Here is a 219,816-nt window from a genome sequence, read left to right on the forward strand (position 1 = left end):
CGCGCTCTGGCAGGACAAGGGCCGCGAGAGCGCCGACGTCAAGCGCCTGGCGCTGCAGCACGTCGCCGAGATCGAGAAGCGCATCCACGAACTGGAGGGGATGGCGCGGACGCTGCGCCATCTCGCCGGCCATTGCCATGGCGACGAGCGGCCGGATTGCCCCATTCTCGACGACCTCGCCACCCTTTCCGACGCGGAGACGGCGGCGCCGGCCCGCAAGCCGGCGCTGCGCGGCCGGCGATAGGCCGCGTCAGCGGCAGACGCCGAGCATCGCGTTCAACTGGCGAGCGACATGCTCGATCACACCCTCGGCGCCGAGTTCGACGCCATGCAGCAACGCCACCACGATCACCGGCGCGACCAGCAGCCAGACCCAGCGGAGCCGCACCGGACGCTGGAAGAGATCCTGCCGACTGGCAAGGAGAGCGGGCGCTAGCAGGCCGATCGCCCCGCCGAGCACCGTCTCCGACAGCGTATGGGCGCCCAGAACGATGCGCGTGACGGCGATCGCCAGCGAAAGCCCGAAACCGCAGAAGATCGCCAATCCGGCCAGCGCTTGGGTTCGCGCCAGCCGCGCCACCAGCACCGCCAGCCCGCCATAGACCGCGACCGACGCGCCGGCATGACCGCTGGGGCTGCGCAGATCGAGGCCCGGGAGATAGCCGCCGCAGGGGATGAAGGCGATCTTGGCGACCAGCACCAGCCCCAGCACCAGAACGACCGAGAACGCCCACCAGAACGCGGCGCGACGCTGGCCCGACGCCAGCAGGATCAGCGTCACCAGCAGCAGGATCGGCAGGATCACCGCCTGGCCGCCGAAACTGGTGATGAAGAGAGTGAGCGGGCGCAGCGACATCGGCGTTCCGGAAAGAGCAAGGAAAACGCGGCCCCTGCCGGCGCTGCGCCGCGCCAGGCGGGGCGATTCGTCCCGCTTCCCGCGCGTAAGCGCCACCATGGCGACCGCCAATCGCCCTGTCCATGCGGCGATGCGCCGAAGGCTTGCATCCCGGCGGCGATCCCGGCCAAGTGGGCGCCCCAATGCAATCGGACAGCCTGCTAGCCATGACCACCATCGAACGCTTCGCCATCGCGGGCCCCGCCCTCCTCCACCCCAAGGTGCATGGCGATGCACGCGGCCATTTCTTCGAGGCCTTCCGGCAGGACATGTTCCAGCGCCACGTCGATCCGGCCGTCGCCTTCGTCCAGGACAACCAGTCGCTCTCCCGCCCAGTGGGCACGGTGCGCGGCCTGCATTTTCAGCTTGAGCCGCGCGCACAGGCCAAGCTGGTGCGCGTGCTGCGCGGTTCGATCCTCGACGTCGCGGTCGATATCCGCCCGTCCTCGCCGACCTTCGGCCAGCATGTCGCGGTGACACTTTCCGCCGAGAACCGCGCACAGCTCTATGTTCCCGCCGGCTTCGCGCACGGCTTCTGCACGCTCGAACCCGATACCGAGGTTTTCTACAAGACGTCGGACTATTACAGCCCCGAGCATGATCGCGGCCTTGCCTGGAACGATCCCGCCCTTGGCATCGACTGGCCGGTCGCGGAAACGGCCGCGACCCTTTCGGATCGCGACCGCAAGCATCCGCGCCTGGCGGATCTGGCGCTCTAGCGTCGGGAGCCCTCCTGGGCGCTCTACCGCATGCGCGCCAGACGCGAGAGATCCGAACCCTCGAAATCGGTCGAGGCGCTGACCTCGGCCCATTCCCTGGCATCCGCCTGCCGGACCGCCTCGGCTTCGCCGTAGACGAACAGGGCGTCGCTGCCGAGCAGCAAGTGCGCAGGGACCTTGTCGCGCCCGGCGAGATCGATGACGACCTTGGCGACCTTGGCCGGATCTCCGACCTCGTGGCCGATATAACCCTTGAGCAGAGCCAGCATCGCTCCCACCCCCGCCTCGTAATCCGGCAGGAGCGGCGGCGTGTTGCCCCGCGCGACGAAGCCCCAATCGGTGCGCATGCCGCCCGGCTCGACCGCAACGACCTTCACGCCGAAGCCCGCGACCTCCTTCGCCAGCACCTCCGTGAAACCGCCCACGGCCCATTTGGCCGCCTGATAGGCGCTCATGCCGGACGCGCTGGTGCGGCCGCCGACCGAGGAGATGTTGATGATGTGGCCCGAGCGTTGCCGGCGCATGACGGGGAGCGCCGCGCGGCTGAGATGCACGACACCATAGAAATTGGTGTCGATTTGGGCCCGGAAATCATCCGGGTCCGTCTGCTCGAACGGCGAGAAATGCCCGAAGCCGGCATTGTTGACGAGCACGTCCAGCCGCCCGAAGGTCGCGACGGCGAAATCGACGGCGGCCTGCGCGGCCTTGGCGTCGGTCACGTCGAGCGCGAAGCTGCGCAGGCTTTCGCCATGCTTCTCAACCAGATCGTCAAGCCTTTCGGGACTGCGTGCCGTCGCGACGACGCGATCGCCCGCCGCCAGCGCGGCCTCGACGATCGAGCGACCCAGCCCGTGGGCGCTGCCGGTGATCAACCAGATCCTGGACATTGGATGTTCCTTTCGATGAGACAATTTTAATGAGTGAGTACATACTCATTAAAAAGACAAAAACCCTATCGGGCAATTCCTCGCCAGAAGGCGTCGAAGCCGGCGCGCTTGTAGTGTTCGCGCTTGTCCGGGTACCGCATGATGAATTCGAGCGTCGTCTCGGCCAACGTGTCGAGAATGGCGCTGACATAGGCCGCGTCATATTCCGTCGAGACGTGACTGGCGAGGTTGCCCTCCAGCCGCCCGACGATTTCCTCGAACAGCCCGCTGGCGCGACAACGGCTGGCCTCCGAAACGCGATCCGAAACCTTGAGCTGCCGGATCGTCTTCCGCTTGGCCGGGTTGGCCGCGCCCCAGTCGATCAGGCGGCTCCAGATATGCCGGGTCCGCTCATACGGGCTGCCATCCGTCGGGTAGTCATCCAGCAGCGCCGCCGCCAGTTCCGCCTCGATTTCAAGGAAGAGTTCGTTGAGGAGGTCGTCCTTGGTGGCAAAATAGGTGAAGAGCGTCCCCTCGGCGAAGCCGGCCTCCTTGGCGATCTTGGCCGTCGGCGCGCCGGTTCCCTGCGCCGCCACCAGATCGACGGCGGCGGTCAGGATCGCTTCGCGCTTTTCTTCACTGAGGGGGCGTGCCATTCGAATACCCTATGAGCGAGTGCTTGCTCATTATAATTGGGTCAAGGGTAGCGACGCTTCAAGGGGCTTTCTTCCAAAGGGACGTTTTTCCTCGCCGGGCAAGACAAGCCGGCGCTGATTCATGCAGGGTATCAGCGGCTTGGACCCTATGCGTTATTTCAAGGGCCGGCTGAGCCATGAACGCCGGTATTCCCGGCTCATCCCGGGAATGGCCAGCGATGGCAGCATGACACGCTGAAAATGTGTACGCCCTATCAGCGATCTGCGAGCACAGTGTTGAGCAGGTACTGGCCATAGCTGCTCCTGCCGAGCGCGATGCCGAGGTGTTCGAGCGCTGCCGCGTCGATGAAGCCCATGAGATAGGCGATTTCCTCGGGACAGCAGATCTTCAGGCCCTGCCGTTTCTCGAAGGTGCGCACGAATTCCGATGCCTCGATCAGGCTGTCCGGCGTGCCGGTATCGAGCCAGGCATAGCCACGCCCCATCTTCTCGACATGCAGCGCGCCACGTTCGAGATAGGCGCTGTTTACGTCGGTGATTTCCAGTTCGCCGCGCGCCGAGGGCTTCAGGTCGGCGGCGATGTCGACCACCGCCTCGTCATAGAAATAGAGCCCGGTCACCGCCCAGTTCGACTTCGGAGCCTTCGGCTTCTCCTCAATCGAGATGGCCTTCTGGTCGCGGTCGAAGGCCACCACGCCGTACCGCTCCGGATCCTGCACATGATAGGCGAACACGGTTGCCCCCCTCGTCCGCGCCCGGGCCTCCGCCAGCAGGTCCGTCAGGCCATGACCGAAGAAGATGTTGTCGCCGAGGATCAGCGCCGACCGCGAGCCGGCGACGAAATCCGCACCGATCCGATAGGCCTGCGCCAATCCCTCCGGCGCTGCCTGCTCGGCATAGGAAAGCGCGATACCCCATTGCGAACCGTCGCCGAGCAGCGCCTGGAACTTCGGCAGGTCCTGCGGCGTCGAGATGATCAGAATGTCGCGAATGCCGGCCAGCATCAGCGTCGACAGCGGATAATAGATCATCGGCTTGTCGTAGATCGGCAGCAACTGCTTGCTGGTGACAAGCGTCATCGGATGCAGCCGCGTGCCGGCGCCGCCGGCGAGAACGATACCCTTCATGCCGCATTCCGTTCGAGATCGAGGATGGCGTCGACGGCGACGCCGAGGCTGTCCGGCCAGCCGGGGAGCCGGACGCCGAAGCTCTGTTCCGTCCGCCCGCAATCGAGCCGGGAATCGCGCGGCCGCGCCGCCGGCGCGACATAGGCATCGCCCGAGATCCGGCCGAGCGTCGGCACCTTGCGCCCGGCTTCGGCAAGCCGCGCCATGACGCCTGAGGCAAGGTCGAACCAGCTCGCCTCGACGCTGCCGGCGAGATGAAAGATGCCGCCCGAGGCGACGCCCCTCGCCTGCCCGGCGATCGCCAGCAGGCCGTCGGCGAGATCGACGGCATGGGTCGGATTGCCGAAGCGGTCGGCAACGATGTCGAGATGCTCCCGCTCGCCGGCGAGGCGGACCATGGTGCGGACGAAATTGCCGCCATCCTGGCCATAGACCCAGCCGGTGCGGAAGATCAGCGCGTCGGGATACTCAGTCAGCACCCGCGCTTCGCCGGCGAGCTTGGTGCGCCCATAGACGCCGAGCGGATTCGTCGCGTCGGTTTCGACGTAGGGCTCGCCCTTCTCGCCGTCGAAGACATAGTCGGTCGAGACATGCAGGAACGGCAGGCCGAGTTTTCGCGCGCTGGCGGCGAGAGCCGCTGCACCGTCACGGTTGATCGCCATGGCGAGCGCTTCCTCGCTTTCGGCCCGGTCGACCGCCGTATAGGCGGCGGCGTTCAGGATCAGATCCGGCTCGAAGCTGGCGATCCGCTTCGCAGCACCATCGGGATCGGCAAGATCCAGCGCCGGCCGGCCGAAGGTCTCGACGACATGGCCATGCGCGGCCGCCCGCGCCGCGAGCGCGCGCGCCAACTGGCCGCTGGAGCCGGCAACGAAGATCCGCATCAGTCCGCGCCCTCCAGCAGGCCGAGGCGCTGGCCGCGATAGACGCCGCTGCGGATCGGCTCCCACCAGTCGCGCCGGTCGAGATACCAGGCGACGGTCTTCTCGATGCCGCTGTCAAAGTTTTCCGCCGCCCGCCAGCCGAGTTCCGTCTCCGCCTTGGTCGGGTCGATGGCGTAGCGCTGGTCGTGGCCGGGCCGGTCGGCGACGAACTCGATCAGTTCGGCATGCCGCCGGCCGCCGAGTCGGCGATCGAGAATGGCGCAGATGCCCTGCACCACGTCGAGATTGGTGCGCTCGTTGCGGCCGCCGATATTGTAGCTCGCGCCCGGCTTGCCCCGCGTCAACGCCAGGAACAGGGCGCGGGCGTGATCCTCGACATAGAGCCAGTCGCGCACATTGGAGCCGTCGCCATAGACGCGGATCGGCGCGCCGTCGAGCGCGTTCAGGATGACGAGCGGGATCAGCTTCTCCGGGAAGTGGTACGGCCCGTAATTGTTGGAGCAGTTGGAGATCAGCGCCGGCAGGCCATAGGTGCGCTGCCAGGCGCGGACCAGATGGTCCGACGCGGCCTTGCTGGCCGAATAGGGCGAGGAAGGGTCATAGGGCGTCGCCTCGTGGAACAGGCCGTCCTCCCCGAGCGAGCCGAACACCTCGTCGGTCGAGACATGCAGGAAGCGGAAGGCCGAGCGCTTCTCGGCGCCGAGCGTGTCGTGATAGGCGCGCGCCGCTTCCAGCAGCGTCGCCGTACCCATGATGTTGGTCTCGAGGAACACGCCGGGAGCACCGATCGATCGGTCGACATGGCTCTCGGCCGCGAGATGGATGACGCCGTCCGGCTCGTAGCGACGGAAGACGTCGGCAAGCGCGCCCGCATCGCCAATGTCGGCCTGCACGAAGGCATAGAGCGGATGATCGGCGATCGGCGCCAGCGAGGCGAGGTTCGCGGCATAGGTCAGCTTGTCGACATTGACGACGGCGACCCCGAGATCACCGACCAGATGCCGGCAAAGAGCCGAACCGATGAAGCCGGCGCCGCCGGTAACGAGAACACGCATACGAGACCGACCACCCTGTTGAGCGGTCAGCCTAACCCCCTCGCCATGTCATCGCAAAGGCGGCCTGTGGACGAAGGCTCAGGCGCTGCCGATGAAGATGCCGGCGGCCAGCACCAGCAGGCCGCCCAGCACGACCTGCCCCATGGCGGAATGGAACTTCGTGTCCATGTAGCGCCAGCGGATCCAGGCGATGGCGATGAGTTCGGCCAGCACCACGACACCGGCCACCACCGTCGCCGTCCAGAAATGCGGGATGAGGAAGGGCAGCGTGTGGCCGAGGCCACCGATCGCGGTCATCACGCCGCAGACGACGCCGCGCAGCCAGGGATGGCCGCGGCCGGTGATGACGCCGTCGTCCGACAGCGCTTCGGTGAGGCCCATTGAGATGCCGGCGCCGATCGAGGCGGCGAGACCGACCAGAAAGGCGCTGAACGAATTCTGCGTAGCGAAGGCGGCGGCGAAGATCGGCGCCAGCGTCGAGACGGAGCCGTCGATCAGGCCGGCAAGGCCGGGCTGGACCACCTGCATGACGAACATGCGCCGCCGCGTCGCGTCCTCCTCGCTCCGCACGCTCTCGCGCAGGTGCTCGGCCTCGAGTTCCTCGACCTTGCGCTCGTGCTGCGCCTCCATGGCGGCGAGGTCGCCGAGCAGCTTTCGCACATCCGGGTCGGTCGCCCGCTCGGCCGCCTTCAGATACAGGCGCTGCGCCTCGAGCTCCATCGTCGCGGCGTCGAGCCGGAAGCCGTCGACCGAGATGTTGCGCATCGACCAGACCGGCGCATGCCGGACGAAGCCGCGCACGTCGTCGCGCCGGACGAGTGGGATATGGTCACCGAACTTTTCCTTGAAGAGATCGATCAGCAGGCGCCGGTGCCCGTCCTCCTCGACCGCCATGGCGTCGAAGACCCTGGCCGAACCGGGAAAGTCGGGCGCAAGCCGCTCCGCCATGTCGCGATAGCGCCGGGCATCCTCTTCCTCGGCGCCGATCGCCAGCGCCATGACCTCGCGCACCGAGAGGTCCTTGAACGAGCGCTTGCCGAATGAAAACACGGGAGTAGTCCTTGCAGATTAGAATTTTTCTAATCTGGTATCAGCTGCGCCTTCCCTTCACAAGCGCGACACCTTGCCAAAGAGGTTGCCGGATGGGGATCGGCGAAGCGGCGCCAGCGGCACGGCACGGCGGCGCGAACCAAAGAAAATGGCCGGGATTCGGGTCCCGGCCATCGGATCGAAAGGTCCTGAGTGCGGTGGTCAGATCGAAACCGCGATCGCCCGCTTCTCCTTGACCGACTGCAGCGCGGCGTCGGCGAGCACCAGCGCCTTCCAGCCGTCCTCGCCGGAAGGTGTCGCCGGCCCACCCTTCTCGACGGCCTGAATGAAGGCGGCGATCTCGTTGCGATACGCCTCCGTGTAGCGGGTCATGAAGAAGTTCAGCAGCGGCTCGCGGCGATAGCCATCGCGATTGGCGATCTCGACATTGGTGGCGCGCAGATTGTCGGCGCTGACCAGCCCCTTCGAGCCATGCACCTCGATGCGCTGGTCATAGCCATAGCTGGCGCGGCGCGAATTCGAGATCTGAGCGATGCGGCCGGATTTCGTCGTCAGCACGACGGAGGCGCTGTCGAAATCGCCGAGCTTGCCGATCTCCGGATCGACCAGCACCGACGCCGAGGCGAAGACGCTGACCGGCTCCTCGCCGAGCAGGAAGCGCGCCATGTCGAAATCATGGATGGTCATGTCGCGGAACAGCCCGCCCGAACGGCGGATATAGTCGGCCGGCGGCGGGCCGGGATCGCGCGAGGTGATCGACACCATCTCGACCTTGCCGATGGCGCCGGCGTCGATCTGCCGCCGCACCTCGATGAAGTTCGGATCGAAGCGGCGATTGAAGCCGACCATCAGCAGCGCCTTCTCCGCCGCGACGACGGCGAGGCATTCCTTGACGCGGGCGACGTCGAGATCGACCGGCTTCTCGCAGAAGATCGCCTTTCCGGCGCGCGCCGCCTGCTCGATCATGCTGGCGTGCAGGTCGGTCGGCGTCGTGATCAGGACGGCGTCGATGTCGCCGGCGTTCATGATCGCGTCGGCCTCGCGCACTTCCGCGCCGGTCGCGGCGGCGAGCGCCTTGGCCGCCTCGGGGAAGGCGTCGGCAACGGCGACGAGCGTCGCGCCCGCATTCGCCGCGATCGCGCCGGCATGTACCTTGCCGATCCGGCCCGCTCCGAGAAGTCCCAGTCTCACGGTCATTCCAATTTCCTCAATCTGGTTCGGCGCCCGCAGGGCTCGCCGGTCTGGAGCTCAATCGATGTCGACCCAGCCGCGCGTCTCGTGCGAGCGGGCCATGGCATGGACGGTGCGTTCGATCCGCAATCCCGTTGCAAACTCGATCAGATGGGCCGGCTCGCCGGCGATCCGCCGCATCAGTTCGCGCGCCTCGATCACCTTCAGATCATTGAAGCCGAGGCCATGGCCCGGCGCCGGGATGAAGCGGTCATAGGGTGGATGCACCGTCCCGGTCAGGATGGTGCGGAAGCCCTGCTCGGCCGCCGGTCCGCGCGCCTGGAACAGCTGCAGCTCGTTCATCCGCTCCTGGTCGTAGAGCAGCGAGCCCTCGGAGCCGAAGATCTGGATGGCGATCCGGCCCTTGCGGCCCCAGGCCGAGCGATTGACCAGCAGGCTGCCAGACGCGCCGCTTTGAAGGCGGAACAGGATGTTGGCGATATCGTGCGTCTCGACCGCGCGGCTGCCGCCCGAGGCCAATGGCCGCTCGGCATAGGGCTTCGCCATGTCGACCACGACGCTCGCCAGCGGCCCGACCAGAACGGTGAGCAGCGACAGCGGATGCACGGCGAAATCGTCGAGCGCGCCATAGCCCGATGCCGCCTCGCTCTTCCAGCCGAACGGCGCCGCCGCGTCGGCCATGAAGTCCTCGTCCATCTCGACGCGGACATGGTTGACCGTGCCGATCGCGCCGTCCGCGATCAGCCGGCGCATGTGCCGCGTGGCGGGGTTCTGGATGTAGTTGTAGCCGAGCGCCGCCACCTTGCCGGATGCTTCGGCTGCCTCAAGCATCGCCGTCGCGTCGGCGAGCGACGTCGCCATCGGCTTCTCGCACCAGACATGCTTGCCGGCCGTGAGCGCGGCGATCGCCATCTCGGCGTGGAACTGGTTCGGCGTCGTGATCGAGACGAGGTCGACCTCGGGATCCTCGACCACCCTGCCCCAGTCGCCCGAGGCGCGGGCGAAGCCCAGTTCCGTCGCCTTGCTTCTGGCCAGCGCCTCGTTCGCCTCGCCAAGATGCACCAGCCTTGGCCGTGCCACGTCGCCGAAGGTCGGCGCGACGGCGTTCCAGGCGAGCGCATGGCACTTGCCCATGTATCCAGTACCGATCAGCCCGATGCCGAGAGATTTCATGCCCAATATTCCCGATTCTTCCTGCTCTCAGACCGTGCCGCCGAGTTCGGCGGAAAGGTCGGCGAGTTCCTTGCCGCCGGCCATGAGATTCTGCAGTTCGTCCGCCGTGATCTGGCCGCGCGCCGCCGTGCCCAATGTCCGCCCGCGGTTCAGCACGGTGAAGCGGTCGCCGACCGCGAGCGCATGGCGGACATTGTGGGTGATGAAGACGACGCCGAGCCCGCGCTTGCGCACCATGTCGATATATTTGAGCACCATCGACGTCTGCCGGACACCGAGCGCCGAGGTGGGCTCGTCGAGGATCAGTACCTTGGCGCCGAAATAGACGGCGCGCGAGATCGCCACGCATTGGCGCTCGCCGCCCGAAAGCGTGCCGACCGCCTGACCGGGATCGCGCACGTCGATGCCGATCCGCTGCATTTCCTCGCGCGTGACGCGGTCGCAGAAGCCCATGTCCATGAAGCGGAACGGCCAGATGCCCTTGACCGGCTCGCGACCCATGAAGAAGTTCCGCGTCACCGACATCAGCGGGATCATGGCGAGGTCCTGGTAGACCGTGGCGATGCCGGCATCGAGCGCCTGACGCGGGCTGGTGAAATGCACCGGCTGGCCGTTCAGGAGCATCTCGCCCCGGGTCAGCCTGTGCACGCCCGCCATCGTCTTGATGAAGGTGGACTTGCCAGCGCCATTGTCGCCGAGCAGACAATGCACCTCGCCGGCATGGATCGAGATCGACACGCCGGCGAGCGCCACCACGGAGCCGAAATGCTTCTCGATGTCGCGCATTTCCAGGATCGGCGTCGTCATCAGCGCTCTCCCGTCACGCGCTTGCGGATGATGTTGTTGAAGAACACGGCCATCAGCAGCATGCCGCCGAGGAAGACGAGGTACCAATCCTGGTCGATGGCGGTGTAGGTGAGGCCGATCAGCACCATGCCGAAGATGACGGCGCCGACCGCCGCGCCCACGACCGAGCCATAGCCGCCCGTCAGCAGGCAGCCGCCGATCACCGCGGCGATGATCGCCTCGAACTCCTTCTGGAAGCCACGCCGGGCATCCGTCGAGCCGGCATCGAGCACCGTCAGCACGGCCACCAGCGCCGCGCAGCAGGCCGTGAGGACGAAGAGGGACGTCTTCACCCGCCGGGTCGGGACGCCAGAATTGCGCGCGGCATTGGGATCGCCACCGGCGGCGAAGATCCAGTTGCCATAGCGCGTGCGGGCCAGGACGATGGCGCAGACGACGGCGAGCCCGACGAACCAGACGATCTCGACCGGGACGCCGGTCACCTTGGGCTGGCCGTTCGGGAACTTGGCGATCCAGTCATGCGCGGCGAGCCAGGCGAACAGGCCCTCGAACGCGTCGCCGGCGAAGAGCTTGTAGATGAAGGCGTCGAGCGAAGTCCGCGTCGCCGCCTCGCGCACGCCGCGCAATTGCGTCGCGCCGCCGGTCGCCCATTTGAGCCCGACCAGCGAAAGACCCCGGAGTACGAACAGGAAGGCGAGCGTGACGATGAAACTCGGCAGGCCGGTGTGGATGACGAGCTGGCCGTTGATGAAGCCGATCGCGGCGGCGCAGATAAAGGCGATCAGGATCGCCACCGGCAGCGGCAGGCCGAAGGTGACGAGGCAGGCGGCGAAGATCAGGCCGGCGAAGGCAACCATCGAACCGACTGAAAGGTCGAACTCGCCGCCAACCATCAGCAGCGAGGCACCGATCGCCAGGATGCCGAGCTGGGCCGCCGGCGCCATGAAGTTCATGATCCCGGACAGCTCGAACATCACCGGATTGGCGATCGCGATGAAGAAGCTCGTCACGATGACGAGGCCGAGTATGGCCCCGAGTTCGGGCCGGCGCAGCAGGCGCGTCAGCGCCGACGCATGCTTGAGCCGTTCATCGGCCGCCTTGGCGGCCAGCGCCGACGGGCTATTCGGCTCGGTCATGGCGGCGTCCTCCCTGCTTCGCCATCCTGTCCCGCCGGCTGCCAGCGCCGAAGAGACGAGCCGATGCATCCACGACGGCAGTACCTGGAAGCGGGCGCACCGCGAAGGTGCCGGGCGCCGTCATCGCGGCGGCGCTGACCTGATTGCTGCGCATTTCGTCTTTCCGACTTGGGTATTCGGCGGAGGCCGCGGATCTTTCGTGGGATCGACGCGCCTCGGCGGAGGAATCGGGAAAACGGGCGCGCGCGGGAGGGGGTGCGCGCGCCCGGGATGGCCTCAGCGAATGCCCTTGGCCGACAGTTCCACCACCTTGGCGGCCGAGTCCTTGGTCACGAGATTGGGACCCGACGGCACGTCGCCGCCCGGCATCAGGCCGTACTTGCTGTGCAGCGCCAGGAAGGCGACGGGCAGATAGCCCTGCAGGAACTGCTGCTGGTCGATGGCGAAGGCCGCCTTGCCGTCGGCGACGGCCTGCAGGAAGCCAGCCGAAAGATCGAAGGTGGCGACATTGACCTTGCCGTCCATGCCGGATTCCGAAACGGCGGCGACGGCCGGTTCGCCGGCGAGCGACGCATTCAGGGTCAGGATGGCGTCGATCGCCGGGTCCGAGGCAAGCGCCGCCTTGACCTTGGCCTTGACGTCGGCCGGATCGTTGGACGTCGGCAGCACGGTCACGGCGCCGAAGCCGTCGGTGAAGCCCTTGCAGCGCAGGTCGAGCGAGACGTTGCCCACTTCCTGGTTGACGCAGAGCCCCTTCTTGGCGCCCATCGTCTTCAGCTTCTCGCCGGCGGCCTTGCCGGCGTCATATTCGCTCTGGCCGACATGAAGCAGCGCGCCGAGCTTCTTCGAGACGTCGGAGCCGGAATTCATCGAGATGACGGGGATGCCGGCGGCGACCGCCTTCTGGATCGACGGCCCGAGCGCATCGGCATCCGGGATCGAGACGACGAGGCCTTCCGGCTTCTGGTTGACGGCGGCATCGATCAGTTGCGCCATCGCGACCATGTCGAAGGTCTCCGGCGCGCGGTAGTCGACCTTGACGCCCAGATCCTTGCCGGCCTCGGCGACGCCGTTCTTGACCACCGACCAGAACGGATCCGAGGCCTGGCCGTGGGTGACGACGATGATGTCGGCATGGGCGGCGAGCGTGGAGACGGCAAGCGCCGTCGCGGCGAGCATTGCCTTGAATTTCAGCTTCATGACATTCCTCCCGAGAATGAAAAAGGGCGGGAATCCGGCGTCTTTTTTTGGCTCTGATTTCCCTCGCATCGAGAATTTCGGAACAAAACAGCTCCGCATGTCGATGTCGGAACATTCATTCCATAGAGGTTGACACCCGTCAAGAGTTGATTTTCGGCGAGAAGTGGGAGCAAGCTGCGGAAAATGCGCTGGAAAGGCCCGCGATGACGACGCCCGACGACCCCGATGCCTTGCCGCCCCGCGACTTCTGGAACCTGCGCAACCTGATGGTGAGCCGCAAGGACACGCTGCCGAAGCGCCTCGCCCAGGTCGCGATCTATGCCGTCGCCAATCCCGACGACGTCGCCTTCGGCACGGCGGCCAGCATCGCCGAGAAGGCGGAAGTGCAGCCGTCGACGCTGGTGCGCTTCGCCCAGGCCTTCGGCTATCAAGGCTTTTCCGACCTGCAGGCGGTATTCCAGGACCGGCTGCGCGACCGCACGTCGAACTATTCCGAGCGACTTTCCTCGCTGCGCTCGCATGTCGCCGGCGACAGCAAATCGGCGACACTCTTCTCAGGCTTCTGCAAGGCAGCGGAACGCTCCGTCGGCTCGCTGCGCGAGCGCGTCCAGGTCGAACAGATCGACGAGGCGGCGGCGCTGCTCGCCAAGGCCGAGACGATCTACCTGATCGGCCAGCGCCGCTCCTTCCCGGTCACCTCCTATATGAGCTACGCCTTCGGCAAGCTCGGCGTGAAATCCGTGCTGGTCGGCTCGGCGCAGGGCAACGACCCGGAAACCCTCTCCTTTGCCACCCCGCGCGACGCGGCGATCGCCATCTCCTTCACCCCCTATGCCTCGGCGACGCTCGCCTATGCGCGCCAGATCAACGAGGCAGGCACGCCGCTCGTCGTCATCACCGACAGCCCGTTCAGCCCGCTGATTCCCAAGCTTGGCGTCTGGTTCGAAGTGGTCGAAGCCGACTTCGAGGGTTTCCGCTCGCTCTCCGCCTCGATGGCGCTCGCCATGACGCTGACCGTCGCCGTCGCAGAGGCGCGGCGCGGTGGATGATCCGCTTATTCCATATTGACGAAATCGCAGAATTTTTGTTTCACTCTCCGCGACAGTGAAGGGGGCGCCAGGCCGCCGTTCCGGTAACGGTACGGCAACCCCTCGTTAACCGAGACGGAGAATGCGATGACCGAGGCTCCCGGAGCCGGCAGGGCGGCCCGACCGCTCGATGTGATCACCATCGGGAGATCATCGGTCGATCTCTACGGCCAGCAGATCTTTTCCCGCCTCGAGGACATCACCTCCTTCGCCAAGTCGGTCGGCGGCTGCCCGTCCAATATCGCCATCGGCACGGCGCGGCTCGGCTTGAAGTCGGCCGTCATCACCCGCGTCGGCGACGAGCAGATGGGCCGCTTCATTCGCGAACAGATGGCGCGCGAGGGCGTCGCCACCGACGGCATCGCCACCGACCCCGACCGCCTGACGGCCCTGGTGCTGCTCGCCGTCGAGGACGAGGGCGTCTCGCCGATGATCTTCTACCGCACCGACTGCGCCGACATGGCGCTGTCGGAGGCGGATATCGACGAGGCCTTCATCGCCTCGGCCGAGGCGATCGTCGTCACCGGCACGCATTTCTCGCGGGAGAACAGCGACGCGGCGCAGCGCAAGGCGATCCGGATCGCCAAGGCGAATGGCGGCAAGGTCGTGTTCGACATCGACTACCGCCCCAATCTCTGGGGCCTCGCCGGCCATGGCGACGGCTTCGCCCGCTATGTGAAATCCGACCGCGTCTCCGAGCAGTTGAAGTCGATCCTGCCCGATTGCGACCTGATCGTCGGCACGGAAGAAGAAATCCGCATCGCGTCGGGCGCCGACGACGTGCTCGGCGCACTGAAGACGATCCGGGCGCTGTCGAAGGCGACCATCGTGCTGAAGCGCGGCGCCATGGGCTGCATCGTCTATGAAGGCGACATCCCCGACGACCTCGAGCAGGGCATCGTCGGCAGGGGTTTTCCCATCGAGGTCTACAACGTGCTCGGCGCCGGCGACGCCTTCATGTCCGGCTTCCTGCGCGGCTGGCTGAAGGGAGAGACACTGGAGACCGCCGCCACCTGGGCCAATGCCTGCGGCGCCTTCGCCGTGTCGCGGCTGCTCTGCTCGCCGGAATATCCGACCTGGACCGAGCTTTCGTATTTCCTCGCCCATGGCAGCCCGCACCGGGCGCTGCGCAAGGACACTGATATCAACCACCTGCACTGGGCGACCACCCGCCGCGATCAGCCGGATACGCTGATGGCGCTGGCGATCGACCATCGCTCGCAGCTCGAAGCCGTGGCCGACCGGCTCAAGGTGCCGCGTGAAAAGATCGAGGGCATCAAGGCGCTCGCGGTCGAGGCGGCGGCCCGCATCGCCAAGGGCCGGCCCGGCTTCGGCATGCTGCTCGATTCGACCTACGGCCAGAAGGCGTTTCCCCGCGCTTCCGAGCAGGGCTTCTGGATCGGCCGGCCGGTGGAGAAGCCTGGCTCCCGTCCGCTCGATTTCGATCACCTGCCCGATCTCGGCAGCCATCTCTCCGAATGGCCGATCGGCCATACGGTCAAGTGCCTCTGCTTCTATCATCCCGACGACAGCGCCGAGCTGAAGGCGCAGCAGGAGCGCGAACTTTTGCGCGTCGCCGACGCCGCGCGGACGGTCGGGCGCGAATTGCTGATCGAGATCATCGCCGGCAAGCACGGGCAGCTTACCGAGACGACGGTCTCGTCGATCCTCGCCCGGCTCTACGAACTCGGCATCAAGCCGGACTGGTGGAAGCTGGAGCCGCAGACGAGTCCGGCCGCCTGGCAAGCGATCGAGCAGGTCATCCTCACCAACGATCCGCTCTGCCGGGGCATCGTCCTGCTCGGGCTGGAGGCGCCGGAACACGAACTGGTCGCCGCCTTCCGCGCCGCCGCCGCCACGCCGCTGGTGAAGGGTTTCGCGGTGGGCAGGACGATTTTCGCCGAAGCGGCCGAGGGCTGGCTGTCGGGCCGGATCGACGACGAGGCGGCGATCGCCGACATGACCACCCGCTTCGGCAAGCTGGTCGCGGCCTGGGAAAGCGCAAGGCAGTCGGAAGTGGCGTGAGCGTTTCCGGCGTCATCCCCGCGAAGGCGGGGATCCATGCAGCCGCGCCACGGACGGTTCGAGTGGAACGAACCCGGCCTAGTGGATCCCCGCCTTCGCAGGGATGACGGCGGAAAGATGAAGGTCTCTCGCGGCGACAGCGGGGAAAGACTAGCTTGAAGAAAAAGGGAGACCGCCCCTGGCGACCGGGGCGGGGTGCTGCAAAAATGGCCGAGGAAACAGCCCGATGACCACCATCCGTCTCACCATGGCGCAGGCGCTGACGCGATATCTCGCCAGCCAGAAGACCGTCATCGACGGCAGGACCGTGCCGATCTTCGCCGGCGTCTGGGCGATCTTCGGCCATGGCAACGTCGCCGGCATCGGCGAGGCGCTCTATCAGCACCAGGACGACCTGCCGACCTTCCGCGCCCACAACGAGCAGGCGATGGGCCACGCCGCGATCGCCTTCACCAAGGCGAGCTTCCGACGCCGCATGATGGCGGTGACGAGTTCCATCGGGCCGGGCGCCACCAACATGGTGACGGCCTGCGCGCTGGCGCATGTGAACCGCCTGCCCGTCCTGTTTCTGCCCGGCGACGTCTTCGCCAACCGCCGGCCCGATCCTGTGCTGCAGCAGGTCGAGGACTTTGGCGACGGCACGGTCTCGGCCAATGACGTGTTCCGCCCGGTGTCGCGCTACTTCGACCGCATCACCCGTCCCGAGCAGATCCTCGCCGCCCTGCCCCGCGCCATGGCCGTGCTGACCGACCCGGCCGATTGCGGCCCGGTGACGCTGTCGCTCTGCCAGGACGTGCAGGCGGAGGCCTATAATTATCCGGAAGCCTTCTTCGACGAGAAGATCTGGACGCAGCGCCGGCCGCGCGCCTCCGACGACGAACTGGCCGCCGCGACCGCTGCGCTGCGCGCCGCGAAGAAGCCGCTGATCGTCGCCGGCGGCGGCGTGCTCTACTCCGGCGCGACGGCGACGCTTGCCGATTTCGCCGAAGCCCATGGCATCCCGGTCGCCGAGACGCAGGCCGGCAAGTCCTCGCTGCCGGCCGACCACCCGCTCAACATGGGCTCGATCGGCGTTACCGGCACCTCGGCCGCCAACGAACTGGCGGAAGAGGCGGATGTCATCCTCGCCGTCGGCACCCGGCTGCAGGATTTCACCACCGGCTCCTGGGCACTGTTCCAGAACGCGCGCAAGACCATTGTCGGCCTCAACACGCAGGTCTTCGACGCGACCAAGCACCGGGCCTTGCCGCTGGTCGCCGACGCCGACGCGGGCCTGCGCGAACTGGCGCTGCGGCTGGAAGCGCTGAAGGCGCCGGAAGACTGGACGAAGCGGGCGACAGAAGGCCGGACGCGCTGGTTCCTCGCCGCCGATGCCGCAACCGCGCCCACCAACGCCGCCCTGCCCTCGGACGGCCAGGTGATCGGCGCCGTGCAGCGGGCGATCGGGACGGGCGGAACGGTGGTCTGCGCCGCCGGCGGCCTCCCCGGCGAACTGCACAAGCTCTGGCAGGCCGGCGCGCCCGGTTCCTACCATCTCGAATATGGCTATTCGACCATGGGCTACGAGATCGCCGGCGGGCTCGGCGTCAAGATGGCGAAGCCCGACCAGGAAGTCGTCGTGATGGTCGGCGACGGCTCCTACCTGATGATGAACTCGGAGATCGCCACCTCGGTGATGCTGGGGCTGCGGCTCACCATCGTCGTGCTCGACAATGCCGGCTATGGCTGCATCAACCGCCTGCAGATGGCCACCGGCGGCGCTAACTTCAACAACCTGTTCCGCGACGTTCGGCACGAGGTGATGCCCTCGGTCGATTTCGCGGCGCATGCGGCGAGCCTCGGCGCGATCGCGACCAAGGTCGCCTCGATCGCCGAGCTGGAGGCCGGCATCGCGGCGGGATTGAAGAACGACCGCACGACGGTGCTGGTCATCGACACCGACCCGCTGATCACAACGGAGGAAGGCGGCCACTGGTGGGACGTCGCCGTGCCGGAAGTGAGCCCCCGCAGCCAGGTCAACGCCGCACGCAAGGAATACGAGAAGGCAATCCAGGCGCAGCGCGTGCTGGATTGAGGTCTTCCCTTCACCTCTTCCTGAGGGAGAGGTGCAGAAGAGAGTATCGCGGGATGAGAAGAGACGTTCCGGGATGACGGCGAGCGTTGGACCCATCCTCGGTCGTCATCCCTGCGGAAGCAGGGATCCATCCATCCGCTGGCAACACGCCGAGAGATGGATCCCGGGTCGCGCTTCGCTTGCCCGGGATGACGGCGGAGGAAACGTGAACGATCTGAAGGCTCTCCTCTTCTTCACCTCAAGAAACAGGCCCCCGCCTCGCTCGGCGGGACATTAGACAGACCGAACCGAACACAATGAGGAACACCCCATGATCCGCATCGGCGCCAATCCGATCTGCTGGTCCAACGACGACAAGCAGGACATCGGCGGCGACATCTCGCTCGAGCAATGCCTGTCGGAGGCGAAGGCCATCGGCATCGAAGGCATGGAACTCGGCCACAAGTTCCCGCGCGAAGCCGACGCCCTGCGGCCGATCCTCGCCGCGCACGGGCTCGACCTCGTCGGCGGCTGGTATTCGACCTTCCTGATCGAACGCGACGCCGAGGAGGAACTGAAGCAGGCCCGCGCCCATATCGACCTCTTGAAGGCGTTCGGCTGCAAGGTGTTCATCGCAGCGGAATGCACCCGCACCATCCACGGCACCCAGTCGGCGCCGCTTTCGACCCGACCAATCATGACCGAGGTCGAATGGGGCCGCTTCACCGCGCGGCTGACCGAATTCGCCGACTATCTCGCCCGCGAGGGACTGACGCTCGTCTATCACCACCACATGGGCACGGTGATCCAGACCGAGCTGGAGGTCGACCGGATGATGGAAGCGACGGGTCCGGCGGTGAAGCTGCTGCTCGACACCGGCCACATCACCTGGGCCGGCGGCGACCCGGCCCGGCTGGCGCGCAACTATCGCGGCCGCATCGCCCATGTCCACACCAAGGACGTCCGCCCCGACGTGGCGAAGCAGGCGGCGGCCGGCGACTGGTCGTTCCTCGATAGCGTGCTCGCCGGCGTCTACACGGTGCCGGGCGACGGCGCGATCGACTATCTCGCCGTGTTCAGGGAGATCCCGGATTATTCCGGCTGGATCGTCATCGAGGCCGAGCAGGATCCGGTCAAGGCGCCGCCCGCGCGCTATGTGAAGATGGGGTTCGACAACCTCAACCGCTTCATCGATGCTGCCGGATTGAAGCGGTAGACGCCCGATCTGAAAGGCTTCACCCTGCCTTCACCTCTCCCATGGGGAGAGGTCGGAGCGAAGCTCCGGGTGAGGGGTTGCGATCGATCGGGTGAGGCCTCAACCCCTCACCTGCCGACCTGCGGCCGTCGACCTCTCCCCGTGGGAGAGGTGAAGAACAGCACAGTCCATATGCTGAGCGCGGACATATCGGAGACCTTCATGGCAGATCTTCTCGTCAAGCCGGCCGGAACCAGGGGCCAGACCATCCATGTCACGCCGCAGTCGGCGGGCTGGTCGCATATCGGCTTCGATCTCTACCAGCTGGCGCCGGGCGAGATGGCGCAGGCCAATACCAACGACCGCGAAGTCTGCCTGGTGCTGGTTTCCGGCAAGGCGCGCATCATCGTCGAGGAGATCGACTTCAACATCCTGGGCGAACGCATGTCGCCCTTCGACGGCAAGCCGCACGCGGTCTATGTGCCGGCCGAGCACGACTGGACGGTGACGGCGACGACCGAGGTGACGCTCGCCGTCTGCTCGGCGCCCTCGACCGGCGGCAACCTGCCGCCGCGCCATATCCGACCGGAAAAGATGGAGCACGAGACGCGCGGGCGCGGCACCAATGTGCGCCATGTCACCAACATCCTGCCGGAGACGGCGAAGGCGGATTCGCTGCTCGTGGTCGAGGTGATCACGCCCGGCGGCCACACCTCGAGCTATCCGCCGCACAAGCACGACACCGACAATTTGCCGGCGGAATCGCTGCTGGAGGAGACCTACTACCATCGCCTCAACCCGCCGCAGGGCTTCGCTTTCCAGCGCGTCTATACCGACGACCGCTCGCTCGACGAGACGATGCTGATCGAGGATGGCGTGGTGACGCTGGTGCCGAGGGGATATCACCCCTGCGCCACCATCCACGGCTACGACCTCTATTATCTCAACGTCATGGCCGGGCCGACGCGGACGTGGAAGTTCCACAACGCGCCCGAGCATGAATGGCTGCTGAAAGACTAGCTAGCCCTCGGCGGCCGGCGGCTGCGTGCCTCGCCGCGCGTAGCGGTCCCAGGCCTCGACGCCGACCGCCGTCACCAGCGCCAGCAGGCCGCCGATCACCGTCGCGATGATGCGGTGCTTGACGACCTCGATCTCCGGCAGGCCGGCGAGCGACACCAGGAAGGCGACGCAGGCGGTGACGCTGGCGACGAAGGCAGCATAGCCGGAGCGCTGCATCGAATAGGCGAGCCCCGCGAGCCCGACCACCAGTACCGCCAGCAGGCTCTCGTCCGGCCGCAGCACGGCGGCGATGAGTGTGGCGATGCCGGCGCCGGCGACCGTGCCGCAGATGCGGAAGACGACGCGCTCGACCGTCTTGTCGGATTGCGGCTTCAGGATGATCAGCGCCGTGACCGGGATCCAGTAGCCGTTCGGGATATGCGCCGTCTTCGTCATCACCGTCGTCAGCACGGCGAGGATGGCGGTCGCGACGGCGATCCGCAGCGTGTCGGAATGGCCGGTGAGGCGGTGCCCCATCACGGCGAACAGGTCCTGCCAGCGCTCGGTGCCGTCATGCTCGCGGATGATGGCCGACTTGCCGACCAGCACCCAGGCGGTCGTCACCAGCACGATCTGCAGCACGCCGCCCGTGAAGACAAGGCCCGCGCGCCCGAGCGCGCCCCTCATGTCGGCGGGATAGGCGTCGGCGACGAAGAAGGCGATTGCCCATTGCAGCGTGATCCACCACGCGGCCGGGCCGGCCGCGTTGGCGCCGCCGCAGAGCGCTCCGGCGACGGCCGAGAACAGGATCATCAGCGGCAGGTAGTCGCCGGAGAAGGAACCGAGCCACGCCGCGAAGGTCATCCCGACCATGGCGAATATCATCGGCGCGGCGCGCACCGCCGTGAAGCGCTGGAAGGCGCCGAAACCGACCGAGAAGGCGCCGCTGGCCGCGACGAGGCCATAATCCGGCCGGCCGAGGAAGATGCCGGCGGCGAGGCAGATCGCCATCGCCGGCATGCAGGCGATGACCGTCTCCGGCCGGATGTCGCCGCGGCGGAAGGCGAACATTTCCTGGCTGTAGCGCCGCACCGGGATCCGGGCGCGCAGAAGGCGATGGACTGGCACGCGGGTCACCTGTTCCCGAAACGAACCGAAGCGACCTCCGATCACGGAGACCTTCGACCCTGGTGAGCCGATGCGGCTTTTCCGGGTCGCGACGCCGCGCCACTCTAGAGGCGCGGATCGCCGCCCGCCACCTCAGACATTCTCCGCCACATAGAGTTCGAAGGGCAGCAGGACACGGTTGTCGCCCTCCCCCGCCCGGCGCGTCGTCGCGCGGGTCAGGATCTCCACCGCCCGCTCGGCGAGCGCCCGGACCGGCGTCGCGATCACCGCGTCGAGAACGCCGTCGACCAGCGCCGCGCGCGTTTCCGGCACCAGTTCGTTGCAGACGGCGACGACGCGGCGCTCCGCGCCCGCCTCGCGCAGCGCCGTGACGAGACCGGCCATGCCGCCGCCGGCGACATAGACGCCGACGAGATCCGGATTGCGCTTCAGCAATTCGAGCGTGCCCTCATGCGCGAGATGCGGATCTTCCAGATTGGCGAGCGGCTCGAGCAGGCGGAACGCGGGCGCATGCTCACGAAAATAGGCGCGAAAACTGCTCTCGGCGAGCTCATGGCCGACAAAGCGATGGCTGCCGACGAAGCTGCCGACGCTGCCCGCCTGCCGCGCCAGCCGCGAGACGGCCCAGGCGGCGGTGCGCCCTGCCTTGCGGTGATCGATGCCGACATGGCCGATCCGCCCCGGCGCCGACAGTTCGGAGAGCAGCGTCATCACGCCGACGCCGCGAGCGGCGAGTCGCTCGACCGCTTCCGTCACTTTCGGATGGTCGGCGGCGACGACGGCGAGCGCATCGACGCGGGCGCCGAGCGCCAGCAGCTTTTCCGCCACCGTGCCGGCCGAGATGTCCTCGACGAACTCGACGACCGGCTTGCCGCGCACGCCCGGAGCGGCGCGGGTCGCGGCGGAAAGCGCCGCCGCCATCTCCTGGAAGAAGGCATCGGCGCGACGCTGCAGCAGGAAGCCGAAGCTGCGGTCCGGCGCGGTTTCCTCCAGCCGCCGCTTCAGCAGGCCGGTGCCGTGATAGCCGATCGCCTCGGCGGCGGCGAGCACGCGCTCGGCCGTCTCGCGCTTCACCGGCGCGCGCCGGTTCAGCACGCGATCGACGGTGGCGACGCCGACGCCGGCGGCTTCGGCGAGGTCGCGGATCGTCGGCCGGTTCACGCCGTCCATGCTCGTCCAATCCTGATAGTTTCTATCATGAAGCCTCGCTGCATCCTTGAGCTTTCGTGAGAGATTCTATCATCGCGCGATTGAGCTTGAAACAGGCGGGGTCTAGACTCGTTCCAGACATCAAAGGCGCGCCTCCGCACGCGGAACGGCTCAAAAGCGCGATGCGGCGGAGGAACGGAATGACCACCGAGACGGTTCGGCGCGACTATTCCCTGGTCGGACGCGACACGAAGCGGGCCGAGGAAAACGGCCTCGCGGCGGCCGAGTGGTATCAGTGCCCGATCACCCGCAAGGAACTGAAGGAGCTGATGAAACGCTCCGACGGCCCGGCGCTGCGCGACACGGCGATCTGGTTCGCGGCGCTCTTCCTTTCCGGCCTCGGCGGCTACCTGCTCTGGGGCTCGTGGTGGGCGGCGCCGTTCTTCCTCGTCTATGGCGTGCTCTACGGCTCGGCCTCGGATTCGCGCTGGCACGAATGCGGCCACGGCACCGCCTTCAAGACGCGCTGGATGAACGACGTCGTTTATCACATCGCCTGCTTCATGATCCTGCGTGAGCCGACCGTCTGGCGCTGGAGCCATACCCGCCACCACACCGATACGATCATTGTCGGCCGCGACCCCGAGATCGCCGTGCCGCGCCCGCCGGATATCCTCGGCCTGCTGCTCAATGTCTTCGCGCTGAAGAGCACCTATGCCGCTTTCAGGAAGCTGTTCCTGCACGCGGCGGGAAGGCTGACCGACGAGGAATTGACCTACATCCCCGAGATGGAGCGCTCGAAGGTCTACTGGGTGGCGCGGCTCTATCTGGCGATCTTCGCCGCCGTCGCGATCTGGTGCGTCGCGATCGGCTCGATCCTGCCGGCGATGTTCATCGGGTTGCCAACGCTCTATGGCGGCTTCTTCACCATCATCTTCGGCCTGACGCAGCATGCCGGCCTCGACGAAGACGTGCTCGACCACCGGCTCAACAGCCGCACGGTCTACATGAACCCGGTCTACCGCTTCCTCTATCTGAACATGAACTACCACGTCGAACACCACATGTTCCCGATGGTGCCCTATCACGCGCTGCCCCGGCTACACGCCGCCATCAAGGACGATTGCCCACGGCCCTATAACGGCCTGCGCGAGGCCTATGCCGAGATCATCCCGGCGCTGCTGCGCCAGGTCCGCGAACCCGGCTATTTCGTCCGTCGGCAACTGCCCAACCCGGACAAGGCCGTCCCGCACAATCACGGCACGCAGTTCGTCTCGGCCGTGCCGGCGGAGTAGGCAACGCCGTGCGTGCTTCGAGTCGGGCCTTCGGCCCTCCTCAGCATGTTGAGGGTGGAAGGCTTCTGAAGGAAGCAAGCCCCTCGCCCAACCCTCTCCCGCAAGCGGGCGAGGGCTTTTCCGCCGGCTCGCCGGCCCGACGATCGAGCAAGAACGGCAGCGGCCGAAAGCCCGGGCTGGATGCGCCCCCTCTCCCGCAAGCGGGAGAGGGCTGGGGTGAGGGTCTTTCGAAAACCCTGCGACCAGCCGAACGACAGAACAACCGAGGAGACCATCATGAACACCACCACGGCCGCCCGCTGGATCGAGGCCTGCGACGCCGGCGACATCGACGAGGAGGACGTCATCCGCTTCGACCATGACGGCCGCACCTATGCGATCTACCGCTCGCCCGACGACGAATATTTCGCCACGGACGGGCTCTGCACGCATGAGCAGATCCATCTCGCCGACGGCCTCGTCATGGACCACATCATCGAATGCCCGAAGCACAATGGCCGCTTCGACTACCGCACCGGCCAGGCCAAGGGCGCGCCGGTCTGCGTCAACCTGAAGACCTATCCCGTCAAGCTCGACGGCGGCAAAGTCTTCCTCGGCCTGGCCTGAAACGATGACGGGCGCGCCAGCGGAGACGATGGTCGTGATCGGTGCGGGCGAGGCCGGCGCGCGCGCCGCCATGGCGCTGCGCGAGAACGGCTTTGCGGGCAGAATAACGATCCTCGGCGATGAGCCGCACAGCCCCTATGAGCGCCCGCCGCTCTCCAAGGCGGCGCTGACCGACGCGGACGAGCCGCAAGCCGCCTACATCCTGACGCCCGAGCGGCTCGACGAGCACGGCATCGCCCATCTCGGCGGCCGGGCCGTCACGGCGATCGACCGCGCCGCCCACATGGTGGATCTCTCCGATGGCGAGCGGCTCCGCTATGACCGCCTGCTGATCGCCACCGGCGCCCGGGCGCGAAAGCTTGCCGTTGCCGGCGCGACGCCGGAGAGCATCCTCTACCTGCGCAGCTTCGACGAGGCCCGCGCGCTCCGTTCCCGCCTCGCGCCGGGCGCGCGGATCGTCATCATCGGCGGCGGCTTCATCGGCCTCGAACTCGCCGCTTCCGCCCGCGCTCGCGGCGCGGAGGTGACGCTGATCGAACTGGCGCCACGCCTGCTCGCCCGCGCGGTGCCGGCGGCGATCGCCAGCGTCATGGCGGCACGGCACGAGGCGGCCGGCGTGCGGCTGCTGACGGGCACCGGCATCGAGCGGATCGAGGTCGAGGAAGAGCGGCACGTCATCCAGCTTTCGACCGGCGAGCGGATCGTCTGCGACGGCATCGTCGCCGGTATCGGCGCGGTCGCCGAAACCGGCCTCGCCGAACGCGCCGGGCTCGCCATCGACAATGGCGTCGCGGTCGATGGGAGGCTCGCGACCCTGGACCCGGACATCTTCGCCGCCGGCGACTGCTGCTCGTTCCCGCATCCGCTCTATGACGGCCGGCGGCTGCGGCTCGAAGCCTGGCGCAACGCGCAGGACCAGGGCAATGCGGCGGCGCGGGCGATGCTCGGCGGCAGCGACGACTACGACGCCGTGCCGTGGTTCTGGTCGGATCAATACGAGCTGACACTGCAGATCGCCGGCCTCCCCGACGAGGGGGAGGAGACGATCTCACGCGATCTCGGCGACGGCGCCCGGCTCGATTTTCATCTCGCGGGCAAAGGCCGCCTGGTCGCGGCCAGCGCGATCGGCCCGAATGGCAAGATCGCCAGGGACGTCCGGCTGGCCGAGATGCTGATCGCAAGGCGCGCGCATCCCGACCGGGCCGCGCTGGCCGATCCAAACGTGAAGCTCAAGGCTTTGCTGGCCGGCTGAGACGCTCGACCCGGACGCCTTGCCAGATCGCGTTTCTTCACGCGAACCGGCATCCCCTTCGCCCGAAACCGCCCTACGCCGTCCAGACTCCCGCGAGCTGGAATGGCGTTGGCCCAAGAGCGGCAGCTTCGCGGTCGGTCGCATCGGGCGGGATAAAGCGCACGGGTCGGGCGTTGATCGCGACCGAGATGTCGCCGACCAGTCCGTTCGGCAGCGGCAGGTGGAAGGTCCGCGACACCTCCCTGCCCGCCCCGCGCCCGCCGGCGCGGCTGCGCAGCCGGGCGATGGCGACCCCGTTGCAGGTGATGTCGAAGAACAGCCGCCGAGACATTGCCGGCGCTTCGAGCGTCAGCTTCAGGATCAGGCTCCGGCGCGGCTGGCGCAATGTCAGCGTGTGCAGCAGCGAGCGGCCGTCCGGCAGGCCCTCGACGGGCTTGGCCAGGCCGAGCAGCCAGCGAAACGGGATACGCGGCCGCGTTACCGTGATGGCGCGCCGGTCCTTGACGATGAGCGAAAAGCCCTGATGGCGGAGCAGCCGGTCCGCGAGGCGGTTGCCGGCTTTCTCAAGGAGATTTCGATCGCTGCGGTCGCGCACGTTGGACCAGTATTTGAGCCGCTCGCCGAAGGCCGCCGGACGGGACGCCATTGCCGCCAGCGCCGCGTCGGGAACCGGCAGCGACAGTTCCTGCCGCGCATATCGCAGGCCCGCCAGGCAGGCCGGCACGAGGCCGCGCTGATGCGCCATCGACGCCAGCAGCCCCCAGTCGATCGCCTGCCGGTCGATTCGGGCCGCGAGGTCGATCGCCCAGTCGCCGCTCTCGCTCGTGGCGGAATGGGCAAGAAGCAGCAGCGTCGCGTCTGTCGGCGCTGGGACCAGGATCGGCCGCAGCGCCAGCTTCGCATTCTGCGCCGACCGCCACATCGCCTCGTCCAGGAGCGGCTGGATGCGGGCGAAATGGAAGGGCGAATTGTGCAGGTCGATCTCGCCGCGCTCGCCCTTCTTGAAATTGCCGCTCAAGCGGACATTGGCGAGTTCGCGCAGATATTCGAACGACTCGCCATTGGTCGCCGTCCAGCCATCCGCCGCCAGCGAATCGAGCGCGCGCACCGTATCTTCCGGCCGCACCAGGATATCGACGTCGCCCATGATCCGGCGCGTCGCCGCGGCGAGGCCTTCGGCATATTGCGCGCCGCCCTTGAAGACGAGGAAGGGAATGCGGTCGGCCGCGAGCCGGTCGAAGGCCGACGCCGTCTCGCGCAGGCTGAGCTGTGTCTTGGTCCAGAGCTGCTTGGTCAGACCGTCGATGCGCGGGCGCAGCGGCGTTTCGGGATCGAGTTGCGGCAGGCGGACCGAGAGCGACGCGAGCAGCCGCATCTCCGTCCAGACGATGTCGTCGAAGTTCCGCCGGGCCTGCCAGGCCTGCCAGGCCGCCTTCGCCTGCGCTTCCGGCGCCAGAACGGCCTGCAGCAGAAGATGGACATGGCCGTCGGGCCAGCTTCGTTCGCGTCTCCAGGCCATCAGTCGCCACCCCCGCCGCCGTCGAGCGCGGCGCGGCGGCGGGCCAGCGCGCGCTTGGCGATCTCCAGATAACCGATGTCCCGCCCGTCGCGGCCATAGCTCATGCTGCCGGGGATGACGCGCCGGAGCGCCACCACCTCCGGCGACATATGGAACCGCAGCCCCATCTCCCGCCCGCGCGCGATCCAGTCGACCATGTCGCCCCGACCGCCGCCCGGCGGATCGAAGATCGGCCCGACCGCCCGGGCGCTGGCCGTCCGGATCATCATCGTCGTCCGCCCCCAGCCCTCGTGCACCCGCCCATCCGGCGCTACCGGCTGGCCGTGGAAGAAGACGCGGAGATGGCCGAAGACACCATCGAGATCGGCCTGATCCTCGAGGTTCGCCAGCTGCGACGCCGCCTTTTCCGGCAGCCAGATGTCATCGGCATCGAGGTAGGCGACGACCGGCGTCTCGACCTGGACCAGCGCATGGTTGCAGGCGGCGCCGGGCCCCTGGTTCTCCTGGCGGATGACTTCGAGGCCGAGCTCGCGGGCGAGATCGCCGGTGCCGTCCGTCGAACCGTCATCGACCAGCAGCGCGCGCGCCGGCGGGGCGGTCTGGCTCCGCAGCGAAGCGACGGAATCGGCAAGGGTCCGGCTGGCGTTGAAGGCCGGGATGATCACCGTGTACTGGCTCGTCATGACCCGCTGTCCCGTCAGGAATTGAAAGTGGCTGCCACCGACGCCGGCGTCTCCTGGCAGCCGCCGAATTCGGTTTCACGATCGAACTGCCGGAAGAAGAAGACGTCGAGCCGGCGCGTGCGCCCGGTCGCGCGGCGGCGCAGCATCGAATTGTGATAGGCCTTCAGACAGGCCCTGTGCATCGCGTCGCGGTCGTTCGTCATGTTGCCGGCGTGGCGCCGGTAGTAGATCGCGGTGTCGATTTCGATGATGAAGCGGCTATCCGCTTCGAACAGGCGGAAATAGAAATCGATGTCCTCACCATAGGTGAGCGCCTCGTCGAAGCCGCCGAAACGCTCGAAGGTCGAGCGGCGGAAGACGGCGCTGGCGAGGCAGATGTCGAGCTTCCGCTCCCAGAGCGAGCCTTCCCTCGGCTGGAAGTCTGGGGTCATGTCGTTGAAATAGATGCGCTGCCCGACGACGGCGGCGATGTCGGGCCGTGCGGCGAGCTTGGTCACCTGGCGCAGGATCCGGCCAGGGGCGCTGACGTCGTCGGAATCGAGAAAGGTCAGGAATTCGCCCGTCGCGGCGGCGAGGCCGGCATTGCGCGCGGCCGAGACGCCGCGATGGTCCTGCCGGATCAGTCGGACGCGCGGATCGGCCGCCGCGATAGCGGCCACGACGGCATCGCAGCCATCGGTCGAGCCATCGTCGACGACGAGGATCTCGGCGTCGATTCCCGGCTCTGTCTGGAGCGAGCGGAGCGCCTCGGCGACATAGTCGGCCCTGTTGAAGGCCGGCATGACGACGCTGACGCGGGGCCGATCCATCGTCATCCTAGCCTCCGGGCCATTGCGCCCGCATCGCGTCGAGCAAGGGGTGACGCAGCGCCCCCGACTGGCCGCTCTGCCGCCGCCTCTGCACCGACCGCTGGAACACGTAGAGCAGTTCGCGGCTGAGCGCCGGCCGGTCGCCGCTGGCATTGCCGCCATGGCGCCGGTGCAGCAGCGCCACCTCGTCGTCGATCGTCACCGCGACGCCCGCCTCGATCATACGGAGATAGAAGTCGTAGTCGCTCCCCATCTCGAGATCGCTGGCGAAAGCGCCCAGCCGCGCGAACAGCGTGCGCCGGAACGTCCCGGCGCCGAGCAGCGTCGCCAGCATGCGCTGGTGACGTCCGCCGGTGACGTCGCCGCCCTCGCTGATCCGGTCGAACATGACGCTCTCGCCGACGACCGCCTGCGTGTCCGGATCGGCCTTCAGAAGGTCGACGTGCCGGATAAGCCCGCCGGCGGGCTTCAGGTCGTCCTGGTCGAGAAAGCTGACGAGGGGCGCCGTCGCGCGGTGGAGGCCGCGATTGCGCGCCGTCGCCACCCCGCCCCTCGCCCCGCGGACCAGCAGGATCCGGCGATCCCGTTGCGCGAGGCGGTCGACGCAGGCGGCGGTATCGTCCTCCGACCCATCGTCGACGACGATGATCTCGCTCCGCACCTCGCACTGATCGAGCACCGAAGCGATCGCCTGCTCGATGAAGGCCACGCCGTTAAACGCGGGCATGATCACCGAAAGCTGCGGAGACTCACTCATGAACTGACCTTCCCGTTCTGTGACGTGCAAGATCACATGGCATTTCTGGGAATATCCGGAAACAGCCGGGAACTGCCGAAAACACCAGCGTTCGTGCGGGTTTCATCGGGGATCGGCGAGCGGCGCAAGAATCAACCGCGCAAGATCAAATGGCAGCGAGGGCGGCTTCGCCAAAAATGCAGGCCTAGGGAAAGCGCCGCTTTTAAAGGGCCAACTGTGAACAAGAAGCAACTTCGTTCACAGTTGGCTGCGCGGTGTTGCAGGCTAGGATTTCTGCCACTTTCGGAGAAGGCGAAGCCTACGGAACTGTGAACAACCTGCAACTGAGATGAGCGGCTCAGCCGCGCGATTGCGAGGGCGCCAATAGGGCCGCGAACAAGAGATTGATAGGGAAGGCGAACGCCAGGACGCAGGCGAAAATGACGCCGTAGAACGACCATGCAGCTCCTGGCAGCGCATAGTAGCCGATGGCCGCAGTCAGAAGCCCCGCTTCAACGACTGACAGTATCGCCATTCTTTCAGCCCTGGACATCGTTCCCCCTTAGATCGCCCGCCCGAACCACCGAACCCGGCCCTCGATGATGAGGTCGGGAACATCGTGTGCCGGCACGACCTCGTCATCATATCGATCTCGATTGTCGCTCTTCAATACGACCGACCCATCCAGTCGGGTTTGAACCCGTTTCACGACTACCATTCCGCCGACCACAGCCACGTAGATTCCATTATCGACGACCCGATCGATCGACCGATCGATGAGTAGTAGGTCGCCGTCTCGAATTGTCGGCTCCATGGAATCGCCAACCGCCGTGAGCGCTTGGGCGAATTTCGGATTAAGCCCGATCCTGCGCATCCAATCCTCTCGAAAGGCGATGAACTCGCCGTCTTCCAGAAGATCAATCGTCGCAATGCGGCCTCTGCCTGCGCTGGCTCTGACCTGGAGGCGCGGCACAGCGACGAACCCTGCCGGAATGCCAGTTGTCGCACTGATCGACCGCGAATCGACAATGCCATTTGTCGCATCTGACTGCAGCCAATCGCCTGCCAAGAACTCAGAAATGCTGACGCCACAGCTGCGAAGCACCTTGGCGAGGGTCGACAGCTTGGGCTCCGTCTCACCCGAAAGATAGCCGTTCAAGGTGCGTAGAGGCACGCCAGAAAGCTCGGAAACCCGCTGATTTCCGCCAGATTGGCGAACGATCAATCGGAGGCGTTCGGCCACCTCGTTGAGGTCGATCGCGGCGGAAGGATCTGAAGTCGTGATCATGTGCGGCTTTTCGCATTCCTTCCTTGACGAATCATGCGACTAGTCGCACCTTTCATCCACTGATGAACAACACATCACAAAAAGCCGCCCGGACCAGGGGCGGCCGCTGAGGTGAGATGAATATCGTCCTATCACAAGCTGGTTGGCACCGCGCCGACATCATCGCCGCGATCCATAAGAAGGGTTCGAGCCTCACGAGGCTCGGTCTGGCAAATGGCTTTGCCGCGACCACGCTTCGATCGAGCCTGCATCGACGCCATCCCAAGGCGCACGCGATCATCGCTGCCTTCCTGGGTATCTCGCAGGCGGAACTCTGGCCCCACTGGTACGCTTCGCCGGACCGGTATTCTTCCACGCATTCCGAGCCTGCCAGAAGCGACGCAGCCCCGTCGAGTCAATTCCGGGGCGCGGCATAGACATGGCCCGCCGCTTTGCACCCGAGGTTGTGTCCAAGCCTTGCACCGACCTGGACAGCCGGAATACGGCGGTCGAAGGCGACCTGGCTCGCCGGCTCAGCGCCATCGGGCTTGCCATCTGCATTTCGGCCTTCGCCGCGCGCCCCGGCGTCGCCCTTGTCCATGCCTGGCTGCGGGGGGCGCTGTGATGCTGCGGCAGCTCGCAACCCAGCCTTTGATCGACGAGGCACGAGTGGTCGTCACGAACGACGGCCCAGTCGCCTTCAATCGCCTCGTCGCAGCGATGGTCGCGACGGCCCGAACTGCGGCCCGGCGCGGCGTCAGCGTCGTCGAGACATTGGCCGTGTCGGGCCAGTTTACCTCCGCCGAAATCATCGAATGCCTCGCCGATGTCGAGGCAACAATCGCAGCCGAGCGCTGCGAAGCAGCACCTGCGTATCAAGGATCTGAGTGATGTCCGCTCGCTTCGAAGAGGTTCTCGTCTCCGCCATCCGCGTCGGAAATCGCCTACGCGATGCCGATGGAGACCGGGTGGCCGTCCTCAAGGTCACTATCGGCGATCGCGGCCTGCAGCAGCCAATAGTCCTCGGGGAGAACGTACACGGTCTTCATCTCGGCGCGGGCCTGCACCGACTCACCGCTGTGATGCAGCTCGGATGGTTGCGGATCCCCGCCAGCATCAAGCCGATCTCGGATGATCCCTCCCGAGCTGCCGTCGAACTCCGCTACATCGAAGTCATAGAGAACCTCGACCGGAAGGAGTTGACCGCACTCGATCGCGCTCGACATCTGGCGGCGCTTCATGACGTCCAGCAGCAGCTGAACCCGACCAAGCGCAGGGGCGGCGATCGCCGCTCGGAGGATTTCAAACTGCAGTCTTTGCAGTTTGATCTGGCCGAGGATCTCGCTGAGCGCGTCGGGCTCTCCGCACGGTCTGTTGCCCTGGCCATTTCCATCTCGCGTGGGCTTTCGCCCAAGTCTATGTCGAAGCTGCAAGGCACCTGGCTGGCCGATCATCAGGCCCAGCTCAAGCTGCTATCAGAGCAGAAGCCCGCCGCGCAGGAGCAGATCCTCGGCGCGATCTTTGCCGACCCGCCGAATGCGGCCAGCGTCATGGACGCGCTCGCGCTGCTGGATGGCATTTCCAAAGAGCCATCGTCCGCGCCTTGGACCCGCCTTTCAGGAACCTTCGCCCGTCTTTCGAAGCGCGATCAATTCACCTTCTTCGACAGTCATGAGGATCTGGTCCGCGAGTGGCTTGCCGGGCGGGAGCGCGCGCAATGAGCCGGCGCCCACGAGATCCCCACACGCTCGATATCTTCCAAGACTACGCGCCGAAACCCGTGGTTGAGCGGTTCGATGAGGATGAGGTGCGAGCTGGTCGGCTCTCCGCGCGGATGTCGCGCGCGGTGAAGAAGACGCTCGACGATAGCGGCACGTCGCGCCCGGAACTCGCGAAGGCAATGAGCGAGTTCCTTGGCGAAGTCGTGCCGAAGTCGATGCTCGATGCCTATGCCAGCCAGGCGCATGAGGATCACAACATCTCTGCCGTGCGCCTGGTGGCTCTCGCAAGCGTCACCAGCGACGCGCGTCTGCTCAATGCCCTCCTGGAATGCATCGGACTGATTGCGGTGCCGGCTCGGTACGAGTCCCTGATCCGTCGCGAGATGGCCCGCGAAGCCGCCGAGCGCGCCGAGCGCGCCGCACAGGCCGCCGATGCGGAATGGAGGGCGCGGCGGTGAAAGAGTGGCTGAACGCTCAGGAAATCGCGGAACTCAGACTCGCTGGCATCCCCACGACCAAGAAGGGCGTCCTAAACCTCGCGAACCGGGGCCATTGGGAACAGGACGCAAAGCGGACCAGGCAACGCGAAGGGCGCGGTGGCGGGCTAGAGTTCCACTACGAACTGCTGCCGCTGCCTGCGCGGGTGGACTACTTCAAGCGACACCTCGCGATCGATCCGACGGACGAAGCGACACGACGCGAGGCTGCTGCCGAGCCGGGCGCTGCCCGGCTGACCGCGCCTGCGGCCGAGCAGAGGGATGCACGTCTCTCCATCCTAAAGAGCGCGGAAGAGTTTCATCGCCATTCCAAGCTGTCGCTTATCGCGTCCGACAAGGCATATGCCCGCCTCTACAACGCCGGCAGCATTGCTGCGCCCGGCTGGGTACGTGAGACCATTAGGCAGATCTCGGCACGCTCGATCGCGAGGTGGCGCGCACACCGCAAGGCCGGCGAGACGAAGCGTCTCGGCGTCGACCGCGCAGCTGCTCGCAAGGGCAAAGGCGCGCTCGACATCGCTGACGGCGGCGGTGTTCGGACTTACATTTTTGCGCTTCTGATCCAGCAACCCATGATCTCCGCCAAGAACGTTCGGCGGTTGGTCAGGGCGCGCTATGGCGATCTGCTGCCCGGTCATCTCGACGAGGCTCTGCCGCTGCCGCCGCTCCGGACGTTCCAGCACTTCCTCAAGAGCGTCCGCGACGAGCACAAGATCGACCTGGTCGCACTGACCAACCCGGACGCATTCCGCTCGCAATATCGGATCGCAGGACGCGGCTCGCTTCGCCATGTCACGCGCGCCGGCCAACTCTGGATGATCGACGCGTCGCCTGCCGACGCTCTCCTCGTCGATGGCCGCCACTCCGTCTACCTTTGCGTCGACATCGCGACCCGCCGTCTGAAGGTCTACGTCTCGAAGACCCCGCGCGCCAGCGCCGTCGGTCTCTTGATGCGTCGCGCCATTCTCGACTGGGGCGTCCCTGAAGCGGTGAAGACGGACAACGGCTCCGACTTCACCGCCAAAGCGACGGAGCGGCTCTTCGCAGATCTCGATATCGAGGCAATCACCTCGACGGCCTTCCAGCCTCAAGAAAAGGGCCATATCGAGCGCGCCATCGGGACGTTCCAGCGCGATCTGATGCAGCTTTGCCCCGGCTTCATCGGCCATTCCGTATCGGACCGAAAGGCGATCGAGTCCCGCAAGAGCTTTGCCGATCGCCTCGGTGAGCAGGATCGCGACACCTTCGCCGTCGAACTGACGTCCGATCGCTTCCAGACCTACTGCGACGAATGGGCTGACAACCTCTACGCCCATGAACCGCACGACGGCCTTCATGGCAGAACGCCATTCGACGTGGCATCGGAATCGCGCGAGGCGATCCGGACCGTCGAGCCGCGCGCGCTCGACATGCTGCTCGCGCCCATCGCCGGAAAGGATGGGTATCGCACCGCGACCAAGTCCGGCATTCGCATCGACGGGAACTATTATCTAGCCCCGGCCGTCCAGCCTGAAACCCGCGTGTTCGTGCGACGCGATCCGGCAGATCTCGGCAGGCTGTTCCTGTTCTCCGACGCTGGCGGCGACTACCTGGGCGAAGCCATTTGCCCGCGTCTTGCCGGCATCGATCCGGCAGAGGCTGTGAAGGCCGCTCGCGCCGAGCAGAGCCGCATTCTGGCCGAACGGACGCGCGAGGCGAAGGCCGAGGCCCGGCGGATGACGAAGGGGCCGCACCTGGTCGAACTAGTCCTTGGCCAAGCCCGCAAAGACCGCGCCGGCGTCGTCGCCTTCCCGAAACCCTCGGTCGCTCACTCCACGCCGCAGATCGACGCTGCGAAGCATGCCGCCAGCGCAGCGGAGCGACCGGTTGCGCCGACGCCGACTCATTCTCCCGAAGCGCTCGCCATGCATGCACGGCTGGCTTCCGAACCGGCGCTTCGGACGGTCCGCGCCGCGCCGCGCAAGACCGACATGGAACTGATGACCGAGCGCTGGGAGCGCGCATTGCGGATCGAAGCCGCCATCCATCGGGGCGAGACGATCCCGGAAACCGATCTTCGCTGGCACGCGGGCTACTCGGCAGGTCCCGAGTATCGCGGCCTCGACATGACGCATCGCGGCTCTTTGAGCCGGGAACGAAGCACGGCCTGAAAACCAAGCTCAACTGAAGTGGGGAATTGAATATGACACATACGGCAAGGCCCGTCCGAGGCCCGGTCAACCTGAAGATTGTCGGTGGCTTCATGGCCATGGCGATGAAGTTGATCAATCGTGACGCGCATCTGCCGGGCCTCGGCGTCTGCCATGGGCCGAGCGGCTACGGCAAGACGCAGGCCAGCATCTTCGCACGCAATATGACCGGCGCCATTGTCGTCGAGGTCGGCGACAGCTGGAACAAGAAGATCCTCCTGCAGCGGATCCTCTTCGAACTCGGCGAGCAGTCACCGAAGGGCCGGACGATCGGTGAGCTGTCTATGCAGGCGAGCGAGATCCTCGGCCGCGACCCGAACCGGCCGCTGATCGTCGATGAGGCGGATCGGCTCGTCGACAAGGGACTGGTCGAGATCATCCGCGAACTGCACGAGATGAGCCAGGCGCCAGTCATCCTAATCGGCGAGGAAGAGCTGCCGCGTAAGTTGTTGCGCATCGAGCGCGTCCACAATCGTGTCCTGGAGTGGTTTCCGGCAGAGCCTTGCGACGGTGCCGACGCCCGCCTGCTCGCGGATGCGCTTTGCCCTAACGTCGAGATTGCAGGCGACCTGGTCGAGTTGATCCGGCAGCAGGCCGATGGGCGTGCGCGGCGCATCGTCGTCAACCTGGCGCGGATCGCGGAGGCTGCTCGCAACGAGGATGTGACGCACTTCGATGTCGGCACTTGGGGCGATCGCGGCTTCTACACCGGCGAGCCGCCGGCGCCGCGCGCAACCTCGCTCTATCGGAGGGCTGCCTAATGGCGCGCCGTCCGCATCCGGAAGAGGTCGCGCTCAAGATCAAGGTGCCGCGCGGCATTGAAGGCTACTGGTCGATCATGCTCGATCTCGGCCGAGATGGCGGCACCTTCAGCGTGCCCGACATCGACGCCCGGTCCAATACCGACAAGGCGACGATCAGCGGCTATGTGAACCGGCTGGTGAAGGCTGGCTATCTGGTCCTCGACCATACTCTCCCCGTGCCCAAGGGCTCGCCGCAGCGGTTCTACCGCATCGCCAAGCGAAGCGCCGAAGCCCCGCGCGTCCGTCGCGACGGCTCCGAGGCCCCGCGTGACCAGCAATGGCGGCTTTGGGCGACCATCCGGCTCCTGAAGCGCGGCTTCACGACCGAGGAATTGGCGTTCAATGCCGGCCTGGACGAGGCCGTGCCAATCCGAACCGTTCGGAGCTACATCCAGCATCTGGAACGCGCCGGCTATCTCGGCCGTGTCGGCGTCGCCAAGGCGGGAAAGCCGATCACCTACCGGCTCCTGCGCGACACCGGCCCCAAGCCTCCGATGGTCCTCGCAACCCGCTCGGTATGGGACCAGAACCAGGCAGCCATCGTGGGCGACAGCGTGACGGAGGCGGCATCGTGAACCGTGGTCCCGTCGCCGGCCGCCAGTCCGGCACCGACTATGTCGCCAAGGTCCAGGATGCGTGGGGAATAATTCCCGACTTCGTCATGGAGTTGGCGCTTGAAGCCTCGCGCACCACGCAGAGTGCGGCGGCAAAGCGCATCGGCTACTCGGCCCCGGTCGTCTCCGAGGTGTTCGCCAACCGGTATCGCGGCGACATGGTCCGACTGGAACAGAAGGTCCGTGGCGTCCTGATGGGCGCGACTGTTGGCTGTCCGATCCTCGGCGAGATCGGCCGGGACCGCTGCCTCGATGAGCAGCGTGTGCCGTTCTCCGCGTCCTCTTCCATCCGTTCAAAGCTCTACCGCGCCTGCCGAAATGGCTGCCCGAACGCCCGTCTTCAAACACAGGAGTAGACCTCATGCTTTCCCGCAACCTGACCAAGCTCGCCTCCTCCTTCGAACGCCGAATGGTCACGGGGAACTTCGATCCCGAAAGCGCCATGGCCTTTCTGGCTTCTCTGCAGGTCGCCGCCAGGCAGGCCGAGCAGCTGGAGACGGTCGGAGCCGTCTCGGTTCCGCATCCGGCCGTCGTCATCGACAACGTCGTTCCCTTTCCGAGGCCGCAGTGATCCGGCCCGTTCACAGGGACATGGTCCTGCGCATGGCAAGCCGCGGACTTCCGCCCACGGCAATCCGGGACGCGATGGGCCGCTCCATCTCTCTCGATCTCATCCGCGAGATCGTGGCCGACGGCGGCGCATCCCAGCGTCTCCAGGCAACTGCTGTGCGGCTTGAACGCGTTCGAGCCCGTCAGGCCCGACACCAGGGAAGAGCGCCGGATGCCCGGCGCTCGCCCACCAAAGCCCCCCATACCCAAGCGAGGAAGTTCTGAATGTCTGAGGCGACCACCAACAACCCGGCTCCCACGATCGACGTCGGCGGCAAGCCGTTCATGTATGACGCGAAGGGCAATCTCGTGCCGCTCTCAGCGGTCAAGCCAATGGATCTTTTGCAGGACGAAATGGTTCGCAAGGTGATCGGCTATGCCCGCGAGCTTTCGGCCCAGATCGCTCGTTTCAAAGGCCATACTTTTGACGACGTCGGATCCCTCCAGGCGCTGATCGCTCAGGACTACGGGGCGACGCTCGGCGGCAAGAAGGGCAACGTCAGCCTCACGTCCTTTGACGGTACCCAGCGCGTGACAGTCCAGGTCGCGGACCTGCTGGAGTTCGGACCGGAACTGCAAGCGGCGAAGAGCCTGGTGGATGCTTGCCTCGCCGAGTGGTCGGAAGGCTCGCGCGACGAAATCCGCGCCATCGTCACTCGTGCCTTCAATGTCGACAAGGAGGGCCAGATCAACCGGGCAGAGCTGTTCATGCTGCTGCGGGTCTCGATCGAGGACGAGCGCTGGCAGAACGCCATGCAGGCGATCCGGGATTCGATCCGCATTATTGGCTCCAAGACCTACGTCCGGTTCCACGAGCGGGACAGCGCCGACGGCGCCTGGCGCGCCATCACGATCGACCTGGCTGCGGCGTGAGGGCATGGGGATGGCAACGTTCGACCGATCCACCGAACCGATGGCCGGCTCCACGCCGGCCAAGGTGACCGTCCAGCTGCAGCTGCTCGCTGACGGTCAGACCATCGTCCTCACGGCGGTGTGTTCCCTGCCGGCGATCGCCGAGGAACTCTTTGCCGGAATGGCGGAACAGCTGAAAGACTCGTCGCTGTTTCGCCTTGCGGATTTCAGCTTTCGGCAGCCGGTCGCCGGTGAGAGCAGCTGAGACCATGGCAGGCATTTACTGGACCGAAGGATGCGCTCGCGTCCGCAACTTCTCTGCCGCCGTGAGGTCGACGGGCAACTCCATTGTGAAGGTCGAGATCGAGGTTCTCGACGACTTCGAGCTTGGCCACCTCTTGGCTGAACTGAAGAAGCTCGCCCGCCCGGCCATCCGGAAGGGACGACGTTCCGCACCAAAGCTGCTGGAAGATCTCAGGGGGAAGGAATGAAGATCGAAGTCTCGTCGGAAGGAATGGCGCCCGAGATCCGAAATCTCCGGATCGTGGCATTGGCCCAGGCAGGCAAGGCTCCGTCAGCTATCGCCGAAATAATGAGCATTCCAGTCGGCACGGTCTACAACGCCATTCGGCAGGCGCGCATGGGCGGGATCGTCATTCCCGTTTTCAACCAGCGCACTGCGCCACCGCGCGGCAACCAGTCCCGTCGCGGGCCGGAGGATTACTCCCGACCGGCGGCAGCCCCGAAGCCGGAGGCGCCCCAGCGCCTGCGCAAATGGACCTTCGAGGACGACCAGAAGCTGACAGAGCTGATGGGGCGCAATGTGCGTCTGACCGGCATCGCTGCGATCATGCGTTATCCCTATGCCACCATCATCGCGGCTGCCGAGCGGCTGGGCCTGACGCGCGCAGGAGCTTCGTCATGAGCGCCCTGGCGAAGATCCATGTCGCCAAGAAGGCACTCGCGCTCGATGACGACACCTATCGCGATGTCCTCGGGCGGGTGACCGGCAAGCGCTCGGCGAAGGACCTGACAGTCATCGAATGCGGACGTGTCCTGGACGAGTTCAAGCGGCTCGGATTCAAGCCGGTGCCCGCCCGGCGGGCGTCTGGCGCCGTCGAAATGGAAGGACCCTACGGCGCCAAGCTGCAGGCCCTCTGGATCTCGGCCTGGAACCTCGGCGTGGTGCGGGACCGCAGTGATCGCGCGCTGGTGGCTTTCGTTGAGCGGCAGACAGGAATCGAACGCACGCGCTTTCTCCGTGATGCTCAGGATGGCGCCAAGGCGATCGAGGGCTTGAAAAAGTGGATCCGTCGCGAGGCCGGCGTGGTCTGGCCAGGACGGATGCCGCTGCCAAATGAAACGAAGTGTGCCGTCATCCTGGCTCAGCTCAAGATCCTCGACCGTGCCATCGACAATGCCGCCGCCGTCGATCCCGATTCTTATATGGCCGCCCTGGGCGTCGAGATCCGGAGGCGCCAAGCATGATCCCGTCTGGCGCCACTGCCGTCATGTCGGCTCGGAAATCGCCGAAGCGAAAGAAGGCCGGCCTGAAGTCCAAGCCGTTGCCGTGCCCGGTCGACAAGGATCCGCGAGAGGGACTGGAATTCTTCCCGACCCCGCCCTGGGCGACGCGAGCCCTGACGAGATACGTCCTGCCGCTGGTCAGCGCCGAGTTGGGCGAACAGAGCTATTGGGAGCCGTGCTGCGGCGAGGGCCATCAGGCAGAGGTTCTGAATGAGAGCTTTGGTCACGGCTACGCCTCGGACGTCTATCCCCACGGCTACGGCGCTGTCGGATCCTTCGTCGGCGCCGACGGATTCGATCTGGATATCGCTCGTTGCCCGTTCCGGCCGGATTGGGTCATCACCAACCCGCCGTTCGGACTGGCGGTCGAAGTCGTCGAGCGCGCGCTCGAGGAGGCCATCGAAGGCGTCGCCATTCTCGTGCGGACGCTGTGGATCGAAAGCGACGAGCGCTATCAGCTCTTCTCTCGCTACCAGCCAACCTTGCAGGCGACCTTCGCTGAGCGCGTCCCGATGGTTCAGTACCGCTGGGATCCCGTCGCGTCGACCGCGACCTCCTACAGCTGGATCATCTGGAGAAAGCCGTTCGTTGGCTGCGGCCACGGCGGTATGCCGAGCTGGCGAACGGTCATCATCCCTCCCGTCTGCCGTCAGGAGCTTTCGCGACCCGATGACGTCGCCCGGTTCACGGGCAGACAGAGCGTGCCGCTGTTGAGCTTTGCCGAGGTGGCGGCATGACGAAGCCCGCAATCTCGGTCACCGATCATGCGGTGCTTCGGTTCATGGAGCGCGTGCACGATCTCGACATCGCCTCGATCCGCCAAAGGATCGCGGAGCATGTGGAGAGGGCCGTCGAACTCGCGACCACCTTGGACGGCCAAGGTACGGTCACGGTGGTCAAAGACGGGTTCCGATATGTCGTGAAGGCGGGGACAGTTGTCACGATCACTAGGGAGCGTGGTCGATGACTGCATTCCTAGACTTGCTCCTTAGCCGCCCTCCGCTTCGTAAGAAGTTCGTAAAAGCAGCCACAGACTTGTTCTGTGCACTCTGCGATGGGCAGCGTGATTGGCTGGGAGTCGATGCTCTGCTCTCGCGCCTTAATCGCGGCACACGCGCGGTGTGGGAGATATTTCACTCTCGTGCCAGCCCAAAGCGAGCCGGACCGCGACCCGTCCAGCAAATGCTCTATGCTAATTTGCTCCGCTCTTCTCCGGCAGTTCGAAAGAGCCCGCTGGCACGTATCGTCGAAGCTGGCAATCGGGTCTTCGAGGCCCCGATCTGTCAGCGCGGAATGCCAGTCCTGGCTTGCCTCTCGAATGGCTCGGCCCAGCGTCCTGTTCTGCGCGCGACCGATTTCGGCTGTCAGCCAATCGATCGCTTCTGGCCGCACAAGCCGCAAAGCCTCAATGGCCTCCACCACGAATGGCCGAAGGTCCAGCGTCACACCGTTCTTGGTCACAGTCGTCATCTTGTCGCTCCCCCTAGGGCGCAGTCTATTCCGCCCGTTCGGACCCGCAATGCGGCAAGGCCATTCCAATGAACTATTCCTGGCTGCCGCCCCGTCTTGCAGAAATCGCGGAGATCGTCGGTCTCGACGCGGCTCTGCGCCTTGCTGAGATCCGGGGTGGCGCCAGGCTGATGTTTCCCCGCACGGCCAAGCCGGATCACTGGCTAGTCCAGGAGCTTGGCAGCGAGAAGGCCCAGGCATTGTGCGATCATTTCTCCTCGACGGGCGGCGTGCCTGTCGAGATCCCGCTGGGGCCGACCGGCTCGGCGGCGGGCATGAGGCAGGCGATCGATCGCCTTATCGCAGACGGCCTCTCGGCTGAGGAGATCGCCCGCCGGCTACGCGTCTCGGCGCGCAACGTGCGGCGCCGGCGCACCAACCTCGGCAACGCCGAACAGGATCCCGATCAAGGCCGCTTGTTCTAGAAGCGGTTTCGGGTAGTCTTCGAACATCCTTCGAAATGCGCCTGCGGACAGACGTCCGCATAGGCTCGGCCATGTGGTTGGCCCACCTTCCAGCTCGCTCAATTGCGATCTGGAGTCACCATGTCGTCATCCCGTTTTCTCGCTTGTCTTGCCGATACGCGTCGGCATGAAGGCGGCTATTCGACCAACCGCGCCGATCCCGGCAACTGGACCGGTGGCAAGGTCGGCAAGGGCGAGCTGAAGGGCACCAAGGCCGGCATCGCCGCGTCGTCGCACCCCAACCTCGACATCAAGAACCTGACCGACGCCCAGATCGCGCAGATCTACGAGGCCGAGTATTGGCGCGTGGTGCGCGGCGATGATCTGCCGGCTGGCGTCGATCTGACCACGTTCGACTACGGCGTGAACTCTGGCAACGCGCGGTCGATCAAGGCGCTGCAGAAGGCCTCGGGCACCGGCCAGGACGGCAAGGTCGGCCCCGCGACGCTTGCGGCTGTCCGCGCGAAGTCGCCGACCAAGCTCATCCAGACGATCAATGATGCCCGCCTCGGCTTCCTGCAGGGCCTGACCAACTGGACGACCTTCGGCAAGGGCTGGGGCGCGCGGGTCGGCGACATTCGCGCCCGTTCGCTGCTGATGGCGGGCGCGGCCATTGCCGATCTCCAGGCCATCGCCTCCAACGACAACAAGAAGGCCCAAGCCGACGAGAAGGGCGCCACGGCGGTCATCGCCGCCGGGACCGGCTCCGGGACGGGTGCGGTCACGGGCTCTGTCCCCTCTGACCAATTCGTCAATTTCAACTGGACCACGGTCGTCGGCTTGGCCGTCGCCGCCGGCGTCCTGGTCGTCTGCGGCGTGGTGTTAAAGCGCCGCGCACAGGCTCGTCGCGCGATGGCCGATGCCACGCTCGCTGTGATGGCGGAGGCTGCCTGACATGGACTGGAAATCGATCGCCGGGCCGTTGGCCCGGGCCGGCGCGACGACGCTCGGCACCATCATCGGCGGCCCACTCGGCAATGCAGTCGGAGGCGTGGTCGGCCGAGCGGCGGCCGAGGTTCTCGGAGTCGAGCCGACGCCGGAAGCCGTGGCCGACCAGATCGCGCGCGACCCCGACGATGCGGCGGCTCGCCTGAACGAGCTGGAAACAGCACGCGCCGATGAATGGGCGGCGCTGCAGGCCGAAGGTTTGAAACTGATGCAGCAGCTCGCGGCGCAGGAATCGTCGGAAGGTTGGCTCTCCTGGGGCTGGCGACCCGCACTCTCCTGGCTGATTGCGGCCATCATCCTGCAGACCTTCATCATCGCGCCGTGGATGCAGGCCCTGTTCACCGTCAACGTGGCGGTTCCCTATGACAACGTCATCGGGATTTCCGCCATCTGGCTAACGATCTACGGCGGCGGTCACACGGCGAAGGCGATCTTCGGCAAGGGGCTCGGCTCGTGAAGATCGCGCTCGAAGCCCTCCTGTCGCAGGCCGTGGCCGACTCGCCCGACGGCACCGCCGAATTCCAGGTGACCGCTCAGCGCCATCCGCGCACCCGCAATCTGGAGTTCTCCGCCGTGCAGCTCTACCGCGACACGCCGGTCGGCCAATACCTGCTGACCGGAACCGTGGTGACGCCGCTCGATCGGAAGGTGGGGACCGATGGATGACGCCGACCGGGCTGGCCGGCTCGTCCTGGCCGAGATCGAGGGAGCGCTGCGTCGCTCCCGAAGCCGCAATGAACTGCCCGCGAGCGATGTGTGTCTGGGCTGCGGCGAAGACATCGACGCGGAGCGCCGCGCCGCCGTTCCGCATGCCCGGCGCTGCTTCGATTGCCAGAGCGCCCTCGAAAGGAAGCGTCGATCGTGAACCCGTCCGATATTCAGCAGGCGCTCTCGATCGCCAGTCTTCTCGCCGCCCTGGGCGCCTCGATCTACACCTGGCTGACCACTCGATCCCGCGTGAACGAGACACAGATCGCCGCCCTGAGTGACAAGGCGGCCGAGCATGATCGCCGTCTCGACAAGGTCGAGAATGACCTTCGCCACCTGCCGGACAAGGACCTCACCCACCGCATGGAAATGACCCTCACAAAGATGCAGGGCGATATGGCGGTGCTGAATGAACGGCTGCAGCCGGTCTCGGCGATCGCCGAGCGGCTCCAGGAATTCCTGCTCGAACAGGCCAAGCGATGACCGATTTCTCCAAGCTCATCCGGGAAGAAGCCCGCCTCGTGATCCTGCGCGCGCTCGCGGACCAGGTCGACGAAACCCTGTCGTCCTCCATGCTGGAGACGACGCTGCGGACCTACGGCATCCGCAAGGAGCGCTCTTGGGTGCATGATGAACTGGCATGGCTGGCGGAGGCCGGCGCGGTCAGCATCACGCCGACTCCCGGCACAGTCCTGGTCGCGGTCCTGACCACCAAGGGACGGCGGCACATCGATCGCGAAATCGCCATCGAGGGCGTAAAGCGTCCCTCGCGCCCGGAGGTCTGACATGGCCCGGCGCGCGGGACGCGGCAGGCTGTCGAGCATCGATCTTCTCCCGGAGGCCGCCAGCCCCATCGTGGCGTGGGCGACGGGCGAACTACTGCGCGAGCGAGGGCGCACCCAGCTCGATATCCATGCCGAGTTCAACGACCGCCTGGCTGCCCTTGCCGCTGAGACCGGCGAGGCTATCCAGCCCATTTCCTTGTCCGCCTTCAATCGTCGCGCCGTGCGCCTGGCGTCGATCGCGCGGCGCCTCGAGGAGACGCGGACCATCGCCGCCGCCGTCACCGAGCGCCTCGGTCCCGACCAGACTGACGACCTCACCATCCTCGTCGCCGAGACGATCAAGATGCTGGTCTTCGAACTGCTGGAAGACCAGGACGACGACGGTAGGACAAAGGTCGACTCAAAAGGCGCCATGGAGTTGGCGCGAGCGCTGCAATCCGCGGTCTCGGCGCAGTCGGTGTCGGCCGACCGCCGTCGCAAGGTCGAGGCGGAGTTCGCCGCCAAGGCTTCTAAGGCGGTCGATGAGGTCGGTAAGGTCAAGGGCATGACCGCCGAGACAGTCGAGGCGATCAAATCGAAGATCCTCGGTGTCGGCAAATGAGCTACCTGCCGACCACCACCGAGGAATGGGCGAGGCATCGACGCCTTGCCATGCAGGAAATGCCGGCGATCTTCGCTGGCGCCAGTCTGCCGGACGTGCTGCTTGCCTACCAGGCCGAACTGCTCGCCTCGACGGCGAAGTATCAGCTCGTCGTCACGGACAAATCCCGCCGCATCGGTGCCACTTGGGGCGTGGCCGCCGACGCCGTGCTGACGTCCGGCGCGCAGAAGAGCGCGGGCGGCATGGACACGCTCTATCTCGGCTACAATCTCGACATGGCGCGCGAGTTCATCGACACCTGCGCCATGTGGGCGCGCGCCTTCGCGCCGGCCTGTTCCGAGGTCCAGGAGTTTCTCTTCACCGAGAAGGACGAGAAGGGGGCGGATCGGGCCATCCAGGCCTTCCGCATCAACTTCGCCTCCGGCTTCGAGATCGTGGCGCTGTCGTCGAAGCCGCGCTCGCTGCGCGGTCGGCAGGGCTATGTGATCCTCGACGAGTTCGCCTTCCACGACGATGCCGAGGAGTTGTTGAAGGCGGCCATGGCGCTGCTGATCTGGGGCGGCAAGGTCCTGGTCATCTCGACCCACAATGGCGAGGACAATCCGTTCAATCAGCTCATTCAGGAGATCCGCTCCGGCCGGCGTCCCGGCTACGTGATGCGCTGCACCTTCGACGACGCTCTGGAACAGGGGCTCTACCAGCGGATCTGTCTCGTCACCGGCAAGACCTGGTCACCCGAGGCAGAAGCAGAATGGCGAGCCAACATCCGGGCATCGTACGGCGACGCAGCGGGCGAGGAACTCGACTGCATTCCCTCGCAGGGGTCGGGCGTCTACCTAACGCGTGCCCTGATCGAGGCGTGCATGTCGCCGCAGGTTCCCGTCTTGCGCCTAAAGTGCCCTTCAGGCTTCGAACTGCGTTCCGACGCCGATCGACATGACTATGTCGCGGCCTGGCTGGAAGAGAATGTGAAGCCGCATCTGCGGCTGCTCGACAGGGGCCTGCAGCACTACTACGGCTTCGACTTCGGCCGCTCCGGCGACCTCTCGGTCCTCTGGCCCCTCGCCGAAGGGCGTGACCTGGTGTTCTGGACCCCCTTCGTGATCGAGCTGCGAAACGTCCCGTTCCGGCAGCAGGAGCAGATCCTCTTCTATGTCGCCGATCGGTTGCCGCGCTTCGGCGCTGGCAAGCACGATGCCCGAGGCAACGGCCAGTTCCTGGCCGAGTACGCCCAGCAACGATACGGCGCGAATCGGATCGAGGCGGTGATGCTGTCGCAGGCCTGGTATCTCGCGCACGTTCCGAAGGCGAAAGCGCGTCTCGAAGACCGCACCTGGCAATTGCCGCTCGACGCCGACGTCAGCGGTGACTTTCGCCAGATCAAGATGGTGCGCGGCATTCCTATGGTGCCGAGCGATGCGCATCGGCAGGGATCAGATGGTGGCCAGCGCCATGGTGATACCGCCGTCGCCGGCGTCCTCGCCGTGGCGGCCGCCGAGACCGACGTGGTCGAGTATGGCTACACGCCGGTCGGCGATTTGCGGAACGATTCCGAAACGAACTGGCAGGACCGACCGGCGAGCCGCGCGCGCGGCGTCGATGGCGGCCGCCGCGATGGTCTCTGGTGAGGTGAAGAATGGCGCTCTTGGATCAGTTCGGGCGACCGATGAAACTCGCCGTGTTGCGCGAGGAGATCTCCGGCCCGTCGCTGACCGGCATCCGCCGGCACTATGACGAAGTCGTCGCCTCGGGGCTGACGCCGGGCAAGCTCGCGAGCATCCTTCGGGAGGCGGTCGAAGGCGACGCCGACGCCTATCTGACGCTGGCCGAGGAGATGGAGGAGCGCGATCTCCACTATCGATCGCAGATTGCTCTTCGCAAAGGCGTGCTGCTCGGCCTGGAGCCGCAAGTCGAGGCGGCTACCGACGAAGCACGTGACCAGGAGATCGCAGAGGCTGTCCGTGATCTGATCGGCCGGCCGCAGTTCTCCGAGATGATCGAGGATCTCGTCGACGGGCTCGGCAAGGGCTACTCGGTCGCGGAGATGATCTGGGACACGACGTCCACGCCGTGGGAACCCGGCACCTACAAATGGCGGGACCCGCGCTGGTTCCTGTTCGACAAGGTCGATAGGACCACGCTGCGAATGAAGGAGGATGGCGCCTTTAACGGCGTCGACCTGCCGCCCGCGAAATTCATCGTCCATATCCCCAAGCTGAAGTCGGGCATCCCGATCCGAGGCGGCTTGGCGCGACTGGCCGCCTGGGCGTTCATGCTGAAGAGCTACACGCTGCGCGACTGGGCGGAATTCGCCGAGGTCTATGGCAAGCCTTACCGTGTGGGCAAATACGGACCGGGCGCATCCGAGGACGACAAGGCGGTTCTTCTCCGCGCGATCCGCGACATCGCCGCCGACGCCGGCGCCATGATCCCTGACTCGATGATGATCGAGTTCATCGAAGCGTCAAACCGTGGCGAGCCAGTTTTCGGGGCGCTCGCCGAGTATCTCGACAAGCAGGTCTCGAAGGGCGTTCTCGGTCAGACGATGTCGTCGGACGACGGCGCGAGCCGCGCCCAGGCCGAGGTGCACAATGGCGTGCGAATGGATATCGCCAAGATGGACGGGCGCCAGCTGGGGCGGACGATCTCTCGCCAGGTTGTGGTCCCCTTTGTGCTCGTGAACTACGGGCCGCAGAAGATCTATCCCGAGGTGACGTTCCCGGTACCGGAGCCGGAGGACTTGAAAGGGCTCACAGACAACCTGGAGAAGCTCGTTCCCATGGGTCTGCGCGTCGGGACCTCGGTAATCCGCGACAAGCTGCAGATCCCGGATCCGCAGCCGGGCGAGGAAATCCTCGTCGCGCCGGCTTCGCGACCGGCAGCGCCAACCCCAGCGGAAGCGCCCCGCCAGGCAGCCGTTGCCGCCCTCGGGCCAGTTTGCTCCGGTTGCGGACAGCGCCACGCCCTGGCCGCCTCCGCGCCGACAGATCCGCTCGACAGCTTGATCGGAGCCGCGCTCGAAGGATGGGAGCGTCCGCAGCGGCCCCTGTTCGCGAAGATCCGGTCGGAATGGATGGCAGCGACTTCTTATGACGATCTCAAGGTGCGGCTGGATGCGCTTGCCGGCAGCCTGCCGGTCGCGGAGCAAGCCCAGGTGCTTGCGGTCATGACCATGATCGCGCGCGGGCTCGGCGAGGCGGGGCCGGGCTGATGGCCGAGGTTCTCGGCCCTGATGGATTGTTCGCCGAAGCGCCTGAGCCCGTCCGGCGCTTCTTCCGCTCCAAGCGCTCGCTCCCTTCCTTCAGCTGGCAGGACGTCGCGCCGGCTGAGCACGCCACCATGTTCACGGTGGCGAAGACCGCTGGCTATGACGTGCTCGAAGATCTGCGCGCCGCCGTCGACGACGCGATCGTCAATCGAACGCCGTTTGAAACCTTTCAGAGCCAACTCGAGCCGATCCTCCGCGCCAAAGGCTGGTGGGGACGCTCCTTGGTCGAGGATCCGCTCACCGGGGAACTCGTCGATGCACAGCTCGGCAGCCCTCGTCGGCTTCGTACCATCCATTGGGCCAACGTCTATTCCGCGCACGCGGCCGGCGAATGGGAGCGGATTCAGAACACGAAGCGGGTGCTTCCGTTTCTTCGCTATGGGCTGACAGTCTCGAAGGAACCGCGCGAGGAACACGCAGCCTGGTTTGGCGTCATCCTGCCGGTGGACCATCCTTGGTGGGACACCCACTTTCCGCCAAATGGCTGGGGCTGCAAATGTCCCGTCGAGCAGCTCTCCCGCTTCCGGGCTCAGAAGCTTGGCTATGATCCGGCAAAGGAGCCACCGGACCTCGGAACCACGTCCTGGACCAACGGGCGAACGGGCGAGACGGTAGAGGTTCCGAACGGTATCGACCCCGGCTGGGAGGGTAATCCCGGCAAGACACGCTCCGACTCCATGAGCGCACTCGCAGCTGGTCGGATCGAGCGCATGCCGCCGGCGGCGCAGGATGCGGCGGTTGCTGATCTCACACGCTCGCCGGTTGGTCGGGCCGTGACGAACGGGAGCATTCCCTATCGACCCGGTGCCACGGACATGGCGAACAGGCAAAATGGGTCCATCAGCGTCCCTGTCGCGGTGCTACCGAAGTCGGTGTCGGAGGCATTCGAGGCGCAGTCGCCGGTCGTCCGCTTCTCGGTTGCGGATGGCTACAAGATGCGGGATCGGCACCCGGAGATCGATGTCGAGGACATTGCGCGGGTGCATCGCGCTCTGCGAGATCCGTCGACACGTCTAATCGTGGAAGCGAAGGAGCGGAACCTCCACCTGATTTTCGACGATTGGCATGCCGTGATACGGCGCACTGCCGATGGAGCCTGGACGTTCCTTAAGACGCTGCATCGGTGGGGAAATGATCCGGGTTACGGCGAACGGGTCGCCAAACGCGGCAAGTCGATCGAATGAGTTGGGGAATGCTCCCGAGGCGGTGGCCGCACCGCCTCCGGCCAGATGTCCGGGCAGGCAATTCCGGGAGCCCACTAAACTTATTGTCGAAAGACCTTCCAGGCAAGGCGTAGCTGCTGCGCCCATTCGGGTACCCCAGGCTGCTTCATCGTCATGCTCATGTACGGCTGAACGCTCCGGTTCAGCAGGGGGAGAAAGTCCTGAACAGCATCATAGTGCGCCTGACGCACATCGGAGTTCTCGTTGTCCAGGTTGGCGAGGTGGACGGCATGGCCATCCAGCAGACGAATTATCTCTTCCCCGAAGAGGAATTGTGCCCGGCGACGCACGTTCGTCAGCTTCGCTCTGTCGGACGGGTGCAGATAGAAATCCTTGAGCGAGTCGAGAGTGACCTCCGAAATCGCGAGATAGAGTTTGTACCGTTCCTCGAACAGGTCGCGCACCACAGCCTGATGGCTCGTGCGCCACTGGAAATAGGCGATTGACGCTGCAAGCGTCGCAACTGCAATAGCGAGATAGCTGTCCATCAGGCCCCCCAGAAACACTGTAGACCACTATGACATGGTCCATTCGGCGGAGAAGGCCGAGGAGACCAGCAGGGCGGATATTCGGTCCGGATGGCGGCGGAAATGGCAAACGCCCGTCCAACCCCCTTAGAAACCGCTTCGAACGCGCAAATTATCGGCTATGATCCCGGTGCTTCGACGCACCAGCGGATCGAGGCCTGCGGACATCGGTCCGCAATGCTCCTCTGAGCCGCGCCCGGCACATTCGCCGGCATGAAGCTCGCAACCGCATCCACCACGATCCTCTCGTCTCTCTGCGCCGACGGCAAGGCGCCCGAGTGGATCATGCTGTTTCCGGCTGGGCTGATCACTGCACAGGATGGGCGGCAATGGGTGAACGACGATCCCGCCCAGGTCGCTGACAAGTCGCTGCGCGGCGTCGACCTCCCGATCGACTGGGAACATGCCGCCGATCACAAGGCACCGAAGGGGGAGGAGGCGCCTGCCGCCGCCTGGATCGATCAGCTCGAAGTCCGCGACGGAGCGGTCTGGGCGCATGTGAGCTGGACCGATGCCGGTCGAGCCTCCGTCGAGTCGCGGTCCTACCGCTATGTCTCGCCCTCCTTCCTTCACGACGCCGGCGGTCATGTTCGCCGGTTGCTCGGCGCCGGGCTCGTGAACCGCCCGGCGATCACAACCCTGCCGGCTCTTGCTTCCGGCACAACCTCGGATCCCGACATGGAAAAAGCTCTCCTCGACGCGCTCGGCCTGGCCGCCGGCGCCACCGCCGCCGATGCCGTCATGGCGATCGGCAAGCTGCGCGGCGATCTGCAGGCTGCCACGGCCTCTGTCCAGCAGCCGGATCCGACCAAGTTCGTGCCGAAGGCGGATCTGGAGCTGGCACTGGCTCGCGCCTCGGCTGCGGAAACGAAGCTCGAAGATAACGCCAAGGCCGCCGCCGAAGCCAAAGCCACTGCCGCCGTCGATTCCGCGATCGCAGCAGGGAAGATCGCTCCGGTTTCCAAGGATCACTACCTCGCGCTGGCACGCGAACGCCCCACCGAGGTCGAAGCGCTGTTCGCGACACTTCCCCCGCTCGGCCTCGCCCAGGTCTCCGACAAGGGTGGTGCTCCGCCGGTGACAGTCGGCCAGCTCACGGCCGAACAGAAGGCACTCTGCGCGCAGACCGGCGTCTCCGAGGCTGACTTCCTCAAGGCGCTCGGCTGAGCCCCAACCAACAAGGACCGACCCTCATGGCCGCGTTGACTTCCCCCCGCAATACGCCCCGGCGTGACAATCCCGCGATCCGCGAGCCTGTGGCGGCGGCGCGGATCCTTCAGGGCGCGCTCGTCGTGCTCGAAGCCGGCGCCGCCAAGCCCGGCAAGACGGCGACCGGCCTGATCGCGCTCGGCGTCGCCGAGGAAACCGGGGAGATCGGCGATCGCGTTCGCACGCGCGCTGGCACTTTCCGCTTCGACAATTCGGCCGCGGCCGATGCCATCGCTGCCACCGAGATCGGCAAGACGGCCTACATCGTCGACGACCACACCGTCGCCAAGACCGACGGGACGGGCACCCGTTCCGCCGCCGGCACCGTCTTCGACGTCGATGCCCAGGGCGTCTGGGTCAAGGTCGGCTAACCCCACACCAGGAACGAGACACCATGCTGATCAATTCCACCAACCTTCGAAACCTCGGCGTCTCGTTTAAGGCGTCGTTCCAGGGCGGCCTCGGACAGGCAGCGCCGCTCTCTTTGCGCGTCGCGACCGAAGTGCCGTCGTCGACCAAGGCCAACGAATATGGCTGGCTCGGCAAGATCCCGAACGTCCGCGAGTGGATCGGCGAGCGCGTGATCCAGGGCGTCGAGGCGTCCGACTACACGATCAAGAATCGGTCGTTCGAGCTGACCATCGGTGTCGGCCGCGACGACATCGAGGACGACAACGTCGGCATCTACTCGCCGCTGTTCCAGGAAATGGGTTTGTCGACGGCCGCTCACCGCGAGCTGCTGATCTTCGGCCTGCTCAAGAACGGCTTCTCGACTGCCTGCTACGATGGCCAGTACTTCTTCGACACGGACCATCCGGTGCTCGACGAAGACGGCGACGAGGTCTCGGTGGCGAACACCGACGGCGGTTCGGGCGCGCCCTGGTTCCTGATCGATGACTCGCGCGCCCTGAAGCCGATCCTGTTCCAGAAGCGCAAGGACTGGAACTTCGTCGCCCGCGACAATCCCGATGATGAGAACGTCTTCTCGAAGAAGGAGTTCGTCTACGGCGTCGATGCCCGCCACAATGTCGGGTTCGGCTTCTGGCAGTTCGCCTGGGGCTCGAAGCAGACCCTCGACCCCGCCCACTATGCCACGGCCCGCGCCGCCCTCGGCAGCATGAAGGGCGATTACGGCCGGCCTCTCGGCATTACGCCCAAGCTTCTCGTCGTTCCGCCGCTGCTGGAGAGCGCCGCCCTCAAGATCGTCAACAACGACCTGGGCGCCAACGGCGAGACCAACGAGTGGAAGGGTACCGCCGAGGTGCTCGTCTGCCCCTGGCTGGCCTGATCGGCGCGGCTTTCTAGCGGCCCCGGTTCCACCGGGGCCGACGGTAAACCGCGCATTGGGGATCCATCATGACGACCAGACGCATCGCACAGACCAAGGCCGCAAAAACCGCGAAGCCGGATCAGGGCACTGACCAACCTTCGAAGGCCACAACGCCGACCGATGTGGGCTCGGCCGAAAGCGGCGTCGGCGATGGTGCTGCCATGCAGGACGCAGTCGACAGCGCAGTGACCGCTTCGACGGTCGCAGAGTCCGAGCCGGCGTCGGAGACTGCCGAAGGCACGGCGGATATTCGGTCGGCTGACGACGACCAGGCTGACCTGACTGTCAGCCATGACATCTCCGCACGCGGCGCGGCTGCAGGTGACATCGTCGATCTGATCGACGTCCTGGTCGTCACCGGCCCTGCCAAGGGTGCCCGTCGCGCCGGCCTGCGTTTCGGCCCCGAGCCGCAGGTGCTGCCGATCTCGATCCTCCGCCAGGAGGAGATCGACGCGATCGAAGGGGACCATCGTCTTTCGACCCAACGCGAACAGCGTCCGGCTTCGAACCCGTTCTGAATACTCGACCGTACGGCGGCTCGCTCTTGCGATCCGTGCGGCGAGACACTCCCGGCCGACCGCCCCACTGGTCGGCCGGGAGCCCCCTCTACCGACGAGGCAGTCATGACCACCGGCAACCCCTTCTCAAAAGAACTGCCAGCCGGGTTTCCTGGAGAACTGTCGGCTGCGCAGTGCGACCCGCTGCAGGTCATCACCTTCGCTGCCGAGGGGCTGTGGGACATTCTCGACGCCTTGCCAGACAAGGCAGCGGGGACGCTGGCCAAGCGTCGTCTGCAGGAGACCGTGTTCTGGGCTGGCCAAGCTGCCTCCACCGTCATGGTGTCGAAATGAGCTATTCGAGCCGTGCCGACATCGAGCAGCTCTATGGCCTGCCGTTCTTGACGACGATCCTGCCCGATCACGAAGACGATGCGACCGATCCGGATCAGGTCGCCAACGCCGCGATCGAGGCTGCAGCCAACCAGGCGGCTTCCCACATCGATTCCTATCTCGGCGTCCGCTATGCGCTGCCGCTCGGCGCGATCCCGGATTTTCTGGTGTCGGTTTCCGTCGACATCGTCGTCTACACGCTCTGCAACACGCACGATCGCCTGACTGACGAGATCACGAAACGCTACGAGCGCGCGATCGCCTGGCTGCGCGATGTCGCGGCGGGCAAGGCGGGCCTCGGCCAGACTCAACCGTCCAACGCCGAGAGCGGCGCCGGTGGCCCGACGGGCGCGGCTGTCTTCGGACGCCCCCGGAGGAACTACTGATGGCCGGCGCGGCAATTACAGTCGATATTGTCGGTCTTGCGACGGCGGCCGGGCCGATCGAGCATCTCGCGTCGCTGGAACGCTCGGAGCTGCTCGACGGCCTCGGCCGCCTGGTGCAGGAGCAAACCCGCCGGCGCATCCGTGAGACCAAGACCGGCCCAGACGGGCAGCCGTGGACGCCGAACCGCGCCGGCACCTCCATCCTCCTCAAGGAAGGTACGCTGGCCAACTCGATCGACTACGCGATCGAGGGGAACCAGGTCGCGGTCGGTAGCGGATTGGTCTATGCGCGCATTCACCAGCTCGGCGGCACGATCGTTCCGAAGAATGCCCAGGCTCTCCGCTTCGTGGTCGGCAGCCAACTCGTCTTCAGCAAGAAGGTGACTATTCCCGCGCGGCCCTACCTCGGCGTCTCCGGCGAGGACCAGGAGGAGATCGAGGCGACGGTTCTCGATTTCCTCGCCCTTGTCGCCGGCGAGGGAGCGACACCGTGAGCCGCGTCGTCACATTCGCCACTGCTGTGGCCGCCACGATCAAGACAGGCGTCCCGTCGGTCACCGAGGCAACGTGGCAGCTCGGCCGTTTCAACCTGGATGATCTCGCCCGTGTCACCGGTCGCGGCGCCTTCGTCGTCGTGGGCGTTCTCGGCGCCAACGTCGATCGCGGCTCCGACAGCGCGCCATCGGCGCTCGCCAGGGTTGCCGCCTTTGTGGTCACGAAGGGCAAGAAGGCCGAACGGGAACATCAAGCGTGGTCGATCGGTGAGGCCATCGCGGTCCTGGCGGATGGCAAGGCGCAATTTTGGGGCCTCCAGGGGCTGGGTGTGCCGATGAAGGTGCGCCTGGAACCGCTCACCTCGGCCCTATCGGACGACAAGGGTGTCGCTCTACTGGCGGTTCAGTGGGAACAGAAGCTGCATCGCATCGGCGAAGGCGTCTTCGACAATGATCCCGAGCCGCCGACCCAGCTGTTCATCTTCGGCGAAGAGCAGAACGGAGGTGACGATGCGCCTGGCCCGTGAACTGCGCTCCGTCCGCAAGGATCTCGAAGACCTGAGCCGGCGCTTCGCCACCAGCCAAATGACTGGCCGGGTCGCGGCCGTCGAAGGCAAGCGCGTTCGGATCGAGTTTGGTCAGAACGCGGAGGGGAAGAAGTTCCTGTCACCCTGGCTGCAGGTTCAGGAGGCGGCCGGTGCAAAGTTCGGCGGGATCTCTACCCATTTTCCGATCGGTATCGGCGAGCCCATGCGGGTGTTTTCGCCGACCGGCGAACTCGGATCTGCGTCAATCGCCGTCCGCGACTCCTACGCCGAAGACGCGCCTCGCCCGACCGACCAGGACAGCGCGGCAGTCATCACCAACGGCAAGTCGTCCGTCACGCTCGATGGCGACAACATCGTCCTGAAGGGCAAGCACATCCTCCTGCAGGGCGAGGAGATCGTCACCGATGGCAAGACGAAGCTGAACAACGGAACCCGCAAGGTCGTCTTCGAAGGCAGCAAGGACACCGATGGCGACACGAACAACGAAGGCGCCGACGGCGTCTTGGTCTGAAGGAGAAAGCTATGGAAAAGACCGACTACATCGTCACGGACAAGGCCGGCTCCCATGTCGCCGGCAAGCGCGTCACTGCCGGACAGCCCATCTCGCTGACGGAGGCCCAGGCGCGATACGAGCTGCTGCTCGAGTCGATCCGGCCGGCTGACGAAAAGGTGCCCGTCGAGCCGTCTTCGAAGCCCGCTCGAAGCGCTGGGAAGTAGGCGTTCGAAATGGCGCGAACCGGCATCAATCGAAACACGGGCAAGGTGATCGTCGGCTGGGCGCACTGTGTTCAGAGCATCGGTGTCATCATCTCGACCCGCTTGGAAAGCCGGTTGATGCGCCGCACCTTCGGCAGCCTTGTTCCCAAGCTTCAGGACGCGAATGCTTCCCGCCGTATCCTGCTTGAGCTCTACGTGGCCATTGCTGACGCTCTGGCGAAGTGGGAGCCCGGCTTCCGGCTGCAAACTATCAATCTCGAAACGGGCGGTCGGGACGGCGTCTTCAAGTTCGTCCTTTCTGGCGTGTTCTATCCGCGTGGGCATCTGAGCGACTACTCGCTTTCCGAGCCGCAGAGCACGCTTGTGACGGCAACCGCCAACGACAACGGCTTCGTCATTCTGAGCGAGGCTGCATGAGCCGCTTCGACACCATCGAGCTTTCCAGCCTCCCGGCACCGGCCGTCATCGAGACGCTGGATTTCGAGACACTGTTCGGAGCGTTTCGAAGCGCCTTCGAAGGGCTGATGCCCGACTACGACGTCGGCGCTCTCGAAACCGATCCGGCGATGATCGCCGGTCAGGCTTTCGGCTGGGAGCGCCTGAAGGATCGCGCCCGCGTCAACGACGCCGCGCGTTCCGTGATGCTGGCCTTCGCGCGAGGCAGCGACCTCGACCAGCTGGCCGCCCACTATGGCGTCGAGCGCGTCGTCCTGGTCCCCGCCACCAGCACGGCGCCCGCCGTTCTGGAAGATGACGCGCGCTTCCGCACTCGCGTCCAGCTCGCGCCGGAGGCCATGGCGACGACCGGCACGCGCGGCGCCTATATCTTCCATGCGCTGGCTGCGGATCCCGCCATCAGCGACATCGGGCTGATCGTGCCGCGTCCCGGTGAGGTCCACGTCATCATCATGGCCGGCGCGACCGGCGAGCCGACATCGACGACGGTCGACAGCGTCCGCGCCCGCCTCACGCGCGACGACATCAAGCCGCTTACCGATGCCGTGGTGGTTCGCGCGGTCGGCATGGTGCCCTATTCGGTCGCGGCGACGCTGGAGATCGCGCGCGGCCCGGATCCGGCGCTGATCCGCCAGCAGGCCGTTGCCTCGCTCCGGGCCTATGCGGCGTCCCGCCAGCGGGTCGGCGCTTTCGTCGCCGTCTCCGGCCTGCATGCTTCGCTTTCCGTCCCCGGCGTGCAGCGCGTCCGGCTGCTGCAGTGGTCGCAGGATCTGACCGTGGGGCTCGACCAGGCGCCCCGTCTCGATACGGTCGACGTGACGACGGAGCTGGTGGAATGACGGTAGCGCTCACCGCCGATCAGCTCGCGATGCTTGAAGCATCGGCTCGCGCCATGCTGCCGAACAATGCGACCCGCTACGAGCTGTCGCTGGTCGGCGGCATGCTGTCGTCGGCGCTGCAGGTGCCGATCGGCGATCTCTGGAATGCCGATCGCTGCCCCATCGCCTTGCTGCCGTTCCTTGCCTGGGCGTTCTCGGTCGACGTCTGGGACGAGGCGTGGCCGGAGGAGGTCAAGCGCTCCGTCGTTCGCAACGCGATCCCGCTGCACCGGATCAAAGGCACGCTCGAAGGCATCCGCCGCCACGTCCGGCTCGCCGGCGGTGAAGTCGTGCGGGCCGTGTTGCCGCCGGCGAAGCTCTTCCTCGGTCAGACGCTGACGCCGGCCGAGCGCCGCGCCTTCCTGGCGAACTTTCCTGAGATCCGGATCACGTCCGTGGTCCAGCGCGGCCATGCGGGACGCGCCTTTTTCCCCGGTCCGATCCAGCCGGGCCCGTATCGTCGCAATGCCTTCCTGGCCGACGCCGGCGGCGCGGTCAGCTTTCCGGCCGATCTGCAGGCGCGCGAGCGCTTCGGACGCCGTGGTCTCTATGTTGACGGCGGCGTGTCGATCCCGCTCGCCGTCGCCGAGATCCGCCAGGACGAGAATGGCGCACCGATCGACGCGTTCGAGCGCCTGGTCATCCCCGGCCGTGCCGCCGGCGGCTACTTCACCGACGCGCCGCGCTTCCAGCGCTGGCTCGGCCAGGCCGTGGCGGCCGAGCGCGTCGTCTCGCTCAGCATCGTGCCGGCGGAGACGCCCACGCCCGTCGCCGTGCGCGGCGGGCTGATGCCGATCTCGGTCGAGCCGGAGACCATCCGGGTTCCGGGAGAGAACCGGTGGGGCGCTTTCTGCGGCCGTTTCGCCGGCCGCTTCTTTGTCGAGACCCGCGCCGACGTCTCGATCTACCAGTCGATCCGCCTGCATGACACGACGCGGGCGATCGCCCGGCGCAAGGCCTTCACCTTCCTCAATGCCGATCGCTTCGGCATGGACGCTTTCACCGCCGAGCTGGACATCGCCATCCGTGGCCGGCGGCCGCGCATCATTCAGAACCAGTACATGACCGGCTTCCTCTACGCGGGCGACCGCGAGAAGGAGGCCAAGGTCTACCGCGCCATCGTGGCCTCCAAGGCCGCCCGCGACACCATCCTCGTCAACACCAAGATCAGCCGCCCGCCTACGCTCGGAAACGACCTCTTCGTCGGTCAGGTCCGGGTCGGCGAATTCGTAAGGGGTTAATTCCATGCGTCAGCAAGTCATCTTCCGGAACCGCCAGGAAACGCAGGCCGGCGATTTCAATAGCGTGCAGGACTATGTGAAGGGCACGTTCGACGATCTCGTCCGCGACGCGATCGTCTCCGGCCGCGCCTTCGCCGGCTTCACCGTCTCCGAAAAGTCGGCGACGGAGCTTTCCGTGGCGCCCGGCCGCCTGGTCTCGGACGGCGCGATTCATCTGCGCCAGGACGAGGTGACGCTCTCCGTCTTCGACTACCTGCCGGTGGCCGCGAAGCGCGTGGTGACGGTCATCGCCTGGGGCTCGACCAACGAGACTGATGTCCAGCCGCGCGACTTCCTGGTCAATATCGAGACCGGCGTCACCGAGCCCCAGGCCGTTGCCATGCAGCGCAGCCTCTATGCCAACATCAACCTGCTGCCAGGCATCGAGAGCGCCGATCCGCAGCCGGCGCCGATCGAGGCGAACTATCTCGCCATCGCCCATGTGCGCCTCGGCACCACCGGTATCGAAGAGATCACGATGGTCGAGGCCAACCGGCTGCCGCAGGTCGCGGCCGTCGCCAGCCGCGTCACCGGCCTGGAGAGTTGGCGCGGTCAGGTCGAGCCGCGCATCGCCACCATCGCCTCCGACATCTCGGCGCTGGCCTCGCAGATCCGGCTGGCCGCGCCTGGCAACATCCTGCTCGACATCGCCGGCGACGTCGCCCGTCTCAAGGAGGTGAACGGCCTCCCGGATGATTATGCGCAGTACGGCGCCGATCGCTTCCTCGACACGGACGAGACCGAAACCACCAATCCGGAATATCTCGCCAAGACCGAGGAAGGCATTCGCTTCGCCCCGGAGGCGATGGGTGACGCCCAGCTCACCGTCTTCAACCCGCTGGATCAGAAGTCCAAGGTCGACAATGGCGTGCTGCTGCCCGCCTTCGACCTGGTGCCGCGCCTGCAGGTGCTGGACTATGCCGGCGAGGTCTCGATCGCGCAGTACCAGTACCAGACCTTCGAGATGGTCGAGCGGACGATGTCGCGCCAGCGCATCCGCTATGGTGCGGAGTTCGTGGTCTGCACGAACGCCAACTGGTGGAAGTCCGGCCGTTACGACAGCGTGACCAACACCTTCAAGGTCGGGACCGAGGTGTTCACCGTCCTCAATCCGCAGGACACCGGCGGCAAGCACAACACCATCCGTCTGCAGCAGATCTTCGTCGACACCTATGACGAGCCCTATTGGGACGCCGTCACCATCGACCACACCGTCAACGGCTCGCAGTGCTGGCAGTCCTTCCTGAACAGCCAGGACGGCTGGTGCAAAGGCGTCGGCCTGTTCTTCCCGAAGCTCGCCGGCTCGGGCAACGTCCATGTTGCGCTCTGCGAGCTGACCGCGTCCGGCACGCCCGACCGCGAGAAGGTCATCGCCACCGTCACCATCGATCGCGGCAGCCTCAAGCTGTTCCCGGCCGAGACCTTCATCGAGATCTCCGCCACCTTCCTGCAGGCCGGCAAGCGCTATTCCTGGCTGATCACCACCGGCGGCAATCACTTCCTCGGCGTGGCCACCGGCGGTGCCTATGTCCAGGGCACGTTCGGCTATACGACGGACGGCGCCTACTACGACGGCGATCTGACGAAAGACCTCATGATGAAGGTCTATTTCGCGCAGTTCCGTCAGTCCCGTGTCGTGGTCGAGCTGAACCCGCTGTCGCTTTCCGGCGGCATCGCGGCGATCGACCTGATCGCCGGCATGGTGGCGCCGAAGTCGACGGCCGTCACCTTTGAGGTCCAGGTGGCCGGCGTCTGGCGTCCGCTGTCGGATGTCGACACCAAGGCGCTCGTCGGCCTGCCGCCGCTCTTGCCGTTCCGCGTGGCTTTCGTCGGCACGACCGACATCATGGCCGGCGTGAAGATCTCCGGATCTCGCGTCCGTGTCTCGCGGCCGCGCACGACCTTCAAGCACTTCTCGACGCTCCGGACGCTCGCGGCGCCGACGTCCGAGGTGCGGCTCGATCTGCTGCTGCAGGGCTGGGATCCGGCCAAGCACGCCATCACGCCGACCCTGAAGATCGGCTCGACGATCGAGACGCCCGACGTGACCGAGACGATCGCCGCCGATCCTGGCGACCCGAAGACGGTCATGAAGCGCTTCATCTTCAACCTGGCCGCGCCGACCAGCTCCTACGTGATCGTCATCGCCGGCACCACCACCACTGCGCTCGACGTCTATCTCGTCAACGAGCGCGTCGACATCGCCTTCTGATCGGAGCCCAACCAATGGCCAAGAAGCCCAGCAATGCCTTCGCCATCGATCCGGACAAGCGCTACCGCCTCACGGTCAACCGTGTGACGCCGCGCGGCCGGACGACCTTCCGGCCGGCCAACAGCTACGAGGTGAAGGGCGCCGTCGCCCTCGACCTCGGCGATGCCGTGGCCGAGATCGAACTGCTCGAGGAGTAGAAGCGTGGCGCGTCGGTTCGACAAATACCGGGTCCGGACGGGACAGCTCATCGACGAAGCGTTCCTGAACGACCGCTTTCAGGACATCGATGTGCGCGTTGCCGACGTCGAGGACACGGCCAAGGATTGGTCGACCGAGGCGGCCAAGCTTCGCGAGGCCGGCCTTGCCCGCGTCGCTGAGGCTCTCGATCCCGTGCTTGCGGCGATCGAGAGCCGCGCCAATCTCGGCGCGATCCTGACGGCCGAGAGCGACAGCGACATCGAGGCCTCGATCGGCACCAAGATCTTCGAGATCCGGGCGCAGGACCGGGCACAGTTTGCGCCGGCCGCGCACCTCTCGGTCTGGAAGACGTCCGACCCCTCGATCGCCATGCTCGGCCGGACGCAGGGCTACAATCCCGAGACCGGTGCCCTGACCTTCCTCGCGGAACAGGCGGAAGGCAGCGGCTTCCACACCGGTTGGACGATTTCCGTCGCCAACTCGGTCAGCACCTTGTCCGAGGCGCAGATCGCGACCGCCATGGCGCAGCAGGCGGCAGAGGCCGCCGGCGTGGCGGTGACCAACCGCGATGAATCCGTGACGGCGGCCGACGAATCCGTGCGGGCGAAGACGGATGCGCAGGAGGCTCAGGAGGCCGCCGCGCTCCATCTCGCCGCTGTCGAGCAGGCGCGCGACCAGGCCGAAGCCTTCATGAAGCGCTATCAGGGCGCGCACGCCACCAACCCGGCGACGCGCCTGGACGGCAGTGTGCTTGAGCTCGGCGACTGGTACCTGAATACGGCGTCCTTTGGGGGCGAGGGCGACTGGCGCTGGTGGACTGGGACGGCCTGGCGCTCGCGCCAGGTGCCGAGCGACGGCACCGTCGTCTCGTTCGAAGGCCGCGCTGGCGCCGTCACCGCGCAGGACGGTGACTACCACGCCGGTGAGATCGTCTTCACGCCGGCGGGCAACATTGGCGCCAACCGCGTGCAGGCTGCGCTCGTCGAACTCGACAACGAAAAGCAGGCGATTTCCGCGCTGCTCAGCTCCGTAGCGGCTTTGGCCGTCAATGGCATCCTTGCCAAGACGGGCACCGGCACGGCCGCCGCCCGCAGCCTTGCTGGCACCGCGAACGAAATCGCGGTGGCGAACGGCGACGGTGTTGCCGGCAACCCGACATTCAGCCTGGTCAAGCCGAGCCAGGCCGAAGCGGAGGCCGGCACCGACGCCAACAAGCCGATGAACGCGCTCCGCACCGCTCAGGCGATCGCGGCGCAGGTGCCGACGGCCACCGAGACGGTTCCCGGCCGCGTCCGGCTGGCGACGGAGGCGGAGGGCCTTGCCGGCATCGAGGTCGGCCGGGCGCCCAGCGTCTATGTCGTCAAGAAGATGCTCGACCAGCTGCGCAACCAGCTGACCGCCGGCGCCGGCGCCGCGCTCGATACCTTCGAGGAGCTGGCCGCCGCGCTTGGCAACGACCCGAACTTCGCGACCACGGTCACGGCCGCCATCGGCTCGAAGCTGCCGGCGTCGGCCGTGTCGCCCTTCATCATGACCTTGCTGGACGATGCCAACGCGGCGGCGGCGCGATCGACGCTCCAGCTCGGCGCTCTGGCGTTGCTCTCGACCATCGGGACCGGCGTCCTCGACGATGACGCCGCCACCAATGCCAAGCTCGCCAACATGGCGGCGAACACGCTGAAGGGCGCCATCGCCGCCGGCGATCCGCAGGATCTGACGCCGGCGCAGGTCCGCACCATGTTGTCGCTCGGATCGCTGGCGCTGAAGTCGGCGATCGCCACCGCCGACATCAGCGACGCCCAGGTGACGTTCGCGAAGATGGCGGCGGCCGCGCTGGCGACTGGCGCCGAGTATCAGGCTCTCACCAGCAACAAGCTGATCTCGACGGCCAGTCTTTCGGCGGCTCTGACGCCGGCGGCTCTTTCGATTTCGAGCGGCATCGTCGCCTGGAATCTCGAAGCCGGCATCAACTTCACGCTGCCCATGACAGCAGCGGCCGTGCTCCAGTTTCCAACCGGCACGGTCCCAGCCGGCAAGAGCGGGTGGATCGCATGCGTCCAGGACAACGTCGGGAGCAAGACCCTCGGCCTGGCCGCGAATATCATGACGCAGGGCGGCGCCGGTATTGAGCTGTCGACCGCTGCCAATGCGATCGACTTCCTGTTCTACACCTACGTCTCGTCCAGCCAGGTGCTGATCGGGCCGACGAAGGACTGGAAGTGATGCTTCCGGGCTTTTCGGGCAACATGCGAATGGGGGTCAGTGACAACGACCCCTTCTTCTCCAAGGTGGCCTATCTGGCCCACATGGAGGGCGCCAACAACTCGACCTCGATCGTCGACAGCAGCAAGACGGGTCTCTCGGTGCCCGTCTCAGGCGTGGCCAAGATCACCACTGCCAAGGCGAAGTTCGGCGCCGCCAGCCTCGACGTAACGGGCGCCGCCAACTGCTACGCGCAGTCGGCCGCCAACGCCGCCTTGGCGCTCCCCGCCGACTTCACCATGGAATGCTTCGTCAACATCCGGGGCACCGTGGGAACCGGCGACTGGTGCATCTTCGACCTGCGCAGCGCCTCCGCGACCACCGGGCCCTGCATCCTGCATACCGGCGGCTATGCGATCTGCGGTCAGGTCAACGGCTCGATCCGCTGGACCGACAGTGCGAACAGCCAGAACGCCTGGAAGCATGTCGCCATCGCCCGTGCCGGCAGTACGTGCCGCATGTTCGTCGACGGCGTCCAGATCGGCGCGAACTACAGCTTCGCGACGGCCATCGGCAACGGCCAGGTCACGCTCGGCAAGTTCTACAACGCCAACAATGGCGACGCGAAGCTGAAGCTGAACGGCAATATCGACGAAGTCCGCGTGACGGTCGGCCGGGCTCGATACACGTCGAATTTCGCTCCCCCCGCATTGCCCTTTCCGAACAGGTAGGAACCATGTCGCCGCTCTATTTCGCATCCCTCGTTCCCTGGCAGGGCGAACGCATCGACGGCGTCCTTTATCCGCCGACCATCGCCGACCTCTGGACGGGGGCGCAGCTCGCGGCAATCGGGCTCTATCGGCCGCTGCCGGCGGATCCGGTCCCCCAGGGAAAGCGCGTGCTCGGCACGGCGCCGCAGTGGGTCGATGGCGTCATGCGCTATGTCCACACGCTGGAAGACGTTCCCATCAGCCCGGAAGAGGTGGATGCCGAGCGCGATCGCCGGACCGAGTTCGACTTCACCTTCGCCGGCGTCGCCTACCAGGTCGACGACAAGAGCATCAGCCGGATCATTGCGATGGGCACCGATGCCCGCTTTGCCCAGCTCGGCGGCGCCATGCCCGGAAACCTGCGCTGGGCCGACGCCAACAACGACTTCGGATGGATCGCCACCGACAATTCGATCACCCCCATGGACGCCCAGACCATGGCGGCCTTCGCCGACGCGGCGAAGCTCTGGGTCAGCCAGCACATCTTCGCCGCCCGCGCCCTGAAGGATGCTGCGCCGATTCCGGCTGACTATGTTGAGGATGGTTACTGGCCGGGGTGACCTTGCGCTTTGCCACTTCGAATGTAGGCTAGCGTCATCGTCAAAAACGAGAAGTTCACCGCTGCGGACACCGGTCCGCAATGCTGCACCCAAGCGTGAAACTTAGCCTGACCTCCACTTCATCGGAGGTCAAGCCATGGCGACGGCGCCCTACAATCACGGTATCCGGATCTTCGACGCTGGCGAGACACCGCGCGGCGTCGACCTCGACAACAGCACCTCGATCGCGGCGATCTTCACCGCGCCGGCCGCCGACGACGATGTCTGGCCGCTCAACGAACCCGTCGATCTTTTCTCCAATGACTCGATCAAGCGGACCGCCCTCGGCGCCGGCGGCACCGGCGGCGACATCTTCGATGCGCTCGACGACCAAGGCATTGTTGCGCGGGTCTATGGCGTGCGGGTCGCCGAGGGCGTCTCCGAGACGCCGGCAACCAAGCTTGAACAGACCATTTCCAACTTCGTGGGCAGCGGCGCGAACTTCTCCGGCGTCCACGCCTTCAAGCTCTGCCGCCAGAGATTCGGTGAAGACCCCGGCCTCCTGATCGCGCCGGGCTATACGACCCAGCGGATTTCCAACGCCGCCAACCCGGTCGTATCGGAGTTCGAAGGTATCGCGAAGCGGCTTAAGTCCATCGTCGTCGCCGATGCCGGCGGGACGGACAAAGCTGGCGCCTTCGCCTGGGCGGAGGACTTCACAGATGGCCAGCGCATCTTCGCTACCTGGCCGCAGGTGAACGTCTGGGACACCGCCTCCAGCAGCGTCGTTGCCCGGCCGCTCGCCGCGCGCGCCGCCGGCCTCTTCGTGAAGCGCGACAAGGAGAAGGGCGGCCCCTACTGGTCGCCGTCCAACCAGGCCGTCGGTGGCATCGCGGGAACGGCCTTGCCGGTCTCCTACTATGACGGCGACTCCGACCATGACGCCAACTGGCTTAACGAGCGCAAGCTCGCCACCGTGATCGACAACCGGATCCTGTGGGGCAACGAGACGCTCTCGTCGGATCCGCTCTGGCGGTTCGTCAACGTGCGGCGTACCCGCGATGCGGCCGAGCGTAGCATCGTTCGCGCCTTCCGCTGGGCGATGGACCGCAATCTCGGCAAACACCTGCCCGTCGCGATCATCCAATCGCTCGACGAGTTCATCGACGGCCTGGTCGCCGTCGGCGCCGTGCTCGGCGGCCGGGCCTTTTGGCTGCGGGACATGAACAGCAACACGGATCTTCGCAACGGCATCCTCCGCATCGAGTTCGACATGGAGGAAGCGCCGCCGTTGCAGGATCTGCAGTTCGGCTCTCGCCGCAACGTCGCCTATTTCGACGTCCTCTCCGAGGACATCCTCAATGCCCTCCAGCAGCAGGTCGTGTGATGGCAGCCTTGGAAATGAATTCCATCCTGCACGGATGGAACCTGTTCGCGGATGGTGTGGCCCAGTCGCTCGTCGCCGAGACGGCCCAGCTTCCCAGTCTGGAAGAGAGCACGCGTGACTTCACGCCGGGCGGCGGCCACATGGGATTCGCCGTTCCTCTGTCGGCCATCAATGCCGTCGAGATTGGCTTCAACCTGGTCAACCGGTCGCCGCAGCTTCTGTCGCTCTTCGGGCTCAATGCGGGGCAGTACCGCACTTACACCCTGTATGAGAACCTGGTGGATGAGTTCACCGGCGACGTGACGCGCCGCGTCATCACGGCCATCGGACGGCTCAGCTCGGTCGAGAGTCAGGAGCACAAGAGCCCCGACCTCATCGGCTACCAGTACCGCGTCCGTTCGATCCACACCTATACCGACGTATTCGACGGTCGCGTGATCAACGGCTTCTATTTCCGCACCAACCGCCGGATCATCGACGGCGTCGATGTGACGGCGGCGCGCAACGGCAATCTGGGCATCTGATATGACCAAGCTCACGTCCGCCACCCACACGCTGCCGGCGCCGATCGAGGTCGGCGGAAAGTCCTATGTTGCGATCACACTCTATCGCCCCAGGACCGGCGAGATTCGAAAGCTCCACCGGTCCGGAGCCTTCGCCAAGCTCATTGCGCTCGGAGAGAAGGCCGAGAACGCGGAGAATGCGGAGAACGCCGAAGCGCAGGACGACGAGGCCGCGGCCTTCGACCATCTCTCGATCTATGACGATATCGTGCCAGTGTTGGCGGTTCTGGCTCGGGTCGACGAAGCGGTAATTGACGCCCTTGATCCTGCCGACACGAACAAGCTCATTGAGCTGCTCAACGAGGTCGATTTCCTCCCTTTGTGAGTAGCCGTGACCTCGATCTGATGGTCGAGGCCATGGCGCATTGCTGGCATTTCCAGCCGTCGGAGATCGACGCGCTCGACGTTGCCGATTTGAAGTGGTGGTCCGACCTGGTGGCGAAACGGAGATAGGACATGGCCGCATTCGACGTTCAGGTCATCCTCTCCCTCGTCGACAAGCTGACCAAACCCGCCAAAGACGCCGCCGACGCGCTCAAGGGCGTCGGCAAGGGCGTTGAAGGCGGCAAGCTCGGCGAGGGTTTGGAGAAGGCTGCTAAGGGCGCCAAGGATCTTACTGACAATCTGAAAGATGCGGCCAAAGCCGCAAAAGATGCCGGCCGCGCCGCCGGCGGGGGCATGGCCCGTGACATCCAGAAGGCGGCGCGCGGATCGCAGGATTTCGCTCGATCGCTTGTGAAAGTCGAACAGGCGGCCGGAAGGGTCGGCCGCGTCCTTCGTGGCCAGTACGACATCATGCTCGGTCTCGGACGCCTCTACGCACGCGCAGGCATGGGCGCTGTCCGGATTGGGCGGAAAGCGGCTGTGGGGGCAGGCCTTACCGGCGCTGCCACCCTCGGCGGTGCTGTGGCGATCGCTCGGAGCTACGCCAACGATATTGATGGCCAGCAGGAACGCGCTGCCGGCCTTAAGATGAAGCTGCAGACCTACCGTGAGCTTGGCTATGCCGCTCAGCTCGGCGGTGCTTCGCCCGATGCGATGGACGAGGCAACGAAGACGCTGCTGGAGAACTTGGGCAAGGCCAAGAGCCGCAAGCCCGGCGGACCTATCCAAAACTATCTCGGCAAGAACAATCCCAAGCTGCTGAAGACCTTGAAGAAGGTCGACCTTACCCAAGACGACGGCAGCGCCAAGGCTCTTGAAATGGTGCTCGCTGCGCTCGCGTCCGAGAAGAACATCGCCAAGCGCAAGGCGGCCGCAAAAGCCATGTTCGGCGGTCAGGCCGACGACATGCTCCTGATGGCGCAGGATGGTCCGGAAGCAACCAAGCAGCGTCGCGCCGAAGGGCGCGAACTGATGGGGAACGTGACCGACGAGGCCGCCCAGGCGGCGGCTGCCTTCAATGACGAGATCGACCGGATGAAAGCGGCCCTGGTCGGTGTTCGCGACGAGATCGGTCAGTCGGTCATCCCCTCGCTTACCGGGCTGATCGAGCATGTGCGCACCATCCTGGTGCAACGTCGGCCAGAGATCACGGCCGCTGTCACTTCCCTAGTCGACGGGATCATTGCAGCGATCAAGGCCGTTCCGTGGGAGGACGTCCGAGGATCCATTCAGGGCATCGCAGACGGCATCGTCTCTTTGAGGGATTGGGTCGGCGGCTGGAAAAATCTGGCGCTGTTGGTCGCCGGCATCGGACTAGCCCCTTGGCTCGTCACGGTCACGGCCGGAGTCGTCTCCCTTGTCGGAGCTTTGGCGGTGTTGGCCATGACGGTCAGAGGCGCTTATGCGGCGGCTACAGCTAGTTCCGTCATCGCAGGGGCCGGCGCGGCGGGCGGCGCAGGAGCGGCGGCCGGTGCCGCAGGCGCGGTAGGGGGCGCCGCTGGCGCAGCAACAGGGATTCGCGGACTTCTCGGGTTTCTTGCCAAGGCGGGCGGCGCTGCTCTTACCCAGTATGGTATCTACCAGGGCGGCAAAGCGGCGATGAACTGGGGCTTCGACCAGCTTCCCCATCCCGAATATCCGGCGGGGTACGATCCTCAGACGGAGCTGGATAAGAGTACCTGGCAGAGGATCACTGAGCTGGTTTCGCGCCTGTCCGGTTCGCCTGACGGTGCGCCGGCGCCGGGTATGGCGACTTCGGATCTCACTCCTGAAATGCTGGATCGCCGCCAGAACGCCCAGCGTGCCTGGGAACAGCAGCGCGCTGTCGGCGGCCTGACCATTCCGGGCCTTGATCTCAGTGGCGCGGTCGACGGTGCTGCAGCAGGGCCGGCCGGCGAAAAGCTCGCAAACGATCTGGCCGAGGGCATCGTCAAGGCCACGCCAGTCGCGGTCGCTGCCGCCCACAAGCTCGCCCAGCAGGTCCAAGCAGCATTGAGCATCGCGGCGCCCTTAATCCCTGCTCCGGTTGTCGGCGCAGCGCGCGCTACGGCGCGTGCCGTGGACCGGTCGCTGGATGGTGCTCTGCATGACGGAGTGACCCCATGAACGCCTTGATGGCCCTAGGTCCCCATGTCTTCGAGGTGCTGCCCCTCAACTATCAGGAGCTGGAGCGAACCACCGAAGCCATATGGGCGAGCGTCCCTAGGCTTGGCGCGCGGCCGGCACGCCAGTTCGTTGGATACGGGGACGACATTTTGAGGATCTCCGGTGTTCTGTTCCCGGAAGCGCTTGGCGGTCGGAGTGCCTTCGAAGCTATCCGCGCTACGCAGGCGGCGGCGGATCCGGTGGCCCTCGTAGGCTTCGGCACTGCCTCAGTTGGCCGCGTCTGGGGACGCGTGATCATCCTGTCGGTGCACGACCGCCAGGAATCGATCGGCGGCAATGGCGCAGGCGAGATCCTCAACTACGAAATCGACGTTGCGCCCTACGGAGATGGGCCCGGCGCCAGTCTGTTCGGTCTCTTCTGAGAGGAAATCATGCCGACCGTTGAAATCCGCAGCCAAGATATGACCGTGGATCTCGTCTGTCACCGCTTCTACGGGCGAACCCGTGGGACGACGGAACGGGTCTTGGACGAGAATCCAGGCCTGGCCGCCCAGGGGCCATTCATCCCGTTGGGAACCCGCATCCTTCTCCCCGAGATCACAAACTCGCCGACCAAGGCCACCCGAAATCTCTGGGACTGATCCGCCATGAAGCCGTACCTCGAAGTCCTAGCTGACGGCCGCCCGGTCAATGGGTTGTTCTATTCGGCGCTGAAGAGCGCGACCATTCGCGACGAGGCTGGACAGGAATCCGACAGCTTCGAGGTTGAGTTCGACGATACCGCCGCGACGATCGCTCTGCCTCGCGAGGGAACAATCCTGTCGCCGTCCGGCGGCTTTCGTGGCCGCGCGGTCACCCGCTTCGGCGACTTCAAGGTCGCTGGCTATGAGCGGGGTCGAACGGCCTCGGAGGGGCGCTACATTCGCATGACGGCTCGGCCGGCAGATTTGCGAGAGGACCTCAAGGAACCCGTTTCGGAACACTGGGACGACCAGACGCTGGGCGGCGTTCTGAGTGAGCTGGCGGAGCGCCATGGCCTCGTCTTGGCGATCGATCAGGAGCTGGGCTCGATCAAGATCCCGTATCTGGCCCGCGTAGAGCAGTCGGCAATCGACCTGGTCACCCGCTTGGCCGATCGATACGGAGCGACCGCAAAGCCTGCCGGTGGACGTCTGGTCTTCGTGAAGCGCGGAGGCACCACCGCCTCAGGCCAGAGACTGGCACCGATTGTCGTGCGGGAGACGGACTGCTCGGAATGGCGGATCGAAGCCAAACCGCGTCCGCAATTTGGCGGCGTTCGCGCTGGCTGGCTCGACCGCGAGAAGGGCCTCCGCATGGAGGAGCGCGCCGACAGCGGTGAAGGTCCGTTCAGCATGCTGCGCCCCCTGTTCGCGACCAAGGAGGAGGCCCAGGCTGCCGCTCAATCGAAGCTGACGGCTTTGACTCGCGCGACCGGCTCCGGGAGCCTCACCCTTTCCGTGGGCAGGCCTGCCGCTCGGGCTGAGGCCGACCTCAAGCTGATCGGTTTCGGCGACGGCGCCAGCGGGAAATGGCGCGCAACCTCGGTCAGCCATCTTTTCGGAGGAGACGGCTACCAGAACTCAATCGACTTTGAGGCGGCCGAGGAAGGCCGCCCGAAGCCGGGCGCCGGCGGCGGCTCGGACGACAATGGCGCCCAGGCGGGCGGCTCAGACGGCGGATTCGCCGACGGCTTCACAGGGGAAGAATACCTCTAGGAGCGGGCGGCCCGGAGCGCGCGAACGCTCCGAACTGCGGGACAGGCGCCAACCATGAACCCGCATGACGCCAATCAACTCAACGCCACGCCCGCCGCTGCTGTGCACAGCCAGGGCAACGTGGCCGATTCGAGTAAACGAAGATGGAAGATGGTTTCCGACTGGTGGACCCGGTCAAACCGGCTGCCGGCTATATCGGCGGCAAACGCAATCTCGCGGCACGCCTCATCACCCTGATCAATGGGGCACCGCATGTGACCTACGCCGAGCCGTTCGTGGGTATGGGCGGCGTCTTTCTTCGGCGCGGCCGGGCTCCGAAGGCCGAGGTCATCAACGATATCAGTGGCGATGTTGCCGGGTTCTTCCGCGTGCTGCAGCGCCACTACGTCGCGTTTCTGGATATGCTCCGCTACCAGATCACCAGCCGCAAGGAATTCGAGCGCCTGGCCAAGACTGACCCCACCACGCTGACCGACCTGGAACGCGCTGCCCGATTCCTCTTCCTGCAGCGGACAGCCTTTGGCGGGAAGGTGAATGGTCGAACGTTCGGCGTCGCCGTCGAGCAGCCGGCCCGGTTCGACGTCACGAAGCTCGTGCCGCTCCTGGAGGCAGTTCACGAACGGCTGGCCGGTGTAGTGATCGAATGTCTGCCCTACGCCGAGTTCATCCGGCGATATGATCGGCCGGGGACGCTGTTCTATCTGGACCCGCCCTATGCGGGCTCCGAGGATGACTACGGCAAGGGCGTGTTCGGCCCGGCCGACTTCGAGCGGCTGGCTGACCAGCTCCGCTCGATCGCCGGGCAGTTCATCCTGTCGATCAACGATACGCAGGCAGTTCGAAGGGCCTTCGAAGGCTTCTCGATCGAGGAGGTTCGGGTAGCATATTCTATTGCCGCCCGATCTTCGGTTCAGGCGGCGGAACTGATCATCAGGAAAGGGGGCAATGATGGATGACTACTATCGGGAGGTCGGCCGTGCGGTCTACCAGTTCGCTGGCTTGGAGCGCGCTGTAGCATGGCTGGGCGAGACCATTGAGCGTGGGTTCAACCAGAAGGTTCCGGACAACCACTGGAGCGCGAAAGCGATTGGCCTGGAGTTCCAGAAGTTAGTTGAGCAATTGCCCAGAGACGACCTCGATCGGGCCGACATGCTCAAACTAGCCAGCGAATATCGTCTTCTGGTGAGTGAAAGGGACATGCTAGTCCACGGCAATCCGCACACCGCCGAAGATGGGACTCAGCGTCTTGGGTACAACGCACATCACGGCAGCCGCGACTGGACAATCGGGGCTGTGCGCGAGATCGGCAACAAGTTCGAGAGCCTTTCGGCGATGGCTGGAACGATCCTTCATCGAGGCCGCTATCAACGATGGGAGGCCGAGAGCTGAAGTGGTGCCATCTGTTCTTGCGCGGAATGCCAAGTGATTTTGCGCGCTACACGTTCGCTCGCCCGCCCGGGACGCCGCGGCCGACATCGGCGGGCGACATGGCCAGCTGGTCGAACGGCGTCTGGAGCGGAAACTCCGTCGCCGGCTGCCGATAGCCGTTCGCGCGGCGCCGCGCCATGGAACGCTGCAGCGCCTGCAGGATGAAGCGGCGGTTTTCCCCGGCATCGTTGGTCATGTTCGCCTCGTGCCGGCGATGGAACAGGGCCACCTCGCTCTCGACCCCGATACGCAGGCCCCCCTCATGGAGGCGGAGCAGGAAATCCAGGTCCTCCGAAAAGCGCATCGCCTCGTCGAACAGACCGATCGCGCCGAAGACCGAAGCGCGCATCGTCGTGGCGCCGAGATTGACGCTGCGAAGGCGGACATGCGCCGATCCGGCCACAGGCTCGAACATCTCGCCGATCGCCTCGAAGACGAGCACCTCGCCGGCGACCACGTCGGTCGACGGATCCCGCGCCAGCCACGCGACGTGCCGCGCCAGGCGGTCAGGTCGCCACAGATCGTCGGCGTCGAGGAACGAGACGAACGCGCCCCTCGCCGCGCGAACGCCGTGATTGCGCGCGGCGGCGACGCCCGCATGCGCGATCGGCAGCAGGCGGATCCGCCCGTCCCGCGCCGCGGCATCGGCGACGATCCGCGCCGTATCGTCCCGAGAACCGTCGTCGACGACGACGACCTCGAAATCGGCAAAGGTCTGGGCGGAGAGGCTGTCGAGTGCCGGGCGGATGAAGCGCGCCGCATCGCGGGCCGGCATGACGACGCTGGCCGACGTCATCGCGCGTGCTCCGCGATCACCGACCGCACGGTCGCCGCGATCTCGATGGGGTCTTCGGAAAGCCGGAGCCGGTAGACCGGCAGCCGCATCGAGAGACCGGTCAGGAACAGAAGATCCTCGGCCGAACGGGACTGGAACTCCCCGAACAGGGCATCGGTCAGATAGCGGATGGCATCGGCCCGCGGCACCGCCTCGATCGTCGAGCGCTCCTGCCGCGCCACGACCGGCAGGAGAATGGCGCCGATCCGCAGCCGATCCGCCATGCATCCCGGAAAGGCCCGCTCGGGATCGAACTCGAACTTGCCCTGCCAGTTGGGCGACAGCGCGCCGAGGCGGTCCGCGAGACCGGGAATGCGCGCGATTCCGGCCGCGTCCTGCTTCAGCAGGCGATAGAGCGGCAGGACCGTCGGAGGCCCGTCCTGATCGAGCAGGATGTAGTCGTCGCCGACCGTCTGCAGCCCGCCCGCGAGGCCGGCGAGCGTGGTGCCGGACTTTCCCGCTCCGCCCGGCCCGGCGACCAGAACCCCCTGGCCGTCGACGCCGAGGCTGCCGGCATGGATCATCCGACGCCTCGCCTGCCGCAACGCCCAGTTCAGGGGAACGCGGACGGGGGCGCCGCTGTCCCATGGCAGCAGATCATCCATATGGTCGAGGAAATAGGCGGCATTGCCGGACCGACGCTGCCGCACGATCCATTGCCGGTCGAAATAGGGATAGGTCGCGACGTAGCCGCCGACATCGGCAGCCTCGTCGAAATGATGCATCTGCCAGTCGGGTTCCGCCCAGAGGCCCGCGCGCCAGCCCATCTCGGACGCGGCAACGATGTCGATCCGCCGCGCTTCCCCGATGGGCTCGCCACGCGTCACCAAACGGTCGCGATAGCGGTCGAGCACGACGCGATTGCTGCTGCGGAGCTTGAACCCGACGCCGCCGAGCGTCACCTCGGCCACATGCAGCCGGTCATCCGGCGTCGCGTCGAGCCGCTCAAAGAGCGTATCGAAGAACGCGGCCAGGCTCTTGTTGTCGACAACCGCAGGGTCGCACGCCCCTCCAGGGCCGCCCCGCATCGGTCAGGCGTCCTCGCGCCGTACCGGCCAGCCAACTTCCTCGACGACCTCGTGGATCGGATCCGTCATGACCAGGTCGCGGAGGTCGTCATAGGAATCGATGGCGAGCGAGGTCGTCCCGCTCGCGACGAACGCCATGACGCTCGGCTCGCCCTGCGGAGCCACGGCCGCATCGGCAAGCTGCATCAATCCCTCGGACTGGATCCGATCGATCAGGCGGGTCGCGTCGTCCACGAGGGGGTCATGCCCCCCGAGCGCGCCGAGAACGGTTTCGACCGCATGGCCGGCGGCCAGGTCCCGCCAGATCGCCGAGGCCAGGTCGCGCAGGCTGAAATAGAAGCCGGTATCAAGGTTGAGGGCCACGATCTCGCCGCCGAAGTCATCCGCGACGCAGTTGGGGACCGCAACACTCAGAAAGGTAGTCCCTGTCAACACGCACCTCGTCGTCGTTCGCAAATACTTACTTTGCGTTATGTTATCGGATAGCGATAACAAACGATCCGGGAAATGTGCAACAGATGGATCGTTAGGCTTGACGACCACAGATGGTTTTCAACAAAAATGTGGGAAAAATCCCACAACAATCACGGCGCGAGAGATATATCTTGGAAATTGACCTGAATACTGATCACATCAAGGAGTTTATCCGATCTGAACGAAAGTCTAACCCTGTACTCGACCGCTTCCTATCCATGATGGAGGATGGTTTCGTTGCAGACGAGAATGGCCATCGCGAGCCGCTGACACATATTGGAATCGATATAGACTCGGTCGGCGTGGTCTATTTTCTGACGCGTACTTTGAAAGCCGCCTACACGGTCGAAACAGGCTTTGGCATGGGCACCTCCGCCATGTCGATGCTGGCCGCAAAATACGATATGCCCGACCATCGGCACATCTCCATCGACCCGTTCGGGTTGTCGGACGGGGCCGGGCTGGTGCTGCTCCGCCACCTCGAAAGCCGGCATGGCGATCACTTCGAACGGGTCTGGGAGGCGTCGGAACTGGCGCTGCCGGCGATGGTGAAGCGCGGCGAGGACAGGCCGCTCATGCTCGCCATGATCGACGGCGACCATCGCTTCGACGGCGCCCTTGTCGACTTCTTCTACATGGACAGGCTGCTTGCGGTCGATGGGCGGATCCTTATCGACGACATCGCCTATCCCGCCGTTGAAACCCTGCTGAACTTCATCACCACCAACAAGCCGAACTACCTCATCGAAGAGATCGGCCGCTTCGCCGTGCTGCGGAAGCGCGAGGCCGACGACCAGCGGCAGTGGGACCATTTCCGCGCCTTCGCCGTCCCGAAGCGGCAGGACTGGACGCCGCGCGAGCTGGAGCCCGTCGAGCCGAAGCGGCGATCACGGCTGGCGCGGCTGCTGCGCGGCCGGTAAAGCGGGACCATCGGACAGTTCGCGCTTCGCCTCATCCGCAACCGGCGCTAAAACCTCTCTCAGCCGAATCTGGCCCTGGAGCCCGCCATGCAACGCCTGCTCGTGTTCGAATCGCTCTGGGGCATGCAGCGCCTGAAGGGGCGCGACGCCGACCTGCCGCTGGCCGACATGGTGGCGGAAGCCGCCGCCGCCGGCTTCGACGGCGTCACCAATCTGTTCTTCACCAAGGAACTGGCGGCGCCGCTGGCGCAGGCGGCGAGCGACAACGGCATCCAGGTCGAGGGCCAGTGCTTCCCGACCTCGATCGAAGAACTCAAGCCGGCGCTCGAACTCGCCAACCACTACGGCATCCATCACCTGACCATCCAGCCCGACATCCGCCCGCGCGCGCTCGCCGAAAGCCTGCGCATCCTCGAGGGCTGGAACCGGATGGCCGAGGATTCCGACGTGCCGGTCTATGTCGAGACGCATCGCGGCCGCATCACCAACGACCTGCTGGTGACGCTCGACATCCTCGACGCCATGCCGGAATTGCGGCTGCTCGCCGACCTCTCGCATTTCATGGTCGGGCGCGAATTCCCCGAGGCGCCGGTGCCAAAGGAGATGGACGAGCAGATCCGGCAGGTGCTCGACCATTCCTGGGCAGCGCACGGCCGCGTCGCCTCTCCCGAGCAGGTGCAGGTCGAGATCTCGTTTGCGCACAACAAGCCCTATCTCGACCAGTTCCTCGCCTGGTGGGGCTATCTGTTCGAGAGCTGGAGCCGCCGCGCCGGGCCGAACGACACGATCTCGTTCACCTGCGAGCTCGGGCCGAAGCCCTATGCGATCAGCGGCCCCGACGGCTTCGACCAGTCGGACCGCTGGGCCGAGGCGCTGCTGCTGAAGGATCTCGTGCGGGGACTTTGGGAGCAGAACGCGGCCAGGCGCTGAGGACCCGCCGGCCCCTCCATTTCGCCGCTTCGGGAAAGCCGCGAAATGATCTAGTTTCGTTTTTCGACTGAATCGAAACATTCGAAAGCCGAACGCATGCTGCCGTCGCGCCAGACCGCCATCCTCGAAATCGCCAAGCAGCGCGGCCGCGTTCTCGTCGACGAACTGGCCGCGCAGTTCGCGGTGACGCCGCAGACGATCCGCAAGGACCTGAACGACCTCTGCGACAGGAAGCTGATGGCGCGCACCCATGGCGGCGCCATCCTCGCCTCGGGCATCGAGAATGTCGGCTACGAGGCCCGCTCGCAGATCGCAGCCCGCGAGAAGACTGCGATCGCAGAGGCCGTCGCGGCGCGCATCCCGGACAATGCCTCGCTGTTCATCAACATCGGCACCACCACCGAAGCCGTGGCGCAGGCGCTTCTGCAGCACCAGGGACTGATGGTGATCACCAACAACATCAACGTCGCCCACATCATGCGGCCCTACCCGCAGATCGAGGTAGTGATCGTCGGTGGCGTCGTGCGCAGCGCCGATGGCGGCATCGTCGGCGAGGCGGCGATCGACTTCATCCGCCAGTTCAAGGTCGACTACGCCATCATCGGCACCTCGGCGATCGACGAGGACGGCTCGCTGCTCGACTTCGATTTCCGCGAGGTGAAGGTGGCGCAAGCGATCATCGCCAACACCCGCCACGTCATCCTGGCGTCGGATTCGACCAAGTTCGCCCGTACCGCGCCAGTCCGGATCGGCAGCCTGAAGCAGATCCACACCTTCATCACCGATTTCTGCCCGAGCGAGACAGTGCGCGTCTTCTGCGCCGAGAACGACGTCGAGCTGATCGAGGCGCTGCCGGAAGCTGCCGGGGCGCAAGGCTGAGGCTCGGCCCGCCCGCGACCCATTCGATTTTCGCATCGCGCCCATGCGCCGCACGATGCCAGCACCGGACGAAACTGGCGCTGAAACGAATTCCCTATTTTTGCCAGCTACTTGAAGCCGAATACCCGAGATCGACTGCCGAATTCTCGCTTTCGGTTATAGGCGCGAAATCTTCGAATTTAGTTGCGTTTTTGTTTCACCCGGCGCATACGACCTGCATTGCACAGGGAGGCGTTGCGTCTTGGCCATGCTCGACATCTTCATCATCGGCGGCGGCATCAACGGTTGCGGCATCGCCCGCGACGCGGTCGGCCGCGGCTTTTCGGTCGGCCTCGCCGAGATGGACGATCTCGCGAGCGGCACCTCGTCGCGCTCGACCAAGCTCGTGCATGGCGGCCTGCGCTATCTCGAGCACTACGAGTTCCGCCTGGTGCGGGAATCGCTGATGGAGCGCGAGGTGCTCTGGGCGAGCGCACCGCACATCATCCATCCGCTCCGCTTCGTGCTGCCGCATCACAAGGGCCTGCGCCCGGCGTGGCTGCTGCGGCTCGGCCTCTTCCTCTATGACCATCTCGGCGGCCGCAAGCTGCTGCCCAAGACGAAGACGCTCGACCTGACCCGCGATCCCGCCGGCAGGCCGCTCAAGGGCGACTATCGCCGCGGCTTCGAATATTCCGATTGCTGGGTCGATGACGCCCGCCTGGTGACGCTGGTCGCCCGCGATGCCGCCGATCGCGGCGTTGACGTCTCCACCCGCACCCGCGTGACGCGCGCCGAACGCGTCGGCGACCACTGGCGGATCACGCTGCACGACCGGCTGAGCGACGAAACGCGGCAGGTCGAAGCCCGCCTGCTGATCAACGCCGCCGGCCCCTGGGTCGACCGCGTGCTGCGCGAACTGCCGGACGGCGATGCCGGCCACCATGTCCGCCACAATGTGCGCCTTGTGCAGGGGAGCCACATCGTCGTGCCGAAGATGTTCGACCACGACCGCTGCTACATCTTCCAGAACGCCGATGGCCGCATCATCTTCGCCATCCCCTATGAGGGCGATTTCACGCTGATCGGCACCACCGACCGCGACTACAAGGGCGACCTGCAGGCGATCGCGATCTCGGACGAGGAGACCGATTACCTCTGCGCCGCGGCGAGCGAATATTTCAAGCAGCCGGTGAAGCGCGAGGCGATCGTCTGGTCCTATGCCGGCGTGCGGCCGCTTTATGACGACGGCGCCTCGAGCGCCCAGGAAGCGACGCGCGAATATGTGCTGAAGGTCGATGGCGCGGCCGAGGCGCCCAAGATCATCAACGTCTTCGGCGGCAAGATCACCACCTATCGCAGGCTCGCCGAACACGTGCTTCAGCATGTCGAGGCGGTTCTCGGCAGACGCGGACCGGCCTGGACGGCGAAGGCCACGCTCCCCGGCGGCGATTTCCCGGTCGATGGCGTCGAGGCGACCCTTGCCGCGCTCGCCGCGCGCTATCCGGCGATCGACCGTTCCCTGATCGAGCGGCTCGTCCGCCACTATGGCACGCGGACCCGCGACATCCTGGGCGCGGCCCGCAACGAGGCGGAACTCGGCCGCGCCTTCGGCGCCGGACTGACCCAGGCCGAAGTGCACTACCTGATCGAGCAGGAATGGGCGCGCAGCGCCGCCGACATCGTCTGGCGGCGCAGCAAGCTCGGCCTGCGCATGACGGCGGCCGAGATCGCCGCGCTCGACGCCTATGTGCAGGCGGCGCTGGCGGAGCGGATTTCGGCCGCGGCGCAGTAGGCACGCACTCCGACCGTCCGATCGGGGCAGGAACGACGACGCGGCCGGGCGCGAATACCACTGGACCGCGAGGCGATCGGCTGGCACACTTGCCGGATATGATATGGGGGAACTGCCATGAAGAAGACTTACACCAAGCCGACGCTTGTTCCGTCCGCCATGCTGCAGGAAATCGCCGCCGTCTTCATCAGCGGCGCCGTCTAGCCCGCAACCGGTCCGGCAGCATCGTCAAGCAACGCCCGGCGCCTCGCGGGGCGTTGATTTGTGCTGCGCGGCCTGAACTTCCAGCGACCGCCGCCGTTGACCGGCGGAGCCCAGGAGACCCGAGATGAGCGGCCCGAAAGACTTCAGCGAGATCAACGGACGCATCGCGGTCGTCCGCGAGGAGATCCGCATCGTCACCGAGCAGGCGGCGGCCGAAACCGGCGGCGCGGTCGAGGAGCGCCTGAGCGAGCGCATCGCCGAACTCGAGGCGGAACTCGCCGAGCTCCTGAAGCAGCGCGACGACAAGGCCTGAGGCCGGCTGCAGGCCCGCAATTCGAAAGCGCGCCGTCCGGGCCCTGGCCCCGACGGCGTTTTGTTCCGGACGACGGCAAACCGCGCGAGACGGTCCCGCCAAAGGCGTCAGGAGGCGTTCTCCGCCTGCCAGGCCTTGTCCTGCAGCGCGGCGTCCACCATCGCGGAGAGGATGCGCGCCGGCTTCCTGCCGTCCCAGGGAGCGTCCTTGACCAGCCCACCCCGAAAGATCATCTCCTCGGTCGGCTCGCGCATTGCCTCGATCGCCGCGCGCGCCTGCCTCTCGAACCGCTTCCAGTCAAGCGCCGGGTCGGCGCCGGTACTTCCGGCACTGGCTTCGGAGATCGCCATGGCGACGCGTCTCACCATCTCATTGGTCATGATGATGGCCTCCTTTCTCCTTCAGAAGACATGGCGCTGCGATCCCCCCGCCGCAATGCTCCCGGACGCGGCGAAATGGCGGCGCGCGGCGATTGTCCGGTCAGCAACGGGTCGGGAGCGTGCCTTCCGCGGCACATCGGCCCCTCGGGCCGGCAAGGCGCTCGCACGGAGGGGACATGGTGGGCCCACCAGGACTCGAACCTGGAACCAGACCGTTATGAGCGGTCGGCTCTAACCATTGAGCTATAGGCCCCCGTGGCCTTCCGTATCGCCTTTGAAGGGGCTTGTCGACCCGGATGACGCGCGAAGCCGAAGGGGTTGTGCGAGACGACCAAGCTCGCGGAAAAAGCGTCCGCTCCGGCCGGGAACCTTGCTGTGCATCCGCGTGAACGCCCTCCCTCCAGGCCCCATCGGATCCGGGGCTTCACAGCGAGGCGGCGGATAGTGGCAAGAAACCGTCGTCAGCGCCCCACCGCCTCAGGCGATCCCCATAGGCAGGAGCATTTTCCGTCCGCGGCGCATTCTTTAGTCTATCAAGTCTGTAGAGATAGTCGTCTATCTCTATTCTCTCCGCAATGAAGCTCCCCTCCCCCGGGGCCGCGCCGATTTCGCCGGAGACATCAAAATGAAAAAGGTCCTGTTTGTCACGCCCGCAGGCGCGCGCTACGGCGTGGCGCTGGCGGCCCTGCTGGCTTTCCCGCCCCTGGCATCGGCTGCCGGCCAGGAACAGCGCGTGCTTACCATCGGCCTGGCCGAGCAGTCGCAGTGCATCGATCCGCAGCAGGACAACTACGGCTACGCCGCGATCGAAGGCCGAGGCCTTGTCGATTCCCTGACGGACCAGAGCTACGAAGACCCGTCGAGGATCGTGCCCTGGCTGGCCCAGTCCTGGGACATCAGCGATGACGCGACGAGCTACACGTTCCATCTGCGCCAGGATGTGACCTTCAGCGACGGCAGCAAGCTCGACGCGAATGTGGTGAAGGCGAATTTCGATACGGTCTCGAAGATCCCCGGCGCGGCCGGCGCCTCGTATTTCAAGGGAGCGAAGGCGATCAACGTCGTCGACGACCACACGATCCGGATCGATTTCGACCAGCCGAACGTGCCCTTTCTCGCCGCCACCTCGACGGGCGAACTCGGCATCGTCTCGCCCGCGACGCTGGCCAAGACGCCCGAGCAGCGGTGCCATGAAGGCGTCGTCGGCTCCGGCCCGTTCGTGCTCGACGACGTCAAGCTGAACGAGAAGACCGAACTCGTGAAGCGCGCCGGCTACAACTGGCCGTCGGCGCTGCGCAAGCATGGCGGCGAGGCGCATCTCGACCGCATCGTCTATCGCATCATCCCGGAAGCGACGGTCCGCACCGGCGCGCTCCGCAGTGGCCAGGTCGATATCATCCAGGCCACCGGCTATGACGATGCGGCGACGCTCGAGCAGGAAGGTCTCCCGCTCAGCAAGATCGAGTCGCTCGGCACGGCCGTCAACCTGCTCATCAATACGTCGCGCGGCATCCTCGCCGACCAGCCGGTGCGGCTCGCCTTCAGCAAGGCCATCAATCGCCAGGAGGTCGTCGACCTCGCCTTCTCCGGCTACAAGATCCCCGCTTCGGGTGTCCTGACCCGCAAGACCCCAGGCTATCTCGACCAGAGCGAACTCCTCGCCTTTGACCTCGACGGCGCGAAGAAGCTGCTCGACGAAGCCGGATGGGTCCCGGGCGGCGACGGCATCCGCGTCAAGGACGGCAAGCCGCTCAGCATCACGATCTCGTTCTATGCCGCGCCGATCAATCAGGCCTTCCTCGAGGTGGTGCAGCAGCAGGTCCGCGACGCGGGCTTCGAACTCAAGCTGCGTCCGCTGACCGGCGGCGCCTATGACGAAGCGCTGCTGGCCGGCGACTACGACCTGCATCGCTGGGAATGGTCACTGGGCGACCCGGACGTGCTGCGCCAGCTCTATTCGACCAAGGCCTTGAACCGCTTCCGCCTGCCGGCCGAGAACGCGATCGACGCGCCGCTCGAGGCACAGCGCGCGACCAAGGATCAGTCCGAGCGCAGGAAGCTGACCGACGCCGTGCAGAAGACGATCCTGGAACAGGCCTTCGCCGTTCCGGTGTTCTTCACCCAGGAACTCTGGTCCGAGAACGGCAAGGTGAAGGGCGTCGACTGGGGCGGTCCGGGCGCCGGTTCGACCAGCCAGATCCTCTATGACGCGACCGTCGATACGGCCGCCTCCAACTGACGCGCGCATGACGGGCGGGAGCCTTTGTCCCGCCCGCCTTCTTTTCCTGCAATGCGGATACCGAAACGATGGGAAGCTTCGTTCTGAAACGAGCGCTTCATGCCTTGGGCGTCCTCTGGGCGACCTTCACCGCGGCATTCCTTCTTCTCTACGTGCTTCCCGGCGATGCGGCGCTCAGCAAGATGAACCTGGGCGCAGGCGGCAGCGGGTTCTCGGCCGAGGCGCTGGAAAGGATGCGCGCCGAGATGGGACTGGACCGATCGGTCCTGGTTCAATATCTGCGCGCCCTCGCAGCGGCGCTGCATGGAGATTTCGGCGTCTCGGTGCAGACGGGGCAAGGCGCGCTGCCGATGTTCGCGCAAGCCGTGCCCGAAACGCTAAAGCTCGCGGCGCTGGCACTCGTCTTCGCGCTCCTGCTCGGCACCGGCCTGTCGCTGTTGACGGCCTATGTCCGCTCCCAAAAGCTTCGCCATGCACTGCAGGCGCTTCCGGTGATCGGGGTTTCGATGCCCTCCTTCTGGATCGGCCTCGTCCTGCTGCAGATCTTCTCGTTCAAGCTGAGACTGCTGCCCGGCATGGGCAATGAAGGCCTGGCCAATCTCATCCTGCCGGCCTTCGTCCTCGCCATTCCGACCACCGCGCTGATCGCGCAGATCCTGTCGCGCGGCCTGCGGTCGGCGCTGGGCCCCGCCTATGTCGCGACCGCGCAGGGACGCGGCGCGAGCCGGGCCCGGCTCATCTTTGGACATGCGTTCCGGAACTCGGTCATCCCGGTCGTCACCGCCCTTGGCATGGCGAGCGGCCAGCTCATCGCCGGCTCGGTCGTTGTCGAGACCGTGTTCTCCCGCTCGGGGATCGGCCTGCTGACGGTCAAGGCGGTCCTCTTCCAGGATACGCCTATCGTGCTGGTCGCGGTCCTCTTCGCCGCCTCGGTCTTCGTCACGGTCAATCTCATCGTCGACATCCTTTATCCGCTGATCGATCCGCGCATCGAAATCGGCGTGCGACGCACGGCAGGCGCGGGAGGCCGCTCATGAGCAGCATCGGCGTCACCGAGCCACGCGACGGCGATCTCGCCGACCGGCCATCGCGCGGACCAGCCGCCGTCAGGGCCGCCGGGGACCTCGCCAGCCGCCTCGCGCGGGCCGCCCTCCGGCAACCGGGGCTGTCGCTCGCCGTCATCGTCCTCGCCGTCATCGCGCTCGCTGCGCTGTTTCCAGAACTCCTCACCTCCTACAACCCGATTCGCGGCCAGGGCGGCGCACGGCTGAAGCCGCCCAGCGCGGAACACTGGTTCGGCACCGACCAGATGGGCCGCGATCTGTTCACGCGCGTCGTCTACGGCACCCGTCAGTCCCTGAAGGCGGTCGTGCTGGCCGTCGGCATCGGCATGTTGGTCGGATGCGGCATCGGGCTCGCGGCCGGCTATGTCGGGCGTTGGGTCGACGACATCCTGATGCGGCTGATGGACGTGCTCCTGTCCGTACCGATGCTGTTGATCTCGCTTGCAATCATCAATGCGCTCGGCTTCGGCATGGTCAACATCGCGATTGCCGTCGGCATCGGCAGCGTCGCCGGCTTCGCCCGCGTGACGCGGTCGCAGGTGCTGAAGATCCGGTCCGGCGCCTTCGTGGAAGCGACGCTGTTCGCCGGAACTAGCCGTCTCACCGTGCTGCGCCGACACATCATCCCAAATGCGCTAGGCCCTGTCGTCGTCCTCGCGACCCTGGAACTGGGCTGGGCCATCCTGAGCGTGTCGGCGCTGTCCTTCCTCGGCTTCGGCCCTCCGCCACCCACGCCCGAATGGGGCCTGCTGGTAGCAGGCGGCAGGGACTACATGACCGCCGCATGGTGGCTCACCACCATGCCAGGGCTCGTCATTCTCGCCACAGTACTTGCCGCCAACCGCGTGGCGCAGTCGCTCTCCGGCCGCGAGATGAGCGCGTCATGACGCCCGCACCATTCCAGCGCGCCGCAGCGGCTGATGCTCCGCCGTCGCAACCGGACACCGACGGCGGCCCGCTGCTGCGGATCCGCGACCTCGCGGTCGAATACGCCGCTCGCGGCCGCCGCTTCGCCGCGTTGCGCGGCGCCAGCCTCGACGTCAGGCAGGGCGAGGTCGTCGCGCTGGTCGGCGAGTCCGGTTCCGGCAAGAGCACGATCGCCCTGGCGGCCATGGGCATGCTGCCGGAGGCAGCCCGTATCGTCGGCGGCTCGATCGAGCTCGCAGGGCGCGAACTCCTCGCGCTCGGCGAAAGGGAGCTCAACCGGATTCGCGGCCTCGAGGTCGGATGGATCCCGCAGGATCCGATGGTGGCGCTGAACCCACTTCACCGGGTGGGACGGCAGGTGGCGGAGCCGCTTCGGATCCACAAGCTGGTCGCATCCGGAGCGCTCGACGAAGCCGTCGTCGCCCTGCTCCACAGGGTACGCATCGCGGACCCGGAGATCCGGGCGCATCAGTTCCCGCACGAGCTATCCGGCGGCATGCGGCAACGCGTTCTGATCGCCGGGGCGATCGGCCCGCAACCCGGCCTGATCATCGCCGACGAGCCGACGACCGCTCTCGACGTGACCGTCCAGAAGACGATCCTCGACGACATCGGCGCCCTCGTCGCCTCGTCCGGCATGGCGATGTTGCTGATCACGCACGACCTCGCCATGGCAGCCGATCGGGCCGACCGCGTGATCGTGCTGAAGGAAGGACGCATCGTCGAGGAAGGCAACGCAGCCGATGTGCTGCGCGCGCCCAAGGCCGACTATACGAGGATGCTGATCGCCAGCGCTCCCAACGTCGCGGCGGGGCGCCGCAGATCTTCCGCCGCAGCCGGAGATGCGTCCGCCGCGACGGCGACGGAGCCGATCCTGGCGCTCCGCAACGTCTCGCGCAGCTTCACGGTGGCGACGGGCCGCAGCGAAGGTCATGTCGTCCAGGCCGTCGCCGAGGTCAGCCTCCATATCGGACGCGGCGAGACGCTGGCGCTGGTTGGCGAATCCGGTTCCGGCAAGTCGACGGCGGCGCGGCTCGCGCTAGGCCTGACCCGGCCGGATAGCGGCAGCGTCCTCTTCGAAGGCAATGATATCGGCAGCTTCGATCGCAAGGGGCTGCGCGGCATGCGGCGCCTGGTGCAGCCGATCTACCAGAATCCATACGCCTCGCTCTCCCCGCGCCTGACGGTGGCGGAGATCGTCGAGGAGCCCTTGCAGGGCTTCCGGCTCGGCGATCGGGCGTGGCGACGGCGCCGCGTCTGGGAACTGGTCGATCAGGTCGGCCTCGCATCCCCGTTGCTGCATCGTTACCCGGCTGAGTTGTCGGGCGGCCAGCGCCAGCGCGTGGCGATCGCGCGAGCGCTCGCGCCGGCACCGGCGCTGCTGGTATGCGACGAGCCCGTCTCCGCGCTCGATGTCTCGATCCAGGCGCAGATCCTCGAACTCCTCGAAAGGCTGCAGGCTACGCACGGCCTCAGCTACCTGTTCATCTCGCACGACCTCGCCGTGGTACGGCAGATCGCCGATCGCGTCGCCGTCATGAAGGACGGCCGGATCGTCGAGGTGGGGCCGGCCGATGCCGTCTTCGAAGCGCCGGAGCACGACTACACGCGGCTCCTGCTCGCTTCCATTCCCGGAAATCTCTCAAGGAACGCCTCATGACAGCCGAACTCTCGTCCGCGGTCATCGATCCGCCGCCGGTCGTTGGCGAACCCTTTGCCGCGGAGTTCGAGCCGGGGGCAACCGCGGCTGCCGTCCGGGAGACGGCACGGCGCGATCCGGCGGCGGCGCTCACGCTCCTGAACCGAACGACGCTCCGATACGCGCTCAAGCTTCTCGATGCGACGCCACCGGAGGGTTCTCTCGCAGGCTGGTCGCGGCCGAACCCGTCTGGCGACCCCGCCCAGGACGAGCGGCCCCTGGCCGTCGAGCCACCTGGCAAAAAACTCTCCGGCCGCCAGCCCGTCGCTGCAATCGGATCGGCCGAGGGCGCGATCCTGCTGATTGCCCCGGACAAGGGCGGCGATGGCTACCTGCTTCGGCTCGACGCCGGTCCGCATCTCCGCGTCGACGAAGCCATCTTCGACCGGCCTGGCTTCCGTCAGCGCTGGATCGAGCTCGCCGAGCCACAGTTCTTCGCGCCGATCTCGATATTCCCTGCCGCGACGCTGCAACCGGCCTTGCGGAGGATCGTGCTGGCCGAAGAGTTGCTTCATGCGGCGCTCGACCTTGGCATTCTCGAAGGCTTCTGGGACGCCGCGCGCGCACATATCACCACCCGCACCCGTCCCTGGCAGGGTCAGTCGCTCGCCAAGGCCACCGACGACCCGCACCTGCTGCGCCGCTACGGCGAATACACCGCGACGGTCCACGCGGCACAGGGCCTGTTCAAGGAGGCCGTCGACGCCGTAACGAGCATCCCGGCGCTGCCCGGCACGATCGACGCCGTCAGCGCCGCGCGGGCCTACCTGCTTCTCGCCGGTCGGACCCTGATCGGCGGAACGATCGAGCTTCTCGGCGCCGGCGCCACGAGCAGCCGCTACGGCTTCGACCTCTACTGGCGCGACTTTACCGCCCACGCGGTCGCCCACCCGCCGCACTGGCCCCTTGAAAGCATCGGCCGGCGCCTCGCCCATCCCAGCCTCGAGGAGCCTTTCGCATGAGCGCGCGGTCCATTCACCTAAACGTCAACGTGCTGAGTTCCGGCTCGCATGGCGCCAGCTGGCGCGCGGCCGATGGCAATCCGCTCGGCTATGTCCAGATCGAGCATTACCAGGAGATCGCGCGCATCGCCGAGCGCGGCCGGCTCGACGCGGTCTTCCTGGCGGACGCCCTCGCCATCGCCTTCGATCCGCGCACGAATCCGAGCTGGGCGCTGGACCCGGCGGTGATCGTGGCCGGCATGGCGGCGGTGACAAGCCGGATCGGCTTCATCGCCAGCGCCTCGACCACCTATTCGCACCCCTACAACATCGCCCGCACCTTCGCGTCGCTGGACCACGCCAGCCATGGCCGGGTCGGCTGGAACGTCGTCACCACCTATGACGAACGGGCCGCTCCCAATTTCGGCGACAAGAACCTGCCCGTGCACGCGGATCGCTACGGACGGGCGGTCGAATTCGTCGATGTCGTGCAATCGCTGTGGGACAGCTGGGAGGACGACGCGCTGGTACTCGACCGCGAAGCCGGCCGCTTCGCCGACGCCGCCAAGATCCACGCGATCAACCACCAGGGTCCGCACTTCTCCGTCGCCGGTCCCTTGCAGATCCCCCGCTCGCCGCAGGGACGACCACTGCTGGTTCAGGCCGGCAGCTCGGAGCAGGGGCGCGATCTCGCCGCCCGCTATGCGGAAGCGATCTTCTCCGTGCAGCAGGATCTCGGCGAGGCGAAGGCCTACTATGCCGACGTCAAGGGCCGCGCCGCCCGCTACGGACGCGATCCCGACAAGATCGCCATCCTTCCGGGCCTGTTCGTCATCGTCGGCTCGACCGAGGAAGAGGCCCACAGCCGACGCAAGCAGCTCGACGAGATCGCGGGCGAGGCGACAGTCCTGAGACGCTTCGCCGGCCAGCTCGGGCTCGATCCCGCGCAACTGGACCTCGACAGGCCGGTGCCGGAGCACCTGCTGGAAAAGATCAACGACTACATGGGGACACGCGGCTTCGTCGAGGCGACGCTGTCGCTTGCCCGCAACCGTTCGCTGACGGTGCGCGACATCATCGCTCGCGGCGGCGGGGCCCATCGCCTGGTCGTCGGCGGGCCCGAGCAGATCGCCGACACCATCGAACACTGGGTGCAGGAGCGCGCAGCCGACGGCTTCAACATCATGTGCGATGTCTTCCCGTCCGGCCTGGCCGCCTTCGTCGAGCATGTGGTGCCGGAACTTCAGAAGCGCGGGCTGTTCCGGCGCGAGTATGAGGGAACCACGCTGCGCGATCACTACGGGCTACCGCGTCCGCCAAGCCGCTTCGCGCAACAGAAAGCGCCATCCGAAGCCGAAGCCAAGCAGCATTGGGAGGTCGCACTGTGACCGCGCCGACGCCAACCGCGATTGCCCCGGCCCGCATTCTGACCACCGCCGCCGAGGCGATCACCGCTGCCCGCGAGCTCGCGCGGATCTGGTCCCAGACTGCCGCAAGCGTCGATGCCGAGCGTCGGATTCCGCGCGCCGAGCTCGCGGCGCTGTCGCGCTCCGGGCTGCTCGCAGTCACGGTGCCGCGCGAATTCGGCGGACCTGGCCTCACGACGGAGACGCTGATCGAGATCTTCCTGATCCTCGCCGCGACCGACACGTCGCTGGCGCAGGTGCCGCAGAACCATTTCGACTTCGTCGACACGCTGCTGGTCGCCGCGCCGGAGACGCGCGCCCTCCTCTATGGCGAAGTGCTGCGCGGCGCCCGCTTCGGCAATGCCATCGCCGAGCCCGGCCGCCCGTCGCGCCGCGAGATCGCCACGACCATCGTCGAGGACGGCGAAGGGTATCGGCTGAACGGCAGGAAGTTCTTCTCGACCGGTGCCTTGACGGCGCAATGGGTGCCCGTCTTCGGCAAGCATGCGGACGGCCGCATCCTGACCGCCTACGTGCGCCGCGATACGCCGGGACTCGACGTCCGGGCCGACTGGGATGCCTTCGGCCAGCGGGGCACCTTCAGCGGCACGACCATCCTCGACAATGTCTGGGTGCCATCCTCGCAGGTTGTGGACCGGTCGGTGGGCGATCGTGCCCTGCTCGTCGCGCAGTTCGCCGGCAACCAGCTCATCCACGCAGCGATCGAGGCAGGCGCCGCGGCAGGCGCGATCGAAACAGCCGCCCGCATCCTGTCGCGCGCCGCAACCCGCCGGGAAAGCGATCTCGCCCGCCTCGGCGAATTTTCCGTGCGGACCCGCGCGGCGCGGACGTTGACGCTCCGGGCCGCGCGCCTGGTGGACGGCGTGCTTTCCAGCCCGCAGGCGACGGTCGAAGCGGCCGTCGAAGCCTTCATCGCGACCGACGAGGCCAAGAGCATCGCCTATGAACTCTCCCCTGCCCTCACCGCGGAAATCGCGCATTTCAGGGCCCGGGCCGGCGATCCCGAACGACGCAGGCTCGATCGCCTGTGGCGCAATTCTCGGACCCATTCGCTGCATGACCCTGTGCGGTGGCGCCAATCCTATGTCGGCGATTTCGCGCTGAACGGCGCCCTCTCGCCCGACCTGGCCTCGCTCGCCGGCCTCGCCCGTGTTGCCGTCTGAACTACCCCGATGATGAAGGAATGATCGTGACCCAAGACGCGTCCAACGGCCCGCTGACCGTCATCGACTTCCACGTCCACATCCGGCCACCATGGTGGCGCGCGCCGCGGCCCATCGCCACCAACACCCGGGACGCCGCCTGGCAGGCGGCGTGGGTGTCGAAGCTGACCGCGCCAGAAGCCCTCCTGCGCGAGAGCGCCGAGGCCGGCGTGGCGCTCAATCTGCTCAGTTCGACGATCGAGGGCATCAGCGGCATTCGCGGCCCGGTCGATCATGACGAGGTCCGCCGGCACAACGACTATCTGGCCGAGCTGGCGGCGGCGCATCCCGGCCGGCTCGCGGCCCTGGCCGCCGTCGATGCCTTTTCCGGCGAGGCCGCTGCCCTTGAGGCAGAGCGCGCCATCCGCGAACTCGGCCATGTCGGCATCGTCATCGATTCCGCCCGCAACGGCGTCTATGCGGGACATCCCTCGACGCGGCCGGTCTTCGAGGCGGCGGACCGGCTCGGTGTGCCGATCCTCGTCCACCCGGTCGCCGCCGAAACGACGGAAGCATTGACGCGCTCGGCCGGCCGGCCCGGCAATTCGTTCGGTCGCGGCCATGTCAACGGCACGGCGTTCCTCACCGTGCTGGAGAACGGCATCGTCGAGCAATACCCGGATCTCGACCTCGTCTTCACCGGCATCGGGCTGGGCGCGCTGGTGATCGCGGCAGCCGAACTGCCCCAGTACAGCCTGACGGCGCGCGAACGGGGCATCGCACGACCACGCATCCATTTCGATTTCATGGGGCTCGATCCGGCCGTCCTCGCCTTCGCCGTTTCCGTGCTCGGCGTCGATCGCGTGCTGGTCGGCAGCGACTGGCCGATCTGCGAGCCTGTGACGCACGCCAGGCTCTCGGCCGTCTTCGAGGCCGCCGGCGTTGCTGGCGCCGACCGCCGGAAGATCGCCTCCGGCAATGCCCAGCGAATTCTCGCAAGACGGGCGGACGTCGCCAGGCGCGAGCGAGAGCTGACTTCAGATGGCTGACGCGTCTCTCGACTCCGCCGGCAGTCTCCGTTCGCCGCTCGAGCGGCTGCGCGAATTGCCAGCGCGCCCGCCGCTTCCCCATTCGCAGAGGTAACAGGCATGACCCGATCGTTCCGATATGGCGCCGTCACGAAGCACGCCGCGGTCCTCGCCCGTTTTGGCGCCGAGGCCGGCTTCTTCGCCCGCGAAGGCATCACCCTCACCATCGAGAATGTCTATGGCGGCCCGGAAATGTCGGCCGCCGTCGAGCGCGGCGAGGTGGACGTCGGCGAGGTCGGCACACCGCCCGGCCTGACGGCGATCGGCCAAGGCAGAAGGATCCGGATCGTCGGCAGCGCCCTCGATCGCGGACTCGCCTTCTTCCTCATCGCCCATCCGGAAATCCGCGACTGGCCTGACTTTCGAGGCAAGACCGTCGCGGCGCTTTCCAAGGGCAGCTGCGGCTACTGGTATCTGCGCGACATCCTCGCCCAGCACGGCGTCGATCCGGACAGGGACGTCACCTTCCGCCATCTCGGCGCGGAGTTCGATCGCCAGCTCGACCTCATTGCCGCCGGCGAGATCGTCGCGCTGCTGGCGGGCGGAACCTATGTCGCCCTCGGCGAACAGCAGGGAATCGTCCGGAACTGGGGCGGACCGCAGACGCTCGCGGATGTGCCTTCGATCCAGTGGAGCATCCAGATCGCCAGCGAGGCTTTCATCGCTCGCGAGCCCGAACTGCTCCGCGACGTACTCGAGATCGTGCGGCGCACCGGCCACTATGTGCGCGATAACCCCGACGAATGGCGGGCTTTCGTCGCCCGGCTGTTCGACGTCAGCGACGAGATCGAGGCGCGATCGATCGGCTATGAGCTGCCTTACCTGCATTTCGACGGGCAGATCGACGGCCCGGGTCTCGAGCGTGCGCTCGACCTGCAGTATCGGATCGGCTCCACCGAACGCCGGCTGAGCGTCGACGAGGTGGTCGATCTTCGCTACCAGCCAGCGCCAACTCCGGCCCCCGCCCTGCGCGCCATCGCCTGACGGTTGCCGGCGCGAATGAATCCGCTTCGGCGGTTCGGTCGCCGATCGGCAGGAAGCCGCGACGCTTCAACCACGGCTGGCGACCTAGCCCAGCGCCGCCTGTTCGCGGCAGATCCGGTCAACGAGCGCGTCGAACTCACCGCGTGGCGGGCGCTGGACGGCGAGGCGCTGCTTCAGGTGCCGGATCGGCTCGGCCAGGATCTCGTCGAGGCTCTCGGCGCACTGGAAATCGCCCGCCACGCTCTTGACCTTGGAATTGTCGAAGATCGCCGTCCACGCCTTGTCGCCGGTCAGCGGACCGATCCACTCCGGATTGTAACGAACCAGCGTGTCGGTCGGGACATGCACGATCTTCGCCTCGACGCCAAGCAGCCGACCAATCGCCTTCTGGATGTCGTCCCAGATATGGGCCCGGTCGCCGGTGATGTGGAAGACGTCGTTCAGCGCCGCCTTCTTACCGAACAGGCCGACGAACGGCACGGCGAAATCGACCGAGCGGGTCAGCGTCCAGGGCGTGTGGCCGTCGCCGGCGACGATGGTGGGCTCGCCGTCGAGCATGCGGCGCGCCATGACATCGCTGTCGCCGATCATGATCGGCAGGCCGGTGCGGACCGTATGGCTCGGACGCACGATGGTCCAGTCCAGCCCCTTGGCCGCCTCCAGCAGCTTCTCGCAGGCGATCTTGGCCTGGCTATAAGGCCAATACGGATTGATCGCCGGCGTCTTCTCGGTGATCACGTAATGACGCGCCGGCTTTTCATAGACCGATGCCGACGAGATGAAGATGTATTGGCCGCAATGGCCGGTGAAGATCTCGATGTCCCGCGCCACCTGGTCGGGCGTGAAGGCGATGAACTGGCAGACGACGTCGAAATTCTTGCTGGCCAGCTCGGCATATTCCGGCCCGGCGAGGTCGCCGACGATGGAGGCGACGCCCGCCGGCAGCGCGCTCTCCCGCTTGCCGCGGTTGAAGACGCTGACGTCGTGCCCCTCGGCCACCGCGCGCTCGACGCAGGGATAGGAGATCTGACCGGTGCCGCCGACGAAGAGAATGCTCAGAGCCATCTGAAGGACCTTTTCCGGAGAGGATCAACACCGTAGCGCAGAACTCGCCGCCATGGCGAGACGGACCGACGATCGCGATCATGCTGCCTGATGATGATCAGAGCGGGCCACTCATAACGGTCCGCTTCCAGGTTCGTAAGCCGGCAAACAGGGACCGAACGACTGCGGGCACCGGCGGCCGGCTTCTTGCCAGGACCGCCTCCCGCGCCTACTACGCGGATCACGTCATCGCCTCTGCGCGTCCACTGCCCGCTCCCTTGCCACGGTCTGCCCATGAACGATCCAGCCAAGCCCGCCCCGGTGACCCTGAACGCGCGCGAGATGGCGAACCTGCTTCCCGACGAGCGGCTGCGGTCGCAGTTCCTGTTCATCCTGGAGGTCGAGGCGCTCAAGCAGGTGCTCCGCCGCACGCCGCTCCTCGACGGATCCCGGCGCGAAAACGACGCCGAGCACAGCTGGCAACTCGCGCTGATGGCCATGGTGCTTGCGGAGCATGCCGACGAGGCCGTCGACCTGCCGCGCGTGCTGAAGATGCTGCTGATCCACGACATCGTCGAGATCGATGCCGGCGACACGTTCATCTATGACGCAGCCGCGCTGACCGATCAGGAAGCCCGCGAGAAGATCGCCGCCGATCGGATATTCGGGCTTCTGCCGGCGGACCAGGCGGAGGAACTCCGGGCACTCTGGGACGAATTCGAGGCGCGGGAGACGGCCGAGGCCAGGTTCGCGCGGGCCATCGACCGGCTGCAGCCCCTGCTGCACAATTTCTTCACCGGCGGTGGCACCTGGCACACGCCCGGCGTCACCAGCGTCGACGTCACGGCACGCAAGAGCCCGATCGGCGCGTCGTCGGCAAGTCTCTGGGAAGCGGCGCAGGCGATCATCGCCGAGGGCGTCGCGCGCGGCTACCTGAAGCCGGGCGAATAGGCCGGCGCCGGCCGCCGGCCCGGGCGCGGTCCCTATTCGCCGCGTTCCCAGTCGCTGACCACGGGCGCGTGGACGCGGCAGACGACGCCATCCGCCTCGTAGATCACCTGCACCTCGCCGCGCAGCTCGGCGGCGAGCGCCTGCTGGATCAGCCGCGTGCCGAAGCCCTTGTGCAGCGGCGGAGTCACGGCCGGGCCGCCGCTCTCCCGCCAATGCAGCTCGAAATGCGACGGGTCGTCCGGACGCAGCGCCCAGCGAACCTCCACCCGCCCCTGAGGAACGGAGAGCGCACCATATTTGGCCGCGTTGGTCGCGAGCTCGTGCATGGCGAGCGACACCGTCAGCACCGAGCGCGGCGGCAGGCGAAGCGACGGTCAGGCCGCCTCGAACTGCTCCGGCCGATAGGGCGCGATGATGTCCGCCACCACGGCGGAGAGCTCGGCGCCGTTCCAGTTCTCGCGGGTCAGGAGATCATGCGCATGGGCGAGCGAGGTCAGGCGGGCGAAGAAGGTGTCGGTCGCGCCGCCCTCCGCCCTGCCGAAAGTCTGGCGGGCGATCGCCTGCACGGTGGCGAGGACGTTCTTGACCCGGTGCTGCAGCTCGCCCATCAGCACGTGCTGCAGCCGTTCGGCCGCCTTCCGCTCGGTGATGTCGCGCGCGATCTTGGAGGCGCCGACGATCCGGCCGTGCTCGTCGCGAATCGGCGACACGGTGAGCGAAACGTCGATCAGCCTGCCGTCCTTGTGACGACGCTTGGTCTCGTGCGGCTCGACGCGCTCGCCTTCGCGTATGCGGGCGATGATCGCGGTTTCCTCGTCGGGCCGGTCCGCCGGCACCAGGAAGGTCACCGGCAGGCCGAGCACCTCCTCGGCCGAATAGCCATAGAGATGCGCCGCGCCATTGTTCCAGCTCGTCACCCGCATATCGAGATCGGTGCCGAGGATGGCATCGTCGGAGGATGCGATGATGGCGGCGAGCCGCCGCTCCAGCGCCTCGGTCCGCCGCCTGTCGGATATGTCGAGGATGATGGCGCTCGCCTGGCGGATGCTGCCCGCCTCGTCGCGCACGGCGCCGAGCGAATTGGAGATCCAGACGAGCGATCCGTCCTTGCGGACCAGGCGCTTCTCGATCGAGACGCTCTCGCCTCGCTGCAGCAGCTTGTCGAACTGGGCGACCGTCGCCGGCAGGTCGTCGCGAAAGGTGATGTCCTGCATCCGCAGCCGGAGCAGCTCCGCCTCGGTGCGCCCGGTGATCTCGCAGAACCGGTCATTGACCATCGCGAAGCGGCCATCGAGATCGATCAGCGCGATGCCGCCCGTCGCCTGGCGGAACAGGGCGCGCAGCCGCGCCTCGCTCTCCTGCAGGGCGTGCTGCGCCGCGACGCGCGCCGTCGTCTCGCTGACGATGCAGAGCACTGCCTGCACGACGCCCGCATGGTCGCGAACGGGCGAGTAGGAAATGTCGAAATAGACATATTCCGGAAAACCGTGCCGCTCGATGTAGAAGCGCCGGTCCTTGGCGGAGATCGTCTCGCCGGTGGTGCGGACATGCTGGAGCAGCGGCTCCAGGTCGGACCAGAGCTCGCTCCAGTATTCGCGGGCCGGCCGGCCGAGCGCATGGGGATGCTTGTCGCCGATCGTAGGCGCGTAGGCGTCGTTGTAGATGGCGACGAACTCGGGACCGGCAAAGATGACGATCTGCGCCTGCGCCGGCAGAATCAGATCCACGGCGGCGTCGAGACATTCCGGCCACGAGGAGCGCGGCCCGAGCGGGCTGCGGCTCCAATCGAGAGAGCGGATCAGGCGTTCCAGTTCCCCGCCGGGGTGATCTGTCAAAGGGGTGTCCATGTCCAGGAGAGCGCTCGCAACGTCCGACATCCGCTTCTCCCCTGGAACGGGCGAGAACACACGACGCTCGCTTTGAACGGCTGACGCGTCGCCTGTCGACAATTTCACCACCCTACACCAAACCCGGCGCGAAGATAGTGTGGCATCACGGCCGATCCCGCCCGTCGCGGCGGGTCATGCCTATGATTTGGGCCGGATTGCTGTATGATGCCTGCATCATCGGCTGAGGCTTTTCCGGGCGCCGATGGCTGGGAGCGACGTGCACTCTCGCCTGCAAGGCTGAGGATTGCTGTCAATGCCCAATACGATCCATCCGAAACTGGCGGCGGAAGTGGAAGCGCTCGCGGAAGCGGCGCCGGACGAAGTCGGCAAGGCGACGTTGCTCAACATCGCCCGCACCCTCGCGCCAATCCATTCCGACGATGCAGCCGCCCCGATGGCCGAGCCCTCGAAGCCCCAGTCGTCGCCGTAGACCAGGCCTCGTCGAGGTCCGATCACGCACCGGGTAGGCCGCGGCTTTCCCGTTCGGCGGCCAGCCGGCTCAGCCGGGCATGGACCCTATCGGCGGAGGCCATGCAGCGCTTGTGCAGATCGGCCAGTTCCTGGTCGGTCAGCTTCTCGATCCCCATGAATTCGTTCTCCGCCTGGGAGGAACGGATCAGCTCGTCGAGCTTCAGCTGAAGCGCCTCGCTGTCGCGATTCTGCGTATTCTGGATCAGGAACACCATCAGGAAGGTGACGATCGTCGTGCCGGTGTTGATCACCAGCTGCCAGGTTTCGGAGAAGTGGAAGAAGGGGCCGGAGCCGGCCCAGACCAGCACCACGACGACGCAGAGGAGAAAGGCCGCCGCGCTGCCCGACACCCGGGCCGTCGCATTGGCGAAATTCTCGAAATAGCGCTCCATTCGGATCTCCCTTGAATGCAGCGAAAGCGCGCAGCGGAAAACGGCCTGCGAATGCAAATGTTCCGCCCGCCGCCGCGCTCAGCCGTCTTCGGCCGCCGGGTCGCGCTGGGCGATGTCGCGCTGGGTGATCAGGCGGGCGCTACGGCTTCCTGTGGTGTGGATCCATAGCCAGGAAAGCGCCACGGCGAGGCGGTTGCGCACGCCGATCAGGAAGAAGATGTGGGCGATCCCCCACAGCCACCAGGCAAGGCCGCCCCGGAAGCGGATCCAGCCGAAATCGACCACGGCCGCCTTGCGCCCGATGGTGGCGAGGCTGCCCTGGTCGCGATAGCGGAACGGGCGCGGCGTCCGGTCGCCCGCAAGCCGCGCCAGCAGCGTCGCGCCGACATGGCGGCCCTGCTGCTTGGCGGCCGGCGCCACGCCCGGCACGGGCCTGCCCTCCGACATCACCATCGCCGTGTCGCCGATGACGAAGATGTCGGGATAGCCGGGAACGCTGAGATCCGGCTCGACCTTGACCCGCCCGGCGCGATCGGCCGGCGGCAGGCCGAGCCACGCCGCGGCGGGTGACGCCTGCACGCCGGCGGCCCAGATCACCGTCTCGGCCGGGATGATCGTCTCGCCGAGCGCGACCTTTCCGGACGACACATCCGTCACCGCCTGCCCGGCCAGGACCTCGACGCCGAGCCTGGCCAGCGCCTTCTGCGCATAGTCGGAAAGCTCCGGCCGGAAGGCCGCCAGCACGCGCGGTCCCGCCTCGACCAGCAGCACCCGAGCATCCGCCGGATCGAAATTGCGAAAATCGCCGGGAAGCGTGTTGCGAGCGAGTTCAGCGATGGTGCCGGCAAGTTCGACGCCGGTCGGACCGCCCCCGACGATGACGAAGGTGAGCCAGGCGGCGCGGCGGGCGGGATCTTTCTCGCGCTCGGCCCGCTCGAATGCCGTCAGGATGCGCCGGCGCAGCGTCGTGGCGTCCTCCAGCGTCTTCAGGCCCGGCGCGAAAGGCTCCCATTCGTCATGGCCGAAATAGGCATGGCGCGCGCCGGTCGCGATCACCAGCTGGTCGAACGGCAGTACCGCGCCGTCTTCCAGCAAAACCGTCTTCACGTCCTTGTCGACGCCGACGACGGTGCCAAGCAGAACCTCGATATTCCTGTAGCGACGCAGCAGATGGCGAATCGGCCAGGCGATCTCGGAGGTGGCGAGCAGCGCCGTCGCCACCTGGTAGAGCAACGGCTGGAACAGATGATGGTTTCGCTGATCGACGACCGTGACCCGGGCGGCGCTGTTGCCAAGCCGCATCGCCGCCTCCAGCCCGCCAAATCCCGCGCCGATCACCACGATCCGGTTCGAGGTCTCCGCCATGCTGCCTCTCCAGTTGCGGACGGGTCTATCGTCCGCGGACACCTCGCTCCGGGCAACGATCCCCGGGGCAACCATCTTCTTGCCCGCGACCGGTCGCAGTCCCGTCGCAATGCCCGCCTAACAACTCCACGTAGTGCTGCAATTCGAGACAAGGGAAACGCGACCATGCATAACACGAAACGTACCGGCTTCCTCCGCACCGCCATTCTGGCCTCGACCCTGCTGGCAGCATTCGCGGCGCCGGCGCTCGCGCAATCCGCGCCGCAGCCGCCGACCCTCACCGTCTTCGCCGATGGCAGCGCCACCGCGGCGCCCGATATCGCCATCGTCACGCTCGGAGTCGTCTCGGAGGCCGCGACCGCCAAGGATGCGCTTGCGGCCAACGCCACCGACATGAACGCCGTGATCTCGGCGATCACCGGCGCCGGCATTGCCACCAAGGACATCGCGACCAGCGGCCTTTCGGTCAATCCGGTCTATTCCGACCCGTCCAAGGACCCGAACGGACAGGCCCGCGTCACTGGCTATCGCGTGCAGAACCAGGTGACGGTGAAGATCCGCGATCTCGCCAAGTCCGGCCCGCTGCTTGACCAGGTCGTCTCGGCCGGCGCCAACCGCGTCACCGGCATCGACTTCGACATCGACCAGGCGACCTCGCTGCGCGACGCGGCGATGAAGGCGGCGATCACCGAGGCGCGCCGCCGCGCCGAACTGATGGCGGAAGCGGCCGGCGTCAAGCTCGGCCCGATCCAGTCGATCCAGACCAGCGACGGCGGCGGCGTGCCGATCTTCCGCGCGCAGATGGCGATGAAGGCCGATGCCTCGACGCCGGTGATGGGCGGCGAACAGCAGATCACCGCCAACGCGACGATCGTCTACCAGATCGAGCCGCTGAAGAAGTAAGCGAAAGCGCGCCTCCCCTTCGCGCGGGAGGCGCCAAACCGTCAGCCTGCCGGCACGAGCACAGATAGCGCCGCCGGCAGGCTTTCCAGCACCAGCGGCGTCGGCATCCGCGCCAGTTCGCCATCGACCGAAAGCCAGAGGCGCGGCCGGTGGCTTGTGATCGTCGCCCGCCGCACGGCGAGCGACTGGATCTCGGGATTGTCGCGCCAGCGTCCGGCCAGCAGGTCGAGCCCGGCCTGCATGCGGCTGGCGAATTCCGCGCCTTCCGCGAAATGGATCTCGATCAGGCCCTCGTCGAGCCGCGGCCGGTCGATCCCGCTTTCCGACAGGCGGTTGTTGCTGGCGAGAAGAGCATAGGCCTCGATCTCGTGCCGGCCACCCGCCGTGTCCAGCGTCAGTTGCAGCACGCCGGCGCGGCTGAAGGCGCGCAGCGACGAGCGGGCGACCGCGATGAAGCGGCCGAATGGCAACCCACCGCCGCGATATTGCGCGCGGCCGCGCGCCACTTCCGCGAAATAGCCGAGCCCGGCGAGCGTATGGAAGATGCGGCCGTTGACGCTGGCGAGGTCGATGCGGCGCGGCGCGGCGGAGGCGAGCGCCGCCAGCGCCGCCTCGAGCTCGGCCGGCATGCCGAGGCTTTTCGCGAACAGGTTCATCGTGCCGAGCGGCAGCACGCCAAGCGTCCGCTCGGCGCCATCCGCCCGCGCCTCGCCGAGCTTGCGGATCGCATGGCCGACCGAACCGTCGCCGCCACCGACCACCACGGTGGGAGGGCCCGAGCGGGCGGCGCGCTCGATCTCCTGCAGGAACAGGTTCCCTTCGGCGAGGATGACCTCGGCCGAATGGCCGCGCTCGCCAAAGGCGCGTTCCACGATGTCGCGGATTTCGGCCGGATCCCGATCCTGGATCGTGCCGGCATGAGCGTTGAGGATGACGACGGTATCGGCCACGATCCCTCCGGGCTGGACCGCCTGAAGGTGGCGGTCGCCCCATGGCAATGCAAGCCGCAGCACTTCGATCCGCCGGCCTGGCCGCCAACAAAAATCCCGCCCTTTCGGGGCGGGATTCTTCCAGTTCGCAAATGCCCTTGCGGGATCAGGCGGCTTCCGGAGCCGGCTGCTCGGGGAGCGGCTCCTGACCCTTGCGGGCGCGCATCAGATTGACGAAGCGCGTGAACAGGTAGTGGCTGTCCTGCGGGCCGGGCGATGCCTCGGGGTGGTACTGCACCGAGAAGATCGGCTTGTCCTTGACGCGCAGGCCGCAGTTCGAGCCGTCGAACAGCGAGACATGCGTTTCCTCGACGCTATCGGGCAGCGAGGCGGCGTCGACGGCGAAGCCGTGGTTCATCGAGGTGATCTCGACCTTGCCGGTGGTGCGGTCCTGGACCGGATGATTGGCGCCGTGATGGCCCTGATGCATCTTCTTGGTCTCGCCGCCGAGCGCGATGCCGAGCATCTGGTGGCCGAGGCAGATGCCGAACAGCGGCACATCGGCCGCGATCACGTCCCGGATCGCCGGCACGGCATATTCGCCGGTGGCGGCCGGGTCGCCCGGGCCGTTCGACAGGAAGACGCCATCCGGCTTGTGGGCCAGGATGTCCTCGCCGGTCGCCGTCGCAGGCAGCACGGTCACGTCGCAGCCGGCATCGGCGAGCAGGCGCAGGATGTTGCGCTTGATGCCGTAGTCGACGGCCACGACCTTGTGGACCGGGGTTTCCTCGTGGCCATAGCCCTTGTTCCAGACCCAGGTCGTCTCGTCCCAGCGGAAGGTCTGGCCGGTGGTGACGTCCTTGGCGAGGTCCATGCCGACGAGGCCGGGCCAGGCGGCGGCTTCCTTGCCGATCGCCTGCTGATCGAAGGCGCCGTCCGGCGCGTGGGCGATCACGGCATTCGGCATGCCTTTCTCGCGGATCAGCGCCGTCAGCGCGCGCGTATCGACGCCGGCGATACCGACGATGCCGCGCGACTTCAGCCAGGCGTCGAAATTCTTCAGGGCGCGATAGTTGGACGGGTCGGTGATGTCGGTCTTGATCACGCAGCCGCGCACGCCCGAGGCCGACGCCATGTTGACGGTCTCGATGTCCTCGTCATTGGTGCCGACATTGCCGATATGCGGGAAAGTGAAGGTGATGATCTGGCCGGCATAGGAGGGGTCGGTCAGGATTTCCTGGTAACCGGTCATCGCCGTGTTGAAGCAGACCTCGCCGACCGCGTGGCCGACCGCGCCGATCCCTCGGCCCTCGATCACGGTGCCATCGGCAAGGATCAGAAGCGCCGTCGGCTTCGGCTCCGCCCAGACGTTTTCATCCGCGATCGTGTCGGTCAGCATTGTTTCGGCCATGGTCTACCTGCGGGTCTCGAGATGGGGCGCCAGGTGCGTGCCGGCAAGCTCATGCCGCACAAAAACGCGGCGGATCTCCCGGATCCACCGCCTCGCGCCCATTTGTCCGGAAACTAGGCCATGCCGCCGGACCCGTCAACCCGAAGAAGAAAATACAAAATCCATATATTTCAATACGTTAGATTGGATGCGCTTGAAGGACGCGCCAAGCTTCTCTATGCTGCGGCAACGTTCAAGGAGATTGACGATGCGCGAGACCATCACCGCAGCCCTGAAAGCCGCAACGCTGGCCCAGGACAAGAAGCGCACCGGCACGCTTCGCCTGATCTCGGCCGCCATCAAGGATCGCGACATCGCCGCCCGCACCGGCGGCTCCGGCCAGGCAACGGATGCCGAGTTGATCGACCTGCTCGCCAAGATGGTCAAGCAGCGGCTCGAATCCGCGAAGATCTATGAAGACAATGGCCGCCCCGAGCTCGCCGCGCAGGAGCGCGAGGAGATCGCCGTCATCGAGGAATACCTGCCCAAGCAGTTGAACGAGGACGAGGCAAAGGCCGCCATCGCCGCCATCGTCACCGAGACCGGCGCGACGGGCATCCGCGACATGAACAAGGTGATGTCCGAGCTGAAGGCCCGCTATGCCGGCCAGATGGACTTCGCCAAGGCGAGCGCCGCCGTCAAGGCAGCCCTTTCCAGCTAAGGAACCGCCATGGAACTGCCGCCGGCCCTTCGCGACGCCGTCGACGCGGCGCTCGAGGGCGCCTCGACGGCAGTCCTTGCCGAAGCTTCCGCCATGCTCTCGCAGCGCTATCGCAGCGAGCTGCGCGACGGACGCTTTCACGTGTCGGAAGACGACGCCGCGCGCGCCTATCTGGCGGCGCGGCTGCCGGCCACCTTCGCCGCCGTGCGCGCGGCGATGGATGCGGCTGAAGCGCAATTGCAGACCTTCCGGCCAGGATCCCTGCTCGATCTCGGCGCCGGACCGGGCACCGCCATGTGGGCGGCGCGCGACACCTGGCCGACGATCGACGACACGCTGATGATCGAGGGCAGCCCGACCATGCGGCGCTGGGGCGAGACGCTCGCCGCCTCCGCCGCGCCGTTCCGGCGCGAATGGCGCGCGGCGGATTTTTCGAAAGAAGCGCTCGCGATCGAGCCGCGCGACCTCGTCACCATCGCCTATGTGCTGGACGAACTGGAAAGCAGCGCCCGCGCCACGCTGATCGACGCTGCCTGGCGCGCGACCGGCACGCTGCTGCTGATCGTCGAGCCCGGCACGCCGGCCGGCTGGCAACGCATCCTCGACAGCCGCGCCCAGCTCCTGGACCTCGGCGCCCACATCGCGGCGCCCTGCGCGCATGAGGCGCCCTGCCCGATCGCGGCGCCCGACTGGTGCCATTTTTCCCGCCGCGTGGCGCGAACGAAGATCCATCTGCGCAGCAAGGGCGCCGTGGTGCCGTTCGAGGACGAGAAGTTCATCTACCTCGCCGCCACACGCGAGCCGGTCGCGGAGCATCCGGCGCGGGTGCTGGCGCCGCCGCGCGCCGGCAGCGGCAAGGTCAGCTTGAAGCTCTGCCTCGCCTCCGGCGCCGCCGAGACGCGCCTGATCACCAAGCGCGACGGCGACTTGTTCAAGGCGGCGCGCCGGATCGACTGGGGCGACGCGCTCGAGGTTTAGGGGACGATTTTGTTCACCTCTCCCGCGGGGCGAGGTCGATGGCCAGAGGCGTGGCGAGGGTCTGGCAGGGAGGAACCGAGGCACGGTGCCGAAGTGCCATCAAACCGCCCTGCATAGCGGGCATAAGTAGCCTGGAGCCTTTGCCCTTCGCGCTGCCACGCCCTAAATTCAAAGGTCACCATCGTTCCGGAATCCAATGCGCTTCTCGCCTTCCTTCCTCGATGAAATCCGCGCCCGCCTGCCGATCTCCTCGATCGTCGGGCAGCGTGTGACGTGGGACCGGCGAAAGTCCCAGCCGCAGAAGGGCGATTTCTGGGCCTGCTGCCCGTTCCATGGCGAGAAGTCGCCTTCCTTCCACGCCGAGGACCGCAAGGGACGCTACCACTGCTTCGGCTGCGGCGAATCAGGCGACCATTTCACCTTCCTGGTGAAGCTCGAGGGCCTCTCCTTCCCCGAAGCGGTAGAGCGGCTGGCCGGCGAGGCTGGCCTCTCCATGCCTGCGCGCGACGTCCACGCCGAGGCCGAGGAGCGCAAGCGCGCCTCGCTGCACGAGGTGATGGAGCTCGCCTGCCGCTTCTTCGAGGAGGGGCTGCAATCGCGCGACGGCGCCGGCGCTCGCGGCTACCTGAACGGCCGCGCCCTCGGTCCCGACATCCAGCGCCGCTTCCGCCTCGGCTATGCGCGGGCGAGCCGCAACGCGCTGAAGGAATTCCTCGCCGCGAAGGGCGTGCCGCACGAAGACATGGTGGCGACGGGCCTGCTGATCTCGGGCGAGGACATTCCGGTCTCCTATGACCGCTTCCGCGACCGCGTGATGTTCCCGATCACCGATTTTCGCGGCCGCATCGTCGCCTTCGGCGGCCGCGCGCTTTCCGCCGACGCGCCGGCGAAATACCTGAACTCGCCGGAGACGGTGCTCTTCCACAAGGGCGACCTGCTCTACAACGGCTTCGAGGCGCGCAAGGCGGTCCAGAACGCCGGCACGATCATCGCCGTCGAGGGCTATGTCGACGTCATCGCCATGGCGACGGCGGGCTTCGGCCATACGGTGGCGCCGCTCGGCACGGCGCTGACCGAGCGCCAGCTGGACCTGCTCTGGCGGCTGACGCCGGAACCGATTCTCTGCTTCGACGGCGACAAGGCGGGCCTGCGCGCCGCCTACCGCGCCGCCGACCTGGCGCTCGCGGCGCTGAAGCCTGGCAAGACGGTCCGCTTCGCTCTGCTGCCGGAAGGCCAGGACCCTGACGACCTGATCCGCTCGGCCGGCCGCGAGGCGATGGCGCAGGTGCTCGCCGCGGCGCGGCCGCTGTTCGACATGGTGTGGACGCGCGAGACGGATGGTGGCGGATTCGAGACGCCGGAGCGGCGCGCGGCGCTCGAGGCGCGGCTGCGCGACATCGCCAAGACCGTCGCCGACGAGAGCATCCGTCATCACTACGAGCAGGCATTTGCCGAGCGGGCGCGCGAATTCTTCGGCTATGGCCAGAAGGGCGGCAACCGCCAGCAGCGCGGCGGCAATGGCGGCGACCGGCGCAACGGCGCCAACAATCGCGCCGGCGGCGATGGCGCGCGGAACTTCCGGCAGCCGCCGCCGATCATCTCGGAGAGCCTGAAACGGTCGACAACGCTGTCGGGCCGGGTGCAGCCGCCGCTGCGCGAAGTCGTGCTCGTCATGACCATGGCAAACCACCCGGGCCTTGTCCCCGACCTTCTGGATGAATTCGCCCAGATCGAGTTGACGAATCGCGAACTTGACTCCCTTCGCACGCAAATCCTAGAGATTGCCGCCGAGGATCCTCATATCGAAAGCGGGGGGTTGCGCGACCGGCTGGTTACCGCGCGCTTCGGCGACTTGCTCGGCAAGCTCGATCTACAGATCGAGCGCTGCGGCAACTGGCAGGCAAGGGCGGATGCGTCGGATCGTGACGCAGCGGATGGTTGGATGCAGGCTCTCACCTTGCACAGAAAGGCGCGAACGTTACATAAGGAACTCAAGGATGCCGAGGCGGCACTAGCCACCGACCCCAGCGACGCCAATTTGGCGCAGATGATCGACATCCAGAACCAGATGGCAAACAGCGAAGGCACGGAGGCCCTGATTGAGGGCTTCGGATTAAGTTCGGGCAGACGATCCAAGCCGATGTAGGATGATCGGGACGGGATCGACAAGCGGCGGCGTAAGGTTAAGCGGGCCTTAAGACACGAAGTCTAATTGACGGGCGACCGACGGCGGGAGGAATTCCTCCTGCCGCCTCTAGGATTTAACGGTGGTGAGCGAGCGCGACGGACGAGAACCGTCTGGCGCGAAGCCTCCGCCAAGACGGAGAACAGCATGGCGACGAAGGTTCAGGAAAACGAAGAGGCCCAGGACGCGCAGACCGAACCGCAGGACGGTCCGCTTCTCGACCTCTCGGATGCCGCCGTCAAGCGGATGATCAAGGTCGCCAAAAAGCGCGGCTTCGTGACCTATGAAGAGCTGAATTCCGTCCTTCCGTCCGAGCAGGTCGGGTCGGAGCAGATCGAGGACATTCTCTCGATGCTCTCCGAAATGGGCATCAATGTGATCGAGGCCGACGAGGTCGAGGAGGCCGAGGAAACCGGCGCCGACGCCGACGAGGAAGCGGGCGAGCTCGCCGAATCAACCGGCACCGCCGTCGCCCGCACGACGACGACCAAGGAGCCGACCGACCGCACCGACGACCCCGTGCGCATGTATCTGCGCGAGATGGGTTCGGTGGAGCTGCTGTCGCGCGAAGGCGAAATCGCCATCGCCAAGCGCATCGAGGCCGGCCGCGAGACCATGATCGCCGGGCTCTGCGAGAGTCCCCTCACCTTCCAGGCCATCATCATCTGGAAGGAGGAGCTTGCCGAGGGCAAGATCCTGCTGCGCGACATCATCGATCTCGAGGCCACCTATGCCGGCCCCGAGGCGAAGAACGCGCCGATGGCCGGCCCCGGTGACGGGCCGTTCAACGAGGAAGGCGAGGAAGAAGACGGCGACGCCGCCATGCCGCGCCCGCCGGAGGGCGATGGCGACGACGAAGACGACATGGAAAACAACATGTCGCTCGCCGCCATGGAGGCCGAGCTGAAGCCGAAGGTCGTCGAGACCTTCGAGAACGTCGCCGAGAACTACAAGAAGCTGCGCCGCCTGCAGGACCAATTGGTCGAGGGCCGCCTCAAGAACGAGACGCTCTCGCCCTCGCAGGAGCGCCGCTACAAGAAGCTGAAGGACGACCTCATCCTCGAGGTGAAGTCGCTCTCGCTCAACCAGAACCGTATCGATTCGCTGGTCGAGCAGCTCTACACGATCAACAAGAGCCTGGTCAGTTCCGAGGGCAAGCTGCTGCGCCTCGCCGAGAGCTATCGCGTCAGCCGCGAGGAGTTCCTGCGCGAATACCAGGGCTCGGAGCTCGATCCGAACTGGCTGCGCCGGGTCGCCAATCTCGGCGGTCGCGGCTGGAAGGACTTCGTCACCAACGGCAAGGACCGGATCCGCGAACTGCGCGGCGAGATCCAGAACCTCGCCACCGAGACGGGCCTGGAGATCACCGAATACCGCCGCATCGTGCACATGGTGCAGAAGGGCGAAAAGGAAGCCCGCCAGGCCAAGAAGGAAATGGTCGAGGCCAACCTTCGCCTCGTGATCTCGATCGCCAAGAAGTACACCAACCGCGGCCTGCAGTTCCTTGACCTGATCCAGGAAGGCAATATCGGCCTGATGAAGGCCGTCGATAAGTTCGAATACCGCCGCGGCTACAAGTTCTCGACCTACGCGACCTGGTGGATCCGCCAGGCGATCACCCGTTCGATCGCCGACCAGGCCCGCACGATCCGTATCCCGGTCCACATGATCGAGACGATCAACAAGATCGTCCGCACCTCGCGCCAGATGCTGCACGAGATCGGCCGCGAGCCGACCCCGGAAGAGCTGGCCGAGAAGCTGGCCATGCCGCTCGAAAAGGTCCGCAAGGTCCTGAAGATCGCCAAGGAGCCGATCTCGCTCGAAACGCCGATCGGCGACGAGGAGGATTCGCATCTCGGCGACTTCATCGAGGACAAGATGGCGATCCTGCCGATCGATGCCGCGATCCAGAGCAATCTTCGCGAAACAACGACGCGCGTTCTCGCGTCGTTGACCCCGCGCGAGGAAAGAGTGCTGCGCATGCGCTTCGGCATCGGCATGAACACCGACCACACGCTGGAAGAAGTCGGCCAGCAGTTCTCGGTGACGCGCGAACGCATCCGCCAGATCGAGGCGAAGGCGCTGCGCAAGCTCAAGCATCCGAGCCGCTCGCGCAAGCTGCGCTCGTTCCTGGACAACTGATCGTCCGGGACCGCTACTGCCTGCTCCCAAAGGGCCGCTCGCGAGAGCGGCCCTTTTGTTTTAGGATCCCGTCCATGAACGTCCGCGCCATCATCGAAAATGCCGGCCTCCCCCGCCGTGGCTTCACGGTGAAGAAGGTCGAGCGCATGAGCGAGATCGGCCCTCCGACAGCTCGCTCGGCTTCGATCTCGGCCCCAAGGCGCTCTTCTACGCGCATTTCGGCATTCGGGAACTCTGGGTGATCGACGCGACCACCAACACGATCCATGTCCACCGCGATCCGGTCGGCGGGCGCTACCGGTCGATCACGCCATGGACGGCCCAGGATGTCGTCATGCCGGCCTTCGCGCCGGCCGAATTCGCGCTGCGCCTCGCCGATCTCGACCTCGGCGGCTGATCGCGCTAAGCCTCGGACCCAGATATCCATCTCAGAGGGTCCATCCATGTCGTTCCTGAAGAAGCTGTTTGGCGGTGGCGGCGGCGGTCCGAGCCCGGCCGAGGCCAAGGGCGAAGCCACCGAATACAAGGGCTACAACATCCGCCCTGCCCCCTATTCGGAAGGCGGCCAGTACAAGACGGCCGGCTATATCGAGAAGACGATCGACGGCGTCGAAAAGTCCTACCGCTTCGTCCGCGTCGATTCGCACACCAGCCGCGACGCCGCCGCCGATTTCGCCGTGATCAAGGGCAAGCAAATCATCGACGAGCAGGGCGACCGGATCTTCGACGCAAGCTGACCCCCTCGCCTCTCCCGGCGCGCGTCGCGGAGGACTGAGGACGCAGGCACAAAAAAGCCGGCTGCGGTGACGCGGCCGGCTTTTTCGTTTTTGCGGGAAGCGGCGCTACTGGGCGCAGCTGCCATCCGGCTGGACGGCGCCACCGGGGCAGTCGCCGCCACGCTGCGGACGCTCGCGGCGCTCGGGCTGGCGCTGCTCCTGCGGCGGCTCAGGCTGCCCCTGCTGCTCCATCTGCGGCTCGCGCTGACGGCGCGGACGCTCCTGCTGCGGCTCCGGCTGGGGCTGCAGTTCCTCCTGCTGGGGGCGCTGGCGACGCTGGCGCGGCGCTTCCTCGCCCTGGGCAGGCGCTTCCGGCTCCGCCTGGGGCTCGACCTGCGGACGCTTGCGGCGCGGCGCCTCCGGCTGGGCCTCATCCTGCGGACGAGCCTCCGGCTGCGGCTCGGCAGCAGGCTGCTCCTGGCGCGGCTGCGCTTCCTCGGCCGGCTGGACCGGACGCTTCTTGCGCGGCGGTTCCGGCTGAGCATCGGGCTCGGGGGCAGAAGGCTGCTCGGCCTTCGGCGCGGCTTCGGGAGCAGGCTTCGCGTCTGGCGCAGGCTTGGGCTCGCGGGCGGGCTTCGCCTCCGGTGCTGGCTTCGCCTCCGGCGCAGGCTGTTCGGCGGCGGGCGCCTCGACCGCCGGCTTGGCCGGGCGCTCCTTGCGCGGCTGCTCGGGCTTGGCCGGCTCGTCCTGCGGCGGCTGCGCCGGACGCACGTCCGGCTTGTTTCCGGGCTGCTCGGCGGCAGGCTGCTCGGCAGGCGCCGGCTGCACGTCGGCCGGCTTTCCGGGACGATCCTTGCGCGGACGCTCGCCCTGCGGCTGTCCGTCGGGCTGCTGACCCGCCTGGTCCGGCGCAGGCTTCTGGTCGGGACCGCGATCCGGCCGGTTCGGCCGCTCGGGCTGGCCCTGGTCGACCGGCGGCGGATTGCCGTCGGCGGGGACCTGCGGCTCGGGCGGCTGCGGATTGGCCTCGACCTTCTTCAGCACCTCGTCGGCCCTGGCGGCGCGCTCCTGGCGAATGCGCTCCTGCTCGGCCTGGCGCTGCTCGGCCGCCTTCTTCGTCGCCGCGTCGATTTCGGCGGCGCGGGCGTCGGCTGCCTGGCGCTGCTGCGCGACGAGGTCGGCCTTCTCGGCCTTCAGCTTGTCGATCTCCGCCTGCATGCGGTCCCGCTGCTGCGGCTGGTCGCGATCGCGGCGCAGGTCGCGCCGCTCGTCGGGGCTGAGCACGGAAAGCAGCGCGGCCGAGACGACGCCGGCGACGGCCGCCTTCGGGTCGGGCTCGACATACTGGTGGATCAGCGTGCGATCGTCGCGCGGCACGTCGCGGTCGAAGCGGTCAGGACGGCCATCGAAGCGCTGATCGTCGATACGGGGACGGAACACGCCGATGCGGCCGCCCTGATCGTCGTCGAAGATATCGCTCTGGTCGTCGACATAGACGACCTCGCGGCCGGGACGATCGCGGCGGCCGACAGGCTCGTTGTAATAGCGGCCATCCTCGAATTTCGGCCGGCGCACGTCGCGCGCTTCGCCGAGATAGCGATCGATGTCGCGCACCGGGGCGGCGCGGCGGCCGATGTCGTCATCGTCGAAATAACGATCGTCGACGAACACCCAGCTCTCGGAGACCGGCGGGTCGTAGCGGCGCGGGGCGCCATACTGGTAGCCCGACCGGTCGGGCGCGATCGGCGCCCAGCCGACGGCGCCGCCGCCGACGCGGAAGGTCACCCAGGCCGGCGACCAGGTATCGCCCGGCACCCAGTACCAGCCATAGTCGGGGCTGTAGTCCCAGCGGCCATAGTGATAGGTGGCCCAGCCGAACGGCTCGCTCGACTCCCAGTACCAGCCATAATCGTCGGTCCAGGTCCAGCGGCCTTCCTGATACGGGCGCCAGCCGGCGCCACGGCGCTTCGGCACGAAGACGTAGCCATAGTCCTCATCCTCGATCCAGCGGCCATAGGGCTGCAGCTGGTCGAAGAAATAGCCGACGTCGCCCGAGGCGCGACTGGCGCGCGGGCGGCTCGAAACCGGCTGGGCGCGCGGCCGCGACGGCGCGGCCTGCGCCGGCTTCGGGCGCGGCGCCGGCGGCGTGGCGGCGGGCTGCGCATCCGCGACACGGACCGGCTCGGCCTCCGCCTGCGTCGCGCCATTCTCGGCCGACTGGTCGTATTCGTCCATGTCGGTGGTATCGGCGGGAGGCGCGCTCTCGTCGGTCGCCGCGGGCGCCTTGGAGCGCAGTTCCAGCCTGTAGGGAATGTCGACGACGCCGGTCACCACGGCGGCCCCCGCGACAACGACGCCGCCGGCCAGAGCGGCACCAACCAGACCCAAGAGTTTCATAGTCACCTTCCCGTCGTTTCCGGACCTCGCGGCCGGTCGTACCGAATCACGTCCAAGCGCCGACCTCGGTCAGCAGGGCCATTTCCCCGATTTCACCCGGCGAAAACGGCATGGGCGAGGCTCAATCAAGGCCATTTCAACGGCCGAAGCGCCTCAATTGTCGCTTCCTCAATCGCTCGCCGCGCCTGAACGTTCCCTGAATGCCGCACCACCGGCGATTGGCGGCGAGGCGCGGAGGTGCCATCCTGCGCGGCGGCGGAACGACGGGAGAGACGGGACGAATGGCATCAGGGGATCGGGCTTTGAGCAAGGGGTCGGCGATGGCCGGAGCGCGGGCGCTGGCGCTGCTGGCCACGCTGCTGCTACCGGCCGCCCTGCCCGCCCCGGCGCTTGCCGACGGGCTGCGACTCGCCCCCTACAAGGACGAGCTGTTCCAGTACGGCAAGGTGCTGGAGAGCGCATCGAACGGCGACTTCCGCATCGTCGACTATGACGAGCTGCGCGACATCAACGGGCGCGACGAGATCCCGGAGCGCAAGGCGCAGGGCAAGTACGTCTCGCTCAAGACCAAGCGGGTCGAGGACCACCTGACCTACAAGGTCGGCGGCCGCAGCCTCAAATATGTCGGCGCCGGCGCCACCAGGGGCCCGGCCCGCATGATCGTCATCTACCTGCATGGCCAGAACGGCACCCGCTTCCAGGGCGCCGACGACTGGACCTTCGGCGGCAATTTCAATCGCGTGAAGAACATGACTGTCGCCGCCGGCGGCGCCTATCTCTCGCCCGATTTCTCGGATTTCGAAGCGAACGGCACGGCGGAGATAAAGGCGCTGATGCTGGACTACGCCGCCCGCTCGCCGGGCGCGCCGATCTTCGTCGCCTGCGGCTCCTATGGCGGCAAGCTGTGCTGGTCTCTGGCGCGCGATCCGGAAGCGGCGTCGATGATCTCCGGCCTGATCCTGCTCGGCTCGCTCAATGATCCCGGCTTCCTGAAGACGGCGGCGATGAAGAAGGGCGGCCGCCCGATCCCGATCTTTCTCGGCCATGGCAGCCGCGACCCGATCATCGACTGGAAGACGCAGCAGGCGTTCTTCGACAGCGTGCGCAAGAAGATGCCGGGCTATCCGATCAAGTTCGTGCTGTTCCAGGACGGCAACCACGGCACGCCGATCCGCATGACCGACTGGCGCGAGACGCTGAACTGGATGCTGGCGACGGACGGGAAGTAGAGCTTTCCCGCACCAGCGCGGGCTGCAGAGCCTAGCCCCGTCGTACAGGCTCAACCATCATCCTGCCCGGCAGAGCCGGGCCTCGAAGGAGGGGCCAGAAGGGCAAGACTCGAGCGTCCTCCGGATCCTCCTTCGAGGCTTCGCTTACGCGAAGCACCTCAGGATGATGGCGGAGGAACATCCGGGCGACGGAGCCGGGGAAGACGCGATCGCCTAGCCGGCGATCGCTTTCCCGTCAGATATTACCCTGGAACGTGTTGCACTGGTTGAGGTCGCCGGACTGGTAGCCACGCTTGAACCAGGCGCTGCGCTGCGCCGAGGTGCCATGCGTGAAGCTCTCGGGCACGACGACGCCCTGGGTGCGCTTCTGGATGGCGTCGTCGCCGATCTGGGTCGCGGCGTTCAACGCCTCGTCGATGTCGCCGGCCTCCAGCATGCCTTTCTGGTCGGTGCGGTTTGCCCAGACGCCGGCATAGCAATCCGCCTGCAGCTCGACCTTGACGGACAGCGCGTTGGCGTCCGCGCGGCTCATGTTCTGCCGCATCTGGTTGAACTTCGGCAGGATGCCCTGAAGATCCTGGACGTGGTGGCCAACCTCGTGGGCGATCACGTAGGCCTGGGCGAAGTCGCCCGGCGCGCCGAAGCGACGTTTCAGCTCGTCATAGAAGGCGAGGTCGATATAGACCTTCTTGTCGAGCGGACAATAGAAAGGGCCGGAAGCGGCGCTGGCCTGGCCGCAGGCCGAGCGCGTCATGCCCGAGAAGAGCACCAGCGGCGTCGGCTCGTAGGTCTCGCCGGCCGATTTGAAGATGTCGGTCCAGACGTCCTCCGTGCTGCCGAGCACCTTGGAGACGAAGGCCCTGCCGGCGTCCTCGCTGCCGGAGCCGGTGCGGCTCGGCGTCGGCGCCTGCTGGTAGCTGGTGTCCTGCGTGTAACTGCCGCCGCCTCCGCCGCCTGTCACCATGATGAGCATCTGGATCGGGTTGATGCCGAAAACCAGCCAGCCTATGCCGACGATCAGGGCGATCGTCACCAGCGATCCGCCGCGCAGCGGGATGCCGCGTCCGCCGCCCATCCCGGCCGGGCGATAGCCTCCGTCCAGCCCGCCGGATCCGTCGCTGCGCCGATCTTCGACGTTCTCGCTTTCGCGCTGTCCATCGAGACGCATGGACAATCTCCCTCTTGTCGCGGACGCCGCCGCGCGTTGCATGCTGCCGAAACTAGACCCGCCAGCGCGCCGCCGCCAGTGGAACCAACGCGAGCGCGGCCCATACAGTTGCCTGCAGGGGTTCCCCCATCCGGCCTTTTCCCCTATAAGGCCGCTCTAGCCTATACACGCCCCCTGCTCGATGGCCCGCGCGCACTCCCGCGTCGGGTCTTTTGCTACGCGCGAGACGAAATTGCCGAAACGTACAGATATCCAATCGATCCTGATCATCGGAGCTGGCCCGATCATTATCGGCCAGGCTTGCGAGTTCGATTATTCCGGTACCCAGGCCTGCAAGGCCCTGAAGGACGAAGGGTACCGAATCATCCTCGTGAACTCGAATCCGGCGACGATCATGACCGATCCGGATCTGGCGCACGCGACCTACATCGAGCCGATCACGCCGGAAATCGTGGCCAAGATCATCGAGAAGGAGCGTCCCGACGCGCTGCTCCCGACGATGGGCGGCCAGACGGCGCTGAACTGCGCGCTGTCGCTGAAGAAGATGGGCGTGCTCGACAAGTTCAACGTCGAGATGATCGGCGCCACGGCGGAAGCGATCGACAAGGCCGAGGACCGCGAGCGGTTCCGCGACGCGATGACGAAGATCGGGCTGGAGACGCCGCGTTCGCGTCTCGCCCATTCGCTCACCGAGGCCCTGCCGGCTCTGGAAGAGATCGGCCTGCCGGTCATCATCCGTCCGTCGTTCACGCTGGGCGGCACCGGCGGCGGCATCGCCTATACGCGCGAGGAATTCATCGACATCGTCGAGAGCGGCGTGGATGCCTCGCCGACCGACGAGGTCCTGATCGAGGAAAGCGTCCTCGGCTGGAAAGAGTATGAGATGGAGGTTGTCCGCGACAAGAAGGACAACTGCATCATCATCTGCTCGATCGAGAACATCGATCCGATGGGCGTCCATACCGGCGACTCGATCACGGTCGCGCCTGCGCTGACCTTGACCGACAAGGAATACCAGATCATGCGCGACGCCTCGCTGGCGGTGCTGCGCGAGATCGGCGTCGAGACGGGCGGCTCCAACGTGCAGTTCGCCGTCAACCCAGCAGACGGCCGGCTGATCGTCATCGAGATGAACCCGCGCGTGTCGCGCTCTTCCGCTCTGGCATCGAAGGCGACCGGCTTCCCGATCGCCAAGGTCGCGGCCAAGCTGGCCGTCGGCTACACGCTCGACGAGCTCGAGAACGACATCACCGGCGGCGCCACGCCGGCCTCGTTCGAGCCGACGATCGACTACGTCGTCACCAAGATCCCGCGCTTCGCCTTCGAGAAGTTCCCGGGCGCCTCGCCGGTCCTGACCACCGCGATGAAGTCGGTCGGCGAAGTCATGGCGATCGGTCGCACCTTCCAGGAATCGTTGCAGAAAGCGCTGCGCGGCCTCGAGACCGGTCTTTCCGGCCTCGACGAGATCGAGATCCCCGGCCTCGGCCAGGGCGACGACGCCAACGCGATCCGCGCCGCCATCGGCACGCCGACGCCCGACCGCCTGCTGAAGGCGGCCCAGGCGCTTCGCCTCGGCGTCTCCGTCGAGCAGGTGCATGAGATCTGCAAGATCGATCCGTGGTTCCTCAAGGAAATCAAGGGGATCATCGACACGGAGCAGAAGGTCCGCGCGCATGGCCTGCCGAAGACGGCCGGCAGCTTCCGCCGCCTGAAGTCGATGGGCTTCTCCGACCAGCGGCTGGCCAACCTGACTGGCGCCACCGCGGCCGAGATCAAGGCGCTGCGCGTCTCGCTCGGCGTCCACCCGGTCTACAAGCGGATCGATACCTGCGCGGCCGAGTTCGCCTCGCCGACCCCCTATATGTACTCGACCTACGAGACGCCCTTCACCGGCGCGCCGGTCAGCGAGGCCGAGCCCTCCGACCGCAAGAAGGTCATCATCCTCGGCGGCGGCCCCAACCGCATCGGCCAGGGCATCGAGTTCGACTATTGCTGCTGCCATGCCGCCTTCGCGCTGAAGGATGCCGGCTATGAAGCGATCATGGTCAACTGCAACCCGGAAACCGTCTCGACCGACTACGACACGTCGGACCGGCTCTATTTCGAGCCGCTGACGTCGGAAGACGTGCTGGAGATCATCCGCGTCGAGCAGTCGAACGGCACGCTGCACGGCGTCATCGTCCAGTTCGGCGGCCAGACCCCGCTGAAGCTGGCGGCGGCGCTCGAGGAGGCCGGCGTGCCGATCCTCGGCACCTCGCCCGACGCGATCGACCTCGCCGAAGACCGCGACCGCTTCTCGAAGCTGCTCGTGAAGCTCGGCATCCGCCAGCCGAAGAACGGCATCGCCTATTCGGTCGAGCAGGCCCGCCTCGTCGTCGCCGATCTCGGCTACCCGCTCGTCGTGCGCCCGTCCTACGTGCTCGGCGGCCGCGCCATGCAGATCATCCGCGACGACGACACGCTGTCCGACTACCTGCTCGGCACGCTGCCGGAGCTGGTGCCGGCAGAGGTCAAGGTCCGCTACCCGAACGACAAGACCGGCCAGATCAACACGCTGCTCGGCAAGAACCCGCTGCTGTTCGACCGCTACCTGTCGGACGCGACCGAGGTCGACGTCGACGCGCTCGCCGACGGCAAGACGGTCTTCGTCGCCGGCATCATGGAGCACATCGAGGAGGCCGGCATCCATTCGGGCGACAGCGCCTGCTCGCTGCCGCCGCATTCGCTGAGCGAGGAGACGATCGCCATCCTCGAGGACCAGACGCGCAAGCTGGCGCTGGCACTCGAGGTCGGCGGCCTGATGAACGTCCAGTACGCGATCAAGGACGGCGAGATCTACGTGCTCGAAGTGAACCCGCGCGCCTCGCGCACGGTGCCCTTCGTCGCCAAGACCATCGGCCTGCCGGTGGCGAAGATCGCCTCCCGCGTCATGGCCGGCGAAAGCCTCGAGAGCTTCGATCTCAAGGCGGCGCGCCGTGACCACATCGCGGTCAAGGAAGCCGTCTTCCCGTTCGCCCGCTTCCCCGGCGTCGACACGCTGCTCGGCCCGGAAATGCGCTCGACCGGCGAGGTCATGGGCCTCGACTACGACTACGCCGTCGCCTTCGCCAAGAGCCAGCTCGGCGCCGGCAACTCGCTGCCGAAGGCGGGCACGGTGTTCGTGTCGATGCGCGATTCGGACAAGGCCGGCATCGTCGAGCCGATGCGCCGCCTCGAGGCGCTCGGCTTCAAGATCATCGCCACCAGCGGCACCCAGCGCTTCCTCGCGGAACAGGGCATCGCCTGCGCGAAGATCAACAAGGTCGCCGAAGGCCGCCCGCACATCGTCGACGCGATCAAGAACGGCGACGTGCAGCTGGTCTTCAACACCACCGAGGGCGCCCGCGCGCTCGGCGACAGCCGTTCGATGCGCCGCGCCGCGCTTCTCCACAAGGTGCCGTACTACACGACCCTTTCCGGAGCGGTCGCCGCGTCGCTCGGCATCGAGGCCTATGCGACCGGAACCCTGGAAGTCCGGCCGCTGCAGGCCTATTTCGAGTAGTCCGAGGGCTTGCGGGCCGCGATCCGGCCCGCAAGCATCCCCCTTGCGCTTGCCGCAATCGTGGACGACACTCGCAGGCGGAATTTGCCGTGCGAGTACCCGGAGGCTAGCGCGCCGCGCCTGGCGGCGCCGCCTCCGGTTTTTTGAAGTCAGGTGGCTGGCTCCCTTGGGCGCCGGCGCCTGAATTATTGTGCTTCTGCCCTTCTGGGCCGGGGCCAAGAAGGAAGAAAAGGCCAGAAAGACCATGGAAAAGGTTCCGATGACCGTTGGCGGTCATGCGGCTCTCGAAGTGGAGCTGAAGCGTCTGACCTCGGAAGAGCGCCCGCGCATCATCGCGGCGATTTCGGAAGCGCGCGCGCATGGCGACCTTTCGGAGAACGCCGAATATCACTCGGCCAAGGAAGCGCAGAGCCACAATGAGGGCCGCATCGCGGAGCTCGAGGACAAGCTCTCGCGCGCCGAAATCATCGACGTGAGCAAGCTGACCGGCGAGACGATCAAGTTCGGCGCCACGGTCAAGCTCGTCGACGAGGACACCGAGGAAGAGCGGATCTACCAGATCGTCGGCGACCTCGAAGCCGACGTCCGCTCCGGCCGCATCTCGATCTCGTCGCCGATCGCGCGCGCCCTGATCGGCAAGGGCCCCGGCGACACAGTCGCCGTCACCGCCCCCGGCGGCGAGCGCTCCTACGAAGTGCTCGAAGTGGCGTTCCGCTGAGAAGCGGGCTTCCGCCCACCGGCGGATAATTCAGGCTCCGGGGCGGCCGCGATCGATGCGCGGCCGCCCCGTCGTCTATTCGGCCCGGACAGTCTTCGCGCCGGAAAGCGGCGTGGCGCGCGCTAGACTGCCGCCCTGACGCGTATGCGCTTGCGATAATAGACCACGTCCTCGATGCCGGTCGCCTCGAACGGATCGTCCGACAGGTCGATCCGGCTGATGCCCTGCACCACGTCCTGATACTGGCCCGCATCCAGCCGCGACTGGATCGCCCGTTTGAAGACGCGCCGCATCCGCGACCATTCCTCGAACATCTCGCGCTTCCGTCCCGGCATCGCGTGATTGTAGACGGCCTGCCGCAACTGGTCGCAGAATGCGTGCCAGTGATAGGAGCCGGCCCGGAAGCCGGACCGCTCCTTCAGGCCGATGCGCTCGAAGCCCTGATCGTAGAAGGCGATGTGATGATCGCCGAACGGGAACAGGCGCGCATCCCAGGGACGCCTCGGCCCGACATAGTGGACGATCGCCGGATCAATCAGCGATTCAAGCTCCAGCCGGAGCAGGAAGGTCTGGAAGTTCCACCGCGGCGAGAGGCAGTTCCACGCGCCCTTCAGGCTGAAGTTGAGATAGTCCTGGTCGCCCGACATGCCGATGCCGGGCCCTGCGCTCTCGCGCTTGAACGCCGCATAGCTTTGCAGCATCGCCCGATGATCGAGCGCGTTCCACTTCTCGACATCCATGAGCAGCAGGCCCGAGTTGAATGTCCTGCCGTCGGTGATGCCGAGACGCTTCTTGTAGAGCCCGACATCGAAGCCGTGCTGGGACGCCCCCTCGTCCATCATCCCCTCGCCCGCGGCGAGGGGAAGACCGCGCATGTCCATCTCGAACAGGGGCGATACCGGCCCCAGTACGCTGACATCCGCGTCGAGATAGAGGGCGCGGTCATAGGTCCCGGCGAAGACCATCGGCGCGAACATGCGCGTGAACGACATGCGCGCCCACGCCGCGCCGGTGTTCTCAAGCCCCTCCGGGACATAGCGGCCGAGGTCGTTCGGGAGGATGCGGACGCCGTCTGGCACCCGGTAGCCCGCTGCGGGCTCGCCGTCGAGCAGGATGGCGACGTCGAAATTGCGACCGGGCTCCCGCACCAGCGCGCTACTGACGGCAAGCGCGATGGGCAGGAAACGGTCATTGACGACGAAATAGACGACGTTCCGCATGACGGTCCTGTCGGATGGATATGCGTGTTTCAAGAACGGGCCGCCGGTCGGATCACGCGTCCTCCAGCAGCTTCAGCCTGGCGCTGAAGGCGCTGCTCGGCTCGAAGTGGAACACGCCGCGAACTGGCGGACCATCCGCGACGACCTCCCAGTCCAGGGTGGCGGCGAGTTCCTCGATGAAGACGGCGCTCGTCTCGATGGTCCAGTCGCCGCCGAGGCAGCGGTGCTTGTCCATGCCGAAGGGCGCGTAGGCATCCATCGACTGCTTCTCGCCGAGGAAGCGGGTCGGGTCGAAGGTCGATGGCTGGACGAACTTGTTCGCGTCGCGATGCCCTTCCCAGACGCAGATCCGCACGCGCGTGTCCTTGGGAAAGAAGAAGCCGTTGAACACGATGTCGCGGGTGGTGGCGCGATGAATGAACTCGCTCTGCTCCATGCGCAGCGATTCCTGCGCCATCGACCGGGCGAGCGCCCGCCGTTCCGGCCCCGCCGCCGCCGCGCGAACGCGGGGAAGGATCGACGAATCCCGCGACAGCATGTTCATGATCCAGAACCAGAGGCCGTGCAGGTCGTAGCGCGACGCCTCGGTCATCTGGATTAAATTGCCGATGACGGTCTCGTCGGGATCGCCCTTGGCCAAGGCGATGGCAAGCAGACTTTCACTGTCCTTCCCCTCGCCGTGCTCCTTCTCGATGACCTGCCCGACAATGGTTCGCAGACGCTTGTAGGCTGCCCTGTGCTTGTCCTTGGCGACCAGGAAGATCCCGTTCGGCGCGTATTCGTTATAGGCGTTCTCCAACGGCTCGTAGAACGGACTGTCGCGCTTCACGCCAAGGATGAGCCGCAGCTGGATTTCCGTCGTCGCCTTCTTGAAGGCGTGGGTAATGGTCGCCGCGGACAGCGGCCCCTCCATCCGGGACAGACCGACCAACGTCTTGCGGACCACGCTCCGCATGAACGCATCGTGATCCGCCAGGTTCAGTCCCTTGAAGATGTCGATGAAGATCCGGCGATACTTGCGATGCGTGTCGCCTTCCATCGCCCGCAGGAACCCGAACGGGAACAGGTCGCTGAGATCGGTCGTCGCGGCGCGGGTCTTGCCCTCGTTCTCGTTCAGGAACTTGCGGCCGATCTCGTGCCCCACGATGCAGGTCGTGAACTTCCCGCCCCACCAGACCTTGAAGATCGGCCCGAGCCGCTCCGACTCCTTGATCAGCAGCATCTGATCGGCAAGCGCGGTGTTGGAGAGAATGCGCAGACGTCCAGGCGGAAGCGGCTTGCCCTTGAAGGCAGCGCGAAATCCATGCTGCAACGTTACCCGGCGAAGATGCAATTCTTTCCCGAGACGCCTCAATCCGATCAAGTGATTATCGGGCATGACCAGACTCCTGTTGCGTAAATCATCTGTACTTGTTCAAATCAATATTTCATACAACTCGGAAATCGAACCGCCGAAGAGCCAAGCGAATGAGATCCGTCGTCATTAGTCTCGCGAGAATGGAAGAGCGGCGGACCCAGATCGCGGATCAGTTCGGAGCCCAGGGGCTCGACTTCGATTATCTGGATGCCTTCGACGCCCGCCAGGACGCGCATATACCGGTGTCGCGCTATGACGAGGCGGCGAGCCTTGCCCGCTACGGCGCGCCTCTAAAGCCGGCCGAGATCGCGTGCTATGCGAGCCACTATGCCGCCTGGCAGCTCTGCCGCGAAAGCGGCGAGCCCCTGGCGATTTTCGAGGACGACGTCGTGCTTCATCGAGGCTTTGCCGAGGTGCTGCAACTGGCGGCGTCGCGCATCGAGCGACATCGGCTGATCCGCCTGTTCGGCAAACATGCTCGCAAGACCCGGGATCTGGAACAACTGACATCAGGCTACCGCCTCGTCCGATTCCTGCACGGACCGATCGGCACGCAGTGCTACTGCCTCTCGCCGGATGGGGCCGCCGCCCTCCTCGCCCATGCCGACCGCTGGAGCGAACCGGTCGATCACTATCTCGACCGCTTCTGGCTGCACGGGCTCGCGAGCAAGGCGATCCTCCCCTACCGGCTGGAGGAAATGGACCGCGCCAAGATCGAGGGCGCGATCGGCGAGCGGCGGCAACGCCGGCGCGGCAAGGCGAAATTCCGCAGGGAATGGACCCGCCAAACCGATCTGGTCGCTCGCTGGCTCTACAATCTGCGCCACTGGCCACGCTGAGGCCGGATCCGGCACGTCGGGGGACGGCAGCCTGGCCCCCTCCGGCATTACGCGGCCCCCAGGGCGACGCGCTGCGCGCGGGCCGGTGCGGGGCGCGTCTCCAGCGGCGGCGCGATCAGATGGGCGAACAACGCCTGGTTCTCCCGCACATAGGCGGGAAAGCTCTCGTCGAGGTCGCGATGGAACAGCCTGCGGCTCCCCATGTCGCTGATCGCGATTCCGGCCGAGAGCAGGCGCTCGAGCTTGTCCGAATTCAGATAGTCTTCCGGCACGGTGTTGTGGGCGGCATAGGACTTCAGCTTCCGCCGGATCGCATCGATGCCGCCGAGATAGGAGAAGTGCCAGCCCGCATTGCGGACGACGCGGCGGCGGACAATCTGGCGCATCTGCAGCGACGCCTTGATCGCGCGCGGAATGTCGTGCCGCCACGAAGGCGAAGGGCCATAGACTTTGCGCAGGCGCTCCATGGTCCGGAGATCGGCACGACGGACGGCGCGCGGACCGCTGCGCAACCAGAACGCGTCCAGTTCGAGATTCAGGAAGTAGTTGAACATCCTCAGCTCGAAGCAGAGCACCTCCCGCGCGCGCGGCGGCTCTGCCCTCAGGCGGCGCAGCGTCTCGGCCGACAGGATTTCATCGAGGTCGGAGAGCAGGACGATGTCGTCCGGCGCAGCATCGCGCACCCCATCCAGCAATCCGTCGCACTGCTTGCGCCGGCGTGCCCAGCCGTCCTCCTGCCCGCCCGAGGTATCGACCACGATGTAGACGATCTTGTCTTCAAAAGCCTTGAAACGCGCCCGATTGAGCTCGAAATGCAGCGGCTTGGGCTGCCCGGAGAAGGTAGTCGTAGCTTCGGCAATAACAAAACGGTCGACAAACGGCGCCATCTCATGCAGCCGGATCTCGAGCAAGTCGAGTTCATTGAAGAGCAGAAAACAATCGAACAATCGCACCATGCGGTCCGCCGAGACAAAAAAACAACTAATAAGATCGAAGGCCAAAATAACAAATGGCCAACTACCACAGGTTGCCATTACAACCTACGGTATATTAAGGATTTCGACAATTCCGCCACGGAATCGTAGAACTGTTCTCAAATTAATCACAACACCCGGCGCCTGGCTCAACCGAATTCCGCTGCGTCAGTGAATATTCACAACGGCGTGATCTTTTGGTCGCGTCTTAGCCGAGCCACACTCCCGCCACAGTGACGGCGGTCACAACCTCGCCTGCCCGCATGAACAGAACCCAAGGGCGGAAAGTCGCCCGGCGCAGCCGCCGAAAGCGCCCCGATCCGCTTTACCTTGGCGCGCTGAGGCCCCACAAAGGCCTGCACCTCTTCAAGGCCGGCGGAATCGCCACGCGAGTTCGCCCAGGACCCATCCATGCTTTCGGCAAACCAGGTCGCGTCGCTATCGGCGATCATCATCACCAAGAACGAGGCCCGCGATCTGCCGGCCTGCCTTGCTTCGCTTTCGTTCTGCGACGAGATCGTCGTCGTCGATAGCGGATCGACGGACGCGACGGTCACGATCGCCGAGGCGGCCGGCTGCCGGGTTCTGATCCGCAGCGAATGGGCTGGTTTCGGAGTGCAGAAGCAGCGTGCTCTCGATGCAGCCACCAGCGACTGGGTGCTGTCGATCGACGCCGACGAACGGATTCCGCCGGCGCTTGCGACAGAGATCCGCGCGGCGCTGGCGACGGCCGATGGACCGGCCGGCTATCGCGTCAATCGCCTCAACACTTTCCTGGACAAGCCGCTGCGCCATGGCGGCTGGTATCCCGATCGCCATCTGCGGCTCGCGCGGCGCGACGTCGCCCGCTTCACCCCGGATCTCGTGCACGAGAGACTGGTCGTCGACGGCGCCGTCGGCGAGCTTTCGACCGAGATGCCGCATCTGAGCTATGTCGATTTCGACGAGGTGCTGGACAAGCAGCGCCGCTATGCGCTCTCCGGCGCCGCGCAACGGCAAAAGAGCGGCCGAAAGGGCGGCGTCGGCAAAGCGGCGCTGCGCGCCGTCTGGCTGTTCTTCCGGCTCTACGTGATCAAGCGCGGCTTCCTGGATGGCCGCGCGGGCTTCCTGGCCGCGGCCGCAAACGCGCAGGAGATGTTCTGGCGCTACGCCGCGACCGGCTGGAAGCCATAGGGACCGAGGATCGCGCTCGCTCCCCTACTCGATCGGGACCAGGGGCTCGTCCTTGATGCGGCGGATGGTGAGCGTCGTGCGGACGCTGGCGACATTGGCCGCCGCCGTCAGTTCCTCGACGAAGGCCTGGAAGGATTTCAGCGTCGGGGCGACGCATTTCAGGATGAAATCCGCCTCGCCCGAGAGCATGTAGCATTCGCGCACGATCGACCAGTCGCGCACGCGCGCGCCGAACGCCGCGAGATCGGCCTCCGCCTGGCTGGACAGCCCGATCATCGCGAAGGCGGTGACGTCGTAGCCAAGCGCCGCCTCGTCGACCAGCGCGCGGTATCCCTCGATGATCCCCGCCTCCTCGAGCGCGCGCATGCGGCGCAGGCAGGGCGGCGCGGAGATGCCGGCGCGGCGCGCCAGCTCGACATTGGTGATGCGACCGTCAGCCTGCAATTCCTTCAGGATCTTCCAGTCGATCGCGTCTAAACGGGCTTTCACGCTGGCCTCACGGCGAAAGTATCTCTTTCAGGAAAGAAAGCCGGGGATGCAGGGCGGCAATCGGATATTCGAGTCTGGCCCAATTGCCTTGATTCGGAAACAATTGTTCGCGAGAACGCACAGGATCGCATAGCTCGCACAACTGTATGCGCTCCACACACCCCTCCAGGGACGCTGCCTTCAAAAGCGGATGTCCCGACACTATGTCTGGGCCCATCATGCAGCACGCCAAGCTCATCATCGTCGGATCCGGCCCCGCCGGCTACACCGCCGCCATCTATGCAGCCCGCGCTATGCTGGAGCCGATGCTGATCGCCGGCGTCCAGCCCGGCGGGCAATTGACCATCACCACCGACGTCGAGAACTATCCGGGCTTCGCCGACGTCGTCCAGGGCCCCTGGCTCATGGAGCAGATGCGCGCCCAGGCCGAGCATGTCGGCACCAAGATGGTGTCCGACCACATCGTCGAGGCGGACCTGTCGCAGCGCCCCTTCATCCTGAAGGGCGATTCGGGCGAGGTCTATGCCGCCGACGCGCTGGTGATCGCCACCGGCGCGCAGGCGAAATGGCTCGGCATCGACAGCGAGCAGAAGTTCAAGGGCTTCGGCGTCTCCGCCTGCGCCACCTGTGACGGCTTCTTCTACCGCGACAAGGATGTCGTCGTGGTCGGCGGCGGCAACACGGCGGTCGAGGAAGCGCTCTATCTGGCGCATATCGCGAAAAAGGTGACGATCGTCCACCGCCGCGACCATTTCCGCGCCGAGCGGATCCTGCAGAACCGCCTGTTCGGCCTCGACAATGTCGAGGTGATCTGGGACAGCGTCGTCGACGAGGTCGTCGGCAAGACCGGATTCCCGCCTTCGGTGACGGGGGTGAAGCTGCGCAACGTGGTGACCGGCGAGGTCAGCGAGCGCGAGACGCATGGCGTGTTCGTGGCGATCGGCCACGCGCCGGCGGTCGAGATCGTCCGCGGCCAGCTCGACCTGAAGCCGTCCGGCTATATCTGGACGGCGCCCGATTCGACCGCGACCAGCATTCCCGGCGTCTATGCCGCCGGCGACGTGACGGACGAGACGTTCCGGCAGGCGGTGACCGCGGCGGGTCAGGGCTGCATGGCGGCACTCGAGGCGGAACGCTGGCTGGCTGCCAATCCGGTTGTGACCGAGACCGCAGCCGCCGCCGAATAGAAACGATAACAGGGCTGGTGGTTGCGGAGGGGGCTGTCCATCCATGGACTGGGACAAACTGAGGATTTTTCACGCGGCAGCGCAGGCCGGCTCGTTCACCCATGCCGGCGAGGCGCTGGGCATGAGCCAGTCGGCCGTCAGCCGCCAGGTCGGCGCGCTGGAGCAGGATCTCGGCGTCCCCCTCTTCCACCGCCATGCCCGCGGCCTGATCCTGTCCGAACAGGGCGAGCTGCTCTACCGCACGTCGCAGGACGTGATGCAGAAGCTCGAGGGCGTGAAGATCCGCCTGACGGATTCGCGCGAGAAGCCGACCGGCACGCTGCGCATCACCACCACGGTGGCGCTCGGCTCGACCTGGCTGACCCAGCGCATCAATGAATTCGTCGACCTGCATCCGGACCTGAACCTGCACCTGATCCTCGACGACCAGGAGCTGGACCTGACCATGCGCCAGGCCGACGTGGCGATCCGCCTGCGCCAGCCGGTGCAGCCGGACCTGATCCAGCGCCGGCTGTTCACGGCGCACTATCACGTCTACGCCTCGGAGGACTACGTCGCCCGCTTCGGCAAGCCCGAGACGCTCGACGACCTCGAAGGCCACCGCATCGTCACCTTCGGCGTGCCGGTGCCGCCCAATATCCGCGACGTGAACTGGCTGGAGATCGCCGGCCGTTCCTCGGACAACCCGCGCGAGCCGGTGGTTCGAATCAACAACATCTACGCGATCAAGGCTGCCGTCGAACGCGGCACGGGCATCGCCATCCTGCCGGACTACATGATCGAGGAAGGCTCCTCGCTCGTGAAGCTGATGCCGGAGGCACAGGTGCCGAGCTTCCCGACCTATTTCTGCTATCCGTCGGAGCTCAAGAATTCCGCCAGAGTGACGGCTTTCCGCGATTTCATGCTGGCCAAGGCTCAGAACTGGCAGTTCTGAGCCGCCATTGCCCTGAATCCAGGCACAGTTTTGCGACAATGCCCGGACAGATCCGCGCGGCATTTTGAATGTTTTCCCTAAGGTTCCAGATTTAGGGCGCTAAGCGGAATATTTTTCCATATCGTCAGCAAAATATCCCGCCTCGGGCGCAGATATCTCGTCGAGACGAACACGGCATTGCGTTATGCCGGAAATGCATAGCTGTGATGCACGTCTGCTGGTTGATTAGGCAGCCTGACCAATCCATATACGGGTCAGTTGATGCGTTGGGCCGCCGCTCCCTCCTCCCTGCGGTGGGCTCGACCTCAGCTGTTCCCCTCTGGAAGGTGTTTGCTGCGCATTTCCCTGCCGCAGCAACAAAGACTTAGCCGGGCCTCGCAAGAGTGCCCGGCCTTTTCTTTTCTGAGCCGACTTTCGAGATCGGACAGCGCGCCCGATCTCAGATATCGCCTACAAATCAGGCATGCTCACATATAGAGCGCTTCGCTCTCCAGCCCCTTGTAGAGCCCGGCGACGAATTCCCCATAGCCATTGAAGAGCTGCGTCGGCACCCGCACGTTCGTGCCGATGACGGTCTCCGACGCCTGGCTCCAGCGCGGATGCGGCACCTCGGGATTCACATTGGCCCAGAAGCCGTATTCCGAGGATTGCAGCTGCTGCCAGAAATTGACCGGCCGCTCCTCGACGAAGCTCACCTTGACGATCGATTTGATCGACTTGAAACCATATTTCCAGGGCGTGTGCAGGCGGATCGGCGCGCCCATCTGCTTCAGCAGCGGCTTGCCGTAGACGCCCGTCACCATGAAGGCGAGCTCGTTGGTCGCCTCGGCCATGGTGAGCCCCTCGACATAGGGCCAGGGATAGAAGGGCTGGTTCTGGCCCGGCGCCATCGCCGGATCCAGGAAGGTCTCCATCTGGATGTATTTCGCGCCCGAGAGCGGCTTGGCGAAGGCGACGAGATCGGCGAGCGGGAAGCCGGTCCACGGCACCGTCATCGACCAGGCCTCGACGCAGCGATGGCGATAGAGCCGCTCCTCCAGCTTCATCGCCTTCAGGAGGTCGTCGATGCCGACGGTCTTCTCCTTCTCGACGAGCCCCCCGAACTGGATCGTCCAGGGCCGGATCTTCAGCGCCTGCGCCGCGTCGGCGAGCTCCTTGTCGGTGCTGTATTCGTAGAAGTTGTTGTAGTGCGCGTTAATCTTTTCCGGCGTCACGTCCCGCTCGATCTTGTAGCGCGGATTGCGCGCCGCCGGGTAAAGCCCGGCGCTCGGGTCGGCTTCGGCGGCGCGGGCGAGGCCGGGCAGCACCATCGAGCCGGCCGCAAGCCCGATCGCCCCCATGCCGGCCGCGGCCAGGATCTCGCGGCGACTGAGAAAGACCGATTCGGGGGTCGCGCGGTTCTCCGGAATCTCCCAGCCGCGCTTGCGACGAATGAGCATCGTTCTCTCCAGATTTCAGGATTGGCCCCACGGGCCAACAACTAGGAAGTCCGAGACGAAGGTCAAATCACTTTGACGTGGATGCCGGGGCTCCTGGCGGCGGCGAGGAAGCCGGAGGCGATAGTCATCTTCCCTTGCCATCCCGCGCCTCCCAGACTAGTTTCCGCGCCGCACAAACCCCTCTTCTTTCCACCTTCGGAGCCCCAAATGGCCTTCCTCGCCGATAGCCTCGCCCGCATCAAGCCGTCCGCGACCATCGCGGTCACGAACAAGGCGCGCGAGTTGAAAGCGGCCGGTCGCGACGTCATCGGGCTCGGCGCCGGCGAGCCCGACTTCGACACGCCGGAGAACATCAAGGAAGCCGCGATCGCGGCGATCCGCGAGGGCAAGACGAAGTACACCGCCGTCGACGGCATTCCGGAGCTGAAGGCGGCGATCTCCGCCAAGTTCAAGCGCGAGAACAACCTGACCTACGCCCCGAACCAGATCACGGTCGGCACGGGCGGCAAGCAGGTGCTCTACAACGCGCTGATGGCGACGCTGAACCCCGGCGACGAGGTCATCATCCCGGCGCCTTACTGGGTGTCCTACCCGGAGATCGTGGCGCTCGGCGGCGGTACGCCGGTCGAGATCGTCGGCCCGCAGTCGAGCGGCTTCAAGATCGGCCCGGAGGCGCTCGAAGCCGCGATCACGCCGAAGACCAAGTGGCTGATCCTGAACTCGCCGTCGAACCCCTCGGGCGCGGGCTATACGCGCACCGAGCTGCGGGCGCTCGCCGACGTGCTGCTCAAGTATCCGCAGGTCTGGATCATGACCGACGACATGTACGAGCACCTCGTCTTCGACGGCTTCGAGTTCTCGACCATCGCCGAGGTCGAGCCGAAGCTCTATGACCGCACGCTGACGGTGAACGGCGTCTCGAAGGCCTATGCCATGACCGGTTGGCGCATCGGCTATGCCGGCGGCCCGGTCGAGCTGATCAAGGCGATCGGCACGATCCAGTCGCAGTCGACCTCGAACCCGTCCTCGATCTCGCAGTGGGCGGCGGTCGAGGCGCTGAACGGCCCGCAGGACTACATCCCGAAGAACGCCGAGATCTTCAAGAAGCGCCGCGACCTCGTCGTCTCGATGCTGAACCAGGCGAACGGCATCGTCTGCCCGAACCCGGAAGGCGCGTTCTACGTGTTCCCGTCCTGCGCCGGCACGCTCGGCAAGACGACGGCCGGCGGCAAGCTGCTGAAGACCGACGAGGACTTCGTCACGGCGCTGCTGGAAGAGGAAGGCGTCGCGGTGGTGCAGGGCTCGGCCTTCGGCCTGGCGCCCTATTTCCGCATCTCCTACGCCACCTCGACCGAGGCGCTGGAAGAAGCCTGCACGCGCATCCAGCGCTTCTGCGGCAACCTTCGCTAAGGCAATGACGGGCGGCCGCGGCCGCTCTGCTCTACCCCTCGCGACCGCGCCACGGCGCGGTCGCGTCGCCTCCCCCGGACGCGTTCCCCATCCGCGGGCATCGTCTCGGCGCGTCGCTGCACATGCGGGAAGACAGAACCTCCCGCAGGTCGTATCCTCCTGCCGAATTTCGCGCCACTCCGGGGGAACCGGCTTCGATGCTTGATCTGCGCCTTCACCACGTCTCTATCGTCGTGACTGACCTCGAGCGATCGGTCGCCTTCTACCAGAAGGCGTTCGGCCTCGAGCGCCTGCCGCGCCCGCCCTTCAGGACGCAGGGCGCCTGGCTCGACTGCCATGGCCAGCAGATCCACCTGATCCTCTACCCGCAGGGCACCTATCGCGCCAACGAGGCGATCGACAACAACGACGTCCACTTCTCGTTCCACACGCGCGACTTCTACGCCATCCTCGACCACCTGCTGGCGCAGGGCTTCCACGAGGGCCCGGACGCGAACGATCCGATGCGCCTCTACGTACTGCGCGACGGTCCCGCCGGTTTCCCGCAGCTCTACCTGCGCGACCCCGACCGCAACGTCGTGGAGGTCAATGGTGCTCCCTGATCGCGGTCCCCTCCCCGCTCAAGCGTCAGGCAGGCCATGACGGCCAATCATCTCGCCCTCTTCTTCTCGTTCCTGCACATCGTCTTCGCCGCGGCGGTGACGATCCACGCTCTGCTGACCCGGCTGAACCCGCAGTCGACCGTCGCCTGGATCGGCCTCGCCTGGCTGTCGCCCTATATCGGCGCCCTTCTTTACGTCATGCTCGGCGTCAACCGGGTCCGTCGCAAGGCGATCAAGCTTTCCAGCCCGGGCGACGACATCGACCCGCCGGAATCGCGCTTCGCGCTGACCCCGGCCGACGTCGCCCATGGCGAAGACGAACATCTGGAGCCCCTGGCGAAGTTCGGGCTCCGGATCACCGGCCGGCCGCTGCTGGCCGGCAACGGCATCACGCCTCTGGTGGACGGCCACGCCGCCTATCCCGAGATGATACGCGCCATCGACGCGGCGACGACGAGCGTCGGCATCTCCGGCTACATCTTCCATGACGATCTCGGCGGCGCGCCGATCATCGACGCGCTGATCGCGGCGCATGGGCGCGGCATCGCCGTGCGGGTTCTGCTCGACGGCATCGGCGGCGGATACCTGAAGAACCCAGCCTATGACCGGCTGCTCGCCGCCAAGGTCCCGGTCGCCCGCTTCCTGCATGAGGTCGCGCCCTGGAAGATGTCGTTCATCAACCTCCGCAACCACAAGAAGGTGATGGTGGTCGACGGCAGCCACGGCTTCACCGGCGGCATGAACATCAGCGCCGGCAATCTCTACCGCGACATCACCATCCCGATGGACCGCGCCGTGCAGGACGTGCATTTCCGCGTCGAGGGCCCGGTGGTCTCGCACCTGATGGAGACCTTCGCCGAGGACTGGGCGTTTACCGCCAACGAACTGCTCGAGGGTCCGGCCTGGTTCCCGGAAATCGGCGGCGCCGGCTCGATCCCGGCGCGCGGCATTGCCAGCGGTCCGGACGAGGACAATGAGAAGCTGATGTGGACGATGGCGGCGGCGATCGCCCGCGCCGAGCGGCGCATCCGCATCGTCACGCCCTATTTCCTGCCGGACGAACGCATCAATTCGCAGCTGGCGCTGGCAGCGCTGCGTGGCGTCTCGGTCGAAATCCTGCTGCCCGAGATCTCCGACCAGGCCTACATGGACTGGGCGATGAACGCCTCGCTGTCGCCGCTGATCCGTTCCGGCTGCCGCATCAGCCGTGCCGAGCCGCCCTTCGACCACTCCAAGCTGATGACCGTTGACGGCGCCTGGGCGCTCTTCGGCAGCGCCAATTGGGATGCGCGCAGCCTGCGGCTCAACTTCGAGTTCAACGTCGAGGCTTATGACGCCGCGTTCGCGGACGTGATCGACCGGCTGATCGACCACAAACAGGCCAAGGGGCGACCCGTCACGCTGGCGGAACTGCGTCGCCGCCGCCTGCCGACCCGCCTGCGCGACGCCGCCACCCGGCTGCTGACGCCCTATCTCTAGGCACGAGCGGCAATTCGGCTATAGCCAGCCGCGCCGCTTGAAATAGAGGAACGGCACCAGCGCCGACACCACCATGATCACCAGCGCCAGCGGATAGCCGAAGCCCCAGCCGAGCTCCGGCATGTCCTTGAAGTTCATGCCGTAGATCGTGCCGATCAGCGTCGGCGGCATCAGGATGGTCGAGGCGACCGTCAGCACGCTCACCACCTGGTTCTGCTGGTTGGCGACGAGGCCGAGCGTCGCGTCGAGCAGGAAGGTGATCTTGTTCAGGACGAAATTGACATGGTCCTCGAGCGAGCGCACGTCGCGCAGCGCCAGCTTCAGCCGCGCATTGTTGCCGTTCTTCAGGTCCGGCAGCATGGCGGCGGCATATTGGGCGAGCCGCTCCAGCGAGGAGAGGCTCTCGCGCGCCTTCGAGGCGAGGTCGCCCTGCATGCCGATCGCGCCGATCAGGATGGAGAGCCGCTTGGAGCGGATCCGCTCGCTGGCCTTGCGGGTGAAGATCTCGCTGTTGATGCGGTCGACCGCCTGGGCGATGTGCTCGAGCACGTCCGCCGTGCGGGCTATGAAGGCCTCGAGCAGTCCGTTGAAGATGCCGGCCGGGGTGCCGCAGCCGCTGTCGGGCTTCGGCGCGATGGCGAGGAACTGGCGAAACGCCTTCATGTCCTCGTAGCGCAAGGTAACTATTTTCGTCTTTCCGACGCCAAAGGTGAACGGCGTCAGCACGGGATGACCGGCGTCGAGACCGGCGAGCACGCTCGCCGTCATGAACACGACGCCGTTCTCGACATAGAAGCGGCTGGAGAACTCGATCTCCTGAGTCTCCTCGCGCGTTGGCACCAAAGCGCCGAGAAAGGCTTCGGCGGCGTGCTCTTCCTCGGCAGTCGGCGCGAAGAGGTCGAGCCAGGCGGCCGACGTGCCGGCCGCCGGCGCGTCGATCGAGATCGGTGCGAGGCCGGTTGCTGAAATCGCGTAGGCAGTCAGCATGCAAAGCTCCAGTGCGTTAACCGAATGGCAAGGCTTGTGAGCGTTGTCACTTGCGCCGCCCTCAAACGTTTGTCATGACGAACCTAAGTCCTATGTCGATGGGATCGAACCGCTGCAAGGCCCGTTGTAGGACCAAGCGCGGTCGTCACCCGCGGTTCCGCCGAACCCCCACCGACGGAATCCGCATCGCGGCTCGGGAGACCGGGCCGTAACACGAAAGGAAAAATTGATTATGGCGAAGTTTGTTTCCCTTAAGTCTATTGCAGCGGCTACCGCTGTCGTGCTGGCCGGCATGGGTGTCGCCAAGGCCGCCGACATCGTCGCCCCGGTTTACGAAGACGGCCGCAACGGCATTCGCATCGGCATGCTGACCTGCGACATCAATTCGGGCCTCGGCTACGTCATCGCCTCGGCCAAGGAAGTCGCCTGCACGTTCAAGCCGAATGGCGGCCGCGCCGAGGATTACGTCGGCAACATCAAGAAGCTCGGCGTCGACCTCGGCTACACCAGCCAGAGCCGCCTGATCTGGGCCGTGTTCGCTCCGACCGCCGGCTACCACCGCGGCTCGCTTGGCGGTCTCTATCTCGGCGCGACCGCCGAGGCGACCGTCGGCGCCGGCATCGGCACCAACGTCCTGTTCGGCGGCACTCGCGGCTCGATCGCCCTGCAGCCGATCAGCGCCACCGGCCAGATCGGCCTGAACGTCGCCGCCGGCGGCGCTGCCCTGCTGCTCGACCCGGTCAACTAAGACCTGGTTCTCGCGCTTCATCCTTCGGGATCAGAAGGCCCGCGCCATCGGCGCGGGCCTTCGTCGTTTCCGGGCCACACGAATTCGCGTTTTCACACCGCCTTGCCATGCCCGGCTTTCCCTGAGACGATCCGTTTGCGGGCCGGGTCTCTGGCTCCGGTCCACGCGTCCAAGACATGAGAATGCCACAAGAACATTTCATGAACGGAGGAAGCGATGACGGACAGGAACGGAGGTGGTGTCGGCAGAAGCGCCGGCCCCAAGGCGATCGCCCTGATCGGGCCATTCGGCAGCGGCAAGACGACGCTGATGGAGGCGATCCTCGCGCGCACCGGCGCCATTCACCGTCAGGGTCTCGTCGGCGACGGCACCGCGGTCGGGGACGCCGGCGCGGAAGCCCGCGCCCATGCCATGAGCGTCGAGCTCAACGTCGCGGAGACCAGCTTCATGGGCGAACGAATCGCCCTGCTCGACTGCCCGGGCTCGGTCGAGTTCGCGCATGAGGCGGAGGCGGTCCTGGCCGCCGTCGACTGCGCCGTTGTCGTCGCCGAGGCCGACGAGAAGAAGGTCGGCGCGCTGCAGCTCATCCTGCGGCGGCTGGAGGCGCTCAAAATTCCGCGCATCCTCTTCCTGAACAAGATCGACAAGAGCGAGAAAGGCGTCCGCGAGACGCTGGCGCTGCTGCAGCCGGCGAGCAGCGTCCCGCTGCTGCTCCGCCACATCCCCATCCGCCAGAACGATATCGTTACCGGCTTCGTCGACCTCGCGCTGGAGCGAGCGTTCATCTATCGCGAATACGCGCCGAGCGAACTGGTCGACATGTCCGACGACGTCCGCGTCAATGAGGTGCGCGAACGCTATGCGATGCTGGAAAAGCTCGCCGACTATGACGATTCCCTGATGGAGGAGCTCCTGGAGGACGTCGAGCCGTCACGCGAGCATGTGCTGGCGGATCTCGTGGTCGACATGCGCGCCGGCCTCGTCTGCCCGGTGCTGATCGGCTCCGCCCTGCATGGCCATGGCGTCGGCCGCTTGCTGAAGGCGATCCGCCACGAGGCGCCGGATGTCGCCGCCACCGTCAGGCGGCTCGGCCTCGGCGATGGCCCCGAGACGGTGCTGCAGGTGATGAAGACCGTGCATACCGGGCACGCCGGCAAGCTCTCGATCTCTCGCGTGCTGCGCGGCACGATCCAGGACGGCGTCGAGCTGATGGGGCCGGAAGGCTCGGTCGGCCGCGTCTCCGGCCTGCTGCGCGTCTTCGGCCAGCAGGTGAACAAGCGCGAACCGGCCGCCGCCGGCGAGGTCGTCGGCCTCGGCAAGCTCGACGGCGCCGCGACCGGCATGACGCTTGCGACCGGCAAGCAGGTGCCCGCGCAGCTCGCGCCGCTCGTCGCGCCCGAGGCGGTGATCGCCGTCGCCGTCTCGCCGGCCGAGCGCAAGGACGAGACCAAGCTCTCGGCCGCGCTGCTGCGCCTCGCCGAGGAAAGCCCCGCCCTGCGTGTCTCGCAGGACGAGGAGGCCAGCGAGATCCGCCTCGCCGGCCAGGGCGAGATGCATCTGCGCGTGGCGCTCGAGCGGCTCGCCGCGCGCTACGGCCTCAAGGTCGAGACGAAGCCGCCCGCCATCCCCTATCGCGAGACGATCCGCGGCGAGGCGACGGTGCGTGGCCGGCACAAGAAGCAGTCCGGCGGCCACGGCCAGTTCGGCGACTGCGTCCTTGAGATCCGCCCGCAGCGCCGCGGCAACGGCTTCCTGTTCGAGGATGCGATCACCGGCGGCGTCGTGCCGCGCAACTACATTCCGGCCATCGAAGCCGGCGTGCAGGACGTGATGAAGCGCGGCCCGCTCGGCTTCCCGGTCGTCGACGTCGCCGTCAAGCTCACCGACGGCTCCTATCACAGCGTCGATTCCTCCGATCAGGCCTTTCGCACGGCGGCGCAGCTCGGCATGCGCGAGGCGCTGGAGGCGTGCAGCCCAGTCCTGCTCGAACCGGTGCTGCATGTCTCGGTGACGGTGCCCTCCGAGGCGAGCTCGCGGGTCAACATGATGGTGACGCAGCGCCGGGGCCAGTTGCTCGGCTTCGACGCCAAGCCGGATTGGCCCGGCTGGGACGTCGTCGAGGCGGAAATCCCGGAATCGGAGATGCGCGGGCTGATCGTCGAATTGCGGTCGGCGACGGCCGGCGTCGGCACCTATTCGAGCCGCTTCGATCATCTCGCCGAACTGACCGGACGCCTGGCTGATCAGGTCTCGGACAGGAAGGGAACGCGCGCCGCCTGAGAAGGCCCGCGAGAGCAGTGAAGGCAGGGCCGCCGCGCCGCGGCCCTGCCTTCATCGACGCCAGTTTCCGGCATCGACCAACAATGACGCAAAACGAAGCAAGTTGATCGCATCTGTTCGTTCTTCCTCAACGAATAGCTGCGATGCGTGGTCTGTCGAAGATCCCATCAGGCCGCATGTGGTGCAGCGCTTCCTTCTTCCCATGATGTTCTTCGCCGCCGGCGTGTTGCTCTATGTGACGGCAGGCGGTCTCGGCGTATGGCTGATGCGCATCGCCAACAGCGCCCCCGCCTTCTGGCCCGCCAACGGACTGGCGGTGGCCCTGATCCTTTCGGTCGGAATCCATCGCATGGGATGGGTGCTCGCCGGCATCGCGGCGGCCGGTTTCGTCTTGCAGAAGCTGGCGGGCGCCGGAGCGCTCGGGACCTGGATCGCGCTCGGCGACATCCTCGAGATCGCCATCGTGACCATCGCGGCGCACCGCGCGCGGCTGCTGGGCTCCGGCCTGCAGAGCATCGCCAGCGTCGTCACCATGATTGCCATCCTCATGGTCGCCACGGTAGCGAACGCCGTGATGGCGGCTGTCGGCGTCGCCTTGTTCCGCCAGGTGCCCGTTCTCGACAGCGTTTTCATGCTGTGGCGGCTCGACATGACCAGCGCCCTGCTGGTCCTCGCGCCCTTCTTTGCGATTGCGACGCCGGGACGGCTCGACGAGATCCGCCAGACCCTGCGCCATGGCGCCTGGGCACGCGGCCTCGAATATCTCGCTTTGGTCGCCGTCATCCTCGGCGCGGTCGTCTTCATGTGGTGGAGCGGCCAGTCGCTGATCAGCTTCTTCACGGCGCCGCTGCTCTGGTGCGCGATCCGGTTCGGGCAGGCGCCGACGACCATCACGGCATCCTGTCTCTCCCTGCTCATCATTCTGCTGACCATCGCCGGCGAATGGCCGAACGCCTATTCAAGCCAACCGCTGGCCTGGCAGTTGCAGCGCATCGAGCTGTCGCTCAGCCTCAATACCCTCCCCACCCTCTTCATCGCGGCGGCCATGGCCGGACTCCACAAGTCGGCGCGCGCGCTGAAGCAGAGCCAGGAGCGGCTGCGCTATGCGCTGGCCGGATCCGGCGAAGGCGTATGGGACTGGAACATCGCCACCGGCGAAACCTATTTCAGCGACAGTTGGCACGAGATCCTCGGCTACGAGCCCGGCGAGATCGAGCCGCATGAGCGCAGTTGGGACCATCTGCGGCATCCTGACGACAATACCGAGAACCGGCGGCGCATCGCCGATCATCTCGAGGGGCGGACGCCGCGCTACAGCATCGAGCAGCGCTTTCGCCACAAGAATGGCGACTGGATCTGGGTTCTCGATCGCGGAAGCATCGTCGAGCGCGACGCCGAGGGGCGGCCGCTGCGCGCGGTCGGCACGCTGCAGGACATTTCGCGCCTTCGCGCCCGCCAGGACGAACTCGACCGCCGCGCCCATCACGATTCCCTGACGGGTCTCGCCAACCGGACGTCTCTCATCGAGAGCTTCGAGCGCTGGAACCGCGAGAAGCGCAGCTTCTGCTTCGTGCTGATCGATCTCGACGCGTTCAAGCCGATCAACGACCGGTTTGGCCATCAGTTTGGCGACCACGTCCTGCTCGCCATTGCCGACCGCATCCGCGCCTGCATCGGCAAGGATGACGTCGCCGCGCGCCTGGGCGGCGACGAGTTCGCGCTTCTGATCGACGCGCCGCAGGCCGATACCGAGTTCACGGCGCGGCGGCTGATAGAACGCATCTCCGAGGCGATCGGCTATGCCGACTCGCTCGTCACCACTGGCGCCAGCATCGGCATCGCGCCGGCATCGGACGGCGCGCCCGACTTCGAAACCACATATCGGATGGCCGATATCGCGCTCTACGACGCCAAGGCGGCCGGTGGCTCGATCTATCGCACCGCCGGATCGTCCCGCCCGTCCGGGCAGTCGCGGCGGGGCAAGCCAGCCTCAGCCCTTCCCGGCCCCGCCGGTGAAGATCCAGCCGACTACGCCACCGGCCAGGGCGAAGACGCCGCAGACCATCGCGATGGCCGAAAAGCCGGCAATCGTCGCCTGCTCCCATAGCGAGCGAAGGGCGGCCATGTCGACGCCGTCCGTCGCCGGCAGCGCGCCGCCGAAGCCTGCCTGCCGCACCAGCCTGGCCGCGTCGCCGTCCGCCGCCGCCAGTACGCCGTCGAAACCATGGCTGACGGCGATGCCGAGGCTTGCCACCGCGATCAGCCCGGCGACGCGCGCCACCGCATTGTTGATGCCGGACGCCGCGCCTCGCCGCGCTTCCGGCGCGGCGTTCATCACCGCCGTCGAGAGCGGTGCCACGGTGATGCCCATGCCGAGCCCCATCAGCAGCATGACCGGCACCAGCGCCGGCCAGAACCGCCCATCCGACACCGCCGGCGCCAGCAGCAGGAAACTGATGCCCGTCAGGATCGGCCCGACGGTCAGGCAGGGCCGTACACCGAGGCGATCGGAAAGGCCGCCGCCGAAGCGCGACAAGAGCGCCATCACGATGACGAAGGGCAGGAACACCGATCCCGCCAGGGCCGCCGGATAGCGGTGCGCCTGGATCAGCGCCGTCGGCAGGAAGAACAGCGCCCCGGCCAGCGCGAAATAGAGCAGCAGCGTCAGCACATTGACACCGGAGAACATCCGGCTGGCGAAGAGGCCGAGCGGCATCATCGGCGCCGGCGCGAGCGCCTCCCAGAGGATGAAGACGACCAGCACGGCCGCTCCGGCAAGCGCCAGCCCGGCGGCGAGCTCGACATGGATGCCGCCCGCGCCGGCGCCTATTTCCGTGAGGCCATAGGTCAGCACGCCAAGGCCGACCACCGCGCAGGCGCCGCCGATCCAGTCCATCCGGATAGCGGCGACCCTGCGGTCCGCCGGCACCTGGTATCGGCAGACAAGCCAGGCGACGACGGCGATCGGCACGTTCATCAGGAACAGCGCCCGCCAGGAGCCGAGATCGACCAGCGCGCCGCCGAGGATCGGGCCGATCGCCGGCGCGATCGACGAAGCAGCGGCCCAGGTGCCGATCGCCCTTCCCCGGATCTCGGGCGGATAATGCGCCGAGATCAGCGCCAGTGAACCGGGCACCATCAGAGCGCCGCCCACGCCCTGGATGGCGCGGGCGAGGATCAGGCTTTCCGGCGACCAGGCGAAGCCGCAGGCGGCGGAGGCGAGCCCGAACAGGGCGATGCCGAGCATGAAGACGCGGCGCAGGCCATAGGCGTCGCCGGCGGCGCCGCCGAGCAGGGTGAACGCGGCGAGCGTCAGCGTATAGGCGTTCGAGGTCCATTGCGCCTCGTCGAAACTGGCGCCGAGATTGGCCCGGATCGCCGGCAGGCCGACCGTGATGATCGAGCCGTCCATAAAGGCCATGCCGGAGGCGAGGATGGTGGCGACGAGCACAGAGGCGCGCGCCCCGGCGCCGCCTGCCTCGCCCTGGTTTCTGCCGGCTTCGATCAAGCTCGCCTCCACCCTCTCCACGCCCGCGAGCGTAGCCGAGTTTTGGCCTCGCCGCTTCGGCCATCACCCCTCGGGTGTCGCGGAATTGATCCGGCGCGGCCGCCTGCCCCTTGAGGCATGACGGCCGAGCCCTAGCCTGATCGATGGGGCCCCCAAACCAATCGAGGTGCGTCATGCGGTTTCCCGAAATGCTGATCGCGACCCTGGTGACGGCGGCGGCGCCCTTCCCCGCCGCGGCGCGGGACCTCCCCGTGGACCTGGAGCTCATCCTCGCCGTAGACGTCTCGCGCTCGATGGATGCCGACGAACAGGCCCTGCAGCGGCAGGGCTATGTCGCAGCGCTGCACCATCCGGACGTCATCGCCGCGATCCAGTCCGGCCCGACCGGCCGCATCGCGATCGCCTATTTCGAATGGTCCGGCTACAACTCGCAGACGATCATCGTACCCTGGAGCCTGGTCGACGATGCCGAAAGCGCCGACGCGGTCGCCTCCCGCATCTCGCCAGGCGAGGTGTTCGGACGCTACGGAACCTCGATATCGGGCAGCCTCACCTTCGCGGCCTCCCTCTTCGACAACAACGGCTATGCCGGCGCGCGGCGAACGATCGACATTTCGGGCGACGGGCCGAACAATATGGGACCACCCGTGCTTGCGGCGCGCGACGCGGTAATCGCGCAGGGCATCACGATCAACGGACTGGCGATCACGCTGAAGCCGCCGCGCAGCGACAGCAGTTTCGAGATCGACAATCTCGACGACTACTACCGCGACTGCGTCGTCGGCGGCCTCGGCGCCTTCACCCTTCCCGTGCACGACGTCGACCAGTTCGAGGTCGCGATCCGCCGCAAGCTGGTCACCGAAATCGCCGCGCAGCCGCCGCCGGTCATCCTGGTCGCCGACCGGTCGCAGGAGGCCAGGACCGATTGCACGAGCAGCGAGGGCGGGACTGTCCGCGCGCCGCGCTGAGCGATGGAGGTTGCGCCGGACGTCCGGCTTCGCCAAGGTGCCGTCGACATCAACGGCCAGGTGACCCATCCCGTGCGCATTCTGCTCAGCCTCTGCCTGCTTTTCCTCGCCGCCTTGCCGGCGGCCGCCCAGACCGCCAACAAGGCCCGGATCGAAAAGCAGTTCCAGAACTGGCTGGCGACGACCGTTCGCGCCGACGCGCAGAAGCGCGGCATCTCGCGCCAGACCCTCGATGCGGCGCTGTCCGGCCTGACGCTTGACTGGTCGCTGCCTGACCTTGCCCCGCCCGGCGTGCCGCGCAAGAAGGACGAGCCGCAACGGCAGGCGGAATTCTCCGGCCCGGCCCGCTATTTCAGCGAGCAGAAGGTGGCGACGCTGGCGAATGGCGGCAGGACGCTGCTGGCGAAATGGGGGAAGACGCTCGCCAAGATCGAGAAGACCTACGGGGTTCCGGCGCCGATCGTCGTCGCGATCTGGGGCCGCGAAAGCGGCTATGGCGCCGCCAAGATGCCCTATCCGGCCGTGCGGGCGCTGGCGACCGAAGCCTTCATGGGCGCGCGCAAGGCGAGCTTCTATCCCGAATTCCTCGCCGCGCTGCAGATCGTCGACGGCGACCATATCGGCCTCAACGAGATGCGCAGCTCCTGGGCCGGCGCGCTCGGCCAGCCGCAGTTCCTGCCGTCGAAATATCTGACGCTGGCGGTCGATTTCGACGGCGACGGCAAGCGCGACATCTGGAACTCGGTACCCGACAGCCTCGCCTCGATCGCCAATTACCTACGCCAGAGCGGCTGGCAGCCTGGGGTCAATTGGGGCGTCGAGGTCGAGGTGCCGGAGAGTGTCTCCTGCAGCCTCGAGGGACCGGAACAGGGCAAGCCGCTTTCCGCCTGGCAGGCGATGGGCGTGCGCCCCGTCGGCGGCGGCAAGCTCGCCGGCCGCACGCCCGACCGCATCGGCCACCTGCTGATGCCGGCCGGAAGGCACGGCCCCGCCTTCATCGTCTCGCAGAACTTCTACGTGCTGAAGAGCTACAACGAGTCCGATCTCTACGCGCTGTTCATCGGCCATCTGGGCGACCGGCTGCGCGGCGCCGGGCCGATCGCGAATGCCTGGGGCGATGTCGGCGGCTTCACCCGCTCCGATGTCCGCGCCATGCAGGAACGCCTGGAAAAGCGCGGCGTCGATGTCGGCACGGCCGATGGCCTGGTCGGCTTCAAGACGCGGATCGCCATTGGCGCCTGGGAGGAAGCGAACGGCCGCCGGGCCACCTGCTTCCCCGATGCCGGCATGCTGCGCTCGATCCGCTGAGCCGGCTCCCGAGCCGCCGAGTGTGACAAATGCAGCGCGTCGCTACGGAACCTTGCCGGCTACCCTTACGAATCGGGTCGAAACGCGCTACGTTAACCATGTCATCAACAAACGAAAGGAGGTGGTCTAGTGTCTCATTGTCGTTCACCGCGTATGTCGGTTCCAATGGTCCGGATCTCTCTCTTTGCAGAGGTTTGCGCCGCGTGACCGGCTTTCCTCCGGCTTCGTGCCGGGTCGCGGTCTGACAATGGAAGGGTCGTCCGCAAGGGCGGCCCTTCTTCCTTTTCGAGCGTTCCATGCAAGCTTCCAGCGAAACCCTCCCCGACGGCCCCCGCCCGATCGAGATCTATGTCGACGCCGACGCCTGCCCGGTGAAGGACGAGATCTACAAGGTCGCCGGCCGGCACGGCCTCAAGGTCCATGTCGTCGCCAATACCCCGATCGGCATCCCGCGCGAGCCCTGGATCGAGCGCGTGCTCGTGCCGAGCGGGCTCAACATTGCCGATGACTGGATCGCCGAGCGCGTCGGCCGCGGCGACATCGTCGTCACGGCCGACATTCCACTGGCCGACCGCTGCATCAAGGCCGGCGCCGACGTCATCGGCTCGAACGGCAAGCCCTTCACCGAGGCCTCAATTGGCAATGTGCTGGCGACGCGCAACCTGATGGAGGACCTGCGCTCGGCCGGCGCCGTCACCGGCGGCCCTCGCCCGTTCTCGCCGCGCGACCGCTCCGCTTTCCTGTCCGCGCTCGATCTCGCCATCGTCCGGCTTAAACGTGCCGGCTTCGGCGCGACGAAGGCGAAATAGCGCAAAAGGAGGCGTGTCAGGCGATAAAAACCTGTCACAATGTGATCGCAATCACACCACTCGCCTCTCTTCAACCGCTAGGTAACCATCACGCGTTTAGTGTCCTCTCGCGCGTGCTGCCAAGCCCGCATCGTTCTCGGCCCCCGACTAGACAAAGGCTTAAAATGAAGACCTCGAAGCTCCGCCTGTCGGCCCTGGTTCTCTCCGCCGCGCTCGCGGTCGGGTTGGGACGGGCCGAAGCTGCGACCTGCGGCAAGGATCCCGCGCAGTTCGGCGCGTGGTTGCAGGATTTCAAGGCCGAAGCGGTTTCCGCCGGCATCTCGCGCGGCGTCGTCGAGCAGGCGCTCGGGGGCGTCACCTACGATCCGCGCGTCATCAAGCTCGACCGCAACCAGAAGCACTTCTCGCAACCCTTCGAGGTCTATTCGAAGCGCGTCGTCTCGCCGGCCCGCGTCGCCAAGGGCAAGCAGCTGATGCAGCGCTACGCCTCGACGCTCGACCGGATCGAGAAGCAGTTTGGCGTTCCCGGCCCGATCCTGATCGCGATCTGGGGCATGGAGACCGATTTCGGCGCCGGCAGCGGCAACATGTCGACCTTCCGCTCGCTGGCCACCCTCGCCTTCGACTGCCGCCGCACCGACTTCTTCCAGGACCAGCTGATGGACGCGCTGAAGATCGTCCAGCGCGGCGACCTCTCGCCGGCGCAGATGAAGGGCGCCTGGGCGGGCGAGCTCGGCCAGACCCAGTTCCTGCCCTCCTCCTATGTCCGTTTCGCCGTCGATTTCGACCGCAACGGCCATGCCGACCTGCGCAACAGCCCGGTCGACGTGCTCGCCTCCACCGCCAACTACCTGAAGGGCTATGGCTGGCAGCGCGGCGGCAGCTGGGAGGAAGGCTCGCACAACTTCGCGGTCCTGCGCGAATGGAACAAGGCCGGCGTCTACGCCAAGAGCGCCGCGCTCTTCGCCGACAAGCTGGTCGGCAAGCGCTAGGCGACTTCGGGCGAGGCGGCAGACGCTTCGCCTACCCCCTTGCGATCGCCGCGGTTTCGACCGACAAACCGCGGCGATGTCCAACGAACCCACTTCTCCGACTCGTTCCGTCACAATCATCGGCGCCGGCCCTGCCGGGCTGATCGCGGCGGAGACGCTCGCCAAGGCCGGTCTCGCCGTCACGGTGCATGACCGCATGCCCTCCGTCGGCCGCAAATTGCTGATGGCCGGCCGGGGCGGCCTCAACCTGACCCATAGCGAGCCGCTGGAAGCCTTCCTGAACCGCTATGGCGCCGCGAGCGAGCGGCTGCGGCCGCTGATCGAGGCGTTTCCGCCCTCGGCGCTGCGCGACTGGGCCGAGGGGCTCGGCCAGCCGACTTTCGTCGGCTCCAGCGGCCGCGTCTTCCCGACCTCGCTGAAAGCCTCCCCGCTGCTGCGCGCCTGGCTGCGCCGGCTCGACGAGCTCGGTGTCCGCTTCGTCCTGCGCGACGACTGGCAGGGCTTCGACGCCGACCGGAATCCGATGTTCCGCCATGCCGACGGCACGACCGGAACGGTCGAGGCGGACGCGACGCTGCTGGCGCTCGGCGGCGCCAGCTGGCCGCGCCTCGGCTCGAACGGCGCCTTTTCCGATATCCTCTGGGAACGAGGCGTCGACGTGACGCCGCTCCGCCCCGCCAATGTCGGCTTCCGGGTCGCCTGGTCGGAAATCTTCCGCAGCCGCTTCGCCGGACATCCCCTGAAGACGCTCGCCATTCGCTTCGGCGAGACGACGCTGCGCGGCGAGGCGATGATCACGGTCTACGGCCTCGAAGGCGGCGTCGTCTACGCCCTGTCCGCGCCGCTTCGCGACGCGATCGCGCGCGACGGCGCGGCGACGGTCCAGTTCGACCTCGCGCCCGGCCGGAAAGCTGACGAACTCGCCGCGCGCATCGCCGCGCAGAAGCCGAGCCAGTCGCTTTCCAACCGGCTGCGCAAGGCAGCGCATCTATCGCCCGTGGCGATCAACCTGCTGCGCGAGGGCGCCGGCGGCCCGATGCTTCCGGCCGAGGCCGAAGCCCTTGCCGCCCTGATCAAAGCCGTACCGATCCGGCTCACCGGCACCGAGGGCCTCGAACGAGCGATCTCGACCGCCGGCGGCGTCGCCTGGAGCGGTATCGACGAAAACATGATGCTGAAGGGGTTGCCGGGCGTGTTCGTCGCTGGCGAGATGATCGACTGGGAAGCGCCGACCGGCGGCTATCTGCTGCAGGCGAGCTTCGCCACCGGCATCGCCGCCGCACGGGGCATCTTCGCCCGCCTCGGCATTGCCGAGGGCTGAACCTCAGCCCTCTTCGCGCATCAGGCCGCGCAGTTCGGCGACGCCGGCGGCGATCGCCGCATTGGTCTCCGCCTCCATGGCGCGATAGCGGTCGAGCACCAGCCGGCCCGTGGCGGTCAGACGCGCGCTGCCGCCGCCGCCCGTGCCGCCCTTCTCGGTCTCGACGAGCGGATCGCGAAACGCCGTATTCATCTCGCGGACCAGCCCCCAGACGCGCTTCTGGCTCATGGCGAGACGCGCTCCGGCCGCCGCCAGCGAGCCGGTAGCGGCAATCGCCTCGAGCAGGTCCGCCTTGCCGGGCCCGAGCGCGAAGCCGGGCTTCAGCACGAGACGGAAGCGAAGGCCTTCGATCTGGTTGGGAAGTTTCATGCGGTTTCGGGATGGCTCCTGGATCGGAGCCCATTCTTGCTTGCGCCGATCCCGATAGTCGAGGGCCGAAGTTCCCCTCGCCTCTCCCCATGGGAGAGGTGAAGAAACCGGGCACCGCCGAAGCGATGCCCGGCACAAGAGGATCAATCCGACTGGCGGAAGCTGCGGATGCGGTCGAAGGCGACCGCGATGACAATGAAGGAGCCGACGAAGGCTCCCTGCCAGAAGGTCGAGATTCCCAGCAGGATCAGGCTGTTGCGGATGACCTCGATCAGCGCGGCGCCGACCACGGCGCCAAACGCCGTGCCGGTGCCGCCGGCGAGATTGGCGCCGCCGATGACGGTCGCCGCGATCACGGTCAGTTCCATGCCGGTGCCGAGATTGGTGGTCACGCTGCCGAGCCAGCCGGTCATCAGCACGCCGGCGATGCCCGCCGTCAGCGCCGAGATCACATAGACGCCGACCTTGATCCGCCGGACGGGAACGCCGGTCAGAATCGCGGCCTGCTCGTTGCCGCCGATGGCGTAGATGTGGCGGCCCCAGCCGGTCCAGCGGAAGACGAAGCCGGCGATCACCGCCATCACGGCGAGCGCGATCAGCGGATTGGCGATGCCGAAGGTCGTGCCGCCGCCGAGCTGCAGCAGCAGCGCCTGGTCCGGCCCGAACTGGTAGACCATCTTGTTGTTGGAGAGCACCAGCGCCATGCTTCGCGCCACCGAAAGCATGCCGAGCGTCACCACGAAGGGTGGCATGCCGACATAGGCGATGAGCACGCCATTGACGACGCCGACGATGATGGCGGCGACGAGAGCCACAGCGATGCCGACGGCAAGCGGATAGCCGGCGCTCATCACCAGGCCGGTGACGATCGCCGACAGGCAGAGCGTCGAGCCGACCGACAGATCGATGCCGCCGGAGATGATCACCACCGTCATGCCGATCGCGACAATGCCGACAAAGGCGAAGTTGCGCGTGACATTGAACAGGTTGTTGCGGGTGGCGAATGTGTCGGTGAGCAGACTGAGCGCGACGCAGGCGAGCACCGCCGCGACGAAGACCCAGAAGGTCTGGCGCGAAAGCAGCCAGCTCAGCGTGCTGTGCGTCTGGCGATTGATGGTGTCGTCGAGCGAAACAGCCATTGATACGTCCTCCCTTTCGTTTCGCTCGATGTCAGGCGCGCTCGAGCGCGCCAGTGATCAATGCGGTGACTTCTTCCGGCGAGCTCCTGGCGATCTCCTTGTCGGCGACCTTGGTGCCGCGCCGCAGCACGACGATCTTGTCGCAGACCGAGAAGACGTCCGGCATGCGGTGGCTGATCAGGATCACGGCGATGCCCTGGTCGCGCAGGCGACGGATGAGGTTCAGCACCTCGGCCACCTGGCGCACGCTGATCGCCGCCGTCGGCTCGTCCATCAGCACGATGCGCGCATCGGAAAGGCGGGTGCGGGCAATGGCGACGGCCTGGCGCTGGCCGCCGGACATCTGCTTGACCAGATCGCGCGGCCGCGTCTCGGATTTGAGCTCCTTGAAGAGGTCGCCGGCGCGCTTGTACATCGTCGCATAGTCGAGGATGCGGAACGGCCAGACGCCGCGGCGCAGCTCCCGGCCAAGGAAGACATTGGCGGCGGCGGTCAGGTTGTTGCAGAGCGCGAGATCCTGGTAGACGACCTCGATGCCGCTCTCGCGCGCCTCGACCGGCTTGTGGAAGTGGACCTCCTGGTCCTGCACCCGCATCGTGCCGTGCGAGGGCGGAAAATTGCCGGCGATGATCTTCACCAGCGTCGACTTGCCGGCGCCATTGTCCCCCATCAGCCCGACGACGGCGCCCGGCTCGATGGTCAGCGACACGTCATTCAGGGCCTGAATCGCCCCGAAATGCTTCGATATTCCCTTGAGTTCCAGGACGCTCATCCCGGCGCTCCTCCCTGCCGCGCAGGCCGTTGATCGGCCCGTCGCTTCCCTCGTTTCCGTCCGGCGAAGCCGTCCGATCCTCGAATTAACCCTTATGGGCGTGTCTGGGCGACGTCAATCCGAACATCAGACAAATACATTTCGATGCCGCTGATGCAGAAAGCAGAAACAAGGCAAATATTGACCGTAAGCGCTTTCATTCTCAGAAAAATCGAGAACCACAATGTTAAGCACCACTTCAATTCAGGTAATTTGCGACGCACAATATTTACATTGCACTGCGTCATGGATCGTTTCATAGGATTAATCGCATTGACTTTGTTCGATTTCGGAATTTAGTTGCTATGGCCCGCAGCGGCAACGGAACAATCCGTGCGCCGCGCTGTCCCCGGAAAGTCCGGGGATGGCGCGAAGCGAGACCCAATCGGCCGGCGGGCGGCGGAAGCTATACTGTCTCGGGAGGACACCATGAAAAAGACACTGGCGATTCTGTCTCTCGCCACCACCTGCCTGGCGATCGGCCTTGGCGCGGCGCGCGCCGAGGACAAGGTCCTGGCGATCGTCGTGAAGGGTCTCGACAACCCCTTCTTCGAGGAGATCAACAAGGGCTGCCAGAAGTGGAATGCCGAAAATCAGGGCAAGGGCTATACTTGCCTCTATACTGGCCCTGCTTCCAGCAATGACGAAGCCGGCGAAGTGCAGATCGTCGATGACCTTCTGACGAAGGGCGTCGCGGCGATCGCCATCTCGCCCTCCAATGCTCCGGCCATGGCCAACCTTCTGAAGCAGCGCGCCCCGACCATCCCGGTGATGACGGTCGACGCCGACCTGAACAAGGAAGATTCCGCCCTGCGCAAGGCCTATCTCGGCACCGACAACTATCTGATGGGCGTCAAGATGGGCGAAGAGCTGCTGAAGCATAAGAAGGGCGGCACCGTCTGCCTTCAGCTCGGCAACGTCGCCGCCGCCAACATCGCCGCCCGCGCCGCCGGCGTGCGCGACACGCTGGCCGGCGCCAAGGATGTCGACAAGCTGACCGGCCAGAACGGCTGGACGGAACCGGCGGGCTGCCCGCTCTTCACCAACGATCAGTCCGACCTCGCCAACCAGCAGATGAGCGACACCTTCACCGCCAATCCGAAGCTCGATGCCTTCGTGCTGGTCGGCGGCTGGGCCCAGTTCGCCCCGCAGGCCTATGCGCAGGTCACGGACGGCGTGATGGACCGGCTGAAGAGCAAGGACCTCGTCATCATCGCCGGCGACACGCTGCCGCCGCAGATCGAAGCGCTGAAGGCCGGCCGCAGCCATGCCCAGATCGGCCAGCGTCCGTTCGAGATGGGCTACAAGGCCCCCGACGCCATGATCAAGCTGATCAATGGCGAGAAGGTCGACGAGATCCTGTATACGGGCCTCGACGTCTGCCTGCCCGAGAACGTCGACAACTGCCTGGCCAAGTAGGCCGGACATCGTTTGCCGGATCGCCGGGTCCGGTACGGAAAGGGGCGTCTCGACGCCCCTTTCTTTTTGCCCGCCGGCAGGTGCAACGACGGATCGAACCCTCTATACCGGGCCGGGGACTGGCTACCAGACGAGGACAATCGACCATGCGCCGCACCATCCTGGCCCTTTCGCTTCTGCTGGCCGCCACTCCGGCCTTCGCCTGCACCGAAGCCGAATTGCAGGAAAAGTCGATCTCGCTGGCCGAGCTCGTCAAGGCCATCACCACCAAGGACCCGAGCAAGGCGCAGGACTGGCGCCGCCGCCAGGTCGAAGTCGACCGCGTTGCCGAACGGACCACCGATTTCGACGAGATCTGCGCCGCCTACGACAAGGCGATCGCGGAGGCCAAGGCCCAGCAATAGACGGGAAGCGGTAAAGCTCTCGCGAGCGCCCTGCCGCCGCCTTCCCTTACGCCAACAACGGGTCCACTGTTGGCGATCGCCCGGCCGGTCCTCCGGATCCGGCCAGGCTTTCCGGGCGCCAGGAGCGTCCGAAGGGAGGATGCCATGGCTCATTTCATGCTGCAGGCTTCGTATGCGCCCGGCGCCGTCAAGGCGCTCGTCGGCAATCCGCAGAACCGCGAAGACGCCATCCGCAAACTCATCGAATCGATGGGCGGCAAGCTCAACTCGTTCCATTTCGCTTTCGGCGAGTTCGACGTGGTGATGATCGCCGAATTCCCCGACGCGACGACGGCGGCATCGGTGGCGCTCGCAACCGCATCCTCCGGCGCGCTCAGCAAATTCCAGACGACGACGCTGATGACCGCATCGGAAGGCATGGAGGCGATGCGCAAGGCGAAGACCGCGAGCTATTCGCCGCCGACCGGATAGGCTCTAGGAATCCGGGAAACCGGCGGACATCGAAGCCCGGTGCCTCAAAGCCGCGGGCCTCGCAGTGGCCCGCCCGACACGTGGATCGAACAACCCGCGCTACGGCGGGTCCCAGCGACCTGGGCCCGCCGGCCTGGTCGCGAAGCGAAAGCCGCACGTCACGCCCCACGGCAAAGTCGCTCCCGCCGGGCAGCGTTCGCCGCGCTCAGCGCTGCGGGATGCCAAGGCTCGGAAACGGCGTATTGAACACGAACGACACGCCGGACATCATGACGGCGCGCTGCGAAGCAACGCTGTGTTCGGCCCAGATGATCGGACCGGCCCCGGCTTTGTTCGCAAGCAGAAAGCCGACTGCCACGACCAGCGCTACAGCTATTCCAAACTGGAGATTCATCGGCGACACCCCCGTTCAGCTAGGTGATTCTAGCACAATCGGCGAGTCTCGGCGACACCCTCGACAGAAAAGCTCGCTCCCCCTGCCGGATTGATCTTGGCCGTGCTATTCGATCCGGCTGGAAGGCGAAAATGATCCGCATCAATGACGAGATCGCCCTCGACGACAGCGAAATCGAGGAAAGCTTCATCCGCGCCTCAGGGCCGGGCGGGCAGAATGTGAACAAGGTATCGAGCGCGGTGCAACTGCGCTTCGATGCCAGACGGTCGCGCGCGCTGCCCGATGCGGTGGCGGTGCGCCTGATGCGCCTCGCTGGCTCGAAACTGACGCAGGACGGGGTCATCGTCATCACCGCGCAGCGTTTTCGCGACCAGACCCGCAACCGGGCCGACGCGCTGGAACGGCTGGTGGCGCTGATCCAGGAGGCGCTGGTTCCGCCGACGCCGCGCCGCGCAACGAGGCCGACGCTCGCCTCGAAGAAGCGCCGGCTCGAAGGCAAGGCCAAGCGCTCGGGCGTCAAGGCGATGCGCGGCAGCGTCAAGCTCGATTAGCTCTCGCCAAATCAGCCAAAGGCGTGCAACATTTTGACGCGGCCATGCGCTGTGTCATAACCGGGAGCGCCTCATGGGCATCATCTGGACCATCATCATCGGTTTCGTCGCCGGCGTCATTGCCAAGTTCATCACGCCAGGCAGCAACGAGCCGAGCGGCTTCATCCTGACGGTTCTTCTCGGCATCGCCGGCGCCTTTCTCGCCACCTATCTGGGGCAGGCGATCGGCTGGTACGGCCCGAATGACCAAGCCGGATTCATCGGCGCCATTGTCGGCGCCGTCATCGTGCTCCTGATCTGGGGCGCGGTCGTCAAGAAGCGCGCCTGACGGCGCGCCGATCCCGCGTCCTGCCGGGGGCCAGCCGGATTCAGCGAACCCGGCTTTGCCACTCCGGACAGTGGTCATGCACCGCCTTGGTCAGCGGGCAGTGACCCGTCGCCCCGCGATAGGCGAGATACGAGCCTGTCGCGAGCGCCAAAACGGACAGCAAGCGGTTCGGCCTCGGCTTGACCGCCGCAGCAGCCAAGAGGAGGCCGGCGATGACTGAAACGACGCGACCTTCCGTCGAAATCTCCGGAACGACAACGGGTGGTTTGGCCCGAAACATTTTGGCACCTCCGATTGCTGACGCTAGCAAACGCACGAGGTCGGCACCCGTTCCCGTCGAAGGGCGCAGCCGATGATCCGGGTCGGCATAGGCGGCTGGACCTTCGAACCCTGGCGCGACGACTTCTATCCGGCGGGGCTGCCGCAGAAGCGCGAGCTCGAATATGCGAGCTCCAGGCTGACCTCGATCGAGATCAACGGCACCTACTACGGCTCGCAGAAGCCCGAGAGCTTCCGCAAATGGGCCGAGGAGACGCCGGACGACTTCGTCTTCTCACTGAAGGGGCCGCGCTTCGCCACCAACCGGCGCGTTCTGGCCGAGGCGGGCGACTCGATCAACCGCTTCTTCGCCAGCGGCGTCACCGAGCTCGGCCCCAAGCTCGGCCCGATCAACTGGCAGTTCATGGCGACCAAGAAGTTCGACGCCGACGACTTCGCCGGCTTCCTCGAACTGCTGCCGAAGACGGTCGACGGCATCGCCATCCGCCACGCCGTCGAGGTCCGCCACCCGACTTTCCAGACGCCTGACTTCATCGCCTTGGCGCGCCGGCATGGCGTCGCCGTGGTAGTGGCGGATTCCGACACACATCCGCAGATTGCCGACCCCACCGCCGATTTCGTCTATGCGCGTCTGCAAGACTCCTCCGAGGACGAAAAAAATGGCTATTCGGACTCGGCCCTGAGCACGTGGCGCGACCGCGCCCGGAACTGGGCGGAGGGCTCCGTCCCCGCCGACCTGCCGCTCGTCGCCGACGCACCGGTCAAGGCCGGCAGGCGCGACGTTTTCATTTACATGATCAATGGCTTCAAGCCGAAGGCGCCCTTCGCCGCCATGGCGCTGATCGAGCAACTCGGCTCCCGCTGAGTCAGCCGGATCTCGTGCAGCGCTGCACCGAGTCACATCGGGTTGCGGACGGTTGCATCCGATTTGTGAACAATCCGCCGCCCAATTCTCGCCTTTTTCCACTGTTGAGAAACAGCCAGCGAAGCTTGTTTCGGTTTTAGGTGCAATCCCGCGTCGGCGAACGCGAAAAAGAAGAGATCTTAGTGTGCAGGTAAAATTGCGTATCGCGGCGGTCACCGCCGCCCTTGTCACCGCTGGCGCGGCCCTCTCCATCGGGACGCTTCCGGCAGAAGCCGGCAGCCAGTGCGGCAGGGCTTCCTGGTATGCCCTCGGCGGCAAGACGGCCAGCGGCGAACGCAACAACCCCAACGCCATGACGGCGGCGCACCGCCACCTCCCCTTCGGCACCCGCGTCCGGGTCGAAAACCTCAACAACGGCAAGTATGTCGTCGTCCGCATCAATGACCGCGGCCCGTTCGCCGGCGGCCGCGTGATCGACGTCTCCCGCGCCGCCGCGCAGCAGCTCGGCATGGTCAAGACCGGCACCGCCAAGGTGCGCCTGGTCGTCGACGGCGCCGCCATGAAGAACGCCTGCCCGGCCTGATCCAGGCTCTCCTCGCCCCGGCCGCCCCCTTCGAGGCGCGGCGCCGGCAGCCAGGTATTTCCATCCCCTCCGGACGGGACCTCGCCTCGGCAAGCGAGCCGCGAAGCGCGCGTTTCGCAGCCGCGTCAGGTCCCGTCGAGCGCCACGGCCTTGACAAGCGCCGTGACGGCCATGCCCGGCGCGAGCTCCAGCTCGCGCACGGCATCGCGCGTGACGCGCGCCAGCATCGGCTTCCCGCCGACATCGAGACGTACCCCGACATCCTGCGCCCGTCCGTCCCCGATCGCGACGATTCGGGCGCGCAGCCGGTTTCGGATCGAGAGCCGCCCCGGATCACCGACCGCCAGCGTCACGTCGCGCGCGCGGATGCGGATCCGCAAGCGCTGGCCGATCGGCGCCTCGACATAGGGAATGACCAGGAAGCCGGCCGGATGATCGAGCCGGGTGATGCCGTCTCGCCGGTCCTGCGCCAGCACGGTTGCCTCGAGCACGGCGCCCGCTTCCCAGTCGCCGACCGAATTCAGCTGCGCGAACACCTCGCCGACCGGCCCGAGCGTGACAACGCGCCCGCCATCGATCAGCGCGACCGTATCGGCGAGCCGCGCCACCTCCTCGACCGAATGGCTGACATAGACGATCGGCAGGCGCTTGGCGTCGCGCAGCCGCTCGATGAAGGGCAGGATCTCGGCCTTGCGCTCGCGATCGAGCGCCGCGAGCGGCTCGTCCATCAAAAGGCAATCCGGGCTCGAAAGCAGGGCGCGGCCGATCGCGACGCGCTGCTTCTCGCCGCCGGAGAGATCGCGCGGCAGCCGCGCCAGCAGCGCGCCGATGCCAAGCAGGTCCACCACCTCGTCAAGACTGCCCCAGCGCCGGGAGCGCGGCGTCAGCCAGCGGCCATAGAGCAGGTTGGAGCGCACCGAGAGATGCGGGAACAACCGCCCCTCCTGGAAGACATAGCCGATGCGGCGCTTGCCCGGCGGCACGAACACGGAGCGGTCCGTATCGACCAGCGTCCGTCCGTCGAGCACGATGCGGCCCTGATCCGGCCGCGCCAGGCCGGCGATCTGGTTGACCAGCGACGTCTTGCCGGAGCCGGAGCGGCCGAACAGCGCCGTGACGCCCGATCCTGCCTCCAGAGCGATGTCGAGCGTGAACTGGCCGAGCTGCTTGCGGATGGCGACCGAGAGCGTCATGCCACCGTCCCCCTGGCAACCCTGCGGGCGAGGAATTCGGAGAGCACCAGCGCCGCGAGCGAGATCGCGACCGAGATCAGCGTCAGCCGCAGCGCCGCAGCGTCGCCGTCCGGCGTCTGGATCAGCGCATAGATGGCGGACGGTATCGTCTGGGTCTGGCCGGGGATGTTGGAGACGAAGGTGATGGTGGCGCCGAACTCGCCGAGCGCGCGGGCAAATGAGAGCACGACGCCCGCCAGTATGCCCGGCAGGGTCAGCGGCAGCGTCACGGTCAGGAAGACCAGCAGCCGGCCGGCGCCGAGCGTCGAGGCGGCCTGCTCCAGCTTGCGATCGATGCCCTCGATCGACAGGCGGATCGCCCGCACCATCAGCGGAAAGCCCATGACGCCGCAGGCGAGCGCCGCGCCCGTCCAGCGAAAGGCGAAAACGAGACCGAATGTCTGCTCGAAGAAGGCGCCGAGCGGCCCCTTGCGGCCGAAGGCGAGCAGCAGCAGGTAGCCGGTCACCACCGGCGGCATCACCAGCGGCAGGTGCACGAGCCCGTCGAGCAGCGTGCGGCCATAGAAGCGCCCGCGCGCCAGCAACAGCGCGACGGCGATGCCGATCGGCAGGCTGACCAGCGTCGCCACCGACGACACCTTCAGGCTCAGCCAGATGGCCGTCCATTCTTCAGGGGAGAGGAAATCAATCATGAATCGCCAGTCATGAGTCGCCAGTCCGGATCATCGGTCACGAAGCCGCCGCTTGGGAAGGTCGGGGGCGCGATCTTGGCGCGCCGCGGCGTCGATGGCTGCTTCAGCTCGATGCGGACAACATCGCGGACGCTGCAGCCGCCATGCGCATCGCCCGTAACCATCAGCCGGAGGCGGTCCGGCGAGGCCGGCGGCGCGCCGCCCTCATAGGCGAGGATCACGGCCTCGCCGGCACATTGCGGATCGAGTTCGCCGATCGACAACGCCACGGCATAGCCGTCGCGCCGGCCAACAAGGCCGGCGCGGGCCGCCCCGGCGCAGTGGCGCGATCCGCCCGCATGGAGGAACGCGCCCTCACTTGCCGACCATGACGTCCGAGGCCTTGATGACCGCCGTCGCCCTGTCGCCCACCTTCAGGCCCAGATCGTCGACCGCCTCATTGGTGATCGACGATGTGATGATCAGGCCATGGCCGATATCGATCTTCACCCGCGCGGTCGTCTGCCCCTTCTCCACCGCCGTGACCGTGCCTTCCAGCTGGTTGCGCGCGCTGAGCTTCATGTTGCCTATTCCTTGGCGAGAAGGGCGAAACCCTGAGCCTCGAAACTGGGGCGAGCTTCCGCGGAATTCAGCCACTCCAGGAACGCCTTGGCGTCCGGGCTGGTCGATGCGGCGACCCGTGCGACAGGATAGACGATCGCCGGATGCGAGTCCTCCGGGAAGGTCCCCACCACCTTGACACCGGGCTCGGCCTTGGCGTCGGTGCCGTAGACGATGCCGAACGGCGCCTCGCCCTTGGCGACGAAGGCGAGCGCGCTGCGGACATTGTCGGCCTGCGCGACGTTCGCGGCAACGGAATCCCAGACGCCGAGGGCCGTCAGGGCGGCCTTGCCGTATTTGCCGGCCGGGACCGAATCGATCGAGCCCATGGCGAGCTTGCCATCCTTGCCGAGCGCCTCGGCGAGCGGGAAATCCTTGGCGATCGTCAGCGTGGCGGTCGAATCCTTCGGGGCGACCAGCACCAGCGTGTTGCCGAGCAGGGTCACGCGCGAGGCGGGATCGATCAGGTCCTTCTTGGCGAGATAGTCCATCCAGTCGAGATCGGCGGAGAAGAAGATGTCGGCAGGCGCACCGGATTCGATCTGCTTGGCGAGGTTGGACGAGCTCGCATAGCTGATCGCCAGTTCCTTGCCGGTCTTGGCCTGGTAGGCGCTGGCGGCGCCATCGAGCGCGTTCTTCAGGCTGGCGGCGGCGAAGACGGTGACGTCGGCGGCCCTGGCCGTCGCGGCGGCGAACGGGGCGACGAGCGGCGCGGCGAAGAGCGCGAGGCTGCCAAGGATGACAAGCCCGCGGCGGAGGCGATGGATCGACATGATGAGCTCCTGAAATCGGATCGACATTTCTGCACGGAAATGTCGAGGGATCAACGCCCTGCCGATCGATCACCCAAGCTGATGGACGGCGCACGAATTGGAATTGGACGCGGCGCGCCCGGCCCGGCTAGCCTGAGCCAAAGAAAGAGGATGGATCATGGCCGCCGAATACACGCTCTATTCGATGCAGTTCTCGGGCAATTGCTACAAGCCGCGGCTTGCCATGCATGAGCTCGGCATTCCGTTCCGGATCGTCGATTTCCAGAAGGGCGCCGGCCAGACGACCAGCCCCGAGTTCCTGGCGCTCAATCCGAACGCCCAGGTGCCGCTGCTGGTGCTGCCGGACGGCCGGCCGCTGGCCGAATCGAACGCCATGCTGCTGCATCTCGCCGAGGGCAGCGAGCTGATCCCGGCCGACGCCTATGACCGCGCCATCTGCTACCAGTGGCTGTTCTTCGAGCAATATAGCCACGAGCCGGTCATCGCCGTGGCGCGCAACTGGCTGACCTACATTCCCGGCGGCCGCGAGACCATGGCGCACCGGATCGACGAATGGCAGCAGAAGGGCAACCGCGTCCTCGCCATCATGGACCAGTTCCTGGCGCAGCACGCCTTCTTCGGCGGACCGGCCTTTTCGATCGCCGACATTGCGCTCTATGCCTACACGCATGTCGCGAGCGAGGCGGATTACGATCTGGGCCGTTATCCGGCGATCGTCGCCTGGCTGGCGCGGGTCGCGGCAAGGCCCCGGCATGTCGGCCTGGACTGGCGTCCCTGAGGCCGGTGACGACGGTCACAGACGGCTTCGGCCATCACGTCGTATAAAGCGTCTTCACGGAATTTTAACCGTGATTTCAGGCTCTTACTTTCGACACGATATCTGTCGAGCAAAGCCACAATCCATTCGAACCGGCGCCGTAGTCGAAGCTCTGAATAGGGGCGTGGGACGGGCAAGGCTGACGGCAAGATCGACGGGAAAAGACGATGCGCACAAATGATGAGAACCAGAGCCGCGCCGGGCGGCGCGAACGGGCCACACGCGGGGCTTTCTACCTCTGGATGGCGGCCTATGCGGCCGTCGTCGTTGCGATCGTCACCGTCCATGCCATGAGCGGCAACCCGTCGAAGCCCGATGACGAGCACCTGCAGCAGGCGATCCGTGCCGGCGTTTCCTACGGCACGGTCATACCGGTCGTGCAGGTCGACGTGAACGGATGATGCGCAACCGCCCTGCCCGCCCCTTCGAACGCGTCGAAGTCCGCCGGCAACCGGCCGGCGGCGAGCGCCGCCGGCATCACGATACGTTCGAGATCGAGCAGTTCTGGCTGGCCGCCCCGCTCAGAACTTGTGAAAAATGAACGCGGCGCCGCCGGCGATCATCGCGAAGCCGACGAGATGGTTCCAGCCAAGCGGCTCCTTCAGATAGAGCCACGAGAACAGCGCGAAGACGACGAGGGTGATCACTTCCTGCATCGTCTTCAGCTGCGCCGCCGAATAGACGCCATGGCCGATGCGATTGGCCGGAACGGCGAGGCAATATTCGAACAGCGCGATGAACCAGCTGATCAGGATCACCTTGACCAGCAGCGTGTTCGGATATTTCAGGTGCCAGTACCAGGCCGACGTCATGAAGACATTGGAGATGACGAGCAGGACGATCGGAGCGATCGCCGGCGAAAGCAGATTGGGCATGGCGTGACCTGAGCTTGACGAGGGGCGGCGCGCACTCTGCCTGCGCCATGGCCGCCGTCAAGCTCCATCCGCCATCGCGAGTACACCCACGAGAATACACGCGAGGCAGGCAAACGCCGGCTTCCCTTTCCGCCGGGTTCCGCTAGGGTCCCGCCGACCATCAGGGGATACGGAACATGGCGTTGACGACCGAAGAAAAGATGCTGATCGAGATGCGGGTGGCGAATGAGAGCCCGAGCACCGCGACCGCCTATCTGCTCTGGCTCTTCCTGTGGTTCGTCTCGGCGCACCGCTTCTATCTCGGCCGCCCGGGCACGGCCATCCTGCAGATCCTCAGCTACTTCATCGTCATCGGCTTCGTCTGGGTGATCATCGACGCCTTCCTCATCCCCGGCATGATCCGCGCCAGGCAGGACGAGATCCGCCGCCGGCTGGAGCGCGCCGCGCTGACCTGACGAGCCCGTGGCGGGCGGGGCGCGCTCTGGACAATCCGGCGCGCGCGGACTTAGCTGCCGGTCCGTCACGACAACCCGGAGGCCCGCCATGACCCATCCCGCCCTCGCCCCGAACCATGTCGCCGTCATCACCGGCGGCGCTTCCGGCATCGGCCTTGCGGCTGCCAGGAAATTCCAGGCATTGGGCCTCAAGGTCGTCATCGCCGACTATCGCCAGGATGCGCTCGACGCGGCGGCGGCATTGCTTGGCGGCGACGTGCTGGCCATGCGAACCAACGTCTCCAGCCGCGACGACATCGAGCGGCTGAAGGACGCCGCCTATGAGCGCTTCGGCAAGGTCAACGTGCTGATGAACAATGCCGGCACGGATGGCGCCGGCCCCGTGCTCGGCTCCTTCGAGAACTGGGAGCGGGTGATCGGCACCAACCTGTTCGGCGTCGTGCACGGCATGCAGGTCTTCGTGCGGGAGATGCTGAAGGGCACCGAGCCGGGCCTCGTCATCAACACCGGTTCCAAGCAGGGAATCACCACGCCGCCGGGCGACGCCGGCTACAACGTCTCCAAGGCTGGTGTGAAGGTCGCGACCGAGGCGCTGGCGCATGAGCTGCGCAACCTCGACGGCGCCAGGGTCACGGCGCACCTGCTGATCCCCGGCTTCGTCTGGACGCACCTGACCAAGGGCGCGCGGACGGAGAAGCCGGCCGGCGCCTGGACGCCCGAGCAGACGGTCGATTTCATGCTCGCCTCGCTGGAGCGCGGCGATTTCTACATCCTCTGCCCCGACAACGACGTCGACCGCGCCACGGACGAGAAGCGCATCCTCTGGGCCGCAGGCGACATCGTCGAGAACCGTCCGCCGCTGTCGCGCTGGCACAAGGATTTCGGCGACAAGTTCCAGGCCTATCTGAAGGGGTGAGTTCAGCCCCCTCGTTCGGGCAAGCAAGCCCCTCACCCAACCCTCTTCCGCAACCGGGCGAGGGCTTCCGGACAGCTCGTCATCAACCTCGCGGCTTGCGATGAGCGCCCCCTCTCCCGCTGGCGGGAGAGGGCTGGGGTGAGGGCCTTCAACGGACCATCCCCAGAAGCAAAAAAGCCCCGCTCGGTCGAGCGGGGCTTTTTCCTTTGGCCACAGCGTGGAAGCCGTCAGCCCTTGTTCTTGTTGTAGACGTCGAAGACGACGGCGCCGAGCAGCACCAGGCCCTTCACGACCTGCTGCCAATCGACATTGACGCCCATGATCGACATGCCGTTGTTCATCACGCCCATGATGAAGCCGCCGACGACGGTGCTGATCACCTGGCCGACGCCGCCCATGGCCGACGCGCCGCCGATGAAGACCGCCGCGATGACGTCGAGCTCGCTGCCGAGGCCGGCGGCCGGCACGGCCTGGCCGAGGCGGGCCGCGATGATCAGGCCGCCGAGCGCCGACAGCACGCCCATGTTGATGAACACCATGAGGGTCAGCCGCTCGGTCTTGATGCCCGAGAGCTGCGCCGCCTTGATGTTGCCGCCCATGGCGTAGACGCGACGACCGATCGTGGTGTGGCGCGTGATGAAGAAGAAGATCGCAACCAGGATCCCCATCACGACAAGCACGATCGGGAAGCCGCGATAGACGGCGAACTGGTAGACGAGGAAGAGCGCCAGCACAGAGACGACGAGCGTCTTGATGACGAAGAGCGTGAAGGGCTCGGCCTCGTAGCCGTGCTGCTCGCGGGTGCGGCGGGCGCGGAAGCCGGAATAGGCAAAGGCCAACACACCGATGATGCCAAGCACGACGGTGGTCATGTGCAGCACGACGCCGGAGCCGACGATGGTCTTGCCGGCGGCGTTGACGACGGGCGGCACCAGGGTGAGCGGGCCGATGATGTCGGGCAGGAAGCCCGAGCTCAGCTGCTTGAACGCATCCGGCAGCGGGCCGACCGACGAGCCGCCGCCGAGCAGGCCCTGGCACATGCCGCGGAAGACGAGCATGCCGGCGAGCGTGACGATGAAGCTCGGGATGCGGTGGTAGGCGATCCAGTAGCCCTGCGCCGCGCCGATAACGCCGCCGATCACCAGGCAGATGATCGCTACCACCAGCGGATTGGTGAAGAACCCGCCGAGCGGCCAGATCACCATCATCATGGCGGCGAGCGCGCCGATGAAGCCGGCGACGGAGCCGACCGACAGGTCGATATGGCCGGAGACGATGACGAGCAGCATGCCGAGCGCCATCACGATGATGAAGCTGTTCTGCTGGACGAGGTTGCTGAGGTTGACCGGCTTGAACAGCGTGCCCGTGGTGATCTGGAAGAACACCATGATGGCGATCAGCGCCAGGATCAGGCCGTATTCCCGGAGATTGGACACGAAGGACGAGACGGGAACGCGCGGCGCGCTCGGCACGTCCTGGGCAACGCCCGACTGCGGTGTGGGAGTGTCGGTCATTATGCTACTTTTCCTTCTCCGCGCACGATGGCGCGCATGATCTTCTCCTGGCTGGCTTCGCTCGCGGCCATTTCCCCGACGATACCGCCTTCATTCATGACGTAGATCCGGTCGGAGATGCCGAGCAGTTCGGGCATTTCCGACGAGATCACGATGATCGCCCTGCCCTCGGCAGCGAGGCGGGCGATGATCGTATAGATTTCGTACTTGGCGCCGACGTCGATGCCGCGCGTCGGCTCGTCGAGGATCAGCACCTCGGGATCGGCGAACAGCCACTTCGACAGCACCACCTTCTGCTGGTTGCCGCCGGAAAGGTTGCCGGTCTTCTGGTAGACGTTCGGCGAGCGGATATTGGTCTTGCGCCGGTAGTCGTTGGCGACGTCGAGTTCCTTGAGGTCGTCGATCACGCCATAGCTCGACACGCCCTTGAGATTGGCGATCGAGATGTTGTTCTTGATGTCGTCGATCAGGTTGAGGCCGAAGACCTTGCGGTCTTCCGTGACATAGGCGAGGCCGCGATCGACCGCCTTGCCCACCGTCGAGACGTCGATCGGCTTGCCGTGCAGCAGGACTTCGCCGGTGATCTTGCGGCCATAGCTGCGGCCGAACAGGCTCATCGCGAATTCGGTGCGCCCGGCGCCCATCAGGCCGGCGATGCCGACGACCTCGCCCTTGCGGACGTTGAGGTTGATATTCTTGATCACCTGCCGGTCCGCATGCAGCGGATGATAGACCGACCAGTTCTTCACCTCGAAGAACACCTCGCCGATCTTCGGATCGCGCGGCGGATAGCGGTCCTCGAGCGAGCGGCCCACCATCGAGGTGATGATCCGGTCCTCGCTGATCTCGCCGCGGCCGAGCGTCTCGATCGTGCGCCCGTCACGGATGACGGTGACGTGGTCGGCAACGCGATTGATCTCGTTCAGCTTGTGCGAAATGATGATCGAGGTGATGCCCTGCCGCTTGAACTCGAGCAGAAGGTCGAGCAGCGCCTGGCTGTCCTTCTCCGAGAGGCTGGCCGTCGGCTCGTCGAGGATCAGCAGCTCGACTTCCTTGCTGAGCGCCTTGGCGATCTCCACCAATTGCTGCTTGCCGGTGCCGATATTGGTGATCAGCGTCTTCGGGTCCTCGGTCAGGCCGACCTTCTTGAGCAGGTCGCGGGTGCGCGCCTCATTGGCGTTCCAGTCGATGACGCCGAACTTGGCGTGCTCGTTGCCAAGGAAAATGTTCTCGGCGATCGACAGCATCGGCACCAGGGCAAGCTCCTGGTGGATGATGACGATGCCCTTCTCCTCGCTGTCATGGATGCCGCGGAAGTGGCACTCCTGGTCGCGATAGATGATCTGGCCTTCATAGTCGCCGTTCGGATAAACACCCGAAAGGACTTTCATCAGAGTCGACTTGCCGGCGCCGTTCTCGCCGCAGATGGCGTGAATCTCGCCTTCCTCGACTTTGAGATTGACGTTCGACAGCGCCTTGACCCCGGGAAAGGTCTTGGTGATGTCGCGCATCTCGAGAATATAGGAAGTCATGCAGAGCCGCTCCGGAAAGGGGCATCGGGTGGGTGAGTTTACCTCGTCGCCAGCCCGACAAGAAGGGGCCCCGCCAAGGCGAGGCCCCTCCGTCTATGTGACGATTACTTGAGTTCGTCGGCCTTGATGTAGCCGGACTCGACGACGAGCTTCTCGTAGTTCGACTTGTCCACCTCATGCGGCGTCAGCAGGATCGACGGGACGACCTTGACGTCATTGTTGTAGGTGGTGGTGTCGAGATTGGCAGGCTTGCCGCCCGACAGGACCGTGTCGACGAGCTCGACGGTCGACTTGGCGAGATCGCGGGTGTCCTTGAAGACGGTCGAGTACTGCTCGCCGGCGATGATCGCCTTGACCGAAGCGGTCTCGGCGTCCTGGCCGGTCACGATCGGCCAGGGCTGGTCGGCGGTGCCGTAGCCGACGCCACGGAGCGAGGCGATGATGCCGCGCGACAGGCCGTCATACGGCGACAGGATGCCGTCGACGCGCTTGCCGTCCGAGTAGTTGGCCGAAAGCAGGTTGTCCATGCGGGCCTGAGCGGTGGCGGCGAGCCAGCGCAGCGTGCCGACCTTGTCCATGCCGGTCTGGCCGGAGACGATCTTGATCGAGCCGTCGTCGATCAGCGGCTGCAGGACCGACATCGCGCCGTTGTAGAAGAAGAAGGCGTTGTTGTCGTCCGGCGAACCACCGAACAGCTCGACGTTCCAGGGCTTGGTGTCCGGGAAGCGCTCCTTGAGGCCCTTCACCAGCGACTGGGCCTGGAGGACGCCGACGCCGAAATTGTCGAAGGTCGTGTAGTAGTCGACGTTCGGGGTCTTCTTGATCAGGCGGTCATAGGCGACGACGACGACACCGGCGTCGGCAGCCTTCTGCAGCGCGTCGGAGAGCGTCGTGCCGTCGATCGAGGCGACGATCAGCGCCTTCGGATTCTTGGTGATCTCGTTCTCGAGCTGGCTCAGCTGGTTCGGGATGTCGTCCTGCGCATACTGCAGGTCGACGGTGTAGCCCTTGGCTTCCAGCTGCGACTTCACGGCATCGCCGTCATTGATCCAGCGCTGGGACGTCTTCGTCGGCATCAGGACGCCGATCAGGCCCTTGTCTTCCGCATGAGCCGCCCCGAGGGCCAGCATGCTGACGGTAACTGCCGCAAGCGCGGACTTGAACAGCTTCATTCGTCTTCTCCCAATAGTACGACGTTTGCTCACGCGTGTTGGCCGAGCCGCCGATAATCGGCGCGCATCGTCTTCACGATCCTACGATCACAATGCCCGACAACCTCCCGGCTGCGACTGCTCGGGTCGTCGCCCATCGGGCGGGACCGCGTCCAGCACGTCTTCGTATGATTTAATTCGGGTCCCAGTCAAACACGTTTTTTGGGCACGCGTATCCGCTTGCTCCAAAGGGTGAATTTGTTGGCATTTTCGCGCGCTCCGGCAATGGTCCGATGAATTGCCGGCAAAATGAGCAGCACGGAACGTCGCGTCCGCCTGAACGCTGCCCGGCCGCTTCTCCCCCGCGCCGCCGGCAGGGAGCGCCCCGGCACGGCGTCCGCGGATCGGACCGGACCGATGAAAGGAGACAGGCTCCCGCTACGTCATCGGCGCAACCGTCCGGACTGGAACAACGCCGCGAAACGCGAGATGATCATCGCCAGCCAGTCCGCGTTGGAGCCGCATCATGATCGCGCCAAGCCTCCGCGTTGCATTGCTCGTCCTCGGCCTTTCGGCCGGCCTCGCCTCCGCCGAGACCCTGCCGCTTCCGGCCGGGCTGGTCGGCGCGGCGACCACCGACGGCGAGGCGCTGCTCATCGGCGCCGAGGCGCGCGCCGCCTATTTCCCTCTCGCCGACCAGTTCGTCACCCAGAAGACCCAGAGCTTCTGCGGCGTTGCTTCGATGGTGATGGTCCTCAATGCGGCGGGCGTGCCGGCGCCCACCGTGCCGGAATACGAGCCCTATCGCACCTTCACGCAGGATAATCTGCTCGACGCGCGGACCGACGCCGTCGTGCCGCGCGAGACGATCCTGCGGCAGGGCATGACGCTCGACCAGTTGGGCAGCGTGCTGGCGCTGCAGCCGCTCGACGTCACGGTGAAGCATGCCGGCGACGACAGCCTCGACGCCTTCCGCGCTGCCGCGCGTGACCATCTTGCCCAACCGGGTCAGTTCGTCCTCGTCAACTATCTGCGCAAGGCGCTGGGCCAGCAGACGGGCGGGCATATCTCGCCGCTCGCAGCCTATGACGCGGAGGCCGACCGCTTCCTGATCCTCGACGTCGCCCGCTACAAATATCCGCCGGTCTGGGTCACCGCTTCGGACCTGTTCGCGGCCATGAACACACCCGACAGGGACAATGGCGGCCGGACGCGCGGCTATGTACTGATCTCGCGGAAGACAGCCAACTAGCCCGCCGGGAACCAGAATCCGCACATTGTCGAGACACGGCAAAGTGATGCTCGTTTCAACGGAACAGCCGATGCTGGAGTCCTACAATATCCGGTAGCCACAAAACGGCTAGGTGCATCGATATTGGAGGAAAACATGCGCAGATGGTCCATGGTCCTGGCGGCCGCCGCTCTGGCGACGGCCGCCACCGCCCCCGCCTTCGCCGCCGAAACCATGATGCGGAAGGGGGAAACCGTCATGATGATGCCGAACGGGCAGATGGCCCGCATGATGCACACCGACAAGGCGATGACGGACGCCATGATGAAGGACGCAAAGCCGATGGATGGCTGCGTCATGATGATGATGGGTTCCGACGGCAAGATGTACATGGCGAACGACATGCAGATGGCCAATGGCAAGATGGCCTGCGAATCCGCCATGAAGATGAAGAAGAAATAGCCTCGCTTCCGCCCGTGGCCGCCCCCCCGGGCTTCCCTGTTTCCGACGCCTCGGAGCGATCCCCCGGGGCGCCGCATCCGGCGCAGGCTCGCTTGCGCGTCCGGCCGATTTCGTTGCGAGTGGCCGTCATGGAACGTCGATGCGCCTCGGCTAGAATGAGGATCCGCTGATTCCCTCCTCACCCGCCGGGGCCGATCTTGCGTTTCATCGAAGTCTTCGAGTTCTGGCCCTTTCTCGACACCGTCGTCAGCCTGGCCGCCGCCTTCATCTTCGGAACGCTGGTCGGCGTCGAGCGCCAGTACCGCCAGCGCACGGCCGGCCTTCGCACCAATGTCCTCGTCGCCGTGGGCGCCGCCGCCTTCGTCGATCTCGCCATGGCGATCACCGGCCCGGCAGAGGCGACGCGCGTCATATCCTATGTCGTCTCCGGAGTCGGCTTTCTCGGCGCCGGCGCCATCATGCGCGAGGGCATGAATGTCCGCGGCCTCAACACGGCGGCGACGCTCTGGTGCTCAGCGGCGATCGGCGCCTGTGCGGGCGCCGACATGATCGCCCATGCGGCGCTGGTGACTGTGTTCGTCATCGCCGGCAACACGCTGCTGCGGCCGCTGGCCAACGCCATCAACCGCAAGCCGCTCGACGAGGAAGCCTCCGAGGCGACCTATGAGGTGACGGTCACGGTGCGCGCGGGCGAGCTGCCACGCCTGCGCACCCTGGTCGCCGACATGCTGGAAAAGGCGCATTATCCGGCCGGCGACCTCGAGGTGCACGATCGCGGCGAGGACCTGGCCGAAATCGTCGCGACGCTGGTCAACACCGCCGTCAATCCGAACGAGATGGACGCGGTCGCCCGCCGGATCGAGCGCCTGGCCGGCGTCACCCACGCTTCCTGGGCGATCAGCACCAAGGATTGAGCCCTCGCCACTGATATTGCCCCCTCTCCCACTGCGTGGGCGAGGGAGCCGCCGAGCTTCGGGACGTCTATCGCCGCTTCGGCCCCTTGCGGCCGGCCGAGCTGCCGGGACGTCCGCCGACGGAGCGCGGGCGATGGTTCGTCGTCATCGGATCCGGGCGCTGCGGCCGCTCATGCTCGTCCGTCGAGACCGAGGTCAGGTTCGAGCTGACGCCCATCTCGTCGAGCTCGGGCTTGCGCGCCCGCGACGCCAGCGGCACCTCGGTGCGCTTCACCGTCATCTCGTCGAGGTCGTTCTTGCGGGCACGCGTGGCCGGCTCCGGCGGCAGGTTGCCGGCGCTTCCGTATTTTCGCTCGCCGCGATAGCCGCCGGTACGATCGTCGATCGCCGACTGGCGCGCCAGCGGATCGTCGGCGATGGCGAGTTCGGTCTCCTTGAGGCGCTTGATCTCGTCGCGCAGCCGCGCCGCCGTCTCGAATTCGAGGTTCATCGCCGCGTCGCGCATCTTCTTCTCGAGCGCGTCGAGATGCGCCTTCAGATTGTTGCCGACCAGCGCCGTATCGGCCATGCCGGCGTCGACGGTGACGTGATCCTGCTCGTAGACCGAGGAGAGGATGTCGCCGATCTGCTTCTTGACCGATTCCGGCGTGATGCCGTGCTCTTCGTTGTAGGCGAGCTGCTTTTCGCGGCGGCGCTCGGTTTCCGCCATCGCCCGCTCCATCGAACCGGTGACCCGGTCGGCATAGAGCAGGACCTTGCCGTCGACGTTTCGCGCCGCGCGGCCGATGGTCTGGATCAGCGACGTCTCGGAGCGCAGGAAGCCCTCCTTGTCGGCATCGAGGATGGCGACGAGCCCGCACTCCGGAATATCCAGGCCTTCGCGCAGGAGATTGATGCCGATCAGCACGTCGAAGGCGCCGAGGCGGAGATCGCGGATGATCTCGATGCGCTCCAGCGTCTCGACGTCGGAATGCATGTAGCGGACGCGGACGCCGTTCTCGTGCAGGTATTCGGTCAGGTCCTCGGCCATGCGCTTGGTGAGCGTCGTGACCAGCGTGCGATAACCCTTCTTCGCCGTCTCGCGCACTTCGCCGAGCAGGTCGTCGACCTGGGTCTTGGCCGAGCGGATCTCGACCGGCGGGTCGATCAGGCCGGTCGGCCGGATGACCTGCTCGGTGAAGACGCCGCCGGTCGCTTCCATCTCCCACGAGCCGGGCGTCGCCGAGACGTGCACCGTCTGCGGCCGCATCGCGTCCCATTCCTCGAAGCGAAGCGGCCGGTTGTCCATGCAGGACGGCAGGCGGAAGCCGTATTCGGCCAGCGTCGCCTTTCGCCGGAAGTCGCCGCGATACATGCCGCCGATCTGCGGGATGGTGACGTGGCTCTCGTCGGTGAAGACGAGCGCGTTGTCGGGCAGGTATTCGAACAGGGTCGGCGGCGGCTCGCCCGGCAGGCGGCCGGTCAGGTAGCGCGAATAGTTCTCGATGCCGGCGCAGGCGCCGGTCGCCTCCATCATCTCGATATCGAAGCGGCAACGCTGCTCCAACCGCTGCGCTTCGAGCAGGCGGCCCGATGCCTCCAGTTCCGCCAGCCGCAAGCGCAGCTCATGCTTGATCGAGGCGATCGCCTGGTTGAGCGTCGGCTTCGGCGTCACATAGTGCGAATTGGCGTAGACCTTGACGAATTTGAGCTCGTTCGTCTTCGTGCCCGTCAACGGATCGAACTCGGTGATGCTCTCGACCTCGTCGCCGAACAGCGACAGCCGCCAGGCGCGATCCTCCAGGTGGGCCGGGAAGATCTCGACCGTATCGCCGCGCACCCGGAAGGTGCCGCGGGTGAAATTGGCGTCGGAGCGCTTGTATTGCAGCGCCACGAGATCGGCGAGCAACTGCCGCTGGTCGAGCTTCTCGCCGAGCTCGATGCCGAAGGTCATCGCCGTATAGGTCTCGACCGAGCCGATACCGTAGATGCAGGAAACCGAGGCGACGATGATGACGTCGTCGCGCTCCAGCAGCGAACGGGTCGCCGAATGGCGCATCCGGTCGATCTGCTCGTTCACCGAGGATTCCTTCTCGATATAGGTGTCGGTCCGCGGCACATAGGCCTCGGGCTGGTAGTAGTCGTAGTAGGAGACGAAATACTCGACGGCGTTATCCGGGAAGAACGCCTTGAACTCTCCATAGAGCTGGGCCGCCAGAGTCTTGTTCGGCGCCAGGATCAGCGCCGGGCGCTGCGTGCGCTCGATCACCTTGGCCATGGTGAAGGTCTTGCCCGAGCCGGTGACGCCGAGCAGGACCTGGTCGCGCTCCATTTCGGCGACACCGTCGACCAGCTCCCGGATGGCGTTGGGCTGGTCGCCGCGCGGCTCGAAGGCGGAGACGATCTGGAACGGCCTGCCGCCCTCCGACTTTTCCGGCCGCGGCGGCCGGTGCGGCACCCAGGTCTTGTCGCGGATCTCCGGCCGGCCGTTCTCGATCAGCGCCGAAAGCGCCGCGACGGTCGCCGTCACGGAGGACGACGCCATCGACTCGGCTTCCTCGAGGCTGATCTCGAGGCCGGAGACCGGATTGAGGCCGCTCGCGGCGCGCTCGCGGGCGCTGCTGGCGACGCCGATCGAGGTGCCGCGCCCGGACTTGTGCGTGTCCGTCGCCTTGTCGGCCTTCTTCTCGCCCTTCGATCCGGATTTCGCCTTGCGCTCGGCGTCGACCGGCAGGTCGACGAGCTGCATCCGCTCCGGCCGGGCGCGCGGCGCGCGCTTCGGCTTCGGGGCGATCGGCTCGGCATCCGCCGCGCGCGCGATCTCCTCCATCCAGTCGGCGATATTGCCCGACAGGGGAGCCCCTTCGAGCGGAGCCTGCGGCGCTTCGCCGAAGCCGGTTGTTTTGGGACGCTTGGCCATGGGTACGAAAGTAGAACGTCCGCGCACGAATTTGAAGGGGGCGCGACGCATGATTGTTTCCGCAATCGGCGCGGCCGTGGCATCAAGATCGTCGACATTCGGCTCGCGATCCGTCGGGAGGGCGACATGTCCCGGAGCGTCCCTCCTCACCCAACTGCCGCGCCGGACGCGGCTGGCGAGAACGGCCTGAGATGCGATAGCTTCGGCCGAGACCCTGCCGGCAAGCCATGTCATCACCGGGTCTTTCCCGGGAGATTGACGTGACCAGCAACGGCAGGATGTGGGCTGGACTTGGCTGCGGCGTCGCGGCCGGAGCGCTGTGGGGACTGGTGTTCCTCGCGCCCCAGCTGGTGCGCGAGTTCACGCCGCTCCAGCTCGCCGCCGCCCGCTACCTCGCTTACGGCCTGTTCGCGGCGGCGCTGATCGCGCCGCGCTGGCGGCGGCTCGTCCGCGTCCTCGGTCCGCGCGAATGGGGAGCGCTGGTCTGGCTCAGCCTGCTCGGCAACATCGTCTACTATGTGCTGCTGGCGAGCGCGGTGCAGCTCGGCGGCATCGCCATGACCTCGCTGATCATCGGCTTCCTGCCGGTGGCGGTCACCCTGATCGGCAGCCGAGACCATGGCGCCACGCCGCTCACGCGACTGGCGCCGTCGCTGCTGCTCGGTACCGCCGGCATCCTCTGCATCGGCTGGCAGTCGCTCGGCTCGATCGGAAGCGGCCTGCAGCCGGACGCCCTTCTCGGTCTCGCCTGCGCCATCGCCGCGCTGGCGTCATGGTCGACCTATGCCGTCCAAAACGCCCGCTGGCTGGTACGCGTGCGCCACCTGTCGTCGCAGGACTGGAACCTGCTGACCGGCATCGTCACCGGCGCTCTGTCGCTCTTGCTGCTGCCGCCGGCGCTGCTGATCGGCGCGCACGGCCACGACACCAGCGAATGGCTGCGCTTCGCCGCGGTTGCGGCCGGCGTGGCGCTGTTCGCCTCGATCGTCGGCAATTTCTGCTGGAACTGGATGAGCCGGCTGATGCCACTGACCCTGGTCGGCCAGATGATCCTGTTCGAGACCCTGTTCGCCCTGCTCTACGGCTTCCTGTGGGAGCGCCGCCTGCCGACGACGCTGGAAAGCGTCGCCATCGTTCTGGTGGTGGCGAGCGTGCTCGCCTGCGTCACCGCGCACCGGGCGCGGAGCGACGGGACCGAACCCGTCAGCCAGCCCGAGGCAGGCTCATGACCTGATCATAGAGGTGGCGCGGGATCTGGACGCCATGCGCCAGGCTGCGCGCGCGCGCCTCGTAGCGGCGGACGGAAGGCAGTCGCGCGCCCTGGTCGACGATGGTCGAGAACAGCCGCTCGCTGCTCGCCTGGTTGTCGCGGACGCCGCCGCCGAGGATGGCGGGATCGAAGGCGATCAGGATCTCGCCATGCGCCGGTGCCGCCTTGACGCCGTCGTCGAAATCCATCGGTTCCAGGCTGGTCATGTCGGCGATCAGCGGCCCGGCCAGGAGCTCGATCATCGTCGACAGCGCCGAGCCCTTGTGGCCGCCGAAGGTCAGCATGGCGCCGTCGAGCGCCGCCGCCGCGTCGGTGGTGGGATTGCCGTCCAAGTCGATCGCCCAGCCCGGTTGCAGCGGCTTGCCGGCCATCTTGTGCAGCGAGATGTCGCCGCGCGCGATCGCGCTGGTGGCGAAGTCGAACACGTAGGGATCCTGCCCGGCGCGCGGCCAGCCGAAGGCGATCGGATTGGTGCCGAGCGCGCCCCTGCTGCCGCCGGCAGGCGCCACCCAGCTATGGCTCGGCGTCATGGCGATCGCGACCAGCCCTTTTGCCGTCAGCATCTCGATCTCCGGCCAGAGCGCCGAGAAATGGAAGCAGTTGTTGATCGCGAGCACCGAGATGCCGACCGTCCTCGCCTTCTCGACGAAGAGCGGCATCGCCGCCTCCAGCGCCGGCAGCGAATAGCCGAACCCGGCGTCGACCTTGGTCACGGCCGGCGTCGTGTTCTCGACGACCGGCACGGCGGCGCGGTTGAAGCGCGGATGGTTGATCGTCTGGACGCAACCCGGCAGGCGGAACAGGCCATGCGAATGGCATTCGTCGCGCTGGCCTTCGGTGATCACGCGCGCCACCGGCTCGGCCTGGCGCTCGGGCAGGCCGGCCGCGACGAGCACCGACTTCGCGATTGCAAAGACCTCGTCGAGTCCGAGCGTCACGCGATCCCCGGATTGTTCCATGCCCAATCTGCCCCTCGTTGTATGCATTCAGTCGACAGTCTCTAGCAGCGCGCCGACGGACCGACAATGTCGGCGATGGACGCTCGCCGTCGCCACCCATGACGCGTCATCGGGCGCCCGCAAAGAAAAAAATCGGCGCCCCTGTCGATCCCGCCACCTGTCGCTCGTCGTGACATGAGAGCACGATCGGCAGCCTCGAAATCCGACACTGCCGGCAGCCGCGATCCAGAAGGAGCAAGCCATGCGGTTCATGATCATCGTCAAGGCCAACCCGGACACCGAAGCGGGCGTGATGCCGGAGGAGAAGCTGATCGCCGACATGGCGGCCTATCACGAGGATCTCGCCAAGGCAGGCGCGCTGCTCGACGCCTCCGGCCTGCAGCCGAGCGCCAGAGGCGCCCGCATCCAGTTCTCCCCCGGCGGCCAGCGCTCCGTCATCGACGGCCCCTTCGCCGAGACCAAGGAACTGATCGCCGGCTACACGATCATCGAGGTGAAATCGCGCGACGAGGCGATCGAGTGGGCGAAGCGGATGCCCAATCCCGCCGGTGAGGGCAAGGCCGGCGAGATCGAGCTCCGGCAATTGTTCGAGCTCGATGATTTCGAGCCGGGCGAGTCGATCGACCGCCTCCGCCAGATGGAAAGCGGCGCGCGCGCCTGAACCGCCCCACAGACAGCAATCCGAGACGAGGACAGACCCATGCGCTTCATGATGCTGATGATCCCCAAGGGATACGAGACCGCCGAACCCGGCACCATGCCGGAGGCGGACGCCGTCGCCGCGATGATGAAATACAACGAGGCCCTGCAGGAGGCCGGCATCCTGCTGGCGCTGGACGGGCTGCATCCGCCGTCCATGGGCGCCCGCGTCACCTTCCAGGGCGGCAAGCCCAAGGTCAGTGACGGCCCCTTCGCGGAGGCGAAGGAAGTGCTCGGCGGCTACTGGATGATCAACGTCAAGTCGCGCGAGGAAGCGATCGAATGGGCCAAGAAGTGCCCGGCCGGCGACAATGAGACGATCGAGGTTCGCCAGGTGCAGGAAATGGAGGATTTCCCCGCCGACGTGCAGGCCGCCGCCGCCGGATTCGACGACATGCAGAAGCGGGCCGGCGGGCGCTAGACGCCCGGCCTGCGACACCGGAGAAACACCATGCTCAGGTTCCTTCTCGTCGCGGCGATTGTGCTGGTCGCCGCGATCGGGGTGGTGCTCGCCTATGCAGCGACCCGCCCCGACCACTTTCGCGTCGAGCGGCAGGCGCGGATCCAGGCGCCGGCCGACCGGATCTTTCCGCTGATCGCCGACTTCCACAGCTGGGCGACATGGTCGCCTTACGAAAAGCTGGATCCGGCCATGCACCGCAGCTATTCCGGCCCGCAGAGCGGCAAGGGCGCCGTTTATGAATGGAGCAGCGACGGCAAGGCCGGCACCGGGCGGATGGAGATCGCCGACGCCTCGCCGCCGTCGCGGGTCGAGATCGACCTCGCCTTCACCCGACCGTTCCAGGCGCGCAACGTCGCGGCGTTCACCCTGGAGCCGGACGGCGATGCGACCCGGGTAAGCTGGTCGATGGACGGCACGACGCCCTTCCTCGCCAAGGTGATCGGCCTCTTCGTCGACATGGACAAGATGGTCGGCCGCGACTTCGAAACCGGCCTCGCCAATCTCAAGGCGGCGACGGAGACGCGATAGCCCGCCGACTTCGGCCCGTGGACGCGACGGGGCCATCTCCGACCTTGCGTCCACGCAGCAGACATGGCCTGATCCGCGGCCGTGACACACACCGAAACCCATCAAGCGATCAGCGCCGTCTGGCGGATCGAGCAGGCGAAGCTCGTCGCCAGCCTCGCCCGGATGCTGCGCGACATCGGCGTTGCCGAGGAACTGGCGCAGGACGCGCTGGTCGCGGCGCTGGAGCGCTGGCCGCAAACCGGCATTCCGGACAATCCAGGCGCCTGGCTGATGGCGACCGCCAAGCGGCGCGCCATCGACCGGCTTCGCCATCGCAAGCTGGCGGACGCGAAGCACGCCGAGATCGGCTATATCAGCGATCTCGACCAGGATAGCGTCGTCGACGAACTGGAAGCGCGGCTCGACGACGACATCGGCGACGACCTGCTGAAGCTCGTCTTCACCGCCTGCCATCCGATCCTCTCCGCCGAGGCGCGCGTGGCTCTGACGCTGCGGCTGATCGGCGGCCTCTCCACCGGCGAGATCGCCCGCGCCTTCTTCGTGCCCGAGTCGACCGTGGCGCAGCGCATCGTTCGGGCGAAACGGACGCTCGCCGACGCCGACGTTCCCTATGAGGTGCCGCGCGGGGACGAACTGGCCAAACGCCTCGCCTCGGTGATCGAGGTAATCTACCTGATCTTCAACGAGGGCTATTCTGCGACCGCAGGCGAAGACTGGATCCGGCCGCAGCTGGCCGACGAGGCGGTTCGGCTCGGCCGCATCCTGGCCGGGCTGGCGCCGAACGAGGCGGACGTGCATGGCCTCGTGGCGCTGATGGAAATCCAGGCCTCGCGCTTCGCGGCGCGCGTAGGCCCGAATGGCGAGCCCGTGCTGCTCCTGGACCAGAACCGGGCGCGCTGGGACCACCTGTTGATCCGCCGCGGCCTCGCGGCGCTGACCCGCGCCGAGGCGCTCGGTCCGCGCGGCACCTATACGCTGCAGGCGGCGATCGCGGCCTGCCACGCGCGCGCTCCGACCGCCGACCAGACCGACTGGGGACGCATCGCCGGGCTTTACGCCGAACTCGGCCGGATCGCCCCCTCGCCGGTGGTGGAGCTGAACCGTGCCGTCGCTGTCGGCATGGCCGAGGGACCGGCCGCCGGCCTCGCCGTGGTCGAGCCTTTGGCAACCGAGCCGGCGCTGGCGAGCTCGCATCTGCTGCCGGGCGTGCGCGCCGACCTCTTGATGAAGCTCGGCCGCCTCGCCGAGGCGAAGCTCGATTTCGAGCGTGCCGCCGCCCTCACCCGCAATCTGCGCGAACGCCAGCTACTGCTCGAGCGCGCCGCGACCTGTGCGAACGGCATCGCCGTCTGATCCCGCCCGCCGGCCCGCCCTTGCGCCGGCGGCCGGCGCGCCTTAGGGAGCACGCAGATGGCAGAGGGAGGATCGGATGACCGACACGAACGCCGAAGAGGCTCTGGCGAGCCGCATCGAAGCGCTGGAAATCCGGATCGCCTACCAGGATGAAACCATCGAGGACCTGAACAGCGCGATCACGGCGCAATGGAAACAGGTCGATCTCCTGACCCGCAAGATCGCGCAGCTGACCGAGCAATTGCGCGAGACATCAGAGCAGATCGGCCGCCCGAACCTGCCCGAGCCGCCGCCGCCCCATTATTGAGAGCCGGCGCCGCGCTCAGGTGGCGTAGGCGACGATCCAGAGCGCGAGCGCGATGGCGATGCCATCCTCGATGAGGGCGATCGGCAGGTCCCTGCCGCCCGTTGCCGCAACCAGGCGCTTGCGCGCCTCGTAGCCGCCGAGCGTGCCGATCACGGCGCCGATGGCACCGAGGATCAGGCCGACGATCCAGGCGCCGCCGGCAAAGCCGAGCGCGGCGCCGCAGACCGCGCCCATGAAGATGCGGGTGGCGAACTGCACCGGCACCTTGCGGCTCGGCGTCGTCGGCAGCTGATCGGTGATCAGTTCGGCGATGGCCAGCACGGTGAGGATCACCGGCGCCAGCCAGTGGCTCAGAAAGGAGAGCCAGCTGCCGTCAAGATTGATCCAGCCGAGATAGGCGGCCCATGCGATGGCCGCCGGCGCGGTCATCGCGCGCAGGCCGGCGACGACGCCGATCAACAGCGCCAGGACATAGATGAACATGCTGTCTTCCCCCTACGTTGCCCACAACCGCAGGGTGACGGATTTCCGGCCGTCGATGCCAGGGATTTGTTCGATTGCAGAAAAGAAAAACTAGGAAGCCGCCATGCCGTGCCCGGCGGGCGGAATTTCTTACCCTAAGGAACCTTTGGCCGCTCAGGTAGCGCCGGCCCTTCAGGCAGACGCTTCGTCAGGCCACGCCGCGACTCGGTCGGTTCCTGCGCAGGCGGGCATGAAAAAGCCGGCATCACTGCCGGCTTCAGGGTCTCATGCTGCCGCCTCGGCGCCCTCTTTCCGCCGCTGGCGGACCGGGTTCGGCAGCTCGATCTCGACCTCGAGGGTGGAGACGGCCTCGGCCCGCTGCATCTTCACCTGGACCTTGTCGGCCGGGATGTCGACGTGGCGGGCGATGACACCGAGGATCTCTTCACGGAGCTTGGCGATCAGATCGCTGGCGCCGGCCGAGACTCGCTCGTGCTGCAGCAGGATCTGCAGCCGGTCGCGCGCCACCGGCGCGGATCGCGCCGGCTTGAAGAAGTTGAAGATCGTCATGCAGCCCTCCGACCGAAAAGCTTGCTCATGAAGCCGCGCCGCTCCGCCGGAACGACCATCGGGATGTTTTCGCCTTCGAGGCGGCGGGCCGCATCGATATAGGCGCGCGCCGGGGCGCTGTCGGCATCGACCAGCGTGACCGGGCAGCCGACATTCGAGGCATTCAGCACCGCCTCGCTCTCGGGGATGATGCCGAGCAGCGGGATCGACAGGATCTCGAGGACGTCCTCGACCTTGAGCATCTGGCCGCGCTCGGCGCGGGCGGCGTCATAGCGGGTGAGCAGGAGGTGCTTCTCCATGTACTCGCCGCGCTCGGCCTTCAGCGTCTTCGAATCGAGCATGCCGATGATGCGGTCGGAATCGCGCACCGACGACACTTCCGGATTGGTCACGACGATGGCCACGTCGGCATGGCGCATGGCGAGCATGGCGCCGCGCTCGATGCCGGCCGGGCTGTCGCAGACGACCCAGTCGAAATGGCCGCGCAGCTCTTCCATGACGCGGGCGACGCCCTCGGCGGTCAGCGCGTCCTTGTCGCGCGTCTGCGAGGCCGGCAGCACATAGAGCGTGTCGAGCCGCTTGTCGCGGATCAGCGCCTGCTGCAGCTTCGCCTCGCCCTGGACCACATTGATCAGGTCGTAGACGACGCGGCGCTCGGCGCCCATGACGAGGTCGAGATTGCGCAGGCCGACGTCGAAATCGACGACAGCCACGCGCTGGCCGGACATGGCCAGCGCGGCGCCGATGGCGGCGGTGGACGTCGTCTTGCCAACGCCGCCCTTGCCCGATGTCACAACGAGAACCTGAGACATTGCTTCTGCTCCTTGCTGGCTCAGGCCAGCGCCGCCATGTTCATCTTGTCATTTGCGAGCCAAGCCTGGACCGCGCGGCCGCGCAGGCCCGGGTCGAGGTCGTCGGCAGTCTGGTAGAGGCCGTCTATGGCGATCAGCTCGGCCTCGAATTTCTGGCAGAAGATCCGCGCCGCCGCGTTGCCGGTCGATCCGGCGATGGCGCGGCCGCGCAGCGTGCCATAGATGTGGATCGAGTTGCCGGCGATGATCTCCGCGCCGGATGCGACGGAGCCGACCACGGTCACGTCGCCCTGCGGGAAGATGATCGACTGGCCGGAACGGACCGGCGTCTCGATCAGCAGCGACGGGACCGCTCGGTCGACGAAGCTGTTCTGCTTGGGTGGCTCGGCGGACGGCTTGTGCAGGATTTCGGTCTGCTTGCCACCGCTGACGGACGGAGGCATGCCGAAGCCGAGCCAGGACGGATCGGCGCCCTCGACCCCCATCACCTTGATCTCGCGTTCGTAGAGCATGGCGATCAGCTCTGCGAAGTCGCGCTTGGTGATGGCGAGGCCGGTGACGTCGAGAATGACGGGGCGACTGGCAAAGTAGCCCTCGGAACGCTTGGAAAGCTTGTCGAGTTCCGCCAGCCAGTCGGCCAGCGGGAGTTCGGGCGCCAGAACGGTGGCGAGGAAGGATCTTCCCCGGAACCGGATCGCTGCGCGTTGTTTGGAAGCGGGAGTAGCCACGGTCGCTGTTTGCCTTCTGTTAAGCAATGTGTGCGACACGCTGGTTAACGAGTGGTTAACCACGTCGGACCCGTTAAGGGTTTGGAGGGCAAAAGCTGAGGAATCCCGAGGGGGTTAGGCCGAACAAAAAAATCTGGGTTGCAGTCCGGAAACCCGTCAACAGCAGCGCGAAAAGCCGCCCTTTGCCTCGATTCCATCGCGAAGCGCTGCGTCATGCCGGATCGGCCCGGCGCCCGCCGCAGAGCGGATTCGGCGAATCGATCCAGCGCCCCGCCAGGGGGCGCCGTTAACGTTTACACCCGCTTGTTCGAAGCCGCCGCGGCGGTGCGAGGCATGGCCTCAGGCCTGTTCCGGCGCGACGTCCGAAGCCTTGGCGGCGAGCGCCCGCTTCACCTCCGGCACGACCTTCGTCCCGAACAGTTCGATCGACTTCATCATCTTGTCGTGCGGCAGCGTGCCGACGCTGAACTGAATCAGGAAGCGGTCATGGTCGAACAGTTCGTGCTGGTAGAGGATCTTCTCCGCCACCTCGGACGGGCTGCCGACGAACAACGCGCCATGCAGGCGGCGCTGCGCCTCGAACTGGCCGCGCGTTGTCGGCGGCCAGCCGCGCTCCTTGCCGAGCTTGGTCATCACGGCGGCGAAGGGCGGATAGGCGATGTCGGCGGCGTCCTGCGAGTTCTCGGCGATGAAGCCGTGTGAATTGATGCCGACCTTCAGCCGCGCGGGATCGCTGCCGGCTTCCTTGCCGGCGCGGCGGTACAGTTCGACCAGCGGCTGGAAGTGGGCTGGATTGCCGCCGATGATGGCGATCGCCAGCGGCAGGCCGAGCACGCCGGCGCGCACGACCGATTGCGGCGTGCCGCCGACAGCGATCCAGACCGGCAGCGGATCCTGGGCGGGGCGTGGATAGACACCGAGATCCTGGATCGCGGCGCGATGGCCGCCCGGCCAGCTTACCCGCTCGCTGTCGCGAATACGCAGCAGCAGTTCGAGGTTTTCGGCGAACAGCGCGTCGTAATCGGCGAGATCGAAACCGAACAACGGGAAGGATTCGATGAACGAGCCGCGCCCGGCCATGACTTCGGCCCGGCCGTTCGAGACAAGGTCGAGCGTCGAAAAGCGCTGGAAAACGCGCACGGGATCATCGGAGGAAAGCACCGTGACGGCGCTGGTCAGGCGTATGGACTTGGTGCGCGCGGCGGCAGCCGCCAGCACGACGTCAGGCGCAGAGACCAGATAGTCGGGCCGGTGGTGTTCGCCCAGGCCGAAGACGTCGAGACCGACCTGATCGGCCAGTTCGATCTCCTCGATGAGATTGCGGATCCGCTCGACCGGATCGAGCCGCACGCCGGTCGTCGGGTCGGGCATATTGTCGCCGAAGGTGTAGATCCCGAATTCCATTCTGGTCGCCTCTCCGAATGACGTCGGCGCGGAAATGCCCGGATCGCCCCGTTTCGGGGCAGATATGGCAACCCGGCGCCGGATTGTCAGCCCCAACGCAGGAAGACGCATCGTCAACCGAAACGAGCATGCCCTTCCGCAACGTCGGCGCGGCGCACGGCTTTTGGTTGCCGCCTCGCCCCGCATCCCCTAAATGACGGGTTCCCCAATCGACCGAAAGTCGCATGATGGAAGACACCACGAAGAGCGCCGAGAAGAAGCAGGCGTCCAAGGACGGCCTCGGCGGCACCATCCGCGTCTTCGCCGAGGCGCTGATCATCGCGCTGATCGTGCGCACCTTCCTGTTCCAGCCGTTCGAGATTCCGTCGGGCTCGCTGATCCCGACGCTGGAGATCGGCGACTACCTGTTCGTCTCCAAATATTCCTACGGCTATTCGCGCTATTCGTTCCCCTTCGGCATGGGTCCGTTCGAGGGCCGCATCTGGGGCTCGGAGCCAAACCAGGGCGACATCGTCGTCTTCAAGGGACCGAAGGACAATTCGACCGACTTCATCAAGCGCGTCATCGGCAAGCCCGGCGACACCGTGCAGATGATCGACGGCCGGCTCTACATCAACGACAAGATGGTGGAGCGCCAGCAGATCGAGCCCTACGAGACCAAGGACTTCTTCGGCAACACGATCTCGGCGGCGCGCTATGAGGAGACGCTGCCGAACGGCGTCAAGCACCAGATCATCGAGATCGAGGGCGATCGCGGCTCGTTCGACAACACGCCGAAATACGAGGTTCCGCCGGGCCATCTCTTCATGATGGGCGACAACCGCGACAACTCGGCCGATTCCCGCGACATGCAGTCGATGGGCTACGTCCCGAACGAGAATGTCGAAGGCAAGGCGCGCTGGGTGTTCTTCTCGATCGACGAAGGATCGCGCGTCTGGGAGTTCTGGAAATGGCCGTGGTCGATCCGCTGGAACCGGCTGTTCACCTCGATTACCTGACGCCGCAGGCAGGCCACCGTCGCGCCTGAGTGACACGCATCGCAAAATGCAACGACCGCCGATTTGTGCATTGCAAAATGCACGAATCGGCGGTCATTGTCGTGAGGGTCGCGCCTCCGCGCCCGCCTGATCCTCACCGCCGGACCACCCCATGCCGATCGCCCTCTTCGCCCTGGCCATTGCCTCGTTCGGCATCGGCACGACTGAATTCGTCATCATGGGGCTGCTGCCGGAAGTGGCGGCCGATCTCGGCGTCTCGATCCCCAGCGCCGGCCTGCTGATCACCGGCTATGCCATCGGCGTCGTCATCGGCGGCCCGATCATCGTGCTCGCCACATCGCGGCTGCCGCGAAAGATCACGCTGGTCGGGCTGGCGATGCTGTTCGTCATCGGCAATCTCTTCTGCGCCATCGCGCCGACCTACGCGCTTCTGATGGCGGCGCGCATCTTCACCGCCTTCGGCCATGGCGCCTTTTTCGGCATCAGCGCCGTCGTCGCCGGCACGCTGGTGCCGCGCAACCAGCGTGCCCAGGCCATGGCGCTGGTCTTCGCCGGCCTGACGCTCGCCAATATCCTTGGCGTTCCCGGCGGCACCGCGCTCGGCCAGATCGCCGGCTGGCGCTCGACCTTCTGGGCCGTAGTCCTGATCGGGCTGGTCTCGGTCGCCGCCATCATCGCCTGGGTACCGTCGGACCGAGGCGCCTCGGCGCCGCCGAGCCTGATGCGCGAATTCGCGGTGTTCAAGCGCCTGCAGGTCTGGCTCGCCATGGCGGTCAGCGTGCTGGCCGCCGCCGCCACCTTCGCCTGCTTCACCTATATCGCGCCGATCCTGAAGACGGTGACGGGGCTGGAATCGCACCAGATCACCTGGGTGCTGCTGCTGTTCGGCGTTGGCATCACCATCGGCAACCTGATTGGCGGCCGACTGGCCGACTGGAAGCTGATGCCGACAATCCTCGGCGCGCTGACGGCGCTGATCATCGTGCTGGCGCAGTTCAGCTACACCAGCCACTCCGTCATCGGCGCCTGCATCAGCGTCTTCGTCTGGGGCTGCGTGATGTTCATCCTGATCGCGCCGCTACAGATGCGCGTGATCGAATGCGCCGGCGAAGCGCCCAATCTCGCATCGACGCTCAACCAGGGCGCCTTCAATATCGGCAATGCCGGCGGGGCGTGGATCGGCGGCCTCGCCATCACCTTCGGCGCTGGCTTCGACAGCCTGCCGCTCGTTGGCGCCGCGCTGACGGTGCTGGCGCTGATGATCGCGCTGTTGTCCTGGCATCTCGGCAGGCAGCCGATGGCGGTCGCTTCGACCGGCTAGGCTCAGTCGGCCTGCCAGGCCTCGAAGCGACCCTGCACGGCGGCGATAAGGGCGGCCCCGGCGGGCTGCACCGCCAGCGTTTCGCAGCGCTGCGCCTCGGTTTGCGCGGCGACCGGATCACCGCCAAATGCCGCACTCGGCAACATGATCGCGACCCACACAGCCGCGACAGCCAGCAGATTATCCGCGGTCAATCCCGACATAGCCAAACTCCGCCCTGCCCTGCGATGCACTGTTAAATAATACGTCCCCGACCTGCGGGTTCCGCCCTCCGACATCAAATTTGCGTCAGGAGGTCGATCGGGATCCGCTTGGCCGATGATTTCGCATCGCAATATGCAGCGATCATGCCAGCTTGATGACAATTGACGGCCCCGACGCGAGAAAAACGTAAGTATTCGCGGACGACCGGGCGCATTGTGTCTCCGGCGCGTCGGCTTTGCGCCGGATGGGCGCTCCGCCCTTCGAGGCCGCGGGTCGGCGCGTCCCAGGAGACGCAGACGGCAGGGCGCCGCCAAACAATGCTATCCTGATAGTAAGTCGCATATATCGGACAACATAACGGTCCTTTTCAGTGTAGGTGAAGCAACTGCAACTTTACGTTAGGGAATACGACCCATTGATTTTCTGTGGATGCTGAAGCATAGTTTCGCTCGCACGGGCATAGGACCCGACGGAGACTGGACAAACGCGCGTCGGATGCTACGGCATTCGCGGGGCGGCTTGCGCGAGCGACCGCACGATATCGACAAGACGCAGAGACCTTTCCCCGACAACCTGAGTGCCTGGAGTGTGCCGGCCGAGCGGAGCGGCTGGTAGAGTAAAGAAGAATGGGAAAGGAACAGCGATGCGACAGTCTGGTACGGTCAAGTTCTTCAATGCGTCGAAGGGCTTTGGCTTCATCACCCCCGACGATGGCGGCAAGGATGTGTTTGTGCACGTCACGGCTGTCGAGCGTTCGGGCATTGCGAACATGAATGACGGCATGCGGATCACGTTCGAGACCGAGCCCGATAAGCGCGGCAAGGGCCCGAAGGCGGTAGACCTGCAACCCGGCTAGCCCCTCGCCTTCGCGGACAAGTCCAGAAAGCCGCCGGCCTGCCCGGCGGCTTTTGCGCGTCTGCCTCCCGGCCGCGACAGGCGCCTGACGCTGCGTCCACAATTCCGACACGCCCGTGCAGGAAAAGTCATCGCGCATTCTCTTCGCCTGCCTATATACTGATACTAAATGAAGATTCGCGCTGCTCTGCCAAGCACCGCCGTTGAGTTGGAATGGGAGACCGGTTTTTCCGCGCGGGGCGGAGCGGTTTTTGCTCAACAGGAGGGCTCGATCTCGAGATCTGCTTTCGGCAGTCGTTTTGTTGCGTTGCGTATCCCCCGATCAAGCGCGAGGGTCGGCCATGAGCCTCATCGACTTCGAAACCGAAGACCGGCAATCCAACCCGGTTGATATGATCGAGCAAATCGCAGGGCTCAATGATTGGAGCTTCGAGCGATCCGGCGACGACGAGATCACCATCTCGATAGCCGGCGGCTGGTGCGATTATCACGTCTCCTTCTCCTGGATGGAGGACATGGAGGCCGTGCACCTCGCCTGCGCCTTCGACCTTAAAGTTACGGAACCGCGCAAAACCGAGGTCATGCGACTGCTGTCGCTGGTCAACGAGCAGCTGTGGATCGGCCATTTCGACCTTTGGAGCAAGGAGGGCGTCGTCATGTACCGGCAAACTCTGCTGCTCGCCGGCGGCGCCGAGCCGAACAGCCGCCAGGTCGAAGGCCTCCTCGAGAACGCCATCGAAAGCTGCGAGCGCTATTACCAGGCCTTCCAGTTCGTCGTCTGGGCCGGCAAGTCCGCCGCCGAGGCGCTGGAGACCGTCCTGTTCGAGACGGTCGGCGAGGCCTGAGACCACAAGGCGGCGCGTGCCGGTACGCGCCGCCCCCCTTGCCGGATGGGACCGAGGCCGCCGTGCCGGCCGCCGCCGGCAGGTAGGATCCTGCCCGGCATGGAGGGCCTTTCGCCCGGGCGCGGAGCCGAGTACAGACAAGCGTCGTCATCGAAGAGCGAGCGCTTCCGCATGTCCCTGTCCGCCCTCACGCCCTCCTCCCCCATCGTCCTGATCGGCGCCGGCAAGATGGGCGGCGCCCTGCTCACCGGCTGGCTCGCTTCCGGCCTCGATCCGAAGGCGGCGATCGTCGTCGATCCGAACCCGCCGGAGGAGACGCGGGCGCTTCTCGCGAAGCATGGCGTCGAGCATCGGACCAGCGCGCCTGCCGGCGTCGCGGCCCGCGTGCTGCTGCTTGCGGTCAAGCCGCAGATGATGGGCACCGCCCTCCCCGCCGTGCGCGACCTGATCGGACCGGGCACGGTCACGGTGTCGATCGCGGCAGGAACGACTCTCGCGACGCTCGAGGCCGCGCTCGGCGGCGCCATCGTCCGGGCCATGCCGAATACGCCGGCGCAGGTCGGCCGCGGCATGACCGGCGCCTTCGCCAACCCGGCCGTGACCGCCGAGGACCGCGAGCTGGTCGGCGCGCTGCTTTCCGCGGTCGGCGAATTCGGCTGGGTCGGAAGCGAAGGGCTGATCGATACGGTGACGGCGGTTTCCGGCTCCGGCCCGGCCTATGTCTTCCTGCTCGCCGAGTACCTGGCGAAAGCCGGCGTCGAGGCCGGCTTCTCGCCCGAGCAGGCGGAGCGCTTCGCCCGCCAGACGATCGTGGGCGCCGGCGAACTGCTCAACCAGTCGCCGCTGCCGGCCGACATCCTGCGCAAGAACGTTACATCGCCGGGCGGCACGACGGCCGCGGCGCTGAACGTTCTGATGGCCGAGGACGGCATCGAGCCGATTCTCACCCGCGCCGTCGCCGCCGCCAAGCAACGCGCACAGGAACTGGCAGGCTGATCGGCCTCGCCGTCGCCACATCGCGTCCCTAGATACAGGTAAAGAGGAGATCCGATCATGGCGACAGAGAAGACCAAGGCTAAAATCGTCGACGCGTTTCTCGGACTTCTTTCCGAAAAGCCCTATGCCGGGATCGGCCTCGGCGACATCGCGGCGCGCGCCGGGCTCACGCTCGGCGAGCTGCGGAGCGCCTATGACGGCAAGCTTGCCATCCTTGCCGACTTCATCCGCCAGGTCGACAGCGCCGTGCTCGATTCGACCGAGGCGCCTTCGGCCGAGGAATCGCGACGCGATCGATTGTTCGACCTGATTATGAAGCGGCTCGACCACATGGCGCCGCGTCGCGCCGCCGTGCGGCATCTGGCCGAATCCGCCCGCCGCGATCCGGGAATGGCGCTCTGCCTCAACCGCATCGCGCTCGACAGCGCCCGCTTCATGCTGGCCGGCGCCGGGATCTCGACCGACGGTCTGCGCGGCGCCGCGCGCACGCAGGGTTTCGTGCTGATGGCGGCACGGATCGTCCCGGTCTGGCTCCAGGACGAGGACCCGGACCTGTCGAAGACGATGGCGGCGGTCGATCGCGCGCTCGAGCATGCCGAGACCTGGTCGCACCGGACCGATCGCGCCGCCGGCATCCTCTGCCGCGTCGGCCGCAAGCTCGACCGGCATCGCCCGAGGCGGGCCGCCAAGCCGGAGACGGAAGCGCCGGCGGCTTGACCGAGCCGGCCGTCGTGTTACCGGTCTCGGATTGAACGGAGACACGACATGGACGCCCAGGCACCGAAGACGATCAGCTTCGACGATTTCCTCAAAGTCGACATCCGCGTGGGGACGATCGTCGAGGCGAGCCCGTTTCCGGAAGCGCGCAAGCCGGCCATCAAGCTGGTGATCGATTTCGGCCCGGAGATCGGCCGCAAGAAGTCCTCGGCCCAGATCACCAAATACTACCAGCCGGCAGAGCTGATCGGCCGCCAGGTGATGGCCGTGGTCAATTTCCCGCCGCGCCAGATCGGTCCCTTCATGTCGGAAGTCCTCACCCTTGGCATGCCGGACGCCGAGGGCGACGTGGTGCTGACCGCCGTCGAGCGCAGCGTGCCGAACGGCGGACGCCTGTTCTAGGCGGCGCCGCTGGCTGGACGGTGTGTTCACTCCGGCGCGGCTGTCGATCGCAGCCCCGAGTGACTAGGTAGATGCTTCAACCAGAGGTCACCCAGCCATGAGCCAAACCGAAACCGAAGCCGGTCTCCCCTTTTCGCTGACCCGCCCGATCCACATCGCGGAAGTCGGCCTCAAGGCGCATGACGTCGACAAGGTCGCCGACTACTACCGCGCCATCCTCGGCCTGGAGACGATCTCCAGCGCCGGCGGGATGGTGACGCTCGGCGCCGGCGGCGTGCCGTTCCTTGTGATCGAGCCGAGCCCGCGCGGCTCGCGCGACGACACCCGCCAGGCCGGCCTGTTCCACACCGCCTTCCTGATGCCGAGCCGCGCCGATCTCGGCCGCTGGATCCTGCATGCGAGCGAAAACCGCTTTCCCGTCGACGGCATGGCCGATCATCTCGTCAGCGAGGCCTTCTACCTGACCGATCCGGAAGGCAACGGCGTCGAGATCTATTCCGACCGCCCGACCGGGGAATGGGTCTGGGAAGGCCCGCATGTGCGGATGGCGACCGACCCGCTCGACGTCAACGCGATCGTCGCCTCGCTCGGCGACCATCCGGGCGGCTGGAAGGGTGCACCGGAATTCCTCCGCATAGGCCATGTGCATCTGCGCGTGGGTGACGCGCCTGTGGCGGCGCGCTGGTGGAAGTCGGAGGTCGGGCTCGACGAAGTGACCACCATGCCGAGCGCCTCGTTCCTGTCGTCCGGCCGCTATCACCACCATATCGGCGCCAATAGCTGGCAGAGTCGCGGCGCCGGCCCGCGCGATCCCGAACGCAACGGCCTCGCCTATGTGACGTTGGCCGGCTCCGGCGTTTCGGCCGAACGCGAATTGCTGGATCCCTGGGGCACGCGTATCCGCCTTCAGCCCGGCGCCTGAGTTCGATCAGGCCGGAATGCGGACGGTGGCGCGCAGGCCGCCGTCCGGCGCCTCCGAAAGCGTGACGTCGCCGCCATGGAAACGGGCGATGTCGCGGGCGATCGGCAGGCCGAGGCCCGTGCCGCTCTCGTCGAGATTGCGCGCCTCGTCGAGACGGTAGAACGGCCTGAACACTGCCTCGCGCTCGGTCTCGTCGATACCGGGCCCATCATCGTCGACATGGATGACGAGCCAACCTTCGGTATGCACGCCGTGCAGCTCGATATGGTCGCCGTGCCGGCAGGCGTTCATCACCAGGTTGGACAGGCAGCGCTTGAAATCGTTCGGGCGGATGCTGACGATCGGATCGCCGCGGAAATCCTGCGAGACGTCGTGGCCGACGCGGCGGGCGTTCTCGGCGACCTCGGCCAGCAGCGTGCCGATATTGGTCGCCGCCGTCGGTTCGTCGGCATCGTCGCGGGCAAAGGCCAGATAGCCCTCGAGCATACGCTGCATGTCGTCGACGTCGCGGCGCATGGCGCGCACATCCGGCGTTTCGCGCAAGAGCGCCAGTTGCAGGCGGAAGCGCGTCAGCACCGTGCGCAGGTCGTGGCTGACGCCCGCCAGCATGGTGGTGCGCTGCTCCATCTGCCGCTCGATGCGGTTGCGCATTTCCATGAAGGCGGCGCTGGCGCGGCGAACCTCGCGCGCGCCGCGCGGGCTGAAATCCGTCGTCTCGCGCCCCATGCCGAAATCCTCGGCCGCATCGGCGAGCTGCTGGATCGGACGGATCTGGTTGCGCAGGAAGGCGATGGCGATCGTCAGCAGCACCAGGCTGGTGCCGACCATCCAGAAGATGAAGATCTCCGAATTGGAGGCATAGGTCTGGCTGCGCCGCGCCAGCACGCGCAGCACCTTGTCGCCGAGCTGGATGCGGATCTCGACCAGGTTGGAGCGGCCGACCGTGTCGATCCAGTAGGGCTTGTTGATCTGACGGCCGATCTCGCGCGACAGCGCGCTGTCGAGCAGCGAGAAGAAGGGCTTTGGCGCCGCCGGCGGCAAAGGCTCGTTCGGGATCACGGAAATGGTCAGGCCGAGCCTGTCCTGCGCGATGCGGACGATCTGCGCGTAGTTCGGATCTTCCGGGTAGGTGTCGATCAGGTCGACGATCGCGGCGATGTCGCGGACGGTCGCAGCCGACAGGCGCTGCGTCACCGTCTGCCAGTGGCGCTCCATGAAGACGAAGGCGACGACCGACTGCAGGATGACGATCGGCGTGATGATGATGATCAGCGCGCGCGCATAGAGGCCCTTCGGCATCGCGGCGGCCATGCGCTTGCCGAGAAAGCGATAGGGCACCAGCAGCGCGTCGAAGAAGGGCTCGGAGCGGCGCGCCATGCGGCGCATGGCGTTGACCGCCGGAGACCGCCAGAGACGGCGCAGCCCGGCCACGGCAGGCCATTCCGCCCAGCCGCCGGAAACACGACTGCGCTGAAACGAATGCGGGCGTTTGTCCATCAGCCCTGGCCCCGTCCGGCCCGTCCCCGGTCGCCAATCTGCGTCACGCTTCCGTCACCAGCCGGTAGCCGATGCCACGCACCGTCTGCAGGAACAGCGGATTGGCCGGATCGACCTCGATCTTGCGGCGCAGCCGGTTGATCTGCACGTCGATGGTGCGTTCGCCGGCCGGCTCGTCCTCGGCCAGCAGCGAAAGGCGCGGCACGGTCTCGTTCGGCGTCTCGGCGAAAACCGCCATGATCTGGCGCTCGCGATCGGTCAGGCGGATCGTCTCCTGCCCGCGACGCAGTTCGCGCCGCGCGATGTGGAAGGTGAACGGCCCGAAGCGCACCTGCTCGATCAGCGGCGCCGCCGGCGGGGTGCCGCGCTTCAGGATGGCGTTGATGCGAAGCAGCAGTTCGCGCGGCTCGAACGGCTTGCCGAGATAATCGTCGGCGCCGAGCTCCAGACCCTTGATCCGGCTCTCGATCTCCGTCCGCGCCGTCAGCATCAGGATCGGCACGTCCATCGTCTCGCGCAGGCTCTTCAGCAGGTCGAGCCCGCTCTCGCCCGGCATCATCACGTCGACGACCAGGAGGTCGAAGGCGAGGCCGCCGAGCCGGCCGCGCGCCTCGGCCGCATTGGCGGCGACATCGACACGGAAGCCGTTGTCGTTCAGGTAGCGCGACAGCAGCGTGCGAATGCGGGCATCGTCGTCAATGACGAGCAGATGCGGCGCATCATCGGCCAGGGGGGCGGTATCCGCCAGATCATTCATCCTGCAACTCCACGCGCATCAATGCTCGATCAACTGCGCGACCTTATCGCGTTCGGCCGGATCGATCATCAGGCGAAGGAAGCGCTCGGCCGCGACGCGCCCTTCGGGACCGAGCGGGGCCAGGGCGGCGCGGATGCGCTGCGCCTGCGGCTCGGTCAGCCGCTGGTCGAGCGCCCGCCCCTTCGCCGTCGGATAGAGAAGCCGCTGACGGCGATCGACCGGACCCGGCACCTGCTCGATATAGCCGGTATCGATCAACTGCTTCAGCACGCGCCCGAGGCTCTGCTTGGTGATCTTCAGAATGTCGAGGAGATCGGCGACCCGCATGCCGGGATGGCGGTTGACGAAGTGGACGACGCGATGGTGGGCGCGGCCGAACTGGAACTTCGCCAGCACCACGTCCGGATCCGAAACGAAATCGCGATAGGCATAAAAAAGCAGCTCGATCAGGACCAGTTCGGGCTGTTCCTGGATAGAAATGGGCGTCTTGACGGTCTCGTCGCGTTGCACGGATGCCGGTCCCTTCGAATCGGTCGCGAAATTTATGTCAGCCATGTTGACATATTTAGGTTCGATTGTTACTTGATGGGTGGCCTCGACGAAATGATCGAACACGCCCGCCGTTTACCGTCCCGCGATATCCCCTCGCGCGATCGCGTTTCGACCGGCACTTTACCGACAGTTTCAAAGTGGCGCAAAAGTCGTTGCCGGATCTGGCTTTACTTTGCCTAGCCGGCGCGAGAAATAGGCACGACAATCAACGCCAAAGGGCGCGGCCGCAACCGGCGGCCGATATGGAGTGAGGAAAATGAGCGCGGTCTCCTTCGACCAGAAAGATGGTTGGATCTGGATGAACGGATCCTTCGTTCCGTGGAAGGACGCGAAGATTCACGTACTCACCCATGGCCTTCACTATGCGAGCGCCGTGTTCGAAGGCGAACGCGCCTATAACGGCACCATCTTCAAGCTGCGCGAGCACACCGAGCGCCTGTTCCATTCGGCCGAAATCCTCGACTTCAAGATCCCCTATACGGTCGAGGAGATCGACGAGGCCTCGAAGGCGACGCTCGCCAAGAACGGCCTGGTCGACGGCTATCTGCGCCCGATCGCCTGGCGCGGCAGCGAGGCGCTCGGCGTCTCGGCCCACAACAACCGCATCAACGTGGCGATCGCCGCGTGGGAATGGCCGTCCTACTTCACGCCGGCCGAGCGCCTGAAGGGCATCCGTCTCGACTGGGCGAAGTTCCGCCGTCCCGATCCGAAGACGGCGCCGTCGCTCGCCAAGGCGTCGGGCCTCTACATGATCTGCACGATCTCCAAGCATGCCGCGGAGGATCGCGGCTATGCCGACGCGCTGATGCTGGACTGGGAAGGCAATGTCGCGGAATCGACCGGCGCCAACGTCTTCTTCGTCAAGGACGGCGCAATCCACACGCCGCTCGCCGACCGCTTCCTGAACGGCATCACCCGCCAGACCGTGATCGGCCTCGCCAAGGCGAAGGGCATCGAGGTCATCGAGCGCCGCATCGCCCCGGAGGAACTGTCGACCTTCACCGAATGCTGGCTCTGCGGCACCGCCGCCGAAGTCACCCCGGTGTCCGAGATCGGCGAATACAAGTTTACGCCGGGCAAGATCACCGAGAGCCTGATGCACGCCTATACGGACCTCGTCCAGGGCGCCAAGGTCTCGGCCTGATCGATCGGCTGGATCAGAACATCCAAAAAAAAACGGCCGGAGATTTCTCCGGCCGTTTTTTTTGTCCGCGTCAAACGATCTCGGCGCCGAGCGCGCCACGCCAATGGACCCAGCGTTCCTTGAGAAGCGCATTGCGGATATAGTCGGATTCTTCCGGCTCCAGTTGCTCGAGGACCTCGAAGGAAAAGGCGTCGGCGCCTTGCTGTCGCCAGGCCGCCTGCAGGCCGCGTGCGCTGCAACTGCCCTGGTCGAGCGTGAACCAGATCCGGTTCCGGATGGTATCAAGATTTGGGGTCTTGCCGACCCAGACTTCGCCGCTGGCCTTGCAGCGGACGGCATAGATGCCTGCCGCGGCTTCCCGCTTCTTGTAGGCCGAGATCGCGGCCTTTCGATCCTCGCGCTGCATGTCTCCGCTCCTCGATCGTCCCGGAAAGGGCCGGCCGTCTTCGAGCGGCCGCGTTGGACCGACCTTTTACCCGGGCGATATTGAGACGTCAATATTACCCGGGTATATTATCCGATATCGCGATGCCGTTCGCCGTCAGCGCTCTTCCGGCGACGGCGCGGCGACGACATGGCCCTGGGTCAGCACGGCGAGCTTCGCCTCCAGCTCGGCGACGCGCGCCGTCAGCGCCTCGTTCTCGGCGCGTGCCTTCTGCGCCATCTCCCGCACGACATCGAACTCGTCGCGCTTGACGAAGTCCATGTCGGCGAAGAGGCGCTCGGCCTGATGCTTCATCACGGTTTCAGCCTCGCGCTTGACGCCCTGTGCCATGCCGGCCGCATCGGTCATCAGCTTGGCGAATTCGTCGAACAGCCGGTTCGGGGTCGTATTCATGGGCAGCCTCCGGGGAAAAACACCTTGCTTCTAGTATGGTTGCGGGCGTCGGCGCGAACAAGGTGTCGAGGGGTCGCGCACGCCCGCACTTGACCCTTCCCCCCGGATCAGCGCACCAATGCCGCCCGACCGCCTGCCGGAGCCTGCCATGCTGTTCGTCCTGCCCTTCCCGGCCATCGACCCGACGCTGATCCAGATCGGGCCTTTCGCGATCCGTTGGTACGCGCTCGCCTATATCGTCGGCATCCTGATCGGCTGGTGGTACGCGAAGCGCCTGGTCAGCAACACCGCCCTCTGGGGCCCGGCCGGCGCCCCGATGAAGCCGATCGACATCGACGATTTCGTCGTCTGGGCGACGCTCGGCATCATCCTCGGCGGGCGGCTCGGCTATGTGCTGTTCTACGATCTGCCGATGTTCTTGGCCGCGCCCTGGCAGATCCTCCAGGTCTGGAACGGCGGCATGTCCTTCCATGGCGGCTTCCTCGGCACCGTTGTCGCGATGATCCTGTTCGCGCGCTCGCGCAAGATCCCGACCTGGTCGCTGATCGACGTCGTCGCGCCGTCGGTGACCTTCGGACTGCTGTTCGGCCGCATCGCCAATTTCATCAATGGCGAGCTCTGGGGTCGGCCGACCGACGTCGCCTGGGCGATCATCTTCCCGAACGCCGACGGCCAGCCGCGCCACCCGAGCCAGCTTTACGAGGCCCTGCTCGAAGGCCTCGTGCTGTTCCTCGTGCTGCGCTTCTTCACCCACAAGCAGCTTCGCCTGCGCCAGCCCGGCTTCATCTCCGCCGTCTTCGCCATCGGCTATGGCCTCGCCCGCATCTTCTCGGAGTTCTTCCGCGAGCCGGACATCCAGATCGGCTACCTGTCGGGCGGGCTGACCATGGGCATGCTGCTGTCGCTGCCGCTTGTGATCGCCGGCATCATCCTGCTCGTCGTCGCCTCGCGCCGGCCGGTCGCCGCCGCATGACGCCTTCCGGCGAAAACAGGACGCCGCTTGGCGAAAAGCTGGTCCGCCGCATCGAGAATTTCGGCCCGATCACCGTCGCCGACTACATGGCCGCCTGCCTCGGCGATCCCGAGTTCGGCTACTACATGACCCGCGAGCCCTTCGGCGCGGCCGGCGATTTCGTCACCGCGCCAGAGGTGAGCCAGATGTTCGGCGAGCTGATCGGCCTCTGGGCCGTCGCCACCTGGCAGAGAATGGGAAGCCCCGCCACCTTCGTGCTGGCCGAGATCGGCCCGGGCCGGGGTACGCTGATGGCCGATGCGCTGCGCGCCGCCCGGATCGCGCCCGGCTTCGAGCCGGCGGCTAGGATCGTGCTGGTCGAGACCAGCCCGCGACTGCGCGAGATCCAGGCCCGCACGCTCGCCGGCCACGCAATCGACTGGGCCGAGCAGGTCGACGGCCTGCCGGACGGGCCGACGATCCTGATCGCCAACGAATTCTTCGATGCGCTGCCGGTGCGGCAATTCCTGCGTACCGGCGCCGGCTGGGCCGAGCGGATGGTCGGCGTCAGCGACGGCAAGCTCGTCTTCGGCCTCCGCCCCGACGCCCATGTCGACGGCGCCGACGACCGCGCTCCCGAGGGCTCGCTGGTCGAGACCGCCTCGATCTCGGCCGCGATCATGGCGACGCTCGCCGCCCGCCTGCACCGGTCGGGCGGTGCCTTCCTCGCCATCGACTACGGCCACGCGGAAAGCGGCTATGGCGACACGCTGCAGGCGCTCCGGCAACATCGGTTCGACGACCCGCTGGCCCATCCCGGCGAAGCGGACCTGACCGTGCATGTCGACTTCGCCGCCCTCGCCCGCGCGGCAAGGGCGAATGGCGCAACCGCCTCGGCGGTCTGGACGCAGGGTGATTTCCTGCTGGCACTCGGCCTCGTCGAACGCGCCGGCCGCCTCGGCGCCGGCAAGGATGCCGCCGCGCAGGACGCCATCCGCGCCGCCGTCGAGCGACTGGCCGGGCCGGCAGCGATGGGCACGCTGTTTAAGGTGCTATGCGTTACCGGCGGCGACCTGCTCGCCCCGCCCTTCGGATGAACTGAGGATGACCGCCATGAAAATCACCGCCGACGCACTTTCCGCCCTCCCCGGCATCCGGCACGGCTTCTTCACCCGCCAGGGCGGCGTCTCGGACGGCATCTATGCGAGCCTGAACTGCGGCGTAGGCTCCGCTGACGAACGCGCCCATGTGCTCGAAAACCGCGCCCGCATCACCGCCGATCTCGGCGTCGCGGCGGACCGCCTCGCGACGCCCTATCAGGTTCACAGCCCCGACGTCGTTGTTGTCGACGAGGTCTGGCCGGTCGGCGACGGCCCGAAGGCGGACGCCGTCGTCACCAGCCGCCCCGGCATCGCCATCGGCGTCGGCACGGCCGATTGCGGCCCGGTGCTGTTCGCGGATGGCGAGGCGCGCGTCATCGGTGCTGCGCATGCCGGCTGGAAGGGCGCCTTCACCGGCGTTCTGGAGGCGACCGTCGCCGCGATGGAGAAACTCGGCGCCCGCCGCGAACGCATTGTCGCCGTGCTCGGTCCGACGATCTCGAAGGCCGCCTATGAAGTCGGGCCGGAATTCCGCGCCCGCTTCATCGACGCCGATGCCGCCAATGCCGCCTTCTTCGCGCCGTCTGATCGCGCCGACCATCACCAGTTCGACCTGCCGGCCTATATCGGCACGCGGCTGCGCGCCGCCGGCCTCGGCACGGTCGGCGACCTCGCCCTCTGCACCTATGCCGATCCGAAGCGCTTCTTTTCCTATCGCCGCGCCACCCATGCCGGCGAACCCGACTATGGACGGCTGCTGCACGCGATCACAATCGCCGCATGACCGGCACAAAGCGTACAACTTCGAGACGATCTGAGAGGCGCTTCTGGACCGCGCCGTGAATTGCAGATAGACAGATTCGAGGGGGGTCCTGACGACCGGGCCGGAAGGACGATCGCCATGATGGTGAAGGCAAATCGGCTGCCTGCATGCGCCGCCATCCTGTTGGCGACGTTTGCACTGGCAGCCTGCAACAACACGCTCGGCACCGGTCAGCCGTCGACCGCTTCGGCCTCCGCCGGAGCGCCGACGCAGCCTGCCCTGCCGGCTGTGCCACTCGCCAACGCCAAGTTCTCCTTCGCGCCGGTGACCGGCGCGCCCAGCAACATCCTGAACAAGCTCTCGTCGCAACTCGGCCAGGAAGCCGTGGCGCAAAACGTCGCGCTCGTCCCGTCCGGCGACCCGCAGGCCACCTACGTCGTCAAGGGCTATCTTTCCGCCGTCGGCGATTCCTCGGGAACGATCCTCGTCTATGTCTGGGACGTATTCGACGCCAGTGGACGTCGCGTTCACCGCATTTCCGGCCAGGAAACCTCCGCGAACGGATCGCAGGATCCCTGGCTCGGCATCGACGACGCCACCGTTTCCAACGTCGCGCGCCGTACGGTCGCCGCGATCGTCGCCTGGGGATCGGGCGCCTGAGCGGATCCCGGTTTTGACTCGTTGCTTGCCGTCCGCACGCGAATCGCGTTTGCAGTGCGGCGGCGCAGTTGGTACAACGCCGCCGCCTGAACGAATGACCTCCTTGCGGGGTCGATCCCCTATACCTCATCACGTCGGGACACGAGACCTTGAAGCTGGTTGCCGGAAACTCCAACCGGGTGCTCGCCGAGGCGATCGCCACCTATCTCGAAATCCCGCTGGCGAAGTGCTCGGTCCGTCGGTTCGCGGACGAGGAAATCTTCGTCGAGATCCAGGAAAACGTACGCGGCGAGGACGTCTTCGTCGTCCAGTCGACCAGTTTTCCGGCCAATGACCATTTGATGGAACTGCTGATCATCATCGATGCGCTGCGCCGCTCCTCGGCGCGCCGCATCACGGCGGTCCTCCCCTATTTCGGCTACGCCCGCCAGGACCGAAAGGCCGGCCCGCGCACCCCGATCTCGGCCAAGCTGGTCGCCAACCTGATCACCCACGCAGGCGCCGATCGCGTCCTGACCCTCGACCTGCACGCCGGGCAGATCCAGGGTTTCTTCGACATCCCGACCGACAATCTCTTCGCGGTTCCCGTCATCACGCGCGACATCAAGGAGCATTACGAGCTCTCGAATGTCATGGTCGTGTCGCCCGACGTCGGCGGCGTGGTGCGCGCCCGTGCGCTGGCGAAGCGCATCGACGCGCCGCTTGCCATCGTCGACAAGCGCCGCGAGCGGCCGGGCGAGTCGGAAGTCATGAACATCATCGGCAATGTCGCCGGCCGCGACTGCATCCTGTTCGACGATATCGTCGACTCCGGCGGTACGCTCTGCAACGCCGCCGAGGCGCTGCTGGCCCAGGGCGCCAAGTCCGTCGTCGCCTACATCACCCATGGCGTGCTGTCGGGCGGCGCGGTGGCCCGCATCACCAATTCCGTCCTGAAGGAGCTGGTGATCACCGACTCGATCCAGCCGACCGAGGCCGTCCGCCAGGCGCCGAACATCCGCGTCACCTCGATCTCGACCCTGCTTGGCGAGGCGATCAACCGCACCGCCAGCGAAAAGTCGGTCTCGAGCCTGTTCATCTAGGGTCGATCGGACGCGGCCCCGCCGCGACGGCTGAACGAAAAAAGCCCGGCCTGCATCGCAGCGCCGGGCTTTCGTTTTATCCTGCCGGTCCGCCGGCCGCTCCGCTAGAGCGCTTTCGTGCCAGGTGGATAGCGGCTCGCATAAAGAAAGCGTTCCAAAACAATAAGCTAGATCGCTTCGGCGTTTCCGTGAATCGATGGGATGATCTAGCGCGCGCCTTCCATGCCGACCAGCGCGACCTTGCCGTAGCCGGAGTCGCGCAGCTTGTTCATGAGCTCCATGACGTCGCCATAGGCGACCTTACGGTCGGCGCGCAGATAGAGGCGCTCCTCGCGATTGCCCTTCGTCAACGCGTCGAGCGCGGGCCCGAGCGCCTCGGGCGACACCGGATCATTGCCGAGCACGAGCGAGAGGTCAGGCTTCAGCGACAGAAAGATCGGCTTGTCGGCGCGGGGCGCCGCCTTGGCGTTCGACCGCGGCAGGTCGACCGGCGCATCGACGGTGGCGAGCGGCGCCGCGACCATGAACACGATCAGCAGCACGAGCATCACGTCGATGAACGGCGTGACGTTGATCTCGCTGTTCTCGACGAGTTCATCGTCGTGATGGCTGAGCTTGGCGGCCATGTCTCCCCCTACTCCGCTGCGGCGAGACGCGAGGGGCCGCGCGCGTCGGCGCGATCGAGATCGCGCGAGACGAGGCGCATCGTCTCGGCCGCGACGTCGGCGATGACGGCCTTGTTGCCGGCGATGATGCGGGCGAACACGTTATAGAACAGCACGGCCGGGATGGCGGCCACCAGGCCGATCGCGGTCGCGAACAGCGCCTCGGCGATGCCGGGCGCAACGACGGCGAGATTGGTCGTATTCGCCTGGCTGATGCCGATGAACGAATTCATGATGCCCCAGACGGTGCCGAACAGGCCGATGAAGGGCGAGAGCGAGCCGACCGTCGCCAGCACGGCGGTGCCGCGGATCATCTCGCGCCCGGCGCGGGATTCGATCCGCTCGAAGCGCGAGGCGACGCGTTCCTTGATGCCTTCGGCCGAGAGGCCGGACGACAGCGACACTTCCTCGACGGCGGCCTGCACCAGCCGCGAGGCCGGATCGTTGCGGCGGCCAACCTGCGCTTCCGCCTCGGCCAGCGTGCGCGACCGCGCCACCCGCTCGCCGCGGGCGCGCGTCCGGTGTCGCAGCGCCGCCAGTTCCAGCGTCTTCGACAGGAAGATCGCCCAGGTGATGATCGACGCGACGGCCAGGACGCCGATGACGCCCTTCACGACCATGTCGGCATTGGTGAACATGCCGATCGGCGAGAGGTCATGCGGCAGCGTCGAGCGATCGACGCCGTGCTCGCCAGCCGGCAGTTCGACCGGATCCTGCAGGACGGGTTCGGGAGCGGCCGTCGGCGCGGGGGCAGGAGCCGGCTCGGCGGCGGGTGCCGTGACGGCGGGTGCCTCGGCCGCCTGGCCGAACGCCATGGTGCTGCCGACGGGGATCGACAGGCCGACAATGGCGACCGCGAGGGCTGCCCCCCGACAGAGATTAGCAAGCATGGTGACACGTACCGTCATAAAGATGAGTTTGATACTCCGAATAACGCACCGTCCCAGCCGACGCAACCATCCGCTCGCGGATCCCCTGAGGCGCTGCGTTCCAGCGGCATTCGGACGAGTCCAGCGTTTCCGCCATTCTTGCCGCAGCGTGCTTGTTCCTTCCGGCTCGCTCGTCTATAAGGACGCCGGCCGCGCCGACACCCCTGGAGGCACCGCGGCCTTTTTCTGTTTCACACAAGGAGAATACCGATGAGCAATACTTACGAGCTCACGGCATCTGTCCGCAACCGCGTGGGCAAGGGGGCCGCCCGGGCGTCGCGTCGCGAAGGCAAGATTCCGGCCGTCATCTACGGCAACAAGCAGGCACCCCTGTCGATCGAACTGAACCACAAAGATGTCTTCATGAAGCTCCACGCCGGTGGCTTCCTGACGACCGTTGCCACGATCGACGTCAACGGCGAGAAGATCCGCGTGATCCCGCGCGACTACGCGCTGCACCCGGTCACCGATCAGCCGATGCACGTTGACTTCCTGCGCGTCTCCGCTGGCTCGACCCTGCACGTCCAGATCCCCGTGCAGTTCATCAACGAAGAGAAGTCCCCGGGCCTGAAGCGCGGCGGCGTTCTCAACATCGTTCGTCACGAAATCGACGCCACCGTCCCCGCCGATGCGATCCCGGATCACATCGTCGTCGACCTGACGGGCCTCGACATCAACGACTCGATCCACATCTCGGCCGTCAAGCTCCCGGCTGGCGTCACCCCGGTCATCACCGAGCGTGACTTCACGGTCGCCACGATCGCGGCTCCGGCCGGCCTGAAGAGCGAAGAAGGCGAAGCCGCGGCCGCTGAGGCTGCTCCCGCCGCCAAGGCGTAAGCTTCGGTCCTGCATCCGGTTTTGCGTGGGGGAAGCACGATGCTCCTCATTGTCGGCCTCGGTAACCCGGGAAGCCAGTACGCGCTCAACCGGCACAATATCGGCTTCATGGCGGCGGATGCGATCCACCGCCGCCATGGCTTTAGTCCCTGGCGCTCGCGCTTCCAGGCACTGGTCTCCGAGGGCACGCTCGCGGGGCGCAAGACGCTCCTGATGAAGCCCCAGACCTACATGAACGAGAGCGGCCGAGCCGTCGGCGAAGCCGCCCGGTTTCACAAGATTCCCAATGCCGACATCGTCGTCATGCATGACGAGCTCGACCTGCCCGCCGCGAAGATCCGCATGAAGACCGGCGGCGGTCACGGCGGCCACAACGGGCTGCGCTCGATCTCCGCCCATGTCGGCGAGGATTACCGGCGACTGCGCCTCGGCATCGGCCATCCCGGCTCCAAGGAACTCGTGCACGGCTATGTCCTGCATGATTTCGCGCGCGTCGATGGCGAGTGGATCAATCCGCTGCTCGACGCCGTCGCCGACAACGCGGCGCTGCTCGCCGACGGCAAGGACAGCACCTTCGGCAATCGGCTGCATCGCAGCCTCGAGCCCGAGAAGGCGGCGAAGGAGCCGAAGGCGGCCAAGCCGCCGAAGGCCGTCGCTGCCGAAAGGCAGTCCGAGGCCGCGGCGCAGGCGGCTGGCAAGCCGGCGCCGGCATCCCCATCTTCACCAGCTTCGCAGCCGGCCGGCGGGCCGTTCGCGGCGGGGCTGAAGCGCCTCTTTGGCGTCAAGGACGAGTAAGGAACACCATGGGCTTCAAATGCGGGATCGTCGGCCTGCCGAATGTCGGCAAGTCGACCCTTTTCAACGCGCTGACCAAGACGGCGGCGGCGCAGGCGGCGAATTATCCGTTCTGCACGATCGAGCCGAACACCGGCGAGGTCGCCGTCCCGGATCCGCGCCTCTACAAGCTCGCCGAAGTCGGCAAGTCGCAGCAGATCGTGCCGACGCGCCTCACCTTCGTCGACATCGCCGGCCTCGTGCGCGGCGCGTCGAAGGGCGAAGGTCTCGGCAACCAGTTCCTCGCCAACATCCGCGAAGTCGACGCCATCGCCCATGTGCTGCGCTGCTTCGAGGATGGCGACATCACCCATGTCGAAGGCCGCATCGACCCGGTCTCCGATGCCGAGACGGTCGAGACCGAACTGATGCTCGCCGATCTCGACAGCCTGGAGCGCCGCGTCGCGCCGCTGCGCAAGCGCGCGGCGACCGACAAGGAAGCCAAGGCCCAGGTCGTCATGATGGACGCCGTGCTGGAACTGCTGCGCGAAGGCAAGCCCGCACGCCTGCTCGACGTCTCGGCCGAGGATCGCCCCCTCTTTGACGGGCTGAACCTGCTGACGTCGAAGCCGGTCCTCTATGTCTGCAACGTCGAGGAATCGGCATCCGCCACTGGCAACGCCTTCTCCGACCGCGTCTTCGAGATGGCCAAGGCGCAGGGCGCCGGCTGTGTGACGATCTCGGCCGCCATCGAAGCTGAAATCGCCCAGCTCGACTCGACCGAGCAGGCGGAATTCCTGGAGACGCTCGGCCTCGAGGAGCCCGGCCTCGACCGCCTCATCCGCGCCGGCTACGACCTTCTCGGCCTGATCACCTATTTCACGGTCGGTCCGAAGGAGGCCCGCGCCTGGACGATCACCAAGGGCACCAAGGCACCGCAGGCCGCCGGCGTCATCCACTCGGATTTCGAGCGCGGCTTCATCCGCGCCCAGACGATCGCTTTTGACGACTACACCCGCCTCGGCGGCGAAGCCGCCGCCAAGGAAGCCGGTCGCGCCCGCGACGAAGGCAAGGAATATGTCGTCGCCGATGGCGACGTGCTGCTGTTCCGCTTCAACACCTGAGGCGGACGTCTAAACAAAAGCCCCGGCGAAGCAGTTCGCCGGGGCTTTTTCTTTGTCTGGATGCTCATTGCGGCGACCGCGCGTTACGCGGCGTCGTCGGCCTTCCGCTTCTCGACGGCCTCGGTCTCCCCGGCCCCGCTTGCTTCCGCCGGCTTGGCGGCAGCCGCCTCGGCGGTTGACGCGTCAGGCTCCGAGACCGCTTCCTTGAGATCGACCAACGCGTCCTCGATCGCCTTCACCATGGCCGGCCCCGCCGACTTCGGTGCCTTTCTGGACTCGGACTTCTTGCCATCGCCGCGCTTGGCGTCAGCAGCCTTGGCCTCCACAACCTTGGCATCAGAAGTCTTGGAATCGGGCGCATTGGTCTCGGCGACGGCGTCGGGCAGCTTGGGCGGAGCCACCTCGGCCTCTGCGGCCTTCACCTCAGGCGCCTTCACTTCCGGCGCGTTCACCTCGGGGACCGGCTCGGCAGCCGCGACGACGGGCTTGACCTCGACAGTTGGCGCCTTCGCCTCGGGCTTCACGGCTTCTGCCCGTGCTGCGGGCGCTGTCACCGGCGGCGCCACCCATTTAGGAGCCGCGGCCTCCTCCAGATGCATGCGTGCGCTGACCAGGCCGGCATCGGCCGAATCCGACGGCGCGGTGGTAGCGGCGATGCGGGCCGCCGTCGCCTCGCGGCGGGCGCGGATTTCGGCGAGCCGGGCCTCCAGCGAGCTTGTCTCGCTCGATTTCTCCACGGCGCGAGGTTCTGGCGCCTTGGCCTCATGGGCCCTGGTCTCATGGGCCCTGGTCTCATGCGCCCGCGGCTCATGATGGCGCGGTTCCGGTGGCTTGGTCTCGCCCCAGCGGCTCTCGGCTCGCGCGGCCGGGCGTGGCGGCTCGGGCAGCATGTCCTCGACCACGGCGGCGATCGGATCCAGAATCACCGGCGCCTCGGCCACAACATAAGGCGAACGCTCCGCCGCATTGGCGAGGCTGTCGCGAATGTCCATCAGGTTCTCATTGACCCGGAACAGCATGATCACCGCCTCGCAGGCTACCCGCGCCAACACGACGGCGGCGAGCGTGCCGATGATGCTGACGGCGATGGTGATCAGGGCGGCGACCGGCGCCAGTTGCACCAGCGCCAGGCCATTCAGCAGGCCGGAAACGCCGAACAGCACGGCGATGGCCGCAAGCAGCCAGAACAGCAGTTCGATGACCGACGTCGCAACGAACCGATCCCATTTGAAGAGGTCGAGAAAGGAGGTCATGCCGTCATCCCAAAGAACTACTCCACACGCGCGCCGCCTGCTTCACGCATCGGCGAGTCGCGCCAGAGTCTCACAATTCGCGGCGCGCCGCATCTTCCCATGCCTTGAAGCCGTCATCATCCAGCATTGTGGCCACATATTCCGCGGCCGGCCCGGAGAGTTTCGGCTCATAGGTGCGGAAGCGGCTGACGACCGGCGCGAACATGGCGTCGGCGATCGTGCGCTTTCCGAACAGATACGGACCCTCCTGGCCGTACTGGGCGCGACTATCCCGGAAGATGGCGTCGATCCGGGCGATATCGGCGGCGACGCCGGGATCGTCCAGGCCGATGCCCGGCAGATGCGCGAACAGGTCCATCGAAAGCGCCATCCGGAGCGGCCGGAAGCCCGAATGCATCTCGGCCGAGACCGAGCGCGCCACGGCGCGGGCGGCCCGGTCGGCAGGCCACAGCCCGGCCTCAGGAAAACTCTCGGCCAGATATTCGCAGATCGCCAGCGAATCCCAGACCTTCAGCGGCTCGGACGCGCGGCGGTCGATCAGAAGCGGGACCAGCCCGGTCGGGCCGAGCGCCACGGCCTCGGCCTTGCCGGCCGGCGTACGGTGCAGCAGCACGATCTCATCGAAGGCCGCGCCGGTCTGCCGCAGGGCCAGCCAGGGCCGCATCGACCAGCTCGACCATTGGCGTGAGCCGATCACGATCGTGAAATCCGGCATGTCAGTGACCTTCGAAGGTAACCAGCGTGCGAACGGGAACATCGAGCGCCCGGAGCTTCGCCGCGCCGCCGAGTTCCGGCAGGTCGATGATGAAGCAGGCGGCCTCGACGATGGCGCCGCGCTGGCGCAGCAGCTTGACCGCTCCCTCCGCCGTGCCGCCGGTCGCGATCAGATCGTCGACGAGAATGACTCGGTCGCCCTTGCCCACGGCGTCGACATGCATCTCCATCTCGTCGGTGCCGTATTCGAGCGCATAGGACATGCTGACCGTGTCGTAGGGCAGCTTGCCTTTCTTGCGGATCGGCACGAAGCCGGCCGAGAGCTGATGCGCCACGGCGCCGCCGATGATGAAGCCGCGCGCCTCGATGCCGGCGACCTGGTCGATCTTCGCGCCGGCCCAGGGCTGGACCAGTTCATCGATCGTGCGGCGGAAGGCGCGCGCATTGCCGAGCAGCGTGGTGATGTCCCGAAACTGCACGCCGGGCTTTGGATAGTCCGGAATGGTGCGGATCGAGGCAGCGATGTCGTTCAGGGCAGAGGTCATGACGGCTTTCGAATATCTGCGGACGGTTGCCTAGGCTTGCCCCAGCTTTGCGCCCGCGTCCAGTTCCAAGCCCGCGACCGGTTCCAAGACAGCACAGCCTGCGGCGTTGCAGCAACAGCCGGGCGGGATCAGCGCGCCAGCACCCGGCCGGCGACGGCGTCGAGCTTCGAGAGCAGGGCCGGATCGCGAGCGTGCGGCGCCGTCATGATGGCGTGATCCAGAGCGCGGTCGGATCCGATCGGGCATGGCTCGTGCTCGGCCGGGAAGTCCCGCGCCAGCCGCGCCACCAAGCGCTGCGCCTTGTCGCGGTTCTCTCCCAGCACCTGGATCACCGTCTCGACCGAAACGGCCGCGTGGCCCGGATGCCAGCAGTCGTAATCGGTCACCATGGCGATGGTGGCGTAGGAGATCTCGGCCTCTCGGGCGAGCTTCGCCTCCGGCATGTTGGTCATGCCGATCACCGAGGCATCCCAGCTGCGGTAGAGGTTCGACTCGGCGACCGACGAGAATTGCGGCCCCTCCATGCAGACATAGGTGCCGCCGATGTGATGGTCGATCGCCTCGGCCTCGGCGGCGCGGCGGATCTGCTCGACCAGCCTTGGCGCGACCGGATGCGCCATCGAGACATGCGCGACGCAGCCATTGCCGAAGAAGCTCGACGGCCGCGCCACCGTGCGATCGATGAACTGGTCGACGACGACGAAGGCGCCGGGGAAGAGCTCCTGCTTCAGCGAGCCGACAGCCGAGACGGAGACGAGATCGGTCACGCCGGCGCGCTTCAGCGCATCGATATTGGCGCGATAGTCGATGCCGGAGGGCGACAGGCGATGGCCCCGCCCGTGGCGCGGCAGGAAGACGATTTCCGTCGCGCCGATCCGTCCGAAGCGGAGCTGGTCGGAGGGCTGGCCCCACGGGCTTTCGACCGTCCGCCATTCCGCGCCTTCGAGGCCCGGCAGGTCATAGAGACCCGACCCGCCGACAATGCCGAGTACCACCTTGGTCATGGATTTGTACCTGCCTTGCCCGTGGAGCGAGGAAGATCGCAAAGCGGCCAAGCAAGCTCAAGCGGGTTTCGGTGACGATCGCCCGGCGCTGCGGACGGATGGATCCCGGCCCGAAGGCCGGGATGACGGCGAGCGTTGCATGGCGGCGGTGCTTCCCGCGGACGCTGACGACCCGAACGCCCTCCGCCGTCATCCCCGCGGAAGCTGGGATCCATGCCGGGCACCGCGCGCCGCCAAGCTACAGTGTGTGGACGAGAATGCGTCTCTACGGCCACTTCACCACGGGCGGCATCGACGACAGGATCGAATCGATATTGCCGCCGGTCCTGAGGCCGAAGATCGTGCCGCGGTCGTAGAGCAGGTTGAACTCGACATAACGGCCGCGCCGGATCAGCTGCTCCTCGCGGTCGGCCTCGGTCCAGGGCTGCTCGAAATTGGCGCGCACCGCCGCGTCATAGGCGGCGAGGAAGGTGACGCCAACATCCTGCGTGAAGGCGAAATCGGCGTCCCAGTCGCCCGAACTGTGGCCGTCATAGAAGATGCCGCCGATGCCGCGCGGCTCGTTGCGGTGCTTCAGGAAGAAATACTCGTCGCACCACGCCTTGTAGCGGTCGTAGTCGGCGACCGGGTGGCGCTCGCAGGCGCCGCGCATGGCGGCATGGAAGGCGATGCTGTCGGCATCCTCCTGCGTGCGCCGGCGGTCGAGCACCGGCGTCAGGTCGGCGCCGCCGCCGAACCACTGCCGGGTTGTCACCACCATGCGGGTATTCATGTGCACGGCCGGGACGTTCGGATTGGTCATGTGCGCGATGAGCGAGATGCCGCCCGCCCAGAAGCGGGGATCCTCCGCCGCGCCTGGAATGTCCTTGGCGAATTCCGGCGCGAACGTGCCGTGGACGGTCGAGACATGCACGCCGACTTTCTCGAACAGACGACCATGCATCAGCGCCATGGTGCCGCCACCGCCATCGACGCCGGTGTGGTCGGTGCGCTTCCAGGGCTTGCGCTCGAACCGTCCGGCCCGGTCGCCATAGAGCGCCGGCGATGCCGCGTCCTCCAGCGCCTCGAAGCCGGCGATGATGCGGCCCTGCAGTTCCGCGAACCAGGCGCTCGCGCGAGCCTTCTTGTCGTCGATTGCGTCAGGCAATGCCATGTTTGTCATCCTCAACAGCGTGTGCGTCCGGCAGACGGCCGGTCTGCCGCAGCGCCTCGCCTGTTACCATGGCGACCGTCATGGCGAGATTGATCGAGCGCAATCCCGGCCGCATCGGGACGATCAGTCGCGCCTCGGCCGTCTGGTGCACCGATTCGGGCACGCCGGCGCTCTCCCGCCCGAACAGGAGCACGTCGTCCGGCCGGAAGGCGAAGTCGGTATAGACTGTCTCGGCCTTGGTCGACAGCAGGACGAGCCGGCTCCCCCGTTCGGCGCGGAATGCCTCGAAGGCCGCGAAAGAAATGTGGCGGCGAAGCGCGGCGCGCTCCACATAGTCCATGCCGGCGCGTTTCAATCCGCGATCCGACAGGTCGAAGCCGGCCGGCTCTATGATGTCGACATCCACGCCCAGACAGGCGGCGAAGCGGAGGATCGCCCCGGTATTGTGAGGGATGTCGGGCTGGTAGAGCGCAATGCGGGGCATCTGGCCTTCATTCGAATGGATTGGCGCGGCAAGTTCGCGGCAATGGTGATACAGGATCCGGCATGCTCCGCTACTTCGAACACCTGATCGATCCGTTCGTCCCGGAAGAAAACGTTCCGCCGACCGGCCTCATCGCCTTCTACCGCCATTTCCTGATGCCGGTCTGGCCCTATGTCGTCGCGCTGATGGCGGCGGGGCTTGCCGTCTCGCTGGCGGAAGTCGCGATCTACTCCTATGTCGGCCGGCTCGTCGACCTGATGGCTCACGGCCAGACCGCCAGCTTCCTGTCGGATCACGGCTGGCAGCTCGCCGGCATGGCGCTGGTCGTCGTCGTGCTGCGCCCGCTCGTCAACGCCACCCAGACCATCCTGTCGAACCAGACCCTGCCGCCGGCGCTCACCGCCCGCGTGCGCTGGCTCAACCATCTGCATGTGATCGGCCAGTCCTACTCCTTCTTCCAGAACGACTTCTCCGGCCGCATCGTCACCAAGATCGTGCAGACCGGCTCGGCGCTGACTCAGTCGATCACCCAGGTGATCGACGCGCTCTGGGTGATCTCGGTCTTCGTCGTCTCGGCCCTGTTCATCTTCGCCGATGTCAGCCTGCTGATGGCCGTGCCGCTCGCGATCTGGGTCGTGGCGCTGGGAACCCTCGCCTATTTCTTCGTGCCGCGCGTGCGCAAGCGCGCCGCCGCCGCCTCCGAGGCCCGCTCGCTCCTGACCGGCAAGCTCGCCGACATCTACGGCAACATCCAGACGGTGAAGCTGTTCGCCCGCGACGGCCGCGAGGAGGAGACCGCCCGCAACGCCATCGCCGAGCAGACCGGGCGGATGCTCGACCAGAACCGGCTGCTGACGACGCTGTCGATCCTGATGCAGTTCACCAACGCGGCCCTGATCGGCGCGACGGGCGCGGCGGCGGTGGTGCTCTGGATGCGCGGTTCGATCAGCGCAGGCGAAACGGCGGTGGCGCTCGGCCTCGTCATGCGCCTCACCGTCATGTCCGGTCGCGTGATGATGACCCTGACCGGCCTGTTCGACAATGTCGGCACGGTCGAGGACGGCATGCGCACGATCGCCCGTCCACATGGCCTTACCGACCAGCCGGACGCGCCGCAGTTGATCGTCTCGAAGGGCGAGATAGCCTTCGACGACGTCGTCTTCGGCTATGGCGGCAAGGTGCCGGTGCTGCGCGGCGTCAGCCTCGTGGTGAAGCCCGGCGAGCGCATCGGCCTCGTCGGCCGCTCCGGCGCCGGCAAGACCACCATGGTCAGCCTGCTGCTGCGCCTCTACGACCTCGAAGGCGGCGCGATCCGCATCGACGGCCAGGACATCTCGACCGTGACGCAGGGATCGCTGCGCGCCGCCGTCGGCGTCGTCACCCAGGATACGGCGCTGCTGAACCGTTCGGTGCGCGACAATATCCGCTACGGCCGGCCGGATGCTGACGACGCCGCGGTGCGCCGCGCCGCCCGCCAGGCCGCCGCTGACGGCTTCATCGAGGGTCTCGCCGACCCGCGCGGCCGCACCGGCTACGACGCCCATGTCGGCGAGCGCGGCGTCAAGCTCTCCGGCGGCCAGCGCCAGCGCATCGCCATCGCCCGCGTGCTGCTCAAGGATGCGCCGATCCTCGTGCTGGACGAGGCGACTTCGGCGCTCGATTCGGAGATCGAGGCGGTGATCCAGGAGCAGCTCGAGGGGCTGATGGAGGACAAGACGGTGATCGCGATCGCCCACCGCCTGTCGACCATCGCCGCCATGGATCGCCTCGTCGTCATGGACGAGGGGCGGATCGTCGAGACTGGCACGCACCAGGAGCTGCTGGCCGCCCAGGGCCTCTATGCCTCGCTCTGGGCGCGCCAGTCGGGCGGCTTCATCGGCGGCCTCGCACCGCACGAGATCGCCGCCGAGTAACGCCAAGGGTGACGGACAGGCTCTGTCACCCATCGGCAACAAGAGGCCCGAAAACCGGCCGGCGCGACAAAAACGCGGGATTCAAAGCGAAATTCGCGCTAGCATCCTCTGATTGCACCAGTTGCCGCCGCGTGTGTCGCCGCCGCAACGCAGATCCGGGAGGGTTGGATGGAAAATATCCTGTTGAACATCCGGCCCGCGATCTGCCCCCGTCAGGCGATGAACGCCACCTCCTGACGCTCCCCCGGCCCAACCGGCCAGTTTCCGGACTTTCCGTTTCTCGACCTGTCCGGTCCCCGGTACGCCAAGGCACCTCGCTACCGCCGGATGACGCGCCCTCTCCCGCCGGAGACGCGCGCCCTGCCTCCAACGTCGAGCCGCGCGCCCGAGGCGCGGACCAGCATCCAAACTCTGGACATTTCCATGTTCCGCTTCTTCGAATCCCGGATCGATCCGTTCCGCAGCCATGACGACAGCATGCCGCCGGCGACGCTGCTCGGCTTCTACCGGCGCTATTGCCTGCAGATCTGGCCCTATCTCCTCGTGCTGATGGCGATCGGCCTGATCGTGTCGCTGATCGAGATCGCGATGCTTCGCTATATCGGCTCCATCGTCGACCTCCTGAAGTCGACGAGCCCGAGCGAGATCCTCGCCGACTATGGCCCCACCTTCCTCTGGATGGGCTTCGTCATCGTCATCGCGCGGCCGCTCGCGGCGCTGGCGCATGACCTCGTCAACCAGCAGACCATCGCGCCGAACTTCACCAACCTGATCCGCTGGCAGACGCACCATTACGTCATGCGCCAGTCGATCACCTTCTTCGCCAACGACTTCGCCGGCCGCATCGCCTCGAAGATCGTGCAGACCGGCCCGGCGCTCCGCGAATCAGTCGTGCAGGTGATCGACGCGCTGTGGTTCGTCACCATCTTCGCCGGCTCGGCGCTGGTGATCTTCTGGAGCGCCGACTGGCGGCTCGCCATGCCGCTGCTCCTCTGGATCATCGCCTATGTCGCCACGCTCGCCTGGTTCGTGCCGCGCATCCGCGACCGCTCGACCATCATGTCGGAGATGCGCTCGCAACTGACCGGCCGCATCGTCGACAGCTACACCAACGTCCAGACGGTCAAGCTCTTCGCCCATCCCGAGCGCGAGGACGACTACGCCAAGGAGGCGCTGGTCGAGCATACTGCAGCCTTCAAGAACGAGACGCGGCTGATCACGGCGATGAATGCCACCGTGTCGAGCCTGAACGGCCTGCTGGTGATGGCGACCGGCACGCTCGCCGTCTGGCTGTGGACGTTCGACGCGATCACGCTCGGCGCCATCGCGGTGGCGGCCGGCCTCGCCATCCGCATCACCAACATGTCCGGCTGGATCATGTGGGTGGCGGTCGGCATCTTCGAGCAGATGGGCACCGTGCAGGAAGGACTGGAGACGATCGCCCGCCCCTATGACCTGCTCGACAAGCCCGCCGCGCCGCCGCTCGTCGCCAAAGAGGGCGAGATCCGCTTCGAGAATGTCCGCTTCCACTATGGCAAGGCGGGCGGCATCATCGAGGACCTGAGCTTCACCATCAACCCGGGCGAGAAGGTCGGGCTGGTGGGGCGATCGGGCGCCGGCAAGTCGACGCTCGTCAACCTCCTGCTCCGCTTCTACGACGTCGAGGCGGGGCGCGTGCTGATCGACGGGCAGAACGTCTCAGACGTGACCCAGGACAGTCTGCGCCAGCAGATCGGCCTCGTCACGCAGGACACTTCGCTTCTGCATCGTTCGGTGCGCGACAACATTCTCTACGGTCGCCCCGACGCTTCGGAAGCCGAGGTGATCGCGGCGGCACGGCAGGCACATGCCGACGGGTTCATCGAGGGGCTGAGCGATCCGCGCGGACGCCGGGGCCTCGACGCCCATGTCGGCGAGCGCGGCGTCAAGCTCTCGGGCGGCCAGCGGCAACGCATCGCCATCGCCCGCGTGCTTCTGAAGGATGCCCCGATCCTGATCCTCGACGAGGCGACCTCGGCGCTCGACTCGGAGGTCGAGGCCGCGATCCAGGAGAGCTTCGCGCGGCTGATGGAGAACAAGACGGTGATCGCAATCGCCCACCGCCTCTCCACCATCGCGGCGATGGATCGCCTGATCGTTCTCGACCAGGGCCATATCGTCGAGACGGGCAGCCACGAGGAGCTGCTGCGCCGGAACGGCCTCTATGCCAGCCTCTGGCACCGGCAGTCGGGCGGCTTCCTCGACCTGCATGCGAACTGAGTCGCGAGGACGGGGCGGCGGGATCGCCTGCCCCGTCCCTGTATGCCCGGCCCGGCATCAGAAGGCCGGGATACGGGAATAGCTGGCGATATCGGCGGTGATGCCGAGCCGCGCGATCATCGCCTGCCGGTCGAAACCGGTCTCGGCATGGTGCCGCGCCACCGCTTCGCTTACCCGACCGACGACGTCGGCGCTCGCCCACTCGACCAGGGTGACGATGTTGAAGACGCCCGGTCCCGAGTTCTGCTCGAGGATCATGTCCTGCAGGAACCCCTCCTGCTGCCGCAGCACGTCATGGGTGTCGCGGACGCGCCCCAGGAATTCGTCGCGGCCAGCGGCTGGGACGATGAACTTGTCGACGCGGTAGAGCGGTCCGGCCGCTGACGCCGGAGCTTCCTGATTCGCGCTCGACTCGGAAACGGGACTGCGGATGGCTGACTGGCTCATGACGATCTCCTTGCACTCCTTGCTGGAGGCACCCTCGTGCCGGACCGCGGGTCTGCGGCGGCGCTCAATTATATGCATGACTCATGCATATATATCAAGCAATGAGGAGGACCGCGCAATTCATTTTGCGCAAGGCGCCGTCGCCGATACTAGATTGCCGACATGAGCAGCACGCCCGAAGACGAGAATCGACGCCGGCTCGACCGGCTGATCACCGAAGCGCGGCGGCGCCTGGCGCAGGAGCCGGATCGCGCCGCCGACGTCGAACGGATCGATTCCGCGCTCGGCCGCATCCGCCGCAGCATGGCGCGGCAGTCGCTGGGCAGGCGCGTGCTTTCGGAACTCGGCGTGACGGATATCGACCCCGGCCTCGTCGAAGTCCTGCATGCCATCGTCTCGACCGAAGCCGAGGAGCCAGGCGCCGCCTCCATCGGCATGGTGGCGCAGGCGATGGGCGTGGATCCGTCGCAGGCGAGCCGGCTGGTGCGCGAGGCGGTCGCCGCGGGGCTCGTCATGCGAGTCGCAGCGCCGGAGGACGCCCGCCGCAGCGTGCTCCGCCTCTCGGAATTCGGCGCCGCGCTGATGGCCGGCACGCGCGATCACAAGCTCGCGCTGCTGCTCGAACACTTCAGCGACTGGTCGGAGCAGGATTTGGCCGAGTTTGCCCGCCTATTGGCGAGCTTCTCGTCGATCGCCCGTCCGAGCGGCTAAATCTGGCGATCCGTCCCGCGACAATGTGCGCATCGGGTGAGCGCTCTCTGGACATTCCTCGCGGTCGGTGGCTAAACAGCTTCTAATCTGAGCGATGGGGACCATGCCGGTTTTCCCATCACTTTCGGCCGGGCGTTCTGGACATCGCGTTGATGTGGGTCGCATACGGACGGTGACGACGGTAGCGCCCGCTTCCGAAGACTATGAGGGGATCATCTTGGCTGAAAATGCTACGGCAGAACCGACCCGCCGCGACTTTCTCTACATTGCGACCGGCGCAGTAGGCGCTGTCGGTGTCGCGGCCGCCGTCTGGCCTTTCATCAATCAGATGAATCCCGACGCGTCGGCATTGGCGCTCGCTTCCACGGAAGTCGACATCAGCGCCCTGCAACCCGGCGACTCGCTGACCGTGAAGTGGCGCGGCAAGCCGGTGGTCGTGCGTAACCGCACGCAGAAGGAAATCGACGACGCCAAGGCGGCCTCGCTGTCGGACCTCAAGGATCCGGTCGCGCGCAACGCCAACCTGCAGCTGGACGCGCCGGCGACCGACGCCAACCGCGCCGCCGCCGGCAAGGAAAACTGGTTCGTCATGGTCAATGTCTGCACCCATCTGGGCTGCATTCCGCTCGGCCAGTCGGGCTCGTTCAACGGCTGGTTCTGTCCGTGCCACGGTTCGGTCTACGACACCGCCGGCCGTATCCGCAGCGGCCCGGCCCCGGAGAATATGGCCATTCCGGTCTATTCCTTCCTGAGCGACACCAAGATCAAGATCGGCTGACCGGGGGAAAATCGAGATCATGTCCGGACCATCTACCTATCAGCCGCAGAACGCTTTCCTGAAGTGGTTCGAGGCGCGCCTGCCGATCGGCGGGCTCATCCATTCGTCGTTCATCGTGTTCCCCAATCCGCGGAACCTGAACTACTGGTGGACCTTCGGCGGCATCCTGGCGTTCATGCTGGTCGCGCAGATCGTCACCGGCGTCGTGCTGGTGATGCACTACACGCCGCACACGACGCTGGCCTTCTCGTCCGTTGAAGGCATCATGCGCGACGTGAACTATGGCTGGCTGCTGCGCTACCTGCACGCCAACGGCGCGTCGATGTTCTTCATCGCCGTCTACGTCCATATCTTCCGCGGCCTCTACTACGGCTCCTACAAGGCGCCGCGCGAGGTGCTGTGGATCCTCGGCATGATCATCTTCCTGCTGATGATGGCCACGGGCTTCATGGGCTACGTGCTGCCGTGGGGACAGATGTCCTTCTGGGGCGCCACCGTGATCACGAACCTCTTCTCGGCGATCCCGATCGTCGGCGAGACCATCGTGACCTGGCTGTGGGGCGGCTTCTCGGTCGACAACCCGACCCTGAACCGGTTCTTCTCGCTGCACTACCTGCTGCCGTTCATGATCGCCGGCGTCGTCGTCCTGCACATCTGGGCGCTGCACATCCCCGGCTCGAACAACCCGACCGGCGTGTCCGTCAAGGACAAGCAGGACACCCTGCCCTTCCATCCCTACTTCACCGTCAAGGATGCGCTCGGCCTGGTCGTGTTCCTGATCGTCTACATGTGGTTCGTGTTCTACCTGCCGAACTACATGGGCCATCCGGACAACTACACCGCGGCCAACCCGCTCGTGACGCCGGCGCACATTGTTCCGGAATGGTACTTCCTGCCGTTCTACGCGATCCTGCGCTCGATCCCGGACAAGCTGGGCGGCGTCATCGCGATGTTCGGCGCCATCGCCGTGCTGTTCGTGGTTCCCTGGCTCGACACCTCGAAGGTCCGTTCGGCCAATTTCCGCCCGCTCTATCGCCAGTTCTTCTGGATCCTGGTGCTCGTTTCGATCGGCCTCGGCTATCTCGGCTCGCGTCCGGCGGAAGGCGGATACGTCATCGCTTCGCGTATCCTGACGGTCTACTACTTCTTCCACTTCCTGGTGATCCTGCCGCTGCTCGGCCTGTTCGAGAAGCCGAAGCCTCTGCCCGCCTCGATCACCGAGTCGGTTCTCGGCAAGGGTGCGGCCAACGTCACCGCCGGTGCGCCTGCCGCGCCGCAGACCAAGTAAGCCGCGAGAGGATCACGGATCGATCATGATGAAGACCCTTTCCGAGAAAATCGCGCGGTTCGGTCTGGCTCTGTCCCTCAGCGTCGCTTCGGCGACGCTGGTGGCCGGCCCCGTCAGCGCCGCCGAGGAAGCGGCGCACGAGACGCCGCACTACCCGATCGTCCATCCGACGCAGGAGCCCTGGAGCTTCGCCGGCGTGTTCGGCAAGTTCGACACGGCCCAGCTGCAGCGCGGCTACCAGGTCTACAAGGAAGTCTGCTCCGCCTGTCACTCGATGAACCTGATGAGCTTCCGCAACCTGGGTCAGCCCGGCGGACCGCACTTCAGCGAGGCACAGGTCAAGGCGCTTGCCGCGACCTTCCAGGTGCAGGACGGCCCGAACGACGCCGGCGACATGTTCGAGCGCGCCGCCCGTCCGTCCGACCGCTTCCCGGCGCCCTTCCCCAATCCGGAAGCCGCCGCCGCCGCCAACAACGGCAAGGCCCCGCCGGACCTGTCGCTGATGGGCAAGGCGCGCGCCGTCGAGCGTGGTTTCCCCTGGTTCCTGCTGGATATCTTCACCCAGTACCAGGAAGGCGGCCCCGACTACATCCACGGCCTGCTGACCGGCTACAAGGAGCCGCCGGCGGGTACGGAAGTCGGCCCCGGCCTGCACTACAATGTCGGCTTCGGCAGCGGCTCGGCGATCGCCATGGCCCCGCCGCTCTCCGACGGCCAGGTGACCTATTCGGACGGTACGCCCGAGACGGTCGACCAGTACTCGCGCGACGTAGCGGCCTTCCTGATGTGGACGGCGGAGCCGCATCTCGACGCCCGCAAGCGCATCGGCTTCCAGGTGATCATCTTCCTGATCGTCTTCGCCGGCCTGCTCTACTTCGCCAAGAAGAAGATCTGGTCGAAGGTCGCGCACTAAGCGCCGCCGCTGCGACACGAAATCGAAAGGGCCCCGTCGGGGCCCTTTTTTTTTCGTCTCACGACTGCGGCTGGTAGCTCGCGAGGAAGGCCCGCAGCCGTTCCCGCAATTCGCCGGCGTCGGCGCGAAAATCCTCGGCGATCCAGCCCCGCTCCATGTGCTTCAGCAGCAGCCCGACCAGGGGGCCGCGATCGACGCCGAGTTCGACGACGTCGCGGCCGGACAGGGGAAAGGTCGGAATCGCCCATTCCAGGGCGGCAACCCCGCGCGATGCGACGTCATCCGCGGCGAGCCTTCCCTTCGCTCCGGCGAGCGCCAGGCCATCGAGAAACGCCGCCGTTCCGATCCGGTAGAGCGCCGCGTGATCGCCCTCGGCCGGGATCGACGCCGCCTCCAGGCCCGCCGCCAGCGCGGCGCGCATGCGGGTTCGCTCGGCGTTGGAGAGACGGAAGCGCTGGGCGATGCGATCGACATCCTCCTGCACGCGCCCGAACAGCACCGCAAGGCGCAGCGGCGCCGATGCCGGCTCGCCGCGCTCGAACGTCGGCAGCCGCGAAAAGGCGACGAGATCGCCGACACCGGCGGCGATCAGAGGCAGGATGCCGCTCTCCTGCATGACGGCGACGGTCGGGACCGCGCCTTCGGCGATGACCAGCCGACGCATTTCCTGGCCGACCCGCTCGGCCGAGAGCTCGGCCAGGTCGTGGCGCGCGCGGATCGTCGCCGAGAGCCCCTCCGCGTCGGGAGCGCCGGCGCCATAGGCGGCATGGAAGCGGAAGAAGCGCAGCGCCCGCAGCCGGTCCTCCGCGATCCGGCGCTCGGCCGAACCGATGAAGCGCACCCGGCGCGCCGCGATGTCGGCGAGCCCGCCGACCGGATCATGCAGCCTTCCGTCGAGATCGACCGACAGCGCGTTGATGGTGAAGTCACGCCGCTCCGCATCGGCCTGCCAGTCGCGGCCGAAACGCACGACGGCGCGGCGACCGTCGGTCTCGACATCCTCGCGCAGCGTCGTCACCTCGACGACGTGGCGATGGCCGATGACCGTCACCGTGCCGTGCTCGACGCCGGTCGGCGCGACCTTCAGTCCCGCCGCCTCGGCTCGCGCGATCACCGTCTCCGGGGGGGCGGTCGTAGCGACGTCGACATCGGCGAGCGGCAAACCCATCAGCGTGTTGCGCACGGCCCCGCCGATGACCCGCGCCTCCTCGCCATCCGACGAGAGCAGGCCCAGAACCTGGCTCACCAGCGGATCCGCAAGGAATCCGGCGTCGCGTAGATCCGGCGCGCTCAATCGAAGCCGCCTGGGACGAGCTTGCCGTCCCGGAACTCGGCCGGATGATATGTCGTGCCAACGCTGCCGCCGGAGAAATGCACCAGCCCGAGCACCGCGATCAGCACGAGGACGACGCCGGCGGCCGACAGCCGCGACAGCACCGGATAGGACCAGTCGTCCCGCCGCAGGGCCTGTCCTGGCGCCAGTTGCCGCCAGCCGGCATAGACCAGAAACGGCGCCAGGAAGCACAAAAGCGTAATGGCGAGAAATCTCAGCATCTACCGAAAGAGTCTCTCATAGAGACCGCGGATGATCCCGGCGGTCACGCCCCAGATATGGTGCTCGTCATATGGCATTTCGTAGAGCGAATGGCGAACTCCATCGAATTCCCGGCTGATCGTCTGGTGGTTTTCCGGCGTCATCAGGAAAGAGAGCGGTACTTCGAAGGTGGCGTCAACCTCGCCGGGGTTCAGCACCAGATGATGATCGGGCGCCACCCGCGCCACGATGGCGGTGATGCGATAGCCGGTGCCGGCGATATAGGGGTCGAGCGCGCCGATCGGATCGACCAGCCCCGGATCGAGGCCGATCTCCTCCTGCGCCTCGCGCAGCGCGGCCGCCGTCGCGTCCGCGTCGGTCGGATCGATCTTGCCGCCGGGAAAGGCGATCTGGCCGGGATGCTTGCGCAGCTGCATCGTCCGACGTGTCATCAGCACCGTCGCCTCGCTGCGCTCGACCACCGGAATGAGCACCGCCGCCTCGCGCCAGACGAAGCCCTTGGGAGGCACGAACTCCGGGTTGATCACCGGCTCCCTCGGAAGGGCGACGAGCGGATGATCGAGCGGCCGCAACAGCTTGCGCGCCCTGGCGAAGAAATGGTCCGGCCGGAACGGATCGTCGGAATCGAGCTGCGTCACGGCGTCACCGACGCTTCTGCCCGGCCAATAACGAAGAAGTGACCGGCCGAAAGGAGGCCGATCTCATCGCCCCGCTGCTCGAAATGCCGGGCCAGTTCATGCACCACCGGCCGCGCAAGCCGCGCCTCGAGCCCGCCACGGACGAGCACATAGGGAACCAGGCCGTCGTCCGACGCATCGGTGGCGATGCGCAGCGGATGTTCGGCATCGACCGTGACGACGTCGCCGACATTGGTGCGCAGAATCAGCCTTTGCGCCTCCCCTTCCCCGTCGATGGCCATCTCCACGGCGATGAAAGGCACGTCTTCCACCGTGATCGTCAGCTTTTCGGCCGGGGTGACGAGAACATGGCTGCCATCGGGCTCGCGCCGGAGCACGGTGGAGAACAGCCGGACCAGCGCCTCGCGCTGGATCGGCCGCCCCTCGTGATGCCAGCCGCCCTGATGGTCGATGCGAATGTCGCTGGCGCCGCAATGGGCCGGATTCCAGAGATGGACCGGAGCGGGGCCGCGCAAGCCGCCGGCGCGCTCGATCAGTCCATCGAGGGCCGAACCATGCGCCGAAACGTCCTCGGCCTTGGTTTCGCCCTGCTTTGTCACTGACATGCTAAGTATCATCCTTCCGTGCAGGGCGGTGCAGCCAGAGGCTGACGACGCCATGCCGGTCGTGCGAAGATTGTACGCGGATCGAGTCACTCGATCTCGTCGCGACCGTAACCGAAACTATATGGGCCGATATGAGCGCGTTCAATCAGACCTCCATCGCCGACATCAATCCGGGACGCACGATCGCGGAAGCCGACGCGGCGGTCGCCACCATCAAGGCGGCCCGCGAGGCGATCGGCAAGGTGATCTACGGCCAGGAAGCCGTCGTCGAGCGCGTGCTGGTGACGCTGCTTTCGGGCGGCCACGGCCTGCTCGTCGGCGTGCCCGGCCTCGCCAAGACCAAGCTGGTCGAGACGCTCGGCATCGTGCTCGGCCTTGAGGAGCGCCGCGTCCAGTTCACGCCCGACCTGATGCCGTCCGACATCCTCGGCTCCGAGGTGATGGACCAGGACGAAAGCGGCCGCCGCTCGTTCCGCTTCCTGAAGGGCCCTGTCTTCGGCCAGCTCCTGATGGCCGACGAGATCAACCGCGCCAGCCCGCGCACGCAATCCGCGCTGCTGCAGGCCATGCAGGAATATCACGTCACCGTCGCCGGACAGCGCTACGACCTGCCGAGCCCCTTCCATGTGCTCGCGACCCAGAACCCGCTCGAGCAGGAAGGCACCTATCCGCTGCCGGAGGCCCAGCTCGACCGCTTCCTGTTGCAGATCGACGTGCTCTATCCCGATCGCGACGCCGAGCGGCGCATGCTGTTCGAGACGACCGGCGCCAGCGACGCGGTCGCGGAGCGGATCACCGACGCGCAAGCGCTGAAGGCGATCCAGCAATTGGTCCGCCGCCTGCCGATCGGCGAAAGCGTCGTAGAGGCCATCCTCAATCTGGTTCGCTCGGCACGTCCGGGCGAAATCGCGGACAGCAAGCTCTCCGGCGTCATTGCCTGGGGGCCGGGCCCGCGCGCCAGCCAGGCGCTGATGCTCGCCGTCCGCGCCCGCGCGCTGATCGACGGGCGCTACGCGCCTTCCGTCGACGACGTGATCGCGCTGGCCGAACCGGTGCTGCAGCACCGCATGAGCCTGAGCTTCGCGGCACGGGCCGATGGCCTCTCGGTGCGCGATGTCATCGGGACCCTCAAGTCACGAATCGGGTGACGTTTTGAACGAAGCACGCGCTTCCGTGCAGACATCCAGTCGTGTCGGAACGAATCTGGCTGAAGCCAAGGGATTGGCGGCCAGCCTGCCGGATCTGCTCGTCGAGGCGCGCCGCGTCGCGACCACGGTTCTGGCCGGCTGGCATGGCCGCCGCCGCGCCGGTCCAGGCGAGACGTTCTGGCAGTTCCGTCCCTTCGTGGCGGGCGAAGCGCCCGGCCGCATCGACTGGCGCCGCTCCGCGCGTGACGATCATTTCTATATCCGCGAACGCGAGTGGGAAGCCGCCCACACCGTCTGGCTTTCCGCCGACCTGTCGCGCTCGATGGACTTCCGCTCGAAGCTCGCGCTCGCCTCCAAGCGCGATCGCGCCGTCGTGCTGCTGCTGGCGCTGGGCGACCTGCTGGCCGCCGCCGGCGAACGCATCGGGCTGCTCGGGCTGAGCGATCCGATCCTGGCGCGCAATGCGGCCGAGCGACTGGCCGAAACGCTGATGCATTTCGATACCGAACAGTCGGCCTTTCCCTCCGCCATGCGGCTTGGCCGGTTCGCCGACCTCGTCGTGATCGGCGATTTCCTCGATCCGATCGACGAGATCGAGGCCCGACTCGCCGATTACGCCCGCCATGGCGCGACCGTGCATCTGGTCGAGATCCGCGATCCGGTGGAAGAGATCTTCCCCTATGCCGGACGAACAGAGTTTCGCGATCCGGAGACCGGCGCGCTCTACACGATCGGCCGCGCCGAGCAGATCGGCGAGGAATACCGCAACCGCCTTCTGGCCCGCCGCGAGACGCTGGCCGCGACCTGCCGCCGGCTCGGCTGGAGCTACCTGACCCATCGCACTGACCGCCCGGCGACCGAGCCGCTGCTGGCGCTGCATGCGCGCCTTTCCACGCGCACGACGCAGGGAGACCGGCCATGATCGCCGGCCTGCCGCTCGCCTTCGGTGCGCCCCTGGTTCTGGCCGCGCTCGTGCTGCTGCCGGCCATCTGGTGGCTCCTCAAGCTGACGCCGCCGCGTCCACGCCTCGAGAGCTTCCCGCCGACCCGCATCCTCGCCGAGATAGCGCCGCGCGACGAACAGCCCTCGCGCAGCCCGTGGTGGCTGACGGCCCTGCGGCTGCTGCTCGCCGCGCTCGTCATCCTGGCGCTGGCCGCGCCGATCTGGCGCCCGACCGGCGAAAGCGTGCCCGGCTCCGGCCCCCTGCTCGTCGTCATCGACAACGACTGGGCTTCGGCGCGCGACTGGACGACCCGGATCGACACGGCCCGCCGCATCGTGACGATGGCCGAGAGCGCCGGCCGGCCGGTCGGGCTGATCGCGACGGCCGAGCCGCCGAACCAGGAGATCACGCCGACCGACGCCGCCGCCATCCGCGCCCGCCTCGACGCGCTGGTGCCCCGCCCCTATCCGGCCAACCGCGCCGCCATCGCCGCCGCGCTGCAATCGGCCGCGCCCGCCGCGGCGTTCGGCGGCGTCGCCTGGCTCTCGAATGGCCTTGGCGGCAGCGATGCCGAGGCGTTCGGCCGTTTCCTCGATACCTCGGTCAAGGCGCCGGTGACGATCTATGGCCGCGACGGCAAGTCCCTGCTCGGACTGGCCGCCCCCGTCGCCACCGCCGACGCGCTGACGCTGAGCGTTTTGCGCGGCGACGGCGAGGCCGTCGGCAGCGGCACCCTGGTCGCCCGCGACATGAAGGGGCGGTCGGTCAGCGAGGCGCCATTCGCGTTCAAGACCGGCGAAAAGCGCACCGACGCCGTCTTCACCCTGCCGGCCGAGCTGCGCAACGAGATCGTCCGGGTCGAGATCGCCGGCCAGCAGACGGCCGGCGCCGTGCAATTGCTCGACGATCGCTTCAAGCGCCGGCGGATCGGCCTGATCTCCGGCGCGTCGAGCGACAATGCGCAGCCGCTGCTGTCGCCGCTCTACTACATCAGCCGCGCCGTGCAGCCCTTCGCCGACGTGATCGAGCCGCGCGACGCCAATGCGGCGCTCGCCGTGCCGCAGATGATCGAGGGCGGCTCGGCTGTTATCGCCATGGCCGACATCGGCACGCTGACGCCGGATGTCGAGGACAAGCTCGCGACCTGGGTCGAGGCGGGCGGCACGCTGCTGCGCTTCGCCGGGCCGCGCCTCGCCGCGGCCAGCGCCCAGGCCGACAACCTCATCCCGGTGCGCCTGCGCGAAGGCGGCCGCGTGCTCGGCGGCAGCCTGTCCTGGTCGACGCCGCAGCCGCTCGCCAGCTTCTCCGCCAACAGCCCGTTCGCCGGGCTCGCCATCGCGCCGGATATCGAGGTGCGCCGCCAGGTGCTGGCCGAGCCGGACGCCAACCTGCCCACCCGCACCTGGGCGGCGCTCGCCGACGGCACGCCGCTCGTAACCGCCGCGCCGCTCGGCAAGGGATGGCTGATCCTGTTCCACGTCACCGCCGACTCCAGCTGGTCGAACCTGCCGCTCTCCGGCACCTTCGTGGAGATGCTGCGCCGGATTTCCGCCTTCGCCTCTGTGCCCCTGATGCAGGACAATGCAGCCAAGACGGTCGAGGGATCGGCGGGCGCGACGCTGCCGCCCTACCGGCTGCTCGACGGCTTCGGCCATTTCGTCGCGAGCGATCCGATGGCCCGGCCGCTGCCCGCGTCCGGCGCCCCGGTCGAGCCGAGCCGCGAGCATCCGCCCGGCCTCTATGGCGGCGAGGACGGCTTCCGCGCCATCAATGTGCTGGCGCCCGACGCAACGTTGCCGCCGCTCGACGTCGGCGCCATGACCGGCGCCGAGCTCCGACCCTATCCGACCACGGCGCCGACCGACCTGTCGCCCTGGCTGCTGCTCGCGGCGTTCGTCTGCCTGGTCGCCGACGCGCTCGCCGTGCTGTGGCTGAACGGCGGCCTGCGGGTGCGCCGTCACGCGACCGCTTCCGTTATCCTCCTGTTAACCCTGGCGCACGCTTTTGCCCCGCCGCCGGCCCGCGCCGATGCGGCGAGCGACCAGTTCGCCATGGACGCGGTGAACAAGTCGCGCCTCGCCTATGTCCGCACCGGCAATGCCGAGATCGACGACATGAGCGAGGCCGGCCTCGCCGGCCTGTCGCGGGCGCTCTCCGCCCGCACCGCGATGGAGCCGGACAATCCGCTCGGCGTCGACGTCGAGAAGGACGAGTTGAGCTTCTTCCCGCTGCTCTACTGGCCGATCGACCCGGCCTCGCCTATGCCCTCCTCGGCGACGCTCGCCAAGATCGACGCCTATATGAAGCAGGGCGGCTCGATCCTGTTCGATACCCGCGACGAGCTCGACCGCGCGCCCGGCTCGACCGGCTTCGGCGGCACGCCGGCGGCCGAGCGGCTGCGCGCCATGCTTTCCGGCCTAGACATCCCGCCGCTCGAACCGGTGCCCGGCAACCACGTCCTGACCAAGGCCTTCTACCTGCTCGAGGACTTTCCCGGCCGCTACAGCGGCGGCCCGCTCTGGGTCGAAGCGTCGCCGCCCGAGACCGACGCGAACGCGGCCCAGCGCCCGGCCCGACCCGGCGACGGCGTCTCGTCGATCCTGATCACCGAGAATGACATGGCGGCCGCCTGGGCGACCGATCCCGACGGCCGCTATCTGGTGCCGACCGTGCCGCCCGACCCGCGCCAGCGCGAGATGGCCTATCGGACCGGCATCAACATCGTCATGTACACCCTGACCGGCAACTACAAGGCCGATCAGGTCCATGTGCCGGCCCTGCTTGAGAGGTTGGGCCAGTGAATTGGTCGATCACCTTCGCGCCGCTGATCCCGCTGCCCTGGCTGGTCGCAGTGGCCGTCCTCGGCCTTCTCGCCGTGGCGCCGCTGCTGCTGCGGCGTCTGCGCGGCGGCTGGCTGCGCCTGCTGGCACTCGCGGCCCTTCTCGCCGCCCTCTCCGGCCCCGTCCTGCTCGCCGAGGATCGGCAGCCGCTCCCCACCGTCGTCGCGCTCGTCGTCGACAAGAGCGCCAGCCAGGATCTCGACGGCCGCGCCAGGATGACCGAGGAAGCGCGTGCGGCGCTGGAAAAGCGCTTCGGCGAGCTGCGCAGCCTCGATCTGCGCGTCATCGAGGCCGGCGGCAAGACCGGCGGCGCGCCCGTCGACGGCACGGAACTGTTCTCGGCCATCTCGGCCGCGCTCGCCGACGTCGCGCCGGAACGCCTCGGCGCCGTCGTCATGCTGACCGACGGCGAGGTGCATGACGTGCCGATGCCGCCGAACTCCCCCTTCGGCGGCGCGCCGCTGCATGCGCTGATTTCCGGTCACGACAACGAGCGCGACCGCCAGATGGTGATCCGCTCGGCGCCGCGCTTCGCCATCGTCGACGAGAACCAGACGATCGAGTACAGCGTCATCGACCAGGGCGCCCCCTCCAACGACCCGGTCCGCGTCACCATCAGCCTCGACGGCGAGCCGCTCGCCACCGAGACGGTGACGCCGGGCGCGATCAACCGATTCCCGATCCGGATCGGCCACGCGGGACAGAACATCTACGAATTCGAGGCCGCCCCGCTCGAGGGCGAACTCACCGCCGTCAACAACCGCGCCGCCGCCGTCATCGACGGCATCCGCGAAAACCTGCGCGTGCTCCTGGTCTCGGGCGAGCCACATGCCGGCGAGCGGATCTGGCGCAACCTGCTGAAGTCGGACGCCTCGGTCGACCTCGTCCACTTCACCATCCTGCGCCCGCCGGAGAAGCAGGACGGCACGCCGATCAACGAACTGTCGCTGATCGCCTTCCCGACGCGCGAGCTGTTCTCGGTTAAGATCGACCAGTTCGACCTGATCATCTTCGACCGCTACGCCCAGCGCGGCGTACTGCCGACGATCTATTTCGACAACATCGCCCGCTATGTCCGCGACGGCGGCGCGCTGCTCGTCGCCTCGGGACCGGACTACGCCTCGGACGACAGTCTCTGGAACACGCCGCTCGCCGACGTGCTGCCGGCGGCGCCAACGGGCCGCGTCATCGAAAAGCCCTTCCTGCCGCGCGTCACCGATCTCGGCGGCCGCCACCCGGTCACCCGCGGCCTCGAAGGCGCCGACACCGAGCCGCCCCGCTGGAGCCGCTGGTTCCGCCAGATCGAGGTCGACAAGCCGAGCGGCGAGACGATCCTGAAGGGCGTCGACGATGATCCGCTGCTGGTGCTCGACCGCGAGGGCAAGGGCCGGGTGGCGCTGATGCTGTCCGACCAGGTCTGGCTGTGGGCGCGCGGCTATGAGGGCGGCGGCCCGCATGTCGACCTGCTGCGCCGGCTGGCGCACTGGCTGATGAAGGAGCCCGACCTCGAGGAAGAGGCGCTGCGGGCGACGGCGCGCGGCGCCACCCTCGTCATCGACCGCCAGACCATGCAGGAGACGATCGGCCCGGTCACGGTCATCGCCCCCTCCGGCGCGCGCAGGACGCTGACGCTCGCGCCCGACGCGCCCGGCCGCTTCCATGGCGAGATGCCGGCCGACGAGATCGGCCTGTGGCGGGTCGAGGACGGCGAGCATCGGGCCTTCGCCCATGTCGGCCCGGCCAATCCGCGCGAATTCACCGACGTGCTGTCGAGCTTCGACAAGCTGCAGCCCGTGGTGGACGCGACCGGTGGCCACATGGCGCGCATGGTGACGGCGGACGGCAAGCTCGATACGCCGCGCATCGTGCCGGTGCGCCCGGGCCGCGCCATGGCCGGCCGCGACTGGATGGGAATCCGCATGACGGACGCGTCAGTGCTCAGGGGTGTCGACCGCTGGCCGCTGTTCTCCGGCTTCCTCGGCCTCGCCGCCCTGCTCGGCGTCATGGCGGCGACCTGGTACCGCGAAGGGCGGTAGGCTTTTCCCGTAGCAAGGCCCTCACCCAACCCTCGCCCGCAAGCGAGCGAGGACTTTTCGGCCCGAGGCCCGCCGGCCGTCCTGAGCCGGAGGCGCTCGTCCCTTCGCCCGCTTGCGGGAGAAGGGCGGTGTGAGGGACTTCCCTACGCCGCGCGCTCGGCCGCGCCGCCGAGGCCTTCGAGCGCGTCGTCGGTCAGCGGGCAGACCAGCACGCGCGCCGGGTCGGCGGGAGCCGGCAGGGTGATCTGGTAGGGCCGCAGCCGCTGGAACCCGAACGGACCATAATAGGGTTCGTCGCCGACGAGCAGGATGACTTCATGGCCTGCCTCCCGTGCCGCGGCGATCGAGGTGCGCATCAGCGACTTGCCCGCGCCCCTGCCCTTCCATTCCGGCACGACGGCCAGCGGCCCGAGCAGGATGGCCGGCCGGCCGCCGATCCGGATCGGCGTCAGCCGCACCGAGCCGATCAGCCGCTCGCCGGATTTCGCCACGAAGGACAGTTCGGGATCATGCGGCACGCCCTCGCGCAGCAGCGACGCGGCGCGGACGAAACGACCGGGACCGAACGAAATCTCGTGCAGCGCCTCGATGGCGGGATCGTCGGCAGGCTGCTCGGCCAGGACGGTGAAGGAATCGATCTTCATGGAATGCGTCTCGTCGGAAGGGCATGGCACCGTCCGACCGAGGCTGCCGGCGGTCAGGTGCGGCAGGTCCCGGGGACAGGCGAGCGAACGGCATCGCGTGACACGAGGTCACGGCCGTCGGTTCGTCGTCGCAGCAGGAGAAGGCGCGGCTTCATGCTCGGTTCCAAGTCGCAGGTGAAGGCGCAATAACATGGGTCGCCGACCTCGGCAATCACCAATTCGGCGACACCGGCACACCCTCGGCGATCTCCGCCAGCCGGCGGCGCGTCGCGGGTGTCGCCGCCTCCGGCAGCGCGC

The 219,816-nt window shown here is 66.5% G+C and carries 235 protein-coding genes, 1 tRNA gene and 1 pseudogene (2 of these 237 only partly in view); 154 read left to right on the plus strand and 83 right to left on the minus strand.

The window, feature by feature from the left end; all coding sequences use genetic code 11:
- Positions 1 to 244 carry the 3' portion of a Cu(I)-responsive transcriptional regulator gene (cueR, locus tag WFK98_RS13695; RefSeq protein WP_266338498.1) on the plus strand. 200 nt of this gene lie to the left of the window's left edge, so only the last 244 of its 444 coding nucleotides appear in the window; the start codon falls outside the window, past its left edge; its stop codon occupies positions 242 to 244.
- A 6-nt stretch (positions 245 to 250) separates the two neighbouring features.
- Here cueR and WFK98_RS13700 read toward each other — a convergent pair whose 3' ends face one another.
- Entirely contained in the window at positions 251 to 856 is a 606-nt protein-coding gene (locus tag WFK98_RS13700; protein WP_336800596.1) for a phosphatase PAP2 family protein, read from the minus strand.
- A 206-nt stretch (positions 857 to 1,062) separates the two neighbouring features.
- Here WFK98_RS13700 and rfbC point away from each other — a divergent pair, with 206 nt between their 5' ends.
- Positions 1,063 to 1,614, plus strand: a complete 552-nt coding sequence (rfbC, locus tag WFK98_RS13705) for a dTDP-4-dehydrorhamnose 3,5-epimerase (protein ID WP_336800597.1) — start codon at positions 1,063 to 1,065, stop codon at positions 1,612 to 1,614.
- Positions 1,615 to 1,637: 23 nt separating this feature from the next.
- On the opposite strand, the gene WFK98_RS13710 is transcribed toward rfbC, so the two are convergent.
- The 11 genes from WFK98_RS13710 to WFK98_RS13760 form a co-directional block, all read right to left on the minus strand.
- Positions 1,638 to 2,501 carry an oxidoreductase gene (locus WFK98_RS13710; protein WP_336800598.1) on the minus strand — a complete coding sequence of 288 codons (864 nt, stop codon included), beginning with the start codon at positions 2,499 to 2,501 and terminating at the stop codon, positions 1,638 to 1,640.
- 65 nt (positions 2,502 to 2,566) lie between these two features.
- Positions 2,567 to 3,136: a TetR/AcrR family transcriptional regulator gene (locus WFK98_RS13715; RefSeq protein ID WP_336800599.1), complete on the minus strand. Its 570-nt coding sequence runs from the start codon at positions 3,134 to 3,136 to the stop codon at positions 2,567 to 2,569.
- 254 nt (positions 3,137 to 3,390) lie between these two features.
- A complete protein-coding gene (gene rfbA / locus WFK98_RS13720; RefSeq protein WP_336800600.1) occupies positions 3,391 to 4,263 on the minus strand; it encodes a glucose-1-phosphate thymidylyltransferase RfbA in 873 nt (290 codons plus the stop codon).
- Positions 4,260 to 5,147 carry a dTDP-4-dehydrorhamnose reductase gene (gene rfbD / locus WFK98_RS13725; protein ID WP_336800601.1) on the minus strand — a complete coding sequence of 296 codons (888 nt, stop codon included), beginning with the start codon at positions 5,145 to 5,147 and terminating at the stop codon, positions 4,260 to 4,262. The genes rfbA and rfbD overlap by 4 nt, the downstream gene beginning before the upstream one ends.
- A complete protein-coding gene (gene rfbB, locus WFK98_RS13730) occupies positions 5,147 to 6,202 on the minus strand; it encodes a dTDP-glucose 4,6-dehydratase (protein WP_336800602.1) in 1,056 nt (351 codons plus the stop codon). Before rfbB ends, rfbD begins: the two co-directional genes overlap by 1 nt.
- 78 nt (positions 6,203 to 6,280) lie before the next feature.
- Entirely contained in the window at positions 6,281 to 7,252 is a 972-nt protein-coding gene (mbfA, locus tag WFK98_RS13735; RefSeq protein ID WP_336800603.1) for an iron exporter MbfA, read from the minus strand.
- A 201-nt stretch (positions 7,253 to 7,453) separates the two neighbouring features.
- Entirely contained in the window at positions 7,454 to 8,449 is a 996-nt protein-coding gene (iolG, locus tag WFK98_RS13740; protein ID WP_336800604.1) for an inositol 2-dehydrogenase, read from the minus strand.
- A gap of 51 nt (positions 8,450 to 8,500) precedes the next feature.
- A complete protein-coding gene (locus WFK98_RS13745; RefSeq protein WP_336800605.1) occupies positions 8,501 to 9,616 on the minus strand; it encodes a Gfo/Idh/MocA family protein in 1,116 nt (371 codons plus the stop codon).
- Between the two features lie 27 nt (positions 9,617 to 9,643).
- Positions 9,644 to 10,423 (minus strand): ATP-binding cassette domain-containing protein, encoded by a 780-nt coding sequence (locus tag WFK98_RS13750; protein WP_266338508.1) that lies wholly within the window; start codon positions 10,421 to 10,423, stop codon positions 9,644 to 9,646.
- On the minus strand, positions 10,423 to 11,559 hold the full coding sequence (locus WFK98_RS13755; protein WP_336800606.1) for an ABC transporter permease: 1,137 nt from the start codon (positions 11,557 to 11,559) through the stop codon (positions 10,423 to 10,425). The genes WFK98_RS13750 and WFK98_RS13755 overlap by 1 nt, the downstream gene beginning before the upstream one ends.
- Before the next feature lie 276 nt (positions 11,560 to 11,835).
- The gene (locus tag WFK98_RS13760; RefSeq protein ID WP_266338510.1) at positions 11,836 to 12,759 is read right to left on the minus strand and encodes a sugar ABC transporter substrate-binding protein; all 924 of its coding nucleotides are present in this window, start codon (positions 12,757 to 12,759) and stop codon (positions 11,836 to 11,838) included.
- 203 nt (positions 12,760 to 12,962) lie between these two features.
- Between WFK98_RS13760 and WFK98_RS13765 the strand changes: the two genes are divergently transcribed.
- From WFK98_RS13765 to iolB, 5 genes are all read left to right on the plus strand, one after another.
- Positions 12,963 to 13,808 (plus strand): MurR/RpiR family transcriptional regulator, encoded by an 846-nt coding sequence (locus tag WFK98_RS13765; protein ID WP_336800607.1) that lies wholly within the window; start codon positions 12,963 to 12,965, stop codon positions 13,806 to 13,808.
- Positions 13,809 to 13,934: 126 nt separating this feature from the next.
- A complete protein-coding gene (locus tag WFK98_RS13770) occupies positions 13,935 to 15,872 on the plus strand; it encodes a bifunctional 5-dehydro-2-deoxygluconokinase/5-dehydro-2-deoxyphosphogluconate aldolase (RefSeq protein WP_336800608.1) in 1,938 nt (645 codons plus the stop codon).
- Between the two features lie 226 nt (positions 15,873 to 16,098).
- Positions 16,099 to 17,946 (plus strand): 3D-(3,5/4)-trihydroxycyclohexane-1,2-dione acylhydrolase (decyclizing), encoded by a 1,848-nt coding sequence (gene iolD / locus WFK98_RS13775; protein WP_336800609.1) that lies wholly within the window; start codon positions 16,099 to 16,101, stop codon positions 17,944 to 17,946.
- A 310-nt stretch (positions 17,947 to 18,256) separates the two neighbouring features.
- Positions 18,257 to 19,141 (plus strand): myo-inosose-2 dehydratase, encoded by an 885-nt coding sequence (gene iolE / locus WFK98_RS13780; protein WP_336800610.1) that lies wholly within the window; start codon positions 18,257 to 18,259, stop codon positions 19,139 to 19,141.
- Between the two features lie 201 nt (positions 19,142 to 19,342).
- Complete coding sequence (gene iolB / locus WFK98_RS13785; protein ID WP_336800611.1) at positions 19,343 to 20,140, plus strand: 5-deoxy-glucuronate isomerase; 798 nt, start codon at positions 19,343 to 19,345, stop codon at positions 20,138 to 20,140.
- On the opposite strand, the gene WFK98_RS13790 is transcribed toward iolB, so the two are convergent.
- Together WFK98_RS13790 and WFK98_RS13795 are read right to left on the minus strand one after the other, a co-directional pair.
- The gene (locus tag WFK98_RS13790; protein ID WP_336800612.1) at positions 20,141 to 21,247 is read right to left on the minus strand and encodes an FUSC family protein; all 1,107 of its coding nucleotides are present in this window, start codon (positions 21,245 to 21,247) and stop codon (positions 20,141 to 20,143) included.
- A 132-nt stretch (positions 21,248 to 21,379) separates the two neighbouring features.
- Positions 21,380 to 22,417 carry a LacI family DNA-binding transcriptional regulator gene (locus WFK98_RS13795; protein ID WP_336800613.1) on the minus strand — a complete coding sequence of 346 codons (1,038 nt, stop codon included), beginning with the start codon at positions 22,415 to 22,417 and terminating at the stop codon, positions 21,380 to 21,382.
- Between the two features lie 179 nt (positions 22,418 to 22,596).
- On the opposite strand from WFK98_RS13795, the gene WFK98_RS13800 reads away from it, so the two are divergent.
- The 3 genes from WFK98_RS13800 (at position 22,597) to WFK98_RS13810 (ending at position 25,549) form a co-directional block, all read left to right on the plus strand.
- Entirely contained in the window at positions 22,597 to 23,691 is a 1,095-nt protein-coding gene (locus tag WFK98_RS13800) for a fatty acid desaturase family protein (protein ID WP_336800614.1), read from the plus strand.
- A gap of 276 nt (positions 23,692 to 23,967) precedes the next feature.
- Positions 23,968 to 24,297 carry a MocE family 2Fe-2S type ferredoxin gene (locus tag WFK98_RS13805; protein ID WP_336800615.1) on the plus strand — a complete coding sequence of 110 codons (330 nt, stop codon included), beginning with the start codon at positions 23,968 to 23,970 and terminating at the stop codon, positions 24,295 to 24,297.
- Positions 24,298 to 24,325: 28 nt separating this feature from the next.
- A complete protein-coding gene (locus tag WFK98_RS13810; RefSeq protein WP_336800616.1) occupies positions 24,326 to 25,549 on the plus strand; it encodes an NAD(P)/FAD-dependent oxidoreductase in 1,224 nt (407 codons plus the stop codon).
- Between the two features lie 73 nt (positions 25,550 to 25,622).
- Here the strand turns inward: WFK98_RS13810 and WFK98_RS13815 are convergent, their stop codons facing one another.
- The 5 genes from WFK98_RS13815 to WFK98_RS13835 form a co-directional block, all read right to left on the minus strand.
- Positions 25,623 to 27,068, minus strand: coding sequence for a nucleotidyltransferase family protein (locus tag WFK98_RS13815; RefSeq protein WP_336800617.1), 1,446 nt, complete (start codon positions 27,066 to 27,068; stop codon positions 25,623 to 25,625).
- Positions 27,068 to 27,751: a glycosyltransferase family 2 protein gene (locus WFK98_RS13820; protein ID WP_266338522.1), complete on the minus strand. Its 684-nt coding sequence runs from the start codon at positions 27,749 to 27,751 to the stop codon at positions 27,068 to 27,070. Before WFK98_RS13820 ends, WFK98_RS13815 begins: the two co-directional genes overlap by 1 nt.
- 14 nt (positions 27,752 to 27,765) lie before the next feature.
- Positions 27,766 to 28,566 (minus strand): glycosyltransferase family 2 protein, encoded by an 801-nt coding sequence (locus WFK98_RS13825; RefSeq protein WP_336800618.1) that lies wholly within the window; start codon positions 28,564 to 28,566, stop codon positions 27,766 to 27,768.
- A 1-nt stretch (position 28,567) separates the two neighbouring features.
- A complete protein-coding gene (locus WFK98_RS13830) occupies positions 28,568 to 29,317 on the minus strand; it encodes a glycosyltransferase family 2 protein (RefSeq protein WP_336800619.1) in 750 nt (249 codons plus the stop codon).
- A gap of 541 nt (positions 29,318 to 29,858) precedes the next feature.
- Positions 29,859 to 30,584 (minus strand): XRE family transcriptional regulator, encoded by a 726-nt coding sequence (locus WFK98_RS13835; RefSeq protein ID WP_336800620.1) that lies wholly within the window; start codon positions 30,582 to 30,584, stop codon positions 29,859 to 29,861.
- A gap of 116 nt (positions 30,585 to 30,700) precedes the next feature.
- Here WFK98_RS13835 and WFK98_RS13840 point away from each other — a divergent pair, with 116 nt between their 5' ends.
- The 28 genes from WFK98_RS13840 (at position 30,701) to WFK98_RS13975 (ending at position 48,842) form a co-directional block, all read left to right on the plus strand.
- Complete coding sequence (locus WFK98_RS13840) at positions 30,701 to 31,000, plus strand: helix-turn-helix domain-containing protein (protein WP_336800621.1); 300 nt, start codon at positions 30,701 to 30,703, stop codon at positions 30,998 to 31,000.
- Positions 31,001 to 31,002: 2 nt separating this feature from the next.
- Positions 31,003 to 31,188, plus strand: a complete 186-nt coding sequence (locus tag WFK98_RS13845) for a hypothetical protein (RefSeq protein WP_336800622.1) — start codon at positions 31,003 to 31,005, stop codon at positions 31,186 to 31,188.
- On the plus strand, positions 31,188 to 31,454 hold the full coding sequence (locus WFK98_RS13850) for a hypothetical protein (protein WP_336800623.1): 267 nt from the start codon (positions 31,188 to 31,190) through the stop codon (positions 31,452 to 31,454). The genes WFK98_RS13845 and WFK98_RS13850 overlap by 1 nt, the downstream gene beginning before the upstream one ends.
- Positions 31,454 to 32,284 carry a ParB/RepB/Spo0J family partition protein gene (locus tag WFK98_RS13855; RefSeq protein WP_336800624.1) on the plus strand — a complete coding sequence of 277 codons (831 nt, stop codon included), beginning with the start codon at positions 31,454 to 31,456 and terminating at the stop codon, positions 32,282 to 32,284. Before WFK98_RS13850 ends, WFK98_RS13855 begins: the two co-directional genes overlap by 1 nt.
- Positions 32,281 to 32,742, plus strand: a complete 462-nt coding sequence (locus tag WFK98_RS13860; protein ID WP_336800625.1) for a hypothetical protein — start codon at positions 32,281 to 32,283, stop codon at positions 32,740 to 32,742. The genes WFK98_RS13855 and WFK98_RS13860 overlap by 4 nt, the downstream gene beginning before the upstream one ends.
- Positions 32,739 to 34,931, plus strand: a complete 2,193-nt coding sequence (locus WFK98_RS13865) for a transposase (RefSeq protein ID WP_336800626.1) — start codon at positions 32,739 to 32,741, stop codon at positions 34,929 to 34,931. The genes WFK98_RS13860 and WFK98_RS13865 overlap by 4 nt, the downstream gene beginning before the upstream one ends.
- 92 nt (positions 34,932 to 35,023) lie before the next feature.
- Positions 35,024 to 35,731: an ATP-binding protein gene (locus tag WFK98_RS13870; RefSeq protein WP_336800627.1), complete on the plus strand. Its 708-nt coding sequence runs from the start codon at positions 35,024 to 35,026 to the stop codon at positions 35,729 to 35,731.
- Positions 35,731 to 36,348 (plus strand): hypothetical protein, encoded by a 618-nt coding sequence (locus WFK98_RS13875; RefSeq protein WP_336800628.1) that lies wholly within the window; start codon positions 35,731 to 35,733, stop codon positions 36,346 to 36,348. The genes WFK98_RS13870 and WFK98_RS13875 overlap by 1 nt, the downstream gene beginning before the upstream one ends.
- A complete protein-coding gene (locus WFK98_RS13880; protein WP_336800629.1) occupies positions 36,345 to 36,743 on the plus strand; it encodes a transcriptional regulator in 399 nt (132 codons plus the stop codon). The genes WFK98_RS13875 and WFK98_RS13880 overlap by 4 nt, the downstream gene beginning before the upstream one ends.
- Positions 36,744 to 36,748: 5 nt before the next feature.
- Complete coding sequence (locus WFK98_RS13885) at positions 36,749 to 36,958, plus strand: hypothetical protein (RefSeq protein ID WP_336800630.1); 210 nt, start codon at positions 36,749 to 36,751, stop codon at positions 36,956 to 36,958.
- Between the two features lie 263 nt (positions 36,959 to 37,221).
- Positions 37,222 to 37,869 carry a DUF3164 family protein gene (locus tag WFK98_RS13890; RefSeq protein WP_336800631.1) on the plus strand — a complete coding sequence of 216 codons (648 nt, stop codon included), beginning with the start codon at positions 37,222 to 37,224 and terminating at the stop codon, positions 37,867 to 37,869.
- Positions 37,870 to 37,879: 10 nt separating this feature from the next.
- Positions 37,880 to 38,113, plus strand: coding sequence for a hypothetical protein (locus tag WFK98_RS13895; RefSeq protein ID WP_336800632.1), 234 nt, complete (start codon positions 37,880 to 37,882; stop codon positions 38,111 to 38,113).
- 4 nt (positions 38,114 to 38,117) lie between these two features.
- A complete protein-coding gene (locus tag WFK98_RS13900; protein WP_336800633.1) occupies positions 38,118 to 38,339 on the plus strand; it encodes a hypothetical protein in 222 nt (73 codons plus the stop codon).
- The gene (locus WFK98_RS13905; protein ID WP_336800634.1) at positions 38,336 to 38,773 is read left to right on the plus strand and encodes a hypothetical protein; all 438 of its coding nucleotides are present in this window, start codon (positions 38,336 to 38,338) and stop codon (positions 38,771 to 38,773) included. The genes WFK98_RS13900 and WFK98_RS13905 overlap by 4 nt, the downstream gene beginning before the upstream one ends.
- Entirely contained in the window at positions 38,770 to 39,336 is a 567-nt protein-coding gene (locus WFK98_RS13910) for a regulatory protein GemA (RefSeq protein WP_336800635.1), read from the plus strand. Before WFK98_RS13905 ends, WFK98_RS13910 begins: the two co-directional genes overlap by 4 nt.
- Entirely contained in the window at positions 39,333 to 40,112 is a 780-nt protein-coding gene (locus WFK98_RS13915) for an SAM-dependent DNA methyltransferase (protein WP_336800636.1), read from the plus strand. Before WFK98_RS13910 ends, WFK98_RS13915 begins: the two co-directional genes overlap by 4 nt.
- Complete coding sequence (locus tag WFK98_RS13920) at positions 40,109 to 40,342, plus strand: hypothetical protein (RefSeq protein ID WP_336800637.1); 234 nt, start codon at positions 40,109 to 40,111, stop codon at positions 40,340 to 40,342. Before WFK98_RS13915 ends, WFK98_RS13920 begins: the two co-directional genes overlap by 4 nt.
- A 571-nt stretch (positions 40,343 to 40,913) precedes the next feature.
- Positions 40,914 to 41,309: a hypothetical protein gene (locus WFK98_RS13925; protein WP_336800638.1), complete on the plus strand. Its 396-nt coding sequence runs from the start codon at positions 40,914 to 40,916 to the stop codon at positions 41,307 to 41,309.
- A gap of 120 nt (positions 41,310 to 41,429) precedes the next feature.
- The gene (locus WFK98_RS13930) at positions 41,430 to 42,242 is read left to right on the plus strand and encodes a glycoside hydrolase family 108 protein (protein ID WP_336800639.1); all 813 of its coding nucleotides are present in this window, start codon (positions 41,430 to 41,432) and stop codon (positions 42,240 to 42,242) included.
- 1 nt (position 42,243) lies between these two features.
- The gene (locus tag WFK98_RS13935) at positions 42,244 to 42,753 is read left to right on the plus strand and encodes a 3TM-type holin (protein ID WP_336800640.1); all 510 of its coding nucleotides are present in this window, start codon (positions 42,244 to 42,246) and stop codon (positions 42,751 to 42,753) included.
- Positions 42,750 to 42,962, plus strand: a complete 213-nt coding sequence (locus tag WFK98_RS13940) for a hypothetical protein (RefSeq protein ID WP_336800641.1) — start codon at positions 42,750 to 42,752, stop codon at positions 42,960 to 42,962. The genes WFK98_RS13935 and WFK98_RS13940 overlap by 4 nt, the downstream gene beginning before the upstream one ends.
- Positions 42,955 to 43,161 (plus strand): TraR/DksA C4-type zinc finger protein, encoded by a 207-nt coding sequence (locus WFK98_RS13945; protein WP_336800642.1) that lies wholly within the window; start codon positions 42,955 to 42,957, stop codon positions 43,159 to 43,161. The genes WFK98_RS13940 and WFK98_RS13945 overlap by 8 nt, the downstream gene beginning before the upstream one ends.
- On the plus strand, positions 43,158 to 43,487 hold the full coding sequence (locus tag WFK98_RS13950; protein ID WP_336800643.1) for a DUF2730 family protein: 330 nt from the start codon (positions 43,158 to 43,160) through the stop codon (positions 43,485 to 43,487). Before WFK98_RS13945 ends, WFK98_RS13950 begins: the two co-directional genes overlap by 4 nt.
- Positions 43,484 to 43,789 carry a VpaChn25_0724 family phage protein gene (locus WFK98_RS13955; protein WP_336800644.1) on the plus strand — a complete coding sequence of 102 codons (306 nt, stop codon included), beginning with the start codon at positions 43,484 to 43,486 and terminating at the stop codon, positions 43,787 to 43,789. Before WFK98_RS13950 ends, WFK98_RS13955 begins: the two co-directional genes overlap by 4 nt.
- Before the next feature lies 1 nt (position 43,790).
- On the plus strand, positions 43,791 to 44,390 hold the full coding sequence (locus WFK98_RS13960) for a DUF3486 family protein (RefSeq protein WP_336800645.1): 600 nt from the start codon (positions 43,791 to 43,793) through the stop codon (positions 44,388 to 44,390).
- Positions 44,387 to 46,018: a hypothetical protein gene (locus tag WFK98_RS13965; RefSeq protein ID WP_336800646.1), complete on the plus strand. Its 1,632-nt coding sequence runs from the start codon at positions 44,387 to 44,389 to the stop codon at positions 46,016 to 46,018. The genes WFK98_RS13960 and WFK98_RS13965 overlap by 4 nt, the downstream gene beginning before the upstream one ends.
- A gap of 38 nt (positions 46,019 to 46,056) precedes the next feature.
- Positions 46,057 to 47,601, plus strand: a complete 1,545-nt coding sequence (locus WFK98_RS13970) for a DUF935 domain-containing protein (protein ID WP_442907413.1) — start codon at positions 46,057 to 46,059, stop codon at positions 47,599 to 47,601.
- Positions 47,601 to 48,842: a phage head morphogenesis protein gene (locus WFK98_RS13975; protein WP_336800648.1), complete on the plus strand. Its 1,242-nt coding sequence runs from the start codon at positions 47,601 to 47,603 to the stop codon at positions 48,840 to 48,842. Before WFK98_RS13970 ends, WFK98_RS13975 begins: the two co-directional genes overlap by 1 nt.
- 80 nt (positions 48,843 to 48,922) lie before the next feature.
- Here WFK98_RS13975 and WFK98_RS13980 read toward each other — a convergent pair whose 3' ends face one another.
- On the minus strand, positions 48,923 to 49,369 hold the full coding sequence (locus WFK98_RS13980) for a hypothetical protein (protein ID WP_336800649.1): 447 nt from the start codon (positions 49,367 to 49,369) through the stop codon (positions 48,923 to 48,925).
- A 252-nt stretch (positions 49,370 to 49,621) separates the two neighbouring features.
- On the opposite strand from WFK98_RS13980, the gene WFK98_RS13985 reads away from it, so the two are divergent.
- From WFK98_RS13985 to WFK98_RS14120, 28 genes are all read left to right on the plus strand, one after another.
- Entirely contained in the window at positions 49,622 to 50,575 is a 954-nt protein-coding gene (locus WFK98_RS13985) for a phage protease (RefSeq protein ID WP_336800650.1), read from the plus strand.
- A 26-nt stretch (positions 50,576 to 50,601) separates the two neighbouring features.
- Positions 50,602 to 50,988 (plus strand): hypothetical protein, encoded by a 387-nt coding sequence (locus WFK98_RS13990; RefSeq protein ID WP_336800651.1) that lies wholly within the window; start codon positions 50,602 to 50,604, stop codon positions 50,986 to 50,988.
- A 23-nt stretch (positions 50,989 to 51,011) separates the two neighbouring features.
- On the plus strand, positions 51,012 to 51,905 hold the full coding sequence (locus WFK98_RS13995) for a Mu-like prophage major head subunit gpT family protein (protein WP_336800652.1): 894 nt from the start codon (positions 51,012 to 51,014) through the stop codon (positions 51,903 to 51,905).
- A gap of 68 nt (positions 51,906 to 51,973) precedes the next feature.
- Positions 51,974 to 52,465 carry a hypothetical protein gene (locus WFK98_RS14000; protein WP_336800653.1) on the plus strand — a complete coding sequence of 164 codons (492 nt, stop codon included), beginning with the start codon at positions 51,974 to 51,976 and terminating at the stop codon, positions 52,463 to 52,465.
- 105 nt (positions 52,466 to 52,570) lie between these two features.
- On the plus strand, positions 52,571 to 52,798 hold the full coding sequence (locus WFK98_RS14005; protein ID WP_336800654.1) for a hypothetical protein: 228 nt from the start codon (positions 52,571 to 52,573) through the stop codon (positions 52,796 to 52,798).
- Positions 52,795 to 53,223: a gp436 family protein gene (locus WFK98_RS14010; RefSeq protein WP_336800655.1), complete on the plus strand. Its 429-nt coding sequence runs from the start codon at positions 52,795 to 52,797 to the stop codon at positions 53,221 to 53,223. Before WFK98_RS14005 ends, WFK98_RS14010 begins: the two co-directional genes overlap by 4 nt.
- A complete protein-coding gene (locus WFK98_RS14015) occupies positions 53,223 to 53,717 on the plus strand; it encodes a phage virion morphogenesis protein (RefSeq protein WP_336800656.1) in 495 nt (164 codons plus the stop codon). Before WFK98_RS14010 ends, WFK98_RS14015 begins: the two co-directional genes overlap by 1 nt.
- A complete protein-coding gene (locus WFK98_RS14020) occupies positions 53,714 to 54,244 on the plus strand; it encodes a hypothetical protein (protein ID WP_336800657.1) in 531 nt (176 codons plus the stop codon). Before WFK98_RS14015 ends, WFK98_RS14020 begins: the two co-directional genes overlap by 4 nt.
- On the plus strand, positions 54,228 to 54,776 hold the full coding sequence (locus WFK98_RS14025) for a phage baseplate protein (RefSeq protein WP_336800658.1): 549 nt from the start codon (positions 54,228 to 54,230) through the stop codon (positions 54,774 to 54,776). Before WFK98_RS14020 ends, WFK98_RS14025 begins: the two co-directional genes overlap by 17 nt.
- Positions 54,777 to 54,787: 11 nt before the next feature.
- A complete protein-coding gene (locus tag WFK98_RS14030) occupies positions 54,788 to 54,982 on the plus strand; it encodes a hypothetical protein (protein WP_336800659.1) in 195 nt (64 codons plus the stop codon).
- A 9-nt stretch (positions 54,983 to 54,991) separates the two neighbouring features.
- Positions 54,992 to 55,399 (plus strand): GPW/gp25 family protein, encoded by a 408-nt coding sequence (locus WFK98_RS14035; protein WP_336800660.1) that lies wholly within the window; start codon positions 54,992 to 54,994, stop codon positions 55,397 to 55,399.
- Positions 55,396 to 56,277 (plus strand): baseplate assembly protein, encoded by an 882-nt coding sequence (locus WFK98_RS14040; RefSeq protein ID WP_336800661.1) that lies wholly within the window; start codon positions 55,396 to 55,398, stop codon positions 56,275 to 56,277. The genes WFK98_RS14035 and WFK98_RS14040 overlap by 4 nt, the downstream gene beginning before the upstream one ends.
- Positions 56,274 to 57,557, plus strand: a complete 1,284-nt coding sequence (locus WFK98_RS14045; protein ID WP_336800662.1) for a phage tail protein I — start codon at positions 56,274 to 56,276, stop codon at positions 57,555 to 57,557. Before WFK98_RS14040 ends, WFK98_RS14045 begins: the two co-directional genes overlap by 4 nt.
- Before the next feature lie 4 nt (positions 57,558 to 57,561).
- Positions 57,562 to 59,808, plus strand: a complete 2,247-nt coding sequence (locus tag WFK98_RS14050) for a hypothetical protein (RefSeq protein ID WP_336800663.1) — start codon at positions 57,562 to 57,564, stop codon at positions 59,806 to 59,808.
- A gap of 14 nt (positions 59,809 to 59,822) precedes the next feature.
- Positions 59,823 to 60,005: a hypothetical protein gene (locus WFK98_RS14055; protein ID WP_336800664.1), complete on the plus strand. Its 183-nt coding sequence runs from the start codon at positions 59,823 to 59,825 to the stop codon at positions 60,003 to 60,005.
- A gap of 4 nt (positions 60,006 to 60,009) precedes the next feature.
- Positions 60,010 to 62,229 (plus strand): hypothetical protein, encoded by a 2,220-nt coding sequence (locus tag WFK98_RS14060; RefSeq protein WP_336800665.1) that lies wholly within the window; start codon positions 60,010 to 60,012, stop codon positions 62,227 to 62,229.
- A 29-nt stretch (positions 62,230 to 62,258) separates the two neighbouring features.
- A complete protein-coding gene (locus WFK98_RS14065) occupies positions 62,259 to 62,939 on the plus strand; it encodes a LamG-like jellyroll fold domain-containing protein (protein ID WP_336800666.1) in 681 nt (226 codons plus the stop codon).
- A 5-nt stretch (positions 62,940 to 62,944) separates the two neighbouring features.
- Positions 62,945 to 63,538: a DUF4376 domain-containing protein gene (locus WFK98_RS14070; protein ID WP_336800667.1), complete on the plus strand. Its 594-nt coding sequence runs from the start codon at positions 62,945 to 62,947 to the stop codon at positions 63,536 to 63,538.
- Between the two features lie 136 nt (positions 63,539 to 63,674).
- Positions 63,675 to 64,904 carry a phage tail sheath family protein gene (locus WFK98_RS14075; protein WP_336800668.1) on the plus strand — a complete coding sequence of 410 codons (1,230 nt, stop codon included), beginning with the start codon at positions 63,675 to 63,677 and terminating at the stop codon, positions 64,902 to 64,904.
- The gene (locus tag WFK98_RS14080; RefSeq protein WP_336800669.1) at positions 64,904 to 65,428 is read left to right on the plus strand and encodes a phage major tail tube protein; all 525 of its coding nucleotides are present in this window, start codon (positions 64,904 to 64,906) and stop codon (positions 65,426 to 65,428) included. Before WFK98_RS14075 ends, WFK98_RS14080 begins: the two co-directional genes overlap by 1 nt.
- A gap of 1 nt (position 65,429) precedes the next feature.
- Positions 65,430 to 65,792 (plus strand): phage tail assembly protein, encoded by a 363-nt coding sequence (locus tag WFK98_RS14085; protein WP_336800670.1) that lies wholly within the window; start codon positions 65,430 to 65,432, stop codon positions 65,790 to 65,792.
- The gene (locus tag WFK98_RS14090; protein ID WP_336800671.1) at positions 65,789 to 65,920 is read left to right on the plus strand and encodes a hypothetical protein; all 132 of its coding nucleotides are present in this window, start codon (positions 65,789 to 65,791) and stop codon (positions 65,918 to 65,920) included. Before WFK98_RS14085 ends, WFK98_RS14090 begins: the two co-directional genes overlap by 4 nt.
- Before the next feature lie 3 nt (positions 65,921 to 65,923).
- The gene (locus WFK98_RS14095) at positions 65,924 to 67,957 is read left to right on the plus strand and encodes a hypothetical protein (protein WP_336800672.1); all 2,034 of its coding nucleotides are present in this window, start codon (positions 65,924 to 65,926) and stop codon (positions 67,955 to 67,957) included.
- Positions 67,954 to 68,379, plus strand: a complete 426-nt coding sequence (locus WFK98_RS14100; RefSeq protein ID WP_336800673.1) for a phage tail protein — start codon at positions 67,954 to 67,956, stop codon at positions 68,377 to 68,379. The genes WFK98_RS14095 and WFK98_RS14100 overlap by 4 nt, the downstream gene beginning before the upstream one ends.
- 9 nt (positions 68,380 to 68,388) lie before the next feature.
- Positions 68,389 to 68,598 carry a tail protein X gene (locus WFK98_RS14105; RefSeq protein WP_336800674.1) on the plus strand — a complete coding sequence of 70 codons (210 nt, stop codon included), beginning with the start codon at positions 68,389 to 68,391 and terminating at the stop codon, positions 68,596 to 68,598.
- A gap of 6 nt (positions 68,599 to 68,604) precedes the next feature.
- On the plus strand, positions 68,605 to 69,693 hold the full coding sequence (locus WFK98_RS14110; protein WP_336800675.1) for a phage late control D family protein: 1,089 nt from the start codon (positions 68,605 to 68,607) through the stop codon (positions 69,691 to 69,693).
- A gap of 143 nt (positions 69,694 to 69,836) precedes the next feature.
- Positions 69,837 to 70,649 carry a DNA adenine methylase gene (locus WFK98_RS14115; RefSeq protein ID WP_336800676.1) on the plus strand — a complete coding sequence of 271 codons (813 nt, stop codon included), beginning with the start codon at positions 69,837 to 69,839 and terminating at the stop codon, positions 70,647 to 70,649.
- Positions 70,639 to 71,082 carry a hypothetical protein gene (locus tag WFK98_RS14120; protein WP_336800677.1) on the plus strand — a complete coding sequence of 148 codons (444 nt, stop codon included), beginning with the start codon at positions 70,639 to 70,641 and terminating at the stop codon, positions 71,080 to 71,082. The genes WFK98_RS14115 and WFK98_RS14120 overlap by 11 nt, the downstream gene beginning before the upstream one ends.
- A 46-nt stretch (positions 71,083 to 71,128) precedes the next feature.
- Here the strand turns inward: WFK98_RS14120 and WFK98_RS14125 are convergent, their stop codons facing one another.
- Genes WFK98_RS14125 through WFK98_RS14135 form a run of 3 tightly spaced genes read right to left on the minus strand, consistent with a single transcriptional unit; the run spans position 71,129 to position 73,347 of the window.
- The gene (locus WFK98_RS14125) at positions 71,129 to 71,917 is read right to left on the minus strand and encodes a glycosyltransferase family 2 protein (protein ID WP_336800678.1); all 789 of its coding nucleotides are present in this window, start codon (positions 71,915 to 71,917) and stop codon (positions 71,129 to 71,131) included.
- Positions 71,914 to 72,984 carry a hypothetical protein gene (locus WFK98_RS14130; RefSeq protein ID WP_336800679.1) on the minus strand — a complete coding sequence of 357 codons (1,071 nt, stop codon included), beginning with the start codon at positions 72,982 to 72,984 and terminating at the stop codon, positions 71,914 to 71,916. The genes WFK98_RS14125 and WFK98_RS14130 overlap by 4 nt, the downstream gene beginning before the upstream one ends.
- A gap of 3 nt (positions 72,985 to 72,987) precedes the next feature.
- The gene (locus WFK98_RS14135) at positions 72,988 to 73,347 is read right to left on the minus strand and encodes a hypothetical protein (RefSeq protein ID WP_266338527.1); all 360 of its coding nucleotides are present in this window, start codon (positions 73,345 to 73,347) and stop codon (positions 72,988 to 72,990) included.
- 242 nt (positions 73,348 to 73,589) lie between these two features.
- Between WFK98_RS14135 and WFK98_RS14140 the strand changes: the two genes are divergently transcribed.
- The 5 genes from WFK98_RS14140 (at position 73,590) to WFK98_RS14160 (ending at position 78,478) form a co-directional block, all read left to right on the plus strand.
- Positions 73,590 to 74,378: a class I SAM-dependent methyltransferase gene (locus WFK98_RS14140; RefSeq protein ID WP_336800680.1), complete on the plus strand. Its 789-nt coding sequence runs from the start codon at positions 73,590 to 73,592 to the stop codon at positions 74,376 to 74,378.
- 87 nt (positions 74,379 to 74,465) lie between these two features.
- Positions 74,466 to 75,308, plus strand: coding sequence for a sugar phosphate isomerase/epimerase family protein (locus WFK98_RS14145; protein WP_336800681.1), 843 nt, complete (start codon positions 74,466 to 74,468; stop codon positions 75,306 to 75,308).
- A gap of 96 nt (positions 75,309 to 75,404) precedes the next feature.
- Positions 75,405 to 76,187 (plus strand): DeoR/GlpR family DNA-binding transcription regulator, encoded by a 783-nt coding sequence (locus WFK98_RS14150; protein WP_266338530.1) that lies wholly within the window; start codon positions 75,405 to 75,407, stop codon positions 76,185 to 76,187.
- 247 nt (positions 76,188 to 76,434) lie between these two features.
- Positions 76,435 to 77,961: a glycerol-3-phosphate dehydrogenase gene (glpD, locus tag WFK98_RS14155; RefSeq protein ID WP_336800792.1), complete on the plus strand. Its 1,527-nt coding sequence runs from the start codon at positions 76,435 to 76,437 to the stop codon at positions 77,959 to 77,961.
- A 328-nt stretch (positions 77,962 to 78,289) separates the two neighbouring features.
- The gene (locus WFK98_RS14160) at positions 78,290 to 78,478 is read left to right on the plus strand and encodes a hypothetical protein (RefSeq protein WP_266338531.1); all 189 of its coding nucleotides are present in this window, start codon (positions 78,290 to 78,292) and stop codon (positions 78,476 to 78,478) included.
- Between the two features lie 107 nt (positions 78,479 to 78,585).
- On the opposite strand, the gene WFK98_RS14165 is transcribed toward WFK98_RS14160, so the two are convergent.
- The gene (locus tag WFK98_RS14165) at positions 78,586 to 78,858 is read right to left on the minus strand and encodes a hypothetical protein (protein WP_336800682.1); all 273 of its coding nucleotides are present in this window, start codon (positions 78,856 to 78,858) and stop codon (positions 78,586 to 78,588) included.
- A 177-nt stretch (positions 78,859 to 79,035) separates the two neighbouring features.
- Positions 79,036 to 79,111, minus strand: a tRNA-Ile gene (locus WFK98_RS14170).
- A gap of 372 nt (positions 79,112 to 79,483) precedes the next feature.
- On the opposite strand from WFK98_RS14170, the gene WFK98_RS14175 reads away from it, so the two are divergent.
- From WFK98_RS14175 to WFK98_RS14215, 9 genes are all read left to right on the plus strand, one after another.
- The gene (locus tag WFK98_RS14175; RefSeq protein ID WP_336800683.1) at positions 79,484 to 81,097 is read left to right on the plus strand and encodes an ABC transporter substrate-binding protein; all 1,614 of its coding nucleotides are present in this window, start codon (positions 79,484 to 79,486) and stop codon (positions 81,095 to 81,097) included.
- A 68-nt stretch (positions 81,098 to 81,165) separates the two neighbouring features.
- Positions 81,166 to 82,134, plus strand: a complete 969-nt coding sequence (locus WFK98_RS14180; RefSeq protein ID WP_336800684.1) for an ABC transporter permease — start codon at positions 81,166 to 81,168, stop codon at positions 82,132 to 82,134.
- Entirely contained in the window at positions 82,131 to 83,048 is a 918-nt protein-coding gene (locus WFK98_RS14185; protein ID WP_336800685.1) for an ABC transporter permease, read from the plus strand. Before WFK98_RS14180 ends, WFK98_RS14185 begins: the two co-directional genes overlap by 4 nt.
- Positions 83,045 to 84,748 carry an ABC transporter ATP-binding protein gene (locus WFK98_RS14190; RefSeq protein ID WP_336800686.1) on the plus strand — a complete coding sequence of 568 codons (1,704 nt, stop codon included), beginning with the start codon at positions 83,045 to 83,047 and terminating at the stop codon, positions 84,746 to 84,748. Before WFK98_RS14185 ends, WFK98_RS14190 begins: the two co-directional genes overlap by 4 nt.
- Entirely contained in the window at positions 84,745 to 85,749 is a 1,005-nt protein-coding gene (locus tag WFK98_RS14195) for a hypothetical protein (RefSeq protein WP_336800687.1), read from the plus strand. Before WFK98_RS14190 ends, WFK98_RS14195 begins: the two co-directional genes overlap by 4 nt.
- The gene (locus WFK98_RS14200) at positions 85,746 to 87,116 is read left to right on the plus strand and encodes an LLM class flavin-dependent oxidoreductase (protein WP_336800688.1); all 1,371 of its coding nucleotides are present in this window, start codon (positions 85,746 to 85,748) and stop codon (positions 87,114 to 87,116) included. Before WFK98_RS14195 ends, WFK98_RS14200 begins: the two co-directional genes overlap by 4 nt.
- Entirely contained in the window at positions 87,113 to 88,318 is a 1,206-nt protein-coding gene (locus WFK98_RS14205) for an acyl-CoA dehydrogenase family protein (protein WP_336800689.1), read from the plus strand. Before WFK98_RS14200 ends, WFK98_RS14205 begins: the two co-directional genes overlap by 4 nt.
- Positions 88,319 to 88,338: 20 nt before the next feature.
- A complete protein-coding gene (locus WFK98_RS14210) occupies positions 88,339 to 89,346 on the plus strand; it encodes an amidohydrolase family protein (RefSeq protein WP_336800690.1) in 1,008 nt (335 codons plus the stop codon).
- Positions 89,347 to 89,445: 99 nt separating this feature from the next.
- A complete protein-coding gene (locus tag WFK98_RS14215) occupies positions 89,446 to 90,369 on the plus strand; it encodes an ABC transporter substrate-binding protein (protein ID WP_336800691.1) in 924 nt (307 codons plus the stop codon).
- 84 nt (positions 90,370 to 90,453) lie between these two features.
- Here WFK98_RS14215 and WFK98_RS14220 read toward each other — a convergent pair whose 3' ends face one another.
- Positions 90,454 to 91,434, minus strand: a complete 981-nt coding sequence (locus WFK98_RS14220) for an SDR family oxidoreductase (RefSeq protein WP_336800692.1) — start codon at positions 91,432 to 91,434, stop codon at positions 90,454 to 90,456.
- A 273-nt stretch (positions 91,435 to 91,707) separates the two neighbouring features.
- Here WFK98_RS14220 and WFK98_RS14225 point away from each other — a divergent pair, with 273 nt between their 5' ends.
- Entirely contained in the window at positions 91,708 to 92,364 is a 657-nt protein-coding gene (locus tag WFK98_RS14225) for an HD domain-containing protein (RefSeq protein WP_336800693.1), read from the plus strand.
- Between the two features lie 32 nt (positions 92,365 to 92,396).
- Here the strand turns inward: WFK98_RS14225 and WFK98_RS14230 are convergent, their stop codons facing one another.
- The gene (locus tag WFK98_RS14230; protein ID WP_336800694.1) at positions 92,397 to 92,690 is read right to left on the minus strand and encodes a sensor histidine kinase; all 294 of its coding nucleotides are present in this window, start codon (positions 92,688 to 92,690) and stop codon (positions 92,397 to 92,399) included.
- 48 nt (positions 92,691 to 92,738) lie between these two features.
- Positions 92,739 to 94,091, minus strand: coding sequence for a PAS domain S-box protein (locus WFK98_RS14235; protein ID WP_336800695.1), 1,353 nt, complete (start codon positions 94,089 to 94,091; stop codon positions 92,739 to 92,741).
- Between the two features lie 415 nt (positions 94,092 to 94,506).
- On the opposite strand from WFK98_RS14235, the gene WFK98_RS14240 reads away from it, so the two are divergent.
- Entirely contained in the window at positions 94,507 to 94,683 is a 177-nt protein-coding gene (locus tag WFK98_RS14240; RefSeq protein ID WP_266338627.1) for a hypothetical protein, read from the plus strand.
- 22 nt (positions 94,684 to 94,705) lie between these two features.
- On the opposite strand, the gene WFK98_RS14245 is transcribed toward WFK98_RS14240, so the two are convergent.
- Positions 94,706 to 95,116, minus strand: coding sequence for a low affinity iron permease family protein (locus WFK98_RS14245; RefSeq protein WP_266338628.1), 411 nt, complete (start codon positions 95,114 to 95,116; stop codon positions 94,706 to 94,708).
- Positions 95,117 to 95,194: 78 nt separating this feature from the next.
- Positions 95,195 to 96,481: an NAD(P)/FAD-dependent oxidoreductase gene (locus tag WFK98_RS14250; RefSeq protein ID WP_336800696.1), complete on the minus strand. Its 1,287-nt coding sequence runs from the start codon at positions 96,479 to 96,481 to the stop codon at positions 95,195 to 95,197.
- Between the two features lie 165 nt (positions 96,482 to 96,646).
- On the opposite strand from WFK98_RS14250, the gene WFK98_RS14255 reads away from it, so the two are divergent.
- Entirely contained in the window at positions 96,647 to 97,384 is a 738-nt protein-coding gene (locus tag WFK98_RS14255; RefSeq protein WP_336800697.1) for an SIMPL domain-containing protein, read from the plus strand.
- Positions 97,385 to 97,425: 41 nt separating this feature from the next.
- Here the strand turns inward: WFK98_RS14255 and WFK98_RS14260 are convergent, their stop codons facing one another.
- On the minus strand, positions 97,426 to 98,334 hold the full coding sequence (locus WFK98_RS14260; RefSeq protein ID WP_266338631.1) for a diacylglycerol kinase family protein: 909 nt from the start codon (positions 98,332 to 98,334) through the stop codon (positions 97,426 to 97,428).
- A gap of 145 nt (positions 98,335 to 98,479) precedes the next feature.
- The gene (gene carA / locus WFK98_RS14265; RefSeq protein WP_336800698.1) at positions 98,480 to 99,724 is read right to left on the minus strand and encodes a glutamine-hydrolyzing carbamoyl-phosphate synthase small subunit; all 1,245 of its coding nucleotides are present in this window, start codon (positions 99,722 to 99,724) and stop codon (positions 98,480 to 98,482) included.
- Between the two features lie 247 nt (positions 99,725 to 99,971).
- Here carA and WFK98_RS14270 point away from each other — a divergent pair, with 247 nt between their 5' ends.
- The 6 genes and pseudogenes from WFK98_RS14270 to WFK98_RS14295 all read left to right on the plus strand — a co-directional run bounded on the left by WFK98_RS14270 (position 99,972) and on the right by WFK98_RS14295 (position 106,466).
- Positions 99,972 to 100,424 (plus strand): GatB/YqeY domain-containing protein, encoded by a 453-nt coding sequence (locus tag WFK98_RS14270; RefSeq protein ID WP_266338633.1) that lies wholly within the window; start codon positions 99,972 to 99,974, stop codon positions 100,422 to 100,424.
- A 9-nt stretch (positions 100,425 to 100,433) separates the two neighbouring features.
- A complete protein-coding gene (locus WFK98_RS14275; RefSeq protein WP_336800699.1) occupies positions 100,434 to 101,402 on the plus strand; it encodes a small ribosomal subunit Rsm22 family protein in 969 nt (322 codons plus the stop codon).
- Between the two features lie 196 nt (positions 101,403 to 101,598).
- Positions 101,599 to 103,548, plus strand: coding sequence for a DNA primase (dnaG, locus tag WFK98_RS14280; RefSeq protein ID WP_266338635.1), 1,950 nt, complete (start codon positions 101,599 to 101,601; stop codon positions 103,546 to 103,548).
- Between the two features lie 186 nt (positions 103,549 to 103,734).
- Positions 103,735 to 105,729, plus strand: coding sequence for an RNA polymerase sigma factor RpoD (gene rpoD, locus WFK98_RS14285; RefSeq protein ID WP_266338636.1), 1,995 nt, complete (start codon positions 103,735 to 103,737; stop codon positions 105,727 to 105,729).
- A 181-nt stretch (positions 105,730 to 105,910) separates the two neighbouring features.
- A pseudogene (locus WFK98_RS14290) lies at positions 105,911 to 106,126 on the plus strand (Uma2 family endonuclease); the annotation flags it as partial.
- Between the two features lie 46 nt (positions 106,127 to 106,172).
- Complete coding sequence (locus WFK98_RS14295) at positions 106,173 to 106,466, plus strand: HlyU family transcriptional regulator (protein WP_336800700.1); 294 nt, start codon at positions 106,173 to 106,175, stop codon at positions 106,464 to 106,466.
- A gap of 105 nt (positions 106,467 to 106,571) precedes the next feature.
- Here the strand turns inward: WFK98_RS14295 and WFK98_RS14300 are convergent, their stop codons facing one another.
- On the minus strand, positions 106,572 to 108,842 hold the full coding sequence (locus WFK98_RS14300; RefSeq protein WP_336800701.1) for a DUF6600 domain-containing protein: 2,271 nt from the start codon (positions 108,840 to 108,842) through the stop codon (positions 106,572 to 106,574).
- 320 nt (positions 108,843 to 109,162) lie between these two features.
- Between WFK98_RS14300 and WFK98_RS14305 the strand changes: the two genes are divergently transcribed.
- Positions 109,163 to 110,071: an alpha/beta hydrolase gene (locus tag WFK98_RS14305; RefSeq protein ID WP_336800702.1), complete on the plus strand. Its 909-nt coding sequence runs from the start codon at positions 109,163 to 109,165 to the stop codon at positions 110,069 to 110,071.
- A 235-nt stretch (positions 110,072 to 110,306) separates the two neighbouring features.
- Here the strand turns inward: WFK98_RS14305 and ypfJ are convergent, their stop codons facing one another.
- On the minus strand, positions 110,307 to 111,239 hold the full coding sequence (gene ypfJ, locus WFK98_RS14310; protein WP_266338640.1) for a KPN_02809 family neutral zinc metallopeptidase: 933 nt from the start codon (positions 111,237 to 111,239) through the stop codon (positions 110,307 to 110,309).
- A 232-nt stretch (positions 111,240 to 111,471) separates the two neighbouring features.
- On the opposite strand from ypfJ, the gene carB reads away from it, so the two are divergent.
- Positions 111,472 to 114,780, plus strand: coding sequence for a carbamoyl-phosphate synthase large subunit (gene carB / locus WFK98_RS14315; protein WP_266338641.1), 3,309 nt, complete (start codon positions 111,472 to 111,474; stop codon positions 114,778 to 114,780).
- A gap of 244 nt (positions 114,781 to 115,024) precedes the next feature.
- Positions 115,025 to 115,498, plus strand: a complete 474-nt coding sequence (gene greA / locus WFK98_RS14320; RefSeq protein WP_266338642.1) for a transcription elongation factor GreA — start codon at positions 115,025 to 115,027, stop codon at positions 115,496 to 115,498.
- Positions 115,499 to 115,620: 122 nt separating this feature from the next.
- Here the strand turns inward: greA and WFK98_RS14325 are convergent, their stop codons facing one another.
- Positions 115,621 to 116,718, minus strand: a complete 1,098-nt coding sequence (locus tag WFK98_RS14325; protein WP_336800703.1) for a glycosyltransferase family 8 protein — start codon at positions 116,716 to 116,718, stop codon at positions 115,621 to 115,623.
- Between the two features lie 52 nt (positions 116,719 to 116,770).
- Positions 116,771 to 118,096, minus strand: coding sequence for a cytochrome P450 (locus tag WFK98_RS14330; protein WP_336800704.1), 1,326 nt, complete (start codon positions 118,094 to 118,096; stop codon positions 116,771 to 116,773).
- Positions 118,097 to 118,185: 89 nt separating this feature from the next.
- Between WFK98_RS14330 and WFK98_RS14335 the strand changes: the two genes are divergently transcribed.
- A complete protein-coding gene (locus WFK98_RS14335; protein ID WP_336800705.1) occupies positions 118,186 to 118,914 on the plus strand; it encodes a glycosyltransferase family 25 protein in 729 nt (242 codons plus the stop codon).
- A gap of 47 nt (positions 118,915 to 118,961) precedes the next feature.
- Here WFK98_RS14335 and WFK98_RS14340 read toward each other — a convergent pair whose 3' ends face one another.
- On the minus strand, positions 118,962 to 119,915 hold the full coding sequence (locus tag WFK98_RS14340) for a hypothetical protein (protein ID WP_336800706.1): 954 nt from the start codon (positions 119,913 to 119,915) through the stop codon (positions 118,962 to 118,964).
- 384 nt (positions 119,916 to 120,299) lie between these two features.
- On the opposite strand from WFK98_RS14340, the gene WFK98_RS14345 reads away from it, so the two are divergent.
- A complete protein-coding gene (locus tag WFK98_RS14345) occupies positions 120,300 to 121,061 on the plus strand; it encodes a glycosyltransferase family 2 protein (protein ID WP_336800707.1) in 762 nt (253 codons plus the stop codon).
- 24 nt (positions 121,062 to 121,085) lie between these two features.
- Here the strand turns inward: WFK98_RS14345 and WFK98_RS14350 are convergent, their stop codons facing one another.
- Positions 121,086 to 121,550: an Lrp/AsnC family transcriptional regulator gene (locus WFK98_RS14350; protein WP_266338648.1), complete on the minus strand. Its 465-nt coding sequence runs from the start codon at positions 121,548 to 121,550 to the stop codon at positions 121,086 to 121,088.
- Between the two features lie 218 nt (positions 121,551 to 121,768).
- Between WFK98_RS14350 and trxB the strand changes: the two genes are divergently transcribed.
- Complete coding sequence (gene trxB, locus WFK98_RS14355) at positions 121,769 to 122,737, plus strand: thioredoxin-disulfide reductase (RefSeq protein ID WP_266338668.1); 969 nt, start codon at positions 121,769 to 121,771, stop codon at positions 122,735 to 122,737.
- Positions 122,738 to 122,780: 43 nt separating this feature from the next.
- Positions 122,781 to 123,671, plus strand: a complete 891-nt coding sequence (locus WFK98_RS14360) for a LysR family transcriptional regulator (RefSeq protein ID WP_266338649.1) — start codon at positions 122,781 to 122,783, stop codon at positions 123,669 to 123,671.
- Positions 123,672 to 124,138: 467 nt separating this feature from the next.
- On the opposite strand, the gene msrP is transcribed toward WFK98_RS14360, so the two are convergent.
- Positions 124,139 to 125,110 (minus strand): protein-methionine-sulfoxide reductase catalytic subunit MsrP, encoded by a 972-nt coding sequence (gene msrP / locus WFK98_RS14365; RefSeq protein ID WP_336800708.1) that lies wholly within the window; start codon positions 125,108 to 125,110, stop codon positions 124,139 to 124,141.
- Between the two features lie 207 nt (positions 125,111 to 125,317).
- On the opposite strand from msrP, the gene WFK98_RS14370 reads away from it, so the two are divergent.
- The 3 genes from WFK98_RS14370 (at position 125,318) to WFK98_RS14380 (ending at position 128,601) form a co-directional block, all read left to right on the plus strand.
- The gene (locus tag WFK98_RS14370; RefSeq protein ID WP_336800709.1) at positions 125,318 to 126,520 is read left to right on the plus strand and encodes a pyridoxal phosphate-dependent aminotransferase; all 1,203 of its coding nucleotides are present in this window, start codon (positions 125,318 to 125,320) and stop codon (positions 126,518 to 126,520) included.
- A gap of 197 nt (positions 126,521 to 126,717) precedes the next feature.
- Positions 126,718 to 127,122, plus strand: coding sequence for a VOC family protein (locus WFK98_RS14375; protein ID WP_336800710.1), 405 nt, complete (start codon positions 126,718 to 126,720; stop codon positions 127,120 to 127,122).
- Positions 127,123 to 127,158: 36 nt separating this feature from the next.
- Positions 127,159 to 128,601: a phospholipase D-like domain-containing protein gene (locus WFK98_RS14380; RefSeq protein WP_266340700.1), complete on the plus strand. Its 1,443-nt coding sequence runs from the start codon at positions 127,159 to 127,161 to the stop codon at positions 128,599 to 128,601.
- A gap of 18 nt (positions 128,602 to 128,619) precedes the next feature.
- Here the strand turns inward: WFK98_RS14380 and WFK98_RS14385 are convergent, their stop codons facing one another.
- Positions 128,620 to 129,588, minus strand: coding sequence for a magnesium transporter CorA family protein (locus tag WFK98_RS14385; protein ID WP_336800711.1), 969 nt, complete (start codon positions 129,586 to 129,588; stop codon positions 128,620 to 128,622).
- A gap of 232 nt (positions 129,589 to 129,820) precedes the next feature.
- Between WFK98_RS14385 and WFK98_RS14390 the strand changes: the two genes are divergently transcribed.
- The 3 genes from WFK98_RS14390 (at position 129,821) to WFK98_RS14400 (ending at position 134,723) form a co-directional block, all read left to right on the plus strand.
- Positions 129,821 to 130,336 (plus strand): DUF992 domain-containing protein, encoded by a 516-nt coding sequence (locus WFK98_RS14390; RefSeq protein ID WP_442907415.1) that lies wholly within the window; start codon positions 129,821 to 129,823, stop codon positions 130,334 to 130,336.
- Between the two features lie 216 nt (positions 130,337 to 130,552).
- Complete coding sequence (locus WFK98_RS14395) at positions 130,553 to 132,616, plus strand: elongation factor G (RefSeq protein WP_336800712.1); 2,064 nt, start codon at positions 130,553 to 130,555, stop codon at positions 132,614 to 132,616.
- A 181-nt stretch (positions 132,617 to 132,797) separates the two neighbouring features.
- A complete protein-coding gene (locus tag WFK98_RS14400) occupies positions 132,798 to 134,723 on the plus strand; it encodes a diguanylate cyclase (RefSeq protein ID WP_336800713.1) in 1,926 nt (641 codons plus the stop codon).
- Here WFK98_RS14400 and WFK98_RS14405 read toward each other — a convergent pair.
- Positions 134,607 to 136,124, minus strand: coding sequence for a DHA2 family efflux MFS transporter permease subunit (locus WFK98_RS14405; RefSeq protein ID WP_336800714.1), 1,518 nt, complete (start codon positions 136,122 to 136,124; stop codon positions 134,607 to 134,609). The genes WFK98_RS14400 and WFK98_RS14405 overlap by 117 nt on opposite strands.
- Positions 136,125 to 136,297: 173 nt before the next feature.
- Between WFK98_RS14405 and WFK98_RS14410 the strand changes: the two genes are divergently transcribed.
- The 5 genes from WFK98_RS14410 to WFK98_RS14430 all read left to right on the plus strand — a co-directional run bounded on the left by WFK98_RS14410 (position 136,298) and on the right by WFK98_RS14430 (position 141,522).
- A complete protein-coding gene (locus tag WFK98_RS14410; protein ID WP_266340706.1) occupies positions 136,298 to 137,092 on the plus strand; it encodes a DUF1194 domain-containing protein in 795 nt (264 codons plus the stop codon).
- A 3-nt stretch (positions 137,093 to 137,095) separates the two neighbouring features.
- Positions 137,096 to 138,400, plus strand: a complete 1,305-nt coding sequence (locus WFK98_RS14415) for a lytic murein transglycosylase (RefSeq protein WP_336800715.1) — start codon at positions 137,096 to 137,098, stop codon at positions 138,398 to 138,400.
- A 296-nt stretch (positions 138,401 to 138,696) separates the two neighbouring features.
- Complete coding sequence (locus WFK98_RS14420) at positions 138,697 to 139,209, plus strand: YaiI/YqxD family protein (RefSeq protein ID WP_266340708.1); 513 nt, start codon at positions 138,697 to 138,699, stop codon at positions 139,207 to 139,209.
- Between the two features lie 164 nt (positions 139,210 to 139,373).
- On the plus strand, positions 139,374 to 140,201 hold the full coding sequence (locus tag WFK98_RS14425) for a lytic murein transglycosylase (RefSeq protein WP_266340709.1): 828 nt from the start codon (positions 139,374 to 139,376) through the stop codon (positions 140,199 to 140,201).
- Between the two features lie 76 nt (positions 140,202 to 140,277).
- A complete protein-coding gene (locus tag WFK98_RS14430) occupies positions 140,278 to 141,522 on the plus strand; it encodes an NAD(P)/FAD-dependent oxidoreductase (RefSeq protein WP_336800716.1) in 1,245 nt (414 codons plus the stop codon).
- Between the two features lie 3 nt (positions 141,523 to 141,525).
- Here the strand turns inward: WFK98_RS14430 and WFK98_RS14435 are convergent, their stop codons facing one another.
- The 3 genes from WFK98_RS14435 to WFK98_RS14445 all read right to left on the minus strand — a co-directional run bounded on the left by WFK98_RS14435 (position 141,526) and on the right by WFK98_RS14445 (position 143,802).
- Positions 141,526 to 141,891 carry a winged helix-turn-helix domain-containing protein gene (locus WFK98_RS14435; protein ID WP_336800717.1) on the minus strand — a complete coding sequence of 122 codons (366 nt, stop codon included), beginning with the start codon at positions 141,889 to 141,891 and terminating at the stop codon, positions 141,526 to 141,528.
- A gap of 143 nt (positions 141,892 to 142,034) precedes the next feature.
- A complete protein-coding gene (locus tag WFK98_RS14440; RefSeq protein ID WP_336800718.1) occupies positions 142,035 to 143,030 on the minus strand; it encodes an ABC transporter permease in 996 nt (331 codons plus the stop codon).
- A gap of 31 nt (positions 143,031 to 143,061) precedes the next feature.
- Positions 143,062 to 143,802, minus strand: a complete 741-nt coding sequence (locus WFK98_RS14445; RefSeq protein ID WP_336800719.1) for an ATP-binding cassette domain-containing protein — start codon at positions 143,800 to 143,802, stop codon at positions 143,062 to 143,064.
- Positions 143,803 to 144,270: 468 nt separating this feature from the next.
- Between WFK98_RS14445 and WFK98_RS14450 the strand changes: the two genes are divergently transcribed.
- The 3 genes from WFK98_RS14450 (at position 144,271) to WFK98_RS14460 (ending at position 146,135) form a co-directional block, all read left to right on the plus strand.
- Positions 144,271 to 145,260 (plus strand): substrate-binding domain-containing protein, encoded by a 990-nt coding sequence (locus WFK98_RS14450; protein ID WP_266340714.1) that lies wholly within the window; start codon positions 144,271 to 144,273, stop codon positions 145,258 to 145,260.
- Positions 145,261 to 145,406: 146 nt separating this feature from the next.
- On the plus strand, positions 145,407 to 145,664 hold the full coding sequence (locus WFK98_RS14455; protein WP_266340715.1) for a hypothetical protein: 258 nt from the start codon (positions 145,407 to 145,409) through the stop codon (positions 145,662 to 145,664).
- Positions 145,665 to 145,808: 144 nt separating this feature from the next.
- Entirely contained in the window at positions 145,809 to 146,135 is a 327-nt protein-coding gene (locus WFK98_RS14460; protein WP_266340716.1) for a GYD domain-containing protein, read from the plus strand.
- Positions 146,136 to 146,340: 205 nt separating this feature from the next.
- Here the strand turns inward: WFK98_RS14460 and WFK98_RS14465 are convergent, their stop codons facing one another.
- The gene (locus WFK98_RS14465; protein WP_336800720.1) at positions 146,341 to 146,529 is read right to left on the minus strand and encodes a hypothetical protein; all 189 of its coding nucleotides are present in this window, start codon (positions 146,527 to 146,529) and stop codon (positions 146,341 to 146,343) included.
- A gap of 131 nt (positions 146,530 to 146,660) precedes the next feature.
- Here WFK98_RS14465 and arfB point away from each other — a divergent pair, with 131 nt between their 5' ends.
- The gene (gene arfB, locus WFK98_RS14470; protein WP_266340718.1) at positions 146,661 to 147,080 is read left to right on the plus strand and encodes an alternative ribosome rescue aminoacyl-tRNA hydrolase ArfB; all 420 of its coding nucleotides are present in this window, start codon (positions 146,661 to 146,663) and stop codon (positions 147,078 to 147,080) included.
- A 73-nt stretch (positions 147,081 to 147,153) separates the two neighbouring features.
- Positions 147,154 to 147,408 carry a GlsB/YeaQ/YmgE family stress response membrane protein gene (locus WFK98_RS14475; protein WP_266340719.1) on the plus strand — a complete coding sequence of 85 codons (255 nt, stop codon included), beginning with the start codon at positions 147,154 to 147,156 and terminating at the stop codon, positions 147,406 to 147,408.
- Positions 147,409 to 147,448: 40 nt separating this feature from the next.
- Here WFK98_RS14475 and WFK98_RS14480 read toward each other — a convergent pair whose 3' ends face one another.
- Complete coding sequence (locus WFK98_RS14480; protein ID WP_336800721.1) at positions 147,449 to 147,688, minus strand: YgaP-like transmembrane domain; 240 nt, start codon at positions 147,686 to 147,688, stop codon at positions 147,449 to 147,451.
- 72 nt (positions 147,689 to 147,760) lie between these two features.
- Here WFK98_RS14480 and WFK98_RS14485 point away from each other — a divergent pair, with 72 nt between their 5' ends.
- Both WFK98_RS14485 and WFK98_RS14490 read left to right on the plus strand, forming a co-directional pair.
- Entirely contained in the window at positions 147,761 to 148,552 is a 792-nt protein-coding gene (locus tag WFK98_RS14485; RefSeq protein WP_336800722.1) for a DUF72 domain-containing protein, read from the plus strand.
- Between the two features lie 202 nt (positions 148,553 to 148,754).
- A complete protein-coding gene (locus tag WFK98_RS14490; RefSeq protein WP_266340841.1) occupies positions 148,755 to 149,135 on the plus strand; it encodes a septal ring lytic transglycosylase RlpA family protein in 381 nt (126 codons plus the stop codon).
- A gap of 125 nt (positions 149,136 to 149,260) precedes the next feature.
- Here WFK98_RS14490 and modC read toward each other — a convergent pair whose 3' ends face one another.
- The 5 genes from modC to modA all read right to left on the minus strand — a co-directional run bounded on the left by modC (position 149,261) and on the right by modA (position 152,393).
- Complete coding sequence (gene modC, locus WFK98_RS14495) at positions 149,261 to 150,328, minus strand: molybdenum ABC transporter ATP-binding protein (RefSeq protein WP_336800723.1); 1,068 nt, start codon at positions 150,326 to 150,328, stop codon at positions 149,261 to 149,263.
- Positions 150,325 to 151,020, minus strand: a complete 696-nt coding sequence (gene modB / locus WFK98_RS14500; RefSeq protein WP_336800724.1) for a molybdate ABC transporter permease subunit — start codon at positions 151,018 to 151,020, stop codon at positions 150,325 to 150,327. The genes modC and modB overlap by 4 nt, the downstream gene beginning before the upstream one ends.
- Entirely contained in the window at positions 151,017 to 151,289 is a 273-nt protein-coding gene (locus WFK98_RS14505) for a hypothetical protein (RefSeq protein WP_336800725.1), read from the minus strand. Before WFK98_RS14505 ends, modB begins: the two co-directional genes overlap by 4 nt.
- Before the next feature lie 85 nt (positions 151,290 to 151,374).
- Positions 151,375 to 151,581, minus strand: coding sequence for a TOBE domain-containing protein (locus tag WFK98_RS14510; protein ID WP_266340725.1), 207 nt, complete (start codon positions 151,579 to 151,581; stop codon positions 151,375 to 151,377).
- Positions 151,582 to 151,586: 5 nt separating this feature from the next.
- Positions 151,587 to 152,393, minus strand: coding sequence for a molybdate ABC transporter substrate-binding protein (gene modA / locus WFK98_RS14515; protein WP_336800726.1), 807 nt, complete (start codon positions 152,391 to 152,393; stop codon positions 151,587 to 151,589).
- A 157-nt stretch (positions 152,394 to 152,550) separates the two neighbouring features.
- On the opposite strand from modA, the gene WFK98_RS14520 reads away from it, so the two are divergent.
- Positions 152,551 to 153,171: a glutathione S-transferase family protein gene (locus WFK98_RS14520; protein ID WP_336800727.1), complete on the plus strand. Its 621-nt coding sequence runs from the start codon at positions 152,551 to 152,553 to the stop codon at positions 153,169 to 153,171.
- A gap of 206 nt (positions 153,172 to 153,377) precedes the next feature.
- A complete protein-coding gene (locus WFK98_RS14525) occupies positions 153,378 to 153,611 on the plus strand; it encodes a hypothetical protein (protein WP_336800728.1) in 234 nt (77 codons plus the stop codon).
- Between the two features lie 120 nt (positions 153,612 to 153,731).
- Here the strand turns inward: WFK98_RS14525 and WFK98_RS14530 are convergent, their stop codons facing one another.
- Complete coding sequence (locus WFK98_RS14530; protein WP_266340729.1) at positions 153,732 to 154,085, minus strand: DMT family protein; 354 nt, start codon at positions 154,083 to 154,085, stop codon at positions 153,732 to 153,734.
- 176 nt (positions 154,086 to 154,261) lie between these two features.
- Here WFK98_RS14530 and WFK98_RS14535 point away from each other — a divergent pair, with 176 nt between their 5' ends.
- Both WFK98_RS14535 and WFK98_RS14540 read left to right on the plus strand, forming a co-directional pair.
- Positions 154,262 to 154,540, plus strand: a complete 279-nt coding sequence (locus WFK98_RS14535; RefSeq protein ID WP_266340730.1) for a TM2 domain-containing protein — start codon at positions 154,262 to 154,264, stop codon at positions 154,538 to 154,540.
- A gap of 88 nt (positions 154,541 to 154,628) precedes the next feature.
- A complete protein-coding gene (locus WFK98_RS14540; RefSeq protein ID WP_336800729.1) occupies positions 154,629 to 155,456 on the plus strand; it encodes an SDR family NAD(P)-dependent oxidoreductase in 828 nt (275 codons plus the stop codon).
- Between the two features lie 227 nt (positions 155,457 to 155,683).
- Here WFK98_RS14540 and mmsB read toward each other — a convergent pair whose 3' ends face one another.
- The 3 genes from mmsB to chvE form a co-directional block, all read right to left on the minus strand.
- On the minus strand, positions 155,684 to 156,970 hold the full coding sequence (gene mmsB / locus WFK98_RS14545; RefSeq protein ID WP_266340732.1) for a multiple monosaccharide ABC transporter permease: 1,287 nt from the start codon (positions 156,968 to 156,970) through the stop codon (positions 155,684 to 155,686).
- Positions 156,970 to 158,502, minus strand: a complete 1,533-nt coding sequence (gene mmsA, locus WFK98_RS14550) for a multiple monosaccharide ABC transporter ATP-binding protein (protein ID WP_266340733.1) — start codon at positions 158,500 to 158,502, stop codon at positions 156,970 to 156,972. Before mmsA ends, mmsB begins: the two co-directional genes overlap by 1 nt.
- Positions 158,503 to 158,606: 104 nt before the next feature.
- The gene (gene chvE / locus WFK98_RS14555; protein ID WP_266340734.1) at positions 158,607 to 159,674 is read right to left on the minus strand and encodes a multiple monosaccharide ABC transporter substrate-binding protein; all 1,068 of its coding nucleotides are present in this window, start codon (positions 159,672 to 159,674) and stop codon (positions 158,607 to 158,609) included.
- A 505-nt stretch (positions 159,675 to 160,179) separates the two neighbouring features.
- Between chvE and WFK98_RS14560 the strand changes: the two genes are divergently transcribed.
- The 3 genes from WFK98_RS14560 (at position 160,180) to WFK98_RS14570 (ending at position 162,260) form a co-directional block, all read left to right on the plus strand.
- Complete coding sequence (locus tag WFK98_RS14560; RefSeq protein WP_336800730.1) at positions 160,180 to 160,905, plus strand: phytochelatin synthase family protein; 726 nt, start codon at positions 160,180 to 160,182, stop codon at positions 160,903 to 160,905.
- A gap of 135 nt (positions 160,906 to 161,040) precedes the next feature.
- The gene (locus tag WFK98_RS14565) at positions 161,041 to 161,346 is read left to right on the plus strand and encodes a hypothetical protein (RefSeq protein WP_266340736.1); all 306 of its coding nucleotides are present in this window, start codon (positions 161,041 to 161,043) and stop codon (positions 161,344 to 161,346) included.
- A 197-nt stretch (positions 161,347 to 161,543) separates the two neighbouring features.
- Positions 161,544 to 162,260 carry an MgtC/SapB family protein gene (locus WFK98_RS14570; RefSeq protein WP_336800731.1) on the plus strand — a complete coding sequence of 239 codons (717 nt, stop codon included), beginning with the start codon at positions 161,544 to 161,546 and terminating at the stop codon, positions 162,258 to 162,260.
- A gap of 67 nt (positions 162,261 to 162,327) precedes the next feature.
- Here the strand turns inward: WFK98_RS14570 and uvrB are convergent, their stop codons facing one another.
- On the minus strand, positions 162,328 to 165,159 hold the full coding sequence (gene uvrB / locus WFK98_RS14575) for an excinuclease ABC subunit UvrB (RefSeq protein ID WP_336800795.1): 2,832 nt from the start codon (positions 165,157 to 165,159) through the stop codon (positions 162,328 to 162,330).
- Positions 165,160 to 165,419: 260 nt separating this feature from the next.
- Here uvrB and WFK98_RS14580 point away from each other — a divergent pair, with 260 nt between their 5' ends.
- Positions 165,420 to 166,388 carry a DMT family transporter gene (locus WFK98_RS14580; RefSeq protein ID WP_336800732.1) on the plus strand — a complete coding sequence of 323 codons (969 nt, stop codon included), beginning with the start codon at positions 165,420 to 165,422 and terminating at the stop codon, positions 166,386 to 166,388.
- Here the strand turns inward: WFK98_RS14580 and WFK98_RS14585 are convergent.
- Entirely contained in the window at positions 166,363 to 167,388 is a 1,026-nt protein-coding gene (locus WFK98_RS14585) for an Ldh family oxidoreductase (RefSeq protein WP_336800733.1), read from the minus strand. The two genes, WFK98_RS14580 and WFK98_RS14585, sit on opposite strands and share 26 nt — an antisense overlap.
- 241 nt (positions 167,389 to 167,629) lie before the next feature.
- Here WFK98_RS14585 and WFK98_RS14590 point away from each other — a divergent pair, with 241 nt between their 5' ends.
- The 5 genes from WFK98_RS14590 to WFK98_RS14610 all read left to right on the plus strand — a co-directional run bounded on the left by WFK98_RS14590 (position 167,630) and on the right by WFK98_RS14610 (position 170,738).
- Positions 167,630 to 168,049 (plus strand): YciI family protein, encoded by a 420-nt coding sequence (locus WFK98_RS14590; protein WP_266340742.1) that lies wholly within the window; start codon positions 167,630 to 167,632, stop codon positions 168,047 to 168,049.
- A 39-nt stretch (positions 168,050 to 168,088) separates the two neighbouring features.
- Positions 168,089 to 168,508: a YciI family protein gene (locus WFK98_RS14595; protein ID WP_266340743.1), complete on the plus strand. Its 420-nt coding sequence runs from the start codon at positions 168,089 to 168,091 to the stop codon at positions 168,506 to 168,508.
- Between the two features lie 30 nt (positions 168,509 to 168,538).
- Positions 168,539 to 169,078, plus strand: a complete 540-nt coding sequence (locus WFK98_RS14600; protein ID WP_336800734.1) for an SRPBCC family protein — start codon at positions 168,539 to 168,541, stop codon at positions 169,076 to 169,078.
- An 81-nt stretch (positions 169,079 to 169,159) separates the two neighbouring features.
- Entirely contained in the window at positions 169,160 to 170,431 is a 1,272-nt protein-coding gene (locus tag WFK98_RS14605) for an RNA polymerase sigma factor (RefSeq protein ID WP_336800735.1), read from the plus strand.
- Between the two features lie 76 nt (positions 170,432 to 170,507).
- Entirely contained in the window at positions 170,508 to 170,738 is a 231-nt protein-coding gene (locus WFK98_RS14610; protein WP_266340746.1) for a SlyX family protein, read from the plus strand.
- 15 nt (positions 170,739 to 170,753) lie between these two features.
- Here WFK98_RS14610 and WFK98_RS14615 read toward each other — a convergent pair whose 3' ends face one another.
- From WFK98_RS14615 to WFK98_RS14635, 5 genes are all read right to left on the minus strand, one after another.
- Entirely contained in the window at positions 170,754 to 171,221 is a 468-nt protein-coding gene (locus WFK98_RS14615) for a DUF4126 family protein (protein ID WP_266340747.1), read from the minus strand.
- A 264-nt stretch (positions 171,222 to 171,485) separates the two neighbouring features.
- A complete protein-coding gene (gene minE, locus WFK98_RS14620; RefSeq protein ID WP_266340748.1) occupies positions 171,486 to 171,770 on the minus strand; it encodes a cell division topological specificity factor MinE in 285 nt (94 codons plus the stop codon).
- Positions 171,767 to 172,582, minus strand: coding sequence for a septum site-determining protein MinD (gene minD, locus WFK98_RS14625; protein WP_266340749.1), 816 nt, complete (start codon positions 172,580 to 172,582; stop codon positions 171,767 to 171,769). The genes minE and minD overlap by 4 nt, the downstream gene beginning before the upstream one ends.
- Before the next feature lie 20 nt (positions 172,583 to 172,602).
- The gene (minC, locus tag WFK98_RS14630) at positions 172,603 to 173,310 is read right to left on the minus strand and encodes a septum site-determining protein MinC (protein ID WP_266340750.1); all 708 of its coding nucleotides are present in this window, start codon (positions 173,308 to 173,310) and stop codon (positions 172,603 to 172,605) included.
- Positions 173,311 to 173,649: 339 nt separating this feature from the next.
- The gene (locus WFK98_RS14635; RefSeq protein ID WP_336800736.1) at positions 173,650 to 174,714 is read right to left on the minus strand and encodes an LLM class flavin-dependent oxidoreductase; all 1,065 of its coding nucleotides are present in this window, start codon (positions 174,712 to 174,714) and stop codon (positions 173,650 to 173,652) included.
- Between the two features lie 227 nt (positions 174,715 to 174,941).
- On the opposite strand from WFK98_RS14635, the gene lepB reads away from it, so the two are divergent.
- Together lepB and WFK98_RS14645 are read left to right on the plus strand one after the other, a co-directional pair.
- Positions 174,942 to 175,712: a signal peptidase I gene (lepB, locus tag WFK98_RS14640; RefSeq protein WP_420909668.1), complete on the plus strand. Its 771-nt coding sequence runs from the start codon at positions 174,942 to 174,944 to the stop codon at positions 175,710 to 175,712.
- Positions 175,713 to 175,863: 151 nt separating this feature from the next.
- Positions 175,864 to 177,033, plus strand: a complete 1,170-nt coding sequence (locus WFK98_RS14645) for an MFS transporter (protein WP_336800737.1) — start codon at positions 175,864 to 175,866, stop codon at positions 177,031 to 177,033.
- 2 nt (positions 177,034 to 177,035) lie between these two features.
- Here the strand turns inward: WFK98_RS14645 and WFK98_RS14650 are convergent, their stop codons facing one another.
- Positions 177,036 to 177,236, minus strand: coding sequence for a hypothetical protein (locus WFK98_RS14650; protein ID WP_336800738.1), 201 nt, complete (start codon positions 177,234 to 177,236; stop codon positions 177,036 to 177,038).
- A 644-nt stretch (positions 177,237 to 177,880) separates the two neighbouring features.
- Here WFK98_RS14650 and WFK98_RS14655 point away from each other — a divergent pair.
- The 6 genes from WFK98_RS14655 (at position 177,881) to WFK98_RS14680 (ending at position 181,974) form a co-directional block, all read left to right on the plus strand.
- On the plus strand, positions 177,881 to 178,093 hold the full coding sequence (locus WFK98_RS14655; protein ID WP_266340755.1) for a cold-shock protein: 213 nt from the start codon (positions 177,881 to 177,883) through the stop codon (positions 178,091 to 178,093).
- Positions 178,094 to 178,433: 340 nt separating this feature from the next.
- The gene (locus WFK98_RS14660; RefSeq protein WP_266340756.1) at positions 178,434 to 178,937 is read left to right on the plus strand and encodes a YbjN domain-containing protein; all 504 of its coding nucleotides are present in this window, start codon (positions 178,434 to 178,436) and stop codon (positions 178,935 to 178,937) included.
- A 171-nt stretch (positions 178,938 to 179,108) separates the two neighbouring features.
- A complete protein-coding gene (proC, locus tag WFK98_RS14665) occupies positions 179,109 to 179,933 on the plus strand; it encodes a pyrroline-5-carboxylate reductase (RefSeq protein WP_266340757.1) in 825 nt (274 codons plus the stop codon).
- A gap of 57 nt (positions 179,934 to 179,990) precedes the next feature.
- On the plus strand, positions 179,991 to 180,650 hold the full coding sequence (locus WFK98_RS14670; protein WP_336800739.1) for a TetR/AcrR family transcriptional regulator: 660 nt from the start codon (positions 179,991 to 179,993) through the stop codon (positions 180,648 to 180,650).
- Between the two features lie 48 nt (positions 180,651 to 180,698).
- On the plus strand, positions 180,699 to 181,052 hold the full coding sequence (locus WFK98_RS14675) for a tRNA-binding protein (protein ID WP_336800740.1): 354 nt from the start codon (positions 180,699 to 180,701) through the stop codon (positions 181,050 to 181,052).
- 97 nt (positions 181,053 to 181,149) lie between these two features.
- On the plus strand, positions 181,150 to 181,974 hold the full coding sequence (locus WFK98_RS14680) for a VOC family protein (RefSeq protein ID WP_336800741.1): 825 nt from the start codon (positions 181,150 to 181,152) through the stop codon (positions 181,972 to 181,974).
- 6 nt (positions 181,975 to 181,980) lie between these two features.
- On the opposite strand, the gene WFK98_RS14685 is transcribed toward WFK98_RS14680, so the two are convergent.
- From WFK98_RS14685 to WFK98_RS14695, 3 genes are all read right to left on the minus strand, one after another.
- Complete coding sequence (locus WFK98_RS14685) at positions 181,981 to 183,351, minus strand: ATP-binding protein (RefSeq protein ID WP_266340842.1); 1,371 nt, start codon at positions 183,349 to 183,351, stop codon at positions 181,981 to 181,983.
- Between the two features lie 163 nt (positions 183,352 to 183,514).
- On the minus strand, positions 183,515 to 184,228 hold the full coding sequence (locus WFK98_RS14690; protein WP_266340761.1) for a response regulator: 714 nt from the start codon (positions 184,226 to 184,228) through the stop codon (positions 183,515 to 183,517).
- 18 nt (positions 184,229 to 184,246) lie between these two features.
- Positions 184,247 to 184,783, minus strand: coding sequence for a MarR family winged helix-turn-helix transcriptional regulator (locus WFK98_RS14695; protein WP_266340762.1), 537 nt, complete (start codon positions 184,781 to 184,783; stop codon positions 184,247 to 184,249).
- Positions 184,784 to 185,036: 253 nt separating this feature from the next.
- On the opposite strand from WFK98_RS14695, the gene WFK98_RS14700 reads away from it, so the two are divergent.
- Positions 185,037 to 185,924 (plus strand): branched-chain amino acid aminotransferase, encoded by an 888-nt coding sequence (locus tag WFK98_RS14700; protein WP_336800742.1) that lies wholly within the window; start codon positions 185,037 to 185,039, stop codon positions 185,922 to 185,924.
- 70 nt (positions 185,925 to 185,994) lie between these two features.
- Here WFK98_RS14700 and WFK98_RS14705 read toward each other — a convergent pair whose 3' ends face one another.
- Positions 185,995 to 186,330 carry a GIY-YIG nuclease family protein gene (locus tag WFK98_RS14705; RefSeq protein WP_336800743.1) on the minus strand — a complete coding sequence of 112 codons (336 nt, stop codon included), beginning with the start codon at positions 186,328 to 186,330 and terminating at the stop codon, positions 185,995 to 185,997.
- 135 nt (positions 186,331 to 186,465) lie between these two features.
- The gene (locus WFK98_RS14710; RefSeq protein ID WP_336800744.1) at positions 186,466 to 186,762 is read right to left on the minus strand and encodes an accessory factor UbiK family protein; all 297 of its coding nucleotides are present in this window, start codon (positions 186,760 to 186,762) and stop codon (positions 186,466 to 186,468) included.
- Between the two features lie 148 nt (positions 186,763 to 186,910).
- Here WFK98_RS14710 and lgt point away from each other — a divergent pair, with 148 nt between their 5' ends.
- From lgt to WFK98_RS14735, 5 genes are all read left to right on the plus strand, one after another.
- Positions 186,911 to 187,735 carry a prolipoprotein diacylglyceryl transferase gene (gene lgt, locus WFK98_RS14715; protein WP_420909666.1) on the plus strand — a complete coding sequence of 275 codons (825 nt, stop codon included), beginning with the start codon at positions 186,911 to 186,913 and terminating at the stop codon, positions 187,733 to 187,735.
- Complete coding sequence (locus tag WFK98_RS14720; protein WP_336800745.1) at positions 187,732 to 188,811, plus strand: class I SAM-dependent methyltransferase; 1,080 nt, start codon at positions 187,732 to 187,734, stop codon at positions 188,809 to 188,811. The genes lgt and WFK98_RS14720 overlap by 4 nt, the downstream gene beginning before the upstream one ends.
- A gap of 16 nt (positions 188,812 to 188,827) precedes the next feature.
- Positions 188,828 to 189,598, plus strand: a complete 771-nt coding sequence (gene pgeF, locus WFK98_RS14725; protein ID WP_336800746.1) for a peptidoglycan editing factor PgeF — start codon at positions 188,828 to 188,830, stop codon at positions 189,596 to 189,598.
- Positions 189,599 to 189,715: 117 nt separating this feature from the next.
- Positions 189,716 to 190,237, plus strand: a complete 522-nt coding sequence (locus WFK98_RS14730; protein WP_266340768.1) for a hypothetical protein — start codon at positions 189,716 to 189,718, stop codon at positions 190,235 to 190,237.
- Between the two features lie 149 nt (positions 190,238 to 190,386).
- Positions 190,387 to 191,319: a ribose-phosphate pyrophosphokinase gene (locus WFK98_RS14735; RefSeq protein ID WP_266340769.1), complete on the plus strand. Its 933-nt coding sequence runs from the start codon at positions 190,387 to 190,389 to the stop codon at positions 191,317 to 191,319.
- A 206-nt stretch (positions 191,320 to 191,525) separates the two neighbouring features.
- On the opposite strand, the gene exbD is transcribed toward WFK98_RS14735, so the two are convergent.
- Positions 191,526 to 191,945 carry a TonB system transport protein ExbD gene (gene exbD / locus WFK98_RS14740; RefSeq protein WP_336800747.1) on the minus strand — a complete coding sequence of 140 codons (420 nt, stop codon included), beginning with the start codon at positions 191,943 to 191,945 and terminating at the stop codon, positions 191,526 to 191,528.
- Positions 191,946 to 191,953: 8 nt separating this feature from the next.
- Positions 191,954 to 192,874, minus strand: coding sequence for a tonB-system energizer ExbB (gene exbB / locus WFK98_RS14745; RefSeq protein ID WP_336800748.1), 921 nt, complete (start codon positions 192,872 to 192,874; stop codon positions 191,954 to 191,956).
- A 249-nt stretch (positions 192,875 to 193,123) separates the two neighbouring features.
- Here exbB and WFK98_RS14750 point away from each other — a divergent pair, with 249 nt between their 5' ends.
- Genes WFK98_RS14750 through ychF form a run of 3 tightly spaced genes read left to right on the plus strand, consistent with a single transcriptional unit; the run spans position 193,124 to position 195,648 of the window.
- Entirely contained in the window at positions 193,124 to 193,750 is a 627-nt protein-coding gene (locus WFK98_RS14750) for a 50S ribosomal protein L25/general stress protein Ctc (protein ID WP_266340772.1), read from the plus strand.
- 39 nt (positions 193,751 to 193,789) lie between these two features.
- Complete coding sequence (pth, locus tag WFK98_RS14755) at positions 193,790 to 194,545, plus strand: aminoacyl-tRNA hydrolase (protein ID WP_336800749.1); 756 nt, start codon at positions 193,790 to 193,792, stop codon at positions 194,543 to 194,545.
- Positions 194,546 to 194,553: 8 nt separating this feature from the next.
- Positions 194,554 to 195,648, plus strand: a complete 1,095-nt coding sequence (gene ychF, locus WFK98_RS14760) for a redox-regulated ATPase YchF (RefSeq protein ID WP_266340774.1) — start codon at positions 194,554 to 194,556, stop codon at positions 195,646 to 195,648.
- An 83-nt stretch (positions 195,649 to 195,731) separates the two neighbouring features.
- On the opposite strand, the gene WFK98_RS14765 is transcribed toward ychF, so the two are convergent.
- The 6 genes from WFK98_RS14765 to WFK98_RS14790 form a co-directional block, all read right to left on the minus strand.
- A complete protein-coding gene (locus WFK98_RS14765; RefSeq protein ID WP_336800750.1) occupies positions 195,732 to 196,901 on the minus strand; it encodes a DUF4282 domain-containing protein in 1,170 nt (389 codons plus the stop codon).
- A 70-nt stretch (positions 196,902 to 196,971) separates the two neighbouring features.
- Entirely contained in the window at positions 196,972 to 197,616 is a 645-nt protein-coding gene (locus tag WFK98_RS14770; RefSeq protein WP_336800751.1) for a glutathione S-transferase family protein, read from the minus strand.
- Position 197,617: 1 nt separating this feature from the next.
- Positions 197,618 to 198,160 (minus strand): adenine phosphoribosyltransferase, encoded by a 543-nt coding sequence (locus WFK98_RS14775; RefSeq protein ID WP_266340777.1) that lies wholly within the window; start codon positions 198,158 to 198,160, stop codon positions 197,618 to 197,620.
- A gap of 128 nt (positions 198,161 to 198,288) precedes the next feature.
- Positions 198,289 to 199,164: an S-methyl-5'-thioadenosine phosphorylase gene (locus WFK98_RS14780; protein WP_336800752.1), complete on the minus strand. Its 876-nt coding sequence runs from the start codon at positions 199,162 to 199,164 to the stop codon at positions 198,289 to 198,291.
- A 265-nt stretch (positions 199,165 to 199,429) separates the two neighbouring features.
- On the minus strand, positions 199,430 to 200,326 hold the full coding sequence (hemF, locus tag WFK98_RS14785) for an oxygen-dependent coproporphyrinogen oxidase (protein ID WP_442907420.1): 897 nt from the start codon (positions 200,324 to 200,326) through the stop codon (positions 199,430 to 199,432).
- Positions 200,304 to 200,801 (minus strand): tRNA (cytidine(34)-2'-O)-methyltransferase, encoded by a 498-nt coding sequence (locus tag WFK98_RS14790; protein WP_266340780.1) that lies wholly within the window; start codon positions 200,799 to 200,801, stop codon positions 200,304 to 200,306. Before WFK98_RS14790 ends, hemF begins: the two co-directional genes overlap by 23 nt.
- Positions 200,802 to 200,863: 62 nt before the next feature.
- On the opposite strand from WFK98_RS14790, the gene WFK98_RS14795 reads away from it, so the two are divergent.
- Positions 200,864 to 202,714, plus strand: a complete 1,851-nt coding sequence (locus tag WFK98_RS14795) for an ABC transporter ATP-binding protein (RefSeq protein WP_336800754.1) — start codon at positions 200,864 to 200,866, stop codon at positions 202,712 to 202,714.
- Positions 202,715 to 203,137: 423 nt separating this feature from the next.
- The gene (locus tag WFK98_RS14800) at positions 203,138 to 204,973 is read left to right on the plus strand and encodes an ABC transporter ATP-binding protein (protein ID WP_336800755.1); all 1,836 of its coding nucleotides are present in this window, start codon (positions 203,138 to 203,140) and stop codon (positions 204,971 to 204,973) included.
- A 57-nt stretch (positions 204,974 to 205,030) separates the two neighbouring features.
- Here the strand turns inward: WFK98_RS14800 and WFK98_RS14805 are convergent, their stop codons facing one another.
- The gene (locus WFK98_RS14805) at positions 205,031 to 205,420 is read right to left on the minus strand and encodes an antibiotic biosynthesis monooxygenase (RefSeq protein WP_336800756.1); all 390 of its coding nucleotides are present in this window, start codon (positions 205,418 to 205,420) and stop codon (positions 205,031 to 205,033) included.
- A 162-nt stretch (positions 205,421 to 205,582) separates the two neighbouring features.
- On the opposite strand from WFK98_RS14805, the gene WFK98_RS14810 reads away from it, so the two are divergent.
- The 4 genes from WFK98_RS14810 (at position 205,583) to WFK98_RS14825 (ending at position 209,110) form a co-directional block, all read left to right on the plus strand.
- Positions 205,583 to 206,131: a MarR family winged helix-turn-helix transcriptional regulator gene (locus tag WFK98_RS14810; RefSeq protein ID WP_336800757.1), complete on the plus strand. Its 549-nt coding sequence runs from the start codon at positions 205,583 to 205,585 to the stop codon at positions 206,129 to 206,131.
- Positions 206,132 to 206,234: 103 nt separating this feature from the next.
- Positions 206,235 to 206,909: a ubiquinol-cytochrome c reductase iron-sulfur subunit gene (gene petA, locus WFK98_RS14815; RefSeq protein ID WP_420909667.1), complete on the plus strand. Its 675-nt coding sequence runs from the start codon at positions 206,235 to 206,237 to the stop codon at positions 206,907 to 206,909.
- Between the two features lie 19 nt (positions 206,910 to 206,928).
- Positions 206,929 to 208,197 (plus strand): cytochrome b, encoded by a 1,269-nt coding sequence (locus WFK98_RS14820; protein WP_266340785.1) that lies wholly within the window; start codon positions 206,929 to 206,931, stop codon positions 208,195 to 208,197.
- 25 nt (positions 208,198 to 208,222) lie between these two features.
- Positions 208,223 to 209,110, plus strand: a complete 888-nt coding sequence (locus tag WFK98_RS14825) for a cytochrome c1 (RefSeq protein ID WP_266340786.1) — start codon at positions 208,223 to 208,225, stop codon at positions 209,108 to 209,110.
- A gap of 58 nt (positions 209,111 to 209,168) precedes the next feature.
- On the opposite strand, the gene WFK98_RS14830 is transcribed toward WFK98_RS14825, so the two are convergent.
- Genes WFK98_RS14830 through WFK98_RS14845 form a run of 4 tightly spaced genes read right to left on the minus strand, consistent with a single transcriptional unit; the run spans position 209,169 to position 211,908 of the window.
- Positions 209,169 to 210,356: a CCA tRNA nucleotidyltransferase gene (locus WFK98_RS14830; protein ID WP_336800758.1), complete on the minus strand. Its 1,188-nt coding sequence runs from the start codon at positions 210,354 to 210,356 to the stop codon at positions 209,169 to 209,171.
- A 44-nt stretch (positions 210,357 to 210,400) separates the two neighbouring features.
- A complete protein-coding gene (locus WFK98_RS14835; RefSeq protein ID WP_336800759.1) occupies positions 210,401 to 210,664 on the minus strand; it encodes a DUF6111 family protein in 264 nt (87 codons plus the stop codon).
- The gene (locus WFK98_RS14840; protein WP_266340789.1) at positions 210,665 to 211,303 is read right to left on the minus strand and encodes a CoA pyrophosphatase; all 639 of its coding nucleotides are present in this window, start codon (positions 211,301 to 211,303) and stop codon (positions 210,665 to 210,667) included. It abuts the gene before it with no gap.
- The gene (locus WFK98_RS14845) at positions 211,300 to 211,908 is read right to left on the minus strand and encodes a DUF1285 domain-containing protein (RefSeq protein WP_336800760.1); all 609 of its coding nucleotides are present in this window, start codon (positions 211,906 to 211,908) and stop codon (positions 211,300 to 211,302) included. Before WFK98_RS14845 ends, WFK98_RS14840 begins: the two co-directional genes overlap by 4 nt.
- Positions 211,909 to 212,039: 131 nt before the next feature.
- On the opposite strand from WFK98_RS14845, the gene WFK98_RS14850 reads away from it, so the two are divergent.
- Genes WFK98_RS14850 through WFK98_RS14865 form a run of 4 tightly spaced genes read left to right on the plus strand, consistent with a single transcriptional unit; the run spans position 212,040 to position 218,875 of the window.
- On the plus strand, positions 212,040 to 213,056 hold the full coding sequence (locus tag WFK98_RS14850) for an AAA family ATPase (RefSeq protein ID WP_336800761.1): 1,017 nt from the start codon (positions 212,040 to 212,042) through the stop codon (positions 213,054 to 213,056).
- On the plus strand, positions 213,022 to 213,978 hold the full coding sequence (locus WFK98_RS14855; protein WP_266340792.1) for a DUF58 domain-containing protein: 957 nt from the start codon (positions 213,022 to 213,024) through the stop codon (positions 213,976 to 213,978). Before WFK98_RS14850 ends, WFK98_RS14855 begins: the two co-directional genes overlap by 35 nt.
- Entirely contained in the window at positions 213,975 to 216,800 is a 2,826-nt protein-coding gene (locus tag WFK98_RS14860; RefSeq protein ID WP_336800762.1) for a DUF4159 domain-containing protein, read from the plus strand. The genes WFK98_RS14855 and WFK98_RS14860 overlap by 4 nt, the downstream gene beginning before the upstream one ends.
- The gene (locus tag WFK98_RS14865) at positions 216,797 to 218,875 is read left to right on the plus strand and encodes a hypothetical protein (protein ID WP_336800763.1); all 2,079 of its coding nucleotides are present in this window, start codon (positions 216,797 to 216,799) and stop codon (positions 218,873 to 218,875) included. The genes WFK98_RS14860 and WFK98_RS14865 overlap by 4 nt, the downstream gene beginning before the upstream one ends.
- A gap of 143 nt (positions 218,876 to 219,018) precedes the next feature.
- On the opposite strand, the gene WFK98_RS14870 is transcribed toward WFK98_RS14865, so the two are convergent.
- Together WFK98_RS14870 and WFK98_RS14875 are read right to left on the minus strand one after the other, a co-directional pair.
- Positions 219,019 to 219,519, minus strand: coding sequence for a GNAT family N-acetyltransferase (locus tag WFK98_RS14870; RefSeq protein ID WP_336800764.1), 501 nt, complete (start codon positions 219,517 to 219,519; stop codon positions 219,019 to 219,021).
- A 211-nt stretch (positions 219,520 to 219,730) separates the two neighbouring features.
- Positions 219,731 to 219,816, minus strand: the end of a protein-coding gene (locus tag WFK98_RS14875) for an NUDIX domain-containing protein (protein WP_336800765.1). 370 nt of this gene lie beyond the right edge of the window; 86 of the gene's 456 nt are visible here — the last part of the coding sequence; its start codon lies beyond the right edge, outside the window — the gene reads right to left on this strand; its stop codon occupies positions 219,731 to 219,733.

This window comes from Kaistia sp. MMO-174 (genome assembly GCF_037147815.1).
Taxonomy (GTDB): domain Bacteria; phylum Pseudomonadota; class Alphaproteobacteria; order Rhizobiales; family Kaistiaceae; genus Kaistia; species Kaistia nematophila.

Excerpts from the sequence above, each read along its gene's own strand:
- WFK98_RS14175 (WP_336800683.1), top strand. The coding sequence starts at position 79,484 with ATGAAAAAGGTCCTGTTTGTCACGCCCGCAGGCGCGCGCTACGGCGTG.
- WFK98_RS13760 (WP_266338510.1), bottom strand. The coding sequence starts at position 12,759 with ATGAAGCTGAAATTCAAGGCAATGCTCGCCGCGACGGCGCTTGCCGTC.
- WFK98_RS13975 (WP_336800648.1), top strand. The coding sequence starts at position 47,601 with ATGGCCGAGGTTCTCGGCCCTGATGGATTGTTCGCCGAAGCGCCTGAG.
- WFK98_RS14855 (WP_266340792.1), top strand. The coding sequence starts at position 213,022 with ATGTCATCGGGACCCTCAAGTCACGAATCGGGTGACGTTTTGAACGAA.
- WFK98_RS13965 (WP_336800646.1), top strand. The coding sequence starts at position 44,387 with ATGAGCTACCTGCCGACCACCACCGAGGAATGGGCGAGGCATCGACGC.
- uvrB (WP_336800795.1), bottom strand. The coding sequence starts at position 165,159 with ATGGCCAAGCGTCCCAAAACAACCGGCTTCGGCGAAGCGCCGCAGGCT.
- WFK98_RS13895 (WP_336800632.1), top strand. The coding sequence starts at position 37,880 with ATGGCAACGTTCGACCGATCCACCGAACCGATGGCCGGCTCCACGCCG.
- mmsA (WP_266340733.1), bottom strand. The coding sequence starts at position 158,502 with ATGACTTCCTATATTCTCGAGATGCGCGACATCACCAAGACCTTTCCC.
- WFK98_RS14330 (WP_336800704.1), bottom strand. The coding sequence starts at position 118,096 with ATGCCCGATAATCACTTGATCGGATTGAGGCGTCTCGGGAAAGAATTG.
- WFK98_RS14030 (WP_336800659.1), top strand. The coding sequence starts at position 54,788 with ATGGAAAAGACCGACTACATCGTCACGGACAAGGCCGGCTCCCATGTC.
- WFK98_RS13850 (WP_336800623.1), top strand. The coding sequence starts at position 31,188 with ATGCTGCGGCAGCTCGCAACCCAGCCTTTGATCGACGAGGCACGAGTG.
- WFK98_RS13840 (WP_336800621.1), top strand. The coding sequence starts at position 30,701 with ATGAATATCGTCCTATCACAAGCTGGTTGGCACCGCGCCGACATCATC.
- WFK98_RS14770 (WP_336800751.1), bottom strand. The coding sequence starts at position 197,616 with ATGCCGGATTTCACGATCGTGATCGGCTCACGCCAATGGTCGAGCTGG.
- WFK98_RS14690 (WP_266340761.1), bottom strand. The coding sequence starts at position 184,228 with ATGAATGATCTGGCGGATACCGCCCCCCTGGCCGATGATGCGCCGCAT.
- WFK98_RS14215 (WP_336800691.1), top strand. The coding sequence starts at position 89,446 with ATGACCCGATCGTTCCGATATGGCGCCGTCACGAAGCACGCCGCGGTC.
- WFK98_RS14360 (WP_266338649.1), top strand. The coding sequence starts at position 122,781 with ATGGACTGGGACAAACTGAGGATTTTTCACGCGGCAGCGCAGGCCGGC.
- WFK98_RS14705 (WP_336800743.1), bottom strand. The coding sequence starts at position 186,330 with ATGCAGCGCGAGGATCGAAAGGCCGCGATCTCGGCCTACAAGAAGCGG.
- WFK98_RS14295 (WP_336800700.1), top strand. The coding sequence starts at position 106,173 with ATGTCGTTCCTGAAGAAGCTGTTTGGCGGTGGCGGCGGCGGTCCGAGC.
- WFK98_RS13855 (WP_336800624.1), top strand. The coding sequence starts at position 31,454 with ATGTCCGCTCGCTTCGAAGAGGTTCTCGTCTCCGCCATCCGCGTCGGA.
- WFK98_RS13825 (WP_336800618.1), bottom strand. The coding sequence starts at position 28,566 with ATGACGATGGATCGGCCCCGCGTCAGCGTCGTCATGCCGGCCTTCAAC.
- WFK98_RS14200 (WP_336800688.1), top strand. The coding sequence starts at position 85,746 with ATGAGCGCGCGGTCCATTCACCTAAACGTCAACGTGCTGAGTTCCGGC.
- WFK98_RS14590 (WP_266340742.1), top strand. The coding sequence starts at position 167,630 with ATGCGGTTCATGATCATCGTCAAGGCCAACCCGGACACCGAAGCGGGC.
- mmsB (WP_266340732.1), bottom strand. The coding sequence starts at position 156,970 with ATGACCGACACTCCCACACCGCAGTCGGGCGTTGCCCAGGACGTGCCG.
- WFK98_RS14195 (WP_336800687.1), top strand. The coding sequence starts at position 84,745 with ATGACAGCCGAACTCTCGTCCGCGGTCATCGATCCGCCGCCGGTCGTT.
- pgeF (WP_336800746.1), top strand. The coding sequence starts at position 188,828 with ATGAAAATCACCGCCGACGCACTTTCCGCCCTCCCCGGCATCCGGCAC.
- WFK98_RS14065 (WP_336800666.1), top strand. The coding sequence starts at position 62,259 with ATGGGGGTCAGTGACAACGACCCCTTCTTCTCCAAGGTGGCCTATCTG.
- WFK98_RS14530 (WP_266340729.1), bottom strand. The coding sequence starts at position 154,085 with ATGCCCAATCTGCTTTCGCCGGCGATCGCTCCGATCGTCCTGCTCGTC.
- WFK98_RS14780 (WP_336800752.1), bottom strand. The coding sequence starts at position 199,164 with ATGACCAAGGTGGTACTCGGCATTGTCGGCGGGTCGGGTCTCTATGAC.
- WFK98_RS14220 (WP_336800692.1), bottom strand. The coding sequence starts at position 91,434 with ATGGCTCTGAGCATTCTCTTCGTCGGCGGCACCGGTCAGATCTCCTAT.
- WFK98_RS14230 (WP_336800694.1), bottom strand. The coding sequence starts at position 92,690 with ATGCACGAGCTCGCGACCAACGCGGCCAAATATGGTGCGCTCTCCGTT.
- WFK98_RS14190 (WP_336800686.1), top strand. The coding sequence starts at position 83,045 with ATGACGCCCGCACCATTCCAGCGCGCCGCAGCGGCTGATGCTCCGCCG.
- WFK98_RS14370 (WP_336800709.1), top strand. The coding sequence starts at position 125,318 with ATGGCCTTCCTCGCCGATAGCCTCGCCCGCATCAAGCCGTCCGCGACC.
- WFK98_RS13745 (WP_336800605.1), bottom strand. The coding sequence starts at position 9,616 with ATGAAATCTCTCGGCATCGGGCTGATCGGTACTGGATACATGGGCAAG.
- WFK98_RS14485 (WP_336800722.1), top strand. The coding sequence starts at position 147,761 with ATGATCCGGGTCGGCATAGGCGGCTGGACCTTCGAACCCTGGCGCGAC.
- WFK98_RS14790 (WP_266340780.1), bottom strand. The coding sequence starts at position 200,801 with ATGCCCCGCATTGCGCTCTACCAGCCCGACATCCCTCACAATACCGGG.
- WFK98_RS14610 (WP_266340746.1), top strand. The coding sequence starts at position 170,508 with ATGACCGACACGAACGCCGAAGAGGCTCTGGCGAGCCGCATCGAAGCG.
- rpoD (WP_266338636.1), top strand. The coding sequence starts at position 103,735 with ATGGCGACGAAGGTTCAGGAAAACGAAGAGGCCCAGGACGCGCAGACC.
- WFK98_RS14210 (WP_336800690.1), top strand. The coding sequence starts at position 88,339 with ATGATCGTGACCCAAGACGCGTCCAACGGCCCGCTGACCGTCATCGAC.
- lgt (WP_420909666.1), top strand. The coding sequence starts at position 186,911 with ATGCTGTTCGTCCTGCCCTTCCCGGCCATCGACCCGACGCTGATCCAG.
- WFK98_RS14825 (WP_266340786.1), top strand. The coding sequence starts at position 208,223 with ATGATGAAGACCCTTTCCGAGAAAATCGCGCGGTTCGGTCTGGCTCTG.
- WFK98_RS14055 (WP_336800664.1), top strand. The coding sequence starts at position 59,823 with ATGGCCAAGAAGCCCAGCAATGCCTTCGCCATCGATCCGGACAAGCGC.
- glpD (WP_336800792.1), top strand. The coding sequence starts at position 76,435 with ATGCTCGACATCTTCATCATCGGCGGCGGCATCAACGGTTGCGGCATC.
- WFK98_RS14795 (WP_336800754.1), top strand. The coding sequence starts at position 200,864 with ATGCTCCGCTACTTCGAACACCTGATCGATCCGTTCGTCCCGGAAGAA.
- WFK98_RS14425 (WP_266340709.1), top strand. The coding sequence starts at position 139,374 with ATGAAGACCTCGAAGCTCCGCCTGTCGGCCCTGGTTCTCTCCGCCGCG.
- WFK98_RS13835 (WP_336800620.1), bottom strand. The coding sequence starts at position 30,584 with ATGATCACGACTTCAGATCCTTCCGCCGCGATCGACCTCAACGAGGTG.
- WFK98_RS14100 (WP_336800673.1), top strand. The coding sequence starts at position 67,954 with ATGAACGCCTTGATGGCCCTAGGTCCCCATGTCTTCGAGGTGCTGCCC.
- WFK98_RS14635 (WP_336800736.1), bottom strand. The coding sequence starts at position 174,714 with ATGGAATTCGGGATCTACACCTTCGGCGACAATATGCCCGACCCGACG.
- WFK98_RS14805 (WP_336800756.1), bottom strand. The coding sequence starts at position 205,420 with ATGAGCCAGTCAGCCATCCGCAGTCCCGTTTCCGAGTCGAGCGCGAAT.
- exbB (WP_336800748.1), bottom strand. The coding sequence starts at position 192,874 with ATGCTTGCTAATCTCTGTCGGGGGGCAGCCCTCGCGGTCGCCATTGTC.
- WFK98_RS14440 (WP_336800718.1), bottom strand. The coding sequence starts at position 143,030 with ATGGCTGTTTCGCTCGACGACACCATCAATCGCCAGACGCACAGCACG.
- WFK98_RS14685 (WP_266340842.1), bottom strand. The coding sequence starts at position 183,351 with ATGGCGCGCCGCTCCGAGCCCTTCTTCGACGCGCTGCTGGTGCCCTAT.
- rfbC (WP_336800597.1), top strand. The coding sequence starts at position 1,063 with ATGACCACCATCGAACGCTTCGCCATCGCGGGCCCCGCCCTCCTCCAC.
- WFK98_RS13770 (WP_336800608.1), top strand. The coding sequence starts at position 13,935 with ATGACCGAGGCTCCCGGAGCCGGCAGGGCGGCCCGACCGCTCGATGTG.
- WFK98_RS14600 (WP_336800734.1), top strand. The coding sequence starts at position 168,539 with ATGCTCAGGTTCCTTCTCGTCGCGGCGATTGTGCTGGTCGCCGCGATC.
- WFK98_RS14565 (WP_266340736.1), top strand. The coding sequence starts at position 161,041 with ATGCGCAGATGGTCCATGGTCCTGGCGGCCGCCGCTCTGGCGACGGCC.
- iolB (WP_336800611.1), top strand. The coding sequence starts at position 19,343 with ATGGCAGATCTTCTCGTCAAGCCGGCCGGAACCAGGGGCCAGACCATC.
- WFK98_RS13845 (WP_336800622.1), top strand. The coding sequence starts at position 31,003 with ATGGCCCGCCGCTTTGCACCCGAGGTTGTGTCCAAGCCTTGCACCGAC.
- WFK98_RS14115 (WP_336800676.1), top strand. The coding sequence starts at position 69,837 with ATGGAAGATGGTTTCCGACTGGTGGACCCGGTCAAACCGGCTGCCGGC.
- WFK98_RS14105 (WP_336800674.1), top strand. The coding sequence starts at position 68,389 with ATGCCGACCGTTGAAATCCGCAGCCAAGATATGACCGTGGATCTCGTC.
- WFK98_RS14035 (WP_336800660.1), top strand. The coding sequence starts at position 54,992 with ATGGCGCGAACCGGCATCAATCGAAACACGGGCAAGGTGATCGTCGGC.
- hemF (WP_442907420.1), bottom strand. The coding sequence starts at position 200,326 with ATGACAAACATGGCATTGCCTGACGCAATCGACGACAAGAAGGCTCGC.
- dnaG (WP_266338635.1), top strand. The coding sequence starts at position 101,599 with ATGCGCTTCTCGCCTTCCTTCCTCGATGAAATCCGCGCCCGCCTGCCG.
- WFK98_RS14560 (WP_336800730.1), top strand. The coding sequence starts at position 160,180 with ATGATCGCGCCAAGCCTCCGCGTTGCATTGCTCGTCCTCGGCCTTTCG.
- WFK98_RS13750 (WP_266338508.1), bottom strand. The coding sequence starts at position 10,423 with ATGACGACGCCGATCCTGGAAATGCGCGACATCGAGAAGCATTTCGGC.
- modB (WP_336800724.1), bottom strand. The coding sequence starts at position 151,020 with ATGATTGATTTCCTCTCCCCTGAAGAATGGACGGCCATCTGGCTGAGC.
- WFK98_RS14255 (WP_336800697.1), top strand. The coding sequence starts at position 96,647 with ATGCATAACACGAAACGTACCGGCTTCCTCCGCACCGCCATTCTGGCC.
- proC (WP_266340757.1), top strand. The coding sequence starts at position 179,109 with ATGTCCCTGTCCGCCCTCACGCCCTCCTCCCCCATCGTCCTGATCGGC.
- WFK98_RS14810 (WP_336800757.1), top strand. The coding sequence starts at position 205,583 with ATGAGCAGCACGCCCGAAGACGAGAATCGACGCCGGCTCGACCGGCTG.
- WFK98_RS13765 (WP_336800607.1), top strand. The coding sequence starts at position 12,963 with ATGACGACGCCCGACGACCCCGATGCCTTGCCGCCCCGCGACTTCTGG.
- WFK98_RS14460 (WP_266340716.1), top strand. The coding sequence starts at position 145,809 with ATGGCTCATTTCATGCTGCAGGCTTCGTATGCGCCCGGCGCCGTCAAG.
- WFK98_RS14270 (WP_266338633.1), top strand. The coding sequence starts at position 99,972 with ATGCGCGAGACCATCACCGCAGCCCTGAAAGCCGCAACGCTGGCCCAG.
- WFK98_RS14695 (WP_266340762.1), bottom strand. The coding sequence starts at position 184,783 with ATGGCTGACATAAATTTCGCGACCGATTCGAAGGGACCGGCATCCGTG.
- WFK98_RS14385 (WP_336800711.1), bottom strand. The coding sequence starts at position 129,588 with ATGCTGACTGCCTACGCGATTTCAGCAACCGGCCTCGCACCGATCTCG.
- WFK98_RS14675 (WP_336800740.1), top strand. The coding sequence starts at position 180,699 with ATGGACGCCCAGGCACCGAAGACGATCAGCTTCGACGATTTCCTCAAA.
- arfB (WP_266340718.1), top strand. The coding sequence starts at position 146,661 with ATGATCCGCATCAATGACGAGATCGCCCTCGACGACAGCGAAATCGAG.
- WFK98_RS14845 (WP_336800760.1), bottom strand. The coding sequence starts at position 211,908 with ATGTCAGTGACAAAGCAGGGCGAAACCAAGGCCGAGGACGTTTCGGCG.
- WFK98_RS14305 (WP_336800702.1), top strand. The coding sequence starts at position 109,163 with ATGGCCGGAGCGCGGGCGCTGGCGCTGCTGGCCACGCTGCTGCTACCG.
- WFK98_RS13990 (WP_336800651.1), top strand. The coding sequence starts at position 50,602 with ATGGCCGCGTTGACTTCCCCCCGCAATACGCCCCGGCGTGACAATCCC.
- WFK98_RS14700 (WP_336800742.1), top strand. The coding sequence starts at position 185,037 with ATGAGCGCGGTCTCCTTCGACCAGAAAGATGGTTGGATCTGGATGAAC.
- WFK98_RS14015 (WP_336800656.1), top strand. The coding sequence starts at position 53,223 with ATGGCCGGCGCGGCAATTACAGTCGATATTGTCGGTCTTGCGACGGCG.
- WFK98_RS14110 (WP_336800675.1), top strand. The coding sequence starts at position 68,605 with ATGAAGCCGTACCTCGAAGTCCTAGCTGACGGCCGCCCGGTCAATGGG.
- WFK98_RS14390 (WP_442907415.1), top strand. The coding sequence starts at position 129,821 with ATGGCGAAGTTTGTTTCCCTTAAGTCTATTGCAGCGGCTACCGCTGTC.
- WFK98_RS14275 (WP_336800699.1), top strand. The coding sequence starts at position 100,434 with ATGGAACTGCCGCCGGCCCTTCGCGACGCCGTCGACGCGGCGCTCGAG.
- WFK98_RS14325 (WP_336800703.1), bottom strand. The coding sequence starts at position 116,718 with ATGCGGAACGTCGTCTATTTCGTCGTCAATGACCGTTTCCTGCCCATC.
- WFK98_RS14650 (WP_336800738.1), bottom strand. The coding sequence starts at position 177,236 with ATGTCGGGATTGACCGCGGATAATCTGCTGGCTGTCGCGGCTGTGTGG.
- WFK98_RS13885 (WP_336800630.1), top strand. The coding sequence starts at position 36,749 with ATGCTTTCCCGCAACCTGACCAAGCTCGCCTCCTCCTTCGAACGCCGA.
- WFK98_RS14180 (WP_336800684.1), top strand. The coding sequence starts at position 81,166 with ATGGGAAGCTTCGTTCTGAAACGAGCGCTTCATGCCTTGGGCGTCCTC.
- rfbD (WP_336800601.1), bottom strand. The coding sequence starts at position 5,147 with ATGCGGATCTTCGTTGCCGGCTCCAGCGGCCAGTTGGCGCGCGCGCTC.
- petA (WP_420909667.1), top strand. The coding sequence starts at position 206,235 with ATGCCGGTTTTCCCATCACTTTCGGCCGGGCGTTCTGGACATCGCGTT.
- WFK98_RS13910 (WP_336800635.1), top strand. The coding sequence starts at position 38,770 with ATGAGCGCCCTGGCGAAGATCCATGTCGCCAAGAAGGCACTCGCGCTC.
- ychF (WP_266340774.1), top strand. The coding sequence starts at position 194,554 with ATGGGCTTCAAATGCGGGATCGTCGGCCTGCCGAATGTCGGCAAGTCG.
- WFK98_RS13710 (WP_336800598.1), bottom strand. The coding sequence starts at position 2,501 with ATGTCCAGGATCTGGTTGATCACCGGCAGCGCCCACGGGCTGGGTCGC.
- WFK98_RS14750 (WP_266340772.1), top strand. The coding sequence starts at position 193,124 with ATGAGCAATACTTACGAGCTCACGGCATCTGTCCGCAACCGCGTGGGC.
- WFK98_RS14710 (WP_336800744.1), bottom strand. The coding sequence starts at position 186,762 with ATGAATACGACCCCGAACCGGCTGTTCGACGAATTCGCCAAGCTGATG.
- WFK98_RS14120 (WP_336800677.1), top strand. The coding sequence starts at position 70,639 with ATGATGGATGACTACTATCGGGAGGTCGGCCGTGCGGTCTACCAGTTC.
- WFK98_RS14025 (WP_336800658.1), top strand. The coding sequence starts at position 54,228 with ATGCGCCTGGCCCGTGAACTGCGCTCCGTCCGCAAGGATCTCGAAGAC.
- msrP (WP_336800708.1), bottom strand. The coding sequence starts at position 125,110 with ATGCTCATTCGTCGCAAGCGCGGCTGGGAGATTCCGGAGAACCGCGCG.
- ypfJ (WP_266338640.1), bottom strand. The coding sequence starts at position 111,239 with ATGCGTCTCGATGGACAGCGCGAAAGCGAGAACGTCGAAGATCGGCGC.
- WFK98_RS14800 (WP_336800755.1), top strand. The coding sequence starts at position 203,138 with ATGTTCCGCTTCTTCGAATCCCGGATCGATCCGTTCCGCAGCCATGAC.
- WFK98_RS14225 (WP_336800693.1), top strand. The coding sequence starts at position 91,708 with ATGAACGATCCAGCCAAGCCCGCCCCGGTGACCCTGAACGCGCGCGAG.
- WFK98_RS13860 (WP_336800625.1), top strand. The coding sequence starts at position 32,281 with ATGAGCCGGCGCCCACGAGATCCCCACACGCTCGATATCTTCCAAGAC.
- rfbB (WP_336800602.1), bottom strand. The coding sequence starts at position 6,202 with ATGCGTGTTCTCGTTACCGGCGGCGCCGGCTTCATCGGTTCGGCTCTT.
- iolG (WP_336800604.1), bottom strand. The coding sequence starts at position 8,449 with ATGACCGTGAGACTGGGACTTCTCGGAGCGGGCCGGATCGGCAAGGTA.
- WFK98_RS14410 (WP_266340706.1), top strand. The coding sequence starts at position 136,298 with ATGCGGTTTCCCGAAATGCTGATCGCGACCCTGGTGACGGCGGCGGCG.
- WFK98_RS14130 (WP_336800679.1), bottom strand. The coding sequence starts at position 72,984 with ATGCGGGGCGGCCCTGGAGGGGCGTGCGACCCTGCGGTTGTCGACAAC.
- WFK98_RS14525 (WP_336800728.1), top strand. The coding sequence starts at position 153,378 with ATGCGCACAAATGATGAGAACCAGAGCCGCGCCGGGCGGCGCGAACGG.
- WFK98_RS14430 (WP_336800716.1), top strand. The coding sequence starts at position 140,278 with ATGTCCAACGAACCCACTTCTCCGACTCGTTCCGTCACAATCATCGGC.
- WFK98_RS14860 (WP_336800762.1), top strand. The coding sequence starts at position 213,975 with ATGATCGCCGGCCTGCCGCTCGCCTTCGGTGCGCCCCTGGTTCTGGCC.
- WFK98_RS13980 (WP_336800649.1), bottom strand. The coding sequence starts at position 49,369 with ATGGACAGCTATCTCGCTATTGCAGTTGCGACGCTTGCAGCGTCAATC.
- WFK98_RS13870 (WP_336800627.1), top strand. The coding sequence starts at position 35,024 with ATGGCCATGGCGATGAAGTTGATCAATCGTGACGCGCATCTGCCGGGC.
- WFK98_RS14765 (WP_336800750.1), bottom strand. The coding sequence starts at position 196,901 with ATGACCTCCTTTCTCGACCTCTTCAAATGGGATCGGTTCGTTGCGACG.
- WFK98_RS13905 (WP_336800634.1), top strand. The coding sequence starts at position 38,336 with ATGAAGATCGAAGTCTCGTCGGAAGGAATGGCGCCCGAGATCCGAAAT.
- WFK98_RS14185 (WP_336800685.1), top strand. The coding sequence starts at position 82,131 with ATGAGCAGCATCGGCGTCACCGAGCCACGCGACGGCGATCTCGCCGAC.
- WFK98_RS13930 (WP_336800639.1), top strand. The coding sequence starts at position 41,430 with ATGTCGTCATCCCGTTTTCTCGCTTGTCTTGCCGATACGCGTCGGCAT.
- WFK98_RS13935 (WP_336800640.1), top strand. The coding sequence starts at position 42,244 with ATGGACTGGAAATCGATCGCCGGGCCGTTGGCCCGGGCCGGCGCGACG.
- WFK98_RS14010 (WP_336800655.1), top strand. The coding sequence starts at position 52,795 with ATGAGCTATTCGAGCCGTGCCGACATCGAGCAGCTCTATGGCCTGCCG.
- WFK98_RS14670 (WP_336800739.1), top strand. The coding sequence starts at position 179,991 with ATGGCGACAGAGAAGACCAAGGCTAAAATCGTCGACGCGTTTCTCGGA.
- WFK98_RS14075 (WP_336800668.1), top strand. The coding sequence starts at position 63,675 with ATGGCGACGGCGCCCTACAATCACGGTATCCGGATCTTCGACGCTGGC.
- WFK98_RS13820 (WP_266338522.1), bottom strand. The coding sequence starts at position 27,751 with ATGACGAGCCAGTACACGGTGATCATCCCGGCCTTCAACGCCAGCCGG.
- WFK98_RS13715 (WP_336800599.1), bottom strand. The coding sequence starts at position 3,136 with ATGGCACGCCCCCTCAGTGAAGAAAAGCGCGAAGCGATCCTGACCGCC.
- WFK98_RS14595 (WP_266340743.1), top strand. The coding sequence starts at position 168,089 with ATGCGCTTCATGATGCTGATGATCCCCAAGGGATACGAGACCGCCGAA.
- WFK98_RS13700 (WP_336800596.1), bottom strand. The coding sequence starts at position 856 with ATGTCGCTGCGCCCGCTCACTCTCTTCATCACCAGTTTCGGCGGCCAG.
- WFK98_RS14655 (WP_266340755.1), top strand. The coding sequence starts at position 177,881 with ATGCGACAGTCTGGTACGGTCAAGTTCTTCAATGCGTCGAAGGGCTTT.
- WFK98_RS14835 (WP_336800759.1), bottom strand. The coding sequence starts at position 210,664 with ATGCTGAGATTTCTCGCCATTACGCTTTTGTGCTTCCTGGCGCCGTTT.
- minE (WP_266340748.1), bottom strand. The coding sequence starts at position 171,770 with ATGACGATCTTCAACTTCTTCAAGCCGGCGCGATCCGCGCCGGTGGCG.
- WFK98_RS14040 (WP_336800661.1), top strand. The coding sequence starts at position 55,396 with ATGAGCCGCTTCGACACCATCGAGCTTTCCAGCCTCCCGGCACCGGCC.
- WFK98_RS14435 (WP_336800717.1), bottom strand. The coding sequence starts at position 141,891 with ATGAAACTTCCCAACCAGATCGAAGGCCTTCGCTTCCGTCTCGTGCTG.
- WFK98_RS14585 (WP_336800733.1), bottom strand. The coding sequence starts at position 167,388 with ATGGAACAATCCGGGGATCGCGTGACGCTCGGACTCGACGAGGTCTTT.
- WFK98_RS13800 (WP_336800614.1), top strand. The coding sequence starts at position 22,597 with ATGACCACCGAGACGGTTCGGCGCGACTATTCCCTGGTCGGACGCGAC.
- WFK98_RS14160 (WP_266338531.1), top strand. The coding sequence starts at position 78,290 with ATGAGCGGCCCGAAAGACTTCAGCGAGATCAACGGACGCATCGCGGTC.
- carA (WP_336800698.1), bottom strand. The coding sequence starts at position 99,724 with ATGGCCGAAACAATGCTGACCGACACGATCGCGGATGAAAACGTCTGG.
- WFK98_RS14475 (WP_266340719.1), top strand. The coding sequence starts at position 147,154 with ATGGGCATCATCTGGACCATCATCATCGGTTTCGTCGCCGGCGTCATT.
- WFK98_RS13920 (WP_336800637.1), top strand. The coding sequence starts at position 40,109 with ATGACGAAGCCCGCAATCTCGGTCACCGATCATGCGGTGCTTCGGTTC.
- chvE (WP_266340734.1), bottom strand. The coding sequence starts at position 159,674 with ATGAAGCTGTTCAAGTCCGCGCTTGCGGCAGTTACCGTCAGCATGCTG.
- WFK98_RS14000 (WP_336800653.1), top strand. The coding sequence starts at position 51,974 with ATGACGACCAGACGCATCGCACAGACCAAGGCCGCAAAAACCGCGAAG.
- trxB (WP_266338668.1), top strand. The coding sequence starts at position 121,769 with ATGCAGCACGCCAAGCTCATCATCGTCGGATCCGGCCCCGCCGGCTAC.
- WFK98_RS14240 (WP_266338627.1), top strand. The coding sequence starts at position 94,507 with ATGCCCAATACGATCCATCCGAAACTGGCGGCGGAAGTGGAAGCGCTC.
- WFK98_RS14250 (WP_336800696.1), bottom strand. The coding sequence starts at position 96,481 with ATGGCGGAGACCTCGAACCGGATCGTGGTGATCGGCGCGGGATTTGGC.
- iolD (WP_336800609.1), top strand. The coding sequence starts at position 16,099 with ATGACCACCATCCGTCTCACCATGGCGCAGGCGCTGACGCGATATCTC.
- WFK98_RS14375 (WP_336800710.1), top strand. The coding sequence starts at position 126,718 with ATGCTTGATCTGCGCCTTCACCACGTCTCTATCGTCGTGACTGACCTC.
- WFK98_RS14245 (WP_266338628.1), bottom strand. The coding sequence starts at position 95,116 with ATGGAGCGCTATTTCGAGAATTTCGCCAATGCGACGGCCCGGGTGTCG.
- WFK98_RS14080 (WP_336800669.1), top strand. The coding sequence starts at position 64,904 with ATGGCAGCCTTGGAAATGAATTCCATCCTGCACGGATGGAACCTGTTC.
- WFK98_RS13925 (WP_336800638.1), top strand. The coding sequence starts at position 40,914 with ATGAACTATTCCTGGCTGCCGCCCCGTCTTGCAGAAATCGCGGAGATC.
- WFK98_RS13915 (WP_336800636.1), top strand. The coding sequence starts at position 39,333 with ATGATCCCGTCTGGCGCCACTGCCGTCATGTCGGCTCGGAAATCGCCG.
- WFK98_RS13815 (WP_336800617.1), bottom strand. The coding sequence starts at position 27,068 with ATGGCCTGGAGACGCGAACGAAGCTGGCCCGACGGCCATGTCCATCTT.
- WFK98_RS14455 (WP_266340715.1), top strand. The coding sequence starts at position 145,407 with ATGCGCCGCACCATCCTGGCCCTTTCGCTTCTGCTGGCCGCCACTCCG.
- pth (WP_336800749.1), top strand. The coding sequence starts at position 193,790 with ATGCTCCTCATTGTCGGCCTCGGTAACCCGGGAAGCCAGTACGCGCTC.
- iolE (WP_336800610.1), top strand. The coding sequence starts at position 18,257 with ATGATCCGCATCGGCGCCAATCCGATCTGCTGGTCCAACGACGACAAG.
- WFK98_RS14145 (WP_336800681.1), top strand. The coding sequence starts at position 74,466 with ATGCAACGCCTGCTCGTGTTCGAATCGCTCTGGGGCATGCAGCGCCTG.
- WFK98_RS14045 (WP_336800662.1), top strand. The coding sequence starts at position 56,274 with ATGACGGTAGCGCTCACCGCCGATCAGCTCGCGATGCTTGAAGCATCG.
- WFK98_RS13810 (WP_336800616.1), top strand. The coding sequence starts at position 24,326 with ATGGTCGTGATCGGTGCGGGCGAGGCCGGCGCGCGCGCCGCCATGGCG.
- WFK98_RS14730 (WP_266340768.1), top strand. The coding sequence starts at position 189,716 with ATGATGGTGAAGGCAAATCGGCTGCCTGCATGCGCCGCCATCCTGTTG.
- WFK98_RS14540 (WP_336800729.1), top strand. The coding sequence starts at position 154,629 with ATGACCCATCCCGCCCTCGCCCCGAACCATGTCGCCGTCATCACCGGC.
- WFK98_RS13960 (WP_336800645.1), top strand. The coding sequence starts at position 43,791 with ATGGCCCGGCGCGCGGGACGCGGCAGGCTGTCGAGCATCGATCTTCTC.
- WFK98_RS14820 (WP_266340785.1), top strand. The coding sequence starts at position 206,929 with ATGTCCGGACCATCTACCTATCAGCCGCAGAACGCTTTCCTGAAGTGG.
- WFK98_RS13995 (WP_336800652.1), top strand. The coding sequence starts at position 51,012 with ATGCTGATCAATTCCACCAACCTTCGAAACCTCGGCGTCTCGTTTAAG.
- WFK98_RS13830 (WP_336800619.1), bottom strand. The coding sequence starts at position 29,317 with ATGAGTGAGTCTCCGCAGCTTTCGGTGATCATGCCCGCGTTTAACGGC.
- WFK98_RS13890 (WP_336800631.1), top strand. The coding sequence starts at position 37,222 with ATGTCTGAGGCGACCACCAACAACCCGGCTCCCACGATCGACGTCGGC.
- WFK98_RS13985 (WP_336800650.1), top strand. The coding sequence starts at position 49,622 with ATGAAGCTCGCAACCGCATCCACCACGATCCTCTCGTCTCTCTGCGCC.
- WFK98_RS14720 (WP_336800745.1), top strand. The coding sequence starts at position 187,732 with ATGACGCCTTCCGGCGAAAACAGGACGCCGCTTGGCGAAAAGCTGGTC.
- WFK98_RS14450 (WP_266340714.1), top strand. The coding sequence starts at position 144,271 with ATGAAAAAGACACTGGCGATTCTGTCTCTCGCCACCACCTGCCTGGCG.
- WFK98_RS14085 (WP_336800670.1), top strand. The coding sequence starts at position 65,430 with ATGACCAAGCTCACGTCCGCCACCCACACGCTGCCGGCGCCGATCGAG.
- greA (WP_266338642.1), top strand. The coding sequence starts at position 115,025 with ATGGAAAAGGTTCCGATGACCGTTGGCGGTCATGCGGCTCTCGAAGTG.
- WFK98_RS14465 (WP_336800720.1), bottom strand. The coding sequence starts at position 146,529 with ATGAATCTCCAGTTTGGAATAGCTGTAGCGCTGGTCGTGGCAGTCGGC.
- WFK98_RS14150 (WP_266338530.1), top strand. The coding sequence starts at position 75,405 with ATGCTGCCGTCGCGCCAGACCGCCATCCTCGAAATCGCCAAGCAGCGC.
- WFK98_RS14125 (WP_336800678.1), bottom strand. The coding sequence starts at position 71,917 with ATGACGTCGGCCAGCGTCGTCATGCCGGCCCGCGATGCGGCGCGCTTC.
- WFK98_RS14070 (WP_336800667.1), top strand. The coding sequence starts at position 62,945 with ATGTCGCCGCTCTATTTCGCATCCCTCGTTCCCTGGCAGGGCGAACGC.
- WFK98_RS14510 (WP_266340725.1), bottom strand. The coding sequence starts at position 151,581 with ATGAAGCTCAGCGCGCGCAACCAGCTGGAAGGCACGGTCACGGCGGTG.
- exbD (WP_336800747.1), bottom strand. The coding sequence starts at position 191,945 with ATGGCCGCCAAGCTCAGCCATCACGACGATGAACTCGTCGAGAACAGC.
- WFK98_RS13875 (WP_336800628.1), top strand. The coding sequence starts at position 35,731 with ATGGCGCGCCGTCCGCATCCGGAAGAGGTCGCGCTCAAGATCAAGGTG.
- WFK98_RS14415 (WP_336800715.1), top strand. The coding sequence starts at position 137,096 with ATGGAGGTTGCGCCGGACGTCCGGCTTCGCCAAGGTGCCGTCGACATC.
- WFK98_RS14615 (WP_266340747.1), bottom strand. The coding sequence starts at position 171,221 with ATGTTCATCTATGTCCTGGCGCTGTTGATCGGCGTCGTCGCCGGCCTG.
- lepB (WP_420909668.1), top strand. The coding sequence starts at position 174,942 with ATGGAAGACACCACGAAGAGCGCCGAGAAGAAGCAGGCGTCCAAGGAC.
- WFK98_RS14395 (WP_336800712.1), top strand. The coding sequence starts at position 130,553 with ATGACGGACAGGAACGGAGGTGGTGTCGGCAGAAGCGCCGGCCCCAAG.
- WFK98_RS13955 (WP_336800644.1), top strand. The coding sequence starts at position 43,484 with ATGACCGATTTCTCCAAGCTCATCCGGGAAGAAGCCCGCCTCGTGATC.
- WFK98_RS14095 (WP_336800672.1), top strand. The coding sequence starts at position 65,924 with ATGGCCGCATTCGACGTTCAGGTCATCCTCTCCCTCGTCGACAAGCTG.
- minD (WP_266340749.1), bottom strand. The coding sequence starts at position 172,582 with ATGTCTCAGGTTCTCGTTGTGACATCGGGCAAGGGCGGCGTTGGCAAG.
- WFK98_RS14680 (WP_336800741.1), top strand. The coding sequence starts at position 181,150 with ATGAGCCAAACCGAAACCGAAGCCGGTCTCCCCTTTTCGCTGACCCGC.
- WFK98_RS14165 (WP_336800682.1), bottom strand. The coding sequence starts at position 78,858 with ATGACCAATGAGATGGTGAGACGCGTCGCCATGGCGATCTCCGAAGCC.
- WFK98_RS14300 (WP_336800701.1), bottom strand. The coding sequence starts at position 108,842 with ATGAAACTCTTGGGTCTGGTTGGTGCCGCTCTGGCCGGCGGCGTCGTT.
- WFK98_RS14520 (WP_336800727.1), top strand. The coding sequence starts at position 152,551 with ATGGCCGCCGAATACACGCTCTATTCGATGCAGTTCTCGGGCAATTGC.
- WFK98_RS14050 (WP_336800663.1), top strand. The coding sequence starts at position 57,562 with ATGCGTCAGCAAGTCATCTTCCGGAACCGCCAGGAAACGCAGGCCGGC.
- WFK98_RS14850 (WP_336800761.1), top strand. The coding sequence starts at position 212,040 with ATGAGCGCGTTCAATCAGACCTCCATCGCCGACATCAATCCGGGACGC.
- WFK98_RS14870 (WP_336800764.1), bottom strand. The coding sequence starts at position 219,519 with ATGAAGATCGATTCCTTCACCGTCCTGGCCGAGCAGCCTGCCGACGAT.
- WFK98_RS14420 (WP_266340708.1), top strand. The coding sequence starts at position 138,697 with ATGCAAGCTTCCAGCGAAACCCTCCCCGACGGCCCCCGCCCGATCGAG.
- WFK98_RS14645 (WP_336800737.1), top strand. The coding sequence starts at position 175,864 with ATGCCGATCGCCCTCTTCGCCCTGGCCATTGCCTCGTTCGGCATCGGC.
- modA (WP_336800726.1), bottom strand. The coding sequence starts at position 152,393 with ATGTCGATCCATCGCCTCCGCCGCGGGCTTGTCATCCTTGGCAGCCTC.
- rfbA (WP_336800600.1), bottom strand. The coding sequence starts at position 4,263 with ATGAAGGGTATCGTTCTCGCCGGCGGCGCCGGCACGCGGCTGCATCCG.
- WFK98_RS14380 (WP_266340700.1), top strand. The coding sequence starts at position 127,159 with ATGACGGCCAATCATCTCGCCCTCTTCTTCTCGTTCCTGCACATCGTC.
- WFK98_RS14335 (WP_336800705.1), top strand. The coding sequence starts at position 118,186 with ATGAGATCCGTCGTCATTAGTCTCGCGAGAATGGAAGAGCGGCGGACC.
- WFK98_RS14445 (WP_336800719.1), bottom strand. The coding sequence starts at position 143,802 with ATGAGCGTCCTGGAACTCAAGGGAATATCGAAGCATTTCGGGGCGATT.
- WFK98_RS14345 (WP_336800707.1), top strand. The coding sequence starts at position 120,300 with ATGCTTTCGGCAAACCAGGTCGCGTCGCTATCGGCGATCATCATCACC.
- WFK98_RS14660 (WP_266340756.1), top strand. The coding sequence starts at position 178,434 with ATGAGCCTCATCGACTTCGAAACCGAAGACCGGCAATCCAACCCGGTT.
- WFK98_RS13795 (WP_336800613.1), bottom strand. The coding sequence starts at position 22,417 with ATGGACGGCGTGAACCGGCCGACGATCCGCGACCTCGCCGAAGCCGCC.
- WFK98_RS13945 (WP_336800642.1), top strand. The coding sequence starts at position 42,955 with ATGGATGACGCCGACCGGGCTGGCCGGCTCGTCCTGGCCGAGATCGAG.
- WFK98_RS13755 (WP_336800606.1), bottom strand. The coding sequence starts at position 11,559 with ATGACCGAGCCGAATAGCCCGTCGGCGCTGGCCGCCAAGGCGGCCGAT.
- WFK98_RS14535 (WP_266340730.1), top strand. The coding sequence starts at position 154,262 with ATGGCGTTGACGACCGAAGAAAAGATGCTGATCGAGATGCGGGTGGCG.
- modC (WP_336800723.1), bottom strand. The coding sequence starts at position 150,328 with ATGACGCTCTCGGTCGCCATCCGCAAGCAGCTCGGCCAGTTCACGCTC.
- WFK98_RS13805 (WP_336800615.1), top strand. The coding sequence starts at position 23,968 with ATGAACACCACCACGGCCGCCCGCTGGATCGAGGCCTGCGACGCCGGC.
- WFK98_RS14005 (WP_336800654.1), top strand. The coding sequence starts at position 52,571 with ATGACCACCGGCAACCCCTTCTCAAAAGAACTGCCAGCCGGGTTTCCT.
- WFK98_RS13900 (WP_336800633.1), top strand. The coding sequence starts at position 38,118 with ATGGCAGGCATTTACTGGACCGAAGGATGCGCTCGCGTCCGCAACTTC.
- WFK98_RS13970 (WP_442907413.1), top strand. The coding sequence starts at position 46,057 with ATGAAACTCGCCGTGTTGCGCGAGGAGATCTCCGGCCCGTCGCTGACC.
- WFK98_RS14775 (WP_266340777.1), bottom strand. The coding sequence starts at position 198,160 with ATGACCTCTGCCCTGAACGACATCGCTGCCTCGATCCGCACCATTCCG.
- WFK98_RS14480 (WP_336800721.1), bottom strand. The coding sequence starts at position 147,688 with ATGTTTCGGGCCAAACCACCCGTTGTCGTTCCGGAGATTTCGACGGAA.